The organism is Streptomyces sp. NPDC046557 (assembly GCF_040645975.1).
Lineage (GTDB): Bacteria > Actinomycetota > Actinomycetes > Streptomycetales > Streptomycetaceae > Streptomyces.
On record NZ_JBEYZH010000006.1, the window covers coordinates 79,406 to 265,338 of the forward strand.

A 185,933-nucleotide genomic window follows, 5' to 3' on the forward strand; every position below is an offset into this window, starting at 1 on the left:
TCGCGGGCTGCGCGACCGGGGGCTGCGCCGGCTGCGCGACCGGCGGCTTGGCCACCGGGTCCGCCGGCTTCGCGGGCACCGCGACGGGCGGCTTCACGGCCGGGTCGGCGGGCTTCGCGGGCTGCGCGACCGGGGGCTGCGCCGGCTGCGCGACCGGCGGCTTGGCCACCGGGTCCGCCGGCTTCGCGGGCACCGCGACGGGCGGCTTCGCAGCCGGGTCGGCGGGCTTCGCGGGCTGGGCCGCCGGGGGCTGCGCGACCGGGTCGGCGGGCTTCGCGGGCTGGGCGGCCGGCGGCTTGGCCACCGGGTCGGCCGGCGGGTCGGCGGGCGGGTCGGCGGGCTTCGCGACCGCCTGGTGCGCCTGGTGCGCGACCGCCGGCTTCGCCACCGCCGGGTTCGCCGGCACGGGAGCCGGCAGCGGCGCCGCCGAAGCGGGCAGGCTCTGCCGCAGCTCCGCGAACGCGGGCTCCAGCTTCGTCTTGACGGCGGCCAGGTCGGCCTCGGAGACCTTCCCGTTCGGCGACTTCAGTACCGCCTTGACCAGGTCCGTGACGGGTTCGAGCACTTCGGCGGCGGCGCCGAGCGACTGGACCTGCGCGAGCAGCGCCTCACTGCCGGGAACGGACTGCTCGGCGGCGAAGGTCGATCGCTGCGGCGTGGACACGGCCGCCGCGATGCCGGGGGAGGCAGTCAGCAGGGTCACGCAGAGGGCTGCGGGGATGGAGTAGCGGGTGATGCGGTGCAACGGCTCGCTCCTGTTCAGAGATGTCACTGATCGTTCGGTTCGGGATGACGCAGGGCGGTGGAGATGCCCCATACCACTGACCGTCAGCCGGTCACCGCCCGCAACCGGAGACGCCCCTCCAGTGCTCCCGACACGCCGCGCAACGGCGTAAAACCCCCACCTGACCTGCCCAAACCGCTTCACCCCCGGGCGCGACCCATACGGACGCGCCACCATCACCCAGCGTGACCAGTCGGCCGTGGCGTCGGGTCGGCGCGACCGGCCGGTCCCCGTCCACGACTGCCGGAGCACCCGCCGTGGACGGGCCGTTCGCACGCCGGTGGCACGGGACGCACCGCCGTCCGACCGCCCGGATAGGGTCGCCCCATGGGGACGTGGACCGCGCCGAGCGCCGTAGAACGAGAGCTGGAAGAGGCCAAGACCGCCGGAAACTGGCCGGCGTTCTTCGACGCCCTCGCCCTCGCGGACCTCTTCGTCCCGCAGGAGCGGTCCTTCCAGGACGCCCACCCCACCCGAATACGCCGTCGACGCGTCCACCTGCCCCGGATGCGCGCCGACGCGTACGTGGTCTTCACCGAGGGGATGCTGCCCGCGCCCTCCCCCGACCTGGTCTTCGAGAGCGTCGACCTCCGCTGGTTCTGCGAGAGTTACCCGTCCGACGGGCCCGCGTACCTGGCGGTGAACCCGGGGACGCCCTTCGAGACGCTTCTGCCCGCCACCCCCGCGCACCGCGCGACGTGGGCCCTGCACGACGGCCGCCGGCCGCGCTACCCGGGCCTGGAACGGCACAAGGTCCACGCCCTCCACGTCGGCGGACCCCTGCACGGCCCCGCCGCCTTCGGGCTGGCCTGCGGCGCACACCTCTCCGTACGCAACGGCATGTTCTGGAACGCCCTCGCCTACCACGGCCAGGGCTACACGAAGGAGCGCGACAAGCTCCGCGACAGTTGGGGCGTCACCACCCGCGAGGAGTGGCTGGTCACCACCGAGCGTCTGCTGGGGGCCGATATGGTCAGCCCCGTCTGGGAGTTCGCGCTCCGCGTCCGCCAGGCGCTGGCACAGGAGTTCGCCGGTCCCGTGGACACCGAGCACTGGCGGCACGCCACCGATGCGACCCTGCGCGCCAACGCCGAGCGGGCCGCCGAGCCCCGGCTGACGCCCGACGGGGTCACGGTGGCGCAGCCGCGCCCGACCGCCGAGGTGGAGGGCGAGATCGCGGGCGTGCAGCGGGTCATCGGCCGCATCACCCGCTACGAGCAGCGGTTCCGTGCGGACGGGGTGCTCGGCGAGGGCGCGTACGTGCGGTCGGTGGAGGCGTGGGACTACGGCCGCGCCTCCCAGATGGCCCGCTGGGGCGTCGGCGCCCGTTTCGGGACGCTCGCGGAGGCCGAGGACGCCGTCGTGCGGGCGGGGAAGGCGTGCCGGCTCGCGTACCGGTCCTGGGAGGAGCTGTCGGCGGGTTTCGTCCTCGGGCGCTGCATGCAGTTCGACGAGGAGGAATTCGGGCCGTGGTACCAGGAGATGGCGACCGCGCACCGCGAGCTGACGAGCGACCCGGGCAGCCCCTGGCGCAATCTCGCCTGGGGTGACTCCCCGAACCTCGGGTAATCACACCGCGGGCGCGGAAACCCGACGCGGGGCCGCACGGCCCCGACTAGCCTGCCCGGTATGACTGTGGAGCTGAACGACACCGTACGCAAGCTGCTGGACGCGCCGCACCCGGCCGTCCTGACGACGCTCAACCCCGATGGCGGGCCGCAGAGTTCTGTGGTCTGGGTGACCCGTGACGGCGACGAACTGCTGGTCTCCACCGAGCAGGGGCGCCGTAAGGAGCGGAACATCGTGCGCGACGCGCGGGTCGGCCTGACCGTCTTCGACCTGACCAACCCGTTCCTCTACGCGGAGATCCGCGGCACCGCCTCGGTCACCGAGGACACGGGCCGGGCGGTCGCCGTCCGGATCGCCGAGGAGTACATGGGGCCGGGCGCCGGCCGGGAGTACGCGGACGCGCCCGCCGAGAACGTACGGGTGGTCCTGCGCATCACCCCCACGAACGTGCTCGGCAACGCCGCCAAGGCCGGCTAGGAAGCGGCGACCGCGGGTCGCGGCGGGGGCTCAGGGGAGCCGTGGGGCGACGGTGGTCCAGGCGTCGACGGCCGCGCGGAGGGGGTCGTCAGCCGCCAGGTGGGCCCGGACCAGGGCCATCCAGGGCAGCAGGTTCTTGATCCGGCGCAGGCCGAGGATGCGGTCCCGGGGGAGGTCCCGCCAGACGTCGGCCTCGGCCGCCGCCCGCGCGGGGGTCAGGTCGATCAGCGCCAGCACCTCCCGGCACAGCTCGGCGGGGTCGCCGCCCCGGCCGGGCCCGAACCGCTCGATGAGGTAGCCCCGTACGGCCGCCCGCTCGACCCCGCGTGCCGCGTCGTCCGCGTAGTCCCCCCGGGCCACGGCGGCGAGCGCCACCCGGCCCCAGCGCAACCGTTCCGCGTCGGACAGCGTTTCGTCGTGCGTACGGGCCACGGCCAAGGCGCGCAGGGGCCCCGGGTGCGGCTCCTCGCACAGCGGCGGGTCGGTGGCCAGCCATGCCTCCAGGTCGGCCAGCGCGTGCCCGGCGGGCGGTACGCAGGTCAGCACCTGTCCCCGGGACAGGAGCGCGACCATGGGCCCGGTGAGGTGGACCCGCGCCGCGTGCGGAGGGTCCACGAAGTCCCGCGGCGCTCCCCACGCCTCGATGCGGGCCAGGCCGAGCCTGAGGCCCCCGGCGGTGTACACCTGGCCGGCCCGGGCGACGCCGCCGATGACGCGGACGACGCACACCCCGCCGGTGACGTCGGCCTCCTCGACGGAGTACACCTGCAACTCGGCGATCGGCACCCGTCCCCCTTCCTCCGGCCTTCCCCGGCCTCGCCGGCTTCCTCGGCCGCCTCAGCCGCCTCGGCCTTCCTCCGGCCCGGAGGCTATCGCCCCGCGCTCAGGCCCGCGACGGCCCTTCCAGGACCAGGCGGATCTCCGTGACCTCGTAACCGGCGCGATCGAACGCGGCGGCCATCGGGGCGTTGACCGTGTCCGTCGTCGCGGTGATGCGTTGGGCGCCCTGGCCCGCGTGGAACCGGGTGATCTCCGCCAGGATCTCGTCAATCAGGCCCTTGCCGCGCTGTTCCGGCACGACTCCGAGGTAACCGACGTTGCGGTGGTAGGGGGTCGCGGAGGGAACGGACAGGCCGGCGAGGGTGCCGTCGGGCAGCTCCGCCAGGCGCCACCAGGAGCGTTCACCGGGACAGTCACGGTAGAACGCGACGTCCTCACGGGCGAGTCGGGTGGCGTCCATGGAGCGCAGTTCGGTCTGTGTGTGCAGGTCCAGGCTGCCTGCCGACACCCGGGCGAACGCTTCGACGAACTCCTCGTCCGTGCCCTCGCGGAAGCGCAGCCGTCCGGTGGGCTCCACGGTCCCGGCGGCCGGCGTCCACTCGTAGCGCAGTCGCTCGATCGCTCTCGTCAGACCGGCCCTGTACGCCGCCTCCCGGCGCCAGGCGACGGCCCCGGCGATGTCGGGGCGGGCACGCCAGTCGCACGGCAGCGAGGCGTTGTAGTCGGGGAGGTTCCCGAACGCCGCGTGTCCGGCGGTGAGCAGGCGGGCGGCGACGGCCGCCGGATCGGCGATGCCGGCCCGGACCTGGAGGCAGTCGAGGGCGATGGGCCGTTCGCTGTCTTCGCGGCCCCACCACAGGGCGCGGGCGAGGATCTCGCCGTCCTCGTCCTCGGCGAACCAGGTCCACTCGGGACGCAGCCGCCCCGCTGCCAGTTCCTCGCGGACGCGGTCGGCGGGGAGGGCTTCGACGGGCCCGTCGGCGGGATACGCGAGGGCGCGGTCGATGTCGGCGGGGTCTGCGGTGGCAGCGCGGAAGAGCATCCGCCGATGATCACCCGGCCGAACGTCCCGGGCCAGGGGTTTTCCGGCCCGGATCCACGGATCCCGGGGCGGAACGGCCGGTGGCCGGGCTCCCCAGGGGAGACCGGCCACCGGCGCCGCGTTCGTCCTGTCCCGTTACGACCAGGTGACGAGACGGCGGGGGTGTTCCAGGACCGCCGCGATGTCGGCCAGGAAGCGGGAGCCGAGCTCGCCGTCGATCAGCCGGTGGTCGAAGGACAGCGCCAGCGTGGTGACCTGGCGCGGCTTGACCTTGCCCTTGTGCACCCACGGCTGGAGCTTGATCGCGCCGACCGCGAGGATCGCCGACTCGCCGGGGTTCAGGATGGGCGTACCGGTGTCGACGCCGAAGACGCCGACGTTGGTGATGGTGATCGTGCCGTTCTGCATGTCGGCCGGGGAGGTCTTGCCGTCGCGGGCCGTGGCGACCAGCGAGGACAGGGCCTCTGAGAGCTCGGGCAGCGTCTTGGCGTGGGCGTCCTTGATGTTCGGGACGATCAGGCCGCGCGGGGTGGCCGCCGCGATGCCGAGGTTGACGTAGTGCTTGAGCACGATCTCCTGGGCCGCCTCGTCCCAGGACGCGTTGACGTCCGGGTTGCGGCGGATGGCCACCAGGACGGCCTTGGCGATGAGCAGCAGCGGGTTGATCCGCAGACCGGCGAGGTCCGGGTCGTCCTTGAGCTGCTGGACCAGCTTCATCGTGCGCGTCACGTCGAGGGTGATGAACTCGGTGACGTGCGGGGCGGTGAAGGCGGAGTTGACCATCGCCTGGGCGGTGACCTTGCGGACGCCCTTGACCGGGATACGGGTCTCGCGCGCCGTCGTCTCGGTCGCAACCGTGCCGGCTGCCTCCGCGGCGGCCGGGGCCTGGACCGGGGCGGCGGCCGGAGCGGCCTGCGCCTGGGCCGGGGCGGCCTGCGGGGCGAGGACGGCCGACGCGGCGGCGTGCACGTCCTCGCGGGTCACGACGCCGCCCTCACCGGTGGGGACCACCGAGGCCAGGTCGATGCCGAGGTCCTTGGCGAGCTTGCGGACCGGGGGCTTGGCGAGGGGGCGCTCGGTGGTGCCGAGCGCGGTGCCGTTGCCGTTGCCGTTGCCGTTGCCGTTCAGCGCGGCGGTCCCGTTCTGCGCGGGGACGGGGACGGCGGGGGCGACCGGCGCGGCGGGAGCCGCCGGAGCGGCCACCGAGCCCGCTCCCGCCGCCGCCACGGTCTTGCGCGGCCGGCGCTTCGTGGAGGCGGTGGACACGCCGTAGCCGACCAGGACGGGTTGACGCGCCTCGGCGGCCGGCTCCTCGGCGGCGGCGGCCGGAGCGGCGGCCGGGGCCGCCACCTCCTGCGCCGGCGCCTCGGCGGCGGCGCCCTCGGTCCGCACCGAGATGATCACCTGGCCGACGTCGACGGTGGTGCCCTCCTCGAAGAGGAGCGCGTGCACGGTGCCGTCGAAGGGGATCGGCAGCTCCACGGCCGCCTTCGCCGTCTCCACCTCGCAGACGACCTGCCCGTCGGTGACCGTGTCACCCGGCTGGACGTACCACTTGAGGATCTCGGCCTCGGTGAGGCCCTCGCCCACGTCGGGCATCTTGAATTCGCGGATCGTCACAGGGCTCTCCTCAGTACGCCAGCGAGCGGTCGACGGCGTCGAGCACCCTGTCCAGGCCCGGCAGATACTCGTCCTCCAGGCGGGCCGGCGGGTACGGCGCGTGGAAACCGCCCACGCGCAGCACGGGCGCCTCCAGGTGGTAGAAGCACCGCTCCGTGATGCGAGCGGCGATCTCCGAACCCACTCCCAGGAACACCGGCGCCTCGTGGACGATCACCAGTCGGCGGGTGCGCTCCACCGACGCCTGGAGCCCGTCGAAGTCGATCGGGGACATCGACCGCAGGTCGACGACCTCCACCGACTTGCCCTCCTCGGCGGCCGCGGCCGCCGCCTCCAGGCAGACCTTCACCATCGGGCCGTACGCGGCCAGCGTGAGGTCCGTACCCGGGCGCGCCACGCGGGCGGCGTGCAGGGCGTCCGGGATCGCCTCGACGTCGACCTCGCCCTTGTCCCAATAGCGCCGCTTCGGCTCGAAAAAGATCACCGGGTCGTCACTGAGGATGGCCTGCTGGAGCATCCAGTAGGCGTCGCTCGCGTTCGACGGCGAGACCACCTTCAAGCCCGGGACGTGCGCGAACAGCGTCTCCGGGGACTCGCTGTGGTGCTCGACCGCGCCGATGCCGCCCGCGTAGGGGATGCGGATGACGACCGGCATCTTGATCTTGCCGAGCGAGCGCGCGTGCATCTTCGCGAGCTGCGTGACGATCTGGTCGTAGGCGGGGAAGACGAACCCGTCGAACTGGATCTCCACGACCGGCCGGTACCCGCGCAGGGCCAGGCCGATCGCCGTGCCGACGATGCCGGACTCGGCCAGCGGGGTGTCGATGACCCGCTCCTCGCCGAAGTCCTTCTGCAGGCCGTCGGTGATGCGGAAGACGCCGCCGAGCTTGCCGACGTCCTCGCCCATGATCAGGACCTTGGGGTCCGTCTCCAGGGCCTTGCGCAGCGAGTCGTTGAGCGCCTTCGCGATGGTCAGCTTCTGTACGGCCATGGTGGTCACTCCCCGCCTTCGAAGGACGCGAGGTACGCGGCGAACTGGGCGCGCTCCTCGTCGACGAGCGCGTGCCCGTCCGCGTAGACGTTCTCGAAGATCGCCATGGTGTCCGGGTCGGGCATGGCGCGCACGACCTCGCGCACCCTCTTGCCCAGGGTCTCGCTCTCCTCTTCCAACTGCGCGAAGAACGCCTCGTCGGCGCCGCCCGTCGCCAGGAGGTGGGCCTTCAGGCGCAGGATCGGGTCCTTGGCCTCCCAGGCCGCCGTCTCCTCGTCGCGCCGGTACTTCGTCGGGTCGTCGGAAGTGGTGTGCGCGCCCATGCGGTACGTGAACGCCTCGACCAGGGTCGGGCCCTCTCCGTTGCGCGCCCGCTCCAGCGCCCAGCGGGTGACCGCGAGGCAGGCCAGCACGTCGTTGCCGTCGACACGGACGCCCGGGAAGCCGAAGCCCTGGGCGCGCTGGTAGAGCGGGACGCGCATCTGGCGCTCGGTGGGCTCGGAGATCGCCCACTGGTTGTTCTGGCAGAAGAACACGACCGGGGAGTTGTACACCGCCGAGAAGGTGAACGCCTCGGCCACGTCACCCTGGCTGGACGCGCCGTCACCGAAATAGGCGATGACCGCGGAGTCCGCGCCGTCCTTGGCCACGCCCATGGCGTACCCGGTCGCGTGCAGCGTCTGGGAGCCGATGACGATCGTGTAGAGGTGGAAGTTGTTGGTGTTCGGGTCCCAGCCGCCGTGGTTCACGCCGCGGAACATGCCGAGCAGGTTCGTCGGGTCGACCCCGCGGCACCAGGCCACACCGTGCTCACGGTAGGTGGGGAAGACGTAGTCGTCGTCGCGCAGGGCCCGGCCGGAGCCGATCTGGGCGGCTTCCTGACCGAGGAGCGAAGCCCACAGGCCCAGCTCGCCCTGACGCTGCAGGGCGGTCGCCTCGCCGTCGAAACGGCGGGTCAGGACCATGTCGCGGTAGAGCCCGCGCAGGTCCTCGGTGGTGATGTCGGCGACGTAGGGCGCGAACCGCGCGCTGTCGGCGCTCTCGACCCGTTCTCCCTCGGGCGTCAGCAGTTGTACGAGCTGAGGCTCGGCGTCCTGCGGCTGTGCGGTGGCAGCGGCGGTCTTGCGGGCGCTATCGGCGCCGGCCGCCCGCTTGGTGCCGCTGCTGCGTCGCGGCTTGCGCGCGGCAGTGCTCTCCACGGTCACGTGTGCTCCTCCGTCGGTCCGGCACCCGGGTTCTCCGGGGTCCAGTGCGGCTCACCTGTATGCGTACCCGCGCACGGGGTGGGTGCGAGGAAGGTACGGGATTCAGGCGTGACAGGTGCCCCGGCGAGTGCCCTGCGCAATGCACGTTACCCAGTGCCTCGCATAACTGCGAAACCCCGTTTGACCTGCGATTTTGCTTGGATATCCAAGTAAATCGGCGGTTGCGGGAACAACCACTGGTCACAGCCTTGCAGGGGGCCGGAACAACGGCACGTTATCCCGGGTAACAGCGTCAGGGAAGGGGTGAGTGTGTGAAACTGACTCCGTGCCCGAAAACGGAAAAATCAAGGTATTCCTCCTGGACGACCACGAAGTGGTGCGCCGGGGAGTGCATGAGCTGCTGTCCGTGGAAGACGACATCGAAATCGTGGGCGAGGCGGGCTCGGCCGCCGACGCGCTGGTGCGGATCCCGGCGACCCGCCCCGATGTCGCCGTCCTGGACGTGAGGCTTCCGGACGGCAGCGGGGTGGAGGTGTGCCGGGAGGTGCGCTCGCAGGACGAGGGCATCAAGTGCCTGATGTTGACGTCGTTCGCGGACGACGAGGCCCTGTTCGACGCGATCATGGCCGGCGCCTCGGGGTACGTACTGAAGGCCATCCGCGGGAACGAGCTGCTCAGCGCGGTACGGGACGTGGCGGCGGGCAAGTCCCTGCTGGACCCGGTGGCCACCGCCCGGGTGCTGGAGCGGCTGCGCGACGGCAACAAGGGCCGGGGCCGGGGGGACGACAGGCTGGCGCACCTCACCGAGCAGGAGCGCAAGATCCTCGACCTGATCGGCGAGGGCCTGACGAACCGCGTCATCGGGGAGCGGCTGCACCTGGCGGAGAAGACCATCAAGAACTATGTGTCCAGCCTGCTGTCGAAGCTGGGCATGGAACGCCGCTCGCAGGCGGCCGCGTACGTGGCCCGCCTCCAGGCGGAGAACCGCGTCTAGCTCCGGAGCGCGGAGCCCCGGGCTCGAAGCCTCCCGACCGCGGTTCCCGTTCCACCGGCGTGCGAGCCGCGCGCGAGGGCAGAGACGGGCGGGCCCGGCGGGAGGGATTCCCGCCGGGCCCGTCCGCCTGACCGTTCCTACTCGGCGTTGGTGTTGTCCGGCCCGCCGGTGCCGCCGCCCCCGGGCGACTTCGTCGGCTTCTCCGAGACCGTCGGCTTCTCCGAGACCGTCGGCTTCTCCGAGACCGTGGGCTTCTCCGAGACCGTGGGCTCCGTCGACGGCGTCGGGGTGGTGCTCTGCGTGTACTTGGTGCGGCCCGGAGTCGGCTTGAAGGTCTCCTCGTCGGTCGACTGCGAGGAGTCCGAGGGCGGCGCGGACGGCGTGGTGTCCGAGGAGGAAGACGAGCTCTGCGAGGCGTTCGGCGAACTGCTGTGGGTGGTGCCCGGCGTGTGTCCCCCGCTACCGCCCATCGTCTTGACCGCGTAGGCGACGCCGCCGGCGATCGCGAGGACCGCGAGCACCGCGAACACCCACATCTTCCAACGGCTGCCGCGGCGGTCGTCGTAGCCGCCGTTGCCGTAGCCGCCGTTGCCGTACCCGCCGTTGCCGTGCCCCCCGTTGCCGCCGCCGCCCGGGAACGCCGAGCCGTCGTCGGGGTTCAGCGGGGGCACCATCGGCCGCTGGAACTGGGAGGTCGTGGCGTTCTGACCGTACGGCGGGCGCGGTCCGCCGGGACCGTGCATCTGCGTCGTCGGAGCGGCCCCGCCGGGCTGGCCGTGCGGCAACGCCATGGTGACCGGACCGGTGTTCCAGGTACCGGAGTTGGCCCCCTGCTCCTGGAGCATCCGGAGTGCGTACTGGACCAGCCCGCGCATCTCCTCGGCGCTCTGGAACCGGTCGTCCGGGTCCTTCGCCAAGGAGCGCATGACCAGGCCGTCGAGCTCCTGCGGGATGTGGTGTCCGTCGGGCAGTTGCGAGGGCGGCACCGGCGCGTCCTGGACGTGCTGGTAGACCACCGACAACGGGGTCTCCCCGGTGAAGGGCGGCCGCAGCGCGAGCAGTTCGTAGAGCAGGCAGCCGGTCGCGTACAGGTCCGAACGGTGGTCCACGGCCTTGCCGAGCGCCTGTTCGGGCGACAGGTACTGCGGAGTGCCCATGACCATGCCGGTCTGGGTCATCGTCGACTGCACACCGTGCAGGGCGCGGGCGATGCCGAAGTCCATCACCTTCACCGCGCCGGTGTTGGTGATGATGACGTTCGCGGGCTTGATGTCGCGGTGCACGATGCCGTGCTGGTGCGAGTACGCCAGCGCTTCCAACACCCCCGAGACGATGATCAGTGCCTGCTCGGGCCCCGGGGCCTCGGCGCTGATCAGGAGTTCGCGGATGGTGCGGCCTTCGACCAGCTCCATGACGATGTACGGGACGACGTTCGGGCCGACCCGGTCCTCGCCCGAGTCGTAGACCGCGACGACGGCATGGTGGTTGAGCCCGGCGACCGACTGTGCCTCGCGGGTGAAGCGGGCCTTGGAGACCGGGTCCTCGGCTAGGTCGGCGCGCAACAGCTTCACGGCGACGGTGCGGCCCAGCCGGACGTCCTCGGCGGCGAACACCTCCGCCATACCGCCTCGTCCCAGGCGGTGGGTGAGGCGGTAGCGGCCGTCGCCCACCAGGCCGCCTGCGCCCCAATGCTCAGGATCCTCGGCCATCCCGGCGCCGGTTCCGTCGGGTTCGGGTGCCATCAGTCCTCGCCGTCGTCTCTCTCGTCCGTAACTTCTGCGGGTCCTCTTCGGGTGCTCCGACGAACGCTACAGCCTCGGAACAGGTCGCCGTTCGGGCAATGGCACGCCGTGGCCCCCCGGTCACGGAACGGGCACCTGGCTTGACTGCGGCTTGCCCTCCGGCAGACTGGGCCCGACATGCGCTCTGCCAGACGCGTTCGGACACAGCCCGAGGGGAAGCAACAGTCATGAGCCAGGACGGCACACGGGGCCGGTACGCAGGCGGTTCCCTGTCCGGTGGCCGTTACCAGCTAAGGGACTTGCTGGGCGAGGGCGGCATGGCGTCCGTCTATCTCGCCTACGACTCGGCGCTCGACCGACACGTCGCCATCAAGACCCTGCACAGCGAACTGGGCCGGGAAGCCTCCTTCCGCGAACGGTTCCGCCGCGAGGCGCAGGCTGTAGCGAAACTGTCGCACACCAACATCGTCTCGGTATTCGACACGGGCGAGGGGACGGTGACGTTCGGCGGCTCCGCCGCGGACGACGGCGCCCCCATGCCGTACATCGTGATGGAGTACGTGGAGGGGCAGCCGCTCGGCTCCGTGCTCCAGGCGGACGTCAGTCAGTACGGCGCGATGCCGGCCGACCGGGCGCTGAAGGTGACGGCCGACGTGCTGGCCGCGCTGGAGACCAGCCACGAGATGGGGCTGGTCCACCGCGACATCAAGCCCGGCAACGTGATGATGACCAAGCGCGGCGTGGTCAAGGTCATGGACTTCGGCATCGCGCGGGCCATGCAGTCGGGGGTCACCTCGATGACGCAGACGGGCATGGTCGTGGGCACCCCGCAGTACCTGTCTCCCGAGCAGGCGCTGGGTCGTGCGGTGGACGCCCGCTCCGACCTGTACTCGGTCGGCATCATGCTGTTCCAGTTGCTGACCGGCCGGCTGCCCTTCGACGCGGACTCGCCGCTCGCCATCGCGTACGCGCACGTCCAGGAGGAGCCGGTCGCGCCGTCCTCCGTGAACCGTTCCGTGACCCCGGCGATGGACGCGCTGGTGGCCCGGGCCCTGAAGAAGAACCCGAACGAGCGTTTCCCGACGGCCGCGGCCATGGCGGACGAGATCGCGCGGGTTCTGTCGGCGGGTCAGACGGGTGCGCCGGTCATCGTTCCCGGAGCGGCGGCGGGCGGCAGCGGCGCCGGGGTGAGTTCGGCGGTGTTCCCGCCGGTGGACTCCACCTTCCAGACGCCGCCGCAGTCGGTGCAGCAGCCGTACCAGTCCCCGCAGCCGACGCCGTCCCCCTACGCGCCGAACCCCCCGGCGCAGGGCGGGTACGCGTACCCGCCGCAGCAGCACACCCCGGCCCCGCACCACGCGCAGCAGCAGTACGCCCCGCAGACGCCGCCGCCGTTCACCATCTCGCCGAACCCGGGCGGCGGGGCCGGGAGCACGGCCACGGCGACGAAGTCGAACACTCCGGTGATCGTCGGCGCGATCGTGGTTGCGCTGCTGGCCGTCGGCGGACTGATCGCGGCGCTCAACGGGGGCGGCGGCAACAAGGACGAGGCGAAGGGCGCCGACACCTCCGCGTCGGCGTCGGCATCGGCGTCGGGTCCCGCGAAGGCGGGACACAAGGGTCCGGACACCTCGCGCACGATGGAGACGGAGAAGTGCAAGAACCCGTCCAAGGACTTCCGGGACGCCTCGAAGGTGTCGGCCCCCGACTTCACGTACAAGAACCTGGGCTCGGTGAAGCTGTGCATCCAGGCCGCGGGTGGCAAGTACAAGATCGAGACCAAGGACGAGGCGGTCTTCGGGCAGGACACCGTGCTGGCGCAGTTCCCGCCGGCCGGGACCGCGGTGACCAAGGACCAGGAGTACACGCTGACCGTGTCCACCGGCGACCCGCAGTAGGCGCGGCGAACAACTCCGGCCCCGCCGGCGTTTGAGGCGGGCCGCCGCCACGGCGCTCCGGCGCTCCCGCATCCCGGGCCATCCTGTTGGCCCGCGTCCCGGGCCACCCTGTCGGGCGGCCCGGGATGCCGCTTTTGTCCCCCCGTGCGAGTGTGAGCCGTGAACGGGCCCGAGCGACCGCCGTCCCGCGCGCTCGCGCCGCCCGCGCCGCTCGGACGGGAGGGGCTTTCCGGTGACCCAACGCCTCCGCGCGCCGGTGTGGTCGGCCTGGGCCGCGCTGGTCGCCGTCGCGGTTCTGGGCGTCGCGCCCGCGCAAGGCCGGGGTTCCGCTTCCGCGCGGGTCCCGATCGCCTCCGCGAGCGCCGACGCGGTGGCCGACGTACCCGATGACGTACCCCGAGAGGCGTACGAGGAACTGGCCGGAAGCGCGGCCGGGGTGGGGCGTGAGCACCCGGGACGGCCCGTCGGCGAGCCGGCCGACCCCGAGGCGATGGTGGCCTCCCGGCCGCGCCAACGACCCGCGCGTCCGCAGCGACCGCCCGCCGTTCCGCCCGGGACCACGCCGATCGGACCGCCGTCCGGGGCGCCGTCCGCGGCGCCGTCCACCGCCCCGTCCGGGGCGCCCTCGTCCGCGACGAGCCCCGTCCCCGACGGGGTGGCGAGTCCGAGCGCCGGAGTCGGCGCCCTCGGTACCGGGGGGAACGACCGGGCCGCCGACCTGGCCGCGCACATGCTTCCCCTCGGGACGGGGCTCGCCCTGATGGGGCTGGGTCTGGGGTTCATCGGAGTGCGGCTGCGGCGGGGTCGGTAGCGCGGAAGCGCCGGCCCGCGAGGCACCGGGCAGGGTGACGAGCCGGGTCCGCGGGGCGGCCGGTCCCTCTCAGGACGTACGACCTCAGGCGGTTGCGGCCAGGTGCATACTCGGTTTACATACTGAGTATGTCCATCCGTCACGGCCTTCTCGCACTGCTCGAAAGGGGTCCTCGGTACGGCTCCCAGCTGCGTACCGAGTTCGAATCCCGCACCGGCTCCACCTGGCCGCTCAACGTCGGGCAGGTCTACACGACCCTCGCCCGGCTGGAGCGCGACGGCCTCGTCGCCCCCGGCGGCGAGGACCCGGCCGGCCACACGCTCTACGCCATCACCGACAGCGGACGCGCCGAACTGCACGCCTGGTACGAGCGCCCCGTCGACCGCACCAACCCGCCGCGCGACGAGCTGTCCATCAAGCTCGCCATGGCCGTCGGCGCTCCGGGCGTCGACATCCGCGCGGTCATCCAGTCCCAACGGCACGCGACCATCCAGGCGATGCAGGACTACACCCGGCTCAAAGCCCAGGCCCTCGCAGCGATCGAGAGCGGCAAGACCCATGAACGCGACGACCTGGCCTGGCTGCTCGTCCTGGAACAGCTGATCTTCCAGACCGAGGCCGAAGCGCGCTGGCTCGACCACTGCGAGACACGGCTTGTGCGGCTCTCCTACGCGGCCGCTCCGACCGCCGAAGAGCCCGGCCCGCCGCCGGTCGCCTCCACTCCGGCCACCTCCACCCCGGCCGCCGACGCACCCGCCGCGGCGGCCGTGAGCGGCCCCGGCGCCGCGGCGACCACCGACCCGCACCGCACCGCACGTCTGCGGCGGCGCTGAACCACCGTTCCAGGGGGGAACCCATATGCCCGACCAGCACACGCAGCGCCCCGTACTCCAGTTGGAGAAACTCGTCCGGACACACGGCAGCGGCGCCACCGAGGTACACGCCCTGCGCGGAATCGACTTGGCCGTCCACCCCGGCGAACTCGTCGCCGTCATGGGCCCCTCCGGCTCCGGCAAGTCCACGCTGCTCACCCTCGCCGGCGGACTCGACGCGCCGAGCTCCGGCCGCGTCATCGTCGAGGGCACCGACCTCACCACCGCGAGCCGCAGGCAACTGGCCGCGCTGCGCCGCCGCAGCATCGGCTACGTCTTCCAGGACTACAACCTGATCCCGGCCCTCACCGCCGCCGAGAACGTGGCGCTGCCCCGCGAGCTGGACGGGGTATCCGCCCGCAAGGCGCGCGCATCGGCGCTGGCCGCGCTGGAGGAGATGAACCTCGGGCAGCTCGCCGACCGGTTCCCCGACGAGATGTCCGGCGGCCAGCAGCAGCGCGTGGCCATCGCCCGCGCCCTGGTCGGCGACCGCCGTCTGGTCCTCGCCGACGAGCCCACCGGCGCCCTCGACTCCGAGACCGGCGAGTCCGTCCTCGCGTTGCTGCGCTCGCGCTGTGACGCCGGTGCGGCCGGCATCCTGGTCACCCACGAGCCGAGGTTCGCCGCCTGGGCCGACCGGGTCGTGTTCCTGCGCGACGGCAGCGTCGTGGACTCGACGGTGCGCAGCGGGGCCGATTCGCTGCTCTCCGGGCGGGCGGGCGGCCTGTGAGCCCGTCGTCCCGCGCGTCGTCCAGCCCGTCGTCCCGCGCGTCGTCAAGGACCGCGTCCTTCCCCTCGTCCTGGTACCACGGGTGGGTCGCGGCGGTCCGCATCGCCCGCCGTGACGCCTGGCGCGCCAAGGGACGCAGCGCCCTCGTCCTCGCGATGATCGCCCTGCCGATCGTCGGCGTGAGCGCCGTCGACCTGACGTGGCGCAGCTCCGAACTCTCCACCGAGCAGACCCTGTCCCGGCAGATCGGCGGCGCCGACGCACGTCTGAACACCACCTCCTTCGGCTCGCCCGTCTACCAGAACCCGTCGGGCGACCGGTACGAACCCGTCGGCGGCTACCGGGACTTCGATCCCTCGAAGGCGAAGCACGAGAACGTTCCGGTTTCGTCCCTCCTCCCGCCGGGTGCCCAGGCCCTTCAGGACAGCCACGGCAGCGCGAAGGTCCGCACCACCCACGGACTGCTCGACACCGATCTGCGCGAGGTGGACACGGCCAGCCCGCTCGTGGAGGGGATGCTCACCCTCAAGCGGGGCCGGCTGCCCGCCGCGGCGGGGGAGGTCATCGCCACCGACTCCTTCCTCAAGGAGTCCGGCTTCTCCGTCGGCTCCGAGCTGACCCCTCGGGGCGCGACCCGGTCCTACCGGATCGTGGGCGCGTACGAGCTCCCGTCCGCGCTCAACACCCCACAGATCATCGCGCCGCCCCGGACCCTGCTCGGCCCGCTCGACCGGGCCCTCACGCAGGCCGGCGCGCAAGGGTTGGGCGTCGACGACACCTTCCTCGTCAAGGTCGGCGGTGATGGTTTCACGTGGAACATGGTGCGGGCGGCCAACGCCAAGGGCTTCCTCGCCGTCTCGCGCACCGTCAGCCTCCACCCGCCGGCGGACTCCGACATCCCGCTGTACGCGCAGCAACGCAAGGAGGGCAGTGCCGACGACTACGACGGCTCGTCGGCGCGAGCCGTCGAACTGACCGTGCTCGCCACGGTCGTGGGCCTCGCCATGCTGGAGATCTGTCTGCTGGCCGGTCCGGCCTTCGCCGTCGGTGCCCGGCGTTCCGCGCGCCAACTCGGCCTGGTCGGGGCCAACGGCGGCGACCGGCGGCACATCCGGGCCATCGTCCTGTCCGGCGGCCTGGTCATCGGCGCGGCGTCCGCGGTCGTCGGCACCGCCCTCGGCGTGGCCCTCACCGTGGGGCTCCGGCCGGTGCTGGAGGAGTACCTGGGGCTGCGCTGGGGCGGGTTCGAGGTCCGGCCCCTGGAACTGGCCGCCGTCGCGCTGGTCGCCGTACTGACGGGCCTGCTCGCCGCGATCGTCCCCGCCGTCACCGCCTCCCGGCAGACCGTCCTGGCCTCGCTGACGGGTCGTCGCGGGGTCCGGGGCGCCAACCGCGTGCTGCCCGTCATCGGGATCGTCGCCATCGCGGCGGGCGCCGCGCTCGCCCTGTACGGGGCCCTCTCCGGGATGGGCACCCTGGTCGTGGCCGGTGGCAGCGCCCTGGCCGAACTGGGCGTCGTCGCCCTGACACCGACGCTGGTCGGGCTGTTCGGGCGGGCCGGGCGGTGGCTGCCGCTGTCGCCGCGGCTCGCGCTGCGCGACGCCGTGCGCAACCGGGGGCGTACGGCTCCGGCTGTGGCGGCCGTGCTCGCCGCCGTGGCCGGAACCGTGGCGGTGGCCACGTACCAGCACAGCAAGGACCTTCAAGCCCGGCACGAGTACGTGGCCTCACTGCCGGCCGGTGCGGGCATGCTGACGAACCGGGAGGACGACCGCTCCAGGGACGTGCCCGCCGCGCGCCAGGCCCTCGCGAAGGAGTTCTCCCTGGCCGTACGGGCGGACGTGGACCGGGTCGTGGTCGGCAAGCCGTCCTGTGACGCGTACTCCACCGAGCCGGGCTGCGGGCGGCTGGAGATCATCAAGCCGCCGGAGAACCGCTGCCCGCTCTACGAGTCGAAGAACGGATCGTCCGACTTCAGTCCGGAACGGCTGCGCGCCCTGCGCAAGGACTGGCGCTGCAAGGAGCAGCAGTACATGCAGCCGCGCGACACGGTCGTGGCCGACGAGAACCTGCTCACGGTGCTCGGGGTCAGCGACCCGGGCGCGGTCGCCGCGCTGCGGTCCGGGCAGGCCGTCTCGTTCGACCGGCGCAACGTCAAGGCCGACAAGATCACCCTGCGGGTCGTCACCGACGACGGCCAGGAGCAGGGAACGCCGTGGGCCGGCGACGACCCGAAGGGAGTCGACAAGGTCTTCCCGGTCCACCAGACGCCCGACACGGTCACCGGATACGGGATCGAGGTGGTCCTGCCACCCGGGGCGGTGCGGGCGGCGGGCCTGGGCACGGCGCCGTTCGGCACCTACTTCACCCTCGCCGAGAAGCCGACGAGCGCCCAACGCCAGGCGCTGGCGGCCGGGATCGACCGGATCGGCATCGACGCCCCCGTCAAGATCGAGGAGGGCTACCAGGGCAGGGACAGTCTTGAGATCCTCGCCCTGACGATCTTCGCGGGACTGGTCACCATCGGGGCGGCGGGCATCGCCACCGGCCTGGCGCAGGCCGACGCCGGGGCCGACCTCAAGACGCTGGCCGCCGTCGGGGCGCCGCCGCGCGTGCGGCGGACGCTGAGCGGGTTCCAGTGCGGGGTGGTGGCCCTCATGGGCGTCGCCCTCGGTACCGCCGCCGGGCTGTTGCCGGCCGCGGGGCTGCGGCTGACCGAACGGCACGCGCTGGAAGGGCTGATCTCCCACTCCGGCTCGGACCAGGTCGCCTACGTGCCGTTCGCGGTGCCGTGGGAGACGCTGGGCGGACTGCTGGTCCTGGTCCCGCTGGGGGCCGCGGTGCTGGCGGCGTTGGTGACGAGGTCGAGCGGCGCGCTGGCGCGGCGCGCGACGGGCTGACCGGCGGGCTGATCAGCGAAGCTCACTGTTTGATTACGGGCCTTCGCACAGGGTGGATCACGCCTGTGCGGGGGCACACCGTGGGAGTACGGAGGTGTGCGAGAGAATGTCGGCATGGAGATGCCGAGGAGTGAACGGTCGCAGGACAGCCCCCCGCACGTCCTGATCGTGGGACAAGACGGGTCGGCGGTCGGCGACGCCGATGACGAGTCGCGCGAGGTCCCGGTGACGGAGATGGTCGAACAGCCCGCCAAGGTCATGCGGATCGGCAGCATGATCAAGCAACTCCTGGAAGAGGTACGCGCCGCACCTCTCGACGAGGCGAGCCGGGTCCGGCTCAAGGACATCCATGCCGCGTCGGTGAAGGAACTGGAAGACGGCCTCGCCCCGGAGTTGGTCGAGGAACTGGAGCGCCTGTCCCTGCCGTTCACGGAGGAGGCGATCCCCTCGGAGGCGGAACTCCGGATCGCGCAGGCGCAGTTGGTGGGCTGGCTGGAGGGTCTCTTCCACGGGATCCAGACGGCTCTGTTCGCGCAGCAGATGGCGGCGCGGGCCCAACTGGAACAGATGCGCCGCGCCCTCCCTCCGGGCGCGTCCCACGAGGACGACGAAGAAGGCCCCCACGGCGCCATCCGCTCGGGCCCCTACCTGTAACCCCCTCCACCCCGCGCCCCACCCGGAGCGCGGGGCCGGGGCACCGCCGGCCCGACCCAGCCCGGCCACAAACCCGGCCTCGCCGGCGCTTGAGGCGCGGGGTCCGGGGCGGAGCCCCGATCGGTGAGCCGCACCACCCGACACGGGGCCCAAACCCAGCCCGGCCAAACCCAACCCCGCCGGCGCTTGAGGCGCGGGGTCCGGGGCGGAGCCCCGATCGGTGAGCCGCACCACCCGACACGGGCCCCGCCCTCACGGCCGACCGGCCCGCCCCCGGCGCACGCCGGAACCAGCCCGCAACACACCCCCCGCATACTCATCGGTATGAGCTACGACGCGATCGTCCTCGCCGGCGGCGCCGCGCAGCGACTGGGCGGGGCCGACAAACCCGGCCTGCACGTCGGCGGACGCACCCTCCTCGACCGCGTCCTCGACGCCTGCGCCGACGCCGACACCACCGTCGTCGTCGGCACCCGCCGCCCCACCACCCGCCCCGTCCGCTGGACCCGCGAGGACCCGCCCGGAGGCGGCCCCGTGGCCGCGCTGGACGCCGGGCTCCACCGGACCTCGGCCGCACGGGTCCTCGTGCTCTCCGCCGACCTGCCCTTCCTGGACCGGGACACCGTCCGCGCCCTGCTCGACGCGCCCGGCCCCGACGGGGTCATGCTCCGCGACGCCGCCGGCCGCGACCAGCCCCTCGTCGCGGCCTACCGCACCGAGCCCCTGCGCCGCGAAATCGCCCTGCTGGCCACCGAACACGGCACCCTCGCCGGACTGCCGCTGCGCGCCCTCACCGCCAAACTGGACCTCACCACCGTCACCGGCGCTGCGCCACTCGCCTCCTTCGACTGCGACACCTGGGACGATCTCGCGACGGCCCGCGCCCGGATCAGAGAGCATGGGACCGTGCTGGAGCAATGGATCACCGCCGTCAAGAACGAGCTGGGCATCGACCTACCCGTCGACACCAAGGCCCTCCTCGACCTCGCCCGTGACGCCGCCCACGGCGTCGACCGGCCCGCCGCCCCGCTGACCACCTTTCTCGTGGGGTACGCCGCGGCCCGCGCCGAGGCCACCGGGGCGGACCCCGCCCAGGCCGTCGCCGAAGCCTCCCGCAAGGCCGCCGCCCTAGCCCTGCGCTGGGCCGACGAGGCCCCCGCGGCCGGAACGGAAATCGGCACCGGATGACTCGCACCGACGCAGACCGCGCCTTGGACGAGGCCCTAGCCCTGGTGAGCCGCGATCCTTCGCCCCACGCGTCGGGCGCCCCGGGCGCGTCCGGCCCCCTCGGTGTGCCCGACGCGGCCCGCGCCGCCGGCGGCCACCGCGCCGCGTCTTGGGCCCGGGCCAGGGAAACCGCCATCCGGGCCGGTTCGGGCGTCCGCGCCCGCAGTCACCGCGTCCCGCTCGCCGACACCCTCGGCGAGGTGCTGACCGCGCCCCTGGACGCCCTCACGGACCTGCCCTCCTTCGACACCTCCGCCATGGACGGCTGGGTCGTCGCCGGTCCCGGCCCCTGGTCCGTGCGGCCCGGCGCCGGGATACTGGCCGGCTCCGACCGGCCCGAGCCCCTCGCCGACGGCGAGGCCGTGCCGATCGCCACCGGCGCCCGTATCCCCGCGGACACCACCGCCGTGATCCGCAGCGAGCACGCCCGCGAGGACGGCGGCCAGTTGTACGCGCAGCGGCCCGTCGTCACCGGCCAGGACATCCGCCCGCGCGGCCAGGAGTGCCGATCCGGCGAGTTGCTCCTGCCGGCGGGCTCTCTGGTCACCCCGGCCCTGCTCGGGTTGGCCGCAGCCGCCGGGTACGACGAGCTGGAGACCCGGCCCCGGCCCACGGTGGACATCCTGGTGCTCGGCGACGAGTTGCTCACCGAGGGCCGCCCCCACGACGGCCTCATCCGCGACGCCCTCAGTCCCATGCTCGGCCCCTGGCTGGAACGGCTCGGCGCCGAAGTCACCTGCACACGAAGGCTCGGCGACGACCCGGCCGGGGCCGAGGCCCTGTTCGAGGCCGTCACCACGTCCACCGCCGATCTGATCGTCACCACCGGCGGCACCGCCTCGGGCCCCGTCGACCACGTCCACCCCGTCCTGAGCCGGGCCGGGGCGGAACTGCTGATCGACGGGGTCGCCGTACGCCCCGGGCATCCGATGCTGCTGGCCCGGATCGGTGACCGGGTCGACGGCCGTCACCTGGTGGGGCTGCCCGGCAATCCGCTGGCCGCGGTCTCCGGACTGCTGACGCTCGCCGAACCGCTGTTGCGCGCGCTCGCGGGTCGGCGTAGGCGCCCGCGGTACGCCGTTCCGGTCCAGGGCGATGTCCCCGGACACCCGTACGACACCCGGCTCGTGCCGGTGCTCCTGACCGAGGAACACGCGGTGCCGCTGCGCTACCACGGTCCGGCGATGCTCCGCGGTGTGGCGGCCGCCGACGCGCTGGCCGTCGTACCGCCGCACGGCGCGCGGTCGGGGCAGGAGTTGGAGATGCTCGACCTGCCCTGGGCCTCGGGAGGATGTTTCACGTGAAACAGCCCGGCCAGGACGCGATGGCCCGGCGCGCGGACGAGGCGCTCGTGGCGCGGCGGGTCACCCTGCCCAAGCGCGTCGTCCAGAAGCCGTTGCGGCAGGTGGCGCGACGGCTGCTGGTGGCCTTCTTCGTGATGTGCCTGACGGTGCTGACCGTGTGGCTCGACCGCGACGGCTATCACGACAACGCCAACGAGACGGTCGACTTCCTCGACTGCGTCTACTACGCGACCGTGACGCTCTCGACGACCGGCTACGGCGATATCGTCCCGTACAGCGTCAGTGCACGGCTGACCAACATCCTGCTGATCACGCCGTTGCGCGTGCTGTTCCTGATCATCCTGGTCGGGACCACCCTGGAGGTCCTGACCGAGCGGACCCGGGAAGAGTGGCGGCTGAACCGCTGGAGGAAGAACGTGCGTGACCACACGGTCGTCGTCGGGTTCGGCACGAAGGGCCGCTCGGCCCTCCAGACGCTGCTGGCCACCGGCCTGCGCAAGGACCAGATCGTGATCGTCGACCCGAGCGCCAAGGTGATCGACGTCGCGGCGGCGGAGGGGTTCACCGGCGTTGTCGGCGACGCCACCCGCTCGGATGTGCTGCTGCGGGCCGAACTGCCCAGGGCCCGGCAGATCGTCATCGCCACGCAACGCGACGACACCGCGGTGCTGGTGACGTTGACGGCGCGCCAGCTCAACCGGGGCGCGAAGATCGTCGCGGCGGTCCGGGAAGAGGAGAACGCGCCGCTGCTGCGACAGTCCGGGGCTGACGCGGTCATCACGAGCGCGAGCGCGGCGGGCCGGCTGCTGGGCCTGTCGGTGCTCAGCCCCAGTGCGGGCACCGTGATGGAGGACCTGATCCAGCAGGGCAGCGGCCTGGACCTGATCGAACGACCCGTCACCAGGCCCGAGGTCGGCAAGGGCGTGCGGGAGTCGGACGACCTGGTGGTGAGTGTGCTGCGGGGGCACCGGCTGCTCGCCTACGACGATCCACAGGCGAGCCCGCTCCAGTCGACGGACCGTCTGATCACCATCGTCCGCGCGGGCCCGGCCGCTTCACCGGGGCTTGTCGGTTAGCGGCCGGCCGCGTTGGCGGGGCCCGCCGCCGTGCGATCGGCGGGCCCTCACCGGTGCGGCGGGGGCCCGGTTCGCGTAGCCTCCGGGCCATGCATGCGATCACCATCGAGAAGCCCGGCGGACCCGAGGCCCTGGTGTGGGCCGAAGCACCCGATCCGGTGGCAGGCCAGGGCGAGGTACTCGTCGAGGTCGCGGCGAGCGCCGTGAACCGCGCGGACGTCCTTCAGCGGCAGGGCTTCTACGACCCGCCGCCGGGCGCCTCCCGCCATCCGGGCCTGGAGTGTTCGGGGCGGATCGTCGCGGTCGGACAGGGCGTCTCCGGCTGGTCGGTGGGGGACGAGGTGTGCGCGCTGCTGGCCGGCGGCGGCTACGCGGAGCGGGTCGCGATCCCGGCGGGGCAGTTGCTTCCGGTACCGGCCGGGGTGGACCTGGTGACGGCCGCCGCGCTGCCCGAGGTGGTGACGACGGTCTGGTCGAACGTGTTCATGGTGGCCGGGCTGCGTCCCGGCGAGACCCTGCTGGTGCACGGCGGGTCCAGCGGCATCGGCACGATGGCGATCCAGCTCGGCAAGGCGGTCGGCGCCCGGGTGGCGGTGACGGCCGGCGGCAAGGAGAAACTGGCGCGCTGTGCGGAACTGGGCGCCGACATCCTGATCGACTACCGCGAGCAGGACTTCGTGGAAGAGATTCGGGCCGCGACGGACGGGGCCGGGGCGGACGTGATCCTCGACATCGTCGGTGCGAAGTACCTGGCGCGGAACCTGGACGCGCTGGCCGTGAACGGCCGGCTCGCGGTGATCGGGCTCCAGGGCGGAGTGAAGGCGGAGCTCAACCTGGGTGTGCTGATGGCCAAGCGGGCGGCGGTCACCGCGACCTCCCTGCGGTCCCGACCGCTGGAGGAGAAGGCGGCGATCGTGGCGGCGGTGCGGGAGCACGTGTGGCCGCTCGTGTCGACGGGCCGGGTCCGGCCGGTGGTGCACGCGACGTATCCGATGGCGCAAGCGGCCGAGGCGCACCGGGTGATGGAGTCCAGCGCGCACGTCGGCAAGCTGCTGCTGACGGTGTGACGACGGTCCTCCGGCGGCAGGCGTAACCAGCCCCACCGGGCCTCGCGGCGCGCCTCGCCGCCCCTTCCGCAACCGATCGAGGACGAGACCGTGCACGGAGGCCGGCACGGCCGGGTTCCGGGCTCCGGGTCGGGACGCCGTGGGTCGCCGAAACGGCCCGTACGGCGTCCCGCCCCGCGTGCTCCCGCGGGCAAGAGGATCACCGCTCGGTCCCGGGTCGCGAACCATCCGGGGCGCAGGCGTAGCGGGCCGCTGAGCGCCCCGACCCGCCCGGCGCGAGCCGGGTTGGACCAGGCCGGCCCGGGCCAGGCCGGACCGGGCCGCCCGCGGCACCCGCCCCGGCGCGGAGACGACGGAAGGGCGCGCCCGGTCGCACGGCGCGCCCTTCGGGCTCCCACTCGGGCGAGTTACAGCGAGCGCAACAGCACCGCCGGGGATTCCACGCAGTCGGCCACGTACCGCAGGAAGCCCCCGGCCGTGCCGCCGTCGCAGACCCGGTGGTCGAAGGTGAGCGACAGCTGCACCACCTGCCGTACCGCCAGCTCGCCCCGGTGTACCCACGGCTTCGGGATGATCCGGCCGACGCCCAGCATGGCCGCCTCGGGGTGGTTGATGATCGGCGTCGAGCCGTCGACCCCGAACACGCCGTAGTTGTTCAGCGTGAACGTGCCGCCCGTGAGGTCCGCCGGTGCCAGCTTCCCGGCCCGCGCAAGCTCCGTGAGGCGGGCGAACTCCGCCGACAGGGACTCGGGGCTGCGCGTCTGGGCGTCCCGCACCACCGGGACCATCAGTCCCCGTTCGGTCTGCGCGGCGAAGCCCAGGTGCACGGCCGGGAGCCGGACGATCTCCTTCGCCGCCAGGTCCACGGTGGAGTTGAGCTCCGGGTACTTCGCGAGCGCGGCCGTGCAGATCCGGGCCAGCAGCGCCAGCACCGAGATCTTGGGGCCGTCCGCGGCGTTCATCGCGGCCCGCGCCGCCATCAGCTCCGTGGCGTCCGCGTCCACCCAGCAGGTGGCCTCCGGGATCTCGCGGCGGCTTCGCGACAGCTTCTCCGCCACCGCCCCCCGCAGCCCCTTGAGCGGGATGCGCTCACCCGCATCCGCGGCGGCGGCCACCGGCGCGGCCACCGGCGCCTGCGCGACCTCCGCCCGCAGCGCCGCCTCCACGTCCGCCCGCAGGATCAGTCCCTCGGGACCCGACCCCCGCAGCGCCCGCAGATCGACCCCGTTGTCCCGGGCCAGCTTCCGTACGAGCGGCGAGATCACCGGAACCGGCCCCACCGTGACCGGCCCCACAGTGACGGGCGCCACGGCCACCGGAGCCGGAGCAACCGGAGCCACGGCGGCCGACGCCCCGGGCCGGATCCGCCGCCTGCGCGCCGGCCGCGAGTGGTCCGTGCCGTACCCGACCAGCACATTGCCCGAGCCGGCCGACTCCGCCGACTCCGACGCCCCCGAAGACGACGCCGGCTCCGCGGGACCCACCGCCACCGTGATCAGCGGCGCGCCGACCGGCAGTTCGGTCCCCTCCTCCCCGAACCGGGCGGTGACCACGCCCCCGTACGGGCACGGCACCTCCACCATCGCCTTGGCCGTCTCGACCTCGACCACCGGCTGGTCGATCTCGACGACGTCACCGACCGCCACCAGCCAGCGGACGATCTCCGCCTCGGTCAGTCCCTCTCCGAGGTCGGGCAGCTTGAACTCCAGTACCTGCGGCATCAGTTCTCCCACTGCAGGCGTCCCACGGTGTCCAGGATCCGGTCCACGCCCGGCAGGTGGTGCTTCTCCAACATCGGAGGCGGGTACGGGATGTCGAACCCCGTCACCCGCAGCACCGGCGCCTCCAGGTGGTGGAAGCACCGCTCCGTCACGCGGGCGGCGATCTCCGCGCCCGGCCCGCCGAAGCCCCCGGCCTCGTGGACCACCACCGCGCGCCCTGTCCGACGTACCGACGCGACCACCGTCTCCTCGTCGAACGGGACCAGCGAGCGCAGGTCCAGGACCTCCAGGTCCCAGCCCTCCTCGCGCGCCGCCTCGGCGGCCTCCAGGCACACCGGCAGCGACGGCCCGTAGGTGATGAGCGTCGCGCTCGTGCCCGCCCGCCGCACCAGCGCCTTGCCGATGCCCGGAACCTCCGCCGGGGCGTCGGGCGACCACGGCGCCTTCGACCAGTACAGCCGCTTCGGCTCCAGGAACACCACCGGGTCATCGCTCGCGATGGAGGCGCGCAGCAGTCCGTACGCGTCCTCGACGGTCGCCGGGGTGACCACGGTCAGCCCGGGCGTCGCCACGTAGTACGCCTCGGAGGAGTCGCTGTGGTGCTCCACCCCGCCGATCCCGCCGCCGTACGGCACGCGGATGGTGATCGGCAGCGGCATCGCGCCCCGCGTCCGGTTGCGCATCTTCGCCACGTGCGAGATCAGCTGCTCGAAGGCCGGGTACGCGAACGCGTCGAACTGCATCTCGACGACCGGCCGCAGCCCGTACATGGCCATGCCGACCGCGGCGCCCAGGATCCCCGCCTCCGCGAGCGGGGTGTCCGTACAGCGGTCCTCGCCGAACTCCTTCGCGAGGCCGTCCGTGATCCGGAAGACCCCGCCGAGTGTGCCGACGTCCTCACCCATCACGTGGACCGTCGGGTCCTCGGCCATCGCGTCGCGCATCGCCCTGCCGAGGGCCTGCGCCATGGTCGCCGGCTTCGTTTCCGGCCGCACCGCCACCGTCGCCATCACTCGTTCTCCGCTTCCAGCTCGGCGCGCAGCAGCTCCGCCTGTTCGCGCAGCCGCCCGGTCTGCTCCGCGTAGACGTGCGCGAAGAGGTCCATCGGGTCGAGCACCGGCTCGGCGTTCATCGCGTCCCGCAGCGCCGCCGCCATCGCCTCGGCCGCGTCCTTGGCCACCTGTATGCCCTCCGCGTCCAGCAGCCCGCGCGAGGTCAGCTCGCGCTCCAGCAGCGCCACCGGGTCGTGCGTCTTCCACGCCTCGACCTCCGCGTCCGTGCGGTAGCGCGTCGCGTCGTCGGCGTTGGTGTGCGCATCGATCCGGTAGGTGACCGCCTCGATTAGCGTCGGACCGCCGCCCGAGCGCGCCCGCTCGACGGCCTCGGTCAGCACCTCGTGCATCGCGGCGATGTCGTTCCCGTCGACCAGCCGGCCGGGCATCCCGTACCCGACGGCCTTGTGGGCCAGCGTCGGGGCGGCGGTCTGCTTGGCGAGCGGGACGGATATCGCGAAGCCGTTGTTCTGGACCAGGAAGACCACCGGTGCCTGCCACACGGCGGCGAAGTTCAGCGCCTCGTGGAAGTCGCCCTCGCTGGTGCCGCCGTCGCCGACCATGGCCAGCGCGACCACGTCGTCCCCGCGCAGCCGGGCGGCGTGCGCCAGGCCCACGGCGTGCGGCAGCTGCGTGGCGAGCGGGGTGCTCAGCGGGGCTATGCGGTGCTCGCGCGGGTCGTAGCCCGTGTGCCAGTCGCCGCGCAGCAGGGTCAGCGCCTGTACGGGGTCCAGGCCGCGCGCCACGGCCGCCAGGGTGTCCCGGTAGCTGGGGAAGAGCCAGTCCCGGTCCTCCAGGACCAGCGCGGCGGCGATCTCGCACGCTTCCTGGCCCACGGTGGACGGGTAGACGGCGAGCCGCCCCTGCCGGGTGAGCGCGGTGGCCTGGGCGTTGTAGCGGCGTCCGCGCACCAGCTCGGCGTAGTACCGGCGCATCAGCCCGGCATCGAGCTTGTCCGCCGCCGGAGTGCCCAGCACCCGGTAGGGCTCGGGGTCCGGGAGCAGCGCGGCGGCGTCCTTGCGCGGCCTCCAGGCGGGCGGCGGGGTCGAACGGTGGGACGCCCCGGCACCGGGCAGCTCTTGGACCGTCATGGCGGCGTACACCTCCTCGTAGGAAGCGGGCATGAGTGCCCCGGGTGTGAGGCCCCTCACCTACCGATTGTTCGGTTGTCTGCGCAATTTGGCTACAGGCACCTCCAGGCTGTGGACAAAGTGGCGTCGGGGCCCTGGGATGGATGCAGGACGTCCAGGAGAGGGAGGCAGTGGGCAATGCCGGATGAACAAATGGCCGCGGCGGGCTCCGAGGGGAGCGCCGGACCCGTCCCGCCCGGAGGCGCCAAAGGGGCCCCTCCCGCACCGCCGGCCCCCTCCGGACCACCACCCGGCGCGACCTCCGCGTCCGCCACACCCGTCCCGCCCCGGCCCTTGGACCCGATCGACCGGTCGATCCTGCGGCTGCTCCAGGCGGACGGCCGGGCCTCGATACGGTCGGTCGCGGAGCAGGTCCACGTGTCCCGGGCCAACGCCTACGCGCGGATCAACCGGCTCATCGACGACGGCGTGATCCAGGGCTTCACTGCCCGGGTGAACCACGAACGCGCGGGTCAGGGCGCATCGGCGTACATCACGTTGAAGATCGTCCAGAACTCGTGGCGCACGGTCCGCGAGAAGCTCCGCGAGCTCCCGGGCGCCGCGCACATCGCCCTGGTCAGCGGCGACTTCGACGTGCTCCTGCTGGTGCACACCCCGGACAACCGGACCCTGCGCGAGCTGGTCCTCACCCGCCTCCAGTCGATCCCGGAAGTGCTGTCCACGCGCACGCTGCTGGTGTTCGAGGAAACGGATCTACTGGAGCCCGGCCCGGTCGGGGGCCCGGCCCTCGCCTCGCTCAACCCGCTCGCCCCGCTCACCGAGGAGCAGCCGTAGAAGGAGCCGTAGGAGCAGCCGTAGGCCGTACGAGGGCGCGCAGCTCGCCGAAGAGCTCCGCGACGGCCGCGTCCGCCGCGGGCACGAGGGCGTCGTAGTTCAGGAAGCCGTGGACGAGGCCGGGGTACAGGTGTGGGCGCACGGCGACGCCCGCGTCCTCCAGGGCCCGCGCGTAGGCCAGTACCTGGTCCCGCAGCGGGTCGAACTCCCCGACGCCGATGACCGCCGGGGCCAGGTTCCGGTGGTCCTCGGCGAGCAGCGGTGAGGCGCGGCCGTCCGCGGCGGTTGCGGGGTCGTCGCCGACGTAGAGCAGGATGTCGTCCTCGATCTCGGCCGTCGTCAGCACATAGCCGGTGGCGTTCTCCTCCATCGACGGGTAGCCGCCGCGGCCGGTCAGGTCGGTGACGGGGTACGCCAGCAACTGGGCGGCGACCGGTGTACCGGCGTCGCGCAGGGCCAGGGCGATGGCGGCGGCGAAATTGGCGCCCGCGCTGTCCCCTGCGAGGGCGAACACGCCGCTGCCGCCGCCGAAGCGCTCGGGGTGGCCGGCGACGTCCCGGGCGACGGCGAGGCAGTCCTCGTACGCGGCCGGGAAGGGGTGCTCGGGCGCGAGCCGGTAGTCGACGGCGATCACGACCGCCTCCACGTCGCGGCACAGACGGCGGCAGACCGCGTCGTGGGTGTCCAGGTCACCGACGATGAAACCGCCGCCGTGACAGAAGACGATGGCCGGCGCAGGGCCCGCGGGCCGCGGGCGGTAGATCCGTACGGGGACCCCGGCGAGGGTGTCGTCCGCGACGGAGCCCACGGCGAGCGGCGGGTCGGGGGCGACGGCGAGCGAGAGCCGCCGGTTGCCGGCCCGCCGCTCGGCCATGCCCGGCGGCGGGCCGGGCGACGGCCCTTCGACGCCGAGGCGGTGCATGAGCGCGGCGATGTCCGGGTCCAGGGGCATGCGGCCATCGTCACGGCGGCGGCCGGCGGGCGCCGCACGGACGGAGCCGTTCAGGTGGCGGCGGACGCGATGCGGCCGATCGGGGGGGGGGTACCGGTCGGCGAGCGACCACGGGCCCGACCGGTCGCCGAGCGATCAGATCGTGCTCGTGCGCAGTCCGTCGAAGGCCATGTGCGCGACGGCGTCCGCGAGCTGGGAGTGGTCCGCGCCCGGGTAGGGGCGGTACCACTCCACGAGGGAGTTGACCATGCCGAACAGCAGGCGGGTGGCGAGCCGGCTGTCCACGTCCGTGCGCAGGTCGCCCTCGGCCGCGGCGGCCTTCAGCAGGTCGGCCACCGCGTGGTCGAACTCGCGCCGGCGCTCCAGCGCCCAGCGCTCGGTGCGCGTGTTGCCCCGGACGCGCAGCAGCAGCGTCACGTAGGGCAGTTCGGCCAGCAGCACCTCCACCGTGCGCCGCGTGACGTACTCGACCCGCTCCACCGCTCGGCCGCGGAGCGCGCCCGGCTCCTCCAGGACGGCGAAGAGGCCGTCGAGGGCGCGACTGACCGCCCTGCGCAGCAGCTCCTCCTTGCCGGCGACGTGGTGGTAGATCGAGGACTTGGAGATGCCCGCGGCCTTGGAGAGGTGCTCCATCGAGGTGCCGTCGTAACCGCGCTCGTTGAACACCTGGACGGCGACGGTGAGCAGCGTCTCGGGGGTGTACGTGTCACGCCTGGCGGTGGTCACTGGGCGTCCCCCCGGATGTCGTCCCCGAGCTCGTAGCCCATCTCGTCCCCGAGCTCCTCGCCGAGCTCGTCTCCGAGCTCGTCCCCGAGCGCGTCCTCGTCCTCCGCGTAGCCGAGCTTGAACAGCGCCAGGGAGGGCGCGTACCGGCCGCCCGGACAGCGCTCGTCGAGGTGGTGCAGCAGGTCGTACGCCCAGTCGCGGCCGAGGCGCTCGTGCCAGGCGGACGGACCCAGCGGGTAGTTGACGCCGAGCCGCATCGCGGTGTCGATGTCCTCGGCGGTGGCCACGCCGCGCGCCACGGCATCGGCCGTCAGGTCGATCAGCATCGCGACGGTCCGGGCGACGATCATGCCGGGCACGTCACCGATGACGGAGACGTCCTTGCCGAGCTTCTGGAAAAGGCCTACGGCCTCCGCGAGGGTGCGCTCGCTGGTGTCCTCGCCGGCGGAGAGCGCGATGCGGGTGGCCTCGCGGTAGTCGAGCGCGAGGTCGAAGTAGACGACGTCCGCGAACTCGACCGCGGTCTTGCCGTCCGCGAGCACGAGCTGCCCCTCGCCGGGCAACTGGATGTACGGGCCCCCGTGCCCGGTGGCCGTGACCGCGATGCCCGCCTCCTCCAGGAGGTCGACGAGACCGGCCGCGGGGCCGAGGTCGCCGACGACGGTGACCTTGGCCGGGGCCTCCTCGGGACCGGCGGTGTGCGGACGCGGGAGCGTGGCGTCCGGGCCGTAGGGGAACCAGCCGTGACCCGACTTGCGGCCGAGGCGGCCCGACTGGACGAGCCGGCGCTGCGCGAGCGAGGGGGTGAACTTGGGGCTGCGGAAGAACGAGTCCCAGACGGAGCGGGTGACGGCCTCGTTGACGTCCTGGCCGATCAGGTCGGTCAGCTCGAACGGGCCCATCTTGAAGCCGCCGCTCTCGCGGAGCACGGCGTCGATGGTCGCCGGGTCCGCGCCCTGCTCCTCGTACACCGCGAACGCCTCGGCGTAGAAGGGGCGGGCGATCCGGTTGACGATGAAGCCGGGCGTGTCGGCGCAGCGGACCGGCGTCTTGCCCCAGCCCAGGACGGTCTCGTACGCGCGCTCGGCGGCGGCCTGGTCGGTCGCGAAACCACTGACCACCTCGACGAGCGGGAGCAGCGGGGCCGGGTTGAAGAAGTGGAGGCCGAGGAAGCGGCCCGGGTGGGCGAGGCCGGCGGCGAGCTCGGTGACGGAGAGGGACGAGGTGTTGGTCGCCAGCAGGGCGTCCGGCGAAACCACCCCTTCGAGTGCCGCGAAGAGTCGCCGCTTGACGGTGACGTCCTCGACGACCGCCTCGATGACGAGAGCGGCGTCCGCCAGCTCGGAGAGGGTCTGGGCCGCGTTGATCCGGCCGTTCGCGTCGTCCGCGTCGGCCCGTTCCAGTCGGCCCTTGGCGACCAGCCGCTCGACGCGGTCGCGGACCTGGCCGACGCCGTCGCGGGCCGCGTCGGCGTCGATGTCGTGGATCAGCACGCGGTGACCTGCGAGAAGGGCGACCTGGGCGATGCCCTGCCCCATCGTGCCGGCGCCGATGACCGCCACTGTGCGGGACCGCTCGATTGCTGTCATGACCCGATCCTCCCGCACCGACTTATCCACAGGCTTGCCGGGCCCTCTTGTCCCGACCGATCGTTCGGTTACTCTAACTCCAGTCTGCTCTTCTTCACCCGCCCTTGCCCGATCCGGTTCCCCCGACCCGCACTCCGGTGATCGCGTGAACCAGCCTGATCCCGCCCGGCTCAACGAGGAGTTGGTCCCTGATGGCCGCCGAGCTCACCCTCCCCCAGCTGTCCGAGAAGCACCGGCCCACCCTGGACCAGGCGCTCGCGGCCATCCGCAGCCGCGCGTACTGGTCCCCGCATCCCGAGCACCCCAAGGCGTACGGGGAAACCGCCCCGGCCGACGGTCTCGCGGCGTTCGAAGCCCTCCGCGGCACCCGGTTCGACCTCGGGCAGCCCGGCACTGACGGCTGGACCGGCGGAGAGGTGTCCCCGTACGGCCTGGACCTCGGCGTCGAGTACCCGCACGCCGATCCGGACCTGCTGCTGCCCGCGATGCGGGCCGGCATGGGCGCCTGGCGCGACGCGGGTCCCGAGGCGCGCGCGCTGGTGTGCGTCGAGATCCTGTCCCGGATCTCCGCCCGCACCCACGAGTTCGCGCACGCGGTCATGCACACCAGTGGCCAGGCGTTCATGATGGCGTTCCAGGCGGGCGGCCCGCACGCGCAGGACCGCGGCCTGGAGGCGATCGCGTACGCCTACGAGGAGCAGACCCGCGTCCCGGCGCAGGCGGACTGGTCGAAGCCGCAGGGCAAGAAGGACCCGCTGGAGCTCGGCAAGACCTTCACCGCCGTGCCGCGCGGCATCTCCCTGATGATCGGCTGCAACACCTTCCCGACCTGGAACGGCTACCCGGGCCTCTTCGCCTCCCTGGCCACGGGCAACCCGGTCCTGGTCAAGCCGCACCCGCGAGCCGTGCTCCCGCTGGCGCTGACGGTGCGGGTGGCGCGCGAGGTCCTCGCCGAGGCCGGCTTCGACCCGAACCTGGTCGCGCTGGCGGTCGAGCGGCCGGGCGAGGGCATCGCCAAGACGCTCGCGCTGCGCCCCGAGATCAAGCTGATCGACTACACGGGTTCGACGTCCTTCGGCGAGTGGCTGGAGACCAACGCCCGCCAGGCGCAGGTCTACACGGAGAAGGCGGGCGTCAACACCGTCGTCGTGGACTCCACCGACAACTACAAGGGCATGCTGTCGAACCTCGCGTTCTCCCTGTCCCTTTACAGCGGCCAGATGTGCACCACCCCGCAGAACCTGCTGATCCCGCGGGACGGCATCGAGACGGACGCCGGGCACAAGACGTACGACGAGGTCGTCTCCGACCTCGCCGGCTCCGTCGGCGGCCTGCTGGGCGACGACGCGCGGGCCAACGCCCTGCTGGGCGCGCTGGTCAACCCGGACGTGAAGGCCCGTCTGGAGGCCGCCGCCGGCCTGGGCGAGGTCGCGCTTGCCTCGCGGGAGGTCGCGAACCCGGAGTTCCCGGGCGCGGTGGTCCGCACCCCGGTGATGGTGAAGCTGGACGGCTCCAAGCCGGACGACTCCGCGCCGTACCTGTCGGAGTGCTTCGGCCCGGTGTCGTTCGCGGTGGCGGTCGACTCCACGGCGGACGCCCTGGAGCTGCTGCGGCGCACGGTCCGGGAGAAGGGCGCGATGACGGTCGGCGCGTACACGACGTCCGCCGACACCGAGCGGGCCATCGAGGAGGTCTGCCTGGAGGAGTCGGCGCAGCTGTCGCTCAACCTGACCGGCGGCGTCTACGTGAACCAGACCGCGGCGTTCTCCGACTTCCACGGCTCGGGCGGCAACCCCGCGGCCAACGCGGCGCTGTGCGACGGCGCGTTCGTCGCGAACCGGTTCCGCGTGGTGGAGGTCCGCCGCCAGGCCTAGGGGGTGTCTGGAGTGTCCGGTCCCGGCTGAGCGGGGCGTGGCCCTCCCCAGTGGAAGAGGGTCATCGCCACACTGGTGGCCAGGTTGTAGCTGGACACCTGTGGCCGCATCGGCAGGGACACCAGGTGGTCGGCGCGGGCGCGCAGTTCGGGCGAGATGCCGTGGCGTTCGGAGCCGAAGGCGAGCAGGGCGTCGTCGGGGAGGGTGAGGGCGCGGATGTCCTCGCCCTCCGGGTCCAGCGCGTACAGCGGCCCCGGAGGCAGGGTGTCGATGTCGACCCGGTCGACGGTGGTGGCGTAGTGCAGTCCGGCTCCGGCGCGGACCACGTTGGGGTGCCAGGGGTCGAGGTCGCCGCGGGTGACGACGCCGGTGGCTCCGAAGCCGGCGGCGAGGCGGACGACGGCTCCGACGTTGCCGAGGTTGCGGGGGTTGTCCAGTACGACGACGGGTGCGGGTCGGGGCAGCCGTTCCAGGCGGGCCCGCCCTTCGGCCCGGTCGGGCTTGACCGCCAGGGCCGCGACCCCGGTGGGGTGCACCCGGCCCAGGAGCGCGTGCAGCTCCGCCTTGGCGACCAGCCGCGCCACCTCCGCCTCCACGTCCGGCGCCAGCTCGGCGGCGAGCGCCCGCACGGCATCGGGGTCGTCGGCGACGACGGCCCGTACGTCGGCGCCGAAGCGCAGGGCGTGCTTCAGCGCGTGGAACCCGTCGAGGAGTACGACGTCTCCCCGCCCCGCGAACTCCCGCCACACCCGCGCCACGTCATCGCCCCCACCAAACCGCTCACTCATACCGCGACCCTACGACCCCCCGAGCCCGCCGCCGGCTCCAGCACCCTGACAGCCTCACCGGCACCCTTCAGCAGGACCGACACATTTCGCGGGGGTCGCACTCTCCAGCCCCGTCGCACTCTCCAGCACCGCCGGCGTTTGAGGCGCCGGGCCCGGGGCCGGAGCCCCGGCATACGGCCCGCAGGGCACCGCACCCTCAGCGGCCCAGCGCCTCGGCCCCGGCCTCGGCGACCGCCACCGCCCCGATTTCCCGCCGCCGCGCCCGCCCCCGCGCGACTCCCACGGCGCCCAGCCACACCAAGAACCCCGTCGGCAAGAACACCGCATCCGCCGCGATCATCGCCAACGAGAAGAACGGCAGCCCCAGCACCACCGCGATCCCGACGTGCTCCAGCATCATCAGTCCCAGCAGCACATTTTTGACCCGCCGGTTGAACAGCGTGAACGGGAACGCGACCTGCACCACCACCGTCCCGTAGGTCAGCAGCATCACCACGGTCCCGCTCCCCGCGAGCAGCGCCGACAACCCCGGCCACGGGGCGAAGTAGTCCAGCCCCAGCGGGTAGTACAACGCCGTCCCGTCCTGCCACCGGGATCCCTGGATCTTGTACCAGCCCGCCGTCGCGTAGATCAGGCACACCTCCGCCATGATCACCAGCATCCCCGCGTTGTGCAGCAGGTTCGCCAGCACGTCGAGGACCGCCCGCCCCTCCCCCTCGGGGGCGTACCGCTCGGCCAGCCACCACACCCCCGCCATCACCCACAGGGCCCCGAACGCCGCCGCCCACAGCGTGCCGAACCGCCCGGCCAACGCCCCGTAGACGAACACCGCCCCGAGCACACCCCAGAGCACCGGCCCCCACGTCCCGGCCGCCGCCCCGGCCGCGCCCCCGTCGCGCGCCGCCCGCCGCGCATCCAGCGACCACACCCGCGCGCACCGCGTCAGCACCAGGTAGATCGCCATCAGGTGGATGACGTTGTCCCCGCCGTCCCCCATGAACACACTGCGGTTCTGCAGCGAGAGCACCCCGACCATGAACACCACGGACGTGGCCCGCGTCCGCCAGCCCAGCACCAGCAGCGCGCTCGCCAGCACGGAAACGACGTAGACGGTCTCGAACCACCATGTCGCGTCCGACCACATCAGCACGGTGAACGCGTGGTTCGAGGCGATCAGCCGCTTCGCCAGCGCCCAGCTCCACGGGCCGTCCGGCCCGTACAGCTCGTGCCGGTTCGGGAACTCGCGCAGCAGGAAGAACAGCCACGTCCCGGCGAAGCCGATCCGTACGACCGCGCTCTGGTACGGGCCCAGCGCCTCCCCGGTGACCCTGGCCAGGCCCCGCCCGGCCGCGGCCCGCGCCCGGCTCAGACCGTCCACCACGGCAGCTCCCGGTAGTACGTCCGGGTGTCGGTGCGCTCCTCGCTCCACTTCGGCGCCGCGACCGCCGTCGTCGCCGAGCGCAGTTGGATCCGTACGACGCGGTCGCCGCCGCCCCGCATCCCCGCCAGCCGGTCCAGGGCGATCCGCCGCAGGTACGCCTCCGACAGCTCGCCGCGCTCGCCGTTCGGCTTGTTGTCGTCGTCGTGGGAGCCGGTGAAGAAGTCCCAAGCCCGCCGGAGCTCGTTCTGCCGGGTGTGGCTCGGCAGCGGGTCGTGTCGGATGGCCGCACCGTCCTCGGCCGACAGGTCGCGCCAGTCGCTGGTGGTCAGTTCGCCGCCGGCCGTCCGCACCTGGGTCCTGACCTGGACCGCGATGTTCTGCTGGAGCGGGTTGGGTGCGAAGAGCTTCCAGTTCTGTTCGAACTCGGGGTAGATCCAGTCGTCGATGGTCGCCGCGTGCCGTTTGCTCACCGTGTTGGACGGTGCGACGTGCAGGAACACGAACGCCAGGTGCGCACAGGCGGCCGTGGCGATCGCACCGAGGGCCACCGCCGCGAGCACGCGGTACGGGGTGGACAGGCCGGCGATGCCGGGGGCGCGCGGCGCCGCGCCGGACGGTGCCGTGCCGGACGGTGCCGTGCCGGACGGCGGGACGGGTGACGCAACGGGTGACGGAACGGCCTGTTCCACAGGCTCTCGCTCGTTCGAATCCATCGCGTCCCGATCGTCCGGCGTCCACAGGGTTGCCCACAGAGGTTGACACCCTACGGGCCGTCGTCTCACCATTGAAGAGCATGAACCGAACGATCGGTCGGTCGGGCGGAAAGCAGACTCTGACAGGGGGCCGGGATGGTCACAGTGACCCCGGAATCTGGGCAGGAAGCGAGCGTGGGCGCAGGCCCCGCACAGTCGGGGCCCGGCGCCGCGGGCGAGATCGGCGATCTCGGCGCGCAGCTCGCGGCCGCGTTCGACGCCGCCGTGGCGGCGGACGAGCGCGTCGAGCCGCGCGACTGGATGCCCGACGAATACCGCGCCTCCTTGGTCCGCCAGATGGCCCAGCACGCCCACTCCGAGATCATCGGCATGCAGCCCGAGGCCAACTGGATCACCCGCGCGCCCTCGCTGCGCCGCAAGGCGATCCTGATGGCCAAGGTCCAGGACGAGGCCGGCCACGGCCTGTACCTCTACAGCGCCGCCGAGACGCTCGGAACCAGTCGTGACGAACTGCTCGACAAACTCCACTCGGGCAAGCAGAAATACTCCTCGATCTTCAATTACCCCACTCTCACCTGGGCCGATGTCGGCGCGATCGGCTGGCTCGTGGACGGGGCCGCCATCACCAACCAGGTGCCGATCTGCCGCTGCTCCTACGGTCCGTACGCGCGCGCCATGGTCCGCATCTGCAAGGAGGAGTCCTTCCACCAGCGCCAGGGATACGAGCTGCTCCTGGCCCTGTCGAAGGGCACCGAGGCCCAGCACGCCATGGCCCAGGACGCCGTCGACCGCTGGTGGTGGCCCTCGTTGATGATGTTCGGCCCGCCGGACGGGGAGTCGGCGCACTCGGCGCAGTCGATGGCCTGGCGGATCAAGCGCCACTCGAACGACGAGCTGCGCCAGCGCTTCGTGGACATCGCCGTGCCGCAGGCCGAGTCGCTGGGGCTGACCCTGCCCGACCCGGACCTCAAGTGGAACGAGGAGCGCGGCCACTACGACTTCGGTGCGATCGACTGGGCCGAGTTCTGGAACGTGCTCAAGGGCAACGGCCCGTGCAACGAAGAGCGCCTCGGCCGGCGGCGCACGGCCCACGAGGAAGGCGCCTGGGTACGGGACGCCGCCGCGGCGTACGCGGCGAAGCACGCGCGTCCGGCCGCCCGGCTGATAGACGGCACCACGGCAGAGCACGCCGGAGACTCGGCGACGAACCACGAGGAGACACAGGCATGACGCAGAACTGGCCGCTGTGGGAGGTGTTCGTCCGCTCGCGGCGCGGCCTCTCGCACACGCACGCGGGAAGCCTGCACGCCCCGGACGCGGAGATGGCCCTGCGCAACGCCCGTGACCTCTACACGCGGCGGAACGAAGGCGTCTCGATCTGGGTGGTGCCCTCCACCGAGATCACCGCCTCCTCTCCGGACGAGCGGGACCCGTTCTTCGCCCCGGCCGGCGACAAGCCGTACCGGCACCCCACCTTCTACGAGATCCCCGAGGGGGTGCGCCACCTGTGAACAACCCTGCGAACACCCCCGCGGCCGGCGAGGTGAGCGGTGACGTGACCGGCGCCGTGACCAATGGCGATGTCGTCCGGTCGGCCGCCCTCGCCCTCGGGGACGACGCGCTGATCCTCTCCCACCGTCTCGGTGAATGGGCGGGCCACGCGCCCGTCCTGGAGGAAGAGGTCGCGCTCGCCAACATCGCCCTCGACCTGTTGGGCCAGGCCCGTCTGCTGCTGTCCATGGCCGGCGACGAGGACGAGCTGGCGTTCCTCCGCGAGGAACGCTCCTTCCGCAACCTCCAACTGGTCGAGCAGCCCAACGGCGACTTCGCGCACACCATCGCCCGGCAGCTCTACTTCTCGCTCTACCAGCACGAGCTCTACACGGAACTGGCCGCGACCGACGGCCCGTTCGCCCCCCTGGCGGCCAAGGCCGTCAAGGAGACCGCGTACCACCGCGACCACGCCGAGCAGTGGACGCTCCGGCTCGGCGACGGCACGCAGGAGAGCCACGCCCGGATACGGGCGGCGCTGGACGCGCTGTGGAAGTACACCGGTGAGATGTTCCAGCCGGTGGACGGGCTCGAAGGCGTCGAGTGGACCGCCTTGGAAGAGCGCTGGCTCGCCACGCTCGGAGCGGTCCTGGAGCGCGCCGGGCTCACCCTTCCCGAGGGGCCGCGTACGGGGGCCTGGGCCGCCGGCGCCGGTCGACAGGGGCTGCACACCGAGCCGTTCGGCCGGATGCTGGCGGAAATGCAGCACCTGCACCGCAGCCATCCGGGGGCGTCATGGTGACCGACGCGGCCCCCGGCCCGGGAAAGGCAGCGGACACAGGAACAGGAACGGGCACGGGCGACGGGACGACCCGCCTGGAAGCGGAGCTCGCGGAGCTGGCCGGCTCCGTCCCCGACCCCGAGCTGCCCGTCCTGAGCCTCGCCGAGCTCGGCGTCATGCGCGGCGTCCGGATGCACGAAGACGGCCACGCCGAGGTCCTGCTCACCCCGACCTACACCGGCTGCCCGGCGATCGAGGCCATGTCCGCCGACATCGAGCGGCTCCTGACCAGGCACGGCATCCCCGAGGTCCGGGTGACCACCGTGCTGGCCCCCGCCTGGTCGACCGACGACATCAGTGCCGAGGGCCGGCGCAAGCTCGCCGAGTTCGGGATCGCCCCGCCGCGCCCGCACGCCGCGGGCGGCCCCGTTCCACTCACGCTGTCGGTCCGCTGCCCGCACTGTGGATCGACCGACACCGAACTGCTCAGCCGGTTCTCCTCCACCGCGTGCAAGGCGCTGCGCCGCTGCGTCGCCTGCCGTGAACCGTTCGACCACTTCAAGGAGCTGTAAATGGCCGTGCCGCCGCCGTCGCCCACCTCGGGGTCGCCGCGTCCCGCGCGCCACGGCGCTTTCCACGCCCTCACGGTGGCGGCGGTCGACCGGCTCACCGACGACTCGGTGGCCCTGACCCTGCGGGTCCCGGAGGAACTGCGGGCCGAGTACCGGCACGCGCCGGGCCAGCACCTGACGCTGCGCCGCGGCACCCCCGAGGGCTCCGAGGTCCGCCGTACCTACTCGATCTGCTCCCCCGCCCCGGACGAGGCGGGTCCCTCGCGGCTGCGGGTGGGCGTGCGGCTGGTGGAGGGCGGCGAGTTCTCCACGTTCGCGCACAAGGAGATCGCCGCCGGGGACGTCCTGGACGTGATGGTCCCGGCCGGACGGTTCGTCCTGGACCCGGCCGCGGCGCCCGCCACCGCGCACTACGCGGCGATCGTCGGCGGCAGCGGCATCACCCCGGTGCTGTCGATCGCCGCCTCCCTGCTGGCGGCCCGCCCGGACGCCCGGTTCTGCCTGGTGCGCAGCGACCGTACGGCGGCTTCGACGATGTTCCTGGAGGAGGTCGCCGACCTCAAGGACCGCTACCCCGACCGGTTCCACCTCGTCACGGTGCTGTCCCGGGAGGAGCAGGAGGCCGGGCTGCCGTCCGGCCGGCTGGACGAGCGGCGACTGACCGCCCTGCTGCCGGCGCTGCTGCCCGTCGCGGAGGTGACGGGCTGGTTCCTGTGCGGCCCGTACGGGCTGGTGCAGGGCGCCGAGCGGGCGCTGAACGCCCTGGGGGTCGCCCGGACCCGGGTGCACGAGGAGATCTTCCACGTCGAGGACACCGCGCCGCCCGCCGCGGGACGGACACCCTCCGCCGTCGCCTCTCGGGGCCGGGTCACCGCCCGGCTCGACGGCCGCTCGGGGACCTGGCCGGTCCAGGACGGGGAGTCCCTGCTGGACGCCGTGCTGCGCAACCGCGCGGACGCGCCGTACGCCTGCAAGGGCGGCGTCTGCGGGACCTGTCGGGCGTTCCTGGTGTCGGGTGAGGTGCGGATGGACCGCAACTTCGCGCTGGAGGCGGAGGAGACGGAGGCCGGCTTCGTGTTGGCGTGCCAGTCCCACGCGGTGACGGAGGAAGTGGAGATCGACTTCGACCGCTGACGGACCGCGGCCTGCGGACCGGCCTCCCGGTCCCCAGGCCACGCCTTCCGCAGACTGGACTCCCACTGACCGGGCTTCCACGGGCCGAGCTTCCTCGGGCTGGGCTTTTCGCCGAGGGTGCTCTATCTTGACGCTCCGTCAGATCCGAGCGCGGCTCCGACGCGACACGGTCCGGCGGTCACCCGGGAGGACAGGCAGTGGACTTCACCTTCACCGAGGAGCAACAGGCCGCCGTCGAAGCGGCGAAGGCCGTGTTCGCGGACGTCTCGCCCGACGGCGTCCCGAGCCCCGCGCTCACCCCGGGAGCGGTGGCCGACGACTTCGACCGGCCGCTGTGGGCCCGGCTCGCCGCGTCGGACCTGCTGAGCCTGGTCCTCGCCGAGGAACACGGTGGGGCCGGCCTCGACACCATCTCGCTCTGCCTGGTGCTGCGCGAGGCGGCGAAGGTACTGGCCCGCGTACCGCTGCTGGAGCACTGCGCGACCGCCATGGCGGTCCAGGCCCACGGTGGTCGGGAGCTGGCCGCCACCCTGCTCCCCGCAGCCGGCTGCGGGACCCTCGTCCTCACCGCCGCCGCACACGGCCGCAGCGGCCACGATCCGGCCGAACTCGCCGTCACCGCCCGCCCCGACGGCTCGCACTGGGTGCTGAACGGGGTACAGACCGCGGTCCCGTGGGCGCAGAGCGCCGACTGGATCGCCGTACCCGCCCATACGGGAGAGGGGGCGGCGGTCCTCGCGCTGGTTCCCCGTGTCACCGAGGGGCTGACCCTCGCGGACCAGTACTCGACCAGCGGGGAGCGGCTCGCCCACCTCACCCTGGCCGGGGTGGCGGTGCCCGGCACGCACCTCATCGAGGACCCTGCGGCATGGCAGCTGCTCCACCGGTTGCTGGCGACCGGGACGTGCGCCCTCGCGCTGGGTCTCGGCGAGGCCGTCCTCGCCATGACCGGGCAGTACACGGGGAAGCGGGAGCAGTTCGGTTTCCCCGTCGCCACGTTCCAAGCCGTTGCCGTCCAGGCCGCGGACCGGTACATCGACCTGCGCGCCATGGAGGTCACCCTCTGGCAGGCGGCCTGGCGGTCGGAGAGCGAGGCGGCGGGCGCGGGGGGACCGCTGCCGATCGCCGGTGACGTGGCCGTGGCCAAGATCTGGGCGTCCGAGGGCGTACGTCGGGTCGTGCAGACCGCTCAGCACCTGCACGGCGGCTTCGGCGCCGATACCGACTACCCGCTCCACCGCTACCACGCCTGGGCCAAGCAGCTGGAACTCCAGCTCGGACCGGCCGCCGCGCACGAGGAGGCGCTGGGCGACCTACTGGCCACCCACCCCCTCGGCTGACCCGCCGGGCCGGCCGCTCCCGGGCCGCGGCACGGGCCGCGGCACGGGCCGCGGCACGGGCCGCGGCACGGGCCCGGTTGCAGCGAAGGCTTACAGCACGAACGGCGGGTTGCCGCTCTCGCTGACCATCGGGCGCCGGGCGCCGTCCCATGCCTGCATGCCGCCGTCGATGTTCACGGCGTCGATGCCCTGCCGGACGAGGTACTGGGTGACCTGCGCGGAACGCCCGCCCACCCGGCACATCACGTGGACCCGGCCGCCGTCCTCGATGGACTCCATGGCCTCGGTCAGTTCACCGAAGCGGGCCACGAAGTCGCTCATCGGGATGTGCAGCGCGCCCTCGACATGTCCGGCCGCCCATTCGTCGTCCTCACGGACGTCCAGGACAAAGCCTTCGGAGGGCACCTCGGCGGCGCCCACCGAGGGAAGCGGTCCGAAGTTCATACGTCGCCTTCTCTCGTCACGGATCTCTCGTAGCAGATCCGGATCCCAACCTATACCGGCTCCGGTCTCGTACCGTCCGAGGCCGGCTTCCGCCCGCCCGGCCGGGCCCTTCACTGCTCGGCGGTCAGACCCGCCAGTTCCGCCTCACGCTGCGAGACGTCGGCCAGCAGCTGCTCGGCGATCTCGTCCAGCAGCCGGTCCGGATCGTCCGGGGCCATCCGCAGCATCGACCCGATCGCGCTCTCCTCCAGCTCCCGCGCCATCGACGCCAAGAGCTCCTTGCGCCGCGCCAGCCACTCCAGCCGCGCGTACAGCTCCTCGCTCTCGCTCGGCCGTGCCGCCTCCGGCGCGGGACCCGCCGCCCACTCCTCGGCCAACTCGCGGAGCAGCGTTTCCTCGCCCCGCCCGTACGCCGCGTTGACCCGGGCGATGAACGCGTCCCGCCGTGCCCGCTCGGCCTCGTCCTGGGCGAGATCCGGATGGGCCTTGCGCACCAGCTCCCGGTAGAGCCGACGCACCTCCTCCGTCGGACGCACCCGCTCCGGCGGGCGCACCGTACGGTCGGTCAGCATCGCGGAGGCGTCGTCGGAGATCCCGTCCGAGCCCATCCAGTCGTGGAACAGCTCGTCGACCCCGGGCATCGGCATCACCAGGGACCGCGCGTCGCGGGCCCGCCGCAGGTCCTCGGGATCACCGGTACGCGCGGCCTTCGCCTCCGCGATCAGCGCGTCCAGCTCGTCGAGCCGCGAGTACATCGGGCCGAGCTTCTGGTGGTGCAGCCGGGAGAAGTTCTCCACCTCCACCCGGAAGGTCTCCACCGCGATCTCGAACTCGATCAGCGCCTGCTCGGCGGCGCGCACCGCCCGGTCGAGCCGGGCCTCGGGCCGCTCACCACCGGAGTCGGCGGGCTCTGGGTGGACTGTCTGCTCCGTGTGCTCGCTCACCTGGCCAGCCTAAGGCCCGGCCGCCCCGGTGCACGTTCCGTGTTTCACGTGAAACGTCCGCACGTGAAACATCCACCGTGTTTCACGTGAAACATCCACCGGGGCCCGCCGCTCACCCCCACCCCGAAGGAACCGGCCGGTCAGACGCCGAACTCGGCCGCGATCCGACCCGACCGGACCGCCGCCAGCAGATAGGCGTGGTCCGCCTCGCTCCGGTCCGCGTATGCCACGGCGAAGGCCGCCATCGCCTCGTCCAGCTCCTCGTTCTTGCCGCAGTACCCCGCGAGCACCCGCGGGTCGGCACTGTGCGCGTGGGCCCGGGCCAGAAGGGCGCCGGTCATCCGCCCGTAGTCGTCGATCTGCTCGGGGGCCAGCGCCGCCGGATCCACACTGCCCTTGCGGTTGCGGAACTGACGGACCTGGTAGGGCCGCCCCTCCACGGTGGTCCAGCCCAGCAGGATGTCGGAGACCACCTGCATGCGCTGCTGCCCTGCCACCACCCGACGACCCTCGTGCTCCTCCTCCGGCGCGTGGAAGCCCAGAGCGGGCAGGTGCGGGAGCAGCACGGAGGGCCGTGCCTCCTTCACCTGGAGCACCAGCGGCTCCCCACGGTGGTCCAGCAGCAGCACCACGTACGAGCGGGTGCCCACGCTTCCGGTGCCGACCACGCGGAACGCCACGTCGTGGATGGCGTACCGGGCCAGCAGCGGCAGTCGGTCGCCCTGCAGGGTCTTCAGGTAGGGGCCCAGCGAGGTCGCCACGGCAGCCGCCTCCTCGTCGCCGACCCGGCGCAAGACCGGAAGGGCGTCCACGAAGCGGCGGAACCCGTCGGGGCCGGCCTCCGTCGACTTGGCCGCGAACCGGGCGGAGGTGTTGTTGCGGGCCTTCTCCGAGACCCGTTCCAGCGTGCCCAGCAGGTCCCGCGCATCGGTGTGCGAGACCAGTTCCTCGTCCGCGATGGCGTTCCACGCGTCGAGCGCCGGCAGCTTGGCCAGCAGCCGCATGGTCCGCCGGTAGGCGCCCACGGCGTCCAGTGCGGCCGCCCGGCAGGTGTCCTCGTCCGCTCCCGCCACCCGGCCGGCCAGGACCAGCGAGGTCGCCAGCCGCTTCACGTCCCACTCCCACGGACCGAACACGGTTTCGTCGAAGTCGTTCAGGTCGATGACGAGCCGGCCGCGCGCGTCCCCGTAGAGACCGAAGTTGGCCGCGTGCGCGTCACCGCAGATCTGCGCGCCGACACCGGTCACCGGGCCGCCGGACAGGTCGTGCGCCATCAGGCCGGCCGCTCCCCGTAGGAACGCGAAAGGGTTCGCGGCCATCCGGCCCACGCGGATCGGCGTGAGTTCCGCGACCCGCCCGACGTTGGACTCCTCGACAGCGCGCACGGCGTCCGGCCGTCCGGCCGGAGCCTCGAACCGCGCGTGGGCCGAGCGCGGCACGCGTGCGCGCAGCGCCTTGCCCGTCTCCTTCGCCGAGCCCGCCACGACCCGCGGCGCGAACCCGGCGACGCGCGGTATCCGCCCGGCTCCGGTCGCCGGTCCCGTTTCGACTGTCTGCTCCGCCGGTACCGCCACCATGCGTGCCGCCCCCCACCCGTAACTGCCGTGCTTCCCGGCCAACATCAATGATTCGGCCTGACCGTATCTACAGCCCGGCGTCCCTGGCCAGCAGGGCGGCTTGGACCCGGTTCTCGCAGTCCAACTTGGCCAGGATGCGGCTCACGTACGTCTTCACCGTCGCCTCGCTCATGTGCAGCCGTCGGCCGGCGTCCGCGTTGGACAGTCCCTCTCCCAAGAGGGCCAGCACCCCGCGTTCGCGCTCGCTCAGCTCCGCGATCCGGCGGCGGGCCTCCTCGCCCCGCCCCGCGGCCCTTCCCGAAGCCAACTGGTCGACGACGTGCCGCGCCGCCCCGGGCGAGAGGTACGCGTCCCCGGCCGCGGCCGCCCGTACCGCCCCGATCAGCTCGCCGGGGGCCGAGTCCTTGAGCAGGAACCCCGCACCGCCCTGGCTCAGGGCCCGCAGGACGTTCTCCTTCTCCCCGAAGGTGGTGAGGACCAGCGCCCGCACGTCGGGCACCGTGCGGCCCAGCTCGCCGAGGGCCGTCAGCCCGTCCATCACGGGCATCTGGATGTCCAACAGCAGCACGTCCGGGGCGTGCGCGCGGGCCAGCTCCACCGCCTCCCGGCCGTTGGCCGCCTCCGCGACGACCTCGATGTCCGGCTCCGAGGTCAGGATCATCCTGATCCCGGCCCGGATCAGCGGCTCATCGTCGGCGATCACCACTCGAATCACTCTGGCCGGCACCCCGCGCTCCTACTGTTCGACCTCGTACGCCTGCTTGTCGACGAGCTTGCCGTCCTTGAAGCAGAACCGGAAAGCGGTATCGGTCGTCAGGTGTGAATCCTCCTCGGACAGGAGCACCAGGCAGTGGCTGCCCTGCGGCCGCGGCGGCCCCTTCTGTTCCATGCCCGAGGTCACGAAGCTCTCCCCGTCCGGCAACCGGTCGCGGACCGCCTGCTCCGGCTCGCCCATGCGCACCGCGTCGAAGTCGGCACGGCTGATCATCGCGTCCGTCGCCGAACTCACCACGAGCGCCACGCCGGCCCCGATGACGATGACGAGCAACACCACGGCCGCGAAGGCGATACCGCACCCGAGGGCGACACCCCCGGTGCGGCTGCGGCCACGCACCTCCAACTCGCGGTCCACCGCCGCCCAGTCCATCTCCGGCGCGTCCTTCAACGCGGGCGGGCGAGCCTGTTGGCCGAAGTCGTCGGCCACTTCCTCAGCCCCCGCCGGCTCCGCCCCGTAGGGCAGCACACCGGCCACCCGGAACCCCCCGCCGTCGGCGGCGCCCGCGTAGACCATTCCGCCGACCAGCCGGGCCCGTTCCCGCAGCCCCGTCAGCCCCTGGCCGCCCGACACCACCTCGGTGTCGCCCGCTCCGGCCGCCGGTCCGTTGGCGATCTCCACCACCAGCGAGTCGTCCTCGTACCGCAGCTCCACCGTGATCCGCGCGCCCGGGGCGTGCTTGTAGGCATTGGTCAGAGCCTCCTGCACGATCCTGTACGCCGCGTGGTCGCAGGCCGCCGCCAACGGCCTCGGCTGCCCCGAGGTGGTCAGCCGTACGTCGGTCCCGGCGCCCCGGGCCGCCTCCACGATCCCGGCGATGCCCGCCACCCCGCGCGCCGCGGGCTGCGCCGCCTCCTCGACCGGGACCGGCGCCTCTACCCCGTCGCGGAGGATGCCGACGACCTCGCGCAATTCGTGCATCGCCGCGACCGAGGCGTTCCGCAGCACGCCCACCGCCTCGCGCTGGTGGTCGGTGAGCTTCGGATCCACCTCCAGCGCTCCCGTGTGCACCGAGATCAGCGCCAGTTGGTGCCCGAGGCTGTCGTGCATGTCCTGGGCGATGCGCTGCCGTTCCCGCAGCCGGGCCTGCCCGGCGACCATCGCCCGCTCGCGCAGCAACTGCCCGTTGCGTTCCTGGAGGGCGCGCAGCAGGGTGCGGCGCTGCGACCAGTAGCGGCTGGCCAGACCCGGCATCACGGTGGTGGCCAGGAACATCAACGCCGAGAAGACGATCACCAGCAACGGCCGCGTGAGCGCCCCTTGCTGCACCACGCTCAGGCCGACCTCCGCGAGGAAGGCCACGGTGAAGGCGCCCAGGGCCCGGCCCACCCCGACGATCCTGCGTCCCGCCGACCAGCCCAGCAGGCTCGTCACCAACAGGGTTCCGGGCAGGAACGGGGACACGGCCGCCGCCACGACCAAGGTCGCCACCGGCAGTCGGCGCCGCAGCAGCACCAGCAGCGCCACGGCGAGCGCGCCGGCCACCATCCGCCGCGGGGAGCCGCGGTCGAGTTCCTCCACCCCGAGGCCGAGCACCACCAGCACTCCCACGAGCGCCAGGTCCACCGCCAGGGTGCGCCGGGTCCACGGGTCGGGTCCCTTCAACCAGTCCCGGGCCGCCCGCATCCTCGCCGTCGCATCCACGCGCCCGACCCTAGACACCCGGGCGCTCCGAAGACCGTCCTCTTTCGTCGCGCGCCGCACGACGAAAGTCGAGGCCGCCCGAACCGGCCACCCGCGCCGCCTCCTCTCCGATCAGGCGGGCGGCCTCCGCCGGCCGGTCGGCGGTGAACCGGACCCGACGGGCCATGACGGGCCCACCGCGCCGCAACCGCACCTCCACCGGCGCCGCCAGGACGAGGAGCACGGTGGTGGCACTGCTGACGGAGCACGCCACGGCCTCGATGTCGTCCGGCGACCGCCGCAGTCCGTGTCCGACCGTCAGCCCGTGCTCGGCCCGCACGCTCATCACCTCCGTCAGCGGGAGGGTCAGCGCTCGAAAGGGTCCGGTCCGCAGCCGCAACACCCGCCCGTCCAGGAGGTGGGGGGTACGGGCGGTCATCGCGCACACCCCGACACAGAGCACGAACGCGCACCCGACCCACAGCAGGTGGAACACCCGCAGCGCCGCCGGTACCACCGCGTCGACGACGGCTTCGACGACGATGTCCACCCCGGTCACCGCCCAGATCGCCAGGCGCGCGTCCGCGGAATGGGAGATCGCCCGCCCCCCTCGGGAACCGGCACCGGCTCGCGCCGCAGCCAACCCGCCAGATCCCTCAACAGGGTCACCGCCCACATCACGGCCGGTCTTCCCGCCGTCCCCCCACAGTCCGCGCTCATGCGCCCAGCCTGCCCGCGGCGCCGCCGGGCCCGGGGTCACGCATGTCACCGGTTTCCGTGGGAATCGCACGGCGTCCTCCATGACGTACGTCACCGGCGCCCCGCGCCTGACGCGCCCTCATGGAAGCGGTCGGGAACGCACGCGCCCCACGCGGCCGGGGAGGGCGAAACGTGCGCGAGGGCAAAGGGAAACGGGCAAAGCAAAACGGCCGCCATCGCTTTCGCGATGACGACCGTTTCGTCGTTGCCAAGAACACCGTTTCATCGGCGTCCTCAGTGGGCGAGGGGGGATTTGAACCCCCACGTCCCGAAGGACACTGGCACCTGAAGCCAGCGCGTCTGCCGTTCCGCCACTCGCCCGAGCAGCTCCCCAGCGGTTCTTCCCTTTCGGGCCGTTCCCCTGGCGACGTCGAAACATTAGCACGTCGGACGGGGTGGAATCACATCGCTTTCCGACCGCCCCGGACCACCGCCACGACGGTCCCCTCCCGCACTCCGCTCCCGGTGCGGGACACTGTTCCCGGAGCGCCCCTACGATCCTTGTGAGCACCAACACTCCTGGGCACAGGACCGGAGGGGAACCACCCGAATCCGCCACGCGTGGATACGATCAGTAAGCAGTACAGGGCGACAACGACGGAGGAGGTGCCCCATGGGAGTTCTGAAGCGGTTCGAGCAGCGACTCGAAGGTCTGGTGAACGGCACCTTCGCCAAGGTCTTCAAGTCCGAAGTACAGCCGGTGGAGATCGCCGGCGCCCTCCAGCGCGAGTGCGACAACAACGCCACGATCTGGAACCGCGAGCGGACCGTCGTCCCCAACGACTTCATCGTGGAACTCAGCACCGGTGACTACGACCGTCTGAGCCCCTACTCCGGCCAGCTCGGCGACGAGCTCGCGGGCCTCGTCCGCGACTACGCCAAGCAGCAGCGCTACAGCTTCATGGGCCCCGTCAAGGTGCACCTGGAGAAGGCCGACGACCTGGACACCGGTCTCTACCGCGTCCGCAGTCGCACCCTCGCCTCCAGCACCTCCCAGCCGGGCGCCCCGCAGGGGCAGGGGCAGGCTCCCCAGAGCCCCCAGCAGGGCGGATACGGGTACCCCCCGGTCGCCGCCCCGCCCATGCCGAGCGCCCCGCCGCCCGGCGGTCCCGCCGCACGCCGGGGCGGCCCCGGAGCCGGTCCCGGAGCGGGCGCACCGGGCACCACGCGCCGCTGGATCGAGATCAACGGCACCCGCCACCAGATCTCGCGCCCCACGCTCGTACTCGGCCGAAGCACCGAGGCCGATGTGCGGATCGACGACCCCGGCGTATCGCGCCGGCACTGTGAGATCCGGACCGGAACGCCCCCGACGATCCAGGATCTCGGGTCCACCAACGGCATCGTGGTGGACGGGCAGCACACCACCCGCGCTACGCTCCGCGACGGCTCGCGGATCGTCGTGGGCAGCACCACCATCATTTACCGGCAAGCCGAAGGGTGAAGCGGGGGCAATGTCAGAGCTGACCCTGACGGTCATGCGGTTGGGTTTCCTGGCCGTTCTGTGGCTGTTCGTCATCGTGGCCGTCCAGGTCATCCGCAGTGACCTCTTCGGAACGAGAGTCACGCAACGCGGCTCCCGCCGCGGCGGCGCGGGCGGTGCCCCGCAGCAGACGGGGCGCCCCACGACGCCCCCGCAGCAGCGGCAGCGCCGTGGGGCGCCCACCAAACTCGTCGTGTCCGAGGGCACCCTCACGGGAACCACGGTCGCCCTCTCGGGGCAGACGATCACCCTGGGCCGCGCCCACGACTCCACGATCGTGCTGGACGACGACTACGCGTCCAGCCGTCATGCCAGGATCTACCCCGACACCGACGGCCAGTGGATCGTCGAGGATCTCGGGTCCACCAACGGCACCTATCTCGACCGGACCCGGCTGACCACCCCGACGCCCATCCCGCCGGGCGCCCCGATCCGCATCGGCAAGACCGTCATCGAGCTGCGGAAGTAGTACGAGAATGAGCGAGCGGAGCGAGCGAGCCGCGGCGGTCCGTCCCATCGGGGACACGGACCCGAGCGCGCTCCCGACCGGAGGGTGGGCAGTGTGGCTCGAGACCGGTTGTACCCGGAGGCAGCGTCGACAGGGCAGGTGCGCATGAGTCTGTCCCTGCGGTTCGCCGCCGGATCGCACAAGGGCATGATCCGCGAAGGCAACGAGGACTCCGGTTACGCCGGCCCCCGCCTGCTCGCGATCGCCGACGGCATGGGTGGCCAGGCCGCCGGCGAGGTCGCCAGCTCCGAGGTGATCTCTACTCTCGTGCAGCTCGACGACGACGTCCCGGGCTCCGACATCCTCACCGCCCTCAGCGTCGCCGTGCAGCGCGCCAACGACCAGTTGCGCGTCATGGTCGAGGAGGACCCACAGCTGGAGGGCATGGGCACCACCCTGACCGCCCTGCTGTGGACCGGCCAGCGCCTCGGCCTCGTCCACGTCGGCGACTCCCGTGCCTACCTGCTGCGCGACGGCGTCCTCACGCAGATCACCCAGGACCACACCTGGGTGCAGCGCCTCGTCGACGAGGGCCGCATCACGGAAGAGGAAGCCACCACCCACCCGCAGCGCTCGCTGCTCATGCGGGCCCTCGGCAGCGGCGACATCGTCGAACCGGACCTCTCCATCCGCGAGGTCCGGCCCGGCGACCGCTACCTGATCTGCTCCGACGGGCTGTCCGGCGTCGTCTCCCACCAGACGCTGGAGGAGACCCTCGCCGACTACCACGGTCCGCACGAGACCGTGCAGTCCCTGATCCAGCTCGCCCTGCGCGGCGGCGGCCCCGACAACATCACGTGCATCGTGGCCGACGTCCTCGACACCGACAGCGGCGACACCCTCGCCGCCCAGCTCAACGACACCCCGGTCGTCGTCGGCGCGGTCGCCGAGAACCAGCACCAGCTCTTCGACGGCAACGCCATGCAGACCCCGGCCGGCCGCGCCTCCGGGCTCGGCCGCCCGGCCGCCCCGCCCGCCGGCGCCTTCGGGCCGCCCGGCAGCGGCGGCCACCCCGGCTACGGATACCCCGACCAGGGCCAGGGCGGCGGGTACGGCGGTTTCGGCGACGCCGACAGCGGCGCCTACGACTCCGACTCCGACTACGAGGACACGTACGACAAGCCCCGCAGGCGCCGCGGCAAAGGGCGCAAGTGGACCACCAGGACCCTGATCCTGCTCCTCGTCGCGGGTGTGATCGGCGGCGGCGTGTACGCCGGACACCGCTGGACCCAGACCCAGTTCTATGTCGGCGTCAAGGACGGGCATGTCGCGCTGTACCGCGGCATCAGCCAGAACCTCGCCTGGATCCACCTCTCGCAGGTGGAGACCGACCACCCCGACATCGAACTGAAGTACCTGCCGTCCTTCAAGCGCAAGCAGGTCGAGGCCACCATCGGCGAAGGCAGCCTCGAGACAGCCCGCAAGAAGATCGACGAGCTCGGCGCCCAGGTGTCCGCCTGCAAGAAGGACGAAGCCCGCCGCGCCGCCGAGGCGCAGAACAGCCCGACACCCGGCCCCAGCCTGACTCCGGCGGAGCAGCAGCTGGCCGCCCAGTGCGAAAAGCCGTAGCCACACGCGGGCGCAGGGGGCCTGCCACACCATGAGCGTTGTCACCAACACGACCACCATCGGCGCGATCGAGCTGCCGAGCCGGCGGAACACCGAGCTCCTGCTGCTCGCCTTCGCCGTGGTCATCCCGATCTTCGCCTACGCCAACGTGGGCCTGTCGATCAACGGCAAGCTGCCCCCGGGCATGCTCACCTACGGGCTCGGCCTCGGCGTGCTCGCCGGTCTGGCGCACCTCGTCGTACGCCGCTACGCCAAGTACGCCGACCCGTTGCTGCTGCCGATCGCCACGCTGCTCAACGGGCTCGGGCTCGTGATCATCTACCGGCTCGACCAGTCCGAGCGGCTCCAGAACCTCGCCAAGCGCCAGTTCGGCACGTTCACCGAGTCCGCGCCCCGGCAGATGATGTACACGGCGCTCGCCCTCGCCCTCTTCGCGGTGGTGTTGCTGGTCCTGAAGGACCACCGCGTGCTCCAGCGGTTCACGTACATCTCCATGGCCGCCTCGCTGGTCCTGCTGATCCTGCCCGTCGTCCCGGGCCTGGGCGCCGACGTCTTCGGCGCCAAGATCTGGATCAGCGTCGGCGGTTTCTCCATCCAGCCCGGCGAGTTCGCGAAGATCGTGATCGCGATCTTCTTCGCCGGCTACCTGATGGTGAAGCGCGACGCCCTGGCCCTCGCCAGCCGCCGCTTCATGGGCCTCTACCTGCCGCGTGGCCGCGACCTCGGTCCGATCCTGATGATCTGGGCGATGAGCCTGCTCGTGCTGATCTTCGAGAACGACCTGGGTACGTCGCTGCTCTTCTTCGGCATGTTCGTGATCATGCTCTACGTGGCCACAGAGCGCACCAGTTGGATCGTGATCGGTCTGCTCATGTCGGTCGGCGGCGCCGTCGTCGTCGGCACCACCGCCAGCCATGTCAAGGTCCGCGTCACCGCCTGGCTCGACCCGTTCGCCTGCTACAGCAAGTCCGGCGCCTGCGAGCAGGTCGGCCAGTCCATCATGAGCTTCGGTTCCGGTGGGGTCCTCGGCACGGGCTGGGGACAGGGCAATTCGGACCTGATCGGCTTCGCCGCCAACTCCGACTTCATCTTCTCCACCGTCGGCGAGGAGCTCGGGCTCTGCGGCGTCATGGCCTTCCTCCTGCTCTACGGCCTGATCATCGAGCGCGGTGTCCGCACCGCCCTCGCCGCCCGCGACCCGTTCGGCAAGCTGTTCGCCATCGGCCTCTCCGGCGCGTTCTCCCTGCAGATCTTCGTCGTCGCAGGCGGAGTCATGGGCCTCATCCCCCTCACCGGCATGACCATGCCCTTCCTCGCCTCCGGCGGTTCCTCCGTCCTCGCGAACTGGGTGCTCATCGCCATCCTGATCCGGATCAGCGACACCGCGCGCCGCCCGGCCCCGGCTCCCGCCCCGTCCCCCGACTCCGAGATGACCCAGGTGGTCCGCCCGTCATGAACAAGCCCCTGCGCCGCATCTCGCTGTTCTGCGGGCTGCTCGTCCTCGCGCTGCTGATCCGTACGAACTGGCTGCAGTACGTCCAGGCCGAGGAACTCAGCACCCGCAAGGAAAACCGCCGGGTCCAGATCGCCCAGTACGCCACCGAACGCGGCAACATCATCGTCCAGGGCCAGCCCATCACCGGCTCCAAGGTCACCGACGGCAGCGACTTCAAGTTCAAGCGGACCTATACCGACGGCCCCCTGTGGGCGCCCGTCACCGGCTACGCCTCGCAGGCGTTCGGCTCCACGCAGCTGGAGAACATCGACGACGGCATCCTCACCGGCAACGACGACCGGCTCTTCTTCGACCGCACCATCGGCATGTTCACCGGCGAGAAGAAGCAGGGCGGCAACGTCGTCACCACGCTGAACGCCGCCGCGCAGAAGGCCGCCTACCAGCAGCTCGGCACCAAGAAGGGCGCCGTCGCGGCGATCGACCCGAGCACCGGAGCCATCCTCGCCCTGGTCAGCACGCCGTCCTACGACCCGTCCAGCTTCGCCGGTTTCTCGAAGGACGACGGGAAGGCGTGGCGCGACCTGAACAACAGCGAGGACAAGAACCTCGTCAACCGCGCCCTGCGCGAGACCTACCCGCCGGGCTCCACCTTCAAGGTCGTCACGGCCTCCGCCGCACTGGAGAACGGCGTCGTCACCGACATCGACGCGCCCACGGACACCCCCGAGCCGTACATCCTGCCGGGCACCAAGACCCCGATGGTCAACCACGCCACCGGCTGCGAGAAGGCGAGCCTGAACTTCGCGCTGCAGGTCTCCTGCAACTCGGTCTTCGCGAACATGGGCGACAAGGTCGGCCGCGACAAGATGGTCGACATGGCCCAGAAGTTCGGGTTCAACAGCACCATCGACACCCCCGTGCGCGCCTTCGCCAGCGTCTACGACAAGACCATGGGCCGGGACGGCAACGCACAGAGCTCCATCGGCCAGTTCAACACGGCCGCGACCCCGCTCCAGATGGCCATGGTGACCGCCGCGATCGCCAACGACGGCAAGCTGATGAAGCCGTACATGGTCGACAACCTGACCGCGCCCAACCTGGACGTGATCGAGAAGCACGAGCCGCAGGAGATGAGCCGGCCCGTCTCCGCCGCGACCGCGCAGAAGGTCCAGCAGATGATGGTCAACGTCGTCGAGAAGGGCACCGGCACCCCGGCCAAGATCGACAACGTGATCGTCGGCGGCAAGACCGGTACCGCCCAGCACGGCGAGAAGAACGCCAAGCGCCCGTACGCCTGGTTCATCTCCTACGCCAAGCTCCCCAACGGTTCCTCCCCCGTGGCGGTCGCCGTCGTCGTCGAGGACAGTGACGCCAGCCGTGAGGACATCACCGGTGGCGGTCTGGCCGCGCCCGTCGCCAAGGCGGTCATGGAAGCCGTGCTGAAGACCAAGGGATGAGAAACGAAGACAGGATCCGAGCGCTCGGTACCGGTCTCGTATCAGCCTGTGGTCACGAGACGATCACCTCCGATCGGCCGGTAGCCTTTGCGCGAACAGCACACCGCCGGACCACACACAGGTGCGGTCGGGACTGACGGAGAGGGCTGCAAGTTATGGAAGAGCCGCGTCGCCTCGGCGGCCGGTACGAGCTGAGCCACGTGCTCGGCCGTGGTGGCATGGCCGAGGTCTATCTCGGTCACGACACCCGGCTCGGCCGTACCGTCGCCGTCAAGACCCTGCGCGCCGACCTCGCCCGCGACCCGTCCTTCCAGGCCCGGTTCCGCCGCGAGGCCCAGTCGGCCGCGTCGCTCAACCACCCGGCGATCGTCGCCGTCTACGACACCGGCGAGGACTACGTAGACAACATCTCCATCCCGTACATCGTGATGGAGTACGTCGACGGGTCCACCCTGCGCGAACTGCTGCACTCCGGGCGCAAGCTGCTGCCCGAGCGCACCCTGGAGATGTGCATCGGCATCCTCCAGGCCCTCGAGTACTCGCACCGCGCCGGCATCGTGCACCGCGACATCAAGCCCGCCAACGTGATGCTGACCCGCACCGGCCAGGTCAAGGTCATGGACTTCGGCATCGCCCGCGCCATGGGCGACTCCGGCATGACCATGACGCAGACCGCCGCCGTCATCGGCACCGCCCAGTACCTCTCTCCCGAGCAGGCCAAGGGCGAGCAGGTCGACGCGCGCTCCGACCTCTATTCCGCCGGCTGCCTGCTCTATGAGCTCCTCTGTGTCCGGCCGCCCTTCGTGGGCGACTCCCCGGTCGCCGTCGCCTACCAGCACGTGCGCGAGGAACCGCAGCCGCCGTCCAACTTCGACCCCGAGATCACGCCGGTGATGGACGCCATCGTCCTCAAGGCGCTGGTCAAGGACCCCGACTACCGCTACCAGTCCGCCGACGAGATGCGCGCCGACATCGAGGCGTGCCTCGACGGGCAGCCCGTCGCCGCGACCGCCGCCATGGGCGCCGTCGGCTACGGCTACGGCGACCAGGGCCACGGGTACGGCCCCCAGGGCTACGACCAGCCCACCACCGCCCTGCGCAGCCCCGACCCCGGCCAGACCTCGATGATGCCCCCGACTGCCCCCGGCGACGGCGGCTACGGCTACGGCGACCAGGGCCACGGCGGCTACGACCAGGGCGGCCACGGCCGCCGACCGCAGAAGAAGAGCCGCGCCTCGACGGTCCTGCTGGCCGTCGCCGCCGTCCTCGTCCTGGTCGGCGCCATCCTCATCGGCCGCACCCTGTTCACCGGCGGCGCCGACAACCGGCCCTCCGTCCCGAAGCTGACCGGCGAGACCCTGGCCTCGGCCCAGGACCGCGGTAAGAACGTCGGTCTCTCGGTGGTCCAGGACGGCGAAATGGAGTGTGCCGACCAGCCCAAGGGGCGCGTCTGCCAACAGAGCCCGGCGCCGGACACCAAGGTCGACAAGAACTCCCCGGTCAAGGTCAAGATCTCCTCGGGCGCGCCCAAGGTGGCGGTCCCGGACGTGTTCCGGTTGAAGGTCGAGGTCGCCGAGTCCACGTTGACGGGCAAGGGCTTCCAGGTGGAGAAGAAGCTCGTCGAGTCCGACCAGTCGCCCGGCATCGTCCTGGAGCAGGACCCCAAGCCCGATGTCTCGGCGGAGAAGGGTTCGGTCGTCACCCTGACCGTCTCGAAGGAGATCGCGAAGGGCACCGTCCCGGACCTGACCGGCAAGACGCAGGAGGCGGCGGCCAAGCTGCTCTCCGACGCCAAGCTCAAGCTCGGCAGCGTCACCGAGGTCGACCCTCCCCCCGGTACCACGCCGGCGCCGAAGACGATCGTGCAGCAGCAGTACGCACCGGGCCAGGAGCTGGCCAAGGGCACGACGGTCAACGTCAGCGTCGCCAAGGCCGCCGCGGCGGCGCCGACGGTGGTGCCGCCGCTGACCGGTCAGACGGTGGCCCAGGCCAAGCTGACCCTCCAGGCGAGCAACCTGGCCTTCGGCTCGGTCCTGGCCGGTCCGACGGACGACAACGCGGTGGTCCTGGACTCGAACCCGCCGGTCGGCGCTCCGGTCCCCGCCGGCACGGTGGTCAACGTCCGCACCGCCAAGGGCCAGGACGGAGGCTTCTTCGGCGGCCTCACGGGCGGCACCCGCCGCTGACCCCGGCCCCGTGCGACGGCCCGGCCCTCCCCGCCTCGGGAAGGCCGGGCCGTCGCCGTCAGCGCAGTTCCGCGGGCAAGGTGCGCCCGGCGTCCACCTTCTCCGTGCGCACCAGCTCGCCCCACACCACGTACCGGTACTTCGAGGTGTATACGGGCGTGCAGGTCGTCAGCGTGATGTAGCGTCCCGGGGCGGTCCGGCCCGACTCCTTGGGGACCGGATTGATCACGTCCACGTCGTACTTCGAGGTCTGGCGCAGCTCCGCGAAGACCTTGTAGACGTACCAGGTGTCGCGCGTCTCGAAGACGATCGCGTCGCCGTTCTTCACCTTGTCGATGTCGTGGAACTTCGCCCCGTGTCCGTCGCGGTGCGCCGCCAGCGTGAAGTTGCCCTTCTCCTCCCACGGCAGGGCCGCCTTCACCGGCGCGGTGTAATACCCGGCGACACCGTCGTTGAGGACCTCCGGCGAGGTGCCCGGCTTGACCAGCACCTCGCCGTTGTCCATCGCCGGTACGTGCAGGAACCCGATGCCCCCCTGGGTGTCCAGCGCCCCCGGCGCCTCGGGCGCCTTCGTTCCCGGGGCGGTCTGCCACTGCCGGCGGACCTCGTCGGCGCGGGCCGACGCCTGCTGGTCCGCGAGCACGTTCGTCCACCACAGGGAGTACGCCACGAACAGGCCCAGCACCAGGCCCACGGTGATCAGGAGCTCGCCCAGCAGGCTCAGGAACCCGGCGAGCACACTGCGGCTCTGGGGCGGCGCGGCACGTGACACTGCTTGTTCGTCCTTACGGGCTGGTCAGCGCGGGCGGAGCACCCTTGCTGCGGGGGCGTTCGTCGGTCATCCTGCCCCATACGATCATCCGGTAGGTGCTGGTGAACTCCGGCGTGCAGGTCGTCAGCGTGATGTACCGGCCGGGTCCGGTGAACCCCGAACCCTCGGGGACCGGCTTGATCACCGACACGTTGGCCGGTGAGGTCTGCGGCAGCGCGGAGGTCATCTCATAGGTGTAGTACGCGTCCCGGGTCTCCACCACGATCGGGTCACCCGGCACCAGCCGGTTGATGAAGCGGAACGGTTCGCCGTGGGTGTTGCGGTGACCGGCCAGTGCGAAGTTGCCCTGTGCGTCGGACGGCATCGCCGTTTTCAGGGGTCCCTCGCCGTAGTGCCCGACCATCCCCTTGTCGAGCACCTGCGTCTTGCTGACGCCCTCCGCCACCGGCACCTTCACGTCCAGCTTCGGGATGTGCAGGATCGCGAAGCCCTGGCCGGGCTCGAAGGCCGCCGGCGGCGGCGCGGCCGACCCGCCGGGCGCGTGTTCCCAGTTCTGCCGCAGCGAGCCCGCGGCCCCGTCCGCCGTCCGCTCCGCCAGGACGTTGGTGTACCAGAGCTGGTAGGTGACGAACAGCAGCATCACCACCCCGACGGTGATGAACAGCTCCCCGAGGGCCCGGCTCATCACCACCAGCGGACCGCCCGAGCGGGGGCGACCGCGGCGACGTCCGCCGCCCCCCTTGCGCGCCCGCGCGTGCGTACGCTTCGCGGCCGCCTGTGCCGCCTTGCGCCGCGCGGCCCGGCCCCCCGTGGGGGCGGACGGCGCGACGGTCGTCACGCGACGGCCTTGCCCACCACCGGGGCCAGCCCCACCGACCGCTCGACGGCGCCGGCGTCACCGCAGCGCACGAGCCAGTTCGCGAGCATCCGGTGACCCCACTCCGTGAGCACGGACTCGGGATGGAACTGCACGCCCTCGACGTCGTGCTCCCGGTGCCGCAGCCCCATGATGATGCCGTCCTCGGTGCGTGCGGTGACCTCCAGCGCGTCGGGCAGGGTCAGCGGCTCGGCCGCGAGCGAGTGGTAGCGGGTCGCCGTGAACGGCGAGGGCAGCCCCGCGAACACGCCGAGCCCCTCGTGCACCACCGGCGAGGTCTTGCCGTGCAGCAGCTCGGGCGCCCGACCGACGACCCCTCCGTAGGCGACGGCCATCGACTGCATGCCGAGGCAGACACCGAAGACCGGAACGCCCGTGCCGGCGCAGTGCCGCACCATGTCGACGCAGACGCCCGCCTCCTCCGGGGTTCCCGGGCCGGGCGACAGCAGCACGCCGTCGAAGCCGTCCTGGGCGTGGGCGAGCTCCACCTCGTCGTTGCGCAGCACCTCGCACTCGGCGCCGAGCTGGTAGAGGTACTGGACCAGATTGAAGACAAAGCTGTCGTAGTTGTCGACAACCAGAATGCGCGCGCTCACGGAGCAGCTCCCGATCCCTCGTCCACCGTCACGTCGTTGAACGGAAGGAGCGGCTCGGCCCACGGGAAGACGTACTGGAACAGTACGAACACCACCGCGAGGACCAGTACGAGCGAGATCAGCGCGCGAACCCATGCGTTGCCGGGCAGGTGCCGCCAGATCCAGCCGTACATCGCGCCTGCTTCCCTCTCGTTCCACGTTCCTCCCACGCACCGCGGGAGCGGTACCGCAACAGACTAAAGCCAGCGGCCGTAAGAGGGGGGTCACCTCGGCAATCCCTCCGGCGGACCCTGGGCGGCCGGCCGGGTCCCGGTGAGCTCCGCCCACACCACCAGGCGGTGGCTGTGGCCCCATTCCGGCTCGCAGGTGGTCAGCGTCAGATACCGGCCGGGGGCGGTGAAGGGGGAGCTCCGCGGCACCGGGTCGAGCACCGCGGTCTCGGTGGGCAGGATGCGCAACGGCTCGGCCCGGACGGTGTACGTGTACCAGGTCGCGGAGTCCTTGACGATCACGGCGTCGCCGGGGCGGAGCTCCGGCACGTCCTTGAAGGGGTCCCCGTACGTCCGCCGGTGCCCGGCCACCGAGAAGTTCCCGGTCTCCCCGGGGCGGGCCGTGCCCGGGTAGTGGCCGAGGCCCTTCTCGAGGGTGTCCGGGCCGGTGCCCTCCAGCACGGGCTTGTTCCAGTCCGCGCCGAAGCGGGGGACGTACATCTCGGCGAAGGGCTGCCCGTCGGTCAGCGGTGACCGGGCGGCGGGCGGGAGGGGTGCGGCGGTCGGGGCGGGTGCGGGCGGTGCCGCATGCCCGGCGGGCCGTTCGGGGGCCGACCAGCTCTCGCGCAACCGGGCCATCTCGCCGTCCATGGCACGGTCGGCCCGGACGCCCGTCCACAGCAGCAGGTACGCCACGAACAGCACGATCAGCGTGCCGACCGTCAGGCACACCTCACTGAACGTCCGTACGAGCATGCGCGGTACGGCGTCAGGGCGTCGGCGTGGACGTGGCGGGTTCCACCGGCTTCGCATAGTGGAGGTCCACTGTGCCGGAGTAGCCGGGCAGTGTCAGCGCCTTGTGCTCGTCCACTTTCCAGCCGAGGCCGTACGCGGTGACGTACAGCTGGTAGTTCTGCAGGGCCGGCGAGGCCGCCAGCGCCTTGTGCAACGCGCCCGGGTCGCCGACCGCCGAGACCTTGTACGGGGGCGAATACACCCGGCCCTGGAGGATCAGCGTGTTGCCGACGCAGCGCACGGCGCTGGTGGCGATCAGGCGCTGGTCCATGATCTGGATGCCCCTCGCGCCACCCTGCCACAGCGCGTTCACCACGGCCTGGAGGTCCTGCTGGTGGATGACCAGGTCGTTGGGCTGGGGATCGGGCACGTTGGGGATGCGCGGGGCGGCGTTCGGGGGAGCGTCGTTGAGGGTGACCGTCAGCCCCTTGCCGGAGATCTCCTCGGTGCCGGAGGCGGCGCGCAGGGCGGCCAGTTTGGCGTCCTCGGCCTTGGTGCTCCCGTCGTCGCGCTCGGCGAGGGTGTCCACCTGGGCCCGTACCGCCGCGGTGGTCTTCTCCAGCTCGCCGTTGTTCTGGCTGCGTTCGTGGATGAGGTCGGAGAGCTTGAGGAGCGAGGCGTCCGTGCGGATGTTCGTACCCTTGGACGTGTTGAAGCTGGTGACGAAGATGAGGCCCGCGAGGGCGAAAACGGCGGCGGTCAGCAGCCGGACCGGCCGGAGCCGGCGGCGGGGACCCGCGGAGGAGTCGTCGGAATCGCTCAACGTACCCTTCTCCTTCAACGCCACAGGTCCACTACGCTAACGGACGCCCGGGGCAGGCAAGGTCCCCAGCGCATCGACAGGAGAGCCCCTCGTGCCGAAGTCACGTATCCGCAAGAAGGACGACTACACGCCGCCGCCGACGCGGCAGCCGCAGGCGATCAGGTTGACGAACCGCAGCTGGGTCGCCCCGGTCATGCTGGCGTTCTTCCTCATCGGCCTCGCCTGGATCGTCGTCTTCTATGTGACCGACACCCAGTTGCCCGTCGAATCCCTGGGCAACTGGAACATCGTGGTCGGTTTCGGCTTCATCGCGGCGGGCTTCGGCGTCTCGACGCAGTGGAAGTAGCCCGGCGGACATAGCGCACTTCCGCCGCCGAAGGAAGCTCTCCCCATGAGTTATCCACAGCGTCATCCACACCTGAGGAAAAGGCAGAAGATCTGTGGATAACTCTGTGGAGAGTTGACGCCGGTGTGATCAGGTGAGCGGGTTCGGCAGTTCGGGTGGCGCTCAGCCGAGCGCCGTCAGCTCGGCCGTTCTGATCATGATCAGCAGCACTGCCAGCAGGAACACCGCCACGCAGCTACCCCACTGGACGAGGGCCCGCTTGCGGCCGGCGCCCGGCAGGAGCAGCCCCAGGGTGACCAGCGCCCCGGTCACCAGGCCGCCCACGTGCGCCTGCCAGGACACGCTCATGCCGCCGACCCGGACGAAGGTCAGCACCAGCATCAGGGCGACCATGACGAGCACCGGTCGCATCTCGTACCGCATCCGGCGTGCGAGGACGGCCGTGGCGCCGAGCAGGCCGAAGACGGCGCCCGACGCGCCGAGCGTCGCCGTGTTCGGCGCGGTCAGCAGATAGACGAGGGCACTGCCGCCCACCCCCGACAGTAGGTACACGGTCAGGTAGCGGGCCCGGCCCAGGGCCGCCTCCAGCGGGCCGCCGAGGACCCACAGACCGATCATGTTGCCGATCAGGTGCCACCACTCGGTGTGCAGGAACACCGACGTCAGCAGCCGGTGGTACTCACCGGTGGACACCCCCTCCAGGGGGGCTCCGTAGAACTCCACGTAGCGGCCGAGCAGCTCCAGCCGTACGGGCAGGCCGGGGACCAGCTGCGCGAGGAGGAACACCGCGACGTTGAGGCCGATCAGGACCTTGGTGACCAGGTGCGGATCGGCGGCGACCGCGCCGCCCGCCAGGGTCCGCGGCGCGTTCGCGGTGGGACGGTGACCGGTGCCCGAACCCTCCCGGACGCACTCGGGGCACTGGAAGCCGACCGAGGCGCTGATCATGCACTCCGGGCAGATCGGGCGCTCGCAACGGACACAGCGAATCCCCGTGTCGCGATCCGGGTGGCGGTAACAGCCCGGCAGACGATCGGTGTCCATCGGTCCCCTTGGTCTTCGGCGGGACCGGCGCGGGCGCCGCCCCACCGGTCCGGTCACGGTACGTATCGAGGACGGACGGGCGGGGCGGAAAGGTTCCCGACGCGGCGCCGGGAGGGGTCAGCGCTCCTCGACGACCACACTGCGGATGATCACGTCGTCCTGCGGCCTCTCGGTGCGCGGGTTGGTCGGCAGGGCGGCGATCTCGTCCACGATCTTCTGGCTGGCCTTGTCGGTCACCTCGCCGAAGATGGTGTGCTTTCGGGTCAGCCAGGCGGTGGGCGCGACGGTGATGAAGAACTGCGAGCCGTTGGTGCCCGGGCCGGCGTTGGCCATGGCGACCAGGTACGGCTTGGTGAACGCCAGGTCCGGGTGGAACTCGTCGGCGAACTGGTAGCCGGGGCCTCCGGTGCCGTTGCCGAGCGGGTCACCGCCCTGGATCATGAAGCCGCTGATGATGCGGTGGAACACCGTGCCGTCGTACAGCGGGTCCGTGGTCTTCTGACCGTCCGTCGGCCTGGTCCACTCGCGCTCACCGGTGGCCAGCTCCACGAAGTTCCGTACGGTCTTCGGAGCGAAGTTCGCCAGCAGCTCGATCTCGATGTCGCCGTGGTTGGTCTTCAATGTGGCGTAGAGCTTCTCGGCCAACGGGATCTGCCTTCCTCGTGCTCACTGTGGTTCCCGATCCTCCCACGGTGCGGCCCGGCGCACAGAAACCCTCCACCCGTATGCCCTGTCACACATGCCCGTTGGCGTCGGGGCAGGCATGATCCGACAAAGGGTGGAAAGGTGAACTGTGTCCGCCACCGAGGAGGAGGATCCCGTGACCCGCAAGGACAGCGTGCGCCTGGCAGCCGAGAACGCCAGGGAGAGCATGCGGCACGCAGCGGAAGTGGTGGCGCCGTACGCAGGAACCGCCAAGGACGCGGCTGTGCACTACGCGCACGAGGCGAACGAGCGGCTGGCGCCGAAGGTCTCGTACGCGGCCGGAGAGGCCGCACGCCAGGCCCGCACGACCTACGACAGCCATGTGCACCCGCGGCTCAAGGCCGCGCGGACGCACGTGCCGCCGCCGGTCGACCGCGCCGCCTCGACCGCGGTGCACCAGACGCGCCGGGTGGCGCGCCAGGCCGCCGACTACACGCAGCCCCGACTGGAAAGCGCGCTCGCGGCCGCCCAACCCATGGCGGAGGAGGCCGCGTCACGGTCCGCGGCGGCGCTCGCGGCGCTGCGCGGCCAGGTGACGGCCAAGGAGGTGCGGCGGCTGGTGCGCAAGCACGAACGACGGGCACGCGCGGGCCGGCTGCTCAAGGGCTTCGCGGTGGCCGGTGTCCTCGTGGGCGCCGCCTACGCGGCCTGGAAGTGGTGGGACCAGCAGTCCAACCCGGACTGGCTGGTGGAGCCGCCGGCCGCCACGGAGCTGTCGGGGCGCGACGCGGAACCGGCCGACTTCGACGACGAACTGGCGGCCAAGGAGAACGAGGCCAACTCGAACGGCGAGTCGCACCAGCCGTAGACGAACGCGCGAGCACGGTGAAGGGGCCCGGATCCAGCCGATCCGGGCCCCTTCACCGTGTCCGCGGGCCCCGCTGCTCCCCCGCCCCGTCCGGCCGAGCCCCGCCCCGCCCCGCCCCGCCCAGCTCAGCTCAGCTCAGCTCAGCTCAACTCGGGAGCATGAGCACCATCCCCGGACGGATCATGTCCGGGTTCGGGCCGACGACGGACTTGTTCATGGCGTAGAGCTCGCGCCAGCGCCCCTCGTTGCCCAGCTCCCGGCGGGCGATCGCGGAGAGGGAGTCGCCCGCCTTGACGATGTAGGTGCGCTGCGCGTCGGACGGCGGCTTCGGCGCCGCCGGGACCGCCTTGTGCGCGGCCGAGGCCGGGGTCGGCGTCTTGTGCTGCACGTGCCCGGGCGCCGGCTTCGGCGGCGCCGGTGCGGCCGCCGCCCTGGTGGACGAAGCGGCGTCGGTGTACTTCCCGCCCATGTCGTTGGGCCCCGTCGGCCTGGCCGGGGTCTGCTGCTCGACCTGCTCCTTCGCCTTCTCGGCGGCCTCTTCCTGCCTCTTCTTGTCGGACTTCAGGAAGTCGAAGATTCCCATGGTGTGTGCGCCTCCGGCGTGGTTTCGCCCCCCTGCTCACAGTGCCTCACCCCACTCTCGGCCACCATCCGCGCCCCGGCCCGATGACTGCCCCGTCCGGGCGACGCGGCCGTCCGCGCGGAGCGGTCCGCGAAGCCCGCCTCCCGGCCCTGGGGATGTTTCACGTGAAACAGCCGCCCGGGCGGCCGCACCCGCCGCCGGGGCGGTACCCGCCCACAGCGGACAACAAAGACCCCCTTGACCAGCGTTTCCGCAGGTCAAGGGGGTCTTCTGAATGTGGAGCCTAGGAGATTCGAACTCCTGACATCTGCCTTGCAAAGGCAGCGCTCTACCAACTGAGCTAAGGCCCCGAAAACGGATACGCCCGTCCCCCGGTGAAGGAGTGGTCGTTCCGCAGAACAGAGTACCGGGTGTACCCCCTCATCCCGCAAAATGATAGGGACTCCCGCCCCGCGACCACGCTCCGTAAGATGCTCGCGAGGTTCGCACCAGCGAAGGGGAGTTGTCAGCGTGGACGCAGTACAGCAAGAGGCCACCGCCAGAGCCAGGGAGCTCCAGCGCAGTTGGTACGGCGAGCCTCTGGGAGCGCTCTTCCGCCGGCTCATAGACGACTTGGGGCTGAACCAGGCCCGCCTCGCTGCCGTTCTCGGCCTGTCGGCCCCGATGTTGTCCCAGTTGATGAGCGGCCAGCGCGCCAAGATCGGCAATCCGGCCGTGGTCCAGCGGGTGCAAGCGCTCCAGGACCTCGCCGGCCAGGTCGCCGACGGCAGCGTCAGCGCGGCCGAGGCCACCGGCCGCATGGACGAGATCAAGCGGACCCAGGGGGGCTCCGTGCTCAGCAACAGCGGTCAGACGACCACCGGTTCGGGCGCGCCCACGGTCAAGCGGGTCGTGCGCGAGATCCAGTCCCTGCTGCGGTCGGTGTCCGCGGCCGGCGACATCATCGACGCGGCGGAAACGCTCGCCGCCAGCCATCCGGAACTCGCCGAGTTCCTCCGGGTCTACGGAGCCGGCCGCACCTCCGACGCGGTCGCCCACTACGAGGCCCACCAGAACTGACCACGCGAGCGACGACGGGGGACGGGCACAGCGATGGGTGAGGTCTTCGCCGGCCGGTACGAACTGGTCGACCCGATCGGACGGGGCGGCGCCGGCGCCGTCTGGCGGACCTGGGACCACCGCCGTCGCCGGTACGTCGCCGCTAAGGTCCTCCTCCAGGGTGACGCCCACACCCTGCTGCGCTTCGTGCGCGAGCAGGCCCTGCGGATCGATCACCCCCACGTCCTGGCCCCGGCCAGTTGGGCGGCGGACGACGACAAGGTCCTGTTCACCATGGACCTCGTCGGCGGCGGTTCCCTGGCCCATGTGATCGGGGACTACGGACCGCTGCCGCCCCGCTTCGTGTGCACCCTGCTCGACCAGCTCCTCTCGGGGCTGGCGGCGGTGCACGCGGAGGGCGTCGTCCACCGCGACATCAAACCGGCCAACATCCTGATGGAGGCGACCGGGACGGGCCGACCACACCTGCGGCTGTCCGACTTCGGCATCTCGATGCGCAAGGGTGAGCCCCGCCTCACCGACACCCACGTCGTCGTGGGTACCCCGGGGTACTTCGCACCCGAACAATTGCTGGGCGCCGAGCCCGACTTCCCAGCCGACCTCTTCGCCGTCGGTCTGGTCGCGCTGTACTTGCTGCAAGGGAGCAGGCCCGATGCCCGGAAGCTCGTCGAGCACTTCCTGACGCTGGGAACACCCGTCGCGCCCGAGGGCGTCCCCGCGGCCCTGTGGGGCGTCATCGCGAACCTTCTGCACCCGAACCCGGAGAAGCGGTTCCGGACCGCCACAGGGGCCCGCAAGGCCCTTGCCGAGGCCTTCGAGCTGCTGCCGCCGACTCCGCCGGACGAAGAACCCGTCGACGTGTTCGACCAACTCGGGCCGCTTCCCGCCGGTTTCGGCCCCCTCGGGCCCCTCGGGCCCGAACCCCCTCGGAGTCCGGCAGCGCCCCAAGGACTTGGAGCGCCCCACACTCCACAGACACCGCGGACCGCGCCGCCCCCGGTCGCCGTCACCCCCGAAGGCGCCCCGACACCGGCCCCGGCCCCGCCGCACTCGGTGTTCGGGCCTCCGGTGGGCTACGGCCCCTCGGAGACCGGGAGCTTCCACCTCCCCCCGCCCGCCGCGCCACCTCGACCGCCCCGGGGCCGCCGCGGGATCACCCCGCCCCCGCGCCGTGTCACGGCCGCCGTCCTCACCGCAGCCCTGCTCTGCCTCGCGGTCGGCGCCTGGGCGCTGACCCGGATCTAGCCGCCGGGCCTCCCGGCGCCGCTCCGCCGGGCCAGCAGGAACCAGCCTCCGAGCCCGAGCAGCAACAGCGCCCCGGTGCCGAAGCCCGCGCCCGCCACCACCCGCATCACCGAGCGGTCGGCCTCCGCCGCGACGGCCTCGGGACCGGTGAGCCCCTCCTTCGCGGCGCTCCGGTCGGCGGGCCCCACCCCGAACCCGGCCGCGTCCAGGCTCTCCCGGTACGCGGGCGCCTTCCCCGGGGCGCCGATGACGTCCATCCGCAGCGTCAGCGGCACCGGCGTCGCGTCCCGCGTGAACTCCGCCACCTTCCCGCCCAGCGTGACCGCGAGGTAGTACCAGCCGGCCACTCCCGTCCCGCGCTCCTCGGCGTCGTCCCCGTAGCGGTTCTCGTACGCCACGGGCGCCGTCTTCGGAAGCGTGACGGCCGCCTGCTTCCCGTCGTAGGAGGTGTCCTTGGCGTCGACGAGGCCCCGGTACGGGCTGAACAGCGAGACGGTGAGCCCGCCGGCGGCGGAGCCGTACGGCTTGGTCATCTCGGCGGCCGCGATCTCCGCGCCGATCCCCAACTGCTGTCCCCAGTCCAGCGGGACGCGGTAGTACCGGGTCTGCCCGGGCCGCAGGTCGTCGCGCCACACCCCGCTGTCCAGGGCGCGCGCGTCGTTGAAGCCGGTCCCGCCGGTACGGGCCACCGCTTCCGTACCCGGAAGCGTCGGCGAGGCCGAGGGCCACACACTGGGCGCGACCGTGGGCACGGCGCCGCCCAAGCCGGGCTCGCGTCGGACCAGGAGTTCCACCGGCCAGGGCCCCTGGGCGGAGTCCTTGGCCGCGGTCCGGGTCACCTTGGCGTAGTAGATGCCGGCCGCCTGGCATTCGGCGTCCTCCCGGACCCGCCGGACGGCCGCCGCCGCGATCGGGACGGGGTCGTAACCGAAGCCCGCGCGGCCCGGGTTGGGGCAGCGCCGCCCCTCCTTCGTCATGACCTCGACCTCGATGCCGTCGCTGTAGCCCACCTTGGCGCCCTTGGCGGGCCGGACCACGGCGGAGACGTAGACATCGGACGTGTCGTCGAGGGTCAGCCGGTAGAAGCGTTCGCCGGGGGAGACGGTGTCCTCGTAGAACGTCCCGGGCTCCAGCAGCGGGGCGTCGGCGCTGGAGGGTTTGCCCCGCACCGTCCGGGCCCCGTCGGCCGCGCGGTACTCCGGCAGCGGCCTCGGCGCGGATCCGGCCGCGAACGCGGCCCCCGACGCCCCGATCCCCGGCGCACCGACCGCCAGCCCCACGGCCACCGCGCCGACCAGCACCGTTCTCCGTACCCGGCCCCTCATGCGCACCCACACCCCGGATTCACTCCCGCAAGCCCGAACTTTGCGTACCGCAACATTTCCTACCGGAACAGCACAAAGCCCCGGCAGCAGCGGCAGCCGGGGCCTTGTGGGAAACGGTGGGTCTCACACGCCGGAACCAGAAGGCACGGAGTCCGTTGCCTCCGTCCACAGGTCCTGCTCGGCGCGGTCCGCCTGGATCTGGCGGTACACGAGGAGCCCGCCGATGGCGGCCAGTGCGACCAGGAGCAGCTTCTTCACCGCGCGACCTCGTCTTTCGTTGACGTTGGGGACTTCTGACGGCCAACAATACACACCGACCGATACCGATCGGTTATCTGAGGTACCCCCTCCGGCGTCACTCGACCGGCCTAACGAAGAGCCCCCGGGCCTCACCGATCGTCCGTCGCCAGGCGGAAATGGACGACGGTGACCTCATCGGCGGGAGCGAGGGCGGGATAGTGGTACCGCAGCCTGTCGTGCAACTCCGCGAGGTCGCGGAAACCGTCGGCGACGGCGTCCGCCTCGGTCAGCTCGCCGACCGGCTTCGCGGCGAGCCGCGTGACGACACCCCGGAGCACCAGCTCCTCGTCCAGCTCGAAGACCATGTCGACCGGCCCCTCGACGACCGGGTCCCGAAAGCGCACGGTCGTCGTCTTCCGTCCCGTGCGGACGGCGTCGAGATAGTCCCGGTGGAAGTGCAAGGACTGCGGCTGCGGGTCGTTGTCCATGCACAACACCCTACGGCCGGCGCACCCGAAGCCCCGGGGCCCCGGGGCCCCGGGGCCGCACAACGCGAAGACCCCCGACCATGATCGGTCGGGGGTCTTCCACACTGTGGGGCTAACAGGATTTGAACCTGTGGCCTCATCCTTATCAGGGATGCGCTCTAACCAACTGAGCTATAGCCCCATCCGCGCTGCGCGCTGACTCCTGAAGGTTAGCGCACAGACCCGGCAGGTCCCAAATCCGTTCCGCGGGGGCGTCCCCGCAGGTCAGTCAGGCTCACTCGTCCTCGGCGAGCGTGAGCTCCACACCTCCCACGAACCCGGCGGAGACGTTGTAGATGAACGCGCCCAGCGTCGCGAGCGCCGTCGCCAACACCACGTCGATCACCGCGATCACCGAAGTGAAGATCAGTACGCGCGGCAGCGACAGGAACGACTGGAGGTCGAAGCCGTTGCTCTCGTTGGACCCGGTCGCCTCGCTGATCGTGCCGCCGACGGTCGAGAAGACGCCCATCGCGTCCATGACCATCCACAGCACCACGGCGGCCACGACCGTGCAGATGCCGAGCGCGATCGACAGCAGGAAGCTGACCTTCATCACCGACCAGGGGTCGACCTTCGCCACCCGCAGCCGCGCCTTGCGCGTGCGGGGCGCCGTACGGACCCCCGGACGCGCCTGCCGCTGCGCGCCCGGGCCCGCGGGCGCCGGGTAGGCCGCCGGCGGCTTGTACGGCTGCGCGCCCGGATCCTGGCCCGCGCCGGCCTTCGGCTTCGGCCCTCGGGTCTCCGTCACCGTGCTCCCCCTGCCCTTCGCGGCGGCGCCTCCGCCTTCCGAGTCCGCGGCGGGGCCACGGGCACCGTTCGCTCCAGTCTTGGCCGGTCCGGCGCCCGTGGCTCCACTCACGACTTACTCCTCGTGCTCCCCAGCCGAAGGCTGCGTGCCCTCGGCGGCCTCAACGGCCTGTCCTTCGGCTTCCTCGGTCCCCGACGGGTTCTCGTCGTCGACCTCGTCGGCATCCTGACCGGCCTCGGCGTTGCGCGCGATACCCACCACGGCGTCCCGCTTGCCCAGGTTGATCAGCTGGACGCCCATGGTGTCACGGCCGGTCTCCCGGACTTCATTGACGCGCGTACGAATCACACCACCGCTGAGGGTGATCGCGAGAATCTCGTCCGTTTCGTCGACCACCAGTGCGCCGACGAGCGAACCGCGGTCCTCCACGATCTTCGCCGCCTTGATGCCCAGACCACCACGGCCCTGGACGCGGTACTCGTCCACCGGCGTCCGCTTGGCGTAGCCGCCGTCGGTCGCGGTGAAGACGAAGGTACCCGGCCGGACCACGCTCATGGAGAGCAGCTCGTCGCCTCCGCGGAAGCTCATGCCCTTCACACCGGAGGTGGCACGGCCCATCGGACGCAGCGCCTCGTCGGTCGCGGTGAAGCGGATCGACTGCGCCTTCTTGCTGATGAGCAGCAGGTCGTCCTCGGCGGACACCAACTCGGCCCCGATCAGCTCGTCGTCGCTGCCGTCTTCCGTCTCACGGAGGTTGATGGCGATGACACCACCCGAACGGGGGGAGTCGTAGTCCTTGAGCGCCGTCTTCTTCACCAGGCCGCCCTTGGTGGCCAGGATCAGGTACGGCGCCGCCTCGTAGTCGCGGATCGCGAGGATCTGGGCGATCTTCTCGTCCGGCTGGAAGGCCAGCAGGTTCGCGACGTGTTGACCGCGCGCGTCGCGACCGGCGTCCGGGAGCTCGTACGCCTTGGACCGGTAGACCCGGCCCTTGTTGGTGAAGAACAGCAGCCAGTGGTGCGTGGTGGACACGAAGAAGTGGTCGACCAGGTCGTCCTGCTTCAGCTTCGTGCCGCGCACGCCCTTGCCGCCGCGCTTCTGCGAGCGGTAGTCCTCGGTCTTGGTGCGCTTGACGTAACCGCCGTGCGTGATCGTGACGACGATGTCCTCTTCGGCGATCAGGTCCTCGATGGACATGTCACCGTCGAAGGGCACCAGCTTCGAGCGCCGGTCGTCGCCGAACTTCTCGACGATGGCCGCCAGCTCCTCGCTGACGATGGAGCGCTGGCGCGCCTCGGAAGCGAGGATCGCGTTGTACTCGTTGATCTTCGCCTGGAGCTCGTCGTGCTCGGCGACGATCTTCTGCCGCTCCAGCGCGGCGAGGCGGCGCAGCTGCATCTCCAGGATCGCGTTCGCCTGGATCTCGTCGATCTCCAGCAGGCCCATCAGGCCCTCGCGCGCGATCTCGACCGTGTTGCTGCGCCGGATCAGCGCGATGACCTCGTCGATCGCGTCCAGCGCCTTGAGCAGACCGCGCAGGATGTGGGCGCGCTCCTCCGCCTTGCGCAGGCGGAAACGGGTGCGCCGGACGATGACCTCGATCTGATGCTGCACCCAGTGGCGGATGAACGCGTCGATCGACAGGGTGCGCGGCACCCCGTCCACCAGCGCCAGCATGTTCGCGCCGAAATTCGTTTGGAGGTCGGTGTGCTTGTACAGATTGTTCAGCACGACCTTGGCGACCGCGTCCCGCTTGAGGACGATGACCAGACGCTGGCCGGTCCGCGAGGAGGTCTCGTCGCGGACGTCGGCGATACCGCCGACCTTTCCGTCCTTGACCAGGTCGGCGATCTTCTGCGCGAGGTTGTCGGGGTTGGTCTGGTACGGGAGCTCGGTGACCACCAGGCACTGGCGGTTCTGAATCTCCTCGACCTCGACCACCGCGCGCATCGTGATGGAGCCGCGACCGGTCCGGTACGCCTCCTCGATGCCCTTGCGACCCACGACGAGGGCGCCGGACGGGAAGTCGGGGCCCTTGATCCGCTCGATGAGAGCGTCCTGGAGCTCCTCGTGCGAGGCGTCCGGGTGTTCCAGCGCCCACTGGGCGCCGGCCGCGACCTCGCGCAGGTTGTGCGGCGGGATGTTGGTGGCCATGCCGACCGCGATACCGGCGCTGCCGTTGACCAGCAGGTTCGGGAAGCGGGCCGGGAGGACCGTCGGCTCCTGGTTGCGGCCGTCGTAGTTGTCCGTGAGGTCGACGGTCTCCTCGTCGATGTCCCGGAGCATCTCCATGGCCTGCGGCATCAGCTTGCACTCGGTGTAGCGCATGGCTGCCGCCGGGTCGTTGCCCGGCGAGCCGAAGTTGCCGTTGCTGTCCACCAGCGGCATCCGCATCGACCACGGCTGGGCCAGGCGGACCAGGGCGTCGTAGATCGAGGAGTCGCCGTGCGGGTGGTAGGTGCCCATGACGTCGCCGACGACGCGGGCGCACTTGTAGAAGCCCTTCTCGGGCCGGTAGCCGCCGTCGTACATCGCGTACAGCACGCGACGGTGGACGGGCTTGAGGCCGTCCCGTACGTCGGGCAGGGCGCGGGAGACGATGACGGACATCGCGTAGTCGAGGTAGGAGCGCTGCATCTCCGTCTCGAGCCCGACGGGCTCGATACGTACCTGCGGCTGGTCTTCCTCTTCGGTGTTCTCGGCGGTCGGGGTGGTTTCGTCGGCCATTGCTGGTCAAAAGTCCTTTCAGGCAGTCAGCTGAGCCGACTCAGATGTCGAGGAAGCGGACGTCCTTGGCGTTGCGCTGGATGAAGGAGCGTCGGGCTTCGACGTCCTCACCCATCAGCACCGAGAACAGGTCGTCGGCCTGCGCGGCGTCGTCCAGGGTGACCTGGCCGAGCACGCGGTGGTCCACGTCCATGGTGGTGACGCGCAGTTCCTCGGCGTTCATCTCGCCCAGACCCTTGAAGCGCTGGATGGAGTCTTCCTTGATCCGCTTGCCCTGCCCCTTGCCGTGCTCGACCAGGGCGTCGCGCTCGCGGTCCGAGTACGCGTACTCGAAGTCGTCCCGACCCCACTTGATCTTGTACAGCGGGGGGCGCGACAGGTAGACGTGGCCGGCCTCGACCAGCGGACGCATGAAGCGGAAGAGGAAGGTCAGCAGCAGGGTGTTGATGTGCTGGCCGTCGACGTCGGCGTCCGCCATCAGGATGATCTTGTGATAGCGGAGCTTCTCGATGTCGAAGTCCTCGTGCACACCGGTTCCGAAGGCACTGATCAGCGCCTGGACCTCGGTGTTCTGGAGGATCTTGTCGATACGGGCCTTCTCGACGTTCAGGATCTTGCCGCGGATCGGCAGGATGGCCTGGTACATCGGGTTGCGGCCGGACTTCGCGGAGCCGCCGGCCGAGTCGCCCTCTACGATGAAGATCTCGCACTTGGTCGGGTCGTTCGACTGACAGTCGGACAGCTTGCCGGGCAGCGAGGCGCTCTCCAGCAGGCCCTTGCGACGGGTGAGGTCGCGGGCCTTGCGGGCCGCGACGCGGGCCGTGGCCGCCTGGATCGACTTGCGGATGATGTCCGCCGCCTCGACCGGGTTGCGGTCGAACCAGTCGTTCAAGTGCTCGTGGACCACCTTCTGGACGAAGGTCTTCGCCTCGGTGTTGCCCAGCTTGGTCTTCGTCTGGCCCTCGAACTGGGGCTCGCCCAGCTTGACCGAGATGATCGCCGTCAGACCCTCGCGGATGTCCTCGCCGGCGAGGTTGTCGTCCTTCTCGCGCAGCAGCTTCTTGTCGCGGGCGTAACGGTTGACCAGACCCGTCAGCGCGGCGCGGAAGCCCTCTTCGTGGGTACCGCCCTCGTGCGTGTGGATCGTGTTCGCGAAGGAGTAGACACCCTCGGTGTACTGCGAGTTCCACTGCATCGCGATCTCGACCGAGAGCATGCGCTCCTTGTCCTCGGCCTCGACGTCGATGACGGTCGGGTGGATCAGCTCGCCCTTGCGCGAGTTGAGGTACTTCACGAAGTCGACGATGCCGCCCTCGTAGTAGTACTTCACCGTGCGCGCCGTCGGCTCGGCCGCGTCCGCCTCCGGGTCGTCCGCGCCGACCGTCGCCTTGGCGGACTCGCGCTCGTCGGTCAGCGTCAGGGTCAGGCCCTTGTTGAGGAAGGCCATCTCCTGGAAGCGTCGCGAGAGCGTCTCGAAGGAGTACTCGGTCGTCTCGAAGATGTCCGGGTCGGCCCAGAAGGTGACCGACGTACCGTGCTGGTCGGTCTCCTCGTTCTTGGCGAGGGGGGCCGTCGGGGCGCCGAGCTTGTAGTCCTGGCTCCAGCGGAAGCCGTCCCGCTTGACCTCGACCGCGACCTTCGTCGACAGCGCGTTCACGACGGAGACGCCGACGCCGTGCAGACCGCCGGAGACGGCGTAGCCGCCGCCGCCGAACTTGCCGCCCGCGTGCAGGACCGTCAGCACGACCTCCAGCGCCGGTTTGCCCTCGGAGGGCACGATGTCGACGGGGATGCCGCGGCCGTTGTCGACCACGCGCACGCCGCCGTCGGCGAGGATCGTGACGTCGATGGTGTCCGCGTGCCCGGCCAGGGCCTCGTCGACGGAGTTGTCGACGACCTCGTAGACGAGGTGGTGCAGGCCGCGCTCACCGGTCGAGCCGATGTACATGCCGGGCCGCTTGCGGACCGCGTCCAGACCTTCGAGGACCTGGATGTTGCTGCCGGTGTAAGAGGACTCACCGGCCTCGCCGCCGGCGGTGGACTCGTTCTTCTCGTTGGGGTTGCCGGAATCGGCCACGAAGCGCCCTTTCTGGCACAGCACAGGCCGGACTCCGGGCCAGCAGGCATGCAAGCAGGAGCGGCTGCGTCGATCTGCGTTGTCAGCGTTTGTCAGCGGATCCCGCAAGCGGGCGGGATTCGCTTCAGTCTACCGGTACCACGGACATGAATGGGGGTTTGCCGGTACCTGAGTCCGCATGTGCCGCCCTGAACCTCCTCTCTCCGACTCCCCATATCCGGGGAGGGGCCCAAGGAGGCTCACACGGGCATTGAGCGCTTCGGCCTGTCAACCTCTCACTACCGTGAGGGACACCACCCGCGGCGGCGCACCGGGGCGGGGCCGCGACCCGGCCGAAACCGTCCCGTCGCCGGCCCGTGATCAACCTGCCGCAGGTCGGGCGCGACGCACCGCTCAGCGGGCGCGCGGGAGCGCGTCCGGGAGGGGACATGGGGGGCGAGGAGGGTTTCCGGCGGGGTTCCGGAAGCGCCCGGAGGGATCCGGGGGATCCGGGGGATCCGGGGGGGATCAGCCGTACGTATCGCCCGGGCCGGTGCCACCCGGCACCCGCCACGGCCCGTACTGCTTCGGCCGGCCGCCGGGACCGTGCACCTTGATCATCCGTACGGTGCCCTGCCCCAGCTCCGCGTTCAGCCGGGCGACCAGCTGCGGAGCCAGCAGTTTCAGCTGCGCCGCCCACGCCGAGGAATCGCACCGGACCACCAGCTCGCGGTCCTCGTAGCGCTCGGGCACGCAGTGCGTGGCGATCTCCGGGCCGACGATCTCCGGCCAGCGCTCCATCACCCCGGCCACCGCCATCGGCATCTCCCAGCCGTGCTCCGTCCGCAGCCGGGCCAGCGCCGCCATCAGCGGCATCGGATCCCGGCCGTCGGCACGCGCGCCCGACCGCAACCCCGGCTGCCGGTGCTTCTTTCCCGGCGCCGCGTTGCCCCGCGCGCGCGCCTGCTCGCGCGCCGCCGCCAGCGCCTGTCGTGCCAGGTCCACCCCGGACAGCGGCGGGGCCGTGCGCTCCGGACCGAAGGGGTATTCCGGGCCCCGGGGCTGATCCGGGTGCTGCTCGTGCTCGCTCACTGCGGGGTCACCTCGCCGCCGGACACCCCGAACCGCACCCCCGCCAACACGTCCGGAACGTCATCGTCCACAGCCGCCGTCACCAGCACCTGCTCACCCGGGGCCACCAGCTCCGCCAGCCGTTCCCGGCGCCGCGCGTCCAGTTCCGCGAACACGTCGTCCAGGATCAGCACCGGCTCGTCGCCCTCCGCGCGCAGCAGCTCGTACGAGGCCAGCCGCAGCGCGAGCGCGTACGACCATGACTCGCCGTGGCTCGCGTACCCCTTGGCCGGCAGCTCCCCGAGCCGCAGCAGGACGTCGTCGCGGTGCGGACCCACCAGCGTCACGCCCCGCTCGATCTCCTGCTTGCGAACCTCCGCCAGGGCCGCCAGCAGCACCTCGTACAGCGCCTCCCGGGTGCGCGCAGCCCCGCTGTCCACGGCCTCGCCCGCCGAGGACCGGTACGCCAGCCCCAGCGGGCCGCCGCCCGGCGCGAGCTGCTCGTACGCCTTGTCCGCCAGCGGCAGCAGGGTCGCGATCAGGTCCAGCCGCTGCGCCAGCAGCTCCGCGCCCGCCCGCGCCAGGTGCTGGTCCCACACGTCGAGGGTCGAGAGGTCCATGGAACGCCCGCCGTGGCGGCGGGCCATCGCCGCCGACTTCAGCAGGGTGTTGCGCTGCTTGAGCACCCGCTCGTAGTCCGAGCGGACCGCGGCCATCCGCGGTGAGCGGGCCGTGACGAGCTCGTCCAGGAAGCGGCGGCGCTCTCCCGGGTCGCCCTTCACCAGCGCCAGGTCCTCCGGCGCGAACAGCACCGTACGGACGATCCCCACCACGTCACGCGGCCTGACCTGCGAGGACCGGTTGATCCGGGCGCGGTTCGCGCGCCCGGGGTTCAGCTCCAGCTCGATGAGCTGCCGGCGTTCGCCCTGCGCCACGGCCGCGCGGATGATCGCCCGGTCGGCGCCCATGCGCACCAGCGGGGCGTCCGAGGACACCCGGTGGCTGCCCAGCGTCGCGAGGTAGCCGATCGCCTCGACGAGGTTGGTCTTGCCCTGGCCGTTGGGGCCCACGAAAGCGGTGACGCCCGGACCGAGGGGAACCTCGGCCCGGGCGTACGAGCGGAAGTCGGCCAGTGAGAGATGCGAGACGTACATTCGGCGCCGACCTCCCCCGGCTTCCTGCTGCTTGCTGTGGTGCTGGTGTAGTGCTGCGGTGCTGTCTTGCGGGGTGCCGGTGGCGCCGTGTTGCGGGTTACTTCTTCTCGACCGCGTGTCCGCCGAACTGGTTGCGCAGCGCGGCGATCATCTTCATCTGCGGGGAGTCGTCCTGGCGGGACGCGAACCGGGCGAACAGCGAGGCGGTGATGGCCGGCAGCGGAACGGCGTTGTCGATCGCCGCCTCGACCGTCCAGCGGCCCTCGCCCGAGTCCTGCGCGAAGCCGCGCAGCTTCTCCAGGTGCTCGTCCTCGTCCAACGCGTTCACGGCGAGGTCCAGCAGCCAGGAACGGATGACCGTGCCCTCCTGCCAGGACCGGAACACCTCGCGGACGTCGGTGACCGAGTCGACCTTCTCCAGCAGTTCCCAGCCCTCGGCGTACGCCTGCATCATGGCGTACTCGATGCCGTTGTGGACCATCTTCGCGAAGTGGCCGGCGCCGACCTTGCCCGCGTGCACGGCGCCGAACTCGCCCTCCGGCTTGAGGGCGTCGAAGATCGGCTGGACGGCCGCGACGTGCTCCTTCTCGCCGCCGTACATCAGCGCGTAGCCGTTCTCCAGGCCCCACACGCCGCCCGAGACACCGCAGTCGACGAAGCCGATGCCCTTGGCGGCCAGCTCCTCGGCGTGCTTCTCGTCATCGGTCCAGCGCGAGTTGCCGCCGTCGACGACGATGTCGCCGGGCGAGAGCAGCTCGCCCAACTCGTCGACGGTCGACTGCGTCGCCGCACCGGCCGGGACCATCACCCACACCACGCGGGGGGCCTGGAGGCCGTCCACAAGTTCCCGCAGGCTGTGGACATCCGCGAGGTCCGGGTTGCGGTCGTATCCGATGACGGTGTGGCCTGCGCGGCGGATGCGCTCGCGCATGTTGCCGCCCATCTTGCCGAGACCGATGAGACCAAGCTCCATCAGGTGCTTCCTTAAGCGTTGTGGCCGTCTGTGCCGGGCTCCCCGCGATCCGGGGCCGTCCCCGGATCCGAGCCTACGCCGGGCCGTCGGACGGGACCCCACCCAACGTGCCGGGTACGCAGTCGGGCCCGGTCCGCGCGATCGCGAGGCCGGGCCCGACGGGACGGACTCAGCCGGACAGGCGCACCGGCATGATCAGGTACTTGTACGCCTCGTCCGCCTCGGCGTCCACCGCGGGACGGCCGCTGAGCAGCGCGGGCTTGGTGGAGGTGGTGAAGCTCAGCTGGGCGGCGGGCGAGTCGATCGCGCTGAGGCCGTCGAGCAGGAACGTGGGGTTGAAGGCGATCGAGATGTCGTCGCCCTCCAGCTTCGCGTCGACGCGTTCCACAGCCTGTGCATCGTCGCTGGAGCCGGCTTCCAGGATCAGCACGCCCTGCTCGAAGCTGAGGCGGACCGGGGTGTTGCGCTCGGCGACGAGGGCGACGCGCTTGACGGCCTCGACGAACGGGGCGGTCTCGATCACGGCGATGGAGTTGAACTCCGTCGGGAAGAGCGTGCGGTACTTGGGCAGGTCGCCTTCGAGCAGGCGGGTCGTGGTGCGGCGGCCCGCGCCCTCGAAGCCGATGAGGCCCTCGCCCGCGCCGGAGCCCGAGAGCGCGATGGTGACGGTGTCACCGCTGGTCAGGGACTTGGCGGTGTCCAGGAGCGTCTTCGCGGGGACCAGGGCCACGGCGGAGGCGTCGGGATTCTCCGGCTTCCACAGGAACTCGCGGACCGCGAAGCGGTAGCGGTCGGTGGAGGCGAGGGTGACCCGGTCGCCCTCGATCTCGATGCGGACGCCGGTCAGCACGGGCAGCGTGTCGTCGCGACCGGCGGCGATGGCGACCTGGGCGGCGGCGGAGGCGAAGACCTCACCGGGAACGGTGCCGGTCGCGGTCGGCATCTGCGGCAGCGCCGGGTACTCCTCCACAGGCAGGGTGTGGAGGGTGAAGCGGGATGAGCCGCAGACCACGGTGGCCCGTACACCGTCTGTGGAAATCTCCACCGGGCGGTTGGGGAGGGCCCGGCAGATGTCGGCGAGCAGCCGGCCGGAGACGAGGACCGTGCCGTCCTCCTCGACGTCGGCCTCGACGGAGACGCGCGCCGAGACCTCGTAGTCGAAGCCGGAGAGGGACAGCGTGCCGTCCTCGGCCTTGAGCAGCAGGCCCGCGAGCACGGGCACCGGAGGCCGGGCCGGGAGGCTACGGGCAGCCCAGGCCACCGCCTCCGCGAGTACGTCGCGCTCCACCCGGATCTTCACCGGAACCGCCTCCTGCTGTTGCTCGCTCGTCTGCCGGCTTTCGTCGTCGGCTCCCGGTCCAGGGTCTCGACGGACCGAGGCCGCGGTGCCGGGAACCAGTCTGACGCACGGCGCCGACAGTCGGTGCTGCCGGCGGTCAAGTCGGGAGCACGGCGTCGGGGCGGCCGGACGACGAGTTGTGCACAGGACCTGCTTGAAAACCGAATCCGGCCTCAATCTCTATGGGGGTAGTAGTAGGGCCTGTGGAAACGGTGGATAAGCCCGTCTTCGCAGGTCAGCCCCGGTTTTTTATCCCCACGCCCTGTGGGCGGCACCGGTGGACAACACGGTGTCCCTGTGGAGAACGAAAACTTCTGCACAGGCCGTCCCCAGACGACCCCCACTACTCCACAGGTGTGTCCCCAGCTTTTCCCCAGTACTCCACAGACCAAACACCGGTCTCCGTGTGACGGCTTTCACTCGGGGCGGTGACGGAGGTGTCCGCGTTGCCGAACAGTGGACAACGGTGTGGAGAAGTCCTCGCATCCTGTGCACAGGATGCGGGAACCTGTGAGTGGGCGGTGGACAGAGTCGTGGACGACCCTGTGGATGATTTTTCTGTCCACAGGCTGTGGACAGGTGTTGTGCACAATTCCACAGGCTGCTGAACTGGCCTGATGACGTCTCACGCCGCGCCCCTGTGGACAGATTGTGGGCGACGGAACTCTTCCCCAGGGTGTGGACGGAAGAAAGTCGCCCAATCTGTGGATGAGTTGGCCCGCAGGGGGCGTATTCGAACAGAGCAACAGCGCGCGCACGAAGAAGGGCGCCCCCGGTTCGAGCCGGAAGCGCCCCTGTAGACGAGCGCGGGAGGGCCGTTCGAAGGGCCGTGAGAGGACGTGCCGAGGCCCCGAAATCCTTCCTCGGGGTGCGCGCACGCGGGCCCGGGAGCCCGGCTCAGCCGTTCTTGATGCGGTTGGTGAGCTCCGTGACCTGGTTGTAGATCGAGCGCCGTTCCGCCATCAGGGCCCGGATCTTGCGGTCCGCGTGCATGACGGTGGTGTGGTCCCGGCCACCGAACTGGGCCCCGATCTTGGGCAGGGAGAGGTCCGTGAGCTCCCGGCACAGGTACATGGCGATCTGCCGGGCCGTGACCAGGACGCGGCTGCGCGAGGAGCCGCACAGGTCGTCCACGGTGAGCCCGAAGTAGTCGGCGGTGGCGGCCATGATGTCCGAGGCGGTGATCTCCGGCGCGCTGTCCTCGCCGCCGGGGATCAGGTTCTTCAGCACGTCCTCCGTCAGACCGAGGTCCACCGGCTGCCGGTTGAGGCTCGCGAACGCCGTGACGCGGATCAGCGCCCCCTCCAGTTCGCGGATGTTGCGCGAGATGCGGGAGGCGATGAACTCCAGTACCTCCGGCGGGGCGTTGAGCTGCTCCTGTACCGCCTTCTTGCGCAGGATCGCGATCCGGGTCTCCAGCTCGGGCGGCTGGACGTCGGTGATCAGACCCCACTCGAAGCGGTTGCGGAGCCGGTCCTCCAGGGTGACGAGCTGCTTGGGCGGCCGGTCGGAGGACAGCACGATCTGCTTGTTGGCGTTGTGGAGGGTGTTGAAGGTGTGGAAGAACTCCTCCTGCGTCGACTCCTTGCTCGCGAGGAACTGGATGTCGTCGACGAGCAGGATGTCCATTTCGCGGTAGCGCTTGCGGAACGCGTCGCCCTTGCCGTCGCGGATCGAGTTGATGAACTCGTTGGTGAACTCCTCGGAGCTCACGTACCGCACCCGGGTGCCCGGGTAGAGGCTGCGCGCGTAGTGCCCGATGGCGTGCAACAGGTGCGTCTTGCCGAGGCCCGACTCCCCGTAGATGAAGAGGGGGTTGTACGCCTTGGCGGGTGCCTCGGCGACGGCCACCGCGGCGGCGTGTGCGAAGCGGTTCGAGGCACCGATGACGAAGGTGTCGAAGAGGTACTTGGGGTTCAGCCGGGCGGTCGGCTCCAGCGGACCCGAGGTCGAGCCGCCGGACGGGGCCGGGGGCGCGGGGCGGTGGGGGGCCGGCCGCGGGGCGGGCTGGTCGTACTGCTGCTGCTCGTACTGGTGCTGCTGGTGTTGCTGGTGTTGCTGCTTCTCGTACGGGGACTGGTCGTACTGCTGTTGGTCGAAGGAGCCCTGCTCGTAGGAACCCTTCTCGTAACCGCCGGACTCCGACTGCTGGAGGTAGCCGGGCTGGGGGGAGGCGTAGGGGTCGCGCTCCGGGAAACCGCCGAGGCGCTGCTGCTGCCAGCCGTAGTCGTCCTGCTGGCCGCCGCGGGGCCAGGAGCCGGGCTCGGGACGCTGCTGCTGGTAGTCCGGGTAGGCGGGGCGCGCCGTGGGCAGCCGTTCGTCGTCGGCGCCGCCGGGGCCGGTGTGTCCGCCGGGCCGCTGGCCGCCGTAGGGCTCGTAGGACTCGCGCTGCTGCCCGGAGGGCGCCGGCGGCGTCGGCTCACCCGCGGAGTCGTCCACGGTGATCGCGATCCGGATGGGCCGGCCGCACTCGCGGCTGAGCGCGTCACTGATCAGCGGGGCGAGCCGGCCCTCCAGGACCCGCTTGCCCCATTCATTGGGGACGGCGAGCAGAGCGGTGTCCGCGACGAGGGCCAGGGGCTGACAGCGCTCGACCCACTGCTTGTCCTTGGGCTCGATGCCCGGCTGCCCCTCCCCCAGGAGTACGTCGAGCACGCGTGGCCACACTGCGGCAAGATCGGCAGGTACGTCAGCCACAGAGCACGCTCTCTCACAGGTCCCGGTTCCACGAATGTGTGGTTCTTTGGGACGGTCGGGACAAAAAATCCGGGATCAGACAACGGTAGTCAGGCCGGTGGGTACGGTTCAAGTCGTTGTCCACAGCCTGTGCACAGTGTGCGGCAGTGAAGGCTCGGTTTGACCGGATGGCGTAGCCGCGCGTACCGTAACGAGGTCGAGTTGTCGATGGCTGCTGCCGCCTGCCTACCGATGGGCGAAGATCACTGATTGTGATCATGTAGCGGTGCCACTCGGGCGAACACGCGAGTTTTCCTTCGTGGGCGCACGGTGACAGCCAGGCGATGTCCCGCCACAACGATTCATTCTCTGGAGCCCCCGAGTGAGCAAGCGCACCTTCCAGCCGAACAACCGCCGTCGTGCCAAGACCCACGGCTTCCGCCTGCGGATGCGTACCCGCGCCGGTCGCGCCATCCTGGCGAACCGCCGCAGCAAGGGCCGCAGCGCCCTGTCCGCGTAACACGCGCGGGTCGTGACGTCGTGCTGTCTCCCGAAAATCGGCTGAGGCGGCGCGAGGACTTCGCGAGCGCGGTACGACGAGGGCGCCGGGCCGGTCGCCCGCTCCTCGTCGTCCACCTACGTACAAGCGGTGCAACGGACCCGCACGAGCCGGGGGAGATCGATCCCTCGACGCGTGCGGGTTTCGTCGTCAGCAAGGCTGTCGGCAACGCCGTCGTACGGAACCGGGTCAAGCGCCGTCTGCGCCATCTCGTCCGGGGGCGGCTGTCCCGCCTGCCCGCCGGTAGCCTGGTGGTGGTGCGGGCTTTGCCCGGTGCGGGTGACGCCGGCCTCGACGAGCTGGCCCGTGACCTGGACGTCGCTCTGGAGCGGCTCCTGGGAGGCGTGGCTCGATGAAGTACCCGCTGCTCGCTTTGATCAAGCTGTACCAGTGGACTATCAGTCCGCTGCTCGGACCGGTGTGCCGGTACTACCCGTCGTGCTCGCACTACGGGTACACGGCCATCGACCGGCATGGTGCGGTGAAGGGGACGGTTCTTACCGCCTGGCGGATCCTGCGGTGCAATCCGTGGACCCCGGGCGGTGTGGATCATGTCCCACCCCGGAAACGCCCGCGTTGGCACGAGCAGCTGCGCAGTGCGTTGCGTAGATCTCGCAATGCTCAAGGAGCCTGATTAGTGGACACGATTGCCAGTCTGTTCAGTTTCATCACCACACCCGTCTCGTGGGTCATCGTCCAGTTCCACTCGCTGTACGGCGCGATCTTCGGCCCGAACAGCGGATGGGCCTGGGGCCTGTCCATCGTGTCCCTGGTGGTCTTGATCCGCATCTGCTTGATCCCGCTCTTCGTGAAGCAGATCAAGGCGACGCGTGGCATGCAGGCGCTCCAGCCGAAGATGAAGGCGATCCAGGAGCGCTACAAGAACGACAAGCAGCGCCAGTCCGAAGAGATGATGAAGCTGTACAAGGAGACGGGTACCAACCCGCTCTCCTCGTGCCTGCCCATCCTGGCGCAGTCCCCGTTCTTCTTCGCGCTCTACCACGTGCTCTCGGCCATCGCCAACGGCAAGACCATCGGTGTCATCAACCAGTCGCTGCTGGAGAGTGCGCGGCAGGCGCACATCTTCGGTGCCCCGCTGGCTGCGAAGTTCACGGACAGCTCGGACAAGGTCGCCGCGCTCGGCGCCTCCCTGACCGACGTCCGCATCGTGACCGCGGTCATGATCGTCATGATGTCGCTGTCGCAGTTCTACACGCAGCGCCAGTTGATGCAGAAGAACGTCGACCTCTCGGTCAAGACGCCGTTCATGCAGCAGCAGAAGATGCTGATGTACATCTTCCCGCTGATCTTCGCCTTCATGGGCATCAACTTCCCCGTCGGTGTCCTCGTCTACTGGCTGACCACCAACGTGTGGACCATGGGCCAGCAGATGTACGTGATCAACCAGAACCCGACGCCGGGCAGCAAGGCCCAGGACCAGTACCTGACCCGTCTGCTCAAGCACGTCAGCACGCACGGTGAGCTCAAGGGCCGGGGCAAGAAGAAGATCGTCGCGGCGATCGTGGCCAAGGGCCCGGACCGCAACGACAACGAGCGGAAGTTCATCACCGCGCTGACGAAGCAGGGCATGGCCGCGCAGCCGGACGGCTCCGTGATCAGCAGTGTCGAGGCGACGGCCGACGCGGACGCGGCGAGCGGCGGTGTCGCCACCAAGCGGCAGCAGCCGAAGCGGCAGACGAAGGCGAAGCGTCAGACGCCTCCCAGCAAGTCCACCAAGAAGTAGCCCTCTCTCCAAGACCCTCCAAGAAGCAAGAAGGAGCCCCTCCCGTGACGGAAGGCACCACCACCGCCGCCGCTGAGGGCGGCGACACCTTGACCCGCCTCGAGCAGGAGGGCGAGATCGCGGCCGACTACCTTGAGGGCCTGCTGGACATCGCCGACCTGGACGGCGACATCGACATGGACGTCGAGGCCGACCGGGCCGCGGTGTCGATCGTCAGTGACTCCGCCGGTCGTGACCTGCAGAAGCTCGTGGGCCGCGACGGTGAGGTCCTGGAGGCTCTGCAGGAGCTGACGCGCCTCGCCGTGCATCGCGAGACCGGGGACCGCAGCCGGCTGATGCTGGACATCGCCGGGTTCCGCGCCAAGAAGCGTGAGGAACTGGCGGCACTGGGCGCCCAGGCGGCGGCCGATGTGAAGGCCTCGGGCGAGCCGCTGAAGCTCGCGCCGATGACGCCCTTCGAGCGGAAGGTCGTCCACGACGCCGTGGCGGCCGCCGGTCTCAAGAGCGAGTCCGAGGGCGAGGAGCCGCAGCGCTTCGTCGTTGTGCTCCCTGCCTGACCGGAAGAGCGTGTGGTCGGCCCCGTCTGTCTCGCAGGCGGGGCCGATGTTTGTAAGCCTGGCAGTGCCCGTTGTATGAAGAGTGTTCTGTACGGAAGGACGGTCCCCGTGACGGAGGCAGCAGAGCTTCCCCCGGCGCCTGAAGAGGCGCGTGCGGTATTCGGCGAATTTTTCCCGGAAGCCGTGCGGTACGCGGAGCTGCTGGCGGACGCGGGGGTCAAGCGCGGTCTGATCGGCCCGCGCGAGGTGCCTCGGCTCTGGGAGAGGCACCTGCTGAACTGCGCGGTGCTGTCCGAGGCGGTGCCGGAAGGCGTCTCGGTGTGCGATGTGGGCTCGGGCGCCGGCTTGCCGGGCATCCCGCTGGCCCTGGTACGCAGGGATCTCAAGATCACCTTGCTGGAGCCCCTGCTTCGGCGCACCAATTTCCTCCAGGAGGCCGTGGAACTGCTGGGCCTGGACCATGTGACGGTGGTGCGCGGTCGGGCCGAAGAGGTGCTCGGCAAGCTCCAGCCGGTCCATGTGGTGACGGCGCGCGCGGTGGCTCCTTTGGACCGGCTGGCCGGCTGGGGCGTGCCGCTCCTGCGTCCCTACGGCGAGATGCTCGCGCTCAAGGGCGACACCGCCGACGAGGAGCTGGTGGCGGCCAAGGCCGCGCTGACGAAGCTCGGTGTGGTGAAGACCTCGGTGCTCCATGTCGGAGAGGGTGTCGTGGACCCGTTGACCACGGTGGTGCGTGTGGAGGTGGGCGAGAGCCCCGGAGGGGTGCGGTTCGCGGCCAAGCGGGCCAAGGCCGCCCGAGTGGGGCGGACCCGGCGCCGCCGCTGATGATCGTCCTTTTGGGTCCGGACCCGGCTGTTCCAGGCGTGTTCGGCCCTATAGGTATGGATTTCGGAGTGTCGTAGCGGGCGGAAGTCCGTGTCCGGGCATCGTGTTTCACGTGAAACGTCGCTCCCTGCTGCACGGAATCATCAGCCGCGGTCGTGCGGCCGCGTCCCCCCGCCCGCGTGACGGCGTGGGGGTGACGGAGTTGTCCACATCGGTGGATTCATCCACAGGAGTTCGGGCCCCGCTGGTTCGTGACCCCGGTGACATGGCAGGCTCTGTTCATCGCGAGCCTGATGTCGAGGAGAGTGACACCGTGCGGTCCGACGCCAACCTCGCGGGGCCGATGGCCGACCCGGTCCCCGGTCCCCGCTCTGAATCGCCGGGCGAGGATGTCTCTCCCCCAGCCACCGCTGGGGGAGAAGCAGCACCTCCGCCCCTGGTGGACAACGACGACACCCCCATCGGCCGAGCCACCCGGCCGGCGGTCGACGCCCTGGGACACGCCGGTGAACCGCTGCCGCGGCCGGCGCGGACCCGGGTGATGGTGGTGGCCAACCAGAAGGGCGGCGTCGGGAAGACCACGACGACCGTGAACCTGGCGGCGTCACTGGCCCTGCACGGGGCCAAGGTCCTGGTGATCGACCTCGATCCCCAGGGCAACGCCTCCACGGCACTCGGCATCGACCACCATGCGGACGTGCCCTCCATCTACGACGTGCTCGTGGACAGTCGACCGCTGCTGGAGGTCGTCCAGCCGGTAGTGGACGTGGAGGGCCTCTTCTGCGCCCCGGCCACGATCGACCTGGCGGGCGCGGAGATCGAGCTGGTCTCGCTGGTGGCCCGGGAGAGCCGGCTCCAGCGGGCGATCCAGGCGTACGAGCAGCCGCTCGACTACATCCTGATCGACTGCCCGCCGTCGCTGGGGCTGCTCACGGTGAACGCTCTGGTGGCGGGCGCGGAGGTGCTGATCCCGATCCAGTGCGAGTACTACGCACTGGAGGGGCTGGGTCAGCTCCTGCGCAACGTCGATCTGGTACGGGCCCACCTCAACCAGTCGCTGCACGTGTCCACGATCCTGCTGACGATGTACGACGGCAGGACCCGATTGGCCTCGCAGGTGGCGGAAGAGGTTCGCACGCACTTCGGCAAGGAGGTGCTGCGGACGAGCATTCCGCGCTCGGTGCGCATCTCGGAGGCGCCCAGCTACGGGCAGACGGTGCTCACCTATGACCCGGGTTCCAGCGGCTCCCTCTCCTACCTGGAAGCCGCGCGGGAGATCGCGTTGCGGGGGGCCGGAATCCATTACGACGGCCGGCACGCCCATCTGGGCGCCGGCATGAACAGCACGCAGAGTATGGCGGAGGGGATCCAGTGAGTGAGCGACGTAGGGGTCTGGGGCGGGGGCTCGGCGCGCTGATTCCCGCCGCTCCCCAGGAGAAGACGCCTGTGGTGGGTGCCGGGTCGACGTCACCGTCGGCGGTGCCGGTGCTGACGGCGGAGCGCGGTATCGCCGCGGCGAAACTGGCGGCGCTGACGCAGGCGGATGGCTCGGTCGGGGCGCCACAGGCGGTCGCCTCGGTGGGCGTGTCGGAACCGGTGGCACCGGCGGCCGAAGGGGTGGCGGGGGCGACGTTCGCCGAGCTCCCCATGGACGCGATCACGCCGAACCCGCGGCAGCCCCGTGAGGTGTTCGACGAGGACGCGCTGGCGGAGCTGGTGACCTCCATCAAGGAGGTGGGCCTGCTTCAGCCGGTCGTGGTGCGCCAGTCCGGGCCGGGACGCTATGAGCTGATCATGGGTGAGCGCCGCTGGCGGGCGTGCCGTGAGGCCGGGCTGGACCGGATTCCGGCGATCATCCGGGCGACGGACGACGAGAAACTGCTGCTGGACGCCCTTTTGGAGAACCTGCACCGGGCGCAACTCAACCCGCTGGAGGAGGCTGCCGCCTACGACCAGCTGTTGCAGGACTTCCACTGCACGCATGACCAGCTGGCGGACCGGATCGGGCGGTCGCGTCCTCAGGTGTCGAACACCCTGCGATTGCTGCGGCTGTCCGCCCCGGTGCAGCGCCGGGTGGCCGCGGGCGTGCTCTCGGCGGGTCATGCCCGTGCGCTGCTGTCGGTGGAGGATTCCGAGGCGCAGGACCGGCTGGCACACCGGATCGTGGCCGAGGGGCTGTCGGTGCGCGCGGTCGAGGAGATCGTGTCGCTGATGGGTTCTGAGCCGGAGAGCCCGGTGAAGCCGAAGGGTCCCCGGGCGGGTGCTCGGGTGGCTCCGGCGCTCAGTGAGCTGGCGACACGGCTTTCGGACCGGTTCGAGACCCGGGTGAAGGTGGATCTCGGCCAGAAGAAGGGCAAGATCACCGTCGAGTTCGCGTCGATGGAGGATCTGGAGCGGATCCTGGGGACGCTGGCGCCGGGCGAGGGCCGGGTGCTGGAACAGGGTCTGTCCGGGGAGTGACCCGGGAGCCCGACCGGAAAGCCGGGAGGCGAGTCGTACGGCGCGAGCCGGTACGGCTCGCCTCTTTGTCGTAGCGGATACGATGCGTGTATGGGTCGTCGGTTGGTACCGCTCACGCTGGACAACCTCCAGGACCTGCCCCGACGTTGCCGGACCTGCGTGTTCTGGGAGCTGGATCCGGTCAGTGGTGAGGCCGCCGTGAAGGCGGGAACCGCTGAGCTGGAGAAAGAGGCGTGGATCTCCGCCGTCCTGCTGGAGTGGGGATCGTGCGGCCGGATCGTCTATGTCGACGACGTTCCCGTGGGTTTCGTGCTGTACGCGCCGCCTGCCTACGTGCCGCGTGCGACGGCGTTCCCGACCAGCCCGGTCTCTCCTGACGCGGTCCAGCTCATCACGGCGTGGATCATGCCGGGCTATCAGGGGCAGGGCCTGGGACGCGTGATGGTCCAGACGGTGGCGAAGGATTTGTTGCGGCGCGGGTTCCGGGCGATCGAGGCGTTCGGCGACGCGCGATGGGAGCGACCGGCCTGCCTGCTTCCGGCGGACCATCTGCTGTCGGTGGGCTTCAAGACGGTTCGGCCGCATCCGGTGCATCCCCGGCTTCGGTTGGAACTGCGCTCCACGCTGTCCTGGAAGGAAGACGTGGAACTCGCCTTGGACCGCCTGCTGGGCGGGGCGCGGGCACGCAAGGAGCCGGCGCTGCGTCCGCTGTGACGGATGGCCGTCGGACAGGCGAACGGGGCCGCTCCCGGTGGGAGCGGCCCCGTTTCACGTGAAACGTCAGGCGGTCTTGACCTCGACGAAGGGGTCCAAGTCGCGCAGGATGGCGGCCTTGGGCTTGGCACCGACGATGGTCTTGACGACCTCGCCGCCCTGGTAGACGTTCAGCGTCGGGATGGACATGACGCCGTACTTGGCGGCCGTGGCCGGGTTCTCGTCGATGTTGAGCTTGACGATCTCGATCTGATCGCCGTACTCGGCCGCGATGGCCTCCAGGGACGGGGCGATCTGGCGGCACGGGCCGCACCATGCGGCCCAGAAGTCAACCAGGACCGGCTTGTCGGCGGCGAGGACGTCGGCGTCGAAGCTGGCGTCGGTAACGTTCTTGAGGGTGCCGGCCACAGCGGCCTCCTTTTTCCTGCGGGGGTGGGTGAAGGGGGGGTGGTGCGCGGGTCAGACGGTCGCGTGCGCCTGCTCGGCGTCCGCGAGGGCGGCGAGGTAGCGCTCCGCGTCGAGGGCGGCGGAGCAGCCCGTGCCGGCGGCGGTGATCGCCTGACGGTAGGTGTGGTCCACGACGTCGCCCGCGCCGAAGACGCCGGTGAGGTTGGTACGCGTGGACGGGGCGTCGACCTTGAGGTAGCCCTCGTCGTCCAAGTCCAGCTGCCCGGTGAACAGTTCGGTGCGCGGATCGTGTCCGACGGCGATGAAGAGGCCGGTCACGGGCAGCTCGGAGGTCTCGCCGGTCTTGGTGTTGCGCAGGGTGAGACCGGAGAGCTTCTGCTCGCCGTGGATCTCGGCGACCTCGCTGTCCCAGGCGATCGAGATCTTCGGGTCGGCGAAGGCGCGGTCCTGCATGGCCTTCGAGGCGCGCAGGCTGTCACGGCGGTGGACGATGGTGACCGACTTGGCGAACCGGGAGAGGAAGGTCGCTTCCTCCATCGCGGTGTCGCCGCCGCCGACGACGGCGATGTCCTGGTCCTTGAAGAAGAACCCGTCGCAGGTGGCGCACCAGGAGACGCCGCGTCCGGAGAGGGCGTCCTCGTTGGGCAGGCCGAGCTTGCGGTGCTGGGAACCGGTGGTCACGATCACGGCCTTGGCGCGGTGCACGGTGCCGGCGGTGTCGGTGACGGTCTTGATCTCACCGGTGAGGTCCACGGCCACGACGTCGTCGGGGACGAGTTCCGCGCCGAAACGCTCGGCCTGACCCCGCATGTTGTCCATGAGGTCGGGGCCCATGATGCCGTCCTGGAACCCGGGGAAGTTCTCGACCTCGGTGGTGTTCATCAGCGCACCACCGGCGGTGACGGCACCCTCGAAGACGAGGGGGTTGAGCGAAGCGCGTGCGGTGTACAGGGCGGCCGTGTAACCGGCCGGCCCGGAGCCGATGATGATCACGTTTCGGACGTCGCTCACGGGTTCGTTCCTCGTCTCTGCGGACTGCGTGCTGCCTACCGGGGGGCCGGTGTGGACTCTCACCCCACCCAACGGATCCTACGGCGCGCGCATTCCCGGCTGGGTCCGGCTCGGACCTGAATGAGTCAAGGACGGGCGTACGTACCGCTGAGCAGTGGCGTGCCCGGGGCCGTCGAAGGGTTGTTGGCGCAGCCGCTCGGGACGACGAGGGCGTCCACTCGGGCGGGGTCCCCGGCGTGCGGGAAGACGACGAGGTAGACGTCGGTGCCTTGGTAGGTGCTGTGTTCGGCGGCGAGCGGAGCGTCGGCGCGGCCGGTGGCCCGCTGGACGCAGGGCGGAACAGGAGGGGCCTGCCGGTCCTCGGGGGCGATGTTGGGGGAGACGTTTTCCGCCCCGTCCGTGTTGTTCCTCTCTTGCGGCCTGCTCTGTGGCTTCGCGCCGGCCGCGAGGAGGCGCTGGACGCTGTTCTGGAGCCCTTGGGCGGAAAGAGCGTCGTCGGAGGGGTGGGGACGGGCTGTGGCCGAGGTGCCGGTGCGGGCGGCGGTGTCGTGGTGCGAGCTGCCGTCCAGGGCGCCGGACAGGAAGAGTCCCACGGCGCAGGCGGCGGCCCCGACGAGACCGCCGAGCACCGTGATCCGTCGCCGGGCCCGGCGACGGGCTGGCCCGGTGGGGCCGGTCGGGTGACCTACGGGCCGGATGGGGGCCGACGGCGATGTTTCACGTGAAACATCGCGACGCGGTGATGCGGGCGCCGGCGCGGTACGTCGGGAGGTGGAGTCCAAGAGGGCCTCGGCGGCGAGAGCGGCGTCGATACGGCCTGCGATGTCGGAGGGCATCCGGCTCGGCCCGGGCAGGGTGCCGAGAAGGGCGCGGATCTCCCGGAGGGAGGCGAGGACGTCGGCGCACAGGGGACAGCCGTCGAGGTGGCCGCGTACGGCGGCGGTGCGGGCCGGTGAGAGCAGCCCCTCGGTAAGGTCGGAGATCTCCGCGACGTCCGGGTGCCGGATCGTGCCGGTCGTGCCCGTTGTGGGGCTCACGGTCGTCCACCTCCGCCCTTCAATGCGTCTGGGTCTGACTGCCTGCGTTCTGCCGCTGGTGGGACGGATGGCCCCGGCGTCCGGTTCCTTCCCCGCTCGGCGGCGGTGTTATCCACGGCATTCGAGCGCAGATGAGTGAGCAGCGGGAGCAGTTTCGCCCGGCCGCGCGCACAGCGGCTCTTGACCGTTCCCACGGCGACATCGAGGACGCGCGCGGCTTCGGCGACGGGATATCCCTGCATGTCGACCAGGACGAGCGCGGCCCGCTGCTCGGCCGGGAGGGTGGCGAGGGCGGCCAGTAGCTGGCGGTGGAGGTCTTGGCGTTCGGCGGGGGCCTCGGCGGACTCGTGGGGCTCCAGGAGCCGCTCCAGCCGGTCCGTGTCATTGAGGGGCGCCGTCCGGCGGGAGGCCGCTTTACGGGCCCGGTCGAGGCAGGCGTTGACGGTGATCCGGTGCAGCCAGGTGGTGACGGCGGAGTCGCCGCGGAACGTGTGCGCGGCCCGGTAGGCGGAGACCAGCGCGTCCTGTACGGCGTCGGCGGCCTCCTCCCGGTCCCCGAGCGTGCGCAGCGCCACGGCCCACAACCGATCGCGGTGCCGGCGCACGAGCTCTGCGAAGGCATCGGGGTCCCCGGCGACGTGCGATGCCAGCAGCTCTCGGTCCTCGGCCCGCTCGGGGTCGTCAGCCGCAGGCTTCATGTTCCCCTCCTGGTGGGAGCCGTGCCCAGAGTGAAGCGTGTTGAGCAGGCGTTGCGGTACGGCGCGGTACCGGACAGGACCGTGAGGGGGGTTGCCCTCACGGTCCCTTGCGCGCACCCGGGTCCGGGTTCAGGAGCTTTTGGGCCCCGAAAGCACGACGTTGGTGATGGCCTGCTTGTAGCCGGCGCCACTGTATTCGTACGCCCCCGACTTCGGCATGGCGGTGATCCACAGGAGCACGTAACGCGTCTTGACCGGGGCCTCGGCGTTGAGGGTGAGCTGGGTGCCGGACGTCGTACCGCCGGCGATCTTGTGCATGGAGTGGAGCGGAGTCGACGAGGACATGTTCGGTGCCGCGTAGATCGCGGCAGTGGTGTGGTTGCCACCGAACTTGAACGCTATCGAGGCGACGCTGACCTGCTGCTCGGATCCGAGGTCGTAGACGAGGCCGACGCCCGCCTTGTAGGCACCCATGTCGGGGCCGTCGCTGAACGCCTTGGTCCGCCAGTATGAAGAAGGGTCGCCGTCGTAGCTGTTCCCGGCGCCGTCCGCGTTCTGGGGGGTGCCGTCCGGGTAGTACTCCTCGGCAGTCTTGATCTGCAGCGGGACGGGGTCGGGGTTCTTCTTGGTGTCGCCCGTCCCGGACGACTGCGAATTGCCGGTGCTGCCGCCGTTGCCGCCCTGGTTGCCGCGGTGGTCCAGGAGGGTGTCGGCGAGCTGCCAGCTACCGAGGCCGAGGGCGGCGATGAGCAGCGCCGCGACACCCCACTTGAGGGCACGGCCCGTACGGCTCTGCAACGGCGGCGGGGGCGTGACGGCGAGGCTCTGCACGGTCGGCAGGCCGGTCGCCGGGTGCCGGCCGTAGCTGCCCTGCTGGTAGGTGGTGTGCTGGTACTCGGGCGGGGCCGTGAAGGCGGGTTCCGGCGGCCGGATGCGGGGCATCGCGGCGACGGCCTTGGCCAGCTCCTCCGGAGTGGTGCAGGCGGGTTCCTGGCGCGAGGCGGTGGCCCCGTCATTGGCCAGGGCGCGCATGGCCAGTTCCCCCAGGCCCCGGTGCACCCCGGCGCGCACTTGGTCGGGGGCGATCAGGCCGACGCCCTTGGGCAGGCCGGTGAGACCGTAGGCGTCCGTCTCGTACGGCCAGCGCTGGGTGAGGGACGCGTACAGCAGTGCGCCGATCGCCTCCGTGTCAGCCTGTTGCGGGGTGTCGCTGGTGATGCCACGCAGGGCGGCGTTCACGGCGAGGCCGCGGATGCGGTACTGGCCGGTGGAGGTGCGGAGTATCGCGCTGGGGGTCAGGCGCAGATGCGCCAACCCTTCGCGGTGGGCCGCTGCCATGGCCTGCGACACCTGGCTGACGAGTTGGTACGCCTCGTGGGGCTCCAGGGGTCCCGCGGCGAGGATGGCGGTGAGTTCGGTGGCATCGGGCAGCCACTCGTGCACGACGTAGACGAGGTCGTTCTCCTCCACGGCGTCGAGGACCTGGACGAACCGGGGGTCGCCGAGCAGCGCCGAGGAGCGGGCCGCGGCGAGGACGGCCCGGGCCCGGGGGTGGTCGGCGGGCAGGAGATGGACTCCGACGGCGCGACGCAGCTTCTCGTCCATCGCACGCCAGCTGCTGAATCCGTCCAGACGGGTGACGCACTCCTCGAGGCGGTAGCGCCGGGCGAGCTTGTGGCCGCTGTGTAGTTCGGGCGCTGCCACGGGAGCGGCCGTTCTGCGTTCGCCGTCCGTTTCGCGCATGGATCCGTCCGCGGCTCGGTCGTTCTGGGTGTCCACCCCGTCGGCCGTGGCCTTGCCCGCTTCCGCGGTCAGCGGCTCATCGCCGCTGTTGTCGGCCACGTCGACGGCAGCCGTGCTACGTTCCGCCACCGTCGTCCCTGCCTCCCCATCCGTTGCGCGCTGTCGGCCAGTCTGCGAAGCCATGCCAATTGTGCCCACAGTCCGGCGCTCCGCACGACACGCGAAGGAGGGTCGGACCGCCGGCGGCTCTGCGCATCAGCGCCCCAGACGTCCCCGGACCATACCGACCATCGCGTTGAGTTCCTCCACGCGCATGCGCTTGGCGGCGGCGAGGAAAACGGCCGCCAGGGCGATGAAGCCGGCCACGAGGGCGGCGAGCGACCCGATGGCTCCGCTGCCCAGCCACTGGGTGACCCCGTACGCGGTCGCGCCCGCCACGACCGCGGCCGGGACACAAGCGCCGATCAGACGGGTGTAAGTGCGCATCACGTGCGCCCCGTCCAGGTCGCCGCCGAGGCGGGCGCGCAGCCGCCGCCAGGCGACGCCGACACCGACGGTGTATCCGAGACCGTAGGCGGCGCCCATGCCGACGACGGCCCAACGCTCGGGGAGGACGAAGAAGGCCAGGGCCGAGACGCCTGCGTTGACGGCAGCGACGATCACGGTGTTGTAGAAGGGCGTCCGGGTGTCCTCGTAGGCGTAGAAGCCGCGCAGGACGACGTACTGCACGGAGTACGGGATCAACCCGAGGCCGAAGGCCATCAGGATGTAGCCGATGTTCTGGGCCGTCGCCGCGCCGGACCCGGCATAGAGCAGCGTGGACATCGGGACGCCCAGGGCCAGGAACGCGAAGGCGCAGGGCACGATCGCGACGGCGGAGGTGCGCAGGCCGTAGGAGATGTCGTCGCGGACGGCGGCGACGTCGCCGTCGTGGGCCGAGCGGGAGATGCGGGGCAGGACCGCCGTCATGACCGAGACGGTGATGATGGCCTGGGGCATCTGCCACAGCAGCAGCGCGTAGTTGTAGGCGGCGATACCGGTGCCGTCATGGCCCTGGGAGTGGGCGACGTCGCCCGCCCAGGTCGCGAGCTGGGTGACCACGATGAGGCCGAGCTGGTTGGCCAGGACGAAGAAGAACGTCCACTTGGCAAGACCTGCGGCCTTGCCGAGTCCGTGCCCCTTCCAGTCGAAGCGCAGGCGCGGCTTGAATCCGGCGTCACGCAGGTAGGGGATCATCGCCAGGGACTGGACGGCGAGACCGAGCAGGGTGCCCAGGCCGAGCAGCCGTACGCCGTCGGGGGTGATGCTCGCCTCGTCGATGCCGGTGCTGGTGAAGCCGCCGAACGCCCAGATGAACGCGCCGAACGTGGCGATGACGACGATGTTGTTGAGGACGGGGGTCCACATCATCGCGCCGAAACGGCCGCGGGCGTTGAGGATCTGACCGAGCACCACGTGCACACCCATGAAGAACATGGTGGGCAGGCAGTAATGGGCGAAGGCGACCGCCACCTCCATCCGGTGCGGGTCGTCGGCGATCTTCTGCGACATCATGCCGATGAACAGCGGGGCGGCGAGCACACAGACCGTGGTGACGGCGCCGAGCAACACCACGACCAGCGTCAGGAGCCGGTTGGCGTACGCCTCGCCGCCGTCGTCGTCGCTCTTCATCGCGCGGACCAGCTGCGGGATGAAGACGGCGTTCAGCGCGCCGCCGCCGACCAGCACGTAGATCATCGTCGGCAGGGTGTTGGCGACCTGGTAGCTGTCGTTGAGGGTGGTGACACCGATCGCGGTGCCGATCACGAGCGTGCGCAGGAAGCCGGTGATGCGGGACACGATCGTGCCGGCAGCCATCAGGGCACTGGACTTCAGCAGGCCGGACGCCTTCCCGGCCGGCTTGGCGGGCGCCGGGACGGCGACGGGGGGCTCCTCCGCGGGGATCTGCGGGGCCGCCTCCTGGTCCCGGTAGAGGTGCGCGAAGGCATCCGGTGCCGGCTGCACGTCGGCGGCCTTGGTCACCAGGGAGTCCACCCCGACGAACTCGGTCGTCGTGGGGCGGTCGCCGTAGGGCAGGTGGCGGGACGGGCCGTCCGGCTCGGGCGGCGGGGTCTGGGCCCAGACGCGCGCGTCCGGACCGCCGTACGAGGGCGGCTGAGGAGCGGCGTAGAGGGGCCCCGGCTCGTGGTAGGTGCCCGGCGGCGGCGGGGGGTGCGAGGCCCGGTCGTACAGGACCTCCGCCACCGGGTCCTGAGCCGACAGGTCCTGCGACCGGTACGGGTCGTAGTCGTAGGCGTCCTGGACATACGGGTCGTGATCCGGCGCGGACGCCGGCGCTGACGCCTGCCCGGGTACCGGGGCGCCCGGCGCGGTGCCCTGGGAGGGCGCCGGCCCACCAGTGCCCTGCGCGCGGTCACCGTCGTACGGCGCGTTCATCGAAACCCCACCTCATCGTCCCCAGGCCGACCGGCCACGGCATCGCTTTAACGGTCCACTGTCTCACCCGTGCCGGACCCGCTTGTGCTTTGCGGTCCGGTGTCCGGGGACTCGTCACTCGGCTGCGTGCTCTCCTCGGCCGCCGCCCGGGCCGCCGCGCGCTTGCGGCTCGCGTACATCTTGATGCCCGCGAGCACGAGGAGGAGAACGCCGCCCGCGATGACGAGCATGACGGTGGGAGTGACCTCGGTGGCCTCCACGGTGAACTTCTGTTCCTTGCCGTAGGGGACGCCGTCCTTCGTGAACAACTGCGCGGTGACCTCGACGGGACCACTCGCGGTGGCGTTCGCGGGGAACTTCAGGGTCTGACTGTGATCCGCCTGGACGGTGACGTCCTGCTCGGACACTCCGCTGTCGCCGAACATCAGGCGGGTGGGATTGGCCGACTTCACTCGCAGGACCAGGTTGTGGACGTCCTGCACGAGGCTGTTCTGGACGCTGACCGGGATGATCGCGCTGTGCCCGGACAAGGTGGCGTCGGACTTGGGCACGACCTTGACCTTCTCGGTGAGCCCGATCAGGTAGTCCTGGACCTGGTCGCGATAGAGCTCGGCCTCCTCTGGCCGGCCGCGCCAGGAGGTGGACATCTCCCGGTTCGTGGTGTTGCCGAAGGGGATCTCGACGCGCTCGGGCGCGGCGAGGATCACCTTGAAGCGGTCGAGGGTGTCCTGAGTGGTCCGGATCTTCTCGAACGCCGACACCGGGAGTTCCTGACGGCTCAGGGCCTCCGGGTACTGGCCGGCGCCCGGTACCTGGGTGGCCGCGCCGGGGTCGGGCTTGGCGGAGGCCGCCGCCTCCAGGTCGGCGGGCTGGGTCCAGCGGCCGCCCTGGAGGCCCCGCAGGGCGGCCGCCATGGAGTCGGCCTGGCTGGCGGTCGGCATCCGCTGCGGGGTGACGACGAAGCTGCGCTGCTCGTCACCGCCCTGCAGGTTGAGGGCGAGACTGTGGGCCAGGAACCTCTGCACGGCGAGCGTGGAGTCCCTGGCGTTGAGCATGTCGCCTTCGAAAGCCGTCGACAGTTCGGCGTCGGCGACAATCGCGGTCGCACCCGCGCCGATGGGACGGGCGGCCGTCGGGGTGTATCCGAGGGCGCCGGTTTCCTGCAGGCTGTCGCTGCGGGTGAGGACGTTGTGGGCCCCGGCCGAGGTGGCGACATTGACGATCGACGGGTCGATCGCACCGTTCACCGGCCACGAGAAGTCGGTGGACGGAGTGACGTGCAGGACCGTCTCGACGGCCTGCTTCGCCTTGTCGGTGGCGGGTCGCAGCTGGCCGAGGGTGCCCGAGACGTCCTTGCCGTGGTGGGCGAGGGACGCCAGGTCGGGGTCGGCGTAGGGCAGCGCGACCACCTTCTTGCCCTGGACCGCGGTTTCCAGGGCGCTCAGCCACTGCTCGGCCACGGCCCTGCTCCTGCCGGGCAGGGGCTTTCCGTCGGGGTCGGGGTTGCGGATCCGGTAACCCTTGGCCATGGCGTCGACCGTGTAGAGCAGGTCCGGATCGATGACCCAGGTGATCGGCAGGTCCTTGCCGAGGGAGACCATCCGCTCCAGGCGGCCTCCCGGCGCCAGCTCCTTGGCCAGGGAGTCGTCGAGGAAGACGGGCGTCTGTGACTCGTCCGAGCCGGTTTCCGCCGTGACTCTGGTGGTGGAGATCAGCGGCCAGGCGTAGGTGAGGGAGGAACGCTTGGCGGCGACCTCCGGCTGCCATGGCAGGAACGTCCGCCGGATACCGAGCACCTGCTCGTACGGTCGGCTGTCGGTCTCGCCCGACAGTGAGACGCCCAGCTGGTACACGCCGTCCTTGCCCAGGTCCAGCTTGCCGACCGGGACGCTGATGGTGAACTGCCGGCTGGCCTTCGAGGGCAACGAGTCGATCTTGACCGCGTAGGCCGGGTCGATCTCCCCCGGATCCACGCCGGCCCGGAAGCCGGTACGGTCCGCCACCTCGTCGATGGACGCCCGGTCACCCACGACGGGACCGACGCGCAGTCCGACGTGTGCGCCCTTGATCGCCTCGCGGCTGTTGTTGACCACGCTGCCGGAGACGGTGAGGGTGTCGCTCTTCACAGGAGCGTTGGGTGACACCTCGAGCAGTTGGACGTCGACGGCGGAGTCGGCGGCCTGGGCCGGCGGGGCGGGGGCGTAGACCAGTGCGGCGAGGACCGGCGTGCCGGCGAGCAGGACGACTGCCCGCCGCAGCCAGCGGCGCCGGGCAGGGGCGGCTGCCCCCAGGATGTCTGCCGCCTCGGCCACGCGCTCGCCCGTCCCTCGAAGTGTCAGTGGTCGTCGGTTGTGCGTCCACGCATGGTAACGAGACGCGCTGTGCGCGAGTGCCGCGCCTTGCTCCACATGATCGGCTCCGGCCCGTGGGCGGGATGGGGCGGGGTGGCCGCAAAACGCGGCGGCCCCCGCCGGCCGGGCCACGTACCCTTTTCTGTTGTGCCGAACGCCAATGAAGACACCCCCAGTGCCCTGAGTCAGGTGCAGCGCCGAGCGGTCAGTGAACTGCTGCGCGTCGCCCCTGTCGCCGACGAGCTCGGCCGCCGCTTCCAGGAGGCGGGGTTCCGCCTCGCCCTGGTCGGTGGCTCCGTACGCGACGCGCTGCTCGGGCGTCTCGGCAACGATCTCGACTTCACCACCGACGCGCGCCCCGAGGACGTGCTGAGGATCATGCGGCCCTGGGCCGACTCGGTGTGGGACGTCGGTATCGCCTTCGGCACCGTCGGAGCGCAGAAGCTGGCCCGCGTCGAGGACGCCGACCGGAACTTCCAGATCGAGGTGACCACGTACCGCTCGGAGTCGTACGACCGCACCTCGCGCAAGCCGGAGGTCTCCTACGGCGACTCCATCGAGGAGGATCTGGTCCGCCGCGACTTCACGGTGAACGCGATGGCCGTCGCGCTGCCGGAGAAGGAGTTCGTGGACCCGCACGGTGGCCTGGAGGACCTCCGGGAAGGCGTCCTGCGCACTCCTGGCACCCCCGAGGACTCCTTTTCGGACGATCCGCTGCGGATGCTGCGTGCGGCCCGGTTCGCCGCGCAGCTCGACTTCGAGGTCGCCCCCGTGGTCGTGGCGGCGATGAAGGCGATGTCCGAGCGGATCGAGATCGTCTCGGCGGAGCGGGTGCAGGGCGAGCTGAACAAGCTCCTGCTCTCGGCGCACCCCCGCAAGGGCCTCGGGCTGCTGGTGGACACCGGACTGGCGGACCGGGTACTGCCCGAGCTGCCCGCCCTGCGGCTGGAGAGTGACGAGCACCACCGGCACAAGGACGTGTACGAGCACTCCTTGACGGTGTTGGAGCAGGCCATCGACCTGGAGGAGGCCGGCCCGGACCTCGTGCTGCGCCTCGCCGCCCTGTTCCACGACATCGGCAAGCCCCGGACCCGCAGGTTCGAGAGCGACGGCCGTGTCTCGTTCCACCACCACGAGGTGGTGGGGGCGAAGATGACCAAGAAGCGCATGACCGCCCTGAAGTACTCCAACGACATGGTCAAGGACGTGTCCCGGCTGGTGGAGCTGCACCTGCGCTTCCACGGGTACGGCGACGGGGAGTGGACCGACTCGGCGGTGCGCCGCTATGTCCGTGACGCGGGTCCGCTGCTGGAGCGCCTGCACAAGCTCACCCGGTCCGACTGCACCACGCGCAACAAGCGCAAGGCCGGCGCGCTCTCCCGGACGTACGACGGCCTTGAGGAGCGGATCGCGCAGCTCCAGGAGCAGGAGGAGCTGGATGCGATCCGGCCCGACCTGAACGGCAACGAGATCCAGCAGGTGCTGGGTGTCGGCCCCGGTCCGGTGATCGGCAAGGCGTACGCATTCTTGCTGGAGCTGCGGTTGGAGAACGGGCCGATGGGACATGACGCGGCGGTGGCGGCATTGAAGGAGTGGTGGGCCTCTCAGTCGTGAGGCTGGGTCCGGACCGATGTTTCACGTGAAACCTCCGCCGTTTCACGTGAAACATCGGGCGGCCCCTGTTCCCTCGTGGCTACTGACGGGCGCCCCGGGCGGGGCGTCGGCCCTGCCGCAGGAGAAGCGCCGCCGTGGCGGCGTAGAGGACCGCCACACCCACCACCAGGGGAACGGACTGGCCGTCAGCGGGGAGCATCAGTGACGCGACCGCTGCCGCCGCCACGAACGCGGCGTTGAACAGCACGTCGTAGACGGAGAAGACCCGGCCCCGGAACTCGTCGTCGACCTGGAACTGCACGACGGTGTCGGTGGAGATCTTGGCGCCCTGCGTCGCGATGCCCAGGGCGAAGGCGGCGACGAGCATCGGTCCGGGTGCGAAGAACAGGCCGAGCGTCGGGACCAGGAAGGCCGCGCCACCGGCACAGAGGGTCATCCAGCCGCGCGTGCCCAGCCGGTTCACCATCCACGGCGTGACGACGGCGGCGGCGAAGAACCCCGCGCCCGAGGCACCGATCGCGACGCCCAGCAGTGCCAGCCCGGCGGACTCGTCGTCCGACCAGGAGTAGCGACAGAGCATGAGCAGGGTGACGAGCAGCGCCCCGTAGCAGAACCGCATCAGGGTCATCGCGGTGAGTGCCTGGGATGCTTCACGGCGGCCGGCCAGGTGCCGGAGTCCTTCTGCCATGCCCCGCACGGTGAGGGTCACTGCCTGGGCGAGCGAGGGGTGTGACCGGCCGGGGGGGTGATCGGGGCCGAGGAGACCGACGGCCAGGCGTAGCGAGACGAGCGCGGCGCACAGGTACAGCACGGCGCCGAACAGTACGACCAGCGCGTCGGAGTCAGCGGCCAGCAGCCTGATCAGGAAAGCCAGTCCCCCGCCCGCGGTCGCGGCCAGGGTTCCCGCGGTGGGCGAGAGGGCGTTCGCGGTCACCAACTGACCGGACCCGACGACACGGGGCAACGAGGCGGCCAGCCCGGCGAGCACGAAGCGGTTGACGGCGGTCACGGACAGGGCCGACGCGTAGAACAGCCAATCGGGGACGTGGGCGACGATCAGCATGCCGGTGACGCAGGCGAGAAAGGCCCGCAGGAGGTTGCCGTAGAGGAAGACCTGTCTGCGGCGCCAGCGGTCCAGCAGCACTCCGGCGAACGGCCCGATCACGGAGTAGGGCAGGAGCAGCACCGCCATCGCGGAGGCGATGGCCGCGGGTGAGGTCTGCTTCTCCGGCGAGAACACCACGTAGGTGGCGAGCGCGACCTGGTAGACACCGTCGGCGGCCTGGGAGAGCAGCCGTACGGTCAGCAGATTGCGGAAGTCCCTCAGGCGCAGGAGTACGCGCAGATCACGTACGACAGGCATGAGGGCAAGGGTCACACACGCCGAGGGTCCCCGGGCACAATTGCCCGGGGACCCTCGGCGGAAGAACAGTCGACGACCAGGTGTCCGGAGGAGTCGGACGTCGCGTGCTCCTTGTGGAACGCGTGGGGCCGCAGCCGTTTAGCGCTCGACCTCGCCCTTGATGAACTTCTCGACGTTGGCGTACGCCTCGTCGTCGAAGTACTGCACCGGCGGCGACTTCATGAAGTAGCTCGACGCGGACAGGATCGGGCCACCGATGCCGCGGTCCTTGGCGATCTTCGCGGCGCGCAGGGCGTCGATGATGACACCGGCGGAGTTCGGGGAGTCCCACACCTCGAGCTTGTACTCGAGGTTCAGCGGGACGTCGCCGAAGGCGCGGCCTTCGAGGCGGACGTAGGCCCACTTGCGGTCGTCGAGCCACGCGACGTAGTCGGACGGGCCGATGTGGACGTTCTTCTCGCCGAGCTCACGGTCGGGGATCTGCGAGGTGACGGCCTGCGTCTTGGAGATCTTCTTCGACTCGAGGCGGTCGCGCTCGAGCATGTTCTTGAAGTCCATGTTGCCGCCGACGTTGAGCTGCATGGTGCGCTCGAGACGGACACCGCGGTCTTCGAACAGCTTCGCCATCACGCGGTGCGTGATGGTGGCGCCGACCTGGGACTTGATGTCGTCGCCGACGATCGGGACACCGGCCTCGGTGAACTTGTCCGCCCACTCCTTGGTGCCGGCGATGAAGACCGGGAGGGCGTTGACGAAGGCGACCTTGGCGTCGATGGCGCACTGGGCGTAGAACTTCGCCGCGTCCTCGGAGCCGACGGGCAGGTAGCAGATCAGGACATCGACCTGGCGGTCCTTGAGGATCTGGACCACGTCGACCGGAGCCTCGGCGGACTCCTCGATGGTCATGCGGTAGTACTTGCCCAGGCCGTCCAGGGTGTGGCCACGCTGCACGGTGACGCCCGTGTTGGGGACGTCACAGATCTTGATGGTGTTGTTCTCGCTGGCGCCGATGGCGTCCGAAAGGTCGAGGCCGACCTTCTTCGCGTCGACGTCGAACGCGGCGACGAACTCGATGTCACTCACGTGGTAGTCGCCGAACTGGACGTGCATCAGACCGGGGACCTTGGCCGCCGGGTCGGCGTCCTTGTAGTACTCGACGCCCTGCACCAGCGAGGCGGCGCAGTTGCCCACGCCGACGATGGCTACGCGAACCGAACCCATTCCGGTTGCTCCCTGTTTGTTCTCGGACGAGGTCTGCGAGATGCAGACCTCATTTTGCAGTTTCGTCGGACGGGCCGGGTCGTCTCTGATCCCGTCCCGCCCGCTCGCTCTCGATGAGCTCGTTCAGCCAGCGCACTTCGCGCTCCACGGATTCCATTCCGTGCCGCTGCAGCTCAAGGGTGTAGTCGTCGAGCCGCTCCCGCGTGCGTGCCAGCGAGGCGCGCATCTTCTCCAGACGCTCTTCCAGCCGGCTGCGGCGGCCCTCCAGCACGCGCATGCGCACTTCCCGCTCGGTTTGACCGAAGAAGGCGAACCGGGCGGCGAAGGACTCGTCTTCCCAGGTGTCCGGGCCGGTGTGGGAGAGGAGCTCCTCGAAGTGCTCCTTGCCCGCGGCCGTCAACCGGTAGACGATCTTGGCGCGGCGGCCCGCGAGCGAAGCGGCGAGCGCGTCTTCCGGGGCGTTGCCCGGTTCTTCGATCAACCAGCCGTTGGCGACCAGCGTCTTGAGGCAGGGGTAGAGCGTCCCGTAGCTGAACGCCCTGAAGACTCCCAGCGAGGTGTTGAGCCGTTTGCGCAGCTCGTAACCGTGCATGGGGGACTCGCGGAGCAGGCCGAGGACGGCGAACTCGAGGATGCCTGAGCGCCTGCTCATCCGCCTGCCCTCCTCCGGCTCCGAGTTTATGTCGAGCTGATGTATCGACTCGATACATCCAGACGATAGAGCGGGTGGCTCGCTGCGACAAGTGGCGGGGTGGTGACCGGCGTCACATCACCAATTCGTACGATGCAAGTTGCCTGATTTGGGGTGAACTTCGGCACTGATTGGGTTTTGACCCTGCGTACTCTTTGCCGCATGACACCGGGGGAACCGGAATGTAACCGCCGCTTCCAGGCCACTCGCCTGCCCGAGGAGTAGTCGTTCGATGAGCGAGCACCGCCGCAAACCGCCGCAGCAGCCCCAAGGCGGCGGGCGTGCCGCGTCCCGCCGGGCTGCGCAGCAGCGCCCGGGCCGTGGTCCCGCGGCCGGACGTGACGTCCCCATGGCCTCACGCAGTGGCCCAAACGGAGGAGCCCAGCCTCCCCACGGCAGCCGGGCCGACGCGCGCAGAGCCACCCAGAGAGGGCCCGCGGGCCGCGGCCGTGCGGGAGGCAACGGACGGCCGGACAAGCGGCTCGTCAACTACCCGCGCTCCGACAAGGACGGCTGGCTGCGCTTCATGCCGTCCTGGAAGCTGGTGAGCGGTACGATCCTCGGCTTCTTCGCGGTGATCATCGCCGGCGCCGGCATCGGTATCGCCATGGTCAACACCCCTGACGAGAACAAGGCGGCGCAGGCGCAGAACAACGTCTTCTTCTGGGCGGACGGCTCCCAGATGGTTGCCACCGGCGGTTCGATGAACCGCCAGATCGTGACCATCGATCAGATCCCCCTCGCGATGCGCAACGCCGTGATCGCGGCGGAGAACGAGAGCTTCGAGACGGACAAGGGCGTCGACCCGATGGGCATCGCCCGCGCCGTGGTGAACATGGCCAAGGGCGGCGCGACCCAGGGCGGGTCGACCATCACCCAGCAGTACGTCAAGAACACCTACCTCAGCTCGGACCAGACGCTGAAGCGGAAGGTGACCGAGCTCTTCATCGCGATAAAGCTCGGTGTCACGGAGGACAAGAACAAAGTCCTCGCGGGATACCTCAACACCGCCTACTACGGCCGGGACGCCTACGGCATCCAGGCCGCCGCCCGCGCGTACTTCGGTAAGGACAGCGAGAAGCTGGATCCCTCGGAATGCGCGTTCCTGGCCTCGATGCTCAAAGGGCCCAACCTCTACAACCCGGACGGGGGCATCGGCTCGGCGGCCACCCCGGAGCTGAACGAGAAGCGCGCCCGCCAGCGCTGGGCCTGGGTGCTGGACCGCGAGGTAGCGGTGGGCCGGATGGACCCGACCGAGCGGGCCAAGTACACGACGTTCCCCCAGCGTGTCGAAGCCGAGCAGGTCCGCAGCCTGTCCGGACAGACCGGCTACCTGGTCGACACGGCCAAGCAGTACGTCATGAAGACGTTGAACATCGGTGCCGACGAACTGGCCCGCGGTGGCTACCAGATCCGCACCACCTTCGAGAAGCCGAAGGTGGACGCGCTGGCCAAGGCGGTCGAGGACACCCGCAACGGTTTCATCGACGAGAAGGCACGTCCCCAGACGGACACCTTCGTCCAGTTCGGCGCCGCTTCCGTCGACGTGAACACCGGGGCGATCGTGGCCCTGTACGGCGGCCCCGGCATGGACAAGAAGTACTTCAACAACAACGCCAACACCAGCGGTGTGCCGGTCGGATCGACCTTCAAGCCGTACGTGCTGGCGGCGGCGATGGAGTACGGCACGAAGAAGTCCAAGGGCGCGGGCATCTCGGCCGACAGCAAGTACAACGCCGATGACAAGACGGTGATCAACGACCGGGACGGCAAACCGCTGCTCGGCAAGGACGGCACGCCGTTCAGGCAGAAGAACGAGAGCGAGAGGGCCTTCGGCTACGTCACGCTCAACGAGGCGATGGAGAAGTCCATCAACGTGCCCTTCGCGCAGCTCGTCTTCGACGTCGGCCACAGCAAGGTGCGGGAAGTGGCCGCCTCCACCGGCATCCTCAAGGAGTCGATGGACCCGAACGACAACGCCTCCTTCGCCCTCGGTACCTCCACCCCCAGCGCCATCCGGATGGCCGACTCCTACGCCACCTTCGCCGCGTCGGGGACCCACCACGAGCCCTACTCGGTCACCAAGGTCGAGAAGAACGGCACGACCTTGCCGGGGTTCGAGGCCTCCAAGCCGCAGCGCGCCATGGACAACTCCATCGCGGACAACATCACCAAGGTGCTCAAGAACGTCGTCGAGAGCCCCGAGGGAACCGGTAACAAGGCGAAGAAGCTGGGACGGCCCGTGGCCGGCAAGACCGGTACGACCGACAAGAACAAGTCGGCCTGGTTCGTCGGCTACACCCCGCAGCTCTCCACCGCGGTCACCCTGTTCCGCAGCGACCCGAGCAAGCCCGACCAGGGACTGCAGTCCATGAACGGCGTCGGTGGCATCGACTCCATCCACGGTGGTGACATCCCCGCCACCATCTGGACCGAGTACATGAAGGAAGCGCTCAAGGGCAAGCCGGTCAAGGACTTCCCGGAGGCCGAGGACATCGGCGTGGTCGCGGACGCGCCTGGCGCCCCCACCGCCACTCCGGCGGCGCCCACCCCCTCCCCCTCCGCGTCCCAGTCCACGCCCCCGGCGAGCCCCTCGCCCTCGGTCTCCCCGTCCCCCTCGAAGGGCGGCAAGCCGACCTGCCAGCCGTGGAAGCTGTGCCCCCCCGACCCCAGCGGCGGCACCGACACGGGCACCAGCAGCGGCGCCGACGGCGGTGCCTCCGGGTCACCGTCGCCCCCCGTCACCGGCAAACCGGGTCGCCCGGGCGGCACCAGCTGGGGCACCAGTCTCGGCACCGGGGGCTGATCCACCCCGCGCTCCGCTCGACGAGGGCCGTCGCACACCGTGCGGCGGCCCTCGTGCGTGCCCGGCGCGGTACGGCAGGATGAGCCCCATGACGAAGGTGCACGAGGACCGGCCCGTTCTGCCGACCCAGCAGGACGAGGTCGCCGCCGCCGGCAGTGAGCTCATCGGCGGGCCGTTCGGCCGCCATGCCCGGCTGGGCGGCCACTGGCTGACGCCCGTCCGCGTCGTGGTCCTCGTCGCGCTCGGCATGTTCGCGCTCGGCATGGTCCAGAAGGTGCCGTGCTACGACTGGGCGTGGTTCCGGGGAGCCGGCTCCCAGTACACCCACGCCTGCTACTCCGACATCCCGCACCTGTACGTCGTGCGGGGCTTCGCCGATGGCCTGATTCCCTACTGGGACCGGCTCCCGGGTGACATGGAGTACCTGGAGTATCCGGTGCTCACCGGGCTCTTCATGCAAATCGCCTCCTGGCTGACCCCCGGCAGCGGCTCGATGCAGCACCGCGAGCAGATGTACTGGATGGTCAACGCCGGGATGCTGATGATCTGTGCCGCCGTCATCGCCGTGTGCGTCGCCCGCACCCACCGCCGACGGCCGTGGGACGCCCTTCTGCTCGCCCTGGCACCCGCGTTCGCGCTCACCGCGACGATCAACTGGGACCTGTTGGCCCTCGCCCTGACCGCCGTCGCGATGCTGATGTGGTCCCGCGGCCGCACGGTGCTCTTCGGTGTCTTCGTCGGGCTGGCCACAGCGGCCAAGCTCTATCCGGTACTGCTGCTCGGCGTGCTCTTCGTCTTGTGCCTGAGGGCCGGGAAATGGCGGGCGCTCGGGGCGGCCGCGGCGGGCACGGCCGGCGCGTGGCTCGTGGTGAACCTGCCGGTCATGTACTTCGCCTGGGACGGCTGGAAGAAGTTCTACACCTTCAGCCAGGAACGGCCCATCGACTTCGGTTCGGTGTGGTTGCTGATCTCCCAGCGATCGGGCAACCCCCTGACCGGCGCGAACACCTACGCCACCTGCCTCACGCTGCTGCTCTGCGCCGGCATCGCGCTGCTCACCCTCAAGGCGCCCCGCAGGCCGCGCTTCGCGCAACTGGCCTTCCTGGTCGTCGCGGCCTTCATCCTGGCCAACAAGGTGTACTCGCCGCAGTACGTCCTGTGGCTCGTCCCCCTGGCGGCGCTCGCCCGACCGCGCTGGCGGGACTTCCTGATCTGGCAGGCCGGTGAGGTCCTGTACTTCCTCGGGATCTGGTTCTACCTGGCCTACACGACCAGCGGAGAAAAGCACCAGGGCCTGCCGGTCGAGGGATACCAGCTGGCAATCGTCCTCCACCTGCTGGCGACCCTCTACCTCTGCGCGGTGGTCGTACGGGACATCCTGTTGCCCGAGCGGGACGTCGTACGGCGCGACGGCTCGGACGACCCGTCCGGCGGGGTCCTGGACGGGGCGCCCGACGTCTTCACGCTGTCCGACGCGGCGAGGGCGCCGCGTGACGCGACGCCCCCGGAGGCAGGAAGGGTGGAGTGGGGCGTCGAGCGCCGGCTCTGAGCGGGCTCAGGCGTCGACCACCCGGTCGAACTGCGTGGTCGTGTGGCGCAGGTGTGCCACCAGTTCGTCACCGACCTTGGGTTCCGTCGCGTCGGAGGGCACGAACAGGATCGACACCTGCATGTGCGGGGGCTCGGCGAACCAGCGCTGCTTGCCCGCCCAGACGAACGGCGACAGGTTGCGGTTGACGGTCGCCAGGCCGGCCCGTGCGACACCCTTGGCGCGCGGCATCACCCCGTGCAGGGCCTTGGGTGCCTCCAGGCCCACACCGTGCGAGGTACCGCCGGCGACCACGACGAGCCAGCCGTCGGAGGCGGCCTTCTGCTGGCGGTAGCCGAACCGGTCCCCCTTGGCCACGCGCGTGACGTCCAGGACGGCGCCGCGGTACTGGGTCGCCTCGTGGTCGCCCAGCCACAGCCGGGTACCGATGCGGGCCCGGAAACGGGTCTGCGGGAACTGCTGCTGGAGCCGGGCCAGTTCCTCGACCCGCAGGTGGCTGACGAACATGGTGTGCAGCGGGAGGCGGGCCGCGCGCAGCCGGTCCATCCAGCCGATGACCTCCTCGACGGCATCGGAACCGTCGGGGCGGTCGAGCGGCAGGTGCAGGGCGAAGCCCTCCAGGCGCACGTCCTCGATCGCCGACTGGAGCAGGCCCAGGTCCTGCTCCGAAACACCGTGGCGACGCATCGAGCTCATGCACTCGATGACCACGCGGGCGCCGACCAGGCCGCGGACGCCGTCCACCGAGGACACCGACCTGATCACGCGGTCCGGCAGCGGCACCGGCTCCTCGCCCCGCCGGAACGGGGTGAGGACGAGCAGGTCGCCGCCGAACCAGTCCTTGATGCTCGCGGCCTCGTACGTCGTGCCGACGGCCAGGATGTCGGCGCCCATGCGGGTCGCCGCCTCGCACAGCCGCTCGTGGCCGAAGCCGTAGCCGTTGCCCTTGCAGACCGGGATCAAGCCGGGGAACTGGTCCGCGATCTGTTTCTGGTGCGCACGCCAGCGCGCGGTGTCGACGTAGAGCGTGAGCGCCATGCCCGTCCGAAACCTCTCCGATAAGCCGCTGGGTGCGGCGGTGCTGTGTATGTGGATGGGGCGGGTGCCGTCAGCGGCGCGACATGTAGATGTCGAGCGCCTTGTGCAGCACCTTGTTCAGCGGGAAGTCCCACTCGCCCACGTACTCGACCGCCTCGCCGCCGGTGCCGACCTTGAACTGGATCAGACCGAACAGGTGATCGTTCTCGTCCAGGGTGTCACTGATTCCGCGCAGGTCGTAGACGCTCGCACCGAGCGCGTACGAATCGCGCAGCATCCGCCACTGCATCGCGTTCGAGGGACGGACCTCGCGCTTGTGGTTGGCGGAGGCGCCGTAGGAGTACCAGACGTGCTGGCCGACGGTGAGCATCGTGGCGGCGGCCAGCGGCTCCCCCTCGTGGGTGGCGATGTACAGCCGCATGCGGTTCGGGTCCTCGGAGTTGAGGGCCGTCCACTGGCGCTGGAAGTAGCTGAGCGGGCGCGGACGGAACTTGTCGCGCTCCGCCGTGATCTCGTAGAGGTGCTGCCAGGTCGGCAGGTCGTCGTAACCGCCCTGGACGACCTCGACACCGGCCTTCTCGGCCTTCTTGATGTTGCGGCGCCACAGCTGGTTGAAGCCCTTGAGGACATCATCCAGCGAGCGGTTCGCCAGCGGCACCTGGAAGACGTAGCGGGGCTGGACGTCTCCGAAGCCGGCGCCCCCGTCCTCGGCCTGCTGCCAGCCCATCCGGCGCAGCTTGTCGGACACCTCGAAGGCGCGGGGCTCGATGACCGATGCCTCCACGTCCCGCAGCCGCTTGACGTCCGGGTCCTGGATACCGGCCTTGATGGCGGCCGCGTTCCAGCGGCGGATGACGACGGGAGGACCCATCTTCACCGTGAAGGCGCCCTGCTGCTTGAGGTGGGCCAGCATCGGCTGGAGCCACTCCTCCAGGTTCGGGGCGAACCAGTTGATGACAGGACCCTCTGGCAGGTAGGCGAGGTACCGCTTCACCTTGGGCAGCTGGCGGTACAACACGAGCGCGGCGCCGACCAGTTCGCCGGACGCGTCGAACCAACCGAGGTTCTCCGAACGCCACTCGTTCTTGACGTCGGCCCACGCCGGGACCTGGCAGTGGCTAGCCGAGGGCAGGCTCTGGAGGTAACCCAGATGCTGCTCTCGGCTGATGGTCCTCAGGGACAGGCTCATGCGGGGTGCTCCTCCGGCGGCTTCGCTGGCTATGGCGCGAAGCCTACTGCGACGGGGGCGCCGCCCCACTGGGGGACGGGTCGGGCTCGCCCCGTGCCGGGCGGCGCCCTGTCGCGGAGGTGCCCCGGTCAGCCCAGCCAGCCGCCGAAGAGGCCGCCGTGCGCCATGCCGAGGAAGAAGCCCACGGCTGCGGCGCCAAGCCCGATGATCAGCGCGAAGCGCTCGCGTGTCGTCTCGGAGATGAACTGTCCGTACGCGCCGGTCAGGATCCCGATCAGCCCCGTCCAAGAGCTGAGCAGGTGCAGGTTGTGGAAGAACCCCGTGACGAACGCCACGACGCCGAGGATCACGGTGACCGCCATCAGGGTGTCCTGTAGCGGGTGGGGCTTGCCGTCGGTCGCGAAGAGCGAGATGGAGGACTGAGGTCGCATTGCCTGTGCCATCGGAAGGCACCTCCTGGCTGCCGCAGAGCGGTGCAACGGGGCCGCCTCCGGGGAGCCGGGGGCATAGCACCGTGCACACCCGATGGATACAGAGTGTGGCCTTCTCCTGCCGGATTTCAACCGGAAGGAGTCGAGCAGGTAGTCTGTACGGTCTGCGCGGTGTCTGCTCTGTGGACGCCGTGCGCACGCATCACGACCCTCCTGCCACGGAACGACCGTGGCCGCTGAGTCCAAAGGAGGTGGGTTCCACATGCGTCACTACGAAGTGATGGTCATCCTCGACCCCGATCTCGAGGAGCGCGCTGTCTCCCCGCTGATCGAGAACTTCCTCTCCGTCGTCCGTGAGGGCAACGGAAAGGTCGAGAAGGTCGACACCTGGGGCCGTCGTCGTCTCGCTTACGAGATCAAGAAGAAGCCCGAGGGCATCTACTCGGTCATCGACCTTCAGGCCGAGCCTGCGGTCGTCAAGGAGCTTGACCGACAGATGAACCTGAACGAGTCGGTTCTCCGGACCAAGGTCCTTCGCCCCGAGACCCACTGAACTTCGGTTCAGCGGTAATCGGGAACGAGTAGCACAGCAGCCCAGCAGCAATCCCCGCCGAGAGGTTCATCCATGGCAGGCGAGACCGTCATCACGGTCGTCGGCAATCTCGTCGACGACCCCGAGCTGCGCTTCACCCCCTCGGGTGCGGCGGTCGCGAAGTTCCGTGTCGCGTCCACCCCCCGCACCTTCGACCGTCAGACCAATGAGTGGAAGGACGGCGAGAGCCTGTTCCTGACCTGCTCGGTGTGGCGGCAGGCGGCGGAGAACGTCGCCGAGTCCCTCCAGCGAGGCATGCGCGTCATCGTGCAGGGCCGGCTGAGGCAGCGGTCGTACGAGGACCGTGAGGGTGTCAAGCGCACGGTCTACGAGCTGGACGTCGAGGAAGTCGGCCCCAGCTTGAAGAACGCCACGGCCAAGGTCGCCAAGACCACGGGTCGCGGTGGCCAGGGTGGGTACGGCGGCGGTCAGCCGCAGGGTGGCGGCGGCAACTGGGGCGGAGCCCCCAGTGGTGGCGCGCCTCAGGGCGGCGGAGCACCCTCCGACGACCCGTGGGCGTCCAGCGCGCCGGCCGGTGGCCAGCCTCAGGGCGGCGGCGGGGGCGGTTGGGGCGGAAGCTCCGGCGGCTCCGGCGGCTCCGGCGGTGGCTACTCGGACGAGCCGCCCTTCTAGGGCAGCTCGCATCCCCACTTCTTGATCACACAGGAGAGACACAATGGCGAAGCCGCCTGTGCGCAAGCCTAAGAAGAAGGTCTGCGCGTTCTGCAAGGACAAGACCGCTTACGTGGACTACAAGGACACGAACATGCTGCGGAAGTTCATTTCCGACCGCGGCAAGATCCGTGCCCGCCGCGTTACCGGCAACTGCACGCAGCACCAGCGTGACGTCGCCACGGCCGTGAAGAACAGCCGTGAGATGGCGCTGCTGCCCTACACGTCCACCGCGCGATAAGGAAAGGGTGACCGACTAATGAAGATCATCCTGACCCACGAGGTCAATGGCCTCGGTGCCGCCGGCGACGTTGTCGACGTCAAGGACGGATACGCCCGCAACTACCTGATCCCGCGTCGCTTCGCGATCCGCTGGACCAAGGGTGGCGAGCAGGACGTGGCGCAGATCCGCCGCGCCCGCAAGATCCACGAGATCGCGACCATCGAGCAGGCCAACGAGATCAAGGCCAAGCTCGAGGGCGTCAAGGTGCGCCTGGCCACCCGCTCGGGTGACGCCGGCCGCCTCTTCGGTTCCGTCACGCAGTCCGACATCGCTTCGGCGATCGAGGCTTCCGGTGGCCCGAAGGTCGACAAGCGCCGCGTTGAGCTCGGCTCGCCGATCAAGACTCTCGGTTCGTACCAGGTCTCCGTGCGTCTGCACGCCGATGTCCTGGCGAACGTGGGTGTCGAGGTCGTCGCCGCCTAAGTGCTGCGCACGAAGGGCCGCACCCTGCTGGGGTGCGGCCCTTCGTCGTTGCGGCGACCTCCGGGACGTGTTTCACGTGAAACACGGTGTTTCACGTGAAACGGAGCGATGTTTCACGTGAAACAACGGCCTGCTGTGTCAGCGGGTCGCTCCGGCCACCAGCCATCGGCCCGAGCGGGCGCGCAGTTGGAGGGTCGCCATGCGGACCATCATCATCAGGGTCATGGCCCACCAGAGGGCGGTCAAGCCGCCTCCGAGGGTCGGCAGGAGCAGCGCGGCCGGAGTGAAGACGGCCAACGTCAGCAGCATCGCCCAGGCGAGGTAGCGGCCGTCACCCGCCCCCATCAGGACCCCGTCGAGAACGAAAACGATGCCGCAGACCGGCTGGGAAGCGGCGAGGACCAACAGGGCGGGCAGCAAGGTGTCCTCCACCACGGGATCACTGGTGAAGAGCGGCACGAAGACGGGGCGTGCCAGGACGACGAGCAGCCCCAGCACGAGACCGCCGATGATCCCCCACCGCACCATCCGGCGGCACAGGGCCGTGGCCCCTTGGGTGTCCCCGGCGCCCAGGTAGCGGCCGATGATGGCCTGCCCGGCGATGGCGATCGCGTCCAACGCGAACGCCAGCAGCGTCCACAGCGAGAGAAGGATCTGGTGGGCGGCGATGTCCGCGTCCCCCAGCCGGGCGGCTACCGCAGTCGCGATCATCAAAATGGCGCGCAGGGACAATGTGCGCACCAACAGCGGCGCGCCGGCCTGTGCGCAGGCGCGGATGCCCGCAGTGTCGGGCCGCAGCGTGGCGCCGTTCCTGCGGGCGCCGCGGACGACCACGGCGAGGTAGACGGCGGCCATGGCGTACTGGGCGAGGACGGTGCCCCACGCGGAGCCGGCGATGCCGAGGCCGGCGCCGTAGACGAGCGCGAGGTTCAGGGCTCCGTTGAGGGTGAAGCCGCCGATGGCGACGTAGAGCGGGGTGCGGGTGTCCTGGAGACCGCGGATGACACCCGTGGCGGCCAGCACCATGAGCATGGCCGGGATGCCCAGGGCGGAGATCCGCAGATAGGTGACCGCGTAGGGGGCGGCGGTATCAGAGGCCCCGAAAAGGGAGATCAGCCACGGTGCGGTGGGCAGGAAGACGGCGACGACGGCGGCGCCGAGCAACAACGCCAGCCAGATCCCGTCCATCCCCTGGCGGATGGCCGCTTGGAGGTCGCCCGCGCCGACCCTTCGGGCGACGGCCGCCGTGGTGGCGTAGGCGAGGAAGACGAAGACGCTCACCGCGGTGGTGAGCAAGGCGGCCGCGATGCCCAGGCCGGCCAGCTGAGGGGTACCGAGGTGCCCGACGATGGCGCTGTCGGCCATCACGAAGAGCGGTTCGGCTACGAGCGCGCCGAAGGCCGGGAGGGCGAGCGCGAGGATCTCCCGGTCGTGCCGTCTCGGGCTCGCTTCGGGTGCTGTGGAGACCACTTTCATACGCCCAATCTAATCTTCCACAGGTAATGGACGCAATGCATCAGTGATCCTTACTAGTCGCCTGACTTGGGGCTTCTCCGCACCCCTTTGGAGGCGATCTTGAGACAGTGGCCAAGATTTTTCCCCGGCGCGGTGTGCGGACGATGAAAGCGCAGGTCAGATGGGTGGCCGGGGCGACCGGGTGATTTTGTCCACAGCGTCGTCCCCCGGTCCGTGCACAGCTTCGGGGGACTTACCCACAGCATTGGAGCCGTCATCCACATCTCATCCACACAGCCTGTGGATAACAAGATTGGCTGACGTCGCCTCCGGCCCTACCGTTGTGCGTTGCCCCGGTGCGCCGACAGTCGATACGGGGTCCCCGAATGTCAGAGCCGTGCCCTAGAAAGAGTGGCACGGCGAGGTCCGCGTTGCGGACGGGAGGAGGCGGCCCGGTGAGTATGCCCGAGCCCATGGACGACCCCTGGGCCGACAGCGGTCCGGGTGACCGTCTGCCCGCCCGTTCGCGCCGGGGCGGTGACGGCCGCGGCCGCGGCGACGACCAGCAGGACCGTGGGCGCGAGGGGGGCTCCTGGGACGGCGGAGGTGGCGGGTTCGAGCGGGTTCCGCCGCAGGACCTCGATGCCGAGCAGTCCGTCCTCGGCGGCATGCTGCTGTCCAAGGACGCCATCGCCGACGTGGTCGAGGTGCTCAAGGGGCACGACTTCTACCGGCCCTCGCACGAAACGATCTACCAGGCCATCCTCGACCTGTACGCCAAGGGCGAGCCCGCCGACCCGATCACCGTCGGAGCCGAGCTGACCCGACGCGGTGAGATCAGCAAGGTGGGTGGCGCGGCCTATCTGCACACATTGGTGCAGTCCGTGCCGACGGCGGCCAACGCCGAGTACTACGCGGAGATCGTCCACGAGAGAGCCGTCCTGCGCCGCCTCGTCGCAGCCGGTACGAAGATCACGCAGATGGGATACGCGGCCGACGGCGATGTCGACGAGATCGTCAACAGCGCCCAGGCCGAGATCTACGCCGTCACCGAACAGCGGACGTCGGAGGACTACCTGCCGCTGGGCGACATCATGGAGGGCGCCCTCGACGAGATCGAGGCGATCGGCTCGCGCAGCGGCCAGATGTCCGGGGTCCCCACCGGCTTCACGGACCTGGACTCCCTGACCAACGGTCTGCACCCGGGTCAGATGATCGTCATCGCGGCCCGACCCGCCATGGGAAAGTCGACGCTCGCCCTCGACTTCGCCCGCGCCTGCTCCATCAAGAGCAATCTGCCCAGCGTCATCTTCTCCCTCGAAATGGGCCGCAATGAGATCGCGATGCGCCTCCTCTCGGCGGAGGCCAGGGTCGCGCTGCACCACATGCGTTCCGGCACCATGACGGACGACGACTGGACCCGGCTGGCCCGCCGCATGCCCGACGTCTCCGCCGCCCCCCTCTACATCGACGACTCGCCCAACCTGTCGATGATGGAAATCCGCGCTAAGTGCCGCCGGCTCAAGCAGCGCAATGACCTCTCCCTCGTCGTCATCGACTACCTCCAGCTGATGCAGTCGGGTGGCTCGCGCCGGCCCGAAAGCCGCCAGCAGGAGGTCTCGGACATGTCCCGAAACCTCAAGCTGTTGGCGAAGGAGCTTGAGGTACCGGTGATCGCGCTGTCCCAGCTGAACCGTGGACCCGAGCAGCGCACCGACAAGAAGCCGATGGTCTCCGACCTGCGTGAGTCGGGCTCGATCGAGCAGGACGCGGACATGGTGATCCTGCTGCACCGCGAGGACGCGTACGAGAAGGAGTCGCCCCGTGCGGGCGAGGCCGACCTCATCGTGGCCAAGCACCGTAACGGTCCGACGGCGACGATCACCGTCGCCTTCCAGGGCCATTATTCGCGGTTCGTGGACATGGCCAACACGTAGCATCCGATCATGACTGCCGCACCCGAGGATCACGACCTGCTCCCCGCCACCCGTCGCGCTCTGCGGCACCGGATCGCCGTGGCACAGAGCGAGGGACGTGCGCCGTCCGTCGTCGCTGCCGTCGTCCGTGGAGGAGAGGTGGTCTGGGAAGGGTGCCGGACCTCCGTCGATGGGCACGGCCCGGACGGCAACGTGCAGTACCGGATCGGCTCGATCACCAAGACGTTCACCGCCGTACTGGTAATGCGGCTGCGGGACGAAGGGTTGCTGGATCTCGGCGACCGGCTGGAGAAGCACCTGCCCGGTACGGCTGCTGGTGAGGTGACCGTCCGGCAGCTCCTGGCGCACACCGGCGGGCTTGCGGCCGAGACGCCGGGCGAATGGTGGGAACGGAGTCCGGCCGGGTCGCGGCCGGCGCTCGCAGACGTGCTGGGAGACGAGCCGTTCCGCTTCGAGCCGGGCTTGCGGCACCACTACTCCAACCCGGGCTACACCCTCCTCGGCGCGCTCGTCGAGGCCTTGCGCGGCAAGCCCTGGGAGGAGGTGCTCCGGGCAGAGGTCCTGGAGCCCCTGGGACTGGACCGTACGACGGTGGGTCCACAGGCCCCGCACGCCGGCGGCTGGGCGGTGCACCCCTGGGCGGACCTGATGATGCCCGAGCCTGTCGAGGATCTGGGAATCATGGCCGCGGCGGGCCAACTGTGGTCAACCACCACAGATTTGGCCCGGTTCGCGGCGTTCCTCGTACGGGGCGACGTCCCCGTGCTGAGTGCGGAATCACTGCGGGAAATGAGGACGCCGGCGGTGGCTCCCGAACCGGGCGCGACCGCGAACGGCTACGGCCTCGGGCTGCAGGTGCTGGACCATGACGGGCGTTCGCTGGCCGGGCACGGCGGATCGCTTCCCGGCTTCGTCGCGGGACTATGGCTGAGCGAGGCGGACGACGTGGCCGCGGTGGTGCTGGCGAACTGCACCTCGGGACTGCCGGCCACCGCGGTGGCCGTGGACCTGGTCGGGATCGTCGCGGAGGCCGAGCCGCGCATCCCCGAGCCTTGGCGGCCCTTCCTCGGTTCGGACCGGGTAGCGCTCGACCTGTGCGGTCCTTGGTACTGGGGCACGGCGGCGCAGGTGGTGCGGCTGACGTCGGACGGGCTGTTGGAGCTGGGCCCGATGGGTCCGACGGGGCGCACGGCCAGGTTCCGCGCCGAGCAGGACGGTACGTGGACCGGCCTGAACGGCTACTACGCGGGCGAGACGCTGCGCCCGGTCCGGCGAGCGGACGGTTCCGTGAGCCACCTCGACCTCGGTTCGTTCGTGTTCACCCGGGAGCCGTACGACGCCGGGGCGGCGATTCCCGGTGGGGTCGACCCCCAGGGCTGGCGCGGCATCGGCTAGTACGCCGACCGGACGCCCTCTCGGGACAGGTTCCGGGCGGCCGCCTCTCAGGCGACCAGCTCGCGCTCCAGTGGGGTACGGAAGCGGGGGGTGATCCTGGCGTCCCCGATCCACTCGGCGAGACGGGCGGCTTCGGCGCTCACGGCGCGCTCGACCGTCCGGTCCCGGCTGCCGAGGAGCCGCCAGACGATCCGGCCGTCCGTGCGCTGAGCCCAGCCGCCGACGATCTCGCCGTTCCACCACACGGTGGGGCCGACGTTGCCGGCGTAGTCGAACAGGGCGCCCCGGTACTCCGGGTCCAGGTGGAAGCCGCGGTCGGCCCATCCCATCGCGCTCGGGTCCAGCGCGGGCAGCAACGCGGCCCACGGCTCCGGGGCCGTCTCGGGAAGGGTGTCGCCCGGACCGACGAGGGCGGTCACGCCGCTTTCCAGGCGTACCTGTTCCGCACCCGTGGCGGCCAGTGCCTTGCGTGCCTCGGTCAGGGTCCAGCCGGTCCACCACTTGAAGTCGGCCTCCGTGGCCGGACCGTACGCACGCAGCCACCGGCGGGCGATTTCGGCGCGGGCCTCGGCGACGGGCACGACCGGCCAGGGCTCGGTGTGGACCCAGCGGTACTGACTGGAGGTCCACGCCCCGCGGGGGCGGTCACGCCGGATCCGCCCATCGGCCGCCAGCAGGCGGATGACGCGGGTCGCGACACCGGTTTCCGCCTCGTACTTCTTGCCCCGGCCCACGGTGATCTTCCGACGCAGCGCGGGTACGGCGGCGGACAACTGGCCGCCGGCGGAGGGACCCAGGGTGTCGAGCGCGTCGAGTGCGGCCCGCTCCGCATCGGCCAGCCAGACGGCGTCGAGGCCTTGGCCGTCTTCGTCGAGGTGCTTGAGGAGACTCCGGCGTTCTTTGACCGCGATGGCTCGGGCCGTGGACGAATCGACGTAGGGCGCGAGGTCGGTGGAGACGGCGAACAGCGTATTGCGCATGCTCAGCAACCGGACCAGGCTCACGTCCTCGTAGAGGGCCTGCTCGACCATGGTCGGATCACTTGCGGTGAGCCGTGCGCGGACGGAGAGGAAAACGGTCGCGGCGTCGGTGGCGTGCAGAGCGACGACGGCGTCGGCCGCCTGGGGGACGGTGGCCATGCGCGCCGAAGGAGCCAAGCCGTGCCGGTGACCGAGCCGGTGGCGGCGCTCGGCTTGGGTGATGAGAGGGAGGGTGAGACTCACCCTCCCGATCGTAGGCCGGGCCACGGACAGCGACCCGGCCTTCGATGAGTTCGGTCAGAGCGCGAGTTTGAATCCGACGTGTGAGGCGGTGAAACCGAGCCGTTCGTAGAAACGGTGCGCGTCGGTCCGTGAGACGTCCGAGGTCAGTTGGACCAGCACACAGTTCTCCCGGCGGGATCGCTCGATCGCCCACTCGATGAATCGGGTGCCCAGGCCGCTGCCACGTTCGTCCGCGTGCACCCGAACTCCTTCGATGATGGAGCGGGTGGCTCCCTTGCGGGAGAGGCCGGCGATGATGGTGAGCTGGAGGGTTCCCACGACCCGCTCACGGCGGACGGCCACCATCATGTGCTGGTGGGGGTCGTCCGTGAGGGCCCGCAGAGCCTTCAGGTAGGGAGCGAGGTCCTCCGGGGATTCACGGGTCGCCCCGAGCGGATCGTCGGCGAGCATGCGGACGATTTCGGGCAGGTCGGCCTCTGTTGCGGGGCGGATGGTGAGGTCGGTGGCGTCGGCCATTCGCGGTTGCCTTTCTCAGCCTGCGGCGACGGTGATCGGGGCCCAGCGGCGTGTCCAGTCGCCCGGGGGGGTGGGGAGGTCCCTGGTCATCACGGCGCTGACCCCCAGGGAGCCGAGATTGCGACCCTTGAGCCATGCGCGGAGTTCTTCGTGCCGTACGTCGACATCGGTGCGCAGCGGTCGTTCGGTGGTAGCGGCGAGCGCGGTGACCAGTGCCTGGGCGGTGACCGTGTCCTGTGCGACCAACGGGCCGATGACATGGGTTTCCATGTTGGGCCAGAGGGCGGCGTAGCCGGTGAGTTCGCCGGACTCGTCCTCGGAGACGAACAACCTGTCGGCGAAGGCGGGCAGACGCGTGATCATGTGCGTGCGGTCGGTGCCGAACACCTCCGTGTCCAGGCGGACGATCCGGGGGAGGTCATCGGCGGTGGCCCGCCTCACGGGCGCGGCCTCGGCTCCGGACGGCGAGGAGTCGGACCGGAAGCTTCCCTGCAGCATTTCCGCGCCACCGACCGTGTCGAAGCCGAGATCCTCGTAGAGAGGCTGTCCGAAGGGCGTGGCATGAAGGGTGAGCGGGATGCCTTTGAGGATGTCGTCGCAGACGTAGGTCATGAGGCGACGTCCCAGGCCCTGTCGGGCGTAGCGTTCGGCGACCAGGACCATTCCGATCGCGGCGAGCTCGGGATCGGCATGTGGCCGGCCGTATCGGGTGACGACGCACACTGCGGCGAGTCCCTCGCCGTCAGGAGCGTCCATGCCGTAGCCGTCTCCGGCGGCGAGGAGGAGTCCCCACTTGTGATCTTCGCGGGGCCAGCCGCGATCCTCGGAGAGGTCGGCGCAGTTGCGGAGATCTTTCAGGGCCAGCGAGCGGATCGGTGGGTCGGTGAGATCTGGTGCGGTCACCGCTTCAGCCTGGATCATGACGCGGAGGGCGTCCAGCAGATTTGACAGACCCGCTGCCCGGCGCGGCCATGTTTCACGTGAAACATCCGCCCGATTCACCCGGGCGCTGCCACGTCGCGAGTGAAGCACACCGATGTTTCACGTGAAACACGCTGTTTCACGTGAAACACGCTGTTTCACGTGAAACATGGCGGCTAGCCTCGATGACCATGACGCGTCTGCACCTGTTCGACCTCGATGGCACCCTGATGTACGGTTCGGCCGCACCCGTCGAGATCTCCCGGCAGCTCGGTGTCAGTCAAGAGATCACCGAGCTGGAACGAGCCTTCGCGGCGAGGGAGATCGATCCACACGAGTTTTCGCTGGCGGCGCACGCGTTGTGGTCGGACTTGACCGTCGCTCATGTCAGGGCGGCCTTCGACGGTGCCCCGTGGCTTGAGGGCATCCGAGAGGTGTGGCAAGAGATCAGAGAACGCGGCGATCTCTGCGCGGTGATCTCGCTGTCTCCCTCGTTCTTCGTCGAGTTGCTCTTGGAATGGGGCGCGGACGCGGCGCATGGCTCTGTCTACCCCGCGGTGCCCTTCACCGGGCCCCTGGACGTGACGGGCATCCTCACCCCCGAGGGGAAGGTCGATGTCGCGGACCGTCTGTGCGCCCGGTTCGGGGTGAGCCGGGACGACTGTGTGGCGTACGGGGACTCCCTGACCGATTCGGTGCTCTTCGAGGCGGTGCCGACCTCGGTAGCGGTCAACGCGCGGCCGTACCTCGCCGAGCGGGCCACCCACGTCTACCGGGGTAGAGACCTTCGCGAGGCATACCAGCTCCTCGGGTCGGCACGCCCGGTAGCCGTCGCATCTTAGGGGGAAGGAGGGATGCGAGCGCCGAGTTTCCCCAATCGCCCCCGGGGCACACGGTCCGCTGGCAGGCTGTAAAACCCGGAACCACGGATTCGACCGTGGTGTGTGCAGACCGACCCAGATGCTCTAAGCGAGGCACCGCATGGACGCTCCGCCCACCAGACCGGCAAGACGGGGGACGGGGATACCCCCCGGCGCCGGGGCGATCGAGCCTTCCCCCGATGCCGTACTCATCCGCAAGACGCTCGCGGAGATCACGCCGATCGCCGACAAGGTTACTTCGTACTTCTACGCTCTGATATTCACGCGGCATCCCGAGGTGCGGGACATGTTCCCCGTGGCCATGGACACCCAGCGCGACCGGTTGCTGAAGGCGCTCCTCACGGCCGCCGAACACATCGACGACCCCGGGCTGCTCAACCCTTATCTACGCCGCCTCGGCACCGGGCACCGCAAGTACGGCACCATGGCCGGCCACTACCCGGTGGTGGGCGAAGCACTGATGGGTGCGCTGGCCCGGTACGCGGAACTGACGTGGGGGCCGGAAGCCGAGGCCGCTTGGGTTCGGGCGTACACCACGATCTCCCAGGTCATGATCGACGCGGCGGCCGAGGACGAGGCCAAGGCGCCGGCATGGTGGCACGCGGAGGTGGTCGCCCACGATCTGCGGACACCGGACATCGCGGTGCTGACAGTGCGTCCGGACCGCCCGTACGCCTTCCTGGCGGGCCAGTACACCAGCCTGGAGACCCCTTGGTGGCCGCGGGTCTGGCGGCATTACTCCTTCGCCTCCGCCCCGCGCGGTGACGGGCTGCTGTCCTTCCACGTCAAGGCCGTTCCGGCCGGTTGGGTCTCCAACGCCCTGGTGCGGCACGCGCGGCCGGGCGATGTCCTTCGCCTGGGCCCGCCGGCCGGATCGATGGTGGTGGACCACAGCACGGACAACGGGATGCTGTGCCTCGGCGGCGGGACGGGCATCGCCCCGATCAAGGCGTTGATCGAGGACGTGGCCGAGCACGGCGAGCGGCGCCGGATGGAAGTGTTCTTCGGGGCGCGCAGTGACGACGACCTGTACGACAAGGACACACTGCTGGGGCTTCAGCGCTCGCATCCGTGGCTGTCGGTGCGTCCGGTGGTGGGAGAAGGGCTTGCGGGGCAGCTGCCCCAGGCGGTCGGAGTCAACGGTCCGTGGAGTTCGTACGACGCCTTCATCTCGGGGCCGCCGGCGATGATCCGCAGCGGTGTGGACGCGCTCAAGCGGATCGGCATCCCGGGGGAGCGCATCCGCTTCGACTCGGTCGAGGAGCTGGTGGGCGTCGCCGGGTGACCCCGGCGACCGCCTGACGGCTCCTCGGACGGATCAGCCGAGGTCGGAGGCGTGCATGGCTCGTACGCCCTCGATGTTCCCGTCGAGGTAGTGGCGCAGGGACAGCGGGACGAGGTGAACGGCCGCGATGCCGACCCGGCTGAACGGCACGCGGACGATCTCGTACTCGCCTTCGGGCTCGTCGATCTCGGGGCCGTGTCGTTGGGCGGGGTCCATGGATTCGAGACGGCAGACGAAGAAGTGCTGCACCTTGACGCCGGTCACTCCGCCATCGGCGATGTGCTCGACGGTGTCCACGAAGCAGGGCACCACATCGGTGATTTTGGCGCCGAGTTCTTCGTGTACCTCCCGGTGCAGGGCGTCGACAACGGTCGCGTCCGTGGACTCCACTCCCCCGCCGGGGGTGAGCCAGTACGGGTCGACGCCGGGCTTGGTGCGCTTGATGAGGATCAGGTCGTCACCGTCGAGCAGGATCGCGCGGGCGGTGCGTTTGACCACGGGACGTTCGGTCATGGGTGAAGAGTGGCCCACTCTTCCGCTTCTGAAACGCCTGGCCGCGAAACGCACGGCCCGAGACCATGTACCTCGTACCTCGCGAGGAAGGGGCGCCGGTAGCGGCGGATCACCAGTCCGCGGCGGCGCGCAGCAGCCGGTCATGGGCTCGGGCGAGGTGGGCGAGCGCCAGACTGCCCGTCCGTACGACGACGAACCAGGTACGCAGCGGTGGTACCGCGGGCTCCAGCAGAGACACGATCTGGCCGCGGTCGAGGGCGTCCTGGCAGAGGTAGCGGGGCAGGACGGCGAGACCGGCACCGGCTCGGACGCAGTCGCGTACGGCCCTGAGGTCGGGCACGACCACGGTGGCGGCGGCTTCCGGCAGCGCGTCGAAGACGGCGGCCCAGTAGCGCGTGACGAGCGGGAGGCTCTCGTGCACCTCCACGACCGGTATCCCGTCGAGAGCCGCCGGGCTGCCGGGGCCCTTGTCACGGAGAAGGTCCGGGTCGATGAGGGCGGCCCAGTAGGGCGCGGCGACCAGGACCTGTTCCTCGTCGCACAGGGGTGTGGCGGTGACCGGCCCGCCGCGTGGTCGACCGGTGGTGACCACGAGGTCGTGCTGCCCGGAGGACAGTCCGTCGAGGACCTCCTCGGCGTCGGCCTTGAGAGCGGTGCGCAGGGTCTGGCCTTGGCCGATCAGAGGGGCCAGGGCGGGCAGCACGCGCCGGCACACGAACTCGGGGGGTCCGGCGATGTGCAGCGTGCGTAACGCGCCGGCGGCCTCCCGCTCCGTCTCGGTGATGCGCAGCAACGCGTCGAGGTGTGGGGCGGCTTTGTGGGCGAGTTCGTCACCGATGGCGGTGGGCGTCACCCCCCGGGCCCGGCGGTGGAAGAGCGGCCGGCCCAGTTGCCGTTCGAGGGTGCGGATCTGCGAGGTGACGGCGGGCTGGGACAGCCCGAGGAGTGCGGCGGCCCGGGTGAACGAGCCGGCCCGGTGCACCGCGACGAAGGTACGTAGCAGGGCCAGGTCCATGGCGGCCCCTCTCGCTGGGGGCCTTCAACTATAAATATGCCGATAGGCCCCTGTCGCTACCGTGATTGGACTCTGACGCTGAGTCAACTAGCCTTGTCAACGTGGTTCTTCGCCGAGGGAACCCGGGGGGCGGTCCGAGCCAAGAGGGGGGAGGCTCGGACCGCCCCGCTACGTCCGGTCAGTACTCACGACCCGCCAATTCAAGCGCCCGCAGAACGTCCGCGACCAGGTCGACGGTGTCCTCGGCGCCTGCCGAGAAGCGGATGAAGCCCTCCGGCACGGCGTCCCCACCCCACCGTCCGCGCCGCTCGGCGGTGGACCGTACGCCACCGAAGCTCGTGGCGTCCTCCACCAGACGAAGAGCGCTCATGAAGCGTTCCGCGTGCGACCGGTCGGTCAGGGTGAACGAGACCACCGAGCCGAAGCCGCTCATCTGCAGAGTGGCGGTCTTGTGCGACGGGTCCGAGGGAAGTCCCGGGTAGCGCAGCCCGGTGACATCGACGCGTTCGCGCAGCGCCTCCGCGACGGCCAGGGCGTTGCTCCACTGGCGCTGCGCCCGTAGCTGGATCGTGGCCAGGGAGCGGTGGGCCAGCCAGGCTTCCATCGGTCCCGGGATGGCTCCGACGATCTTGCGCCAGCGGCGGACGCCGGCGGCCAGTTCCGGGTCGCGGCAGGCGACGTAGCCGATCAGCAGGTCACCATGACCGGTGAGCCCCTTGGTACCGCTGGCGACGGAGAAATCCGCGCCGAGTTCCAGCGGTCGCTGCCCGAGAGGTGTGGCCAGGGTGTTGTCGACGGCGACCAGGGTGGAGCCGGCGTGGGCGGCCGTGACGAGGCGCCGTACGTCGCAGACGTCGAGGCCGGGGTTGGAGGGCGTCTCGATCCACAGCAGCCGGGCTCCGTCGAGTTCCGTGAGCTGGGCGTCGCCGCCGGTCGGGGCGGTTCGGACGTGGATTCCGTACGCCTCCAACTGCTCCCGGAGCAGCGGCAGCGCCTGGTAGCCGTCGGAGGGGAGCGTGACGGTATCGCCCGCGCGGGCCTGCGACAGGAGGACCGCTGAGACGGCGGCCATTCCCGAGGCGAAGACGATGGTCTCCACGTCGTCCCGTCCGGGTGCTTCCAACTCGCTGATGGCCCGTTCCAGGAGCGTCCAGGTCGGGTTGCTGTCCCGGGCGTAGGCGTACGGGCCCTCGACCTCGCCGGGCAGGTGGAAGTGGGCGGCGAAGACGGGCCCCGGCAGCGGTGGCTCGTTCTTCGCGGGCTCGGGCAACCCGGCGCGGACGGCCCGGGTCCCGTCGCCGTACCGGTCCGCCGACGAGGTGGGGTGATCGTTCACGGGGTGGGCTCCTTCAGCACACGCGGTACGGGTCACCGCTCAGTTCTTGTCGGGCAGGGCGAGGTTCGCGGCCCAGGAGACGACGGAGATGATCAGAGCGCCGATGGCCGCGGTCCAGAAGCCCTCGACGTGGAAGCTGAGGTCGAACTGCTCGGCCAGCCATGAGGTCAGCAGCAGCATCAGGGCGTTCACCACGAGCGTGAAGAGGCCGAGAGTGAGGATGAAGAGCGGGAAGGAGAACAGCTTCACCACGGGCTTGACGATGAGGTTGACCAGGCCGAAGACCAGGGCGACCAGGATCAGCGTGAGGACCCGCTTGCCGGTGCTGTTCCCGTCCTCGTCGAGCGTGATGCCCGCGACCAGCCAGATGGCCACGGCCAGAGCCGCCACGTTGGCGAGCGTCTTGACTACGAAATTCGTCATGGGTCCGATCGTTGCAGAGAAGATCCTGGTGGGACATCGTCAGATCAGCGGATTCCACGCGCTACGGAGTAAGGGGTAGGACCAGGATGAAAGCCTTCCGGTTGGACGAGCTCGAAGCGGAACGGGCTGCCAACGACGGCGCGTACCTGCAGTTCCTGAAGGAGCGGAACATGTCGGTCGGGCTCTACGCGCTCGATGCCGGACAGACCGATCCTCAGCAACCCCATCGCCAGGACGAGGTGTACCTCGTGGTGAGCGGCCGAGCGTCGATCACGGTCGGGGAGGAGACGACGACGGTGGCGAACGGGAGCGTCGTCTACGTTCCGGCCGGTGTGCCGCACAAGTTCCACCACATCACAGAGCCGTTGAAGGTGTTGGTGGTGTTCTCGCCGCCCGAGGGCTGAGGGTTGGGCCCCTGATCCCCCTAGGGGTTGGGTCAGGGGGTTCCGAGGGCTCGCCGGCCCCCGGAAGGGAGCGTGGCCTCCTAGCATCGAAGCAGGAAGTCACAGACGAGGAAAAGGTTGTGGACATGGACGGGATCCGAGCGATGTTCGAGGGCATGCCCTGGTGGGTCAAGTGGGTCGCCGTTCCCCTGCTGGCGCTGTTCGTCTTCGGAGGTGTCATCACCAGCATCCTCGGGACACTGATCGCCTTCGTCTTCAAGCTGCTGCTCTTCGTGGCCCTCGTCGGCGGACTGGTCTTCGTGGTGAAGAAGTTCACCCGCAGCGGTTCGAAGCCCTCCGCCGGTGAGTGGTAAGCCGCGCACCGGGCGGTACTCGGATTAACCCAGCCGGGGGAACGTGAGGTACGAGACCTCTCACACGGCCGGAACCGGCGGATAGAGTGCCAATCTGGGCCGTCCCTGGGTACCCGTAGCGGTATCACCGTTCTGACCCGCGGTTATCTTCATCGGTTGGCGAGCGCGACCCCCAGGATCCACGGCATACGCGGGGGCGGCCCCCGCAGAGCGGGCCGCCCCTTGAGCCCGCCGTCACGCCTGGGGGTGAGCTTTGTCCGCAGTCCACAATCCCGGTGTGCCGACGCTGATCGCTTCGGTGCAGCGGGCGCTGAGACTGCTCGAAGCGGTCGGTTCCCACAGCGAGGGAGCCCCGGCGAAACAACTGGCGCGGGAAGCCGGACTTCCGCTTCCCACCGCCTACCACCTGCTGCGCACCCTCACCCATGAGGGCTATCTGCGCCGTGAGGGCGGCGTCTTCCTCTTGGGCGACGCCGCTTGGCGCCTGGCGAGCGGTGGACTCCAGCAGAAACGTCGCAGCATGATCGTCGACTCCCTCGCGCACTTTCGCGACGTGGTCGGGGCCCCCGTCTACTTCGCGGTCTACCGCGAGGGTGAAATCGAAGTGGTCGGCGTATCGGACACCCCGGCCGCTCCGGCGTGCGAAGAGTGGGCCGATTTCCGCGCGACCGGCCACGCGCACGCCATCGGCCAATGCCTGCTCGGGCAGCTCGACGAGAAGGCCCGCAAAGATCATTACGACCGCCATCCGGTCGGCCCCGTCACCCCTTACACGGTTCGGAACGAACGCGCTCTGGAGCAACGCCTCGCCTCCCTGCAACGCATGGAACCGATTACGGAGCGTCAGGAATATGTACTGGGCACGGTGTGTGCGGCGATCCCCATTACGGCGGGAGATACTGCTGCAACCATGGCGATTTCGTTCCCTTTGCACCAAGAAGACCGATTGCGCTATGCAGTTGAGCTGCTACGGAGTGAAGTAGGCGCGCTGTTGAGCACCCTCTCGTTCTCTATCAGTATCTGAAATCTCACTCCTTGTGATCTGCTAGCGCTTACACCACTCTTGTCAAGAGGGCCCATGGGGGGACCATTCCTGGCCACTTCCACAACATCGGGGTAGTCAATGCGCGAGTCGGTACAGGCAGAGGTCATGATGAGCTTTCTCGTCTCCGAGGAGCTCTCCTTCCGGATCCCGGTGGAACTCCGGTACGACGCTCACGACCCCTACGCAGTGCGACTGACCTTCCACCTTCCCGGAGACGCGCCCGTGACGTGGGCGTTCGGTCGCGAGCTCCTCCTCGATGGCATCAACAAGCCCTGCGGTGACGGGGATGTGCACATCGCCCCGTCCCACCCCGACGAGCTGTCGGACGTCCACATCCGCCTGCAGGTAGGCGGCGAGCGAGCCCTGTTCCGCGCGGGAGCGGCACCGTTGGTCGCCTTCCTCGACCGCACCGACCGGCTCGTTCCGCTCGGTCAGGAGCGCAACCTCGGGGACTTCGAGGGGACGCTCGACGAGGCACTCGACAGGATCCTCGCCGAGTCCCGGCAGAACGAGCAGAACGCCGGCTGACGGGACTTACTCCGCCCGCCCCACCCGCACCCCCTCACGTCGGCACAGCTCGGCTCGGCTCGGATCTGATCAGCGCTTGCGCCGACGTCCTCGGCCACCGCGTGCCGGCTTTGCGGCCGGGGTGGCTTTCGGTTCCCCCGGCCTGTCGGCGGAAACCACCAGCGCCGCCAGGGCGGTGGTCACCGGTACGGAGGCCACGAGCCCGATGGAGCCGACCAGTGTCCTGACGATTTCCTCGGCGACCAACTCACTGTTGGCCACCGCACCCATGCTGCTGTTCGCGATGGAGAAGAGCAGGAGCAAGGGGAGCGCGGCGCCGGCGTACGCGAGGACCAGGGTGTTGACCACGGAGGCGATGTGGTCGCGTCCGATCCTGATGGCGGCCCGGTACAAGGCCCGTGATCCCATGGTGGGATCGGCTTGGTGCAGCTCCCAGACCGCCGACGTCTGGGTGACCGTCACGTCGTCGAGCACGCCGAGCGATCCGATGATCACCCCCGCCAGCAGCAAACCGCTCATGTCGATGTCCGGGTACAGGCCGTGGATCAGTCCTGTGTTGTCATCGGTGTTGCCGCTGAGGAACGCCCATCCGATGAAGAGCGAGCCCAACAGACCGATCAGCAGCAGCGACACCAGCGTGCCGAGAACGGCGACCGAGGTGCGTGCCGTCAGGCCGTGACACATGTAGAGCGCGATCAGCATGATCGCGCTGGCCCCGACCACGGCTACGACCAGCGGGTTGGAGCCCTGCAGGATCGCCGGGAGGATGAACAGCGTCAGCACGCCGAAGCTGACGACCAGTGCCACCAGGGCGAACACGCCCCGCATCCGGCCGACCACGACGACGGCGATGGCGAAGATGCCGGCCAGCAGAGCCAACGGGAGCTTCCGGTTCAGGTCGATGACCGAGTACTGGAGGTCCCGTGGAGCGTCCGGCGCGTAGGCCACCACCACCTCTTGGCCGTTCGCCAACTGCCGCGGGGCCCCCGGCTGCACGATCTCCACGAAGGTGCGGCCCTTGTCCGGGCCGGTACCGACCTCGACGGTCGCCTTCTTGCACGCACCGGTCTGTTCCGCCGTGGCCTCGCGCCCCGAAGGGGTCGAGGTGTCACCCGTGGGTGGAACCTGCGAGGCGTTGACGGACTTGCAGTCCACACTCGCCAACGCGACGACCTTGCCCTGTTGGGTCTGCCGGTCGAACCCGACGCCGGTCCGCTCGTGCGCGGGGGCTCCACCCGGCCAGAGCACCACCATCCCGACGAAGACGGCGGCCGCGAAGGGGATCAACACGGCGGCGATGACCTTGCGCAGGTGCAGGGAGACGGGAGCCGCCGGGCCGTGCCCATGGCTGTGGGAATGGCCGTGCGCGGACCCGTGGGAGGGCGCGTGTGCGGATTCGTCGGCATGTCCGTGGTCGCTGTGACCAGGGGGCTCGGGGGGATTGATGGGAGGCTGCGGCAAGGACGTCACCGGCCGATCATCGCAAGAGATGAGGGGGCCCACTGTTCAGCACGCCACAGATGACGCTAGCGTGGGGGCTACTTTGCACAACGCGGGAGCTCGGAGCACCGGGCTGAGAGGGCGCTGATCACCGTACGCACGCCGAAACGGCGGGTACGGGAGGAGGCTGCGTCGACCGCCGAACCTGTTACCGGGTAATGCCGGCGTAGGGAGATAGGTCTCATGACCATTCAGGATGCACGCACGCCTGCCGTCAGCGAGGACGCCGACGGCCAGACCGGGCGCGGGCCGGGCTGGCACAAGGGATATGTGGCGGGCTCCCGCCCCGACATCCGGGTGCCCGTCCGCCAGGTCCACCTCACCAACGGCAAGGACGTGACGCTCTACGACACGTCCGGTCCGTACACCGACCCGCAGATCGAGACCGACGTCCGCCGGGGTCTTCCCCCGCTCCGGGAGAACTGGATCATCGGGCGGGGGGACACCGAGGAGTACGCGGGCCGGCCCGTGCGCCCCGAGGACGACGGCATCAAGCACACCTCGCCGCGCGGTGGCCTCAAGAACCTCGACGCGGTCTTCCCGGGCCGCCCGCGCCAGCCCCGCCGCGGCCGGGGCGGCGCGGCGGTCACCCAGCTCGCGTACGCCCGCCGGGGCGAGATCACCCCGGAGATGGAGTACGTGGCGATCCGCGAGAACGTCTCCCCGGAGGTCGTCCGCGAGGAGATCGCCGCAGGTCGCGCCGTTCTTCCGGCCAACGTCAACCACCCGGAGATCGAGCCGATGATCATCGGCAAGCGGTTCCTGGTGAAGGTCAACGCCAACATCGGCAACTCCGCGGTCACCTCCTCCATCGAGGAGGAGGTCGACAAGATGACCTGGGCGACCAAGTGGGGCGCCGACACCGTCATGGACCTCTCCACCGGTCGCAACATCCACACGACGCGCGAGTGGGTGCTCCGCAACTCCCCGGTCCCGATCGGCACCGTGCCGCTCTACCAGGCGCTCGAAAAGGTCGACGGCCGCGCCGAGGAGCTGACGTGGGAGATCTACAAGGACACGGTCATCGAGCAGGCCGAGCAGGGCGTCGACTACATGACGGTGCACGCCGGCGTGCTGCTGCCGTACGTCCCGCTGACTGCCCGGCGCAAGACCGGCATCGTCTCCCGCGGCGGCTCGATCATGGCCGCGTGGTGCCTCGCCCACCACAAGGAGAACTTCCTCTACACGAACTTCGAGGAGCTCTGCGAGATCCTCGCGACGTACGACGTCACCTACTCGCTGGGTGACGGACTGCGCCCCGGTTCCATCGCCGACGCCAATGACGCCGCGCAGTTCGCGGAGTTGAAGACGCTGGGTGAGCTGAACACGATCGCCAAGCGGCACAACGTCCAGACGATGATCGAGGGCCCGGGCCACGTCCCGATGCACAAGATCAAGGAGAACATCGACCTCCAGCAGGAGATCTGCGAGGAGGCGCCGTTCTACACCCTCGGCCCGCTGACCACGGACGTCGCACCCGCGTACGACCACATCACCTCGGGCATCGGCGCGGCGATGATCGCCTGGTGGGGCACCGCGATGCTCTGCTACGTCACGCCCAAGGAGCACCTGGGTCTGCCCAACCGGGACGACGTGAAGACCGGTGTCATCACCTACAAGATCGCGGCGCACGCCGCGGACCTGGCGAAGGGCCACCCCGGAGCTCAGGAGTGGGACGACGCCCTGTCGGACGCCCGGTTCGAGTTCCGCTGGGAGGACCAGTTCAACCTGGCCCTCGACCCGGACACCGCCCGCGAGTTCCACGACGAGACCCTGCCGGCCGAGCCGGCCAAGACCGCGCACTTCTGCTCCATGTGCGGTCCGAAGTTCTGCTCGATGAAGATCTCCCAGGACATCCGTCGTGAACACGGTGGAGACCTCAAGGCCGAGGAGATCGAGGCCGGCATGGCGGAGAAGTCCGCGGAGTTCGCGGCCTCGGGCAACCGGGTCTACCTGCCGCTCGCCGACTGACGGCAGCACCGCGTACGGAGCGGACCCGTGACACATGGGGGAGTCGCGGGCCCGTTCCACGAGGGTGTTCCACGCTCCGCACGGATGTTTCACGTGAAACGCGTCTGTTTCACGTGAAACATCACTCCCCCTCGGGCTCCGAGCCGCCGAAGTCGGGGCTCGTGAAGTCCGGTGGGGCGTAGTCCGGACGTGGGCTTTGGGAGGTGGCTCCGGGGCTGGTGAAGTCCGGCCGGCTGTATCCGAGGCTGGGTATGCGTCCGGCATGCGGGGTCCGCGGGGCCGGATAGCCGGGGCCGGCGCTCGGATCGGCCAGTGCGTCCCGGAGGAACGGCATGATGCCGCGTTCCAGCAGGGCGTTGCGCCACGCCTCTCGGGCGCGCGAGAGCTCGTCGGGTACGGCCGCCGCCTCCTCGGCCGCGACCTCCGTGGAGCTGTTGCGGACGGCGGTCACGAGCAATCCGATCACCGCGAAGAGCAGTGCGGCCACGGTGAGCCCACCGAAGAGCCATCCCGCTGTCAGCATGGTCCGGGCAAAGGCCGGCTCGGGATCGATCATCTTGAGGCTGTAGCCCACCAACAGGAAGATCAGCATGGCGGTGCCGGCCAGGACCGGCGCGAGAACCGCGACAATGGCGCTCACGCCCGCGCCGCCGCTCTGTCCGTCCCCGTCGCCCTCGCCCGTCGTGCCCGGGGCCGACAGACGCTCGTCGCGCAATTGCGCGCGGACTTTGACGTAGTGGTCGTATTCGGCCGCGGCCGCGGCCGTCAGCAAGGCGGTGGCACTCATGGCCATGGTGCGCAATTGTTCGGCGTTCAGTCGTTCGCCCAAGGAAGCGAGTTCCGGCCGTTCGTTCGCCGTGCGCAGCGCCTCGTCGAGGAGCCGATCGAACTCCGGTCGGTCTTCGGTGAGCAGGTGCGGAGCGCTGGTCATGTGCATCCCCCGATGCTCCGTACAAGCCGGTATGCCCGCGTAGATTCGGGCGCCGGCACAAACGGAGGAGAGCCTGCTACGGATAGAGCGATGGTAGAGCGCCCATGCCACGAGGTGACAGGGGCTTTCCGGAAATACCCCGCTCGGTGAAAGCTCAGTCGCTCAGCGGGAGTTGAACAACGAGCAGCTTGCCGGCCATGGTCACGCCGCCGTCCATCGCAATGGCCAGGCCGTCCGCGTACACGTGCGGGCCGTCCACCGCCTCCGGTCCGTGGGAGTCGTCGCCGTCCTCCGTGCCCACCTCGCCGAGCAGGTAGGGGATGGGGCTGTGACCGTGCACGACACGGCCGCCGCCGTAGGTTCCCAGGAGTTCCCGTACGGCCTGGGGCCCCGTCTCCTCGTCCCGGAAGGCGAACCGCTTGGTGAACTTCCGGAACAGGTCCCAGGTGATGTCGGCATCGTTGCGCGTGAGCAGCTCGTGGATGGTGTCGTTGACGTCCTCGATGGAGTCGCCGTAGTCGAGGTACGCGGTGGTGTCCGAGTGCAACAGCAGGTGTCCGTCCTCCAGCGTGGCGGCGTCGAGCCGCGACATCCACTGGAGGTGCACGTCCTGGAGGCGTTCCATGTCGGTGCGCTGACCGCCGTTGAGCAGCCAGGCGGCTTGGAAGGTAGCGGTTCCGGCCCCGGACACGACCGGCGTGTCGCCGAAGCGCTTGGCGCCGATGAGCAGCAGTTCGTGGTTGCCCATCAGGGCCTTGCAGTAACCGCCGGCGGCGGCGGCCTCCGCGGAGAGCCGCATGACGAGGTCGATGACGCCGATGCCGTCGGGGCCCCGGTCGGTGAAGTCGCCGAGGAACCAGAGCCGGGCGTTGCCGGCGGACCAGTGGCCCTCGGCGTCGATCAGCCCCTGCGCCCGGAGTTCGGTGACGAGTTCGTCGAGGTATCCGTGGACGTCTCCCACGACGTACAGGGGGCCCGGACCGGTGGGCACGGACTCCTGGGGGACGTAGTGGACCTGGACGGTGTCACCGGGGCCTTCGACCGCTCCGCGGCCGATGACGGGCAGGTCGCGCTGCGTGGGCGTGTAGCCGTCGTCGTCCTCGTCCTCGCCGGACGGGGGCGCGGCCGCGGGAGTGGCGTCGGGTCCGGTCACGGGAGGCGGGGCGGCCTCGGGGGCGTAGGCGGGCCGCGGGGGCACCGGAGTGCCTTCCTCGTAGTACGCCGGGTATTCGCCGTAGACGGGAGCCTCACCGTAGACGGGAGCCTCGCCGGGCACGCCGACGGACGCGGTGTACGGGGCGGGTTCGGTGACGGGAACCCGGAAGTCCCGCAGCGTGTCCGTCCGCATCGCGGGTCCCTGACCGGCCCCCTGAGTCATCGACCCCTCCACCACCGTCGCACTGCCGTACACCTGCGGACCCTCTGACCTCCGTGGGGGAGGGTCCGTGATGTCGTGCGCCCATCATAGGAATGCGGCTCGCGCTCTGTGACGCACCAGGGGTGGTGAATCCTGGCCGGAGCCGTTCCTTCCTGCTGCTTTCTCCCGATTTCGGTGATTGTTTACGTCTCCGGCGGGCCCGTCGGCTCCGCCGGAGAGGCGCCAAGTCCCCCTCGCGGGTGGGTGATCAGTCCTGGGCGGGTGAGCGTGGCGGGCTGACGGTCGTACGGGGCTGCCTGCGCTGCGAGGAGGTGCGGATGATGAGTTCGGTCGGGACCACCTGCTCGACGGGTCGGCCGGTGTCGACTCCCTCGATGGCGTCGATCAGGAGCTGGACCACGGCCGTGCCGATGCGGCGCGGCTTGAGGGAGAGTGTGGTGATGGGCGGTTCGGTGTTGGCGTAGACGGTCGATTCGCTGCAGCAGACGAGCAGCAGGTCCTCGGGGACGCGCAGGCCGTAGCGACGGGCGGCGGCGAGCAGATCGGTGCCGTTCGGGTCGAAGAGCCCGTACACGGCGTCGGGCCGGTCGGGGCGGGCGAGCAGCCGATCGGCGGCGACGGCGCCCGCGCACGGGTCGTGGGCGGGGTAGGACTCGTAGACGGGGTCCTGGCCGACGCGCTCGCACCAGCTGAGGTACGCGGTGGTCGAGAGGCGGGTGTAGGTGTCGGTGGTGGTGCCGGTGAGGAGCCCGATCCTGCGGGCTCCGGCGGCGGCGAGGTGGTCGAGGAGGTTGAGCACGGCGGCCTCGTGGTCGTTGTCGACCCAGGCGGTGACGGGGAGGGACCCGGCGGGACGGCCGTCCGAGACCACGGGGAGGCCCTGGCGGACGAGCTCGCTGACGACGGGGTCGTGGTCGGAGGGGTCGATGACGACGGTGCCGTCGAGTGCGACGTTGGACCACACGTCGTGGCGGGAGGTGGCGGGGAGGATGACCAGGGCGTAGCCGCGGGCGAGCGCGGCGGACGTGGCGGCCCGGGCCATCTCCGCGAAGTAGGCGAATTCCGTGAAGGTGAAAGGTTCATCCCCGTACGTCGTCACTGTCAGGCCGATGAGGCCGGACTTGCCGGTACGGAGGGTGCGTGCGGCGGCGGACGGCCGGTAGCCCAGCCGGTCGGCGACTTCGCGAACGTGGCGGCGGGTGGCGTCGGGCAGCCGTCCCTTGCCATTGAGCGCGTCGGAGACGGTCGTGATGGAGACGCCCGCCGCGGCGGCGACGTCCCTGATGCCGGCCCGGCCCTGTCGGCCGCCGACCCGCCGGGTGGTCTCGGTCCGGCTCACCTGATGCTTCCCTGCTGCTGTCATGGCGAGCCGATCCTAGGGCTCGACGGGGTGGTTGGCCCGGCTGCATATGCACCCGTTGACAGGCACGATTCTGCACGGTTCGCCACCCCCAATGACCTTGGAATTAAAGGTAATTGGGGGTGGGCGGCGGGTGAGACGCTAGTCGGCGACGACGGGCCCGCCAAAACGGTGGGCTCCCGGGCGGTTCTCAACTCACCTGCACGAGGGACGCGCGCCACGGCGCAAGCCACCAGCGCGCGCATATATGCGCGCGCTCCCCCTGTGATCCTGGCGCCCGCCATTCTCTGATCGGCGGAATCCTCATAAGGTGAGCAGTATTGAGTCGACGGCGACGTCGACGGGACGGTCGAGGAGGACCTGCGGTGAGCGAGAAGAGCCCGAAGCTGCGCCCCGAGCTGGACGGCATCCCCACGTACAAGCCGGGCAAGCCCGCGGCGGCGGACGGGCGCGTGGCGTTCAAGCTGTCCTCCAACGAGAACCCGTACCCGCCGCTGCCGGGCGTCCTGGAGACCGCGGTCGCGGCGGCCGGCCACTTCAACCGCTACCCGGACATGGCCTGCACGGGCCTGGTGAATGAGCTGGCCGAGCGCTTCGGGGTTCCGGTCGAGCACATCGCGACGGGCACCGGCTCGGTGGGCGTGGCCCAGTCGCTGATCCAGTCGACGGCCGGCCCGGGCGACGAGGTCATGTACGCGTGGCGCTCCTTCGAGGCGTACCCGATCATCACGCAGATCTCCGGCGCGACGTCCGTGCAGGTCCCGCTCACAGACGGGGACGTGCACGACCTGGACGCGATGGCGGAGGCGATCACCGAGCGGACCCGGCTGATTTTCGTCTGCAACCCCAACAACCCCACCGGTACCGCGGTGCGCCGTGTCGAGCTGGAGCGCTTCCTGGACCGGGTGCCGTCGGACGTGCTGGTGGTGCTGGACGAGGCGTACCGGGAGTTCGTGCGCGACACGGACGTCCCGGACGGCATCGAGCTCTACCGCGACCGTCCGAACGTGTGCGTGTTGCGTACGTTCTCCAAGGCGTACGGCCTGGCCGGGCTGCGGGTCGGATTCGCGGTGGCGCACGAGCCGGTGGCCGCGGCGTTGCGCAAGACGGCGGTGCCCTTCGGTGTCAGCCAGCTCGCGCAGGACGCGGCGGTCGCCTCGCTGCAGGCCGAGGACGAGCTGCTCGGGCGGGTCGGCTCGCTGGTGTGCGAGCGCAAGCGGGTCTACGACACGCTGCTCGCCCAGGGCTGGACCGTGGTCCCCGATACGCAGGCGAACTTCGTCTGGATGCGGCTGGGGGAGCGGACCGCGGAGTTCGCGGCGGCGTGCGAGAAGGCCGGTGTGGTGGTCCGGCCATTCCCGGGCGAGGGCCTGCGGGTCACGATCGGTGAGTCCGAGGCGAATGACATCTTCCTGCACACGGCGGAGGCCTTCTTGAAGGAGATGTAGCCGTACCGCGGAAGGCAGGACCGGTGACGCGGGACCCGTGATGAGGGACCCGTGACGAGGAACCCGTTACGCGAGCTCTACGCGGACCGGGTCGCCGTCGCGGACGGTGGCCAGCAGGCGGGGGTCGCCGTCGAACGAGCCGAGCACATTGCACGGGCTCGCGAGGCGGCTCTCGCCGGCGCGCGAGATGGGCGTGGGGCCGTAGGGCAGCGCGAGCGCGTCGCCTTCGGTCCAGAACGCGACGGTGCCCGGCTCGACGACCTGCCGCGCGTCGTGCTCCAGTGCGACGGAGACGCCCGTGTCGAAGTAGACCTCCTCGCCCCAGGTGTTCGCGGAGGCGGAGATCGGGAGGACGGCGGCCAGGGCCTTGCTGGTCGGCGTCTCTTTCAGGGATGCGGTGAGCTGGCCGGCGGGCCAGGAGATTCGAATCTTCATGAGCCGCATTCAACAATCTGTTGAATCTGTTGGCTAGGGGTACCCCCCGATGAAAGATCGAAGAGCTGTGCGCCATAATGCTTGTGAATGTGAACGCGTTCACAAGCTCGGCCGTTTTGTCCTGCGTCGCGTGGGATGTGACAGGCGGAGTGAGGCTTTGACGATCCACGGCGACCCGAAGGAGATGACGACGTGGACTTGGCTCTGGCGCCGGAGACTCTGGCGCGATGGCAGTTCGGTATCACCACCGTCTACCACTTCCTTTTCGTCCCCCTGACGATCTCGCTCGCCGCGCTCGTCGCGATCTTGCAGACCGCCTGGGTGCGCACCGAGAAGGAGAAGTACCTCAAGGCGACCAAGTTCTGGGGCAAGCTGTTCCTGATCAACATTGCGATGGGTGTCGTCACCGGCATCGTCCAGGAATTCCAGTTCGGCATGAACTGGTCCGACTACTCGCGCTTCGTCGGTGACATCTTCGGGGCCCCGTTGGCTTTCGAAGCCCTGATCGCCTTCTTCTTCGAGTCCACCTTCATCGGGCTGTGGATCTTCGGCTGGGACAAGCTCCCCAAGAAGATCCACCTCGCCTGCATCTGGATGGTCTCGATCGGCACCATCCTCTCGGCGTACTTCATCCTCGCCGCCAATTCCTGGATGCAGCACCCGGTCGGCTATCGGATGAACAAGGAGACCGGGCGAGCCGAGCTCACCGACTTCCTCCAGGTCCTCACCCAGAACACGGCCGTCGCCCAGGTCTTCCACACCCTCACGGCGGCCGCGTTGACCGGCGGCGCGTTCATGGTCGGCATCGCCTCCTACCACCTGCTGCGCAGGAAGCACATCCCCGTGATGCGCACCTCGCTGCGGCTCGGCCTGATCGCCGTGGTCATCGGCGGCTTGCTGACGGCGATCAGCGGTGACACGCTCGCCAAGGTCATGTTCAAGCAGCAGCCGATGAAGATGGCCGCGGCCGAGGCGCTCTGGGACGGGGAGAAGAGCGCCCCCTTCTCCGTCTTCGCCGTCGGTGACGTCGACAAGGGCCACAACAAGGTCGCCGTGGAACTGCCCGGTCTGCTGTCCTTCCTCGCCGACAGCGACTTCGGCTCCTTCGTGCCCGGCATCAACGACGTCAACAAGTCCGAGCAGGCGAAGTACGGCCCCGGCGACTACCGGCCCGCGATCCCCGTCGCCTACTGGGGCTTCCGATGGATGATCGGCTTCGGTATGGCATCCTTCGGCATCGGCGCCCTGGGGCTGTGGCTGACCCGGCGCAGGTTCCTGCTGCCGGCCGCCCTGCGCACCGGCGACGACGAACGGCCGCACCTGGTCCTGTTCAAGACGGCCCTGAACCCGCGCCTCACCCGCCTGTACTGGCTGACCGCCATCGGGACGCTCGGCTTCCCGCTGATCGCCAACTCCTGGGGCTGGATCTTCACCGAGATGGGCCGCCAGCCGTGGGTCGTCTACGGAGTCCTGCGCACCCGTGACGCGGTATCCCCCAGCGTCACGCAGGGCGAGGTGATCACGTCCATGCTCGTCTTCACCGCTCTCTACGCCGTGCTCGCCGTGATCGAGGTCCGGCTGCTCGTGAAGTACGTGAAGGCCGGACCTCCCGAACTCACCGAGGCCGACCTCAACCCGCCCACCAGGATCGGCGGGGACGACAACCATTCCGACCGGCCGATGGCCTTCTCGTACTGAGGCTGAGGAGACCACACCATGCAACTCCACGACGTCTGGTTCGTACTCATCGCCGTCCTGTGGATCGGCTACTTCTTCCTGGAGGGCTTCGACTTCGGGATCGGCGTACTGACCAAGCTGCTCGCCCGTGACCGGCGGGAAAAGCGGGTCCTGATCAATACGATCGGGCCGGTCTGGGACGGCAACGAGGTCTGGCTGCTCACCGCCGGCGGGGCTACTTTCGCGGCCTTCCCGGAGTGGTACGCCACCCTCTTCTCCGGCTTCTACCTACCGCTGCTGATCATCCTGGTCTGCCTCATCGTCCGCGGTGTCGCCTTCGAGTACCGGCACAAGCGCCCCGAGGACAGGTGGCAGACCAACTGGGAGCACGCGATCTTCTGGGCCTCACTCATCCCAGCCTTCCTGTGGGGTGTGGCCTTCGCGAACATCGTCCGCGGCGTCAAGATCGACCAGCACAAGGAGTACGTCGGCACCTTTCTCGACCTGCTCAACGGGTACGCGCTCCTCGGCGGTCTCGTCACGCTCAGCCTGTTCACCTTCCACGGCGCCGTTTTCGCGTCACTGAAGACGGTCGGTGACATCCGGGACCGGGCGCGCCGGCTCGCGACCCGGTTGGGTGTCCTCACCGCAGTCCTGGCGCTGGTCTTCCTGCTCTGGACCCAGTTCTCGCGCGGTGACGGCACGAGCCTGATCGCCATGGTCATTGCGGTCATGGCCCTGGTCGCGGCCGTGGGCTGCAACATGAGGGGCCGCGAGGGCTGGTCGTTCGCACTGTCCGGGATCACCATCGCGGCAACCGTCGCGATGCTCTTCCTGACGCTCTTCCCGAACGTCATGCCCTCCTCGCTGAACGACGGCTGGAATCTCACGGTCACCAACGCCTCCTCCAGCCCCTACACGCTCAAGATCATGACCTGGTGCGCGGCGGTGGCCACCCCGGTCGTCCTGCTCTACCAGGGCTGGACGTACTGGGTGTTCCGCAAGCGGATCGGGACCCAGCACATCGTCGACGCGCACTGACCCGGCCCGCACTGACCCGGCCGGGGCTGTCTCGCCCGGCGGCCGACTCTCCCGCTTGACCCTCCCGAGGGGATGTTTCACGTGAAACCGATCGACCCGCGCCTGCTGCGCTACGCCCGTTCCACCCGCCTCTTCCTGGCCGCGGTGGTGGCACTCGGGCTCGCCGGGGCGGGGCTGATCGTCGGACAGGCGATGCTCATCGCCGAGATCGTGGTCGGTGCCTTCGAGAAGGGGCTGGGTGCCGGGACGCTCCGGACGCCACTGCTGTTGCTCGCGGCAGTGGCGCTGGGGCGGGCGCTGATCGCCTGGCTCACGGAACGTGCCGCGCACCGGGCCGGCGCTGCGGTCAAGTCGGAGCTACGGGGTCGGTTGCTGGACCGGGCCGCGGACCTCGGGCCCGGATGGCTGAGCGGGCAACGGACCGGTTCGCTGGTGGCGTTGGCCACCCGCGGCGTGGACGCGCTCGACGACTACTTCTCCCGCTACCTTCCCCAGTTGGGGCTCGCGGTGGTCGTGCCCGTGGCAGTGCTCGCCCGCATCGTCACCGAGGACTGGGTCTCGGCGGCCATCATCGTCGGCACGTTGCCGTTGATCCCCCTGTTCATGGTCCTGATCGGCATGGCGACGCAGTCGCGGATGGACCGCCAGTGGCGACTGCTGTCCCGCTTGTCCGGGCATTTCCTGGACGTGGTGGCGGGGCTCCCGACGCTCAAGGTGTTCGGGCGGGCCAAGGCCCAGGCCGAGTCCATCCGCAAGATCACCGACGACTACCGCCAAGCCACGATGCGGACCCTGCGCGTCGCGTTCCTGTCCTCGTTCGCCCTGGAACTGCTGGCCACGCTGTCGGTGGCCCTGGTGGCGGTGACCATCGGCATGCGACTCGTCCACGGGGACCTGGACCTGTATACCGGCCTGGTCATCCTGATCCTGGCGCCGGAGGCGTATCTGCCGCTGCGCCAAGTGGGAGCGCAGTACCACGCGGCAGCGGAGGGGCTGTCGGCCGCAGGGGAGATCTTCGAGGTCCTGGAGGAGCCGGCGACCGCTTCGGCCGGGACCGGCGAAGTGCCGCAGCGCGGTTTGCGAGTCGAGTTCGACGCGGTGGCGGTCCGGTACCCCGGACGAGGTGCGGACTCTCCGGGCCCCGTTTCGCTGATCGTCGAACCGGGAGAGTGCGTCGCCCTCACCGGGCCGAGCGGCTCGGGGAAGTCCACCCTGCTGCACGTCCTGCTGGGCTTCGTGACGCCCACGGCCGGGCGGGTACGGGTCCAGGAAACGGACCTGGCGGAACTGGCTCTGGAGCAGTGGCGGGAGCGGATCGCGTGGGTGCCGCAGCGGCCACACCTGTTCGCGGGGACCATCGCCGAGAACGTACGGCTGGCCCGGCCCACCGCCCCTGACGATGCGGTGGCCCAAGCACTCAGGGACGCCGGGGCGTGGGAGTTCGTGGCAGGGCTCCCCCACGGCCTGGACACACCGCTGGGTGAGGGCGGAGTCGGACTGTCCGCCGGTCAGCGCCAGCGGCTGGCGCTCGCGCGGGCGTTCCTGGCTGACCGACCGGTGCTGCTGCTCGACGAGCCGACTGCGGCGCTGGACGGCGAGACCGAAGCGGGCATCGTGGACGCGGTCCGGCGCCTCGCGGTGGGTCGGACCGTACTGCTGGTGGTGCACCGCCCGGCCCTGCTCGCGATCGCGGACCGGGTGGTGCGGCTTCCTGCGGCCGATCCGGCGGCGGAGGCCGGCGGTGCGCCGGCTCACGGATCAGCCGAGACGGTCGGGCGGGAGGCCGGGCGGGTCGGTGCCGAACCGTCCGGTCCCGGGGAATGGATCCTCGGCACGGCGCCCGAACGAACCGGTAAGGAGCAGGGACGGAGCACGGGTGGTGAGCACCCGCTGGCCCGGGTCCGGGCGGTCGCCAGAGCCTGGCAAGGGCGGTTCCGTCTCGGTCTGCTGCTCGGTGCGTTGGCAGTGGGGTGCAGCGTCGGGCTGATGGCCGTGTCCGGCTGGCTGATCTCGCGGGCCTCCGAACAGCCGCCCGTGCTGTATCTGATGGTGGCCGTCACCGCCACCCGCACCTTCGGCATCGGCCGGGCCGTCTTCCGCTACGCGGAGCGGCTCGTCTCACATGACGCGGTGTTGCGGATGCTGGCCGACCTACGGGTTTCCGTGTACGCACGACTGGAACGGATCGCTCCCGCCGGACTGCGCGAACAGCGACGAGGAGATCTGCTGTCCCGGCTGGTCGCCGACGCGGACGCTCTTCAGGACTACTGGCTGCGTTGGCTTTTGCCGGTCGGCACCGCCGTCCTGGTCGGATCCGGTGCGGTCACCTTGACCGCCTGGCTCCTGCCCGAGGCCGGGGCGGTGCTCGCCGCCGGACTGCTCATGGCGGGTGTGGGAGTGCCGCTGGTGAGTGGCGCCGTGGCCCGCCGCACGGAGCGCCGGCTCGCGCCCGCCCGGGGCGAACTCGCCACCCATGTGGCCGATCTGCTCACCGGGACCGCGGAGCTGACCGTGGCCGGCGCGCTGGAGAGGCGGAAGGACGCCGCCAAGCGGAGCGACCTGAATCTGACCGGGATCGCCTCGCGGGGCGCGGCCGCGACCGGACTGGGCAGCGGCCTGTCCACCCTGGTGTGCGGGCTGACCGTGGTGTGCGCCGCGGCCCTGGGTGCCGAGGCGGTGGCCGGCGGCCGACTGGCGGGGGTGGCGATGGCCGTGGTCGTGTTGACACCGCTCGCCGCGTTCGAGGCCGTCACCGGGCTTCCGCAGGCCGTCCAGTACCGGCAGCGCGTGCGCCGGAGCGCCGAGCGGATCTACGAGGTCATCGACGCGCCCATGCCGGTCAGTGAGCCGGCCCAGGCCGCAGGATGTCCCGCCTCGCCATTCCCCCTGAGGCTTACGGGCATCGCGGCGCGGCATCCGGGCCAGGAACAGGACGCCCTGCACGGGCTGGACCTGACTCTCGAAGCGGGCCGCCGCATCGCCGTCGTGGGGCCCTCCGGCTCGGGCAAGACGACACTGGCGCAGGTTCTGCTGCGGTTCCTGGACCCGCGGGAAGGCTCGTACACCCTCGGCGACACCGAAACGCGCACCCTCGACAGCGACGATGTCCGTAGCCTTGTCGGGCTGTGCGCCCAGGACGCGCACCTCTTCGACAGCTCGGTCCGGGAGAACCTGCGACTGGCCCGAACCGACGCGAGTGACGCCCGGCTGCGGGACGCGCTCGCGGCGGCCAGGCTGTCGGAATGGGTCGACAGTCTCCCGGACGGCTTGGACACCCTGGTCGGAGAGCACGGCGAGCGGATCTCCGGAGGGCAGCGTCAACGGCTGGCGCTGGCCCGGGCGCTGCTCGCGGACTTCCCGGTACTCGTTCTGGACGAACCGGCCGAGCACTTGGACCTGCCGACCGCGGACGCGCTGACAGCGGACCTGCTGACCGCCACCGAGGGTCGCACCACCGTCTTGATCACGCACCGGCTCGCGGGCCTGGACGCGGTGGACGAGGTGCTCGTACTGGACCGGGGACATGTCGTACAGCGCGGCGCGTACGAGGAGCTGGCCACGGTCGAAGGACCGCTGCGACGGCTCCTGGAGCGTGAACGGGCGACCGAGGGAACGTTGGCCGACTTTCCCAGCTAATGGGGACTAACTAGGCTCAAGGGCATGTCAGGGGAGCAGTCTCAGGAATCGCCGGAGCCGTCACGCGCATCACCGGACCCGCTGGAGGCCGCCGCTCAAGCGACCCGCGGTCTCCAGGGGCTGTCCACCGAACTCACTGCCCGGGTGCCGCAACTGCTGGAGGCCATGCGCTCGGTCGGCACCGGCCTGGAACTGCATTCGACGCTCGACCGCATCTGTGAGACGGCCGCCGAACTGGCCCATGCCCGCTACGCGGCCATCGGTGTCGTCGATACCGACCGCCGCGGCCTGTCCGACTTCGTCACCTTCGGCCTGAGTGAGGAGTTGGCGCGCAAGATCGGGCACCGCCCGGACGGGAAACGAGGCCTGCTCGGGGCGTTGATCTCGCACGCTGACACGGTGCGGCTCCCGGATTTGACGAAGGACCCGCGTTCCGCCGGCTTCCCGGCTCACCACCCGCCCATGAAGTCGTTTCTCGGCGTACCCATTCGGGTTCAGGGAGAGATCTTCGGCAACCTCTACCTGGCCGAGAAGAACGGTGGCGGCGAGTTCAACGACTACGACGTCCACATGGTCCGCGTCCTGGCCACGGAGGCGGGCATCGCCATCGGCAACGCCCGGCTGTACGAGGCCGCCACCCAGCGCGAGCGGTGGATCGACGGCTCGGTGGCCGTTACCACGGCTCTGTTGTCCGGAGGGGATGCGGACGACGCCCTCGCCGTGGTCGCCGAGCAGGCCCGCCGACTCGCCGACTCAGCCGCCGGGATCGTGATGCTGCCGGCAGAGGAGGGGGGAATGGAGATCGTCGCCGTCTCCTCCGACAACCCGGCCACCTCGCTCGGTGTGGTGATCCCGCCCGAGAGCCCCGTGGTGAACGAGCTGCTGAGGGGAGAACCGGTCTTCGTCGAGGACGCCGCCGCGGATGCCCGCATGATCAGCCGGCTCACCAGCCAGTACGGACCCTGCATGATGCTGCCCCTGCAGAGCGGCGGGCGGGTGCTCGGCGCGTTGGTGACCCCCAGGGCGCGGGGCGGCCGCCCGTTCAGTGAGGCCGAACGCACCTTGGCCACGCAGTTCGCCTCACAGGCGGCGTTGGCGCTGATGATGGCCGAGGCTCAGCGCGACCGGGAACGGTTGGCGGTCTTCGAGGACCGTGACCGGATCGCCCGTGACCTGCACGATCTTGTGATCCAACGGCTGTTCGCGACGGGGTTGATGCTGGAGGGCGCGCAGCGCCGGTCCATCGTTCCCGAGGTTCGTGACGGCGTCGGCAAAGCGGTGGACGAGCTGGACGTGACGATCCAGGAGATCCGTACGGCGATCTTCGCGTTGCAGCAGGGACCGGCGGAGGCCCCCTCGGGGCTGCGTACCCGGGTGTTGCGCGAGATCAACATGGCCGCCGTACCGCTGGGGTTCAAGCCCGCGCACCGGTTCATCGGCCCGATCGACGCGGCCGTCGACGAGCTGGTCGGCAAGAACCTGATCGCTGCACTGCGCGAGGCGCTGTCGAACGCGTTCCGCCACGCGGAGGCATCCCGGATCGAAGTCCTGCTGGACTCCACGGTCCATCTGGCCGACGGGCGGCCGGGGGTACGGCTGGAGGTCGCCGACGACGGCGTGGGTATCGCGGAGGGCGGTCGACGCAGCGGTCTGCGGAACCTGCGCCGACGGGCCGAGTCGCTGGGTGGCGCGAGCTGGTGTGGCCCCGGCATCGCCGAGAACGGCGGCGGGACCACCGTCGTATGGGAGGCCCCGCTCTAGGGCGCCGTGTCCCTGCGCCCTCGTGTCCCTGTGCCCTGGTGAGACGCCCGCCTACCGGGCGACGCCTGCGCTCAGAATGCGTTCGATGACGAGGGCCACCCCGTCCTCGTTGTTGGCGACCGTCCGGTCGGAAGCGCTCGCGAGCACATCCGGGTGGGCATTGCCCATCGCGTACGAGGTGCCGGCCCAGGTCAGCATTTCCAGATCGTTCGGCATGTCGCCGAAGGCGACGACCTCAGCCGGCGAAATACCACGTTCGGCACAGCACAGTGCCAAGGTGCTCGCCTTGGACACTCCGGACCCGCTGATCTCCAACAGCGACGTAGGGCTGGAGCGCGTGATGGACGCGTAGGCGCCCGCGGCGGAGCGGGCCAGGGCGAGGAAATCGTCCGGCGCCAGTTCCGAGTGGTGGGCCAGCAGTTTCAGCACGGGAGCCGCGGTGTCGTCGAGCTCCTCGCTCAGAAGCTTCTCAGCGATGGCGATCGTGGCATTGGGGTCCTGGAAGGTCGGTGGATAGGCCGGCTCGTAATTGATACCAGTGGTCAGTTCGACGGCGAACGACGTACCGGGCGCGGCAGCCCGGAGCGTGTCCACGACCGTCTGTGCGGCGGCCCGGGGCAGCGGCCTGACCTGGACGAACTCGCCGCCGGCGTGGAGGTCGACCACGGCGGCCCCGTTCGCGCAGATGGCCAGGCCGTGGCCGTGGACGTGATCGCTCACCACACCCATCCAGCGGGCCGGGCGACCGGTGACGAAGAACACCTCGATACCGGCCTGCTCGGCGGCGGCGAGCGCGGCGACCGTGCGGGCAGAAACGGTCTTGTCGTCGCGCAGCAGGGTGCCGTCGAGATCGGTGGCGATGAGCCGGGGAGCGGAGTTTGGCCCGTCCGGGCGCTGAGGAGCCGAGGTCACCGCTCCATCTTCACCCATGGGACCACGCCCCCAGACCAAGATCAGCCAAGCCATCTCCATGGCATGTTTCACGTGAAACCACGCGCGTTCGTTTCACGTGAAACAAGTGCTGCGTCCGATGTTTCACGTGAAACATCAGTCGGCCGCTGCGCTCCGGGGTGCGCGGTTGTCACGTGGGGCACCGTACGCTCGAACGCATGAGCCTGCGTTTGAGCACTGTGATCCTCCCGGTACGGCCTTGGCACGAAGGAGGCCGTGACCAGTGGGTCCGGGCCGAGCGGCTCGGGTTCCACGCCGCCTATACCTACGACCACCTGTCCTGGCGGACCTTCCGGGACGGCCCGTGGTTCGGTGCAGTCCCCACGCTGACCGCAGCCGCTGCCGTCACCGACCGGCTGCGCCTGGGCACGCTCGTCACCTCGCCGAATTTCCGGCACCCTGTGACGCTCGCCAAGGACCTCATGTCGCTGGACGACATCTCAGGCGGCCGTATCACCCTGGGCATCGGTGCCGGCGGTAACGGCTTCGACGCGACGGCGCTGGGCCAGGAGCCGTGGACGCCGCGAGAGCGGGCCGACCGCCTGGCCGAGTTCGTGCCGCTCCTCGACCGGCTGCTTACCGAAGGGGCCGTCACGCACCACGGCACCTTCTACTCCGCCGAGGAGGCCCGGAACATTCCGGGCTGTGTCCAGCGGCCGCGCCTGCCCTTCGCGGTCGCGGCGACCGGCCCGCGGGGCATGAGGCTTGCCGTCCGGCACGGCCAGGCGTGGGTGACGACCGGCGATCCGAAGCTCGCGCAGGACGGGACGCCCGAGCAGTCTCGGGAGGCCCTGCGGGGGCAGGCGGAGAAGCTGGACAAGGCACTGGCCGACATCGGACGGGATTCCGCCTCCATGGAGAAGATCCTGCTCACCGGCTTCACCCCGGAGGGCATGGGGGTATTGGACTCCGTCGACGCGTTCGTGGACTTCGCGGGCCGCCACCGGGAGCTCGGTTTCACCGAGCTGGTCATTCACGCGCCGATTCCGCACTCCGACTTCGCGGCCGACGAGGCCGTCTTCGAGCGGATCGCCACCGAGGCACCCGCCCAGCTGAACGGCTGAGCCAGAAGGTCGCGTCTGCCGCTTCCGGCCGTCTGCCCCCGCCGATGGGCGGTGGGGGCAGACGGAGCAGGACAGGCCAGCACACAAGACAGATGTCAGGACAGCAGGCCGGCCACGATCCGTTCGGCCTGCGGCAGCACCCACTCCGGTACCGCCCCTTCGGGCAGGGCCCGAATCTCCTCGATCAGCGCCGAGATCCGGGCGGCGCCTGCTTGCGGGCGGTGCAGCTCGTGCTCGGTCCAAGCGGCGTTGTTCAGGCACTGGAGGCGGTCCTGGATGTACTCGGGGCCCAGCTCGGCGTAGAGGCCGGCCGCCTGCTCCCACAGCAGGATCTCCTCCAGGCGCAGTGCCTGGATCTCGGCCCTGCCCTCCCGCAGCGCGCCGGTAGCAGGAGCGCCGGTAGCCGGAGCGCCGTCGGTTCCGCCCGCTTCTCCGGCGGCCTCCTCCCGCGCAGTCACCCAACGGTCCAGCACCTGCGCCATCTGGTGCCAGGTCTGGGCGAGCTCCGACCTCAGCTCCCGGGACCGAGGGTCATGGGCGAGCGCCGATGCCAGTACGTCGGCCGCCTCGTCCATCCGGGTCCGCGCCGCCGTAACGACCGCCTCCGTCACGTCAGAACGCAGTCCCAGCCAGGCCAGCGAACGCAGGATGCGCACCTCGGCGACCGGTGCGCCGCCCGCCTCCCGGTGCAGCCGAAGGGCCCGCTCGTAGGCGGCGACCGCTTCGACCACCAGTCCCGCCGTGGAGAGCTGATCGGCGGCCGACTGGGCGAATCCCGCCTGCGGACGCGAGTCCTCCCAGCCCTGGGCGATCTCCGCCGCCCGCAGGTACTGCTCGGCCGAGGGTCGCCATTCCCGCAACTCGCGCAGGAGATCACCCAGGAATTCGTGGGCGGCGACGGCCTGACCCTCCCCGTGCTCCAGCAGATCCGGCAGGGCCGACTGCAGCACTTCCGCCGCGTCGGCGGTCCGGCCGATGCGGGCGTACGCGCGGGCGAGCAGCAGCCGGGCCTGGGCGCCGCCGTCGGCGCTCAGGCCGGCCTGGTCGAACCAGTGGGCCGCGGTGAGCGCGTGCTCGGCCGCCTCTTTCGCCCCGTCCGTGCGGGGGCCCTCGGCGCCGTCGTCCGGTGTGTTCGCGCGGCGCAGGAGGATGTCGGCGAGCGTGAGTCGTACGACGCCCTGGGTTTCGGCGTCGATCACCTCCGTGACATGCCGGCAGGCGGAACGCGCGGCTTCCTCGGCCTCTTCGGGCCTACCGAGTGACGACAGCACACCGGCCCGCAGGACCAGTGGGTCCACCGCGTTCCAGGGACGGCCCGCGTCGATCCCCCGCGCCGCGGCGGAGGCCAAGAGGGACGAGGCATGCTCCGGGTCCCCGTGGGCCAGAGTCACTCGGCCCAGTAGTTCCTCCGCCTCCGCCGCCACGTCGGGAAGCGGCTGCGCGTAGGCGTCGATGAAGGCTGCGAGCTCGGCGGACATCTCAGCGTGCCCGTGCCCCTCACGGTGCCCGTGCCCGTCTCCTGGTCCGTGGGCGTGCTCGGTGGCCTGCGCGGGCTCTTGGACCGAGCGCAAGTACGAGTCCACACGGATCGACGCCAGTTCCGCGAGGGCGATCCGGCGGGTTCGCAAGGGGTCCGCCGGGTCCAGGGACTCGGCGTCCCGCACGGCTCCTCGCAGCAGCTTCTTGATCTCGGCCGGATCGGCCCCCGACTGCGCGGCGACGGTCGCCAACCGCAGTTGCGCGAGGGCCGCCCGTTCCGCCTGCCCGAGAGCCCGGTACGTGTCACGAACGGCAGTCAGCAGTTCCGCCGCGTCGGCGGCCCCACCGCGGGCGGCCGTCAGCGCCCGGTGATCCGCGACATCGGCCGAGATCAGCGGGTCCACCTCGTCCGCGGGGAAGGCTTCCAGCCGTGCGGCCACCTCGGTCCACAACGCGTCCGCGGCCGGATGCCCCTGATCGCGCGCCGCCCGGGCCCGGCCGACCAGCTCGGTGAGGTCACCCGACACGGCCTGGACCGGGGCCGCCACAACCGCCGGCGCGGGGCCGCCCGATGGGATGGACGGCAGGGCGTGGCTGCGCACGCCCAGCGGAAGCATCCCGACCAGCGGCTCCCGCTCGATCCGTGCGAGGAACCGGTCGGAGATCCGCGTCGTGCCGTTGCGTACGTCGAAGCGCCGGGCGCTGTCGAGCGCGCCGGCGAGCAGGGTGTCGTACAACTCGGAGACGCTGTGCGGTACGCCGTTGTAGGGGACGGCCGGGCTCTGACCATGGCCCAGTTCCCTCAGCCGGCGGAGCAGTACGAGGACACCGCCGTGGAAGACCAACTGGTCGCGGTCGTTGGCCGGCGGGCCCATGTGAGGGGCGTGCTCGGCGAGGATCTCCAGACCGCGCGACTCGTTGCCGGTCAGCGCGCAGAACTCGATGTGCTTGCCGACCGAGGGCAGCAGACTCTCGTTGCCCCGGACCAGGCGGTAGCCGCGCAGGTGATGGGAGCGGGCCTCATCGAACCGGCCGAGCCGCAGCAACGGAAGCAACGAGGCGGCGAGGACCCGGTGGGGCTCCTCGGCGCAGAGGCGCTGTCCTTCCAGCACGGGCTTCCAGGCGTCCAGGGCTTGGGCGTCGTCGCCGCGCAGAGCCGCGTACTGCCCCTGGCTGTTGTCCTCGCAGGCGTGGCAGTCACTCATCCCGTCGCGTTCGGCGCCGCGCCAGGCGTCGAAGGCGCGTTCGGCCCGCTCGTCGTCACCGGTCACATCGGCGAGCCACATCTCGGCCTCGCGCACGGGCCGCTCGCTGTACCCCGCGATCCGGTAGCGGCGCTCCATGTCGTCCAACCAGCCCGCCGCGGACTCCAGCGGAATGTCGGGAGAGTTGTTGATGGCCGTGGCCACCCACTTGAACTGCCAGAACAGCGAGTGGGTGGCGCTGTCGGAGAAGGAGCCGGGGTCCTTGTCGTACTCCTGGAGCAGCCGGGCGAAGGGCACCAGCAGCTTGGGGGACTCGGCGCTGTAGAGGTAGGCGTTGATGAGGTTGTCCAACGCCGCCCGGAACAGGTCCGGGTCCCCGCTCACCTCGGCCGCGCCCGCCAGCGCCTCGGCGTGCGCGTTGCGGGCGGCACCGCCGGGTGCGCCTCGGTTCTCCGCCAGACCGTGCTCGATCTCCTCGCGCGTCAGCGTCGTCACTTCTGGCCCTCCTGGCCGTCGTTGGAGTGGGTCGCCCATTCCAGGAGACCGAGGAACGCCCGGTTGAGCAGAGCCGAGTCGGCGGGGCGCAGCGGCCGCTGGGACATCAGGAGCGCCTGCCCGTACAGCGACTCGACGGCGGTACCGGTGAGCGTCTCGTCGGGGAGCCCGGCGATCCGGCGGATCAGCGCATTGTTGTGGTTCAGGACGAGGCGGGCGCGTGGTGCGGAGCCGCGGAGGGCGCCGAGGATCCCGGTCCAGAGGGAGTCGGCGCTGTCCAGGGCCGCGGTGCGGTCGCGCTCCTGACGTGCCTGCCGGTCGTCCAGGTAGAGCGCGGGGACGGCGACGGGCTGGAAGGCGCGCAGCACCACGTCGCAGCCCTGCGGTTCGAGTCGGGTGCGCGCGGTGGACAGGAAGGCCGCGAGGGCGAGTTCGACAGTGGTCGGGACGGGGTCGAGACGCTCGGTGACGGCTCCTGCGTCCAGTTCCGTGACCTTGAGTTCGGGTCGTACGGCGGGCAACAGGGCCAGGAGGTCGGCGTCGTACGTGTAACCGGCGTTGATGACGCCGAGGCCGTGGGCCGCCGCGATCGGGGCGATCTGGCGGAACTCCTCGACGGTGCGCGTGAAGTGGATGTCACGGTGCGCGGCGGCGAATTCCTCCAGGCTCATCGAGCCGTCGCTGGTCTCGAACGGCAGCCAGGGCAGCATCAGGCCGAGCAGTTCGGCGTCGTGCCGGGCCAGCGACTTCACCCCGAGGTGGTGGACGCTCAGGAACGCGGCCAGCCGTTCGGGCTCACCAGCGGCCAGCTCGGCGAGCCAGGTCCGGATGCGGGATCCCAGCGCTTCCCGCACGGCGGCCAGGGTCTCGTCGTCGTACAGGTTCTCGCGGGAGGCGGTGGGACGCAGTGTGTCGGTGTCCAGGACGACGCGGACGAAGAACGCCCAGTCGGGCAGCAGGTTGTGCGCCTGGTCGGTGAGCAGCATGCCCTTGAGGTGGACGCGGTGGCCGGACCGGTGGGCGGGGCTGGTCGGTTCGGGCAGGACGTACGCGACGCCGCGCACTCCGGCGACGGGCAGGTCGAGATCGATGCTGTCGAGCGGGGTGAATCCGAAGATCCGGGCGCAGTGGCCGGCCAGCGCGACCCGGCGTGCCGTCGGGGTCGGATGGGGGCGGTCCCACACGGCCGGCCGGTCGGTGATGGAGCGCGGCGCGTCATCCGGTCCGGCCTGGAAGGTGATGTCGTGGGGGAGCAGAGAGCCGTAGTCGCGTGCGAGCTGCTCGACCTTGGCCGGGACCATCCACTCTTCGGCTCCGGCGCGGGCGCGCAGCAGGACGGTGGTACCGGGTTCGGGCCGGGCCTCGTGGTCCAGCTCGCGGACGGTGTACGAGCCGTCGTCCGTGGCCAGCCACTCGACGGGGCGCGCGGTGAGGTCGCGGGCGGACCGGGTGATGACGCGGATCTCGGTGGCCACGACGAAGCAGGCCAGCAGACCGATGCCGAACTGCCCGAGGAATTCCTTGCGCGCCGTCTCCAGGCCGTGTTCGCCCCCGCGCTTGGAGCTCCTGCCGATGGTGGCGAGGAGGGAATGCGCCTCGGTGGCGGTCAGTCCGATGCCGCTGTCCGAGATGCCGACCTTTCCGGGCTCGGCCCACATCCGGATTCGGACGTCCGCGTCCGGTTCGATGGCCCGGCGTGCCGTGATGGCGTCCACGGCGTTCTGCATCAGCTCGCGTACGTAGACGCGCGGGCTGGAGTAGAGGTGGTGGGAGAGGAGGTCCACGAGCCCGCGCAGGTCGACCTGGAAGCTGTTGGCGGCTGGTTCGGGCGGGGACGTCGTTGCGGACTGGGCCGTCGATGCGGACAGGCCCGTCGATTCCGGCGTGGTTCCCGGCGAGCTCGTCGATTCCGGTGGGGTCGTGGACGTCATGCAGCGTCACCTCGTCTGGTCGCGTGAGTGGTTCGGCGATCGCGAGGTGCCCCCCTCACCGATCCCGGAATTGAGGAACAGGGTAGGGGGATGATCTGACAATCTCCGCGTCAATTCCCGGACTGCCGGAAGCGCAGGAACCGCGGCGGCACCGCGTCGACCAGCCAGACACCGTTGGCGCTGACCCGGAAGACATGTCCGGCCGCGTGCATCGCGGCGGCGTCCACGGCGAGTACGACCGGCCGTCCGCGCCGGGCGCCCACCCGGGTCGCGGTCTCCCGGTCGGTGGAGAGGTGGACGTGGTGGCGGGCCATCGGCCGCAGCCCTTCGGAGCGGATCGCGTCCAGGGCGGGGGCCACGGTGCCGTGGTAGAGGTACGCGGGCGGCTCGGCCTCCGGCAGATCGAGGTCCACCGCGACCGTGTGGCCCTGGTTGGCCCTGATCCTTGTTCCCTCGACGGCGAAGCGCTGTTTGTCGTTCGTGGCGACGACGTGGTCGAGCTCGGCCCGGCCGACCGAGAAGCCGTGGGCCGCGGCCGCTTCTAGCAGTTCGTCGATCGCCACCCAACCCTGTGGGTCGAGCACCAGTCCGATCCGTTCCGGCTGATGCCGCAGGTGTTTCGAGACGTATCGGGACACCTTCACGGCGCGTCTGTCGTCCATCGTCCCAGGGTGCCGCCTGGAAGGCGGTGAGAGCAGCGATTTTTCGCCGGTCCCTTGAACTCCGACGCCCCCTATCGTGTTTCCAAGATACGGAATACATTTTCCGATTAATCGCTACCCAGGGGGGAGAATCCATGACAATCGATGCTTCGCTGCCGCGCCGTGCCGCCGCCGAGCTCATCGGCACGGCGGGACTGCTCGTGGTGGTGATCGGCTCCGGGATTCAGGCCACGGCCCTCAGCCGTGACACCGGTGTCGCGCTCATCGCCAACTCGCTCGCCTCCGCCATCGGTCTGGGTCTGATCATCACCCTCTTCGGCCCACTCTCCGGCGCCCACCTCAACCCGGTGGTCACCCTCACCTCCTGGTGGGCGTGGCGGTCCGGTGGCGAGGGGGTGGGCGGCCGGGACGCCCTCGTCTACGCCACGGCCCAGACGGCCGGGGCCATCGGCGGGGCCGTCCTCGCCGAGGTCATGTTCGGCCGCGTACCGGGAACCTTCGCCACCCAGGTCCGCGGCGGCGGGCACCTGCTGATCGGTGAGATCGTCGCCACGGCGGGACTGATCCTGGTCATCCAGGGCCTCGGACGCATCGGTCGCCCACGGCTGATCCCGGCGGCGGTCGCCGTCTACATAGCGGCGGCGATCTGGTTCACGTCCTCGGGATCCTTCGCGAACCCGGCCGGCACCGTCGGGCGTGCCTTCAGCAACTCGTTCACCGGGATCGCCCCGCAGTCGCTGCCCGGTTTCGTCGGAGCGCAGTTGCTCGGCGGGGCCCTCGGCCTCGCGCTCGCCGGGTTGCTCTACGGCGCCGAGCGCGGAAGCCGGCGCGGCGGCGCCGAAGTACCGCTCCGGGAACCCGCAGTCCACCATCCGGAGCCCGCCGTGCACCATCCGGAACTCGCCCCGAACCATCCCGGGCCCGCCCGGAACCACCCCGGCACTGTCCTCGACCCGGCGGTAGCCACTTCGGGCCCCGCAGGTACCCCTGAACCGGCCACGCCAGTGGCTGATATCCCCCACCCGAAGCCGGCGGACACGGTCTCGCTGTGAGCCCCGCACCCCGTTGCCCACAGGTACGGTCGAGTTGTCCACAGCCGGTTCGGCGGGTTTTGGCGGCAAGAGCGTGATTCGCCCTGTGGACTACCGATCGAGCACTACCGGCCGCCACCCCGGCCAGCCAGCTCGTTCATCGTCCGGGCCTGGAGTTCCCGCTCCGTGGCGGCCCGGATGAACTCCGCGACGTGCTCGGGACCCACCAGGTCCCGCACCGCCCGCACCGTCTCGGCCGGCAGCGGCACCGGCGAGGGCCCCGCGGCCTGTGCCGTTCCGGCGGCACCCAGGTGCTGCTGCAGGTGCCGGGTCGCGAAGAGCCGCATCGCCCGAGCGAGTTCGGCGTCCACCGTCTGCTGGGCCAGCGGCCGCAGCCTCCGTACCATCGTCGCCGCCTCGGCGGCATCCGCGTCCGTGGGCGGGACGGGGCCCAGGTAGCGGGCGAAGACGTGCTCGGTGGTGAACTCCAGGAACCGCGAGGCGATGTGTTCCACCTGACCGCGCAACTCCCGCAGGTGCCCCGTGATCGCCGGCAGCGGCACGCCGGCCGCGTACAGCTCGGCGGCGACGGCCAGCTCCTGCGGGGAGGGAACGAGGAACTCGTCGGGCCGCCCTGGGATCCGCTCCAGCACTCCCAGCTCGCACGCCTCCCCCACCGCGTCGTCGTCGGGCCGGCCCCCGAACCGCTCGTTGAGTTCCGCCCGGCTGATCCGCGCGGCCTCCTCGTCGGTCCACGGCCCGTGCACCTCGGCGACCAGACCGAGTACGCCGCCCAGCCCGCGCCCCGCGTCCCACGCCTCCAGCAACTCCTTGATGGAGGCCAGCGTGTAGCCGCGGTCCAGCAGGTCCGCGATCTGCCGCAGGCGCGCCAGATGCGTGTCCCGGTAGACATTGGAGCGGCCGCGCCGCTCCGGCTTCGGCAACAGCCCGCGGTCCTGGTAGGCGCGGATCGTGCGGACCGTCGCCCCGCTGTGATGCGCCAGATCCTCGATCCGGTACTCGGCCAGCGCCTGATCGGACAATCCCGGCTCCCTACGACATGGCGGCTCGGCCGGCCGCGCCCGCCGCGGCCCGGGCGGCAGGTGGTGCCACCAGGTGCTCGACCGCCGTACGCGGCGAGCCCTCCTGCGAGGGATGGTACGACCGCCGCAGTTCGCCGGATATGGCCGTGCCGGGCTCTCTCCGGCGAGGTGGGCCGGCCCGGCTCACAACCTCGGCTCCAACCTCGCGATACGCCGCAGGGTCCGCGGTGCGAAGCGGGACATCCACAGCGCGCCCTTGGACTCCGGGGTCACCGGCACCACGGCCTGGTTCCTCACCACGGCGAGCAGGATCGCGTCGGCGACCTTCTCCGGCGGGAAATTGCGCAGTCCGTACAGCCGCGAGGACCGCTCCTGGCGGCGCTTCTCCTCGGCAGCGTCCACTCCGGCGAACCGCGAGGTGGCGGTGATGTTGGTGTTCACGATGCCTGGGCAGATCGCCGAGACGCCGATCGACTTCGACGCCAGCTCGGCGCGCAGGCACTCGCTCAGCATCAGGACCGCCGCCTTCGACGTGCTGTAGGCGGGCAGCGTCTTGGAGGGCAGATAGGCGGCGGCCGAAGCGGTGTTGACGATATGACCGCCCTGGCCTCGTTCGGCCATCTGCTTCCCGAAGATCCGGCAGCCGTGGATGACGCCCCACAGATTGACGTCGAGGACCTTCTTCCAGTCCTCCGCGCTGGTGTCGAGGAAGGGGCCGGAGAGCCCGATCCCCGCGTTGTTGACCAGGACGTCCACGATCCCGTACTCGGCGGCCGTCTTCGCCGCCAGCTTCTCCATCGCCTGCCCGTCGCTGACGTCGACGCACTCGCCCCAGGCTTCCGGAGCACCGACCAGGCGGGCCATTTCGGCGGTGCGCGCCGCACCCTCGCCGTCCCGGTCCACGCACACCACCCGCGCCCCTGCCTCGGCGAACGCGAAGGCGGTGGCCCGCCCGATGCCGCTGGCGGCGCCGGTGACCAGTACCAACTGCCCGCCGAACCGGTCGGCGTACGCGCCCGGTGCCTTCCGCTCCGGCGCCCGTGTCGCTGGCTCCTCCGTGGCGGTGACGAATTCGCCGATCCAGGCGGCGAGCTGGTCGGGACGGGTCCGGGGCACCCAGTGCTTCGCGGGCAGCGTCCGCCGCACGAGGTCGGGGGCCCACCGTTCCAGCTCGTCGTAGAGCCGCTCCGAGAGGAACACGTCCCCGGTCGGGGTGATCAATTGGACCGGTACGTGGGCGTACGCGTCGACGCGCGGACGGCGCAGACGCGACCGTACGTTGTCGCGGTAGAGCCAGGCCCCGTGCGCCGCGTCCGAGGTCAGGGAGGGGGTCGGGTAGTCGTCCGTCGGGACGTCCTCGACGCGCCGGAGGATCCCGGGCCACCGCTTGCCGAGCGGTCCGCGCCAGGCGAGCTCCGGCAGCACGGGGGTGTGCAGCATGTACACGTACCAGGACTTGCGGCCCTGGTTCAACAGTTGGGCGACTCGGCGCGGGGTGGGGCGGGTCGTCCGCTTCTTGATCCAGTGTCCGAAGTGGTCGAGGGAGGGCCCCGACATGGACGTGAAGGAGGCGATCCGACCTTCGGTCCGGGCGACCGTCGCGAACTCCCAGCCCTGGACCGAGCCCCAGTCGTGTCCCACCAGGTGCACCGGCCGGTCCGGGCTGACCGCGTCCGCCACGGCCAGGAAGTCGTCCGTCAGCTTCTCCAGGGTGAAACCGCCACGCAGCGGGACGGGGGCCGAGGAGCGCCCGTGGCCCCGTACGTCGTACAGCACCACGTGGAAGCGCGTGGCCAGCCGTTCGGCGACCTGCGACCAGACCTCCTTGCTGTCCGGGTAGCCGTGGACGAGCACCACCGTGGGCCGGTCCGTCTCGCCCAACTCGACGACGCAGAGCTCGATACCGCCGGTGCGTACCCGGCGCTCGCGTGCGCCCGCGAGACCCGCTGCGCTCATGCCGCTCATGCCGCTTTCTCCTCAGCCCAGCGCCGCACGTGCGGCAGATCGTCGTCCAGCCAGAAGGCGCTCTCCCCGGGGTCCCGGGAGTCGGTGACGACCAGGATCTCCTCGAATTTCGCGCCGGTGCCCCGGAAGCCCAGATGCGGCTCCACCGCCCACAGTCCGGGTCGCGGTGGGTGGTCGGAGAAGTGGTACGGGCTCCACAGTGGCGACCAGCCCTCCCGGTGCCCGTGCAGGACGTCGCTCGCCAGACCCTTGAGGGACTGGGTGCCGAACCCGAAGGCGGTGGGGGACCAGCGCCGCTCCTTGACCCGGTCTATCTTGTGCGCGATGACGCCGAAGGGGTAGGCGCGGTGCCGGTTGGCGTAGCCCTGGCGGGTCATGAGGCGCTCGACGTTCTCGTAGATCTCGCGCAGCGGGCGTCGCTCGCGCACTTGTTGCAAGATCAGCTCGCGGTGGGGTCGCAGATCGGACATCAATCGGTCCTGGACGGGGTTGAGCCCGAGGCTGCCCGAGTAGCCGATGTCGGCCGCGTACCCCCGGTAGACGGGGGCCATGTCGAGGATGAACGGCATCCCCGGCTCCAGCCGCCGGTTCGTCGGGAAGAACTGGAGGGGGATCTTGAAGTTCACGAAGGCGGTGCGGTCCCCGAACCACGCGAACGGCAGGTGGAACCAGTCCCGCACCCCTCGCTCGCGCAGCCACTCCCGCTGCATGCGCGCCGCCTCGCGCTCGGTCACCCCCGCGCGCAGTTGCGCGGCGACCGTCTCGGCGCACTCGTAGGCGAGGCGCTGGACCTCCCGGAACCCGCGCAGTTCGGCGGAAGGCGTGAGCGACGAGCGTGCGGTGCGTGTGGTGCCTTGACCCGTGCGTTGCGTGGTGTCCCCAGCCATGCCAGCCGTCCGTCCGTATAGCCGTACGCGCCCGTAACTTGACACTGATGAATGTGACAATGACCGGAGGTCACGTCAAGGGCCGCGCAAAGACCTGTGGATAAAGTTCGCCGGTCGCGCGGCGGGCCGCGCCGGCGGCTCTCGACGGCGTAAGCCTTCTGTCAGGGTCCGTAGTCCTCAAGGCGGAGACGGGATCCCGCTCCAGGTCTGACGATCGACGGGTCGGGCGCCACTAACGTCGAAGCCGTGACTGTCATCGCGACCGAAAGCCTGAGCAAGCGGTACCCCCGAGTGACCGCTCTCGACCGGCTCTCCCTGGACATCGGGCCCGGCGTTACCGGCCTGGTGGGCGCCAACGGAGCCGGCAAGTCCACGCTGATCAAAATTCTGCTGGGACTGTCCCCCGCCACCGAGGGCCGCGCCGCCGTACTCGGACTGAACGTCGCCACGCACGGCAGCGCCATCCGTGAACGCGTCGGCTACATGCCCGAACACGACTGCCTACCCCCCGACGTCTCGGCCACCGAGTTCGTGGTGCACATGGCACGCATGTCCGGGCTGCCGCCGACCGCCGCGCGGGAGCGGACCGCCGACACGCTGCGCCACGTGGGTCTGTACGAGGAGCGCTACCGCCCCATCGGCGGCTACTCCACGGGCATGAAGCAGCGGGTCAAGCTAGCCCAAGCGCTCGTCCACGACCCCCAACTGGTCCTCTTGGACGAGCCCACCAACGGCCTCGACCCCGTCGGCCGCGACGAGATGCTCGGCCTGATCCGCCGGGTCCACACCGACTTCGGCATCTCGGTCCTCGTCACCTCCCACCTCCTCGGGGAACTGGAGCGGACCTGCGACCACGTCGTCGTGGTCGACGGGGGCAAGCTGCTGCGCTCCAGCTCCACCAGCGACTTCACACAGAGCACCGCGACGCTGGCGGTGGAGGTCACCGACTCCGACGCCCACCCCGACGGCAGCGCCGCGCTGCGCAAGGCACTCACCGAGGCAGGCCTGACCCTGCACGCGGCCGACGAGCAGGGCCTGCCGGGAGCGGGTCACATCCTCCTCGTGGAGGCGACGGGCGAGGAGACGTACGACCAGGTCCGCGACACCGTCGCCGACCTCGGTATCGGCCTGGTCCGCATGGAGCAGCGCCGCCACCACATCGCGGAGGTCTTCCGCGACAACGGCCAGAGCGACACCCCCCAGCGGAAGGGAGCCGGTTCCGATGGCGCCTGACACCTCGACCCAGATCCACAACATCGGCTACCGGTCCTACGACGGGGCCCGACTCGGCCGCGCCTACGCCCGCACGTCGCTGTTCTCGCAGTCCCTTCGCGGCGCCTACGGGCTCGGCCGGTCGGCCAAGTCCAAGGTGCTGCCGATGATCCTCTTCGCGGTGATGTGCGTTCCCGCGCTGATCCTCGTCGCCGTCGCCATCGCGGTGCCCGGCTCCACCGACCTTCCGGTCAAGTACACGACGTACGCCCTGACCACACAGGTGGTGATCGGCCTCTACCTCGCCTCCCAGGCGCCGCAGTCGGTCTCCCGGGACCTGCGCTTCAAGACGGTGCCGCTCTACTTCTCGCGGCCCATCGAGCGCGTCGACTACGTCGTTGCCAAGTACGCGGCCATGGCCTCGGCGCTGTTCATCCTCACCGCCACCCCGCTGTTGCTCATGTACATCGGCTCGCTGCTGGCGAAGTTCGACTTCGGGGACCAGACCAAGGGATTCGGGCAGGGACTGGTGTCCGTACTGCTGCTGTCGCTCCTGTTCGCCGGTGTGGGCCTGGTCATGGCCGCTCTCACCCCGCGCCGCGGGTTCGGTGTCGCCGCGATCATCGCCGTGCTCCTGATCCCGTACGGCGCGGTGACCGCCGTACAGGGCATCGCCTACAACACCGGCTCCGCCGGCGCCATCGAGTGGATGGGCCTGTTCTCCCCGATCACCCTGATCGACGGCTTCCAGACGGCCTTCCTCGGCGCGACGTCCGCCTTCCCCGGCGGTGAGGGCCCTTCCGCCGGAGTCGGCGCCGTCTACCTGCTCGTCATCCTCGCCCTCATCGCCGGCTCCTACGCCGCCCTGATGGCCCGCTACCGGAAGGCCGGGCTGTGACCATCATCGACATCGACCACACCTCCCGCTGGTTCGGGAACGTCGTCGCCGTCAACGACGTGACCATGCGCATCGGTCCGGGTGTCACCGGACTGCTCGGCCCCAACGGCGCCGGGAAGTCCACCCTCATCAACATTATGGGCGGCTTCCTCGCCCCCTCCACGGGCAGCGTCACCCTCGACGGCACGCCAATCTGGCGCAACGAGCAGGTCTACAAGCAGGTCGGTGTCGTGCCGGAGCGCGAAGCCATGTACGACTTCCTCACCGGCCGCGAGTTCGTCGTCGCCAACGCGGAACTGCACGGGCTCGACGACGCGGCCGCCCGGCGGGCACTCGCCACCGTCGAGATGGAGTACGCGCAGGACCGCAAGATCTCCACGTATTCCAAGGGCATGCGCCAGCGCGTGAAGATGGCGTCCGCCCTCGTCCACGAACCGTCCGTGCTGCTCCTCGACGAGCCGTTCAACGGGATGGACCCGCGTCAGCGCATGCAGCTGATGGAGTTGCTGCGGCGTATGGGAGACGAAGGCCGCACGGTGTTGTTCTCCTCCCACATCCTGGAGGAGGTCGAGCAGCTCGCCTCGCACATCGAGGTCGTCGTCGCCGGCCGGCACGCCGCCTCCGGTGACTTCCGCAAGATCCGTCGCCTCATGACGGACCGCCCGCACCGCTACCTCATCCGCTCCTCCGACGACCGGGCGCTCGCAGCCGCCCTCATCGCCGATCCGTCCACCGCCGGCATCGAGGTCGACCTCAAGGAAGGCGCCCTGCGCATCCAGGCCGTCGACTTCGGCCGTTTCACCGAACTGTTGCCGCGGGTCGCCCGCGCGCACGGCATCCGGCTGCTGACGGTCTCCCCCTCCGACGAGTCCCTCGAGTCGGTCTTCTCCTACCTCGTCACGGCCTGAGGAGCTGGCTTCCATGTACAACCCCACCGTTGCCCGGCTCACCTACCGGTCTTTGCTAGGCAAGCGGCGCGCGCTGATCCTCTTCGCGCTGCCCGCCCTGTTGATCGTCATCTCCGTCGCCGTCCGCGCGCTCACCGGCGTTGACGACAAGGTCGCGGCGGACCTGCTGGGCGGCTTCGCCCTCGCGACGATGGTCCCGCTGATCGGCGTCATCGCCGGAACCGGTGCCATCGGACCCGAGATCGACGACGGTTCGATCGTCTACCTGCTCTCCAAGCCGGTGAAGCGACCCACGATCATCATGACCAAGCTGATCGTGGCGATCGCCGTCACCATGGCGTTCTCCGCTATCCCCACGCTGATCGCCGGATTCATCCTCAACGGCAACGGCCAGCAGATCGCCGTCGCCTACACCGTCGCCGCCCTGGTCGCCTCGATCGCCTACAGCGCGCTGTTCCTGCTCCTGGGCACGGTCAGCCGCCACGCGGTCGTCTTCGGCTTGGTCTACGCCCTGATCTGGGAGTCGCTCTTCGGCAGCCTCGTCTCGGGTGCGAAGACGCTGAGCGTGCAGCAGTGGTCCCTGTCGCTGGCGGAGAAGATCGCCGGAGAAGGGTACGTCGACGCCACCGTGGCCCTGCCGACCGCCGCCGTTCTGCTCGTCGTGGTCACCGTGGGAGCCACCTTCTACGCGGGCCAGAAGCTGCGCCGGCTGACTTTGGCGGGCGAGGAGTAACCGTCGCCCACTCCCCCACTCGTGCCTCGCCCGGCCCACCGGCCGGGCGGGGCACAAGCATGCCGGGCATCATCGGGACATGACGCCCCACCCCGAGGCCGAGCCGTCCAGGCCCGTGTGGTCCTGGATACGCTCCGCACCCGGTACGCACATCTGGCTGCTGATCATCGCCATCACCAGCGTCATCGTCGTGGTCGCGCCCGAACGCCTGGAGCACGTCCTGCTCCACCGCAACAGCAGCAACATCCACGAGCTCACCCGGCACCCGGTGCGGGCCCTGGTTTCCAGTGCCTTCTGGATCGAGAACCCCGCCTCGCTCGCCCAGTACGCCGTGCTCTTCGAGGTCTTCCATGCCTCCGTCGAGCGCTGGCTGGGCACGCTGCGCTGGCTGGTGATCGTGGCGACCGCCCACATCACGGCCACCCTGATCAGCCAGAAGGTGGTCCTCATGGCCATCCAGGACCATCGGGCCCCTCGCAGCATGGTCCATGTCGTCGACATCGGCGTGAGCTACGGGCTCGCGGCTGCCGCCGGGGTCCTCACGTATCGGCTGCCCGGCCCCTGGAGATGGCTCTACCTCGCGGGAACCGTCGCGTTCTTCGGGATCCCACTCATCACGGGGGGCACCTTCACCGACCTGGGACACGCGATCTCGCTCGCCGTGGGCCTTCTCGCCTGGCCGTTGACCCGCCATCCGCAGGGGAGGGCACAACGTCCCGCCCTGCATGTTTCACGTGAAACATGAGCCGGGCCCGCTGCGGAAAACCACTGGTACGAGGCATGCGGGAGCGGCAGAGTGAGGGGTGCGGGGAGTAACAAAAGGTCCGGAACGGCCACTTCGAGCGCGTCTCGGGACGCGGGCCGTTCCGGACCTTCCCAGTTTGGGCGGGACCGTGGGGGAGCGCCGTCAGGCAGTGCCCAGGAGGCGTTCCAAGACCACGGCGATCCCGTCTTCCTCGTGGGACGTCGTCACCTCGTCGGCCACTGCCTTCAGCTCCGAATGGGCGTTGGCCATCGCGACCCCGTGGGCCGCCCATGCGAACATCGGGATGTCGTTGGGCATGTCCCCGAAAGCAATGGTCTCCGCGGCCTTCACCCCCAGCCGGCGTGCGGCCAGCGAGAGGCCGGTGGCCTTCGTCAGCCCCAGGGGCAGGATCTCCACTATCCCGGGTCCGGCCATCACGACGTCCACCAGGCTGCCGACGGTCTCCCTGGCCACCTTGACGAGGGTGTCGTCGTCCATCCCCGGGTGCTGGATGTACAGCTTGTTCAGCGGCGCGCTCCACACGGCGGAGGTGTCCTCCAGGTACAGCGCGGGCAGGCCCTCCTGCACCTGGTAGCCGGGACCGAACAGCACGTCACCGTCCACTCCGTCCCGGCTGGCCGCGAGGGCCAGCGGGCCCACCTCCGCCTCGATCTTGGACAGGGCCAGCCCCGCCAGTTGCCGGTCGAGCGTCACCGAGGTCAGCAGGCGGTGCGCACCGGCGTCGTAGACCTGGGCGCCCTGCCCGCACACGGCGATCCCCGTGTAGCCGAGATCGTCCAGTACCGTCCGGGTCCAGGGAACGGCCCGACCGGTGACGATGATGTGCGCAGCGCCCGCCGCGGTGACCGCGGCGAGCGCTTCGCGGGTGCGTTCCGAGACGGTGTCGTCGCCGCGGAGCAGAGTGCCGTCGAGGTCCGTCGCGACGAGCTTGTACGGGAACGGGACCGGGCTCACTTGGTGATCGGCTCCAGGACTTCACGACCGCCCAGGTAGGGGCGGAGCACCGGGGGCACCCGCACGGAGCCGTCGGCCTGCTGGTGGTTCTCCAGGATGGCCACGATCGTGCGCGGGACCGCGCACAGCGTGCCGTTGAGCGTGGAAAGAGGCTGGGTCTTCTTGCCGTCGCGGTAGCGGATCGACAGGCGGCGGGCCTGGAATCCGTCACAGTTCGAGGCGGAGGTCAGCTCGCGGTACTTGCCCTGGGTCGGGATCCACGCCTCGCAGTCGAACTTGCGGGAGGCCGAGGCGCCCAGGTCTCCGGTGGCCACGTCGATCACCTGGAAGGGGAGTTCCAGGCTGGTCAGCCACTGCTTCTCCCATTCCAGGAGCCGCTTGTGCTCGGCCTCGGCCTCCTCCGGCGCGACGTAGGAGAACATCTCGACCTTGTCGAACTGGTGGACGCGGAAGATGCCGCGGGTGTCCTTGCCGTATGTGCCGGCCTCGCGGCGGAAGCACGGCGAGAAGCCGGCGTAGCGCAGCGGCAGCTTGTCCGCGTCGATGATCTCGTCCATGTGGTACGCGGCGAGCGGTACCTCGGAGGTGCCGACCAGGTAGTAGTCGTCCTTCTCCAGGTGGTAGACGTTCTCCGCGGCCTGGCCGAGGAAGCCGGTGCCCTCCATGGCGCGCGGGCGGACCAGCGCGGGGGTCAGCATCGGGATGAAGCCGGCCTCGGTGGCCTGGGCGATCGCCGCGTTGACCAGGGCCAGCTCCAGCAGGGCGCCGACGCCGGTGAGGTAGTAGAAGCGGGAGCCCGACACCTTCGCGCCGCGCTCGACGTCGATGGCGCCGAGCGACTCGCCGAGTTCGAGGTGGTCCTTGGGCTCGAAGCCCTCGGCTCCGAAATCACGGATGGTGCCGTGCGTCTCCAGGACGGTGAAGTCCTCTTCGCCGCCGACCGGCACATCGCTGTGGACGATGTTGCCGAGCTGGAGGAGGAGCTGCTTGGCCGCCTCGTCCGCCTCGTTCTGCTCGGCCTCGGCCGCCTTGACGTCCGCCTTGAGCTGCTCGGCCTTCTTCAGCAGCTCGGCCCGCTCTTCGGCGGATGCCTTCGGGATCAGCTTGCCGAGCGACTTCTGCTCGTTGCGCAGTTCGTCGAAGCGCATGCCGGAGGACCTGCGGCGCTCATCGGCGGAGAGCAGCGCGTCGACGAGGCCGACGTCCTCTCCACGGGCGCGCTGCGAGGCGCGGACACGGTCAGGGTCTTCACGGAGCAGCCGGAGGTCAATCACCCCTCCAGGCTACCGGGCTGGGGTTCCGGGGATCACATCGATATCACGCTGCGTGTCGCTATGTCCCAATTGAGGCGAATGCAAAACTGTTGTCCTTCTGTCGCGGAGGGTTCCGCCCTTGCGCTTCCGGGCCGCTCGTAAAAGCGGGGCCTTTCCCGAAAAGCGGTCACCGCCTCGGTTGGGAGTGGGGCCTGAGCAGGGCGGAGGGTCTTCCTTGTCCACAGGAATTGGCCCGGGAGCCGTCTTATCCACAGGCTGTGTGCCTGATCTGTGGACACGGGAATAGATCATTCCCGGCCGGTTGGCGCTCCACGGTAAACAGGGTTCAAACCGCCCTCACACACTCATTCGGGTGGGAATGGCTCGCCCCAAAGAGTTGATCGGCGATACGCGGGTGACGTCGTTCACCTTGCGCCCCCTTGCGGGAAGCCTGAGAGGCTCGGCCGATATGTCGACCTTGTCGCGCCGAACTGTCGACTTGTCCCCAGGCTCGCCTCTCGACCTGTGGATAACTCTGTGGACAGTGGAAGAACGCTACGGCCGGCCGTCGAGACAGCGGGCCAACCAGTCCGACGCATCGGTGAAGTCGCCGTCGGTGGTTCCCGGCCGCGCGACGCGTACGTCACTCACCGCAACGCCGGCACGCGGGTAGGAACCAAGGAAGCGGACCTGGGGACAAGTGCGCTTGAGACCCATCAGCGCCTCACTGACCCGACGGTCGGAGATGTGCCCCTCGGCGTCGACCGCGAAGCAGTAGTTGCCGATGCCCGCGCCCGTCGGCCGTGACTGGATCAGCATGAGGTTGACCCCGCGTACGGCGAACTCCTGCAGCAGTTCCAGCAGCGCACCCGGGTGGTCGTCCCCGAGCCACAGCATGACCGAGGTCTTGTCCGCACCTGTCGGAGCGGCCGGCCGGGCCGGACGACCCACGAGCACGAACCGGGTCTCGGCGTTCTCCGCGTCGTGGATCTCGGTGACCAGCGGTTCGAGCCCGTACGTGACGGCGGCGAACTCACCGGCGAAAGCCGCGTCGAAGCGGCCCTCCTGGACCAGCCGGGCACCGTCGGCGTTCGAGGCGGCCGACTCCCACACCGCGTCGGGCAAGTGGGCGCGCAACCAATTGCGGACCTGTGGCTGCGCCACCGGGTGCCCGGTCACGGTCTTGACGTCCGAGAGCTTGGTCCCGGGCCGGGCGAGCAGGGCGAACGCGATGGGCAGCAGCACCTCGCGGTAGATCATCAGCGGCTCACCGGACGCCAGCTCGTCCAGGGTGGCGGTCACCCCGCCCTCCACCGAGTTCTCGATCGGCACCAGCGCGGCGGCGGCTTCGCCGTTGCGCACGGCGTCCAGGGCGGCCGGGACCGACACCATCGGGACGAGCTCCCTGGTGGCGGCTTCCGGCAGCGTGCGCAGGGCGGCTTCGGTGAAGGTGCCCTCGGGACCGAGATAAGTGAAGCGGGTGGCCGACATGCGATCAGCCTAATGCCGGGACGAACGCGCCCGGCGGCATGTTCACCCTTCGAGCAACCGTTGTCCGACGTACTCACCGGGCCGCGGGCCGGGCGGGACGGCGTACAGCCCACTGGACTCGTGCCGGATGAACTCGGACAGCGCGTCGCCCCGGTCGAGCTTGCGCTGGACGGGCACGAAGCCGCGCAGCGGATCCGCCTGCCAGCAGATGAACAGCAGCCCGGCATCGGGAGAGCCGTCGGGTGCGATGCCGTCGTGGAAGGAGAAGGGCCGCCGGAGCATGGCCGCCCCACCGTTCTGCTCCGGAGCAGAGATCCGTGCGTGCGCGTTCGCCGGGATCACCGGCTTGCCGTCCGCGCCGAGCTTCGCCAGATCCAACTTCGTGGTCTCGCTGCCGCCGGTCAAAGGCGCGCCCGTGGCCTTCGTGCGGCCGATGACCTGCTCCTGCTGGGCGAGGGACTGCTTGTCCCAGTCGTCGAGCAGCATGCGGATCCGGCGCACGACTGCGTACGAGCCCCCCGCCATCCACGCGTGCTCGGCCGGTCCGGGACCCGCGGCCGGCACGAAGATCCGCTTGTCGAAGTCGGGATCCGCCGGCTTCGGGTTGCCGGTGCCGTCCACCTGGCCCATCAGATTCCGTGCGGTCATAGGGGCGCCCGTGGCTCCGGGGGACCGGTTGAAGCCGTTCATCTGCCAGCGGACGCGGGCGGCTTCCCCGGCGTCCTTTTGTAGGGCCCGTAGCGCGTGGAAGGCGACGAGGCCGTCGTTCGCGCCGATCTGGATCCATAGATCACCGTTGCTGCGCTGGAGATCGAGTCGGTCGGACGAGAAGTCGGGGAGTGGGTCGAGGGCGGACGGGCGGCGCGAGGCCAGCCCGGTGCGCTCGAAGAAGGAGTGCCCGAACCCGAAGGTGACCGTCAGGGAAGAGGGCCCCGCGTCCAAGGCGATCCCGGTGTCGGCGGTCGGGGCGGTCTCGCCGGCCATCAGTCGCCGCGCCGTGTCGGACCAGCGGCGCAGCAGGGCGGCGGCTTCCGTACGCCCGGCACCCGGCGCGAGGTCGAACGCCAGGACGTGGCCCTTGGCCTGGAGCGGGGTGGTGATGCCGGCCTGGTGGTCCCCGTGGAAGGCGACCGCGGTGGAACCGAGCGAGGCGAGGGTTCCGGCGTCGCCCCTCGTCGTGGGCTGCGGGGATTCGGCGAGCGCGGAGTGCGCCAGGGCACCACCCGTCGCGCCGAGTGCCAGGCCGGCGGCGCCCGCGGCGCCCACCGTGCCCAGCAGACGGCGCCGCGAGATCTCGATGTCAGGGTTGCTCTCGGTGCTGTCGGTCACGCTGGTCAGCCGATCTTCACGTTCTTCTGGACGGTCGTCTGGTCGATGTCGGAGGTCCGTACGGTGATGTCGATGCGCCATTCGCCCGCGAGCGGCAGTTGTACGCCGTCCGCGCTCCAGTGCCCGGCAGCCGCACGCTCCGGAAGGACCGGCAGGGGGCCGATCTCCTTGGCCGGGAGGGTGAAGGAAACCTTCACCTCGGGAAGTTCGAGGGGCTGCCCGTCGGCATTCTCCGCCCACAGGTGCAGGCCGTTGGCGCCGACCCGCCCCGGTGCGAGTTCCAGCCGGACGGTGCCCTTGCCCTGAGGGCCGCCCGTGTCGAAGGGCAGGGTGATCTTGACGGGTCGGTTGGGGACGGCGGTACTCGCCGCCGACCCGCGACCGGTCTCCAGTTCCGCGGTGCGCCCCGGCTCGGTGCTGGTCAGGACCGTGGTGACGGCCAGCAGTGCGACCGCGACCGCGGCCTCGGCGAGGACGGACCGCCGCAGTCCGGCCCGTCCGGGGTCGGCGTCCCGAACCTGCTTGGATCGGGCGTTGTCCGTGGCGGCACGCTGCCGGGCCAACTGGGCGGCGCGCTTGGGGTCGGCCGGTACCGTCACCAGCACCGCTCCCTCAGGCACCACCTCACGCTCGGATGTTTCACGTGAAACGTCCGCTGTTTCACGTGAAACGGCGTCCTCTGTTTCACGTGAAACATCCGCCTGTGCCGGCTCCGCCAGGCTGTCGGAGAGTCGGGCGGTCCATGACCGGGAGAGGTAGGCGATGCCGATGAGGACGGCCACGAGGGCGACCTTGATCAGCAGGAGTCGTCCGTAACTGGTGCCGGTCAGGGCGGACCAACTGCCCAGCTGACGCCAGGACTGGTAGACACCGGTGACGACCAGCACCAGGACGCTGATGAACGCGACCTTCGAGAAGCGCCGGACGGCCTCGCGCTCGATCCCGGGAACCTTGTAGAGGGCGACCAGCAGCGCGGCCAGACCGCCGAGCCAGGTGGCGACGGCGAGCAGGTGCAGAATGTCGACCGGCATCGCGATCGTGGGCTGGATACCGGTGGAGGCATGCTCGGAAAGGGCCCAGGTGGCGGCGATGCCGGCCGCCACGACGGCCCCTCCGACACCGAGCCCGAAGGCGAGATCACTCGTGTCCTTGCGTTCGGCCACCACATCGTCGGCCGTGTCAGCTCCGTCGACATCGAGCGGCCCTGCGGCCCCGTCGAGGCCAAAGGGGCCGGGGCGCCCGTCGTCAGCCCCGGCACCCTGCTGCCGGCGCGCGTAGGCGCCGAAGAGCACGGCCACGAAGAGCGCCGCCGCCCCGAGGAGCAGCAGCCTGGACACGAGCGAGGCACCGGCCTTGTTGTCCAGGACGGCCTTGAGCCCGCCGAGGTCCAAGACGTCGGCGAATTTGCCCGACCCGGTGTACGGACCGCGGAGCACGAGCATCGCCAGGGTGGAGCCGGTCAGCAACACCCACCCGCGCAGCACCAGCTTCTGCAGCGGTCGCTCGGTCGCGCCCCGGCGCCAGCACAGCAGGATGAAGGCCGCGCCGCCCACGAGGACGGTGAAGCCGATGTAGGCGGCGTACCGGGCGATGCCGTAGGCGACGCCGACGGGCCCACCCCCGGCCTTCTGTGTGGGAAGGGTGACCTGCGTGGCCGAGGGGGCGCCGACGGAGAAGGTGAAGGCTCCGGAGACCGGGTGGCTGTCGGCGGAGACGGCTTGCCAGGCCACCGTGTAGGTGCCGTTGGGCAGCCCGGAGTGCAGGGCGGTGCCGTACCGGATGGTGGATCCGCTGCACATGTCGCGCAGTTCACCGGTGTCGACGCGCTTGCCTTTGGGGTCCATCACGCGGATGGAGTCGTCACCCATGGCGACCTGCTCCGAGAAGGAGAGGGTGACCTGCGCCGGCGCCGTGGCGACCACCGCCCCGTCCTTCGGGTCGCTCGCGGTGAGTGCGGCGTGCGCCGCGGCCGGTCCGGCCGCGGTGAACAGGGTTGCCAGCAGGGCTGCGAGGACCAGCGTGAGCCGCGGCAGGAGTGCCGTGGCTCGGGCGCGGGCCGGGGTGGGGGCGGTGGCCGTCATGGCGTGTCAGTTCCTCGGTCCGTCAGTGGGCGCTGGAGCTCTGCCCGGTGTACGTACGGTCCTTCACGTCCAGCTCGATCGTGATGGGGTCGGCCTTCTCGAACTTGAGCTCGACCTTGACCTTGTCGCCGACCTTCGGCTTGCTCTTGAGCCCCATGAACATGACGTGACTGCCGCCGCGCTCCAGGCTGAGCCGGCCGTTCGCGGGCACGTCCAGCGAGGAGACCTGCCGCATCTTCTGGTCCTTGGTCTCGTGGATCTGGAGATCGTCCGAGAGCGGGCTGGTCAGGCCGGTGAGCTTGTCCGGCGTCTTCGAGTCGTTGGTGACGACCATGAAGGCGCCGGCCATCTTGTCGTCGACGGGCTCGGGCATGAACGCCCCGCTGACCGTCAGCGTCGGCTTGGCGGAGTCCGAGGTCGCGCCCCCCGACTCCGAGGAGCAGCCGGATATCGCGAGCGCCGCCGTCAGGGAAAGCGTGGCGGCGAGAGCGCGGGTGGTGCGGGCGTTCACGGGTTCTCTCCCTTGACGATCTTCGGCAGGTCCTTGGTGTAGTCATCGACGGTCGTGCTCTCGCCGTAGAGGAGGTAGCCCTCGTCGGTCTTGGGAGAGAACGCGATGACCTGGGCGCCGTGCATGGAGACGACGCTGCCGTCGGCCTCCTTCTTGGCGGCCTCGATACCGATGCCGAGAGACCGGGCGGCGGCCTGGATGGTGGCGAAGTCCCCGGTCAGTCCGATGAAGGACGGGTCCTGGGCCTTGAGCCACGTGCCGAGGGATTCGGGGGTGTCCCGTTCGGGGTCGGTGGTGACGAAGACGACCTGGAGCTTGTCCTGGTCCTCCTTGGGCAGTGCCTTCCTGGCGACCGCGATGTTGCTCATGGTCAGGGGGCACACGTCGGGGCAGTTGGTGTAGCCGAAGTAGATGAGCGTCGGCCGGCCCTTGGTCTGCTCGCGCAGGTTCCACGGTTTGCCGGAGGTGTCCGTGAGGACGAGGTCCGGCTTCTGGAAGGGGCGGTCGAGGACGGTCGCCGATCCGGCCTTGGTGGTACCGGTGATCTGGGTGACCGAACCGCTGGACTTGGCCGGCTCACCGCCGCAGGCGGTGAGGGCGAGTGCGGCCGCCGCGACGAAGGCGGCGACCGTCACGCGTGTGGTGCGCATGGGGTGGAATCCCTGGGGATCGGGGTTTCGGATGGTCTCAATGACAGGGCCCGTGGGGCCCGACGGTCAGGAGGCGCGGCGGCGCGAGACGAAGCCGAACGCGACGCCACCGAGACCCAGCACGATGCCGGCGATGCCGAGGGCGCGGGCGGTGGTGTCGGAGCCGCTCGCGGCGGCCTTGTCGTGGCCGTCCGCGTGGCCCTTGGCGTCGTCGGCCTTCGTGGCGTCGTCGTCATCGTGCTGGTCGGCGGAGGTCGCCGCCGCGGTCAGCTTGAGGACGGGCGCCGGGTTCTGCGGCTCCGGGGCGCCGGCCTTGGTCTCTTCGATCCAACGCACGACCTCGTTGTTGTCGTAGGTCTGGATCGCCTTGAAGACCATCTGGTCCGCGTTGTCGGGCAGCTTGCCGATGGAGAGCGGGAACTGCTGGAAGTGGCCGGGCTCGATCTTGCCGCCGCTCCACGTCACCTTGGTGACGGCTTCGTTGACCTGCTTGCCGTGCACGGTGAGCGGCTTGTCGAGCTTGCTCTTCTCGACGCTCACGGTCCAGCCGGGGATGTCCTGCGGCATGACGGAGGTGAGCGGCTGGTCGATGGGGAAGTTGACCTCGAGCTGCGTGGTCGAGGCGTTGTCACGCTCGTTCGGGACCTTGAAGTTGATCACCGCGTAGCCGCCCTTGGCGGCCTCACCCGGCTGGACGCCGACGTGGGCGAAGGCGGGACCGGAGAGAACGAGGACGGCGCCGGCGGCGACAGCGGCGGCGAAGGAGACGCGAGAGATCTTCATGGCAGGAACACTCCACGGGAAACAGTGATGGCATGGCCCCGCGTGCGGGCGCGCGCGAGGTTCACGGCACCGGTGTCCCGTGATGTCCCGGGGTGGAGGTGCCGTGTCAGGCTGCGAGGGTGAGGGCCGCCGTCGGCGGCCCGCGCCTGATCACTGTGTGTTGGAGCGCTCCACGACCGGTGGAGACGTCCGGGGCAGCCACTCCCCGAGGAGTCCGTGTCAGGCGTCCCGGCGCGCCCGGCAGACCGGAGACGAGGGCTCGTACCAGGGCCAGGGCGGTACGCAGTGGACGTACCGGGTCGGCCTCGGCGGACAGCCGGGACAACTCGACGAGCCGGAACAGTGCGGCGTCGCCGCGCCCGAGCAACCAGCCCGCGGCGAGCGCGGCCAACAGGTGGCCGATCAGCATGGCGGGGCTGAACAGGGCGGTCTGCGGGGCGTGGGCCATGTGCGCGTGCGCCATGTGCCCATGCGCGGCCATGACGGCCGGATCCAGTCCGGCGGTCTCCAGGATCAGCCGGGCGTCTTGCGGGCTGAGCGGTACGGAGTTGCCCCCGCAGACCAACTGCGCGGCGAGCGCGGCCAAAGAGGAATCCGAGGCGCCGGCGGCGGTCGGCGCCACGACGCCGTGCTGACCGAGGCCGAACACCGCGTGCAGTGTCACCTGGCCGACGGCGAGCCCGGCGGCGATGCCGGGCAGTGAACGCCTGCGACCCGCGAGCGGGGCGGCGATCACGAAGAGGGCGAGGAAGCCCAGTGCGAGGGTCCACCACGGCACGGTGGCGCAGGACGCCACGGCGTGTCCGATCGCGGACAACACGACGCAGACCGCGGTGAACACCGCGGCCCGTATCATCCGGAGGCCCGCTCCGGCCCGCGTCGCGTGGGGGGCAGTCATGGCCGGGCCATCATCGCACTGCCCCCGGGACCGCCATACGGCAGGTCCGGAAGATCCCATGCGTCCCCACGGGCGCCCGAGCGGGGTTCAAGCGGTCGACCCGCGGACGTCCCGCGTTCGGCCCGTCGCCCCGACCGCCTGTCGCTCCCTCACGACCTCATACACCGGCGGTCGGGAGAGCCGCATCGGCCGAATGAGGGCTCCGACGGCCGCCGGGGGCTTACGGGTGACGGAGGACGGCAATAGGTAACCGTATGAGCATCTGGTGGTCTCTCCACTTGAGGCGCGAAGCCGCGAGCGTGCCGCTCGCCAGGCGACTTCTGCTCGGGACGATGGAGACCGCGGGGGTGGACCCGGACATCTGCTTCGACCTGTCGGTGGCGCTGAGCGAGGCGTGTGCGAACGCGGTCGAACACGGCGGCCCGGCCGCCGACACGCCACGCGTCGGAATGCCGGACCCGGCGGTCTGCGCCGAGTACCGGGTGACGGCCTATCTGGACGGCGACCGTTGCCGCATCGAGGTGACCGACTCGGGTCCGGGCTTCCCGCCCTCGACGGTCGCCGGGCACAGACCCCGGCCCGCCGGGCCGTCCGAGAAGGAACACGGCCGGGGCCTGGGGCTGATCGCGGAGCTCTCCGACCACGTACGCCTGCGCAACCGCCCGGGCCGGGGCGCGGTGGTCAGTTTCGACAAGGTCCTCAAGTGGCGCGAGGGCGCGCTGCTCAAGGTTTCCTAGACGCCGGTGGGCGGGCCCCCGAGGGGGACCCGCCCAGGCGAGCTTGCGACCTACGCGCAGGAGGTACGCCGGCCGATCGGCCGATCAGCCCTTGAGGCGCGCCATCCACGCCTCGACCTCGTCCGAGGCGCGGGGCAGGCCGGCCGACATGTTCCGGTTGCCGTCCTCGGTGACGAGGATGTCGTCCTCGATCCGCACGCCGATGCCGCGGTACTCCTCCGGCACGGTCAGGTCGTCGGCCTGGAAGTACAGACCGGGCTCGACGGTCAGGCACATGCCGGGCTCCAGAGTGCCGTCGACGTACGCCTCGGTGCGCGCGGCGGCGCAGTCGTGGACGTCCATGCCGAGCATGTGGCCCGTGCCGTGCAGCGTCCAACGCCGCTGGAGACCGAGTTCCAGCACCCGCTCGACCGGGCCCTCCACCAGGCCCCACTCGACGAGCTTCTCCGCCAGCACGCGCTGCGAGGCGTCGTGGAAGTCGCGGAACTTGGCGCCCGGCTTCACCGCGGCGATGCCGGCTTCCTGGGACTCGTAGACCGCGTCGTAGATCTTGCGCTGGATGTCGGTGTACGTGCCGTTGATCGGCAGGGTGCGCGTGACATCGGCGGTGTAGAGGGAGTGCGTCTCCACGCCGGCGTCGAGCAGCAGCAGGTCGCCGGAGCGGACGTCGCCGTCGTTGCGGACCCAGTGCAGGGTGCAGGCGTGCGGACCGGCGGCGCAGATGGAGCCGTAGCCGACGTCGTTGCCCTCGACGCGGGCGCGCAGGAAGAAGGTGCCCTCGATGTAGCGCTCGGAGGTCGCCTCCGCCTCGTCGAGGACCTTCACCACGTCCTCGAAACCGCGGACGGTGGAGTCGACGGCCTTCTGCAGCTCGCCGATCTCGAACTCGTCCTTCACGGCGCGGGCCTCGGACAGGTAGACGCGCAGCTCTTCGTCGCGCTCGGCGGTGACCTTGTCGGTCAGTGCCTTCTCGATGACGGCGTCGTGGCCGCGCAGGAAGCGGACCGGGCCGGTGGCCTCGGCGAGGGCCTCGGGCAGCTCGCGGACGTCCTTCGCCGGGAGGCCCAGGAGCTGCTCGGCCTCGGCGAGGGAGTGGCGGCGGCCGACCCACAGCTCGCCCTGGCCGGACAGCCAGAACTCGCCGTTCTCGCGGTCGGAGCGGGGCAGCAGGTAGACGGTCGCGGTGTGGCCGGTCTCGCCCGTGGGCTCCAGCACCAGGACGCCGTTCTCGGCCTGGTCGCCCGTGAGGTACGCGTACTCGGTCGACGCCCGGAAGGGGTACTCGGTGTCGTTCGAGCGGGTCTTCAACCGGCCCGCGGGCACGACCAGCCGCTCGCCGGGGAAGCGTGCGGACAGGGCGGCACGGCGCGCGGCGGTGTGGGCTGCCTGGGCGATCGGCTCCAGCCCGCGCAGCTCCGTGTCGGCCCAGCCTGTGCGCATGTTCTCCGCGAGTTCCTCGCTGACGCCCGGGTACAGCGCGTTCTTGCGCTGCTTGTGCTTCTTCTGGGGCTGCTCTTCTTCCGGGGTCTCCGGGGTGAGCTCGTCAGCCACGTCTTCTCCTCAGCTACGACAGAACGGACCGGGTGTGGACCTCATCCATCGTATGGGTGAGCGGAAGACCCCTGCCGGGCCATGTGACAAATCAGTCAAACCGGGCCGCGAGCAGGACGATGTCCTCGGCCGGGTCGCCACCGCCCGCACCGCCCGCACCGCCCGCACCGGCCGCGCCGCCCGGGTAGACGCCTTCCCTCTCGACGCCGTCCGCCTGCGGGAAGACCGTGCGCAGGATGTGGTCGCAGATGGCCGCCGGGTCGTCCCGGGCGCTGCGCGGAACCCCCGCGGCCGCTGCGTGCAGCCGTGCGTACGCCCGGTCCATGGGGTCGCCGGTACGTCGAAGCAGCCCGTCGGTGTACAGCAGCACCGTTTCTCCGGGCGCGGGTTCGATCTCCACGCTCGGCGCCTCCCAGCAGGCCAACATGCCGAGTGGCGCCGACAGCGAGGTCTCCACGTACTCCGTGCGCCGCTCACCGATGAGCAGCGGCGGGGCATGGCCCGCCCCGGCCAGGATCATCTTGCGGGAAGCCGGCTCGCAGTAGGCGAAGAGGGCGGTCGCCGAGCGCGCGGGCTCGGTCAGCCGCAGCAGCAGTTCGAGGTCGGACAGCACGGCGACCGGGTCCTCGCCCTCCATGACCGCGTACGCGCGCAGCGAGGCCCGCATGCGCCCCATCGCCGCGACCGCGCTCGGCCCCGAGCCGCTGACGGAGCCAACGGCCAGCCCCATCGCGCCCTCGGGCAGCGGCAGCGCGTCATACCAGTCACCCCCGCCGCGCGGTCCGGTGTGGTGCCGGGCCGCGAGCTGCACCCCGGCGATCCGGGGCAGTCGGCTGGGCAACAACTCCTCGGCGACGGTGGCCAGCCGGGAGCGGGAGCGCTCGACCTCCATCATCCGGGCCAGGTGCTCGGCGGCGTGCCGGACATAGAGCCCGACGAGGTCGCGTTGGCGTTCGCTCGGTTCGGCCTGCTCGTCGTAGAGCCAGACGGCCGCGCCGAGCCGGCCGGTGGCTTCGGCGGCCAGCGGCAGGGCGTAGCTGGCGGCGTAGCCCAGTCGGGCGGCGACCTCGCGGTGGCGGGGGTCGACGGCAGTGGCGAACGCGCCCGTCCCCGGTGCGACGCCGGGTTCCGGCAGCACGTCGGAGCCGCCCAACGCGTCCGGCAGCCCGTCGAGGATGCGGCCGTAGGAGGTGGCGCTGCGCGGCACGGTTTCGATGTGGCCGAGGTCCGCGCGGCCGAGTCCGAGACCGATGGTGGTGCTGGGCCCGAGCCCGTCGGACGGCTCCAGGACGACCAGGCCGCGGCGGGCCCCGACGAGTGCCGCGCCGGCCCGCACGAATTCGCGCAGGGAGGCGTCGAGATCGACGGCCCGCGCGAGGCGTTCGGTCAGCTCGTGGAGGGTGGTCAGGTCGGAGACCATGCCCGCCAGCCGGTCCTGGATGACGGTGCTCGCGGCGGGCGGCACGGTCGGGGCGGGGGCGGTGGTGCGTGTGGATGCGGCCGCGGTGGGCGCCGCAGTGTGCGGTGACGCGGTAACTGCCGGATCGATTCCAGCCACTTTCGGCAGATGCGAGGCGCTCATGGCGTCCGCCTTTCCACCTGGTGCGATTCGCCATATAGCATCGCAAACCCCCAGATCGTGCTGCGCCGCCATCAATGGCTCCACATCTACACGCACACGAGGATCGATGTCCAGCATTGCCCAGCTGGGAATCCTGGTGTCCGCAAGTTCACAACTCGCTGTCCGGCCAAGGTCAAAACTTGGCCGGAAAAAGCGGGAAGCAGACGGTTTTTGCGATCGACTGAGCGGGCGTCCCAGCGGGTCCGGGTACGTAAACGGTGGTGCCCGGGGTCAGTTGACGCCCCCCGGCATCCGCCGGGAACCGCTCGGCGCCCGCCGTCGTCCTTAGCGGCGGCGGCCGGTCTCCTCACCGGTGGCGGCCGGTCCCGATATCGGTGGCAGCCGGTTTCGGTTACCGGTGGGGGTCGCGCTCGGCCCCGCCGTACGTTGGATGGACCCGTAAGAAAACTGCACGAACCGTGTGAACCTGCTTCCGACGGACAGTGGCGCTAAACGTGTACGTGTGGTGAAACACCGCTTACGTGGTGTGATGTGGCCCTCGGCGTTCAACGGAAAGGAACGAGCGCTCATGCGCGAGATCCTCGGAAGGCGTCTCCAGCGGCTCCGCGATCGCTTGACATCCCGATTCCCGACCTCTCCCGCCGCCCGGAACCCGGACGGCGGCGCCGCTTCCCTGCTCGACGCGGCGCTGACCTGCGCGACCGTACGGCGGTGGCCCGTGCTGCCCGGTGTGGGACGGGCCGGTGCCGACAGCGCCCGGTGCGCCTGCCCCGACCCCGACTGCGTGGTGCCCGGCGCGCACCCCTTCGACCCCGGGCTGCTCGCGGCGACCACCGACCCCAAGATGGTGGCCTGGTGGTGGTCCCGGCGGCCGGCCGCCCCGGTCCTCATGGCCACCGGCGGCGCGGCGCCGTGCGCGGTCAGCCTCCCGGCCGGCGCGGCCGCGCGTGCCGTCGTACGGCTGGACGCGCAGGGCATGCGACTGGGCCCGATCGTCGCGACGCCCACCCGGTGGTCGCTCCTGGTGGCTCCGTATTCGCTGGAGCGGCTCGGCGAACTCCTCTACGCCAAGGACCACGTGCCCTCCTCGCTCCGCTTCCACGGCGAGGGCGGCTACCTGCTCCTGCCGCCCTCCCCCGCCTCCGGTGGCGGAGAGGTCCGCTGGGAGCGCGAGCCGTCCACCGGGTCGCAGGGCCTGTGGCTGCCGGAGGTCGAGGAGCTCGTGCACGCGTTGGTGGAGGCGAGCAGCGGAGCGCCGGGCGGCGGGAGCCGGCTCGCGTACTGACACGGCCCCTTACTGCTGCCGCGCGCCCGCCGGATCACTCTTACGGGTGTTGGCGGGGCCGGTTTGCAGGGGAATTGGGCGCGGGGATCTCCGTGCCCCATTCCCGCATCGCTATCTTCGGCGAATGAATCTCCGCCTGATCGGTATCGGTGCCGGTGTGCTGCTCATCTTGTCGCTTCCCCTTGCGGGAGCGATCGCCGGGCCGGATTTCGCCGGTCAGGGCGACGGAAAGGCGGGCGGGTTGCTCTCCTCGCTCGGCCTTTCCGACCCTTCGCGTACGTCGGACACGGCGCGGGGCGTCGCCCGCCACGCCCAGCCGGGGCCGCCGGAGCAACCCCGTACGGACTCGCGGTGCGGCCCCGAACTCACTTCGCCGCAGGGCCTGGAGGCCCAGACCTGCGTCCTGGTGAGCGAGGGCAGCACCTGGGGTCGCAGCTACTACCGCAACACCAGCGGCCGCCCCCTGGACGCCGTGCTGACGGTGATGGGGCCGGCGGGGCGCACGGTGCAGATCCGCTGCGCAGTGGGAGCGGGGGACGAGCCGGGATTGTGCGAGACGCCGAGGGAGGCGTCGGCGGGTGCCGTGAGCGGTTACTCGGCCGTAGCGGAGTTTGCAGTTCCGGATGATGAAGGTGCACTGCTGCTGCGGTCCGGGAGCAACGCACCGGCACCGAAGGGTGGTTGAGCACCACCGGAAATGGAAGGGCCCGGTCGCTGGCGACGGGGGATGCACCAGCGACCGGGCTACAAGAACCGTAACAAGAGATCGCCTGTTCGCAAATTCGATCTCTGATATTCAGACAGCGATTTGCAGGCGGCGAGCGGGAGTTGTGACTCCGGTCACCGGGCCCCTCGGGGGCGCGGCGAGGTCAGCTGAGGGTCACCTGACGGTTGGTGAGCCCCCCGCGCGCCCGGCGCTCCTCGGGGGTCAGCGGGGCATCCGTCGCCAGGGCCGCTGCCAGGCGCTCCGCGAGCTCTGCGGCGGGCTTCTCCACGTCGTCCGCCGAGACGCCGGTGGGCAGGTCCCACACGGGGACCATCAAGCCGTGGGCGCGGAACGACCCGACGAGCTTGGTGCCTTCGCCCAGCGAGGAGGTGCCGGCCGCGTGCAGCCGCGCCAGGGCGTCCAGCAGCTTCTCCTCGGGGTGCGGCATGACCCATCGCAGGTGGTTCTTCTCGGGGGTCTCGCACCAGTAGGCGGCGTCCACGCCGGTCAGCTTGACCGTCGGGATGGCCGCGGCGTTGGCCCGTTCCAGCGAGGCGGCGACCTCCGCGGAGGCGTTCTGAGCGCTCTCCGCGTCCGGAATCCAGAATTCGAAGCCACTGTGCACAACCGGCTCGAAAACGCCGTCGGCGTCCAGGAGATCCTGAAGTCGGGGACCCTCGGCCGGTACGCGTCGCGCCGGAACCGGAGACCCCGGCTCGGCCGTCAGAGCGCGCTCCAGCGTGTCCGCCATGTCCCGGGCGAGGTCCCCGGTGGTCGAGTCGTTCTGGAGGCCGAGCAGGACGGAACCGTCCTCGCGGCGCAGGGCCGGCCACGCCATCGGCAGGACGGTGACCAGCGTGACGGAGGGGACGCCCTCGGGCAGGCCGCCCTTGAGGGTCAGCGGCACGGTGGCCGCGGGGACGAGCTCGCGCAGCGCCACCCAGTCGCACTCGCCCGGCAGGCCCTCGAAGGGGCGCCGCACGTGCTCGGTGACGGCGTGCGCGGCCGCGGCGCCGTGGCATGCCTTGTAGCGGCGCCCGGATCCGCAGGGACAGGGCTCCCGCGCGCCCACCACCGGGATTTCCCCGTTGTCGAGCTGCGGCTTCGCGGTCTTCGCGGCGGGGCGCTTCTTTGCCATCGTGGGTGTCTCCCGGTTGCGGCGGTACGGCGGTTCTGGGCGCGAGCCTAGCCGTTGGTACCGCCGGAACCGGTGGGATGCGGCCGGGAGCACGGTCGGCGTGCGCTCCCGGACGGCCGCCCTCCGCCGTCCGTCGGGATTCCGCGAACGGGCCCCGAACGGGCCTTGGCGACGGCCGGATGAATGGGCTCCTCGAGGGCCCCCGCGAACTCCTCAGGTATCGAGGTCGTCGAAGGCCGTACCGAAGTCGATCGCCGGGGACGCGACGCGCGTAGCGAAATCCTCGTGCCGGGTCCCACAGGCGACGATCACCCACACCGTGACCTCACCCGCCGCTCCGTCCCGAACACCCCAGTCCTGGGCCAGGGCGCTGATGATGTTCAGCCCACGACCGCCCCGTGCGGTCACCGAAGGAGTGGCCGGGACCGGACGGGTGGGCCCGCCGCCGTCCGTGACCTCGACTGTCAGTCGTCCCGCCTTGTCGACGCCCCATGCGGCGCGTATCTCCCCGTCGCCGACCTCCCGCGCGCCCAGTGGCCGGCCGTGTCGGCAAGCGTTGCTGAGCAGTTCGGAAAGGATCAGAACGGCGTCGTCCACGACCGATTCGGACACCCCGCTGATACGCAACTCTTCGCGCATCCGGTGCCTCGCCTCGCCCACGCCCGCAGGACCATGGCGTACGCCCATGCACGACGACGTGGGCACTTCCTGTGCCATCACCAACGCCACCCCCGGAACCTCCTTAGCCCCACGCCATGGTCTGGATGCCCCCTTGGCCTGGACCGGAAACCGCCACGGAGGAGGCCGCTGACGCATTCACCACGGACGAATGCGGAGCGGATGCGCCGGTGCACACCCTGTTACGGGAGGGGCGGGGGCGGCGGGTGGGCAAAACGGGACGTCAGCGGCCCAGCTGTGACAGAACCTGGCGCGGTCTGTTCGTGATGATCGCTTCTACGCCCAAATCAGCGCAGAGCTGAACGTCCTCGGGCTCGTTTACGGTCCATACGTGTACGGGATGACCCGCTGCCTGGAGCCTGCGGACATAGCCGGGGTGGTTGCGCACGATCCGCAGTCCCGGCCCGGCGATGCTCACCCCGGCCGGCAGTCGCCCATCCCGCATGCGCGGCGAAATGAACTGCATCAGGTAGACGGTCGGAATCGTCGGGGCGGCCGCACGCACCCGGTGCAGGGAACGGGGGGAGAAGCTCATGACCCGGACGGGGTGCGGGCCCTCGGTGGCCGGTGCGTCGAGCCCGAAACGCTTGAGGAGGAAGAGGAGGCGTTCTTCCACCTGTCCGGCCCAGCGGGTGGGGTGTTTCGTCTCGATCGCCAGTTGCACCGGGCGGCCGGCGTCGGAGACCAGCTCCAGCAGCCGCTCCAGGGTGAGCACGGAGGTGCGTTCGGGGTCGGCGTCCCAGTCGGGCGACTCCTCGCGGTCCTTCCACGACCCGAAGTCGAGGGCGGCGAGGTCGGCCAGTTCCAGGGCGGAGACGGCGCCGCGGCCGTTGGAGGTGCGGTTGACCCGACGGTCGTGGACGAGCACGAGGTGGCCGTCGGCGGTGAGCCGGACATCGCATTCGAGGCCGTCGGCGCCGTCTTCGATGGCTTTCCGGTATGCGGCCAGGGTGTGCTCGGGGGCGTCCTCCGAGGCGCCGCGGTGGGCGACGACCTGAATGGGGTGCGGCGTTGCATGGGTCACCGGGTCATGGTGCCACCGAGGGGGCCTCACGCGTCGGGGTGAGTACTACTGGTGTGTGTGAAATGTCGGATATAAAGAATGGACGGAGATGCACAGGTCCGGCTTACAGTGCTCTGACGGGTCATGGGAAAGGCTCTGTACTGGAACTTGTGCGGCACGTCGAACGTTCAGTCGGACCGGTATCACCAGATATCCAGCACCAGAAGCCGTGTGTGTGAACAAGGAGAGAGCGCTGTGAGCACCGAGAACGAGGGCACCGCGGCCCCGACGCCCCCCGCGGCCCCGTCCGCACCCCCTGTGCCCGTGGCCGCTTCGTCCACCAGCGAGTCCTCCTCGGCCGCCGAGACGGGTGCCGCGCCCTCCGACAGGACCTCGGTGCAGCATCCGGCGCACCCGACCGGCACCGAGCCGACCCAGCAGATCCCGGCGCGTGCGCCGGCGCCTCCGCCCGCCGCCCCCGGCTACGGCCAGACGCCCCCGGGCGCGCAGAACCCGTACGGGCAGGCGCCTCAGGGCCAGGTACCGCACGAGCACGCTCCCGCCCCTGCGGCGCACGGCGCCGAGGGGTGGCCTCCGCCGCCGCCCACCGTCCCGGCGTACGGCGGTGACGGCGCACACGGTGGTGGCGCCTGGGGAGCACCGCCGACCGCGCACGGCGCTGCGAGTCCCAAGCCCAAGGGCCGGGGCGGCCTGATCGCGGCCGTGCTCGTCTCGGCGCTCCTCGCCGGCGGTGTCGGCGGTGGCGTCGGCTACTGGGCGGCGGAGCGCGGCAACGACGGTTCCGTCTCGACCACGATCACCGCCAGCACGCCGAAGGATCTCAAGCGCGAGCCCGGCTCGGTCGCGGGCCTGGCGGCCGGATCACTCCCCAGCGTGGTCACCATCGAGGCGTCGGCCGGGGACGGCGAAGGCGGCACGGGCACCGGCTTCGTCTACGACGAAGAGGGTCACATCCTCACCAACAACCACGTCGTCGCCTCTGCCGCCAACGGCGGCAAGCTGACCGCGACCTTCTCCAACGGCAAGAAGTACGACGCCGAGGTGGTCGGGCGGGCACAGGGCTACGACGTGGCCGTGATCAAGCTCAAGAACGCGCCGGCCGGACTCAAGCCGCTTCCGCTGGGCGACTCCGACAAGGTCGCCGTCGGCGATTCGACGATCGCCATCGGTGCCCCGTTCGGCCTGTCCAACACGGTCACCACCGGCATCATCAGCGCCAAGAACCGCCCGGTGGCCTCCGGTGACGGCTCCGGGGGCAAGAACTCGTACATGAGCGCGCTGCAGACCGATGCCTCGATCAACCCGGGCAACTCGGGCGGCCCGCTCCTCGACGGTCGCGGCGCGGTCATCGGCATCAACTCGGCGATCCAGTCCGCCGGCAACGGCGGGTTCGGTGGAGGCCAGGCCGGCTCTATCGGCCTCGGTTTCGCCATCCCGATCAACCAGGCCAAGAACGTCGCCCAGTCGCTGATCAAGACCGGCAAGCCGGTCTACCCGATCATCTCGGTGTCGGTGGACCTCCAGGCCAAGGTCGAAGGGGCCAAGATCTCCGAGCAGGGTGCGTCCGCCAACGAGCTGGTCGACCCCAACGGTCCGGCCGGCAAGGCGGGCCTCAAGCCCGGCGACATCATCACCCAGTTCGGCGGCAAGCCGATTGACAGCGGCCCGACCCTGATCAGCGAGATCTGGACGTACAAGCCGGGCGACACGGTGAAGCTCACCTACCTGCGCGACGGCAAGCCGAACACGGTGGACATCACGCTCGGTTCTCGGGTGGGCGACAAGCCCTGACCGGAGGCACGGCACCGGCGGGCGCTCAACGCACGCTGGTCAATGGCTTGATGGAGAGGGGCCGTGGGCGGGATTCCGCCTACGGCCCCTCCCAACGTCCACTTATGCTTCCCTCGTGTTCGATTCTCGGCACATACGGACATTCCACGAAGTGGTCGCCTCCGGGTCCTACTCGGCGGCCGCGCGAGCCTTGGGCTACACCCAGCCCGCGATCACCCAACAGATGAAGGCGCTGGAACGCGCCGTCGGAACCCCGCTCTTCACCCGGGTCGGCCGGACGATGCAGCTCACCGAGGCCGGGAAGTCCCTGGCTCGGCACGCCGAATCCATCCTCGGCAGCCTCTCGGCGGCCGAAGCACAGCTGAAGGCGTACGCACGGCTGCGCACCGGGCGGGTCCGCCTCTGCGGGTTCCCCAGCGCGAACGTCACCCTCGTGCCCGAGGCGCTCAGCGGCCTGGCGAAGGAGCACCCGGGCATTCAGGTCGAGCTGCTGGAGGGGGAACCGCCGGAGTCGCTGCGGCGGCTGCAACGCGGGGAGTGCGACATCACGCTGACCTTCACCTATCCCGGGCTGCACGAGGATGTCCCGGAGGAGGTCGCGGAGGTCAAGCTGCTGGAGGACCAGCTGACGGTGCTCCTGCCGACCGGACACCCCTTGGCAAGGCGCCGGGCCGTCCACCTCGCCGACCTGGCCGAGGAACGATGGATCGCGGGCTGCCCGCGCTGCCGGGCCAACCTGCTCCACGAGTGCGCGGAGCTCGGCTTCGTGCCCGACATCCGGTTCGCCACCGACGACAACCTCGTGGTGCAGAGTCTCGTCGCACAGGGTTTGGGCGTGGCGATGATGCCCGCCTTGGTGCTTCCCTCGCTTTCGCTGACCAAAGTCTGCGGCCGGCCGTTCCAGCCGGCCGCGCGCCGCCACATCGCCGCGTACGTGTACCGGGACCACCTGAGGATCCCGGCGACGGCGGTGGTCCTGGAGGAGCTGAGACGGGTCGCGGAGAACCGCGTCGGCTGCTGACGCAGGGGCGCCGCGACCCGCCGATCCATAAACACAGCTTGGGATTTCGGGTCGAAACTGTCGTTGGACGTGATGGGCGGGTTGCCCGGACGCTCCCTGTATGACCACCACCACACCGGCCCGCACGACCACGAGCATGGCCGCCCTCGTCAGTGAGATCCGCGCCGTCGTGGAGCGTGGCCTCGTACCCGATCTGACCGCCCACCTCGTCGGTGAGCGGCTCGCCCCGTACCTGCACAGGGATGATCTCCTCACACCCGAGCAGCGGGAGGGGCACGCGGATCGATACCGCCAGCACGTGCTGCACGCCGAGCCGGACGGCAGCTTCTCGGTGGTGGCACTGGTGTGGCTACCGGGCCAGGAGACCGCGATCCATGACCACGTCGCGTGGTGCGTGTCGGGCGTCTACGAAGGCGCCGAGAGCGAACTCCGCTACCGGCTGGCCCCGGCCACGGCGACGACGGGCGCCCGCCTGGTTGTGACTGAGGAAGTGGTCAACGGACCCGGTGACGTCTGTGGCTTCGCCCCGCCCGGCGACATCCACAAGGTCCGCAACTCCTGTCGTACGACGGCGATATCCCTCCACGTGTACGGCGCCGACGTCGTCCGCCTGGGCAGCAGCGTCCGCCGCGTCTACGCGATCCCGGCCGGCTGATGGCCCTGCTGAACCGGCCCACCCACTATCCGCTGTGGGACCGGCTGCGCCATGTTTCACGTGAAACATCCCCAGCTGCTCGTGTTTCACGTGAAACATTCCCTCCCTCTTGGCCCGGACTGGCGCTCGCCGCCTCCGGCGCCCTCCTGGCGTGGTGCGTGCATCTGGTGGTGCCGGCCGTGCCGATGTTGACCGCGTCGGTGGTCTTGGGCATCTCAGTCGCCCACCTTCCGGCCACTCGGACGGTTGTACGAGGACCCGCGCGCCCGGGACTGTCCCTGGCCGGTCGGAGGTTGATGCGGATCGGCATCGTCCTGCTCGGGTTGGGCTTGGGCCTGGACCAAGTGCTCCGGCTGGGCTGGTCGACGGTGGTGATGGTCGGCGGGGTGGTCGCGGCCACCTTCTTCGGCACTCTGTGGCTGGGCCGTCGCCTGGGGCTGCCGGGGGACCAGCCGTTGTTGATCGCCACCGGTTACTCGATCTGCGGGGCCTCCGCGATCGGCGCGGTGAGCGAGGTCTCCGGAAGTGACGAGGAGGATGTGGCCTCGTCGGTCGCCCTGGTGACTCTGTGTGGAACGTTGGCCATTGCTGTACTCCCGCTCCTCCAAGGCCCCTTGGGCCTGTCTGACCTGGGATTCGGCCGGTGGGTGGGCGCGAGCGTCCACGATGTCGGCCAAGTGGTGGCCACCGCGCAGACGGCAGGACCCGGCGCCCTCGGCGAGGCGGTGCTCGTCAAGCTCATGCGGGTGGCGCTCCTGGCCCCGCTCGTCGGGGCCGTGGCGTTCTCGGTACGGGCCCGGCGACGCGGAGTGCGTACCGCCTCGGGACGACGCCCCGCCCCGGTGCCCCTCTTCGTGGTCGGCTTCCTGCTGGCGGCCGCGCTGCGCGCCACCGGGTTCCTGCCCCACGCGGCCCTGGGCTGGGCGCACACCGCCCAGGAGGCACTTCTGGCCGCAGCCCTGTTCGGTCTGGGGACCGCCGTCCACCTCCCTACCCTGGCCCGCACCGGTGGCCGGGCGGCAGTGCTGGGCCTCGGTGCCTGGGTGGTGGTCGCCGGAGTGTCCTACGGGGGCGTCCTGCTCACCGTATGAGGCCGGGGCGATGCCTACGACCAGCCCCCATTCCGCCTGACCCGGCCCCCACCCACCCTCACCGCCCGGTACGCTGTACCGGCCAGGTGGGTTGCCCGAGCGGCCTAAGGGAACGGTCTTGAAAACCGTCGTGGCGCGAGTCACCGTGGGTTCAAATCCCACACCCACCGCAGGTGAACGGCCCCTGACCAAGAGACTTGGTCAGGGGCCGTTCTGCGGCCCGGAAGCCCGTGCTTCTTCACCGGTTGGTTCTTATGGGTGGTGTTTGTCGGAAGATCGGCGCGCGTGGTGGGGTTCGTCCGGTTGCGGAAACATCATGGCGAATGTATTCAGATCCGCCCTTCGGAACATCGCGAAATGAGGGACCCGTCATGGCTCTCCGCAGCACCGTCTCGTCGTTCTGGACCGTCGTCCTCGCCGCGGTCGTGGCACTGTTCGCCGCGCTCGGCTTTGGGGCGAAGGCCGCTGCTGCCGCCCCCTCCGACGAGACCGCTCCCGCGACCACGGCGGTTCGGCGCCGGCCGGCCCCGGTGGCGCGGCGGACGTGGCGGGCGATGATGCGCGGAGGGTCGCTGCCGCCCACGATCAAGCAGCGGATCCGGGCCGAGGCGCACGGCAAGACCCCCTCTGTCCGGCGTTCGACCACGGCCCTCGCCGCGGGTGGTTCCGCGGGAGCCGTCGGGCAGCCGACCGTGTCGCCCCTCACCGGTGGAACCGCCCCGCAGGCCGCGGCCGTCGTCGCTGGTGGGCACGCCCGGGTCGGTGTGCGGCAGTGGGGGCTCGCCGCGTAGGCGTGGGCCGGGCACGGCACGACGGAGGAGAACAGCGGGCGCTGGAGCCCGGCCGGTCACGGCCGCGGATCGCGTCCAAGGCGCCCCCCGGCGGGGCGCGAGGGAATGAGCCCCGGCGGCGCCGGGGCGCACAGGGGGCGCGACACGACATCGCAGGGTCGCAGGCCCGGGAGACAGTGGGATTCCCGGAGGACGCGGCCCTTTTTGGCATGTCCGGACTGGTGGGATTGGAGAAACGATTCTCTTCGGTTGGGGCAGGAGTGTCGGGCGATTCAGGGGTGCTCAGGTGGGGCCAGGGGGGCGCGAAGCGGGTTTATCCAATGTTGCTCATGTTTGCTGGGGAATCGGGCGCTCCGGGGTGGTCCGCCCGGGATTCGGTGGGCAACTCTGTCTCGCGACGTCGTCACCACCCACAACGACCGAGGCGGTCGGCCAACTGCCTTGGTAGACCCCCCCACTTACTGATCGTTTCAAAATGAGGTTCGCAGGCGGCGGAGGCATATGAGGCTGCAGGCCAGTTCGAGCAGTCCCTGGTGGAGATCGGCGCGTCGTTCGTAGCGGGTGCGGAGCCGTTTGAACTGGTGCAGCCAGGCGAAGGCACGCTCGACCACCCAACGGATCTGCCCAGTCCGGAACCGTGGGCGACGCCGCGTCGCGCGATCACGGGTTTGATGCCGCGCTTCCACAGCAGGCGGCGGTACTTGTCGAAGTCGTAG

Annotated in this window: 164 protein-coding genes, 4 tRNA genes, 2 pseudogenes and 1 riboswitch; of the genes and pseudogenes, 77 read left to right on the plus strand and 93 right to left on the minus strand. The window is 70.4% G+C overall.

Annotated features, from left to right (window positions below; all coding sequences use genetic code 11):
* The coding region (locus ABZ934_RS15095) for a hypothetical protein (RefSeq protein WP_361312745.1) at nucleotides 1-745 on the minus strand (745 nt) is incomplete at its 3' end.
* 366 nt (nucleotides 746-1,111) lie between these two features.
* Between ABZ934_RS15095 and ABZ934_RS15100 the strand changes: the two genes are divergently transcribed.
* On the plus strand, nucleotides 1,112-2,353 hold the full coding sequence (locus ABZ934_RS15100) for a DUF1266 domain-containing protein (protein WP_361312747.1): 1,242 nt from the start codon (nucleotides 1,112-1,114) through the stop codon (nucleotides 2,351-2,353).
* Nucleotides 2,354-2,413: 60 nt separating this feature from the next.
* The gene (locus ABZ934_RS15105) at nucleotides 2,414-2,830 is read left to right on the plus strand and encodes a PPOX class F420-dependent oxidoreductase (protein WP_361312748.1); all 417 of its coding nucleotides are present in this window, start codon (nucleotides 2,414-2,416) and stop codon (nucleotides 2,828-2,830) included.
* A 30-nt stretch (nucleotides 2,831-2,860) separates the two neighbouring features.
* Here the strand turns inward: ABZ934_RS15105 and ABZ934_RS15110 are convergent, their stop codons facing one another.
* From ABZ934_RS15110 to pdhA (ABZ934_RS15130), 5 genes are all read right to left on the minus strand, one after another.
* A complete protein-coding gene (locus ABZ934_RS15110) occupies nucleotides 2,861-3,616 on the minus strand; it encodes a hypothetical protein (RefSeq protein ID WP_361312749.1) in 756 nt (251 codons plus the stop codon).
* Nucleotides 3,617-3,713: 97 nt separating this feature from the next.
* Nucleotides 3,714-4,652: a GNAT family protein gene (locus ABZ934_RS15115; RefSeq protein ID WP_361312751.1), complete on the minus strand. Its 939-nt coding sequence runs from the start codon at nucleotides 4,650-4,652 to the stop codon at nucleotides 3,714-3,716.
* Between the two features lie 135 nt (nucleotides 4,653-4,787).
* A complete protein-coding gene (locus ABZ934_RS15120; protein WP_361312971.1) occupies nucleotides 4,788-6,251 on the minus strand; it encodes a dihydrolipoamide acetyltransferase family protein in 1,464 nt (487 codons plus the stop codon).
* A 31-nt stretch (nucleotides 6,252-6,282) separates the two neighbouring features.
* Entirely contained in the window at nucleotides 6,283-7,263 is a 981-nt protein-coding gene (locus tag ABZ934_RS15125) for an alpha-ketoacid dehydrogenase subunit beta (RefSeq protein ID WP_361312753.1), read from the minus strand.
* A 5-nt stretch (nucleotides 7,264-7,268) separates the two neighbouring features.
* Complete coding sequence (gene pdhA, locus ABZ934_RS15130) at nucleotides 7,269-8,468, minus strand: pyruvate dehydrogenase (acetyl-transferring) E1 component subunit alpha (RefSeq protein ID WP_361312755.1); 1,200 nt, start codon at nucleotides 8,466-8,468, stop codon at nucleotides 7,269-7,271.
* A gap of 325 nt (nucleotides 8,469-8,793) precedes the next feature.
* Here pdhA (ABZ934_RS15130) and ABZ934_RS15135 point away from each other — a divergent pair, with 325 nt between their 5' ends.
* On the plus strand, nucleotides 8,794-9,462 hold the full coding sequence (locus tag ABZ934_RS15135; protein ID WP_361312757.1) for a response regulator transcription factor: 669 nt from the start codon (nucleotides 8,794-8,796) through the stop codon (nucleotides 9,460-9,462).
* Between the two features lie 137 nt (nucleotides 9,463-9,599).
* Here the strand turns inward: ABZ934_RS15135 and ABZ934_RS15140 are convergent, their stop codons facing one another.
* The gene (locus tag ABZ934_RS15140) at nucleotides 9,600-11,204 is read right to left on the minus strand and encodes a protein kinase (protein WP_361312759.1); all 1,605 of its coding nucleotides are present in this window, start codon (nucleotides 11,202-11,204) and stop codon (nucleotides 9,600-9,602) included.
* Nucleotides 11,205-11,431: 227 nt separating this feature from the next.
* On the opposite strand from ABZ934_RS15140, the gene ABZ934_RS15145 reads away from it, so the two are divergent.
* The 10 genes from ABZ934_RS15145 to ABZ934_RS15190 all read left to right on the plus strand — a co-directional run bounded on the left by ABZ934_RS15145 (nucleotide 11,432) and on the right by ABZ934_RS15190 (nucleotide 23,743).
* Nucleotides 11,432-13,102: a protein kinase gene (locus ABZ934_RS15145; protein WP_361312761.1), complete on the plus strand. Its 1,671-nt coding sequence runs from the start codon at nucleotides 11,432-11,434 to the stop codon at nucleotides 13,100-13,102.
* Nucleotides 13,103-13,334: 232 nt separating this feature from the next.
* On the plus strand, nucleotides 13,335-13,913 hold the full coding sequence (locus tag ABZ934_RS15150; protein WP_361312763.1) for a hypothetical protein: 579 nt from the start codon (nucleotides 13,335-13,337) through the stop codon (nucleotides 13,911-13,913).
* A gap of 128 nt (nucleotides 13,914-14,041) precedes the next feature.
* Nucleotides 14,042-14,746 (plus strand): PadR family transcriptional regulator, encoded by a 705-nt coding sequence (locus tag ABZ934_RS15155; protein WP_361312765.1) that lies wholly within the window; start codon nucleotides 14,042-14,044, stop codon nucleotides 14,744-14,746.
* Nucleotides 14,747-14,771: 25 nt separating this feature from the next.
* The gene (locus tag ABZ934_RS15160) at nucleotides 14,772-15,515 is read left to right on the plus strand and encodes an ABC transporter ATP-binding protein (protein WP_361312766.1); all 744 of its coding nucleotides are present in this window, start codon (nucleotides 14,772-14,774) and stop codon (nucleotides 15,513-15,515) included.
* A gap of 155 nt (nucleotides 15,516-15,670) precedes the next feature.
* Complete coding sequence (locus tag ABZ934_RS15165; RefSeq protein WP_361312973.1) at nucleotides 15,671-18,415, plus strand: ABC transporter permease; 2,745 nt, start codon at nucleotides 15,671-15,673, stop codon at nucleotides 18,413-18,415.
* A 114-nt stretch (nucleotides 18,416-18,529) separates the two neighbouring features.
* Nucleotides 18,530-19,069 (plus strand): bacterial proteasome activator family protein, encoded by a 540-nt coding sequence (locus ABZ934_RS15170; protein WP_361312768.1) that lies wholly within the window; start codon nucleotides 18,530-18,532, stop codon nucleotides 19,067-19,069.
* A gap of 324 nt (nucleotides 19,070-19,393) precedes the next feature.
* A complete protein-coding gene (locus ABZ934_RS15175; RefSeq protein ID WP_361312770.1) occupies nucleotides 19,394-20,257 on the plus strand; it encodes an NTP transferase domain-containing protein in 864 nt (287 codons plus the stop codon).
* A complete protein-coding gene (locus ABZ934_RS15180; protein WP_361312772.1) occupies nucleotides 20,254-21,600 on the plus strand; it encodes a molybdopterin molybdotransferase MoeA in 1,347 nt (448 codons plus the stop codon). The genes ABZ934_RS15175 and ABZ934_RS15180 overlap by 4 nt, the downstream gene beginning before the upstream one ends.
* Nucleotides 21,588-22,676, plus strand: a complete 1,089-nt coding sequence (locus ABZ934_RS15185) for a potassium channel family protein (protein ID WP_361312774.1) — start codon at nucleotides 21,588-21,590, stop codon at nucleotides 22,674-22,676. The genes ABZ934_RS15180 and ABZ934_RS15185 overlap by 13 nt, the downstream gene beginning before the upstream one ends.
* Before the next feature lie 89 nt (nucleotides 22,677-22,765).
* On the plus strand, nucleotides 22,766-23,743 hold the full coding sequence (locus ABZ934_RS15190; protein WP_361312776.1) for an NAD(P)H-quinone oxidoreductase: 978 nt from the start codon (nucleotides 22,766-22,768) through the stop codon (nucleotides 23,741-23,743).
* 407 nt (nucleotides 23,744-24,150) lie between these two features.
* Here ABZ934_RS15190 and ABZ934_RS15195 read toward each other — a convergent pair whose 3' ends face one another.
* From ABZ934_RS15195 to pdhA (ABZ934_RS15205), 3 genes are read right to left on the minus strand one after another with little or no spacing between them, the layout of a single operon-like run.
* Nucleotides 24,151-25,464, minus strand: a complete 1,314-nt coding sequence (locus tag ABZ934_RS15195; protein ID WP_361312777.1) for a dihydrolipoamide acetyltransferase family protein — start codon at nucleotides 25,462-25,464, stop codon at nucleotides 24,151-24,153.
* The gene (locus ABZ934_RS15200) at nucleotides 25,464-26,474 is read right to left on the minus strand and encodes an alpha-ketoacid dehydrogenase subunit beta (protein ID WP_361312779.1); all 1,011 of its coding nucleotides are present in this window, start codon (nucleotides 26,472-26,474) and stop codon (nucleotides 25,464-25,466) included. Before ABZ934_RS15200 ends, ABZ934_RS15195 begins: the two co-directional genes overlap by 1 nt.
* The gene (pdhA, locus tag ABZ934_RS15205) at nucleotides 26,474-27,607 is read right to left on the minus strand and encodes a pyruvate dehydrogenase (acetyl-transferring) E1 component subunit alpha (RefSeq protein WP_361312974.1); all 1,134 of its coding nucleotides are present in this window, start codon (nucleotides 27,605-27,607) and stop codon (nucleotides 26,474-26,476) included. The genes ABZ934_RS15200 and pdhA (ABZ934_RS15205) overlap by 1 nt, the downstream gene beginning before the upstream one ends.
* A gap of 192 nt (nucleotides 27,608-27,799) precedes the next feature.
* Here pdhA (ABZ934_RS15205) and ABZ934_RS15210 point away from each other — a divergent pair, with 192 nt between their 5' ends.
* A complete protein-coding gene (locus ABZ934_RS15210) occupies nucleotides 27,800-28,441 on the plus strand; it encodes an Lrp/AsnC family transcriptional regulator (RefSeq protein WP_361312976.1) in 642 nt (213 codons plus the stop codon).
* On the opposite strand, the gene ABZ934_RS15215 is transcribed toward ABZ934_RS15210, so the two are convergent.
* The 3 genes from ABZ934_RS15215 to ABZ934_RS15225 form a co-directional block, all read right to left on the minus strand.
* A complete protein-coding gene (locus ABZ934_RS15215; protein WP_361312781.1) occupies nucleotides 28,422-29,393 on the minus strand; it encodes an alpha/beta hydrolase in 972 nt (323 codons plus the stop codon). The two genes, ABZ934_RS15210 and ABZ934_RS15215, sit on opposite strands and share 20 nt — an antisense overlap.
* 135 nt (nucleotides 29,394-29,528) lie before the next feature.
* Entirely contained in the window at nucleotides 29,529-30,119 is a 591-nt protein-coding gene (locus tag ABZ934_RS15220; RefSeq protein WP_361312783.1) for a TetR/AcrR family transcriptional regulator, read from the minus strand.
* Nucleotides 30,116-31,708: a 3-hydroxyacyl-CoA dehydrogenase gene (locus ABZ934_RS15225; protein ID WP_361312785.1), complete on the minus strand. Its 1,593-nt coding sequence runs from the start codon at nucleotides 31,706-31,708 to the stop codon at nucleotides 30,116-30,118. Before ABZ934_RS15225 ends, ABZ934_RS15220 begins: the two co-directional genes overlap by 4 nt.
* Nucleotides 31,709-31,899: 191 nt before the next feature.
* Here ABZ934_RS15225 and paaN point away from each other — a divergent pair, with 191 nt between their 5' ends.
* Nucleotides 31,900-33,582 (plus strand): phenylacetic acid degradation protein PaaN, encoded by a 1,683-nt coding sequence (gene paaN, locus ABZ934_RS15230; protein WP_361312786.1) that lies wholly within the window; start codon nucleotides 31,900-31,902, stop codon nucleotides 33,580-33,582.
* Here the strand turns inward: paaN and ABZ934_RS15235 are convergent.
* From ABZ934_RS15235 to ABZ934_RS15245, 3 genes are all read right to left on the minus strand, one after another.
* On the minus strand, nucleotides 33,579-34,370 hold the full coding sequence (locus tag ABZ934_RS15235) for a TrmH family RNA methyltransferase (RefSeq protein ID WP_361312788.1): 792 nt from the start codon (nucleotides 34,368-34,370) through the stop codon (nucleotides 33,579-33,581). The two genes, paaN and ABZ934_RS15235, sit on opposite strands and share 4 nt — an antisense overlap.
* A 196-nt stretch (nucleotides 34,371-34,566) precedes the next feature.
* Complete coding sequence (locus tag ABZ934_RS15240) at nucleotides 34,567-35,751, minus strand: HTTM domain-containing protein (protein WP_361312790.1); 1,185 nt, start codon at nucleotides 35,749-35,751, stop codon at nucleotides 34,567-34,569.
* Complete coding sequence (locus tag ABZ934_RS15245; protein ID WP_361312792.1) at nucleotides 35,736-36,464, minus strand: DUF5819 family protein; 729 nt, start codon at nucleotides 36,462-36,464, stop codon at nucleotides 35,736-35,738. Before ABZ934_RS15245 ends, ABZ934_RS15240 begins: the two co-directional genes overlap by 16 nt.
* 219 nt (nucleotides 36,465-36,683) lie before the next feature.
* Between ABZ934_RS15245 and paaA the strand changes: the two genes are divergently transcribed.
* From paaA to ABZ934_RS15275, 6 genes are all read left to right on the plus strand, one after another.
* Nucleotides 36,684-37,694, plus strand: a complete 1,011-nt coding sequence (gene paaA / locus ABZ934_RS15250) for a 1,2-phenylacetyl-CoA epoxidase subunit PaaA (protein ID WP_361312977.1) — start codon at nucleotides 36,684-36,686, stop codon at nucleotides 37,692-37,694.
* Nucleotides 37,691-37,975 carry a 1,2-phenylacetyl-CoA epoxidase subunit PaaB gene (paaB, locus tag ABZ934_RS15255; protein WP_361312793.1) on the plus strand — a complete coding sequence of 95 codons (285 nt, stop codon included), beginning with the start codon at nucleotides 37,691-37,693 and terminating at the stop codon, nucleotides 37,973-37,975. The genes paaA and paaB overlap by 4 nt, the downstream gene beginning before the upstream one ends.
* Before the next feature lie 44 nt (nucleotides 37,976-38,019).
* Nucleotides 38,020-38,757 carry a 1,2-phenylacetyl-CoA epoxidase subunit PaaC gene (gene paaC, locus ABZ934_RS15260; protein WP_361312980.1) on the plus strand — a complete coding sequence of 246 codons (738 nt, stop codon included), beginning with the start codon at nucleotides 38,020-38,022 and terminating at the stop codon, nucleotides 38,755-38,757.
* Nucleotides 38,751-39,308: a 1,2-phenylacetyl-CoA epoxidase subunit PaaD gene (paaD, locus tag ABZ934_RS15265; RefSeq protein ID WP_361312795.1), complete on the plus strand. Its 558-nt coding sequence runs from the start codon at nucleotides 38,751-38,753 to the stop codon at nucleotides 39,306-39,308. Before paaC ends, paaD begins: the two co-directional genes overlap by 7 nt.
* Nucleotides 39,309-40,442 carry a 2Fe-2S iron-sulfur cluster-binding protein gene (locus ABZ934_RS15270; protein WP_361312797.1) on the plus strand — a complete coding sequence of 378 codons (1,134 nt, stop codon included), beginning with the start codon at nucleotides 39,309-39,311 and terminating at the stop codon, nucleotides 40,440-40,442.
* Between the two features lie 197 nt (nucleotides 40,443-40,639).
* Nucleotides 40,640-41,782 carry an acyl-CoA dehydrogenase family protein gene (locus ABZ934_RS15275; RefSeq protein ID WP_361312798.1) on the plus strand — a complete coding sequence of 381 codons (1,143 nt, stop codon included), beginning with the start codon at nucleotides 40,640-40,642 and terminating at the stop codon, nucleotides 41,780-41,782.
* A gap of 90 nt (nucleotides 41,783-41,872) precedes the next feature.
* Here ABZ934_RS15275 and ABZ934_RS15280 read toward each other — a convergent pair whose 3' ends face one another.
* The 7 genes from ABZ934_RS15280 to ABZ934_RS15310 form a co-directional block, all read right to left on the minus strand.
* Complete coding sequence (locus ABZ934_RS15280; protein WP_361312799.1) at nucleotides 41,873-42,226, minus strand: rhodanese-like domain-containing protein; 354 nt, start codon at nucleotides 42,224-42,226, stop codon at nucleotides 41,873-41,875.
* A gap of 110 nt (nucleotides 42,227-42,336) precedes the next feature.
* The gene (locus tag ABZ934_RS15285) at nucleotides 42,337-43,170 is read right to left on the minus strand and encodes a J domain-containing protein (protein WP_361312800.1); all 834 of its coding nucleotides are present in this window, start codon (nucleotides 43,168-43,170) and stop codon (nucleotides 42,337-42,339) included.
* Between the two features lie 140 nt (nucleotides 43,171-43,310).
* Complete coding sequence (locus ABZ934_RS15290) at nucleotides 43,311-44,747, minus strand: DUF2252 domain-containing protein (RefSeq protein ID WP_361312801.1); 1,437 nt, start codon at nucleotides 44,745-44,747, stop codon at nucleotides 43,311-43,313.
* Nucleotides 44,748-44,814: 67 nt separating this feature from the next.
* Nucleotides 44,815-45,474, minus strand: coding sequence for a response regulator transcription factor (locus tag ABZ934_RS15295; protein ID WP_361312802.1), 660 nt, complete (start codon nucleotides 45,472-45,474; stop codon nucleotides 44,815-44,817).
* Between the two features lie 9 nt (nucleotides 45,475-45,483).
* Complete coding sequence (locus ABZ934_RS15300) at nucleotides 45,484-47,166, minus strand: histidine kinase (protein WP_361312803.1); 1,683 nt, start codon at nucleotides 47,164-47,166, stop codon at nucleotides 45,484-45,486.
* Between the two features lie 10 nt (nucleotides 47,167-47,176).
* Nucleotides 47,177-47,704: a hypothetical protein gene (locus tag ABZ934_RS15305; RefSeq protein ID WP_361312805.1), complete on the minus strand. Its 528-nt coding sequence runs from the start codon at nucleotides 47,702-47,704 to the stop codon at nucleotides 47,177-47,179.
* Nucleotides 47,705-48,142: 438 nt separating this feature from the next.
* Nucleotides 48,143-48,225, minus strand: a tRNA-Leu gene (locus ABZ934_RS15310).
* Between the two features lie 292 nt (nucleotides 48,226-48,517).
* Between ABZ934_RS15310 and ABZ934_RS15315 the strand changes: the two genes are divergently transcribed.
* From ABZ934_RS15315 to pknB, 6 genes are all read left to right on the plus strand, one after another.
* Nucleotides 48,518-49,348 carry a DUF3662 and FHA domain-containing protein gene (locus tag ABZ934_RS15315; RefSeq protein ID WP_361312807.1) on the plus strand — a complete coding sequence of 277 codons (831 nt, stop codon included), beginning with the start codon at nucleotides 48,518-48,520 and terminating at the stop codon, nucleotides 49,346-49,348.
* Between the two features lie 10 nt (nucleotides 49,349-49,358).
* Nucleotides 49,359-49,856 (plus strand): FHA domain-containing protein, encoded by a 498-nt coding sequence (locus ABZ934_RS15320; RefSeq protein ID WP_361312809.1) that lies wholly within the window; start codon nucleotides 49,359-49,361, stop codon nucleotides 49,854-49,856.
* A 144-nt stretch (nucleotides 49,857-50,000) separates the two neighbouring features.
* Nucleotides 50,001-51,464, plus strand: a complete 1,464-nt coding sequence (locus ABZ934_RS15325) for a PP2C family serine/threonine-protein phosphatase (protein WP_361312810.1) — start codon at nucleotides 50,001-50,003, stop codon at nucleotides 51,462-51,464.
* 31 nt (nucleotides 51,465-51,495) lie between these two features.
* Nucleotides 51,496-52,920: an FtsW/RodA/SpoVE family cell cycle protein gene (locus ABZ934_RS15330; protein WP_361312812.1), complete on the plus strand. Its 1,425-nt coding sequence runs from the start codon at nucleotides 51,496-51,498 to the stop codon at nucleotides 52,918-52,920.
* Nucleotides 52,917-54,377: a penicillin-binding transpeptidase domain-containing protein gene (locus tag ABZ934_RS15335; RefSeq protein WP_361312813.1), complete on the plus strand. Its 1,461-nt coding sequence runs from the start codon at nucleotides 52,917-52,919 to the stop codon at nucleotides 54,375-54,377. Before ABZ934_RS15330 ends, ABZ934_RS15335 begins: the two co-directional genes overlap by 4 nt.
* Nucleotides 54,378-54,532: 155 nt before the next feature.
* A complete protein-coding gene (pknB, locus tag ABZ934_RS15340) occupies nucleotides 54,533-56,563 on the plus strand; it encodes a Stk1 family PASTA domain-containing Ser/Thr kinase (protein WP_361312814.1) in 2,031 nt (676 codons plus the stop codon).
* Nucleotides 56,564-56,621: 58 nt separating this feature from the next.
* Here pknB and ABZ934_RS15345 read toward each other — a convergent pair whose 3' ends face one another.
* The 6 genes and pseudogenes from ABZ934_RS15345 to ABZ934_RS15370 all read right to left on the minus strand — a co-directional run bounded on the left by ABZ934_RS15345 (nucleotide 56,622) and on the right by ABZ934_RS15370 (nucleotide 60,575).
* Nucleotides 56,622-57,335 carry a class E sortase gene (locus ABZ934_RS15345; protein ID WP_361312816.1) on the minus strand — a complete coding sequence of 238 codons (714 nt, stop codon included), beginning with the start codon at nucleotides 57,333-57,335 and terminating at the stop codon, nucleotides 56,622-56,624.
* 13 nt (nucleotides 57,336-57,348) lie between these two features.
* Nucleotides 57,349-58,152 (minus strand): annotated as a pseudogene (locus tag ABZ934_RS15350) (class E sortase); the annotation flags it as partial.
* A 17-nt stretch (nucleotides 58,153-58,169) separates the two neighbouring features.
* Nucleotides 58,170-58,808: an aminodeoxychorismate/anthranilate synthase component II gene (locus ABZ934_RS15355; protein ID WP_361312817.1), complete on the minus strand. Its 639-nt coding sequence runs from the start codon at nucleotides 58,806-58,808 to the stop codon at nucleotides 58,170-58,172.
* The gene (locus ABZ934_RS15360) at nucleotides 58,805-58,981 is read right to left on the minus strand and encodes a hypothetical protein (RefSeq protein ID WP_361312818.1); all 177 of its coding nucleotides are present in this window, start codon (nucleotides 58,979-58,981) and stop codon (nucleotides 58,805-58,807) included. Before ABZ934_RS15360 ends, ABZ934_RS15355 begins: the two co-directional genes overlap by 4 nt.
* Before the next feature lie 90 nt (nucleotides 58,982-59,071).
* Entirely contained in the window at nucleotides 59,072-59,773 is a 702-nt protein-coding gene (locus ABZ934_RS15365) for a class E sortase (RefSeq protein WP_361312820.1), read from the minus strand.
* Nucleotides 59,774-59,786: 13 nt separating this feature from the next.
* Nucleotides 59,787-60,575 carry a DUF881 domain-containing protein gene (locus tag ABZ934_RS15370; protein WP_361312821.1) on the minus strand — a complete coding sequence of 263 codons (789 nt, stop codon included), beginning with the start codon at nucleotides 60,573-60,575 and terminating at the stop codon, nucleotides 59,787-59,789.
* 91 nt (nucleotides 60,576-60,666) lie between these two features.
* On the opposite strand from ABZ934_RS15370, the gene crgA reads away from it, so the two are divergent.
* Nucleotides 60,667-60,921, plus strand: a complete 255-nt coding sequence (gene crgA / locus ABZ934_RS15375; protein ID WP_136210290.1) for a cell division protein CrgA — start codon at nucleotides 60,667-60,669, stop codon at nucleotides 60,919-60,921.
* A 162-nt stretch (nucleotides 60,922-61,083) separates the two neighbouring features.
* On the opposite strand, the gene ABZ934_RS15380 is transcribed toward crgA, so the two are convergent.
* Both ABZ934_RS15380 and ABZ934_RS15385 read right to left on the minus strand, forming a co-directional pair.
* Nucleotides 61,084-61,965 carry a rhomboid family intramembrane serine protease gene (locus tag ABZ934_RS15380; protein WP_361312823.1) on the minus strand — a complete coding sequence of 294 codons (882 nt, stop codon included), beginning with the start codon at nucleotides 61,963-61,965 and terminating at the stop codon, nucleotides 61,084-61,086.
* Nucleotides 61,966-62,082: 117 nt separating this feature from the next.
* Entirely contained in the window at nucleotides 62,083-62,610 is a 528-nt protein-coding gene (locus ABZ934_RS15385; RefSeq protein WP_361312824.1) for a peptidylprolyl isomerase, read from the minus strand.
* A 175-nt stretch (nucleotides 62,611-62,785) separates the two neighbouring features.
* Here ABZ934_RS15385 and ABZ934_RS15390 point away from each other — a divergent pair, with 175 nt between their 5' ends.
* Nucleotides 62,786-63,478: a DUF5324 family protein gene (locus tag ABZ934_RS15390; RefSeq protein ID WP_361312826.1), complete on the plus strand. Its 693-nt coding sequence runs from the start codon at nucleotides 62,786-62,788 to the stop codon at nucleotides 63,476-63,478.
* Nucleotides 63,479-63,623: 145 nt separating this feature from the next.
* Here ABZ934_RS15390 and ABZ934_RS15395 read toward each other — a convergent pair whose 3' ends face one another.
* Nucleotides 63,624-64,061, minus strand: a complete 438-nt coding sequence (locus tag ABZ934_RS15395) for a LysM peptidoglycan-binding domain-containing protein (RefSeq protein WP_361312828.1) — start codon at nucleotides 64,059-64,061, stop codon at nucleotides 63,624-63,626.
* Nucleotides 64,062-64,338: 277 nt separating this feature from the next.
* Nucleotides 64,339-64,411 (minus strand) — tRNA-Ala (locus ABZ934_RS15400).
* Nucleotides 64,412-64,571: 160 nt separating this feature from the next.
* On the opposite strand from ABZ934_RS15400, the gene ABZ934_RS15405 reads away from it, so the two are divergent.
* Nucleotides 64,572-65,120 carry a DNA-binding protein gene (locus tag ABZ934_RS15405; protein WP_361312829.1) on the plus strand — a complete coding sequence of 183 codons (549 nt, stop codon included), beginning with the start codon at nucleotides 64,572-64,574 and terminating at the stop codon, nucleotides 65,118-65,120.
* 33 nt (nucleotides 65,121-65,153) lie between these two features.
* Nucleotides 65,154-66,365 (plus strand): serine/threonine-protein kinase, encoded by a 1,212-nt coding sequence (locus ABZ934_RS15410; protein ID WP_361312830.1) that lies wholly within the window; start codon nucleotides 65,154-65,156, stop codon nucleotides 66,363-66,365.
* Here the strand turns inward: ABZ934_RS15410 and ABZ934_RS15415 are convergent.
* The 12 genes from ABZ934_RS15415 to dnaA all read right to left on the minus strand — a co-directional run bounded on the left by ABZ934_RS15415 (nucleotide 66,362) and on the right by dnaA (nucleotide 81,225).
* Nucleotides 66,362-67,690, minus strand: a complete 1,329-nt coding sequence (locus ABZ934_RS15415) for a hypothetical protein (RefSeq protein ID WP_361312832.1) — start codon at nucleotides 67,688-67,690, stop codon at nucleotides 66,362-66,364. The two genes, ABZ934_RS15410 and ABZ934_RS15415, sit on opposite strands and share 4 nt — an antisense overlap.
* Nucleotides 67,691-67,813: 123 nt before the next feature.
* Nucleotides 67,814-67,948, minus strand: a complete 135-nt coding sequence (locus ABZ934_RS15420) for a DLW-39 family protein (RefSeq protein WP_208809277.1) — start codon at nucleotides 67,946-67,948, stop codon at nucleotides 67,814-67,816.
* A gap of 131 nt (nucleotides 67,949-68,079) precedes the next feature.
* Complete coding sequence (locus tag ABZ934_RS15425; RefSeq protein ID WP_361312834.1) at nucleotides 68,080-68,418, minus strand: ASCH domain-containing protein; 339 nt, start codon at nucleotides 68,416-68,418, stop codon at nucleotides 68,080-68,082.
* Nucleotides 68,419-68,525: 107 nt separating this feature from the next.
* A tRNA-Ile gene (locus ABZ934_RS15430) sits at nucleotides 68,526-68,599 on the minus strand.
* Between the two features lie 93 nt (nucleotides 68,600-68,692).
* Nucleotides 68,693-69,319: a DUF3566 domain-containing protein gene (locus tag ABZ934_RS15435; protein ID WP_361312836.1), complete on the minus strand. Its 627-nt coding sequence runs from the start codon at nucleotides 69,317-69,319 to the stop codon at nucleotides 68,693-68,695.
* Between the two features lie 3 nt (nucleotides 69,320-69,322).
* Complete coding sequence (gene gyrA / locus ABZ934_RS15440; protein ID WP_361312838.1) at nucleotides 69,323-71,935, minus strand: DNA gyrase subunit A; 2,613 nt, start codon at nucleotides 71,933-71,935, stop codon at nucleotides 69,323-69,325.
* 40 nt (nucleotides 71,936-71,975) lie between these two features.
* On the minus strand, nucleotides 71,976-74,036 hold the full coding sequence (gyrB, locus tag ABZ934_RS15445) for a DNA topoisomerase (ATP-hydrolyzing) subunit B (RefSeq protein ID WP_361312839.1): 2,061 nt from the start codon (nucleotides 74,034-74,036) through the stop codon (nucleotides 71,976-71,978).
* Nucleotides 74,037-74,519: 483 nt separating this feature from the next.
* A complete protein-coding gene (locus tag ABZ934_RS15450) occupies nucleotides 74,520-75,005 on the minus strand; it encodes a DUF721 domain-containing protein (RefSeq protein ID WP_361312982.1) in 486 nt (161 codons plus the stop codon).
* A gap of 74 nt (nucleotides 75,006-75,079) precedes the next feature.
* Nucleotides 75,080-76,216: a DNA replication/repair protein RecF gene (gene recF / locus ABZ934_RS15455; protein WP_361312841.1), complete on the minus strand. Its 1,137-nt coding sequence runs from the start codon at nucleotides 76,214-76,216 to the stop codon at nucleotides 75,080-75,082.
* A gap of 97 nt (nucleotides 76,217-76,313) precedes the next feature.
* On the minus strand, nucleotides 76,314-77,189 hold the full coding sequence (gene gnd / locus ABZ934_RS15460) for a phosphogluconate dehydrogenase (NAD(+)-dependent, decarboxylating) (RefSeq protein WP_136210316.1): 876 nt from the start codon (nucleotides 77,187-77,189) through the stop codon (nucleotides 76,314-76,316).
* A 169-nt stretch (nucleotides 77,190-77,358) separates the two neighbouring features.
* Complete coding sequence (dnaN, locus tag ABZ934_RS15465; RefSeq protein ID WP_361312843.1) at nucleotides 77,359-78,489, minus strand: DNA polymerase III subunit beta; 1,131 nt, start codon at nucleotides 78,487-78,489, stop codon at nucleotides 77,359-77,361.
* Between the two features lie 936 nt (nucleotides 78,490-79,425).
* Nucleotides 79,426-81,225, minus strand: coding sequence for a chromosomal replication initiator protein DnaA (gene dnaA, locus ABZ934_RS15470; RefSeq protein WP_361312844.1), 1,800 nt, complete (start codon nucleotides 81,223-81,225; stop codon nucleotides 79,426-79,428).
* A gap of 361 nt (nucleotides 81,226-81,586) precedes the next feature.
* On the opposite strand from dnaA, the gene rpmH reads away from it, so the two are divergent.
* The 9 genes and pseudogenes from rpmH to ABZ934_RS15515 all read left to right on the plus strand — a co-directional run bounded on the left by rpmH (nucleotide 81,587) and on the right by ABZ934_RS15515 (nucleotide 88,063).
* Nucleotides 81,587-81,724, plus strand: a complete 138-nt coding sequence (gene rpmH / locus ABZ934_RS15475) for a 50S ribosomal protein L34 (RefSeq protein ID WP_007265229.1) — start codon at nucleotides 81,587-81,589, stop codon at nucleotides 81,722-81,724.
* A gap of 20 nt (nucleotides 81,725-81,744) precedes the next feature.
* The gene (gene rnpA, locus ABZ934_RS15480) at nucleotides 81,745-82,119 is read left to right on the plus strand and encodes a ribonuclease P protein component (RefSeq protein ID WP_361312846.1); all 375 of its coding nucleotides are present in this window, start codon (nucleotides 81,745-81,747) and stop codon (nucleotides 82,117-82,119) included.
* Nucleotides 82,116-82,370, plus strand: a pseudogene (gene yidD / locus ABZ934_RS15485) (membrane protein insertion efficiency factor YidD); the annotation flags it as partial. The gene rnpA and the pseudogene yidD, both read left to right, overlap by 4 nt.
* 30 nt (nucleotides 82,371-82,400) lie before the next feature.
* A complete protein-coding gene (gene yidC / locus ABZ934_RS15490) occupies nucleotides 82,401-83,507 on the plus strand; it encodes a membrane protein insertase YidC (RefSeq protein ID WP_361312848.1) in 1,107 nt (368 codons plus the stop codon).
* A gap of 44 nt (nucleotides 83,508-83,551) precedes the next feature.
* Nucleotides 83,552-84,064 carry a R3H domain-containing nucleic acid-binding protein gene (locus tag ABZ934_RS15495; protein ID WP_136210325.1) on the plus strand — a complete coding sequence of 171 codons (513 nt, stop codon included), beginning with the start codon at nucleotides 83,552-83,554 and terminating at the stop codon, nucleotides 84,062-84,064.
* A gap of 108 nt (nucleotides 84,065-84,172) precedes the next feature.
* Nucleotides 84,173-84,889 carry a 16S rRNA (guanine(527)-N(7))-methyltransferase RsmG gene (gene rsmG / locus ABZ934_RS15500; RefSeq protein ID WP_136210327.1) on the plus strand — a complete coding sequence of 239 codons (717 nt, stop codon included), beginning with the start codon at nucleotides 84,173-84,175 and terminating at the stop codon, nucleotides 84,887-84,889.
* A gap of 265 nt (nucleotides 84,890-85,154) precedes the next feature.
* Nucleotides 85,155-86,264, plus strand: a complete 1,110-nt coding sequence (locus ABZ934_RS15505) for an AAA family ATPase (protein WP_361312850.1) — start codon at nucleotides 85,155-85,157, stop codon at nucleotides 86,262-86,264.
* Entirely contained in the window at nucleotides 86,261-87,349 is a 1,089-nt protein-coding gene (locus tag ABZ934_RS15510; RefSeq protein WP_361312851.1) for a ParB/RepB/Spo0J family partition protein, read from the plus strand. The genes ABZ934_RS15505 and ABZ934_RS15510 overlap by 4 nt, the downstream gene beginning before the upstream one ends.
* Nucleotides 87,350-87,439: 90 nt before the next feature.
* Nucleotides 87,440-88,063 carry a GNAT family N-acetyltransferase gene (locus ABZ934_RS15515; RefSeq protein WP_361312852.1) on the plus strand — a complete coding sequence of 208 codons (624 nt, stop codon included), beginning with the start codon at nucleotides 87,440-87,442 and terminating at the stop codon, nucleotides 88,061-88,063.
* Between the two features lie 66 nt (nucleotides 88,064-88,129).
* Here the strand turns inward: ABZ934_RS15515 and trxA are convergent, their stop codons facing one another.
* The 7 genes from trxA to ABZ934_RS15550 form a co-directional block, all read right to left on the minus strand.
* Nucleotides 88,130-88,471 carry a thioredoxin gene (gene trxA, locus ABZ934_RS15520; protein WP_329196669.1) on the minus strand — a complete coding sequence of 114 codons (342 nt, stop codon included), beginning with the start codon at nucleotides 88,469-88,471 and terminating at the stop codon, nucleotides 88,130-88,132.
* A 51-nt stretch (nucleotides 88,472-88,522) separates the two neighbouring features.
* Nucleotides 88,523-89,482 (minus strand): thioredoxin-disulfide reductase, encoded by a 960-nt coding sequence (gene trxB / locus ABZ934_RS15525; protein WP_361312853.1) that lies wholly within the window; start codon nucleotides 89,480-89,482, stop codon nucleotides 88,523-88,525.
* Between the two features lie 125 nt (nucleotides 89,483-89,607).
* Nucleotides 89,608-90,519, minus strand: coding sequence for a zf-HC2 domain-containing protein (locus ABZ934_RS15530; protein ID WP_361312855.1), 912 nt, complete (start codon nucleotides 90,517-90,519; stop codon nucleotides 89,608-89,610).
* Nucleotides 90,516-91,217, minus strand: a complete 702-nt coding sequence (gene sigM / locus ABZ934_RS15535; protein ID WP_361312856.1) for an RNA polymerase sigma factor SigM — start codon at nucleotides 91,215-91,217, stop codon at nucleotides 90,516-90,518. The genes ABZ934_RS15530 and sigM overlap by 4 nt, the downstream gene beginning before the upstream one ends.
* A gap of 129 nt (nucleotides 91,218-91,346) precedes the next feature.
* Nucleotides 91,347-93,089 (minus strand): protein kinase family protein, encoded by a 1,743-nt coding sequence (locus ABZ934_RS15540; protein WP_361312858.1) that lies wholly within the window; start codon nucleotides 93,087-93,089, stop codon nucleotides 91,347-91,349.
* A gap of 126 nt (nucleotides 93,090-93,215) precedes the next feature.
* Nucleotides 93,216-95,396: a murein biosynthesis integral membrane protein MurJ gene (murJ, locus tag ABZ934_RS15545; protein WP_361312860.1), complete on the minus strand. Its 2,181-nt coding sequence runs from the start codon at nucleotides 95,394-95,396 to the stop codon at nucleotides 93,216-93,218.
* Nucleotides 95,397-95,443: 47 nt separating this feature from the next.
* The gene (locus ABZ934_RS15550) at nucleotides 95,444-97,708 is read right to left on the minus strand and encodes a DUF6049 family protein (protein ID WP_361312862.1); all 2,265 of its coding nucleotides are present in this window, start codon (nucleotides 97,706-97,708) and stop codon (nucleotides 95,444-95,446) included.
* Nucleotides 97,709-97,894: 186 nt separating this feature from the next.
* Between ABZ934_RS15550 and ABZ934_RS15555 the strand changes: the two genes are divergently transcribed.
* Nucleotides 97,895-99,361, plus strand: coding sequence for a CCA tRNA nucleotidyltransferase (locus ABZ934_RS15555; protein WP_361312864.1), 1,467 nt, complete (start codon nucleotides 97,895-97,897; stop codon nucleotides 99,359-99,361).
* A 79-nt stretch (nucleotides 99,362-99,440) separates the two neighbouring features.
* On the opposite strand, the gene ABZ934_RS15560 is transcribed toward ABZ934_RS15555, so the two are convergent.
* The 3 genes from ABZ934_RS15560 to ABZ934_RS15570 form a co-directional block, all read right to left on the minus strand.
* Complete coding sequence (locus tag ABZ934_RS15560) at nucleotides 99,441-100,724, minus strand: MFS transporter (protein ID WP_361312866.1); 1,284 nt, start codon at nucleotides 100,722-100,724, stop codon at nucleotides 99,441-99,443.
* A gap of 138 nt (nucleotides 100,725-100,862) precedes the next feature.
* Complete coding sequence (locus ABZ934_RS15565) at nucleotides 100,863-101,945, minus strand: inositol-3-phosphate synthase (protein ID WP_361312868.1); 1,083 nt, start codon at nucleotides 101,943-101,945, stop codon at nucleotides 100,863-100,865.
* Nucleotides 101,946-101,994: 49 nt separating this feature from the next.
* Nucleotides 101,995-102,597 carry a PadR family transcriptional regulator gene (locus tag ABZ934_RS15570; protein ID WP_136210355.1) on the minus strand — a complete coding sequence of 201 codons (603 nt, stop codon included), beginning with the start codon at nucleotides 102,595-102,597 and terminating at the stop codon, nucleotides 101,995-101,997.
* Nucleotides 102,598-103,162: 565 nt separating this feature from the next.
* Between ABZ934_RS15570 and ABZ934_RS15575 the strand changes: the two genes are divergently transcribed.
* Nucleotides 103,163-105,442 carry a transglycosylase domain-containing protein gene (locus ABZ934_RS15575; protein WP_361312869.1) on the plus strand — a complete coding sequence of 760 codons (2,280 nt, stop codon included), beginning with the start codon at nucleotides 103,163-103,165 and terminating at the stop codon, nucleotides 105,440-105,442.
* An 88-nt stretch (nucleotides 105,443-105,530) separates the two neighbouring features.
* Complete coding sequence (locus ABZ934_RS15580; RefSeq protein ID WP_361312870.1) at nucleotides 105,531-106,991, plus strand: glycosyltransferase 87 family protein; 1,461 nt, start codon at nucleotides 105,531-105,533, stop codon at nucleotides 106,989-106,991.
* 6 nt (nucleotides 106,992-106,997) lie between these two features.
* Here ABZ934_RS15580 and ABZ934_RS15585 read toward each other — a convergent pair whose 3' ends face one another.
* The 3 genes from ABZ934_RS15585 to ABZ934_RS15595 all read right to left on the minus strand — a co-directional run bounded on the left by ABZ934_RS15585 (nucleotide 106,998) and on the right by ABZ934_RS15595 (nucleotide 109,661).
* The gene (locus tag ABZ934_RS15585) at nucleotides 106,998-108,029 is read right to left on the minus strand and encodes an alanine racemase (RefSeq protein WP_361312872.1); all 1,032 of its coding nucleotides are present in this window, start codon (nucleotides 108,027-108,029) and stop codon (nucleotides 106,998-107,000) included.
* Between the two features lie 70 nt (nucleotides 108,030-108,099).
* A complete protein-coding gene (locus tag ABZ934_RS15590) occupies nucleotides 108,100-109,218 on the minus strand; it encodes a peptidoglycan bridge formation glycyltransferase FemA/FemB family protein (protein ID WP_190185563.1) in 1,119 nt (372 codons plus the stop codon).
* Between the two features lie 128 nt (nucleotides 109,219-109,346).
* The gene (locus ABZ934_RS15595) at nucleotides 109,347-109,661 is read right to left on the minus strand and encodes a hypothetical protein (RefSeq protein WP_361312873.1); all 315 of its coding nucleotides are present in this window, start codon (nucleotides 109,659-109,661) and stop codon (nucleotides 109,347-109,349) included.
* 250 nt (nucleotides 109,662-109,911) lie between these two features.
* Here ABZ934_RS15595 and rpsF point away from each other — a divergent pair, with 250 nt between their 5' ends.
* The 4 genes from rpsF (at nucleotide 109,912) to rplI (ending at nucleotide 111,619) form a co-directional block, all read left to right on the plus strand.
* Nucleotides 109,912-110,202 (plus strand): 30S ribosomal protein S6, encoded by a 291-nt coding sequence (gene rpsF, locus ABZ934_RS15600; RefSeq protein ID WP_004950685.1) that lies wholly within the window; start codon nucleotides 109,912-109,914, stop codon nucleotides 110,200-110,202.
* A gap of 72 nt (nucleotides 110,203-110,274) precedes the next feature.
* Nucleotides 110,275-110,874 (plus strand): single-stranded DNA-binding protein, encoded by a 600-nt coding sequence (locus ABZ934_RS15605; protein WP_361312874.1) that lies wholly within the window; start codon nucleotides 110,275-110,277, stop codon nucleotides 110,872-110,874.
* A gap of 43 nt (nucleotides 110,875-110,917) precedes the next feature.
* Complete coding sequence (gene rpsR / locus ABZ934_RS15610) at nucleotides 110,918-111,154, plus strand: 30S ribosomal protein S18 (RefSeq protein ID WP_005315025.1); 237 nt, start codon at nucleotides 110,918-110,920, stop codon at nucleotides 111,152-111,154.
* An 18-nt stretch (nucleotides 111,155-111,172) separates the two neighbouring features.
* A complete protein-coding gene (rplI, locus tag ABZ934_RS15615; protein ID WP_361312876.1) occupies nucleotides 111,173-111,619 on the plus strand; it encodes a 50S ribosomal protein L9 in 447 nt (148 codons plus the stop codon).
* A gap of 138 nt (nucleotides 111,620-111,757) precedes the next feature.
* On the opposite strand, the gene ABZ934_RS15620 is transcribed toward rplI, so the two are convergent.
* The gene (locus ABZ934_RS15620; protein ID WP_361312877.1) at nucleotides 111,758-113,095 is read right to left on the minus strand and encodes an MATE family efflux transporter; all 1,338 of its coding nucleotides are present in this window, start codon (nucleotides 113,093-113,095) and stop codon (nucleotides 111,758-111,760) included.
* A 452-nt stretch (nucleotides 113,096-113,547) separates the two neighbouring features.
* Between ABZ934_RS15620 and dnaB the strand changes: the two genes are divergently transcribed.
* Together dnaB and ABZ934_RS15630 are read left to right on the plus strand one after the other, a co-directional pair.
* Nucleotides 113,548-115,011: a replicative DNA helicase gene (gene dnaB, locus ABZ934_RS15625; protein ID WP_361312984.1), complete on the plus strand. Its 1,464-nt coding sequence runs from the start codon at nucleotides 113,548-113,550 to the stop codon at nucleotides 115,009-115,011.
* A 9-nt stretch (nucleotides 115,012-115,020) separates the two neighbouring features.
* On the plus strand, nucleotides 115,021-116,406 hold the full coding sequence (locus ABZ934_RS15630) for a serine hydrolase domain-containing protein (protein ID WP_361312879.1): 1,386 nt from the start codon (nucleotides 115,021-115,023) through the stop codon (nucleotides 116,404-116,406).
* Nucleotides 116,407-116,453: 47 nt separating this feature from the next.
* Here ABZ934_RS15630 and ABZ934_RS15635 read toward each other — a convergent pair whose 3' ends face one another.
* Genes ABZ934_RS15635 through ABZ934_RS15645 form a run of 3 tightly spaced genes read right to left on the minus strand, consistent with a single transcriptional unit; the run spans nucleotide 116,454 to nucleotide 119,066 of the window.
* Complete coding sequence (locus ABZ934_RS15635) at nucleotides 116,454-117,629, minus strand: winged helix DNA-binding domain-containing protein (RefSeq protein ID WP_361312881.1); 1,176 nt, start codon at nucleotides 117,627-117,629, stop codon at nucleotides 116,454-116,456.
* A 54-nt stretch (nucleotides 117,630-117,683) separates the two neighbouring features.
* Nucleotides 117,684-118,145, minus strand: coding sequence for a GNAT family N-acetyltransferase (locus ABZ934_RS15640; RefSeq protein WP_361312882.1), 462 nt, complete (start codon nucleotides 118,143-118,145; stop codon nucleotides 117,684-117,686).
* Between the two features lie 15 nt (nucleotides 118,146-118,160).
* Complete coding sequence (locus ABZ934_RS15645) at nucleotides 118,161-119,066, minus strand: GNAT family N-acetyltransferase (RefSeq protein ID WP_361312884.1); 906 nt, start codon at nucleotides 119,064-119,066, stop codon at nucleotides 118,161-118,163.
* Between the two features lie 191 nt (nucleotides 119,067-119,257).
* Between ABZ934_RS15645 and ABZ934_RS15650 the strand changes: the two genes are divergently transcribed.
* Both ABZ934_RS15650 and ABZ934_RS15655 read left to right on the plus strand, forming a co-directional pair.
* On the plus strand, nucleotides 119,258-119,908 hold the full coding sequence (locus tag ABZ934_RS15650; RefSeq protein ID WP_361312886.1) for an HAD family phosphatase: 651 nt from the start codon (nucleotides 119,258-119,260) through the stop codon (nucleotides 119,906-119,908).
* 139 nt (nucleotides 119,909-120,047) lie between these two features.
* A complete protein-coding gene (locus ABZ934_RS15655; RefSeq protein ID WP_361312888.1) occupies nucleotides 120,048-121,232 on the plus strand; it encodes a globin domain-containing protein in 1,185 nt (394 codons plus the stop codon).
* A gap of 33 nt (nucleotides 121,233-121,265) precedes the next feature.
* Here ABZ934_RS15655 and ABZ934_RS15660 read toward each other — a convergent pair whose 3' ends face one another.
* The 4 genes from ABZ934_RS15660 to ABZ934_RS15675 all read right to left on the minus strand — a co-directional run bounded on the left by ABZ934_RS15660 (nucleotide 121,266) and on the right by ABZ934_RS15675 (nucleotide 124,519).
* Nucleotides 121,266-121,745, minus strand: coding sequence for an NUDIX hydrolase (locus ABZ934_RS15660; RefSeq protein WP_361312890.1), 480 nt, complete (start codon nucleotides 121,743-121,745; stop codon nucleotides 121,266-121,268).
* Nucleotides 121,746-121,854: 109 nt separating this feature from the next.
* On the minus strand, nucleotides 121,855-122,760 hold the full coding sequence (locus tag ABZ934_RS15665) for a LysR family transcriptional regulator (RefSeq protein WP_361312892.1): 906 nt from the start codon (nucleotides 122,758-122,760) through the stop codon (nucleotides 121,855-121,857).
* 178 nt (nucleotides 122,761-122,938) lie between these two features.
* Nucleotides 122,939-124,096 (minus strand): cystathionine gamma-lyase, encoded by a 1,158-nt coding sequence (locus tag ABZ934_RS15670; protein WP_361312893.1) that lies wholly within the window; start codon nucleotides 124,094-124,096, stop codon nucleotides 122,939-122,941.
* 39 nt (nucleotides 124,097-124,135) lie between these two features.
* Complete coding sequence (locus tag ABZ934_RS15675; RefSeq protein ID WP_361312895.1) at nucleotides 124,136-124,519, minus strand: phage holin family protein; 384 nt, start codon at nucleotides 124,517-124,519, stop codon at nucleotides 124,136-124,138.
* Between the two features lie 86 nt (nucleotides 124,520-124,605).
* Here ABZ934_RS15675 and ABZ934_RS15680 point away from each other — a divergent pair, with 86 nt between their 5' ends.
* From ABZ934_RS15680 to ABZ934_RS15695, 4 genes are all read left to right on the plus strand, one after another.
* Nucleotides 124,606-124,923: a cupin domain-containing protein gene (locus ABZ934_RS15680; protein WP_361312896.1), complete on the plus strand. Its 318-nt coding sequence runs from the start codon at nucleotides 124,606-124,608 to the stop codon at nucleotides 124,921-124,923.
* A 125-nt stretch (nucleotides 124,924-125,048) separates the two neighbouring features.
* The gene (locus tag ABZ934_RS15685; protein ID WP_361312898.1) at nucleotides 125,049-125,276 is read left to right on the plus strand and encodes a DUF5326 family protein; all 228 of its coding nucleotides are present in this window, start codon (nucleotides 125,049-125,051) and stop codon (nucleotides 125,274-125,276) included.
* Nucleotides 125,277-125,553: 277 nt separating this feature from the next.
* Nucleotides 125,554-126,300 (plus strand): helix-turn-helix domain-containing protein, encoded by a 747-nt coding sequence (locus ABZ934_RS15690; protein ID WP_361312900.1) that lies wholly within the window; start codon nucleotides 125,554-125,556, stop codon nucleotides 126,298-126,300.
* 99 nt (nucleotides 126,301-126,399) lie between these two features.
* Nucleotides 126,400-126,849, plus strand: coding sequence for an SsgA family sporulation/cell division regulator (locus ABZ934_RS15695; protein WP_361312901.1), 450 nt, complete (start codon nucleotides 126,400-126,402; stop codon nucleotides 126,847-126,849).
* Nucleotides 126,850-126,918: 69 nt separating this feature from the next.
* Here ABZ934_RS15695 and ABZ934_RS15700 read toward each other — a convergent pair whose 3' ends face one another.
* A complete protein-coding gene (locus ABZ934_RS15700) occupies nucleotides 126,919-128,319 on the minus strand; it encodes a YibE/F family protein (protein ID WP_361312903.1) in 1,401 nt (466 codons plus the stop codon).
* Between the two features lie 72 nt (nucleotides 128,320-128,391).
* Nucleotides 128,392-128,539, plus strand: a riboswitch (TPP riboswitch).
* Here ABZ934_RS15700 and thiC point away from each other — a divergent pair.
* Nucleotides 128,533-130,320 (plus strand): phosphomethylpyrimidine synthase ThiC, encoded by a 1,788-nt coding sequence (thiC, locus tag ABZ934_RS15705; RefSeq protein WP_361312904.1) that lies wholly within the window; start codon nucleotides 128,533-128,535, stop codon nucleotides 130,318-130,320. It overlaps the preceding riboswitch by 7 nt.
* A 121-nt stretch (nucleotides 130,321-130,441) precedes the next feature.
* On the opposite strand, the gene ABZ934_RS15710 is transcribed toward thiC, so the two are convergent.
* From ABZ934_RS15710 to ABZ934_RS15720, 3 genes are all read right to left on the minus strand, one after another.
* The gene (locus ABZ934_RS15710; protein WP_361312905.1) at nucleotides 130,442-131,257 is read right to left on the minus strand and encodes a hypothetical protein; all 816 of its coding nucleotides are present in this window, start codon (nucleotides 131,255-131,257) and stop codon (nucleotides 130,442-130,444) included.
* A gap of 148 nt (nucleotides 131,258-131,405) precedes the next feature.
* Nucleotides 131,406-132,644, minus strand: coding sequence for a metallophosphoesterase (locus tag ABZ934_RS15715; RefSeq protein ID WP_361312986.1), 1,239 nt, complete (start codon nucleotides 132,642-132,644; stop codon nucleotides 131,406-131,408).
* 232 nt (nucleotides 132,645-132,876) lie between these two features.
* A complete protein-coding gene (locus ABZ934_RS15720; RefSeq protein ID WP_190185544.1) occupies nucleotides 132,877-133,992 on the minus strand; it encodes a LacI family DNA-binding transcriptional regulator in 1,116 nt (371 codons plus the stop codon).
* Between the two features lie 362 nt (nucleotides 133,993-134,354).
* On the opposite strand from ABZ934_RS15720, the gene hisC reads away from it, so the two are divergent.
* The gene (hisC, locus tag ABZ934_RS15725; RefSeq protein ID WP_361312906.1) at nucleotides 134,355-135,437 is read left to right on the plus strand and encodes a histidinol-phosphate transaminase; all 1,083 of its coding nucleotides are present in this window, start codon (nucleotides 134,355-134,357) and stop codon (nucleotides 135,435-135,437) included.
* Between the two features lie 66 nt (nucleotides 135,438-135,503).
* Here the strand turns inward: hisC and ABZ934_RS15730 are convergent, their stop codons facing one another.
* Entirely contained in the window at nucleotides 135,504-135,872 is a 369-nt protein-coding gene (locus ABZ934_RS15730; protein WP_361312908.1) for a cyclophilin-like fold protein, read from the minus strand.
* Nucleotides 135,873-136,064: 192 nt separating this feature from the next.
* Here ABZ934_RS15730 and ABZ934_RS15735 point away from each other — a divergent pair, with 192 nt between their 5' ends.
* The 4 genes from ABZ934_RS15735 (at nucleotide 136,065) to ABZ934_RS15750 (ending at nucleotide 143,987) form a co-directional block, all read left to right on the plus strand.
* Nucleotides 136,065-137,570, plus strand: coding sequence for a cytochrome ubiquinol oxidase subunit I (locus ABZ934_RS15735; protein WP_361312909.1), 1,506 nt, complete (start codon nucleotides 136,065-136,067; stop codon nucleotides 137,568-137,570).
* A gap of 18 nt (nucleotides 137,571-137,588) precedes the next feature.
* Nucleotides 137,589-138,590 carry a cytochrome d ubiquinol oxidase subunit II gene (gene cydB, locus ABZ934_RS15740; RefSeq protein ID WP_361312910.1) on the plus strand — a complete coding sequence of 334 codons (1,002 nt, stop codon included), beginning with the start codon at nucleotides 137,589-137,591 and terminating at the stop codon, nucleotides 138,588-138,590.
* Nucleotides 138,591-138,671: 81 nt separating this feature from the next.
* Nucleotides 138,672-142,226 carry a thiol reductant ABC exporter subunit CydD gene (gene cydD / locus ABZ934_RS15745; RefSeq protein WP_361312911.1) on the plus strand — a complete coding sequence of 1,185 codons (3,555 nt, stop codon included), beginning with the start codon at nucleotides 138,672-138,674 and terminating at the stop codon, nucleotides 142,224-142,226.
* Between the two features lie 24 nt (nucleotides 142,227-142,250).
* Nucleotides 142,251-143,987, plus strand: a complete 1,737-nt coding sequence (locus ABZ934_RS15750; RefSeq protein ID WP_361312912.1) for a GAF domain-containing protein — start codon at nucleotides 142,251-142,253, stop codon at nucleotides 143,985-143,987.
* Nucleotides 143,988-144,038: 51 nt separating this feature from the next.
* On the opposite strand, the gene ABZ934_RS15755 is transcribed toward ABZ934_RS15750, so the two are convergent.
* Nucleotides 144,039-144,917 carry a Cof-type HAD-IIB family hydrolase gene (locus tag ABZ934_RS15755; RefSeq protein ID WP_361312988.1) on the minus strand — a complete coding sequence of 293 codons (879 nt, stop codon included), beginning with the start codon at nucleotides 144,915-144,917 and terminating at the stop codon, nucleotides 144,039-144,041.
* Nucleotides 144,918-145,096: 179 nt separating this feature from the next.
* Here ABZ934_RS15755 and ABZ934_RS15760 point away from each other — a divergent pair, with 179 nt between their 5' ends.
* Nucleotides 145,097-146,002, plus strand: a complete 906-nt coding sequence (locus tag ABZ934_RS15760; protein ID WP_361312914.1) for an LLM class flavin-dependent oxidoreductase — start codon at nucleotides 145,097-145,099, stop codon at nucleotides 146,000-146,002.
* 95 nt (nucleotides 146,003-146,097) lie between these two features.
* Here the strand turns inward: ABZ934_RS15760 and ABZ934_RS15765 are convergent, their stop codons facing one another.
* From ABZ934_RS15765 to ABZ934_RS15775, 3 genes are all read right to left on the minus strand, one after another.
* Nucleotides 146,098-149,181 (minus strand): tetratricopeptide repeat protein, encoded by a 3,084-nt coding sequence (locus ABZ934_RS15765; protein ID WP_361312915.1) that lies wholly within the window; start codon nucleotides 149,179-149,181, stop codon nucleotides 146,098-146,100.
* Nucleotides 149,178-151,049 (minus strand): HSP90 family protein, encoded by a 1,872-nt coding sequence (locus ABZ934_RS15770; RefSeq protein WP_361312990.1) that lies wholly within the window; start codon nucleotides 151,047-151,049, stop codon nucleotides 149,178-149,180. Before ABZ934_RS15770 ends, ABZ934_RS15765 begins: the two co-directional genes overlap by 4 nt.
* A gap of 173 nt (nucleotides 151,050-151,222) precedes the next feature.
* Nucleotides 151,223-151,774, minus strand: a complete 552-nt coding sequence (locus ABZ934_RS15775; RefSeq protein ID WP_361312917.1) for an RNA 2'-phosphotransferase — start codon at nucleotides 151,772-151,774, stop codon at nucleotides 151,223-151,225.
* A 134-nt stretch (nucleotides 151,775-151,908) separates the two neighbouring features.
* Between ABZ934_RS15775 and ABZ934_RS15780 the strand changes: the two genes are divergently transcribed.
* The gene (locus ABZ934_RS15780; protein ID WP_361312918.1) at nucleotides 151,909-152,826 is read left to right on the plus strand and encodes an aquaporin; all 918 of its coding nucleotides are present in this window, start codon (nucleotides 151,909-151,911) and stop codon (nucleotides 152,824-152,826) included.
* 104 nt (nucleotides 152,827-152,930) lie between these two features.
* Here ABZ934_RS15780 and ABZ934_RS15785 read toward each other — a convergent pair whose 3' ends face one another.
* The 3 genes from ABZ934_RS15785 to ABZ934_RS15795 form a co-directional block, all read right to left on the minus strand.
* Complete coding sequence (locus ABZ934_RS15785; protein WP_361312919.1) at nucleotides 152,931-153,848, minus strand: MerR family transcriptional regulator; 918 nt, start codon at nucleotides 153,846-153,848, stop codon at nucleotides 152,931-152,933.
* 183 nt (nucleotides 153,849-154,031) lie between these two features.
* Nucleotides 154,032-155,813 carry an SDR family oxidoreductase gene (locus tag ABZ934_RS15790; RefSeq protein ID WP_361312920.1) on the minus strand — a complete coding sequence of 594 codons (1,782 nt, stop codon included), beginning with the start codon at nucleotides 155,811-155,813 and terminating at the stop codon, nucleotides 154,032-154,034.
* A complete protein-coding gene (locus ABZ934_RS15795; protein ID WP_361312921.1) occupies nucleotides 155,810-156,700 on the minus strand; it encodes a M24 family metallopeptidase in 891 nt (296 codons plus the stop codon). The genes ABZ934_RS15790 and ABZ934_RS15795 overlap by 4 nt, the downstream gene beginning before the upstream one ends.
* Nucleotides 156,701-156,946: 246 nt before the next feature.
* Between ABZ934_RS15795 and ABZ934_RS15800 the strand changes: the two genes are divergently transcribed.
* The 5 genes from ABZ934_RS15800 to ABZ934_RS15820 all read left to right on the plus strand — a co-directional run bounded on the left by ABZ934_RS15800 (nucleotide 156,947) and on the right by ABZ934_RS15820 (nucleotide 161,196).
* On the plus strand, nucleotides 156,947-157,933 hold the full coding sequence (locus ABZ934_RS15800) for an ABC transporter ATP-binding protein (protein ID WP_361312923.1): 987 nt from the start codon (nucleotides 156,947-156,949) through the stop codon (nucleotides 157,931-157,933).
* A complete protein-coding gene (locus tag ABZ934_RS15805) occupies nucleotides 157,923-158,810 on the plus strand; it encodes an ABC transporter permease (RefSeq protein ID WP_361312925.1) in 888 nt (295 codons plus the stop codon). The genes ABZ934_RS15800 and ABZ934_RS15805 overlap by 11 nt, the downstream gene beginning before the upstream one ends.
* The gene (locus ABZ934_RS15810; protein WP_361312927.1) at nucleotides 158,807-159,718 is read left to right on the plus strand and encodes an ABC transporter ATP-binding protein; all 912 of its coding nucleotides are present in this window, start codon (nucleotides 158,807-158,809) and stop codon (nucleotides 159,716-159,718) included. Before ABZ934_RS15805 ends, ABZ934_RS15810 begins: the two co-directional genes overlap by 4 nt.
* Before the next feature lie 13 nt (nucleotides 159,719-159,731).
* On the plus strand, nucleotides 159,732-160,451 hold the full coding sequence (locus ABZ934_RS15815; RefSeq protein WP_361312929.1) for an ABC transporter permease: 720 nt from the start codon (nucleotides 159,732-159,734) through the stop codon (nucleotides 160,449-160,451).
* A gap of 79 nt (nucleotides 160,452-160,530) precedes the next feature.
* Complete coding sequence (locus ABZ934_RS15820; RefSeq protein ID WP_361312930.1) at nucleotides 160,531-161,196, plus strand: rhomboid-like protein; 666 nt, start codon at nucleotides 160,531-160,533, stop codon at nucleotides 161,194-161,196.
* A 162-nt stretch (nucleotides 161,197-161,358) separates the two neighbouring features.
* On the opposite strand, the gene ABZ934_RS15825 is transcribed toward ABZ934_RS15820, so the two are convergent.
* The 9 genes from ABZ934_RS15825 to ABZ934_RS15865 form a co-directional block, all read right to left on the minus strand.
* The gene (locus tag ABZ934_RS15825; RefSeq protein WP_361312932.1) at nucleotides 161,359-162,171 is read right to left on the minus strand and encodes an HAD family hydrolase; all 813 of its coding nucleotides are present in this window, start codon (nucleotides 162,169-162,171) and stop codon (nucleotides 161,359-161,361) included.
* Nucleotides 162,168-163,445, minus strand: a complete 1,278-nt coding sequence (gene serS / locus ABZ934_RS15830; protein ID WP_361312933.1) for a serine--tRNA ligase — start codon at nucleotides 163,443-163,445, stop codon at nucleotides 162,168-162,170. Before serS ends, ABZ934_RS15825 begins: the two co-directional genes overlap by 4 nt.
* Before the next feature lie 534 nt (nucleotides 163,446-163,979).
* Entirely contained in the window at nucleotides 163,980-164,915 is a 936-nt protein-coding gene (gene pheA / locus ABZ934_RS15835) for a prephenate dehydratase (RefSeq protein ID WP_361312934.1), read from the minus strand.
* Between the two features lie 42 nt (nucleotides 164,916-164,957).
* A complete protein-coding gene (efeB, locus tag ABZ934_RS15840; RefSeq protein WP_361312936.1) occupies nucleotides 164,958-166,244 on the minus strand; it encodes an iron uptake transporter deferrochelatase/peroxidase subunit in 1,287 nt (428 codons plus the stop codon).
* Nucleotides 166,245-166,249: 5 nt separating this feature from the next.
* Nucleotides 166,250-168,325 (minus strand): copper resistance protein CopC, encoded by a 2,076-nt coding sequence (locus tag ABZ934_RS15845; protein WP_361312938.1) that lies wholly within the window; start codon nucleotides 168,323-168,325, stop codon nucleotides 166,250-166,252.
* A 22-nt stretch (nucleotides 168,326-168,347) separates the two neighbouring features.
* Nucleotides 168,348-168,836, minus strand: coding sequence for a copper chaperone PCu(A)C (locus ABZ934_RS15850; protein ID WP_361312939.1), 489 nt, complete (start codon nucleotides 168,834-168,836; stop codon nucleotides 168,348-168,350).
* Nucleotides 168,833-169,486 (minus strand): SCO family protein, encoded by a 654-nt coding sequence (locus ABZ934_RS15855; protein ID WP_361312941.1) that lies wholly within the window; start codon nucleotides 169,484-169,486, stop codon nucleotides 168,833-168,835. Before ABZ934_RS15855 ends, ABZ934_RS15850 begins: the two co-directional genes overlap by 4 nt.
* A 66-nt stretch (nucleotides 169,487-169,552) precedes the next feature.
* Nucleotides 169,553-170,269 (minus strand): YcnI family protein, encoded by a 717-nt coding sequence (locus tag ABZ934_RS15860; protein ID WP_361312942.1) that lies wholly within the window; start codon nucleotides 170,267-170,269, stop codon nucleotides 169,553-169,555.
* A 106-nt stretch (nucleotides 170,270-170,375) separates the two neighbouring features.
* On the minus strand, nucleotides 170,376-171,167 hold the full coding sequence (locus ABZ934_RS15865) for a hypothetical protein (RefSeq protein WP_361312944.1): 792 nt from the start codon (nucleotides 171,165-171,167) through the stop codon (nucleotides 170,376-170,378).
* Between the two features lie 254 nt (nucleotides 171,168-171,421).
* Between ABZ934_RS15865 and ABZ934_RS15870 the strand changes: the two genes are divergently transcribed.
* Complete coding sequence (locus ABZ934_RS15870; RefSeq protein ID WP_361312945.1) at nucleotides 171,422-171,904, plus strand: ATP-binding protein; 483 nt, start codon at nucleotides 171,422-171,424, stop codon at nucleotides 171,902-171,904.
* 84 nt (nucleotides 171,905-171,988) lie between these two features.
* Here the strand turns inward: ABZ934_RS15870 and ABZ934_RS15875 are convergent, their stop codons facing one another.
* Both ABZ934_RS15875 and ABZ934_RS15880 read right to left on the minus strand, forming a co-directional pair.
* On the minus strand, nucleotides 171,989-173,455 hold the full coding sequence (locus ABZ934_RS15875) for an aminopeptidase P family protein (protein WP_361312947.1): 1,467 nt from the start codon (nucleotides 173,453-173,455) through the stop codon (nucleotides 171,989-171,991).
* A 91-nt stretch (nucleotides 173,456-173,546) separates the two neighbouring features.
* Nucleotides 173,547-175,154 (minus strand): PP2C family protein-serine/threonine phosphatase, encoded by a 1,608-nt coding sequence (locus tag ABZ934_RS15880; protein ID WP_361312949.1) that lies wholly within the window; start codon nucleotides 175,152-175,154, stop codon nucleotides 173,547-173,549.
* Nucleotides 175,155-175,605: 451 nt separating this feature from the next.
* Between ABZ934_RS15880 and ABZ934_RS15885 the strand changes: the two genes are divergently transcribed.
* Together ABZ934_RS15885 and ABZ934_RS15890 are read left to right on the plus strand one after the other, a co-directional pair.
* On the plus strand, nucleotides 175,606-176,322 hold the full coding sequence (locus ABZ934_RS15885) for a bifunctional DNA primase/polymerase (RefSeq protein ID WP_361312950.1): 717 nt from the start codon (nucleotides 175,606-175,608) through the stop codon (nucleotides 176,320-176,322).
* A 124-nt stretch (nucleotides 176,323-176,446) separates the two neighbouring features.
* A complete protein-coding gene (locus tag ABZ934_RS15890) occupies nucleotides 176,447-177,007 on the plus strand; it encodes a hypothetical protein (protein ID WP_361312951.1) in 561 nt (186 codons plus the stop codon).
* A 184-nt stretch (nucleotides 177,008-177,191) separates the two neighbouring features.
* On the opposite strand, the gene ABZ934_RS15895 is transcribed toward ABZ934_RS15890, so the two are convergent.
* From ABZ934_RS15895 to ABZ934_RS15905, 3 genes are all read right to left on the minus strand, one after another.
* Nucleotides 177,192-178,166, minus strand: a complete 975-nt coding sequence (locus ABZ934_RS15895) for a DUF5926 family protein (RefSeq protein WP_361312952.1) — start codon at nucleotides 178,164-178,166, stop codon at nucleotides 177,192-177,194.
* A 213-nt stretch (nucleotides 178,167-178,379) separates the two neighbouring features.
* Nucleotides 178,380-178,982: an ATP-binding protein gene (locus ABZ934_RS15900; protein ID WP_361312953.1), complete on the minus strand. Its 603-nt coding sequence runs from the start codon at nucleotides 178,980-178,982 to the stop codon at nucleotides 178,380-178,382.
* A gap of 85 nt (nucleotides 178,983-179,067) precedes the next feature.
* Nucleotides 179,068-179,868: a glycerophosphodiester phosphodiesterase gene (locus ABZ934_RS15905; protein WP_361312955.1), complete on the minus strand. Its 801-nt coding sequence runs from the start codon at nucleotides 179,866-179,868 to the stop codon at nucleotides 179,068-179,070.
* A gap of 234 nt (nucleotides 179,869-180,102) precedes the next feature.
* Between ABZ934_RS15905 and ABZ934_RS15910 the strand changes: the two genes are divergently transcribed.
* The 6 genes from ABZ934_RS15910 to ABZ934_RS15935 all read left to right on the plus strand — a co-directional run bounded on the left by ABZ934_RS15910 (nucleotide 180,103) and on the right by ABZ934_RS15935 (nucleotide 185,217).
* Complete coding sequence (locus tag ABZ934_RS15910; protein ID WP_361312956.1) at nucleotides 180,103-181,659, plus strand: trypsin-like peptidase domain-containing protein; 1,557 nt, start codon at nucleotides 180,103-180,105, stop codon at nucleotides 181,657-181,659.
* Between the two features lie 115 nt (nucleotides 181,660-181,774).
* Complete coding sequence (locus ABZ934_RS15915) at nucleotides 181,775-182,680, plus strand: LysR family transcriptional regulator (protein WP_361312958.1); 906 nt, start codon at nucleotides 181,775-181,777, stop codon at nucleotides 182,678-182,680.
* A gap of 100 nt (nucleotides 182,681-182,780) precedes the next feature.
* Complete coding sequence (locus tag ABZ934_RS15920; protein WP_361312960.1) at nucleotides 182,781-183,335, plus strand: cysteine dioxygenase family protein; 555 nt, start codon at nucleotides 182,781-182,783, stop codon at nucleotides 183,333-183,335.
* A complete protein-coding gene (locus ABZ934_RS15925; protein WP_361312962.1) occupies nucleotides 183,335-184,426 on the plus strand; it encodes a putative sulfate exporter family transporter in 1,092 nt (363 codons plus the stop codon). The genes ABZ934_RS15920 and ABZ934_RS15925 overlap by 1 nt, the downstream gene beginning before the upstream one ends.
* 85 nt (nucleotides 184,427-184,511) lie before the next feature.
* A tRNA-Ser gene (locus ABZ934_RS15930) sits at nucleotides 184,512-184,596 on the plus strand.
* A gap of 201 nt (nucleotides 184,597-184,797) precedes the next feature.
* Nucleotides 184,798-185,217, plus strand: a complete 420-nt coding sequence (locus ABZ934_RS15935) for a DUF6344 domain-containing protein (RefSeq protein WP_361312964.1) — start codon at nucleotides 184,798-184,800, stop codon at nucleotides 185,215-185,217.
* Nucleotides 185,218-185,687: 470 nt separating this feature from the next.
* Here the strand turns inward: ABZ934_RS15935 and ABZ934_RS15940 are convergent, their stop codons facing one another.
* Nucleotides 185,688-185,903 carry a transposase gene (locus ABZ934_RS15940; RefSeq protein ID WP_361312992.1) on the minus strand — a complete coding sequence of 72 codons (216 nt, stop codon included), beginning with the start codon at nucleotides 185,901-185,903 and terminating at the stop codon, nucleotides 185,688-185,690.
* Nucleotides 185,904-185,933 lie beyond the last annotated feature (30 nt).

What these genes read in the sequence shown, in the direction of transcription:
- ABZ934_RS15620 (WP_361312877.1), bottom strand. Translation starts at nt 113,095, where the DNA reads ATGAAAGTGGTCTCCACAGCACCCGAAGCGAGCCCGAGACGGCACGAC.
- ABZ934_RS15565 (WP_361312868.1), bottom strand. Translation starts at nt 101,945, where the DNA reads ATGGGTTCGGTTCGCGTAGCCATCGTCGGCGTGGGCAACTGCGCCGCC.
- ABZ934_RS15335 (WP_361312813.1), top strand. Translation starts at nt 52,917, where the DNA reads ATGAACAAGCCCCTGCGCCGCATCTCGCTGTTCTGCGGGCTGCTCGTC.
- ABZ934_RS15665 (WP_361312892.1), bottom strand. Translation starts at nt 122,760, where the DNA reads ATGGACCTGGCCCTGCTACGTACCTTCGTCGCGGTGCACCGGGCCGGC.
- ABZ934_RS15645 (WP_361312884.1), bottom strand. Translation starts at nt 119,066, where the DNA reads ATGATCCAGGCTGAAGCGGTGACCGCACCAGATCTCACCGACCCACCG.
- dnaB (WP_361312984.1), top strand. Translation starts at nt 113,548, where the DNA reads ATGGACGACCCCTGGGCCGACAGCGGTCCGGGTGACCGTCTGCCCGCC.
- ABZ934_RS15425 (WP_361312834.1), bottom strand. Translation starts at nt 68,418, where the DNA reads ATGGACAACGACCCGCAGCCGCAGTCCTTGCACTTCCACCGGGACTAT.
- ABZ934_RS15920 (WP_361312960.1), top strand. Translation starts at nt 182,781, where the DNA reads ATGACCACCACCACACCGGCCCGCACGACCACGAGCATGGCCGCCCTC.
- ABZ934_RS15695 (WP_361312901.1), top strand. Translation starts at nt 126,400, where the DNA reads ATGCGCGAGTCGGTACAGGCAGAGGTCATGATGAGCTTTCTCGTCTCC.
- ABZ934_RS15820 (WP_361312930.1), top strand. Translation starts at nt 160,531, where the DNA reads ATGACGCCCCACCCCGAGGCCGAGCCGTCCAGGCCCGTGTGGTCCTGG.
- pheA (WP_361312934.1), bottom strand. Translation starts at nt 164,915, where the DNA reads ATGTCGGCCACCCGCTTCACTTATCTCGGTCCCGAGGGCACCTTCACC.
- gnd (WP_136210316.1), bottom strand. Translation starts at nt 77,189, where the DNA reads ATGGAGCTTGGTCTCATCGGTCTCGGCAAGATGGGCGGCAACATGCGC.
- ABZ934_RS15585 (WP_361312872.1), bottom strand. Translation starts at nt 108,029, where the DNA reads ATGGCGCTCACGCTCTACGTCGACACCGCGCGCTGGCGTGCGCACCAG.
- ABZ934_RS15750 (WP_361312912.1), top strand. Translation starts at nt 142,251, where the DNA reads ATGTCAGGGGAGCAGTCTCAGGAATCGCCGGAGCCGTCACGCGCATCA.
- ABZ934_RS15815 (WP_361312929.1), top strand. Translation starts at nt 159,732, where the DNA reads ATGTACAACCCCACCGTTGCCCGGCTCACCTACCGGTCTTTGCTAGGC.
- recF (WP_361312841.1), bottom strand. Translation starts at nt 76,216, where the DNA reads ATGTACGTCTCGCATCTCTCACTGGCCGACTTCCGCTCGTACGCCCGG.
- ABZ934_RS15195 (WP_361312777.1), bottom strand. Translation starts at nt 25,464, where the DNA reads ATGCCGCAGGTACTGGAGTTCAAGCTGCCCGACCTCGGAGAGGGACTG.
- rplI (WP_361312876.1), top strand. Translation starts at nt 111,173, where the DNA reads ATGAAGATCATCCTGACCCACGAGGTCAATGGCCTCGGTGCCGCCGGC.
- ABZ934_RS15660 (WP_361312890.1), bottom strand. Translation starts at nt 121,745, where the DNA reads ATGACCGAACGTCCCGTGGTCAAACGCACCGCCCGCGCGATCCTGCTC.
- ABZ934_RS15890 (WP_361312951.1), top strand. Translation starts at nt 176,447, where the DNA reads ATGAATCTCCGCCTGATCGGTATCGGTGCCGGTGTGCTGCTCATCTTG.
- ABZ934_RS15120 (WP_361312971.1), bottom strand. Translation starts at nt 6,251, where the DNA reads ATGCCCGACGTGGGCGAGGGCCTCACCGAGGCCGAGATCCTCAAGTGG.
- ABZ934_RS15780 (WP_361312918.1), top strand. Translation starts at nt 151,909, where the DNA reads ATGACAATCGATGCTTCGCTGCCGCGCCGTGCCGCCGCCGAGCTCATC.
- ABZ934_RS15505 (WP_361312850.1), top strand. Translation starts at nt 85,155, where the DNA reads ATGGCAGGCTCTGTTCATCGCGAGCCTGATGTCGAGGAGAGTGACACC.
- ABZ934_RS15180 (WP_361312772.1), top strand. Translation starts at nt 20,254, where the DNA reads ATGACTCGCACCGACGCAGACCGCGCCTTGGACGAGGCCCTAGCCCTG.
- ABZ934_RS15630 (WP_361312879.1), top strand. Translation starts at nt 115,021, where the DNA reads ATGACTGCCGCACCCGAGGATCACGACCTGCTCCCCGCCACCCGTCGC.
- ABZ934_RS15185 (WP_361312774.1), top strand. Translation starts at nt 21,588, where the DNA reads ATGTTTCACGTGAAACAGCCCGGCCAGGACGCGATGGCCCGGCGCGCG.
- ABZ934_RS15605 (WP_361312874.1), top strand. Translation starts at nt 110,275, where the DNA reads ATGGCAGGCGAGACCGTCATCACGGTCGTCGGCAATCTCGTCGACGAC.
- gyrA (WP_361312838.1), bottom strand. Translation starts at nt 71,935, where the DNA reads ATGGCCGACGAAACCACCCCGACCGCCGAGAACACCGAAGAGGAAGAC.
- cydB (WP_361312910.1), top strand. Translation starts at nt 137,589, where the DNA reads ATGCAACTCCACGACGTCTGGTTCGTACTCATCGCCGTCCTGTGGATC.
- ABZ934_RS15860 (WP_361312942.1), bottom strand. Translation starts at nt 170,269, where the DNA reads ATGAAGATCTCTCGCGTCTCCTTCGCCGCCGCTGTCGCCGCCGGCGCC.
- ABZ934_RS15380 (WP_361312823.1), bottom strand. Translation starts at nt 61,965, where the DNA reads ATGGACACCGATCGTCTGCCGGGCTGTTACCGCCACCCGGATCGCGAC.
- ABZ934_RS15315 (WP_361312807.1), top strand. Translation starts at nt 48,518, where the DNA reads ATGGGAGTTCTGAAGCGGTTCGAGCAGCGACTCGAAGGTCTGGTGAAC.
- ABZ934_RS15710 (WP_361312905.1), bottom strand. Translation starts at nt 131,257, where the DNA reads ATGCACATGACCAGCGCTCCGCACCTGCTCACCGAAGACCGACCGGAG.
- ABZ934_RS15100 (WP_361312747.1), top strand. Translation starts at nt 1,112, where the DNA reads ATGGGGACGTGGACCGCGCCGAGCGCCGTAGAACGAGAGCTGGAAGAG.
- ABZ934_RS15640 (WP_361312882.1), bottom strand. Translation starts at nt 118,145, where the DNA reads ATGGCCGACGCCACCGACCTCACCATCCGCCCCGCAACAGAGGCCGAC.
- ABZ934_RS15760 (WP_361312914.1), top strand. Translation starts at nt 145,097, where the DNA reads ATGAGCCTGCGTTTGAGCACTGTGATCCTCCCGGTACGGCCTTGGCAC.
- ABZ934_RS15245 (WP_361312792.1), bottom strand. Translation starts at nt 36,464, where the DNA reads ATGGATTCGAACGAGCGAGAGCCTGTGGAACAGGCCGTTCCGTCACCC.
- ABZ934_RS15855 (WP_361312941.1), bottom strand. Translation starts at nt 169,486, where the DNA reads ATGCGCACCACACGCGTGACGGTCGCCGCCTTCGTCGCGGCGGCCGCA.
- ABZ934_RS15415 (WP_361312832.1), bottom strand. Translation starts at nt 67,690, where the DNA reads ATGAGGGGCCGGGTACGGAGAACGGTGCTGGTCGGCGCGGTGGCCGTG.
- rpsF (WP_004950685.1), top strand. Translation starts at nt 109,912, where the DNA reads ATGCGTCACTACGAAGTGATGGTCATCCTCGACCCCGATCTCGAGGAG.
- ABZ934_RS15155 (WP_361312765.1), top strand. Translation starts at nt 14,042, where the DNA reads ATGTCCATCCGTCACGGCCTTCTCGCACTGCTCGAAAGGGGTCCTCGG.
- ABZ934_RS15270 (WP_361312797.1), top strand. Translation starts at nt 39,309, where the DNA reads ATGGCCGTGCCGCCGCCGTCGCCCACCTCGGGGTCGCCGCGTCCCGCG.
- ABZ934_RS15595 (WP_361312873.1), bottom strand. Translation starts at nt 109,661, where the DNA reads ATGGCACAGGCAATGCGACCTCAGTCCTCCATCTCGCTCTTCGCGACC.
- ABZ934_RS15795 (WP_361312921.1), bottom strand. Translation starts at nt 156,700, where the DNA reads ATGGCTGGGGACACCACGCAACGCACGGGTCAAGGCACCACACGCACC.
- ABZ934_RS15845 (WP_361312938.1), bottom strand. Translation starts at nt 168,325, where the DNA reads ATGACGGCCACCGCCCCCACCCCGGCCCGCGCCCGAGCCACGGCACTC.
- ABZ934_RS15320 (WP_361312809.1), top strand. Translation starts at nt 49,359, where the DNA reads ATGTCAGAGCTGACCCTGACGGTCATGCGGTTGGGTTTCCTGGCCGTT.
- paaD (WP_361312795.1), top strand. Translation starts at nt 38,751, where the DNA reads ATGGTGACCGACGCGGCCCCCGGCCCGGGAAAGGCAGCGGACACAGGA.
- ABZ934_RS15865 (WP_361312944.1), bottom strand. Translation starts at nt 171,167, where the DNA reads ATGACTGCCCCCCACGCGACGCGGGCCGGAGCGGGCCTCCGGATGATA.
- ABZ934_RS15175 (WP_361312770.1), top strand. Translation starts at nt 19,394, where the DNA reads ATGAGCTACGACGCGATCGTCCTCGCCGGCGGCGCCGCGCAGCGACTG.
- ABZ934_RS15870 (WP_361312945.1), top strand. Translation starts at nt 171,422, where the DNA reads ATGAGCATCTGGTGGTCTCTCCACTTGAGGCGCGAAGCCGCGAGCGTG.
- ABZ934_RS15675 (WP_361312895.1), bottom strand. Translation starts at nt 124,519, where the DNA reads ATGACGAATTTCGTAGTCAAGACGCTCGCCAACGTGGCGGCTCTGGCC.
- ABZ934_RS15515 (WP_361312852.1), top strand. Translation starts at nt 87,440, where the DNA reads ATGGGTCGTCGGTTGGTACCGCTCACGCTGGACAACCTCCAGGACCTG.
- sigM (WP_361312856.1), bottom strand. Translation starts at nt 91,217, where the DNA reads ATGAAGCCTGCGGCTGACGACCCCGAGCGGGCCGAGGACCGAGAGCTG.
- ABZ934_RS15935 (WP_361312964.1), top strand. Translation starts at nt 184,798, where the DNA reads ATGGCTCTCCGCAGCACCGTCTCGTCGTTCTGGACCGTCGTCCTCGCC.
- ABZ934_RS15325 (WP_361312810.1), top strand. Translation starts at nt 50,001, where the DNA reads ATGAGTCTGTCCCTGCGGTTCGCCGCCGGATCGCACAAGGGCATGATC.
- ABZ934_RS15775 (WP_361312917.1), bottom strand. Translation starts at nt 151,774, where the DNA reads ATGGACGACAGACGCGCCGTGAAGGTGTCCCGATACGTCTCGAAACAC.
- ABZ934_RS15145 (WP_361312761.1), top strand. Translation starts at nt 11,432, where the DNA reads ATGAGCCAGGACGGCACACGGGGCCGGTACGCAGGCGGTTCCCTGTCC.
- ABZ934_RS15365 (WP_361312820.1), bottom strand. Translation starts at nt 59,773, where the DNA reads ATGCTCGTACGGACGTTCAGTGAGGTGTGCCTGACGGTCGGCACGCTG.
- ABZ934_RS15115 (WP_361312751.1), bottom strand. Translation starts at nt 4,652, where the DNA reads ATGCTCTTCCGCGCTGCCACCGCAGACCCCGCCGACATCGACCGCGCC.
- ABZ934_RS15160 (WP_361312766.1), top strand. Translation starts at nt 14,772, where the DNA reads ATGCCCGACCAGCACACGCAGCGCCCCGTACTCCAGTTGGAGAAACTC.
- ABZ934_RS15655 (WP_361312888.1), top strand. Translation starts at nt 120,048, where the DNA reads ATGGACGCTCCGCCCACCAGACCGGCAAGACGGGGGACGGGGATACCC.
- pknB (WP_361312814.1), top strand. Translation starts at nt 54,533, where the DNA reads ATGGAAGAGCCGCGTCGCCTCGGCGGCCGGTACGAGCTGAGCCACGTG.
- murJ (WP_361312860.1), bottom strand. Translation starts at nt 95,396, where the DNA reads ATGAACGCGCCGTACGACGGTGACCGCGCGCAGGGCACTGGTGGGCCG.
- ABZ934_RS15560 (WP_361312866.1), bottom strand. Translation starts at nt 100,724, where the DNA reads ATGCCTGTCGTACGTGATCTGCGCGTACTCCTGCGCCTGAGGGACTTC.
- ABZ934_RS15215 (WP_361312781.1), bottom strand. Translation starts at nt 29,393, where the DNA reads ATGCCCCTGGACCCGGACATCGCCGCGCTCATGCACCGCCTCGGCGTC.
- ABZ934_RS15685 (WP_361312898.1), top strand. Translation starts at nt 125,049, where the DNA reads ATGGACGGGATCCGAGCGATGTTCGAGGGCATGCCCTGGTGGGTCAAG.
- ABZ934_RS15790 (WP_361312920.1), bottom strand. Translation starts at nt 155,813, where the DNA reads ATGAGCGGCATGAGCGCAGCGGGTCTCGCGGGCGCACGCGAGCGCCGG.
- ABZ934_RS15165 (WP_361312973.1), top strand. Translation starts at nt 15,671, where the DNA reads ATGATCGCCCTGCCGATCGTCGGCGTGAGCGCCGTCGACCTGACGTGG.
- thiC (WP_361312904.1), top strand. Translation starts at nt 128,533, where the DNA reads ATGACCATTCAGGATGCACGCACGCCTGCCGTCAGCGAGGACGCCGAC.
- ABZ934_RS15680 (WP_361312896.1), top strand. Translation starts at nt 124,606, where the DNA reads ATGAAAGCCTTCCGGTTGGACGAGCTCGAAGCGGAACGGGCTGCCAAC.
- ABZ934_RS15280 (WP_361312799.1), bottom strand. Translation starts at nt 42,226, where the DNA reads ATGAACTTCGGACCGCTTCCCTCGGTGGGCGCCGCCGAGGTGCCCTCC.
- ABZ934_RS15210 (WP_361312976.1), top strand. Translation starts at nt 27,800, where the DNA reads ATGGCCGCGGCGGGCTCCGAGGGGAGCGCCGGACCCGTCCCGCCCGGA.
- ABZ934_RS15580 (WP_361312870.1), top strand. Translation starts at nt 105,531, where the DNA reads ATGACGAAGGTGCACGAGGACCGGCCCGTTCTGCCGACCCAGCAGGAC.
- ABZ934_RS15900 (WP_361312953.1), bottom strand. Translation starts at nt 178,982, where the DNA reads ATGCGTCAGCGGCCTCCTCCGTGGCGGTTTCCGGTCCAGGCCAAGGGG.
- ABZ934_RS15575 (WP_361312869.1), top strand. Translation starts at nt 103,163, where the DNA reads ATGCCGTCCTGGAAGCTGGTGAGCGGTACGATCCTCGGCTTCTTCGCG.
- ABZ934_RS15570 (WP_136210355.1), bottom strand. Translation starts at nt 102,597, where the DNA reads ATGAGCAGGCGCTCAGGCATCCTCGAGTTCGCCGTCCTCGGCCTGCTC.
- ABZ934_RS15140 (WP_361312759.1), bottom strand. Translation starts at nt 11,204, where the DNA reads ATGGCACCCGAACCCGACGGAACCGGCGCCGGGATGGCCGAGGATCCT.
- ABZ934_RS15170 (WP_361312768.1), top strand. Translation starts at nt 18,530, where the DNA reads ATGGAGATGCCGAGGAGTGAACGGTCGCAGGACAGCCCCCCGCACGTC.
- ABZ934_RS15805 (WP_361312925.1), top strand. Translation starts at nt 157,923, where the DNA reads ATGGCGCCTGACACCTCGACCCAGATCCACAACATCGGCTACCGGTCC.
- ABZ934_RS15885 (WP_361312950.1), top strand. Translation starts at nt 175,606, where the DNA reads ATGCGCGAGATCCTCGGAAGGCGTCTCCAGCGGCTCCGCGATCGCTTG.
- ABZ934_RS15410 (WP_361312830.1), top strand. Translation starts at nt 65,154, where the DNA reads ATGGGTGAGGTCTTCGCCGGCCGGTACGAACTGGTCGACCCGATCGGA.
- ABZ934_RS15125 (WP_361312753.1), bottom strand. Translation starts at nt 7,263, where the DNA reads ATGGCCGTACAGAAGCTGACCATCGCGAAGGCGCTCAACGACTCGCTG.
- ABZ934_RS15730 (WP_361312908.1), bottom strand. Translation starts at nt 135,872, where the DNA reads ATGAAGATTCGAATCTCCTGGCCCGCCGGCCAGCTCACCGCATCCCTG.
- ABZ934_RS15200 (WP_361312779.1), bottom strand. Translation starts at nt 26,474, where the DNA reads ATGGCGACGGTGGCGGTGCGGCCGGAAACGAAGCCGGCGACCATGGCG.
- paaN (WP_361312786.1), top strand. Translation starts at nt 31,900, where the DNA reads ATGGCCGCCGAGCTCACCCTCCCCCAGCTGTCCGAGAAGCACCGGCCC.
- ABZ934_RS15880 (WP_361312949.1), bottom strand. Translation starts at nt 175,154, where the DNA reads ATGCTGGACATCGATCCTCGTGTGCGTGTAGATGTGGAGCCATTGATG.
- ABZ934_RS15235 (WP_361312788.1), bottom strand. Translation starts at nt 34,370, where the DNA reads ATGAGTGAGCGGTTTGGTGGGGGCGATGACGTGGCGCGGGTGTGGCGG.
- paaB (WP_361312793.1), top strand. Translation starts at nt 37,691, where the DNA reads ATGACGCAGAACTGGCCGCTGTGGGAGGTGTTCGTCCGCTCGCGGCGC.
- ABZ934_RS15755 (WP_361312988.1), bottom strand. Translation starts at nt 144,917, where the DNA reads ATGGGTGAAGATGGAGCGGTGACCTCGGCTCCTCAGCGCCCGGACGGG.
- ABZ934_RS15190 (WP_361312776.1), top strand. Translation starts at nt 22,766, where the DNA reads ATGCATGCGATCACCATCGAGAAGCCCGGCGGACCCGAGGCCCTGGTG.
- ABZ934_RS15925 (WP_361312962.1), top strand. Translation starts at nt 183,335, where the DNA reads ATGGCCCTGCTGAACCGGCCCACCCACTATCCGCTGTGGGACCGGCTG.
- pdhA (WP_361312974.1), bottom strand. Translation starts at nt 27,607, where the DNA reads ATGACGGTCCAAGAGCTGCCCGGTGCCGGGGCGTCCCACCGTTCGACC.
- ABZ934_RS15395 (WP_361312828.1), bottom strand. Translation starts at nt 64,061, where the DNA reads ATGGGAATCTTCGACTTCCTGAAGTCCGACAAGAAGAGGCAGGAAGAG.
- ABZ934_RS15290 (WP_361312801.1), bottom strand. Translation starts at nt 44,747, where the DNA reads ATGGTGGCGGTACCGGCGGAGCAGACAGTCGAAACGGGACCGGCGACC.
- ABZ934_RS15590 (WP_190185563.1), bottom strand. Translation starts at nt 109,218, where the DNA reads ATGAGCCTGTCCCTGAGGACCATCAGCCGAGAGCAGCATCTGGGTTAC.
- ABZ934_RS15225 (WP_361312785.1), bottom strand. Translation starts at nt 31,708, where the DNA reads ATGACAGCAATCGAGCGGTCCCGCACAGTGGCGGTCATCGGCGCCGGC.
- ABZ934_RS15895 (WP_361312952.1), bottom strand. Translation starts at nt 178,166, where the DNA reads ATGGCAAAGAAGCGCCCCGCCGCGAAGACCGCGAAGCCGCAGCTCGAC.
- ABZ934_RS15650 (WP_361312886.1), top strand. Translation starts at nt 119,258, where the DNA reads ATGACGCGTCTGCACCTGTTCGACCTCGATGGCACCCTGATGTACGGT.
- ABZ934_RS15105 (WP_361312748.1), top strand. Translation starts at nt 2,414, where the DNA reads ATGACTGTGGAGCTGAACGACACCGTACGCAAGCTGCTGGACGCGCCG.
- ABZ934_RS15720 (WP_190185544.1), bottom strand. Translation starts at nt 133,992, where the DNA reads ATGACAGCAGCAGGGAAGCATCAGGTGAGCCGGACCGAGACCACCCGG.
- ABZ934_RS15330 (WP_361312812.1), top strand. Translation starts at nt 51,496, where the DNA reads ATGAGCGTTGTCACCAACACGACCACCATCGGCGCGATCGAGCTGCCG.
- rpsR (WP_005315025.1), top strand. Translation starts at nt 110,918, where the DNA reads ATGGCGAAGCCGCCTGTGCGCAAGCCTAAGAAGAAGGTCTGCGCGTTC.
- ABZ934_RS15360 (WP_361312818.1), bottom strand. Translation starts at nt 58,981, where the DNA reads ATGTACGGCTGGATCTGGCGGCACCTGCCCGGCAACGCATGGGTTCGC.